General features: G+C 65.1%; 198 protein-coding genes, 2 tRNA genes and 2 pseudogenes (2 of these 202 only partly in view). 75 read left to right on the top strand and 127 right to left on the bottom strand.

Annotated elements, in window-relative coordinates; all coding sequences use genetic code 11:
* On the top strand, positions 1 to 1,700 hold the 3' portion of the coding sequence (gene katG / locus DCM79_RS05525) for a catalase/peroxidase HPI (protein ID WP_257178998.1). The gene continues 469 nt to the left of window position 1, outside the view; 1,700 of the gene's 2,169 nt are visible here — the last part of the coding sequence; its start codon lies beyond the left edge, outside the window; its stop codon occupies positions 1,698 to 1,700.
* Between the two features lie 112 nt (positions 1,701 to 1,812).
* Here the strand turns inward: katG and DCM79_RS05520 are convergent, their stop codons facing one another.
* The 9 genes from DCM79_RS05520 to rimP form a co-directional block, all read right to left on the bottom strand.
* Complete coding sequence (locus tag DCM79_RS05520) at positions 1,813 to 2,544, bottom strand: superoxide dismutase (RefSeq protein ID WP_274069708.1); 732 nt, start codon at positions 2,542 to 2,544, stop codon at positions 1,813 to 1,815.
* A gap of 207 nt (positions 2,545 to 2,751) precedes the next feature.
* Positions 2,752 to 4,908, bottom strand: coding sequence for a polyribonucleotide nucleotidyltransferase (pnp, locus tag DCM79_RS05515; protein ID WP_257178997.1), 2,157 nt, complete (start codon positions 4,906 to 4,908; stop codon positions 2,752 to 2,754).
* Between the two features lie 469 nt (positions 4,909 to 5,377).
* The gene (gene rpsO, locus DCM79_RS05510; protein ID WP_028133641.1) at positions 5,378 to 5,647 is read right to left on the bottom strand and encodes a 30S ribosomal protein S15; all 270 of its coding nucleotides are present in this window, start codon (positions 5,645 to 5,647) and stop codon (positions 5,378 to 5,380) included.
* A gap of 2 nt (positions 5,648 to 5,649) precedes the next feature.
* Positions 5,650 to 6,783, bottom strand: coding sequence for a tRNA pseudouridine(55) synthase TruB (gene truB / locus DCM79_RS05505; RefSeq protein ID WP_257178996.1), 1,134 nt, complete (start codon positions 6,781 to 6,783; stop codon positions 5,650 to 5,652).
* Entirely contained in the window at positions 6,780 to 7,214 is a 435-nt protein-coding gene (gene rbfA, locus DCM79_RS05500) for a 30S ribosome-binding factor RbfA (protein ID WP_257178995.1), read from the bottom strand. Before rbfA ends, truB begins: the two co-directional genes overlap by 4 nt.
* A gap of 154 nt (positions 7,215 to 7,368) precedes the next feature.
* Complete coding sequence (infB, locus tag DCM79_RS05495) at positions 7,369 to 10,068, bottom strand: translation initiation factor IF-2 (RefSeq protein ID WP_257178993.1); 2,700 nt, start codon at positions 10,066 to 10,068, stop codon at positions 7,369 to 7,371.
* A gap of 69 nt (positions 10,069 to 10,137) precedes the next feature.
* Complete coding sequence (locus DCM79_RS05490; RefSeq protein WP_257178992.1) at positions 10,138 to 10,821, bottom strand: RNA-binding protein; 684 nt, start codon at positions 10,819 to 10,821, stop codon at positions 10,138 to 10,140.
* A 78-nt stretch (positions 10,822 to 10,899) separates the two neighbouring features.
* A complete protein-coding gene (gene nusA / locus DCM79_RS05485) occupies positions 10,900 to 12,510 on the bottom strand; it encodes a transcription termination factor NusA (protein ID WP_257178991.1) in 1,611 nt (536 codons plus the stop codon).
* 2 nt (positions 12,511 to 12,512) lie between these two features.
* A complete protein-coding gene (gene rimP / locus DCM79_RS05480; protein ID WP_257178990.1) occupies positions 12,513 to 13,268 on the bottom strand; it encodes a ribosome maturation factor RimP in 756 nt (251 codons plus the stop codon).
* Between the two features lie 359 nt (positions 13,269 to 13,627).
* On the opposite strand from rimP, the gene DCM79_RS05475 reads away from it, so the two are divergent.
* Entirely contained in the window at positions 13,628 to 14,710 is a 1,083-nt protein-coding gene (locus tag DCM79_RS05475) for a DUF2336 domain-containing protein (protein WP_257178989.1), read from the top strand.
* Here the strand turns inward: DCM79_RS05475 and trmB are convergent.
* From trmB to murJ, 16 genes are all read right to left on the bottom strand, one after another.
* The gene (trmB, locus tag DCM79_RS05470) at positions 14,707 to 15,417 is read right to left on the bottom strand and encodes a tRNA (guanosine(46)-N7)-methyltransferase TrmB (RefSeq protein WP_257178988.1); all 711 of its coding nucleotides are present in this window, start codon (positions 15,415 to 15,417) and stop codon (positions 14,707 to 14,709) included. The genes DCM79_RS05475 and trmB overlap by 4 nt on opposite strands.
* Positions 15,414 to 16,571 (bottom strand): M20 family metallopeptidase, encoded by a 1,158-nt coding sequence (locus DCM79_RS05465; protein WP_257178987.1) that lies wholly within the window; start codon positions 16,569 to 16,571, stop codon positions 15,414 to 15,416. Before DCM79_RS05465 ends, trmB begins: the two co-directional genes overlap by 4 nt.
* A gap of 86 nt (positions 16,572 to 16,657) precedes the next feature.
* The gene (locus DCM79_RS05460; RefSeq protein ID WP_028133651.1) at positions 16,658 to 17,071 is read right to left on the bottom strand and encodes a helix-turn-helix domain-containing protein; all 414 of its coding nucleotides are present in this window, start codon (positions 17,069 to 17,071) and stop codon (positions 16,658 to 16,660) included.
* 222 nt (positions 17,072 to 17,293) lie between these two features.
* Positions 17,294 to 18,907: an apolipoprotein N-acyltransferase gene (lnt, locus tag DCM79_RS05455; protein ID WP_257178986.1), complete on the bottom strand. Its 1,614-nt coding sequence runs from the start codon at positions 18,905 to 18,907 to the stop codon at positions 17,294 to 17,296.
* Positions 18,904 to 20,022 carry a hemolysin family protein gene (locus DCM79_RS05450; protein WP_257178985.1) on the bottom strand — a complete coding sequence of 373 codons (1,119 nt, stop codon included), beginning with the start codon at positions 20,020 to 20,022 and terminating at the stop codon, positions 18,904 to 18,906. Before DCM79_RS05450 ends, lnt begins: the two co-directional genes overlap by 4 nt.
* A gap of 1 nt (position 20,023) precedes the next feature.
* Positions 20,024 to 20,512, bottom strand: coding sequence for an rRNA maturation RNase YbeY (gene ybeY / locus DCM79_RS05445; protein WP_257178984.1), 489 nt, complete (start codon positions 20,510 to 20,512; stop codon positions 20,024 to 20,026).
* An 82-nt stretch (positions 20,513 to 20,594) separates the two neighbouring features.
* Positions 20,595 to 21,590 carry a PhoH family protein gene (locus tag DCM79_RS05440; protein WP_257178983.1) on the bottom strand — a complete coding sequence of 332 codons (996 nt, stop codon included), beginning with the start codon at positions 21,588 to 21,590 and terminating at the stop codon, positions 20,595 to 20,597.
* A 64-nt stretch (positions 21,591 to 21,654) separates the two neighbouring features.
* Positions 21,655 to 23,049 (bottom strand): tRNA (N6-isopentenyl adenosine(37)-C2)-methylthiotransferase MiaB, encoded by a 1,395-nt coding sequence (miaB, locus tag DCM79_RS05435; protein WP_257178982.1) that lies wholly within the window; start codon positions 23,047 to 23,049, stop codon positions 21,655 to 21,657.
* A 183-nt stretch (positions 23,050 to 23,232) separates the two neighbouring features.
* Complete coding sequence (locus tag DCM79_RS05430; RefSeq protein ID WP_257178981.1) at positions 23,233 to 23,913, bottom strand: HAD family hydrolase; 681 nt, start codon at positions 23,911 to 23,913, stop codon at positions 23,233 to 23,235.
* A 5-nt stretch (positions 23,914 to 23,918) separates the two neighbouring features.
* Positions 23,919 to 24,374: a Fur family transcriptional regulator gene (locus DCM79_RS05425; protein ID WP_126257018.1), complete on the bottom strand. Its 456-nt coding sequence runs from the start codon at positions 24,372 to 24,374 to the stop codon at positions 23,919 to 23,921.
* Between the two features lie 39 nt (positions 24,375 to 24,413).
* The gene (gene rimI, locus DCM79_RS05420) at positions 24,414 to 24,899 is read right to left on the bottom strand and encodes a ribosomal protein S18-alanine N-acetyltransferase (protein ID WP_257178980.1); all 486 of its coding nucleotides are present in this window, start codon (positions 24,897 to 24,899) and stop codon (positions 24,414 to 24,416) included.
* Positions 24,896 to 25,591: a tRNA (adenosine(37)-N6)-threonylcarbamoyltransferase complex dimerization subunit type 1 TsaB gene (gene tsaB / locus DCM79_RS05415; RefSeq protein ID WP_257178979.1), complete on the bottom strand. Its 696-nt coding sequence runs from the start codon at positions 25,589 to 25,591 to the stop codon at positions 24,896 to 24,898. Before tsaB ends, rimI begins: the two co-directional genes overlap by 4 nt.
* Positions 25,592 to 25,794: 203 nt before the next feature.
* The gene (locus DCM79_RS05410) at positions 25,795 to 26,364 is read right to left on the bottom strand and encodes a NifU family protein (RefSeq protein WP_257178978.1); all 570 of its coding nucleotides are present in this window, start codon (positions 26,362 to 26,364) and stop codon (positions 25,795 to 25,797) included.
* 256 nt (positions 26,365 to 26,620) lie between these two features.
* On the bottom strand, positions 26,621 to 27,115 hold the full coding sequence (locus DCM79_RS05405; RefSeq protein WP_257178977.1) for a universal stress protein: 495 nt from the start codon (positions 27,113 to 27,115) through the stop codon (positions 26,621 to 26,623).
* A 93-nt stretch (positions 27,116 to 27,208) separates the two neighbouring features.
* A complete protein-coding gene (trpS, locus tag DCM79_RS05400; RefSeq protein WP_257178976.1) occupies positions 27,209 to 28,261 on the bottom strand; it encodes a tryptophan--tRNA ligase in 1,053 nt (350 codons plus the stop codon).
* Between the two features lie 81 nt (positions 28,262 to 28,342).
* Positions 28,343 to 29,875 (bottom strand): murein biosynthesis integral membrane protein MurJ, encoded by a 1,533-nt coding sequence (gene murJ, locus DCM79_RS05395; protein WP_257178975.1) that lies wholly within the window; start codon positions 29,873 to 29,875, stop codon positions 28,343 to 28,345.
* A 127-nt stretch (positions 29,876 to 30,002) separates the two neighbouring features.
* Here murJ and DCM79_RS05390 point away from each other — a divergent pair, with 127 nt between their 5' ends.
* Positions 30,003 to 31,004 carry an adenosine kinase gene (locus DCM79_RS05390; RefSeq protein WP_257178974.1) on the top strand — a complete coding sequence of 334 codons (1,002 nt, stop codon included), beginning with the start codon at positions 30,003 to 30,005 and terminating at the stop codon, positions 31,002 to 31,004.
* A gap of 156 nt (positions 31,005 to 31,160) precedes the next feature.
* Here DCM79_RS05390 and DCM79_RS05385 read toward each other — a convergent pair whose 3' ends face one another.
* Entirely contained in the window at positions 31,161 to 32,855 is a 1,695-nt protein-coding gene (locus tag DCM79_RS05385) for an AMP-binding protein (protein WP_257180700.1), read from the bottom strand.
* A gap of 203 nt (positions 32,856 to 33,058) precedes the next feature.
* On the bottom strand, positions 33,059 to 34,255 hold the full coding sequence (locus DCM79_RS05380; RefSeq protein ID WP_257178973.1) for a serine hydrolase: 1,197 nt from the start codon (positions 34,253 to 34,255) through the stop codon (positions 33,059 to 33,061).
* Positions 34,256 to 34,600: 345 nt separating this feature from the next.
* On the opposite strand from DCM79_RS05380, the gene DCM79_RS05375 reads away from it, so the two are divergent.
* The 3 genes from DCM79_RS05375 to DCM79_RS05365 all read left to right on the top strand — a co-directional run bounded on the left by DCM79_RS05375 (position 34,601) and on the right by DCM79_RS05365 (position 37,796).
* The gene (locus tag DCM79_RS05375) at positions 34,601 to 34,921 is read left to right on the top strand and encodes a hypothetical protein (RefSeq protein ID WP_027572396.1); all 321 of its coding nucleotides are present in this window, start codon (positions 34,601 to 34,603) and stop codon (positions 34,919 to 34,921) included.
* A gap of 188 nt (positions 34,922 to 35,109) precedes the next feature.
* Positions 35,110 to 36,603, top strand: a complete 1,494-nt coding sequence (locus DCM79_RS05370) for an NAD-dependent succinate-semialdehyde dehydrogenase (RefSeq protein WP_257178972.1) — start codon at positions 35,110 to 35,112, stop codon at positions 36,601 to 36,603.
* A gap of 107 nt (positions 36,604 to 36,710) precedes the next feature.
* A complete protein-coding gene (locus DCM79_RS05365; protein WP_257178971.1) occupies positions 36,711 to 37,796 on the top strand; it encodes an SbmA/BacA-like family transporter in 1,086 nt (361 codons plus the stop codon).
* Between the two features lie 88 nt (positions 37,797 to 37,884).
* Here DCM79_RS05365 and DCM79_RS05360 read toward each other — a convergent pair whose 3' ends face one another.
* Both DCM79_RS05360 and DCM79_RS05355 read right to left on the bottom strand, forming a co-directional pair.
* Entirely contained in the window at positions 37,885 to 38,799 is a 915-nt protein-coding gene (locus DCM79_RS05360) for a phosphoribosylaminoimidazolesuccinocarboxamide synthase (protein ID WP_257178970.1), read from the bottom strand.
* 78 nt (positions 38,800 to 38,877) lie between these two features.
* Positions 38,878 to 39,795 carry a pirin family protein gene (locus DCM79_RS05355; RefSeq protein ID WP_257178969.1) on the bottom strand — a complete coding sequence of 306 codons (918 nt, stop codon included), beginning with the start codon at positions 39,793 to 39,795 and terminating at the stop codon, positions 38,878 to 38,880.
* Between the two features lie 313 nt (positions 39,796 to 40,108).
* Here DCM79_RS05355 and DCM79_RS05350 point away from each other — a divergent pair, with 313 nt between their 5' ends.
* Positions 40,109 to 41,188: a helix-turn-helix domain-containing protein gene (locus DCM79_RS05350; protein ID WP_257178968.1), complete on the top strand. Its 1,080-nt coding sequence runs from the start codon at positions 40,109 to 40,111 to the stop codon at positions 41,186 to 41,188.
* A 129-nt stretch (positions 41,189 to 41,317) separates the two neighbouring features.
* The gene (locus DCM79_RS05345; protein ID WP_257178967.1) at positions 41,318 to 42,745 is read left to right on the top strand and encodes a serine hydrolase; all 1,428 of its coding nucleotides are present in this window, start codon (positions 41,318 to 41,320) and stop codon (positions 42,743 to 42,745) included.
* A 202-nt stretch (positions 42,746 to 42,947) separates the two neighbouring features.
* Here the strand turns inward: DCM79_RS05345 and DCM79_RS05340 are convergent, their stop codons facing one another.
* Complete coding sequence (locus DCM79_RS05340) at positions 42,948 to 44,315, bottom strand: MmgE/PrpD family protein (RefSeq protein WP_257178966.1); 1,368 nt, start codon at positions 44,313 to 44,315, stop codon at positions 42,948 to 42,950.
* Positions 44,316 to 44,434: 119 nt separating this feature from the next.
* Between DCM79_RS05340 and DCM79_RS05335 the strand changes: the two genes are divergently transcribed.
* Together DCM79_RS05335 and DCM79_RS05330 are read left to right on the top strand one after the other, a co-directional pair.
* On the top strand, positions 44,435 to 45,550 hold the full coding sequence (locus DCM79_RS05335; protein WP_257178965.1) for an aromatic acid exporter family protein: 1,116 nt from the start codon (positions 44,435 to 44,437) through the stop codon (positions 45,548 to 45,550).
* Positions 45,551 to 45,573: 23 nt separating this feature from the next.
* Positions 45,574 to 45,987: a barstar family protein gene (locus DCM79_RS05330; protein WP_257178964.1), complete on the top strand. Its 414-nt coding sequence runs from the start codon at positions 45,574 to 45,576 to the stop codon at positions 45,985 to 45,987.
* A gap of 24 nt (positions 45,988 to 46,011) precedes the next feature.
* Here the strand turns inward: DCM79_RS05330 and DCM79_RS05325 are convergent, their stop codons facing one another.
* The 13 genes from DCM79_RS05325 to rpsT all read right to left on the bottom strand — a co-directional run bounded on the left by DCM79_RS05325 (position 46,012) and on the right by rpsT (position 63,016).
* Positions 46,012 to 46,662, bottom strand: coding sequence for a 2-hydroxychromene-2-carboxylate isomerase (locus DCM79_RS05325; protein WP_257178963.1), 651 nt, complete (start codon positions 46,660 to 46,662; stop codon positions 46,012 to 46,014).
* Complete coding sequence (locus DCM79_RS05320) at positions 46,646 to 47,146, bottom strand: DUF2867 domain-containing protein (RefSeq protein WP_257178962.1); 501 nt, start codon at positions 47,144 to 47,146, stop codon at positions 46,646 to 46,648. The genes DCM79_RS05325 and DCM79_RS05320 overlap by 17 nt, the downstream gene beginning before the upstream one ends.
* Positions 47,143 to 48,537, bottom strand: coding sequence for an MATE family efflux transporter (locus DCM79_RS05315; protein ID WP_257178961.1), 1,395 nt, complete (start codon positions 48,535 to 48,537; stop codon positions 47,143 to 47,145). Before DCM79_RS05315 ends, DCM79_RS05320 begins: the two co-directional genes overlap by 4 nt.
* A gap of 201 nt (positions 48,538 to 48,738) precedes the next feature.
* Positions 48,739 to 50,034 (bottom strand): UDP-N-acetylglucosamine 1-carboxyvinyltransferase, encoded by a 1,296-nt coding sequence (gene murA, locus DCM79_RS05310; protein WP_028133680.1) that lies wholly within the window; start codon positions 50,032 to 50,034, stop codon positions 48,739 to 48,741.
* A gap of 244 nt (positions 50,035 to 50,278) precedes the next feature.
* Complete coding sequence (locus DCM79_RS05305) at positions 50,279 to 50,746, bottom strand: hypothetical protein (RefSeq protein WP_257178960.1); 468 nt, start codon at positions 50,744 to 50,746, stop codon at positions 50,279 to 50,281.
* Between the two features lie 274 nt (positions 50,747 to 51,020).
* Positions 51,021 to 53,456, bottom strand: a complete 2,436-nt coding sequence (gyrB, locus tag DCM79_RS05300; protein WP_257178959.1) for a DNA topoisomerase (ATP-hydrolyzing) subunit B — start codon at positions 53,454 to 53,456, stop codon at positions 51,021 to 51,023.
* A gap of 342 nt (positions 53,457 to 53,798) precedes the next feature.
* Complete coding sequence (locus tag DCM79_RS05295; RefSeq protein ID WP_257178958.1) at positions 53,799 to 55,958, bottom strand: hypothetical protein; 2,160 nt, start codon at positions 55,956 to 55,958, stop codon at positions 53,799 to 53,801.
* Positions 55,959 to 56,101: 143 nt separating this feature from the next.
* On the bottom strand, positions 56,102 to 56,845 hold the full coding sequence (locus DCM79_RS05290; protein ID WP_257178957.1) for a hypothetical protein: 744 nt from the start codon (positions 56,843 to 56,845) through the stop codon (positions 56,102 to 56,104).
* Between the two features lie 108 nt (positions 56,846 to 56,953).
* A complete protein-coding gene (gene recF / locus DCM79_RS05285; RefSeq protein ID WP_257178956.1) occupies positions 56,954 to 58,090 on the bottom strand; it encodes a DNA replication/repair protein RecF in 1,137 nt (378 codons plus the stop codon).
* A gap of 90 nt (positions 58,091 to 58,180) precedes the next feature.
* Positions 58,181 to 58,546, bottom strand: a complete 366-nt coding sequence (locus DCM79_RS05280; protein ID WP_257178955.1) for an endonuclease domain-containing protein — start codon at positions 58,544 to 58,546, stop codon at positions 58,181 to 58,183.
* A 117-nt stretch (positions 58,547 to 58,663) separates the two neighbouring features.
* Positions 58,664 to 59,782: a DNA polymerase III subunit beta gene (dnaN, locus tag DCM79_RS05275; protein ID WP_028133687.1), complete on the bottom strand. Its 1,119-nt coding sequence runs from the start codon at positions 59,780 to 59,782 to the stop codon at positions 58,664 to 58,666.
* Between the two features lie 267 nt (positions 59,783 to 60,049).
* Entirely contained in the window at positions 60,050 to 61,459 is a 1,410-nt protein-coding gene (gene dnaA / locus DCM79_RS05270) for a chromosomal replication initiator protein DnaA (RefSeq protein ID WP_257178954.1), read from the bottom strand.
* 1,290 nt (positions 61,460 to 62,749) lie between these two features.
* Positions 62,750 to 63,016, bottom strand: a complete 267-nt coding sequence (gene rpsT / locus DCM79_RS05265) for a 30S ribosomal protein S20 (protein WP_027563963.1) — start codon at positions 63,014 to 63,016, stop codon at positions 62,750 to 62,752.
* A 379-nt stretch (positions 63,017 to 63,395) separates the two neighbouring features.
* Between rpsT and DCM79_RS05260 the strand changes: the two genes are divergently transcribed.
* On the top strand, positions 63,396 to 63,713 hold the full coding sequence (locus DCM79_RS05260; protein ID WP_028133689.1) for a hypothetical protein: 318 nt from the start codon (positions 63,396 to 63,398) through the stop codon (positions 63,711 to 63,713).
* Positions 63,714 to 63,926: 213 nt separating this feature from the next.
* Positions 63,927 to 64,673, top strand: a complete 747-nt coding sequence (locus DCM79_RS05255) for a polysaccharide biosynthesis/export family protein (RefSeq protein WP_028133690.1) — start codon at positions 63,927 to 63,929, stop codon at positions 64,671 to 64,673.
* A gap of 152 nt (positions 64,674 to 64,825) precedes the next feature.
* On the opposite strand, the gene DCM79_RS05250 is transcribed toward DCM79_RS05255, so the two are convergent.
* From DCM79_RS05250 to DCM79_RS05235, 4 genes are all read right to left on the bottom strand, one after another.
* A complete protein-coding gene (locus DCM79_RS05250; RefSeq protein WP_257178953.1) occupies positions 64,826 to 65,308 on the bottom strand; it encodes a hypothetical protein in 483 nt (160 codons plus the stop codon).
* A gap of 205 nt (positions 65,309 to 65,513) precedes the next feature.
* A complete protein-coding gene (locus DCM79_RS05245) occupies positions 65,514 to 66,185 on the bottom strand; it encodes a dienelactone hydrolase family protein (protein WP_257178952.1) in 672 nt (223 codons plus the stop codon).
* A gap of 113 nt (positions 66,186 to 66,298) precedes the next feature.
* Positions 66,299 to 66,634: a hypothetical protein gene (locus tag DCM79_RS05240; protein ID WP_257178951.1), complete on the bottom strand. Its 336-nt coding sequence runs from the start codon at positions 66,632 to 66,634 to the stop codon at positions 66,299 to 66,301.
* A gap of 24 nt (positions 66,635 to 66,658) precedes the next feature.
* Positions 66,659 to 67,423 (bottom strand): alpha/beta fold hydrolase, encoded by a 765-nt coding sequence (locus DCM79_RS05235; protein ID WP_257178950.1) that lies wholly within the window; start codon positions 67,421 to 67,423, stop codon positions 66,659 to 66,661.
* 267 nt (positions 67,424 to 67,690) lie between these two features.
* Here DCM79_RS05235 and DCM79_RS05230 point away from each other — a divergent pair, with 267 nt between their 5' ends.
* Entirely contained in the window at positions 67,691 to 68,785 is a 1,095-nt protein-coding gene (locus DCM79_RS05230; RefSeq protein ID WP_028133695.1) for an HD-GYP domain-containing protein, read from the top strand.
* A gap of 134 nt (positions 68,786 to 68,919) precedes the next feature.
* Here DCM79_RS05230 and DCM79_RS05225 read toward each other — a convergent pair whose 3' ends face one another.
* Positions 68,920 to 70,428 (bottom strand): AMP-binding protein, encoded by a 1,509-nt coding sequence (locus DCM79_RS05225; RefSeq protein ID WP_257180699.1) that lies wholly within the window; start codon positions 70,426 to 70,428, stop codon positions 68,920 to 68,922.
* A gap of 299 nt (positions 70,429 to 70,727) precedes the next feature.
* Positions 70,728 to 71,138, bottom strand: coding sequence for a VOC family protein (locus DCM79_RS05220; RefSeq protein ID WP_257178949.1), 411 nt, complete (start codon positions 71,136 to 71,138; stop codon positions 70,728 to 70,730).
* A 124-nt stretch (positions 71,139 to 71,262) separates the two neighbouring features.
* Between DCM79_RS05220 and DCM79_RS05215 the strand changes: the two genes are divergently transcribed.
* On the top strand, positions 71,263 to 72,237 hold the full coding sequence (locus DCM79_RS05215; protein WP_257178948.1) for a tripartite tricarboxylate transporter substrate binding protein: 975 nt from the start codon (positions 71,263 to 71,265) through the stop codon (positions 72,235 to 72,237).
* 72 nt (positions 72,238 to 72,309) lie between these two features.
* Here the strand turns inward: DCM79_RS05215 and DCM79_RS05210 are convergent, their stop codons facing one another.
* Complete coding sequence (locus tag DCM79_RS05210; protein WP_257178947.1) at positions 72,310 to 73,557, bottom strand: S1C family serine protease; 1,248 nt, start codon at positions 73,555 to 73,557, stop codon at positions 72,310 to 72,312.
* A 203-nt stretch (positions 73,558 to 73,760) separates the two neighbouring features.
* Between DCM79_RS05210 and DCM79_RS05205 the strand changes: the two genes are divergently transcribed.
* Genes DCM79_RS05205 through DCM79_RS05195 form a run of 3 tightly spaced genes read left to right on the top strand, consistent with a single transcriptional unit; the run spans position 73,761 to position 75,508 of the window.
* Complete coding sequence (locus DCM79_RS05205) at positions 73,761 to 74,378, top strand: hypothetical protein (RefSeq protein ID WP_257178946.1); 618 nt, start codon at positions 73,761 to 73,763, stop codon at positions 74,376 to 74,378.
* A complete protein-coding gene (locus DCM79_RS05200; RefSeq protein WP_257178945.1) occupies positions 74,365 to 74,739 on the top strand; it encodes a transcriptional regulator in 375 nt (124 codons plus the stop codon). The genes DCM79_RS05205 and DCM79_RS05200 overlap by 14 nt, the downstream gene beginning before the upstream one ends.
* 31 nt (positions 74,740 to 74,770) lie before the next feature.
* Positions 74,771 to 75,508 (top strand): di-trans,poly-cis-decaprenylcistransferase, encoded by a 738-nt coding sequence (locus DCM79_RS05195; protein WP_257178944.1) that lies wholly within the window; start codon positions 74,771 to 74,773, stop codon positions 75,506 to 75,508.
* Between the two features lie 1,089 nt (positions 75,509 to 76,597).
* On the opposite strand, the gene DCM79_RS05190 is transcribed toward DCM79_RS05195, so the two are convergent.
* On the bottom strand, positions 76,598 to 77,896 hold the full coding sequence (locus DCM79_RS05190; RefSeq protein ID WP_257178943.1) for an MBOAT family protein: 1,299 nt from the start codon (positions 77,894 to 77,896) through the stop codon (positions 76,598 to 76,600).
* Positions 77,897 to 78,327: 431 nt separating this feature from the next.
* Here DCM79_RS05190 and DCM79_RS05185 point away from each other — a divergent pair, with 431 nt between their 5' ends.
* On the top strand, positions 78,328 to 79,014 hold the full coding sequence (locus DCM79_RS05185) for a DNA-3-methyladenine glycosylase I (protein WP_257178942.1): 687 nt from the start codon (positions 78,328 to 78,330) through the stop codon (positions 79,012 to 79,014).
* A 209-nt stretch (positions 79,015 to 79,223) separates the two neighbouring features.
* Positions 79,224 to 79,517 (top strand): hypothetical protein, encoded by a 294-nt coding sequence (locus DCM79_RS05180; protein WP_257178941.1) that lies wholly within the window; start codon positions 79,224 to 79,226, stop codon positions 79,515 to 79,517.
* A 153-nt stretch (positions 79,518 to 79,670) separates the two neighbouring features.
* On the opposite strand, the gene dinB is transcribed toward DCM79_RS05180, so the two are convergent.
* On the bottom strand, positions 79,671 to 80,771 hold the full coding sequence (dinB, locus tag DCM79_RS05175) for a DNA polymerase IV (RefSeq protein WP_257178940.1): 1,101 nt from the start codon (positions 80,769 to 80,771) through the stop codon (positions 79,671 to 79,673).
* Positions 80,772 to 80,814: 43 nt separating this feature from the next.
* Between dinB and DCM79_RS05170 the strand changes: the two genes are divergently transcribed.
* Entirely contained in the window at positions 80,815 to 81,258 is a 444-nt protein-coding gene (locus DCM79_RS05170; protein WP_257178939.1) for a TspO/MBR family protein, read from the top strand.
* 18 nt (positions 81,259 to 81,276) lie between these two features.
* Here the strand turns inward: DCM79_RS05170 and DCM79_RS05165 are convergent.
* The 11 genes from DCM79_RS05165 to DCM79_RS05115 all read right to left on the bottom strand — a co-directional run bounded on the left by DCM79_RS05165 (position 81,277) and on the right by DCM79_RS05115 (position 96,806).
* Positions 81,277 to 81,353 (bottom strand) — tRNA-Arg (locus DCM79_RS05165).
* A 220-nt stretch (positions 81,354 to 81,573) separates the two neighbouring features.
* Entirely contained in the window at positions 81,574 to 84,696 is a 3,123-nt protein-coding gene (locus DCM79_RS05160) for an EAL domain-containing protein (RefSeq protein WP_257178938.1), read from the bottom strand.
* A gap of 174 nt (positions 84,697 to 84,870) precedes the next feature.
* Positions 84,871 to 85,956, bottom strand: a complete 1,086-nt coding sequence (locus DCM79_RS05155; protein WP_257178937.1) for a branched-chain amino acid ABC transporter permease — start codon at positions 85,954 to 85,956, stop codon at positions 84,871 to 84,873.
* Complete coding sequence (locus tag DCM79_RS05150; protein WP_257178936.1) at positions 85,953 to 86,963, bottom strand: branched-chain amino acid ABC transporter permease; 1,011 nt, start codon at positions 86,961 to 86,963, stop codon at positions 85,953 to 85,955. Before DCM79_RS05150 ends, DCM79_RS05155 begins: the two co-directional genes overlap by 4 nt.
* A complete protein-coding gene (locus tag DCM79_RS05145) occupies positions 86,960 to 87,682 on the bottom strand; it encodes an ABC transporter ATP-binding protein (protein WP_257178935.1) in 723 nt (240 codons plus the stop codon). Before DCM79_RS05145 ends, DCM79_RS05150 begins: the two co-directional genes overlap by 4 nt.
* Entirely contained in the window at positions 87,679 to 88,452 is a 774-nt protein-coding gene (locus tag DCM79_RS05140; RefSeq protein WP_257178934.1) for an ABC transporter ATP-binding protein, read from the bottom strand. Before DCM79_RS05140 ends, DCM79_RS05145 begins: the two co-directional genes overlap by 4 nt.
* A 198-nt stretch (positions 88,453 to 88,650) precedes the next feature.
* Positions 88,651 to 89,835 (bottom strand): substrate-binding domain-containing protein, encoded by a 1,185-nt coding sequence (locus DCM79_RS05135; protein WP_028133759.1) that lies wholly within the window; start codon positions 89,833 to 89,835, stop codon positions 88,651 to 88,653.
* Positions 89,836 to 89,940: 105 nt separating this feature from the next.
* Positions 89,941 to 91,977 (bottom strand): acyl CoA:acetate/3-ketoacid CoA transferase, encoded by a 2,037-nt coding sequence (locus DCM79_RS05130; protein WP_257178933.1) that lies wholly within the window; start codon positions 91,975 to 91,977, stop codon positions 89,941 to 89,943.
* Between the two features lie 242 nt (positions 91,978 to 92,219).
* Positions 92,220 to 93,659 (bottom strand): sigma-54-dependent Fis family transcriptional regulator, encoded by a 1,440-nt coding sequence (locus tag DCM79_RS05125; protein ID WP_257178932.1) that lies wholly within the window; start codon positions 93,657 to 93,659, stop codon positions 92,220 to 92,222.
* 226 nt (positions 93,660 to 93,885) lie between these two features.
* Entirely contained in the window at positions 93,886 to 95,622 is a 1,737-nt protein-coding gene (locus DCM79_RS05120) for a bifunctional diguanylate cyclase/phosphodiesterase (RefSeq protein WP_257180698.1), read from the bottom strand.
* A gap of 218 nt (positions 95,623 to 95,840) precedes the next feature.
* Positions 95,841 to 96,806: a sensor histidine kinase gene (locus DCM79_RS05115; RefSeq protein WP_257178931.1), complete on the bottom strand. Its 966-nt coding sequence runs from the start codon at positions 96,804 to 96,806 to the stop codon at positions 95,841 to 95,843.
* Between the two features lie 179 nt (positions 96,807 to 96,985).
* Between DCM79_RS05115 and DCM79_RS05110 the strand changes: the two genes are divergently transcribed.
* Complete coding sequence (locus DCM79_RS05110) at positions 96,986 to 97,825, top strand: SDR family NAD(P)-dependent oxidoreductase (protein ID WP_257178930.1); 840 nt, start codon at positions 96,986 to 96,988, stop codon at positions 97,823 to 97,825.
* A 118-nt stretch (positions 97,826 to 97,943) separates the two neighbouring features.
* Here the strand turns inward: DCM79_RS05110 and DCM79_RS05105 are convergent, their stop codons facing one another.
* Positions 97,944 to 99,320, bottom strand: a complete 1,377-nt coding sequence (locus DCM79_RS05105; protein WP_257178929.1) for a cytochrome P450 — start codon at positions 99,318 to 99,320, stop codon at positions 97,944 to 97,946.
* An 89-nt stretch (positions 99,321 to 99,409) separates the two neighbouring features.
* Positions 99,410 to 100,645: an LLM class flavin-dependent oxidoreductase gene (locus DCM79_RS05100; protein WP_028133767.1), complete on the bottom strand. Its 1,236-nt coding sequence runs from the start codon at positions 100,643 to 100,645 to the stop codon at positions 99,410 to 99,412.
* Between the two features lie 505 nt (positions 100,646 to 101,150).
* Here DCM79_RS05100 and DCM79_RS05095 point away from each other — a divergent pair.
* Complete coding sequence (locus tag DCM79_RS05095; RefSeq protein WP_257178928.1) at positions 101,151 to 102,350, top strand: PHB depolymerase family esterase; 1,200 nt, start codon at positions 101,151 to 101,153, stop codon at positions 102,348 to 102,350.
* Between the two features lie 177 nt (positions 102,351 to 102,527).
* Here the strand turns inward: DCM79_RS05095 and DCM79_RS05090 are convergent, their stop codons facing one another.
* Positions 102,528 to 103,196 carry an MBL fold metallo-hydrolase gene (locus DCM79_RS05090; protein WP_257178927.1) on the bottom strand — a complete coding sequence of 223 codons (669 nt, stop codon included), beginning with the start codon at positions 103,194 to 103,196 and terminating at the stop codon, positions 102,528 to 102,530.
* A gap of 161 nt (positions 103,197 to 103,357) precedes the next feature.
* Between DCM79_RS05090 and DCM79_RS05085 the strand changes: the two genes are divergently transcribed.
* Complete coding sequence (locus DCM79_RS05085) at positions 103,358 to 104,956, top strand: alpha-amylase family glycosyl hydrolase (protein WP_257178926.1); 1,599 nt, start codon at positions 103,358 to 103,360, stop codon at positions 104,954 to 104,956.
* Between the two features lie 209 nt (positions 104,957 to 105,165).
* Positions 105,166 to 105,657: an MmcB family DNA repair protein gene (locus tag DCM79_RS05080; RefSeq protein WP_257178925.1), complete on the top strand. Its 492-nt coding sequence runs from the start codon at positions 105,166 to 105,168 to the stop codon at positions 105,655 to 105,657.
* A 59-nt stretch (positions 105,658 to 105,716) separates the two neighbouring features.
* On the opposite strand, the gene DCM79_RS05075 is transcribed toward DCM79_RS05080, so the two are convergent.
* The 3 genes from DCM79_RS05075 to DCM79_RS05065 form a co-directional block, all read right to left on the bottom strand.
* A complete protein-coding gene (locus tag DCM79_RS05075) occupies positions 105,717 to 106,712 on the bottom strand; it encodes a c-type cytochrome (protein WP_257178924.1) in 996 nt (331 codons plus the stop codon).
* A 184-nt stretch (positions 106,713 to 106,896) separates the two neighbouring features.
* Positions 106,897 to 107,451: an ActR/PrrA/RegA family redox response regulator transcription factor gene (locus tag DCM79_RS05070; protein WP_028133772.1), complete on the bottom strand. Its 555-nt coding sequence runs from the start codon at positions 107,449 to 107,451 to the stop codon at positions 106,897 to 106,899.
* 194 nt (positions 107,452 to 107,645) lie between these two features.
* A complete protein-coding gene (locus tag DCM79_RS05065) occupies positions 107,646 to 108,977 on the bottom strand; it encodes an ActS/PrrB/RegB family redox-sensitive histidine kinase (protein ID WP_028133773.1) in 1,332 nt (443 codons plus the stop codon).
* 106 nt (positions 108,978 to 109,083) lie between these two features.
* Between DCM79_RS05065 and DCM79_RS05060 the strand changes: the two genes are divergently transcribed.
* The 4 genes from DCM79_RS05060 (at position 109,084) to DCM79_RS05045 (ending at position 113,397) form a co-directional block, all read left to right on the top strand.
* On the top strand, positions 109,084 to 109,887 hold the full coding sequence (locus DCM79_RS05060) for an ABC transporter ATP-binding protein (RefSeq protein WP_257178923.1): 804 nt from the start codon (positions 109,084 to 109,086) through the stop codon (positions 109,885 to 109,887).
* A 184-nt stretch (positions 109,888 to 110,071) separates the two neighbouring features.
* Positions 110,072 to 110,890, top strand: coding sequence for an ABC transporter permease (locus DCM79_RS05055; RefSeq protein ID WP_257178922.1), 819 nt, complete (start codon positions 110,072 to 110,074; stop codon positions 110,888 to 110,890).
* A gap of 121 nt (positions 110,891 to 111,011) precedes the next feature.
* Positions 111,012 to 112,340, top strand: a complete 1,329-nt coding sequence (locus tag DCM79_RS05050) for a polyhydroxyalkanoate depolymerase (protein WP_257178921.1) — start codon at positions 111,012 to 111,014, stop codon at positions 112,338 to 112,340.
* Between the two features lie 217 nt (positions 112,341 to 112,557).
* A complete protein-coding gene (locus DCM79_RS05045) occupies positions 112,558 to 113,397 on the top strand; it encodes a M48 family metallopeptidase (protein WP_257178920.1) in 840 nt (279 codons plus the stop codon).
* A gap of 263 nt (positions 113,398 to 113,660) precedes the next feature.
* On the opposite strand, the gene DCM79_RS05040 is transcribed toward DCM79_RS05045, so the two are convergent.
* The gene (locus DCM79_RS05040; RefSeq protein WP_257178919.1) at positions 113,661 to 115,868 is read right to left on the bottom strand and encodes a transglycosylase domain-containing protein; all 2,208 of its coding nucleotides are present in this window, start codon (positions 115,866 to 115,868) and stop codon (positions 113,661 to 113,663) included.
* A gap of 168 nt (positions 115,869 to 116,036) precedes the next feature.
* Here DCM79_RS05040 and DCM79_RS05035 point away from each other — a divergent pair, with 168 nt between their 5' ends.
* Positions 116,037 to 116,462: a DUF1330 domain-containing protein gene (locus DCM79_RS05035; RefSeq protein ID WP_257178918.1), complete on the top strand. Its 426-nt coding sequence runs from the start codon at positions 116,037 to 116,039 to the stop codon at positions 116,460 to 116,462.
* Positions 116,463 to 116,593: 131 nt separating this feature from the next.
* Here DCM79_RS05035 and DCM79_RS05030 read toward each other — a convergent pair whose 3' ends face one another.
* Both DCM79_RS05030 and DCM79_RS05025 read right to left on the bottom strand, forming a co-directional pair.
* Positions 116,594 to 117,820 (bottom strand): ABC transporter substrate-binding protein, encoded by a 1,227-nt coding sequence (locus DCM79_RS05030; RefSeq protein WP_257178917.1) that lies wholly within the window; start codon positions 117,818 to 117,820, stop codon positions 116,594 to 116,596.
* A gap of 146 nt (positions 117,821 to 117,966) precedes the next feature.
* The gene (locus DCM79_RS05025) at positions 117,967 to 118,383 is read right to left on the bottom strand and encodes a DUF1304 domain-containing protein (RefSeq protein ID WP_257178916.1); all 417 of its coding nucleotides are present in this window, start codon (positions 118,381 to 118,383) and stop codon (positions 117,967 to 117,969) included.
* A gap of 40 nt (positions 118,384 to 118,423) precedes the next feature.
* Between DCM79_RS05025 and DCM79_RS05020 the strand changes: the two genes are divergently transcribed.
* Entirely contained in the window at positions 118,424 to 118,954 is a 531-nt protein-coding gene (locus DCM79_RS05020; RefSeq protein ID WP_257180697.1) for a methylated-DNA--[protein]-cysteine S-methyltransferase, read from the top strand.
* Positions 118,955 to 119,079: 125 nt separating this feature from the next.
* Here the strand turns inward: DCM79_RS05020 and DCM79_RS05015 are convergent, their stop codons facing one another.
* Positions 119,080 to 121,869: a [protein-PII] uridylyltransferase gene (locus tag DCM79_RS05015; RefSeq protein ID WP_028133783.1), complete on the bottom strand. Its 2,790-nt coding sequence runs from the start codon at positions 121,867 to 121,869 to the stop codon at positions 119,080 to 119,082.
* A 188-nt stretch (positions 121,870 to 122,057) separates the two neighbouring features.
* Here DCM79_RS05015 and DCM79_RS05010 point away from each other — a divergent pair, with 188 nt between their 5' ends.
* The 7 genes and pseudogenes from DCM79_RS05010 (at position 122,058) to DCM79_RS04980 (ending at position 129,205) form a co-directional block, all read left to right on the top strand.
* On the top strand, positions 122,058 to 123,029 hold the full coding sequence (locus DCM79_RS05010) for an aliphatic sulfonate ABC transporter substrate-binding protein (RefSeq protein ID WP_257178915.1): 972 nt from the start codon (positions 122,058 to 122,060) through the stop codon (positions 123,027 to 123,029).
* Positions 123,030 to 123,266: 237 nt separating this feature from the next.
* A complete protein-coding gene (locus tag DCM79_RS05005; RefSeq protein ID WP_257180696.1) occupies positions 123,267 to 124,112 on the top strand; it encodes an ABC transporter permease in 846 nt (281 codons plus the stop codon).
* 4 nt (positions 124,113 to 124,116) lie between these two features.
* A complete protein-coding gene (locus DCM79_RS05000; RefSeq protein WP_257178913.1) occupies positions 124,117 to 124,902 on the top strand; it encodes an ABC transporter ATP-binding protein in 786 nt (261 codons plus the stop codon).
* 54 nt (positions 124,903 to 124,956) lie between these two features.
* Positions 124,957 to 125,466 carry an OsmC family protein gene (locus DCM79_RS04995; RefSeq protein ID WP_257178912.1) on the top strand — a complete coding sequence of 170 codons (510 nt, stop codon included), beginning with the start codon at positions 124,957 to 124,959 and terminating at the stop codon, positions 125,464 to 125,466.
* Positions 125,467 to 125,640: 174 nt separating this feature from the next.
* Positions 125,641 to 126,447, top strand: coding sequence for a hypothetical protein (locus DCM79_RS04990; protein ID WP_257178911.1), 807 nt, complete (start codon positions 125,641 to 125,643; stop codon positions 126,445 to 126,447).
* 362 nt (positions 126,448 to 126,809) lie between these two features.
* Positions 126,810 to 127,564 (top strand): annotated as a pseudogene (locus DCM79_RS04985) (PAS domain S-box protein).
* Positions 127,565 to 127,723: 159 nt separating this feature from the next.
* Entirely contained in the window at positions 127,724 to 129,205 is a 1,482-nt protein-coding gene (locus DCM79_RS04980; RefSeq protein ID WP_257178910.1) for a tetratricopeptide repeat protein, read from the top strand.
* Between the two features lie 18 nt (positions 129,206 to 129,223).
* On the opposite strand, the gene DCM79_RS04975 is transcribed toward DCM79_RS04980, so the two are convergent.
* From DCM79_RS04975 to DCM79_RS04960, 4 genes are all read right to left on the bottom strand, one after another.
* Complete coding sequence (locus tag DCM79_RS04975; protein ID WP_257178909.1) at positions 129,224 to 129,643, bottom strand: hypothetical protein; 420 nt, start codon at positions 129,641 to 129,643, stop codon at positions 129,224 to 129,226.
* A 270-nt stretch (positions 129,644 to 129,913) separates the two neighbouring features.
* A complete protein-coding gene (locus DCM79_RS04970) occupies positions 129,914 to 130,699 on the bottom strand; it encodes a capsular polysaccharide synthesis protein (RefSeq protein ID WP_257178908.1) in 786 nt (261 codons plus the stop codon).
* 80 nt (positions 130,700 to 130,779) lie between these two features.
* Positions 130,780 to 131,385: a 3-isopropylmalate dehydratase small subunit gene (leuD, locus tag DCM79_RS04965; RefSeq protein ID WP_027573022.1), complete on the bottom strand. Its 606-nt coding sequence runs from the start codon at positions 131,383 to 131,385 to the stop codon at positions 130,780 to 130,782.
* 173 nt (positions 131,386 to 131,558) lie between these two features.
* Positions 131,559 to 131,957 (bottom strand): metallopeptidase family protein, encoded by a 399-nt coding sequence (locus DCM79_RS04960; RefSeq protein ID WP_257178906.1) that lies wholly within the window; start codon positions 131,955 to 131,957, stop codon positions 131,559 to 131,561.
* Between the two features lie 155 nt (positions 131,958 to 132,112).
* On the opposite strand from DCM79_RS04960, the gene DCM79_RS04955 reads away from it, so the two are divergent.
* Both DCM79_RS04955 and DCM79_RS04950 read left to right on the top strand, forming a co-directional pair.
* Positions 132,113 to 132,394: a hypothetical protein gene (locus tag DCM79_RS04955; RefSeq protein ID WP_257178905.1), complete on the top strand. Its 282-nt coding sequence runs from the start codon at positions 132,113 to 132,115 to the stop codon at positions 132,392 to 132,394.
* A 30-nt stretch (positions 132,395 to 132,424) separates the two neighbouring features.
* Positions 132,425 to 132,685 carry a hypothetical protein gene (locus DCM79_RS04950; RefSeq protein WP_257178904.1) on the top strand — a complete coding sequence of 87 codons (261 nt, stop codon included), beginning with the start codon at positions 132,425 to 132,427 and terminating at the stop codon, positions 132,683 to 132,685.
* Positions 132,686 to 132,689: 4 nt separating this feature from the next.
* Here the strand turns inward: DCM79_RS04950 and DCM79_RS04945 are convergent, their stop codons facing one another.
* The 8 genes from DCM79_RS04945 to ffh form a co-directional block, all read right to left on the bottom strand.
* The gene (locus DCM79_RS04945) at positions 132,690 to 132,983 is read right to left on the bottom strand and encodes a DUF1330 domain-containing protein (protein WP_257178903.1); all 294 of its coding nucleotides are present in this window, start codon (positions 132,981 to 132,983) and stop codon (positions 132,690 to 132,692) included.
* Positions 132,984 to 133,073: 90 nt separating this feature from the next.
* Entirely contained in the window at positions 133,074 to 133,283 is a 210-nt protein-coding gene (locus DCM79_RS04940; protein WP_257178902.1) for a hypothetical protein, read from the bottom strand.
* Between the two features lie 95 nt (positions 133,284 to 133,378).
* A complete protein-coding gene (leuC, locus tag DCM79_RS04935; protein WP_257178901.1) occupies positions 133,379 to 134,785 on the bottom strand; it encodes a 3-isopropylmalate dehydratase large subunit in 1,407 nt (468 codons plus the stop codon).
* 459 nt (positions 134,786 to 135,244) lie between these two features.
* A complete protein-coding gene (gene rplS, locus DCM79_RS04930) occupies positions 135,245 to 135,628 on the bottom strand; it encodes a 50S ribosomal protein L19 (protein ID WP_028133304.1) in 384 nt (127 codons plus the stop codon).
* Positions 135,629 to 135,738: 110 nt separating this feature from the next.
* Positions 135,739 to 136,494 carry a tRNA (guanosine(37)-N1)-methyltransferase TrmD gene (gene trmD, locus DCM79_RS04925; RefSeq protein ID WP_257178900.1) on the bottom strand — a complete coding sequence of 252 codons (756 nt, stop codon included), beginning with the start codon at positions 136,492 to 136,494 and terminating at the stop codon, positions 135,739 to 135,741.
* 118 nt (positions 136,495 to 136,612) lie between these two features.
* Positions 136,613 to 137,170 carry a ribosome maturation factor RimM gene (gene rimM / locus DCM79_RS04920; protein WP_257178899.1) on the bottom strand — a complete coding sequence of 186 codons (558 nt, stop codon included), beginning with the start codon at positions 137,168 to 137,170 and terminating at the stop codon, positions 136,613 to 136,615.
* Between the two features lie 9 nt (positions 137,171 to 137,179).
* Positions 137,180 to 137,512: a 30S ribosomal protein S16 gene (gene rpsP / locus DCM79_RS04915; protein WP_008133080.1), complete on the bottom strand. Its 333-nt coding sequence runs from the start codon at positions 137,510 to 137,512 to the stop codon at positions 137,180 to 137,182.
* Positions 137,513 to 137,598: 86 nt separating this feature from the next.
* The gene (gene ffh, locus DCM79_RS04910; RefSeq protein ID WP_257178898.1) at positions 137,599 to 139,146 is read right to left on the bottom strand and encodes a signal recognition particle protein; all 1,548 of its coding nucleotides are present in this window, start codon (positions 139,144 to 139,146) and stop codon (positions 137,599 to 137,601) included.
* 443 nt (positions 139,147 to 139,589) lie between these two features.
* Here ffh and DCM79_RS04905 point away from each other — a divergent pair, with 443 nt between their 5' ends.
* Positions 139,590 to 140,654 (top strand): MBL fold metallo-hydrolase, encoded by a 1,065-nt coding sequence (locus DCM79_RS04905; protein ID WP_257178897.1) that lies wholly within the window; start codon positions 139,590 to 139,592, stop codon positions 140,652 to 140,654.
* Between the two features lie 187 nt (positions 140,655 to 140,841).
* On the opposite strand, the gene DCM79_RS04900 is transcribed toward DCM79_RS04905, so the two are convergent.
* Both DCM79_RS04900 and DCM79_RS04895 read right to left on the bottom strand, forming a co-directional pair.
* Complete coding sequence (locus DCM79_RS04900; protein ID WP_257178895.1) at positions 140,842 to 141,567, bottom strand: SIMPL domain-containing protein; 726 nt, start codon at positions 141,565 to 141,567, stop codon at positions 140,842 to 140,844.
* Positions 141,564 to 142,364, bottom strand: coding sequence for a GyrI-like domain-containing protein (locus tag DCM79_RS04895; protein WP_257178894.1), 801 nt, complete (start codon positions 142,362 to 142,364; stop codon positions 141,564 to 141,566). The genes DCM79_RS04900 and DCM79_RS04895 overlap by 4 nt, the downstream gene beginning before the upstream one ends.
* Before the next feature lie 232 nt (positions 142,365 to 142,596).
* Between DCM79_RS04895 and dapF the strand changes: the two genes are divergently transcribed.
* Together dapF and mtaB are read left to right on the top strand one after the other, a co-directional pair.
* The gene (dapF, locus tag DCM79_RS04890; RefSeq protein ID WP_257178893.1) at positions 142,597 to 143,472 is read left to right on the top strand and encodes a diaminopimelate epimerase; all 876 of its coding nucleotides are present in this window, start codon (positions 142,597 to 142,599) and stop codon (positions 143,470 to 143,472) included.
* The gene (mtaB, locus tag DCM79_RS04885) at positions 143,472 to 144,725 is read left to right on the top strand and encodes a tRNA (N(6)-L-threonylcarbamoyladenosine(37)-C(2))-methylthiotransferase MtaB (protein WP_257178892.1); all 1,254 of its coding nucleotides are present in this window, start codon (positions 143,472 to 143,474) and stop codon (positions 144,723 to 144,725) included. The genes dapF and mtaB overlap by 1 nt, the downstream gene beginning before the upstream one ends.
* Before the next feature lie 197 nt (positions 144,726 to 144,922).
* Here mtaB and DCM79_RS04880 read toward each other — a convergent pair whose 3' ends face one another.
* On the bottom strand, positions 144,923 to 146,032 hold the full coding sequence (locus DCM79_RS04880; protein WP_257178891.1) for a DUF2336 domain-containing protein: 1,110 nt from the start codon (positions 146,030 to 146,032) through the stop codon (positions 144,923 to 144,925).
* A 266-nt stretch (positions 146,033 to 146,298) separates the two neighbouring features.
* Positions 146,299 to 147,000 carry an RluA family pseudouridine synthase gene (locus DCM79_RS04875; protein WP_257178890.1) on the bottom strand — a complete coding sequence of 234 codons (702 nt, stop codon included), beginning with the start codon at positions 146,998 to 147,000 and terminating at the stop codon, positions 146,299 to 146,301.
* A 44-nt stretch (positions 147,001 to 147,044) separates the two neighbouring features.
* Here DCM79_RS04875 and ftsY point away from each other — a divergent pair, with 44 nt between their 5' ends.
* Both ftsY and DCM79_RS04865 read left to right on the top strand, forming a co-directional pair.
* Positions 147,045 to 147,992 carry a signal recognition particle-docking protein FtsY gene (gene ftsY / locus DCM79_RS04870; protein WP_257178889.1) on the top strand — a complete coding sequence of 316 codons (948 nt, stop codon included), beginning with the start codon at positions 147,045 to 147,047 and terminating at the stop codon, positions 147,990 to 147,992.
* 127 nt (positions 147,993 to 148,119) lie between these two features.
* On the top strand, positions 148,120 to 148,722 hold the full coding sequence (locus DCM79_RS04865; protein WP_257178888.1) for a septation protein A: 603 nt from the start codon (positions 148,120 to 148,122) through the stop codon (positions 148,720 to 148,722).
* Positions 148,723 to 148,860: 138 nt separating this feature from the next.
* Here DCM79_RS04865 and DCM79_RS04860 read toward each other — a convergent pair whose 3' ends face one another.
* The 5 genes from DCM79_RS04860 to ccmA all read right to left on the bottom strand — a co-directional run bounded on the left by DCM79_RS04860 (position 148,861) and on the right by ccmA (position 151,947).
* Positions 148,861 to 149,454 carry a DsbE family thiol:disulfide interchange protein gene (locus DCM79_RS04860; protein WP_257178886.1) on the bottom strand — a complete coding sequence of 198 codons (594 nt, stop codon included), beginning with the start codon at positions 149,452 to 149,454 and terminating at the stop codon, positions 148,861 to 148,863.
* Positions 149,451 to 149,636, bottom strand: a complete 186-nt coding sequence (ccmD, locus tag DCM79_RS04855; protein ID WP_257178885.1) for a heme exporter protein CcmD — start codon at positions 149,634 to 149,636, stop codon at positions 149,451 to 149,453. The genes DCM79_RS04860 and ccmD overlap by 4 nt, the downstream gene beginning before the upstream one ends.
* Complete coding sequence (locus tag DCM79_RS04850; protein WP_257178884.1) at positions 149,633 to 150,421, bottom strand: heme ABC transporter permease; 789 nt, start codon at positions 150,419 to 150,421, stop codon at positions 149,633 to 149,635. Before DCM79_RS04850 ends, ccmD begins: the two co-directional genes overlap by 4 nt.
* A gap of 91 nt (positions 150,422 to 150,512) precedes the next feature.
* Positions 150,513 to 151,181, bottom strand: coding sequence for a heme exporter protein CcmB (gene ccmB / locus DCM79_RS04845; protein ID WP_028150494.1), 669 nt, complete (start codon positions 151,179 to 151,181; stop codon positions 150,513 to 150,515).
* 163 nt (positions 151,182 to 151,344) lie between these two features.
* On the bottom strand, positions 151,345 to 151,947 hold the full coding sequence (ccmA, locus tag DCM79_RS04840; RefSeq protein ID WP_257178883.1) for a heme ABC exporter ATP-binding protein CcmA: 603 nt from the start codon (positions 151,945 to 151,947) through the stop codon (positions 151,345 to 151,347).
* Between the two features lie 239 nt (positions 151,948 to 152,186).
* On the opposite strand from ccmA, the gene acnA reads away from it, so the two are divergent.
* The 3 genes from acnA (at position 152,187) to DCM79_RS04825 (ending at position 156,884) form a co-directional block, all read left to right on the top strand.
* Positions 152,187 to 154,907, top strand: a complete 2,721-nt coding sequence (gene acnA, locus DCM79_RS04835) for an aconitate hydratase AcnA (RefSeq protein ID WP_028133286.1) — start codon at positions 152,187 to 152,189, stop codon at positions 154,905 to 154,907.
* Positions 154,908 to 155,126: 219 nt separating this feature from the next.
* Positions 155,127 to 155,900 (top strand): thioredoxin family protein, encoded by a 774-nt coding sequence (locus tag DCM79_RS04830; protein ID WP_257178882.1) that lies wholly within the window; start codon positions 155,127 to 155,129, stop codon positions 155,898 to 155,900.
* Between the two features lie 612 nt (positions 155,901 to 156,512).
* Positions 156,513 to 156,884, top strand: a complete 372-nt coding sequence (locus DCM79_RS04825; RefSeq protein WP_257178881.1) for a DUF2794 domain-containing protein — start codon at positions 156,513 to 156,515, stop codon at positions 156,882 to 156,884.
* A gap of 107 nt (positions 156,885 to 156,991) precedes the next feature.
* Here the strand turns inward: DCM79_RS04825 and DCM79_RS04820 are convergent, their stop codons facing one another.
* The 4 genes from DCM79_RS04820 to DCM79_RS04805 all read right to left on the bottom strand — a co-directional run bounded on the left by DCM79_RS04820 (position 156,992) and on the right by DCM79_RS04805 (position 162,156).
* Positions 156,992 to 157,522, bottom strand: coding sequence for a GNAT family N-acetyltransferase (locus DCM79_RS04820; RefSeq protein WP_257178880.1), 531 nt, complete (start codon positions 157,520 to 157,522; stop codon positions 156,992 to 156,994).
* A 271-nt stretch (positions 157,523 to 157,793) separates the two neighbouring features.
* Positions 157,794 to 158,585 carry a Bax inhibitor-1/YccA family protein gene (locus tag DCM79_RS04815; protein WP_257178879.1) on the bottom strand — a complete coding sequence of 264 codons (792 nt, stop codon included), beginning with the start codon at positions 158,583 to 158,585 and terminating at the stop codon, positions 157,794 to 157,796.
* Positions 158,586 to 158,866: 281 nt separating this feature from the next.
* On the bottom strand, positions 158,867 to 161,437 hold the full coding sequence (locus tag DCM79_RS04810) for an ABC transporter permease (protein WP_257178878.1): 2,571 nt from the start codon (positions 161,435 to 161,437) through the stop codon (positions 158,867 to 158,869).
* The gene (locus DCM79_RS04805; protein WP_257178877.1) at positions 161,434 to 162,156 is read right to left on the bottom strand and encodes an ABC transporter ATP-binding protein; all 723 of its coding nucleotides are present in this window, start codon (positions 162,154 to 162,156) and stop codon (positions 161,434 to 161,436) included. Before DCM79_RS04805 ends, DCM79_RS04810 begins: the two co-directional genes overlap by 4 nt.
* A 55-nt stretch (positions 162,157 to 162,211) precedes the next feature.
* On the opposite strand from DCM79_RS04805, the gene DCM79_RS04800 reads away from it, so the two are divergent.
* The 12 genes from DCM79_RS04800 (at position 162,212) to DCM79_RS04745 (ending at position 176,293) form a co-directional block, all read left to right on the top strand.
* The gene (locus tag DCM79_RS04800) at positions 162,212 to 162,847 is read left to right on the top strand and encodes an arylesterase (RefSeq protein WP_257180695.1); all 636 of its coding nucleotides are present in this window, start codon (positions 162,212 to 162,214) and stop codon (positions 162,845 to 162,847) included.
* Positions 162,848 to 163,018: 171 nt separating this feature from the next.
* Entirely contained in the window at positions 163,019 to 163,555 is a 537-nt protein-coding gene (gene thpR, locus DCM79_RS04795; RefSeq protein WP_257178876.1) for an RNA 2',3'-cyclic phosphodiesterase, read from the top strand.
* A 231-nt stretch (positions 163,556 to 163,786) separates the two neighbouring features.
* A complete protein-coding gene (gene zapE, locus DCM79_RS04790) occupies positions 163,787 to 164,974 on the top strand; it encodes a cell division protein ZapE (protein ID WP_257178875.1) in 1,188 nt (395 codons plus the stop codon).
* A gap of 250 nt (positions 164,975 to 165,224) precedes the next feature.
* On the top strand, positions 165,225 to 166,193 hold the full coding sequence (gene mdh, locus DCM79_RS04785; RefSeq protein ID WP_028133274.1) for a malate dehydrogenase: 969 nt from the start codon (positions 165,225 to 165,227) through the stop codon (positions 166,191 to 166,193).
* Between the two features lie 204 nt (positions 166,194 to 166,397).
* The gene (gene sucC, locus DCM79_RS04780; RefSeq protein ID WP_257178874.1) at positions 166,398 to 167,597 is read left to right on the top strand and encodes an ADP-forming succinate--CoA ligase subunit beta; all 1,200 of its coding nucleotides are present in this window, start codon (positions 166,398 to 166,400) and stop codon (positions 167,595 to 167,597) included.
* Positions 167,598 to 167,601: 4 nt separating this feature from the next.
* Positions 167,602 to 168,081, top strand: a complete 480-nt coding sequence (locus DCM79_RS04775; RefSeq protein WP_028133272.1) for a DUF1579 family protein — start codon at positions 167,602 to 167,604, stop codon at positions 168,079 to 168,081.
* 33 nt (positions 168,082 to 168,114) lie between these two features.
* On the top strand, positions 168,115 to 168,999 hold the full coding sequence (gene sucD / locus DCM79_RS04770) for a succinate--CoA ligase subunit alpha (RefSeq protein WP_024338867.1): 885 nt from the start codon (positions 168,115 to 168,117) through the stop codon (positions 168,997 to 168,999).
* 137 nt (positions 169,000 to 169,136) lie between these two features.
* Complete coding sequence (locus DCM79_RS04765) at positions 169,137 to 172,106, top strand: 2-oxoglutarate dehydrogenase E1 component (protein WP_257178873.1); 2,970 nt, start codon at positions 169,137 to 169,139, stop codon at positions 172,104 to 172,106.
* 111 nt (positions 172,107 to 172,217) lie between these two features.
* Positions 172,218 to 173,459, top strand: a complete 1,242-nt coding sequence (gene odhB / locus DCM79_RS04760) for a 2-oxoglutarate dehydrogenase complex dihydrolipoyllysine-residue succinyltransferase (protein ID WP_257178872.1) — start codon at positions 172,218 to 172,220, stop codon at positions 173,457 to 173,459.
* 52 nt (positions 173,460 to 173,511) lie between these two features.
* The gene (locus DCM79_RS04755; protein WP_257178871.1) at positions 173,512 to 174,273 is read left to right on the top strand and encodes an SDR family oxidoreductase; all 762 of its coding nucleotides are present in this window, start codon (positions 173,512 to 173,514) and stop codon (positions 174,271 to 174,273) included.
* A gap of 56 nt (positions 174,274 to 174,329) precedes the next feature.
* Complete coding sequence (lpdA, locus tag DCM79_RS04750) at positions 174,330 to 175,730, top strand: dihydrolipoyl dehydrogenase (RefSeq protein WP_257178870.1); 1,401 nt, start codon at positions 174,330 to 174,332, stop codon at positions 175,728 to 175,730.
* 32 nt (positions 175,731 to 175,762) lie between these two features.
* A complete protein-coding gene (locus tag DCM79_RS04745; protein WP_257178869.1) occupies positions 175,763 to 176,293 on the top strand; it encodes a hypothetical protein in 531 nt (176 codons plus the stop codon).
* A gap of 153 nt (positions 176,294 to 176,446) precedes the next feature.
* Here the strand turns inward: DCM79_RS04745 and DCM79_RS04740 are convergent, their stop codons facing one another.
* Positions 176,447 to 177,034, bottom strand: a complete 588-nt coding sequence (locus DCM79_RS04740; protein ID WP_257178868.1) for a DUF4337 domain-containing protein — start codon at positions 177,032 to 177,034, stop codon at positions 176,447 to 176,449.
* A gap of 156 nt (positions 177,035 to 177,190) precedes the next feature.
* On the bottom strand, positions 177,191 to 178,156 hold the full coding sequence (locus DCM79_RS04735) for a tyrosine recombinase XerC (RefSeq protein ID WP_257178867.1): 966 nt from the start codon (positions 178,154 to 178,156) through the stop codon (positions 177,191 to 177,193).
* A gap of 122 nt (positions 178,157 to 178,278) precedes the next feature.
* Here DCM79_RS04735 and DCM79_RS04730 point away from each other — a divergent pair, with 122 nt between their 5' ends.
* Positions 178,279 to 180,489 (top strand): primosomal protein N', encoded by a 2,211-nt coding sequence (locus DCM79_RS04730; protein ID WP_257178866.1) that lies wholly within the window; start codon positions 178,279 to 178,281, stop codon positions 180,487 to 180,489.
* Positions 180,490 to 180,697: 208 nt separating this feature from the next.
* On the opposite strand, the gene DCM79_RS04725 is transcribed toward DCM79_RS04730, so the two are convergent.
* On the bottom strand, positions 180,698 to 181,195 hold the full coding sequence (locus DCM79_RS04725) for a septal ring lytic transglycosylase RlpA family protein (RefSeq protein WP_028133262.1): 498 nt from the start codon (positions 181,193 to 181,195) through the stop codon (positions 180,698 to 180,700).
* A gap of 675 nt (positions 181,196 to 181,870) precedes the next feature.
* Between DCM79_RS04725 and DCM79_RS04720 the strand changes: the two genes are divergently transcribed.
* From DCM79_RS04720 to DCM79_RS04700, 5 genes are all read left to right on the top strand, one after another.
* Complete coding sequence (locus DCM79_RS04720; RefSeq protein WP_257178865.1) at positions 181,871 to 182,431, top strand: F0F1 ATP synthase subunit delta; 561 nt, start codon at positions 181,871 to 181,873, stop codon at positions 182,429 to 182,431.
* Positions 182,431 to 183,960: a F0F1 ATP synthase subunit alpha gene (atpA, locus tag DCM79_RS04715; protein ID WP_028133260.1), complete on the top strand. Its 1,530-nt coding sequence runs from the start codon at positions 182,431 to 182,433 to the stop codon at positions 183,958 to 183,960. The genes DCM79_RS04720 and atpA overlap by 1 nt, the downstream gene beginning before the upstream one ends.
* Positions 183,961 to 184,106: 146 nt before the next feature.
* Positions 184,107 to 184,979 (top strand): F0F1 ATP synthase subunit gamma, encoded by an 873-nt coding sequence (locus tag DCM79_RS04710; protein WP_257178864.1) that lies wholly within the window; start codon positions 184,107 to 184,109, stop codon positions 184,977 to 184,979.
* Positions 184,980 to 185,062: 83 nt separating this feature from the next.
* A complete protein-coding gene (gene atpD / locus DCM79_RS04705) occupies positions 185,063 to 186,496 on the top strand; it encodes a F0F1 ATP synthase subunit beta (protein WP_025032831.1) in 1,434 nt (477 codons plus the stop codon).
* Positions 186,497 to 186,584: 88 nt separating this feature from the next.
* Positions 186,585 to 186,992: a F0F1 ATP synthase subunit epsilon gene (locus tag DCM79_RS04700; RefSeq protein WP_257178863.1), complete on the top strand. Its 408-nt coding sequence runs from the start codon at positions 186,585 to 186,587 to the stop codon at positions 186,990 to 186,992.
* Positions 186,993 to 187,188: 196 nt separating this feature from the next.
* Here DCM79_RS04700 and DCM79_RS04695 read toward each other — a convergent pair whose 3' ends face one another.
* The 13 genes from DCM79_RS04695 to DCM79_RS04635 form a co-directional block, all read right to left on the bottom strand.
* On the bottom strand, positions 187,189 to 187,689 hold the full coding sequence (locus tag DCM79_RS04695; RefSeq protein ID WP_257178862.1) for an RNA pyrophosphohydrolase: 501 nt from the start codon (positions 187,687 to 187,689) through the stop codon (positions 187,189 to 187,191).
* A 159-nt stretch (positions 187,690 to 187,848) separates the two neighbouring features.
* A complete protein-coding gene (locus DCM79_RS04690; RefSeq protein WP_257178861.1) occupies positions 187,849 to 188,355 on the bottom strand; it encodes an RNA pyrophosphohydrolase in 507 nt (168 codons plus the stop codon).
* Positions 188,356 to 188,432: 77 nt separating this feature from the next.
* Complete coding sequence (locus tag DCM79_RS04685; protein ID WP_257178860.1) at positions 188,433 to 189,641, bottom strand: divergent polysaccharide deacetylase family protein; 1,209 nt, start codon at positions 189,639 to 189,641, stop codon at positions 188,433 to 188,435.
* 155 nt (positions 189,642 to 189,796) lie between these two features.
* Positions 189,797 to 191,158 (bottom strand): S41 family peptidase, encoded by a 1,362-nt coding sequence (locus tag DCM79_RS04680; protein ID WP_257178859.1) that lies wholly within the window; start codon positions 191,156 to 191,158, stop codon positions 189,797 to 189,799.
* The gene (locus DCM79_RS04675) at positions 191,155 to 192,501 is read right to left on the bottom strand and encodes a murein hydrolase activator EnvC (RefSeq protein ID WP_257178858.1); all 1,347 of its coding nucleotides are present in this window, start codon (positions 192,499 to 192,501) and stop codon (positions 191,155 to 191,157) included. Before DCM79_RS04675 ends, DCM79_RS04680 begins: the two co-directional genes overlap by 4 nt.
* Before the next feature lie 32 nt (positions 192,502 to 192,533).
* On the bottom strand, positions 192,534 to 193,016 hold the full coding sequence (gene rlmH / locus DCM79_RS04670; RefSeq protein ID WP_257178857.1) for a 23S rRNA (pseudouridine(1915)-N(3))-methyltransferase RlmH: 483 nt from the start codon (positions 193,014 to 193,016) through the stop codon (positions 192,534 to 192,536).
* A gap of 111 nt (positions 193,017 to 193,127) precedes the next feature.
* Positions 193,128 to 193,484: a ribosome silencing factor gene (gene rsfS / locus DCM79_RS04665; RefSeq protein WP_028133251.1), complete on the bottom strand. Its 357-nt coding sequence runs from the start codon at positions 193,482 to 193,484 to the stop codon at positions 193,128 to 193,130.
* A gap of 237 nt (positions 193,485 to 193,721) precedes the next feature.
* Positions 193,722 to 194,366, bottom strand: a complete 645-nt coding sequence (locus DCM79_RS04660) for a nicotinate-nucleotide adenylyltransferase (RefSeq protein WP_257178856.1) — start codon at positions 194,364 to 194,366, stop codon at positions 193,722 to 193,724.
* 19 nt (positions 194,367 to 194,385) lie between these two features.
* Entirely contained in the window at positions 194,386 to 195,681 is a 1,296-nt protein-coding gene (locus DCM79_RS04655; RefSeq protein ID WP_257178855.1) for a glutamate-5-semialdehyde dehydrogenase, read from the bottom strand.
* Between the two features lie 203 nt (positions 195,682 to 195,884).
* A complete protein-coding gene (gene proB / locus DCM79_RS04650) occupies positions 195,885 to 197,006 on the bottom strand; it encodes a glutamate 5-kinase (RefSeq protein WP_257178854.1) in 1,122 nt (373 codons plus the stop codon).
* Between the two features lie 222 nt (positions 197,007 to 197,228).
* Positions 197,229 to 198,863, bottom strand: coding sequence for an alkaline phosphatase family protein (locus DCM79_RS04645; RefSeq protein ID WP_257178853.1), 1,635 nt, complete (start codon positions 198,861 to 198,863; stop codon positions 197,229 to 197,231).
* A 218-nt stretch (positions 198,864 to 199,081) separates the two neighbouring features.
* The gene (obgE, locus tag DCM79_RS04640) at positions 199,082 to 200,122 is read right to left on the bottom strand and encodes a GTPase ObgE (protein ID WP_028133244.1); all 1,041 of its coding nucleotides are present in this window, start codon (positions 200,120 to 200,122) and stop codon (positions 199,082 to 199,084) included.
* A gap of 84 nt (positions 200,123 to 200,206) precedes the next feature.
* Positions 200,207 to 200,689 (bottom strand): MaoC family dehydratase, encoded by a 483-nt coding sequence (locus DCM79_RS04635; protein WP_257178852.1) that lies wholly within the window; start codon positions 200,687 to 200,689, stop codon positions 200,207 to 200,209.
* Positions 200,690 to 200,964: 275 nt separating this feature from the next.
* On the opposite strand from DCM79_RS04635, the gene DCM79_RS04630 reads away from it, so the two are divergent.
* Positions 200,965 to 201,879 (top strand): DMT family transporter, encoded by a 915-nt coding sequence (locus tag DCM79_RS04630; RefSeq protein WP_257178851.1) that lies wholly within the window; start codon positions 200,965 to 200,967, stop codon positions 201,877 to 201,879.
* A 184-nt stretch (positions 201,880 to 202,063) separates the two neighbouring features.
* Here the strand turns inward: DCM79_RS04630 and DCM79_RS04625 are convergent, their stop codons facing one another.
* The 3 genes from DCM79_RS04625 to rplU form a co-directional block, all read right to left on the bottom strand.
* A complete protein-coding gene (locus DCM79_RS04625; protein ID WP_257178850.1) occupies positions 202,064 to 202,657 on the bottom strand; it encodes a GNAT family N-acetyltransferase in 594 nt (197 codons plus the stop codon).
* Positions 202,658 to 202,806: 149 nt separating this feature from the next.
* Positions 202,807 to 203,076: a 50S ribosomal protein L27 gene (rpmA, locus tag DCM79_RS04620; RefSeq protein WP_028133240.1), complete on the bottom strand. Its 270-nt coding sequence runs from the start codon at positions 203,074 to 203,076 to the stop codon at positions 202,807 to 202,809.
* Between the two features lie 103 nt (positions 203,077 to 203,179).
* Entirely contained in the window at positions 203,180 to 203,566 is a 387-nt protein-coding gene (gene rplU, locus DCM79_RS04615) for a 50S ribosomal protein L21 (RefSeq protein ID WP_028133239.1), read from the bottom strand.
* Between the two features lie 331 nt (positions 203,567 to 203,897).
* Here rplU and DCM79_RS04610 point away from each other — a divergent pair, with 331 nt between their 5' ends.
* Both DCM79_RS04610 and DCM79_RS04605 read left to right on the top strand, forming a co-directional pair.
* Positions 203,898 to 205,037, top strand: a complete 1,140-nt coding sequence (locus DCM79_RS04610) for an ROK family protein (protein WP_257178849.1) — start codon at positions 203,898 to 203,900, stop codon at positions 205,035 to 205,037.
* Between the two features lie 407 nt (positions 205,038 to 205,444).
* Positions 205,445 to 205,534, top strand: a tRNA-Ser gene (locus DCM79_RS04605).
* Positions 205,535 to 205,711: 177 nt separating this feature from the next.
* On the opposite strand, the gene DCM79_RS04600 is transcribed toward DCM79_RS04605, so the two are convergent.
* Positions 205,712 to 207,049, bottom strand: coding sequence for a GH1 family beta-glucosidase (locus DCM79_RS04600; protein WP_257178848.1), 1,338 nt, complete (start codon positions 207,047 to 207,049; stop codon positions 205,712 to 205,714).
* A 143-nt stretch (positions 207,050 to 207,192) separates the two neighbouring features.
* On the opposite strand from DCM79_RS04600, the gene DCM79_RS04595 reads away from it, so the two are divergent.
* Positions 207,193 to 208,533, top strand: coding sequence for an agarase (locus DCM79_RS04595; protein ID WP_257178847.1), 1,341 nt, complete (start codon positions 207,193 to 207,195; stop codon positions 208,531 to 208,533).
* A gap of 351 nt (positions 208,534 to 208,884) precedes the next feature.
* Here the strand turns inward: DCM79_RS04595 and DCM79_RS04590 are convergent, their stop codons facing one another.
* Positions 208,885 to 209,784, bottom strand: a complete 900-nt coding sequence (locus tag DCM79_RS04590; RefSeq protein ID WP_257178846.1) for a LysR family transcriptional regulator — start codon at positions 209,782 to 209,784, stop codon at positions 208,885 to 208,887.
* Between the two features lie 115 nt (positions 209,785 to 209,899).
* Between DCM79_RS04590 and DCM79_RS04585 the strand changes: the two genes are divergently transcribed.
* The 4 genes from DCM79_RS04585 (at position 209,900) to DCM79_RS04570 (ending at position 214,922) form a co-directional block, all read left to right on the top strand.
* Positions 209,900 to 211,540, top strand: a complete 1,641-nt coding sequence (locus DCM79_RS04585; protein ID WP_257178845.1) for an FAD-dependent oxidoreductase — start codon at positions 209,900 to 209,902, stop codon at positions 211,538 to 211,540.
* A gap of 72 nt (positions 211,541 to 211,612) precedes the next feature.
* A complete protein-coding gene (locus DCM79_RS04580) occupies positions 211,613 to 212,593 on the top strand; it encodes a tripartite tricarboxylate transporter substrate binding protein (protein WP_257178844.1) in 981 nt (326 codons plus the stop codon).
* Positions 212,594 to 213,036: 443 nt separating this feature from the next.
* Positions 213,037 to 214,311: a DUF2157 domain-containing protein gene (locus DCM79_RS04575; protein WP_257178843.1), complete on the top strand. Its 1,275-nt coding sequence runs from the start codon at positions 213,037 to 213,039 to the stop codon at positions 214,309 to 214,311.
* The gene (locus tag DCM79_RS04570; RefSeq protein WP_257178842.1) at positions 214,308 to 214,922 is read left to right on the top strand and encodes a GDYXXLXY domain-containing protein; all 615 of its coding nucleotides are present in this window, start codon (positions 214,308 to 214,310) and stop codon (positions 214,920 to 214,922) included. Before DCM79_RS04575 ends, DCM79_RS04570 begins: the two co-directional genes overlap by 4 nt.
* Positions 214,923 to 215,020: 98 nt before the next feature.
* On the opposite strand, the gene DCM79_RS04565 is transcribed toward DCM79_RS04570, so the two are convergent.
* The 6 genes and pseudogenes from DCM79_RS04565 to DCM79_RS04540 form a co-directional block, all read right to left on the bottom strand.
* Positions 215,021 to 218,242 carry a type I restriction endonuclease subunit R gene (locus tag DCM79_RS04565; protein WP_257178841.1) on the bottom strand — a complete coding sequence of 1,074 codons (3,222 nt, stop codon included), beginning with the start codon at positions 218,240 to 218,242 and terminating at the stop codon, positions 215,021 to 215,023.
* The gene (locus DCM79_RS04560) at positions 218,242 to 218,997 is read right to left on the bottom strand and encodes an abortive infection family protein (protein WP_257178840.1); all 756 of its coding nucleotides are present in this window, start codon (positions 218,995 to 218,997) and stop codon (positions 218,242 to 218,244) included. Before DCM79_RS04560 ends, DCM79_RS04565 begins: the two co-directional genes overlap by 1 nt.
* Positions 218,998 to 219,099: 102 nt before the next feature.
* Entirely contained in the window at positions 219,100 to 220,434 is a 1,335-nt protein-coding gene (locus tag DCM79_RS04555; protein ID WP_257178839.1) for a restriction endonuclease subunit S, read from the bottom strand.
* On the bottom strand, positions 220,427 to 221,605 hold the full coding sequence (locus tag DCM79_RS04550; RefSeq protein ID WP_257180694.1) for an SAM-dependent methyltransferase: 1,179 nt from the start codon (positions 221,603 to 221,605) through the stop codon (positions 220,427 to 220,429). The genes DCM79_RS04555 and DCM79_RS04550 overlap by 8 nt, the downstream gene beginning before the upstream one ends.
* Positions 221,606 to 221,671: 66 nt before the next feature.
* Positions 221,672 to 221,892 (bottom strand): annotated as a pseudogene (locus tag DCM79_RS04545) (type I restriction-modification system subunit M N-terminal domain-containing protein); the annotation flags it as partial.
* Positions 221,893 to 222,214: 322 nt separating this feature from the next.
* Positions 222,215 to 222,430, bottom strand: coding sequence for a type II toxin-antitoxin system Phd/YefM family antitoxin (locus DCM79_RS04540; protein WP_257178838.1), 216 nt, complete (start codon positions 222,428 to 222,430; stop codon positions 222,215 to 222,217).
* Between the two features lie 612 nt (positions 222,431 to 223,042).
* On the opposite strand from DCM79_RS04540, the gene DCM79_RS04535 reads away from it, so the two are divergent.
* Positions 223,043 to 223,903, top strand: a complete 861-nt coding sequence (locus DCM79_RS04535) for a DMT family transporter (RefSeq protein WP_257178836.1) — start codon at positions 223,043 to 223,045, stop codon at positions 223,901 to 223,903.
* Positions 223,904 to 223,919: 16 nt separating this feature from the next.
* Here DCM79_RS04535 and DCM79_RS04530 read toward each other — a convergent pair whose 3' ends face one another.
* On the bottom strand, positions 223,920 to 225,128 hold the full coding sequence (locus DCM79_RS04530) for an EAL domain-containing protein (RefSeq protein WP_257178835.1): 1,209 nt from the start codon (positions 225,126 to 225,128) through the stop codon (positions 223,920 to 223,922).
* A 628-nt stretch (positions 225,129 to 225,756) separates the two neighbouring features.
* On the bottom strand, positions 225,757 to 226,920 hold the full coding sequence (locus DCM79_RS04525; RefSeq protein WP_257178834.1) for a hypothetical protein: 1,164 nt from the start codon (positions 226,918 to 226,920) through the stop codon (positions 225,757 to 225,759).
* 323 nt (positions 226,921 to 227,243) lie between these two features.
* Between DCM79_RS04525 and DCM79_RS04520 the strand changes: the two genes are divergently transcribed.
* On the top strand, positions 227,244 to 227,440 hold the start of the coding sequence (locus DCM79_RS04520; RefSeq protein WP_257178833.1) for a LuxR family transcriptional regulator. It continues 427 nt past the right edge of the window; 197 of the gene's 624 nt are visible here — the first part of the coding sequence; it begins with the start codon at positions 227,244 to 227,246; its stop codon lies beyond the right edge, outside the window.

The raw sequence follows: 227,440 nt of genomic DNA, 5'->3' as shown, positions 1-227,440 counted from the left end.
AATCGATGGGCTTCAAGACCTTCGGTTTCGCCGGCGGCCGCGTCGACGTCTGGGAGCCGGAAGAGCTGTACTGGGGTCCCGAGGGCACCTGGCTCGGCGATGAGCGCTACAGCGGCGAACGCCAGCTCGCCGAGCCGCTCGGCGCGGTGCAGATGGGCCTGATCTATGTCAATCCGGAGGGCCCCAACGGCAAGCCGGATCCGGTCGCCGCGGCCAAGGATATCCGCGAGACCTTCGCCCGCATGGCGATGAACGACGAGGAGACCGTCGCGCTGATCGCCGGCGGGCACAGCTTCGGCAAGACCCACGGCGCGGGCGATCCCTCGCTGGTCGGACCGGAGCCGGAAGCGGGCGCGCTGGAGGATCAGGGTCTCGGCTGGAAGAGCAAGCACGCGTCGGGTCACTCCGGCGATGCCATCACCAGCGGCCTCGAAGTGACATGGACGACGACGCCGACGAAGTGGAGCAACAACTTCTTCGAGAACCTGTTCAATTTCGAATGGGAGTTGACCAAGAGCCCGGGCGGCGCGAACCAGTGGACGGCCAAGGGCGCCGACGCGATCATTCCCGATGCCTTCGACAAGTCGAAGAAGCATCGGCCGACCATGCTGACGACCGACCTCTCGCTGCGCTTCGATCCGGTCTATGAGAAGATCTCGCGCCGCTTCCTCGAGCACCCGGATCAGTTCGCGGACGCCTTTGCCCGCGCCTGGTTCAAGCTCACCCATCGCGACATGGGTCCGATCCAGCGCTATCTCGGCCCGCTGGTGCCGAAGGAGACGCTGATCTGGCAGGATCCGATTCCGGCCGTGAACCACGAGCTCGTCAGCGAGCAGGACATCGCTGCGCTGAAGAGCAAGATCCTGGCGTCGGGCCTGTCGGTGTCCGAGCTGGTCTCGACCGCCTGGGCGTCGGCCTCGACGTTCCGCGGCTCGGACAAGCGCGGCGGCGCCAACGGCGCGCGCATTCGCCTGTCTCCGCAGAAGGACTGGGAGGTGAACGAACCGGCGCAGCTCTCGAAGGTGCTCGGCAAGCTCGAGGCGATCCAGAAGGACTTCAACGCCTCGTCGGGCGCGAAGAAGGTTTCGCTGGCGGACCTCATCGTCCTCGGCGGCACCGCTGCGGTCGAGAAGGCCGCGAAGGATGCCGGCGTCGACGTCAAGGTCGGCTTCACGCCGGGCCGCATGGATGCTTCGCAGGAGCAGACCGATGTGGAATCTTTCGCACCGCTCGAGCCGCGGGCCGATGGCTTCCGCAATTACATCGGCAAGCGACATCAGTTCATGCAGCAGGAAGAGGCGCTGGTCGACCGAGCGCAGCTCCTGAGGCTGACCGGTCCGGAGATGACCGTGCTGCTCGGCGGCCTGCGCGTGCTCGGCGCCAATGCGAACGGTTCGAAGCATGGCGTCTTCACCTCGAAGGTGGGTACGCTCAGCAACGACTTCTTCGTCAACCTGCTCGACATGAGCGCGCAGTGGACGCCGGTCGCCGACGGCAGCTACGAGGCCCGCGACCGCAAGACCAATGCGGTGAAGTGGACGGGAACGCGCGTCGATCTGATCTTCGGCGCGCACTCCCAGCTGCGAGCCTTCGCCGAGGTCTATGCGACCTCGGACTCCAAGGAGAAGTTCGTGGCTGACTTCGCCAAGGCTTGGACCAAGGTGATGAACCTCGACCGCTACGACATCGTGCGCAAGTGAAGCGAGAGTGCCGTTCCCGCGCGCGGGAGAAGTGAGCGGCGCTCGGTAACGACGCGTATAATCAGGAAGGGCGGCCGCGAGGTCGTCCTTCTTTTTTGATTGCGGTCTGTGATCAGACCTTGAGCTTGCCGGCCTTCGCGGCGGCATAGCGCTCGCCGACGACTCTCCAGTTCACCGTACTCCACCAGGCCTTGAGATAATCGGCGCGGCGGTTTTGGTAATTCAGGTAATAAGCGTGCTCCCAGACGTCGTTACCGAGCAGCGCCTGCTTGCCGTCCATCATCGGATTGTCCTGGTTGGGCCGCGTTTCGATCGTGAGCTTGCCATCCTTGCTGACGGTCACGAATACCCAGCCCGAGCCGAACACGCGCCCGCCGGCGGCGTTGAAGTCCGCTTGCAGCTTCTCCATGCCGCCGAGATCGCCGTCGATCGCGGCAAGCAGGGCACCTTCCGGCTTGCCGCCATTCGGCCCCATGATCTGCCAGAACATCGTGTGGTTGGCGTGGCCGCCCATGCTGTTGCGAACGCCGGTGCGGATCGCCTCCGGCACGGCGCCGAGATTGCCCAGCACTTCGCCGATCGATTTGTCCGCGATCTGCGGATTGTCCTTTGCGAAATTGTTCAGGTTCGTGATGAACGCCTGGTGGTGGCGGCCGTGATGGATCTCCATCGTCTTGGCATCAATGTGCGGTTCCAGCGCGTTCGCCGGATAGGCCAGCGGATCGAGCTTGAATGGGCCTGCGGGCGCCGCCGCGGCCTGGGCAAAGGCCATGCGTGGGGCGGCGGCAGCCACGACGAGGCCGGTCGTTGCGAGTATGAGACGGCGCCGGGATATGGATGACATGTGGTTCTCCTGTCTGGGACGATCCGCTGATGAAGCGCACGGCGGTCAAATCAGGTACGCAGCGGCAATCGTCCCGGGTTCGATCGCAGCCACGTCGATGCTGCGACGGAATCGCACATCGCCCGTCCGATGACGCCGGCGGAACCAGCAACAAAAAGGGCGGCCTCTCGGCCGCCCTTCGTGCTTCTGATTGATAAGTAGCGAGGCTTACTCGCCGGCGGCTTCGCGCGGGGCCTTCTCGCCCTCGCCGCCCTTGCCCTCGAGATCTTCGCCGGTGGTCTGGTCGACCACCTTCATCGACAGGCGGGTCTTGCCGCGATCGTCGAAGCCGAGCAGCTTGACCTTGACCTTGTCGCCTTCCTTGACGACGTCGGAGGTCTTCTGCACGCGGTTGGAAGCGAGCTGGCTGATGTGAACGAGGCCGTCCTTGGAGCCGAAGAAGTTCACGAAGGCGCCGAACTCCATCACCTTGACCACGGTGCCGTCGTAGATCTGGCCGACTTCCGGATCGGATGCGATCGACTTGATCCACTTGATCGCGGCCTTCATCGCCTCGCCGTCGCTGGAGGCGACCTTCACGGTGCCGTCGTCCTCGATGTTGACCTTGGCGCCGGTCTTCTCGACGATCTCGCGGATCACCTTGCCGCCGGTGCCGATCACTTCACGGATCTTGTCGGTGGCGATCTTGAAGGTCTCGATGCGCGGCGCGTATTCGCCGAGCTCGGCGCGCGCATTGGTGAGCGCCTTCGCCATCTCGCCGAGGATGTGAATACGACCTTCCTTGGCCTGGCCGAGCGCCACCTTCATGATCTCTTCAGTGATGCCCTCGATCTTGATGTCCATCTGCAGCGAGGTGATGCCCGCTTCGGTGCCGGCCACCTTGAAGTCCATGTCGCCGAGATGGTCTTCGTCACCGAGGATGTCGGAGAGAACCGCGAAGCGCTTGTCTTCGAGGATCAGGCCCATCGCGATGCCCGCGGTCGGCCGCTTCAACGGCACGCCGGCGTCCATCAGCGCGAGCGAGGCACCGCAGACCGAAGCCATCGACGAGGAGCCGTTGGATTCGGTGATCTCCGAGACCACACGGATCGTGTAGGGGAACTCGTGGTGCGGCGGCAGCACCGGGTGGATCGCGCGCCACGCCAGCTTGCCGTGGCCGATCTCGCGGCGCTTGGTGCCGCCGAGGCGGCCGGTCTCACCGACCGAGTAGGGAGGGAAGTTGTAGTGCAGCAGGAACGTCTCCTTGTACGTTCCCGACAGCGCGTCGATGTACTGCTCGTCCTCGCCGGTGCCGAGCGTGGTGACGACCAGGCCCTGGGTCTCGCCGCGGGTGAACAGCGCCGAGCCGTGGGCGCGCGGCAGCACGCCGACTTCGGCGACGATGTTGCGCACGGTCTTGTTGTCGCGGCCGTCGATGCGCTTGCCGGTGTCGAGAATGTTCCAGCGAACGATCTTGGCCTCGAGCTCCTTGAACACGGCGCCGATGCGCAGCTTGTCGTATTTCGGCTCCTGCCCTTCGGGGAAGTAGTGCGCGATCACCTTTTCCTTGACCTTGCCGACCGCGGCGTAGCGATCCTGCTTGATCGGAATGGCGTAGGCGGCGCGCAGCTCCTGCTCGACCAGGCCGAGCATTTCCTTCTCAAGCGCGGCATTGTCGATGACGGTGACTTCGCGCGGCTCCTTGGCGGCCTTCTCGGCCAGCTCGATGATGGCGTTGATCACCGGCTGGAAGTGACGGTGACCGAACATCACCGCGCCGAGCATGATGTCTTCGTTCAGCTCCTTGGCCTCCGATTCCACCATCAGGACGGCGTCGGCGGTGCCGGCGACGACGAGGTCGAGCTGGGTGTCGACCATCTCGTCGAGCGTCGGGTTGAGCACATATTCGTCATTGACGAAGCCGACGCGGGCGGCGCCGATCGGGCCTTTGAACGGCGCGCCGGACAGGGTCAGCGCAGCGGACGAAGCCACCAGCGCGACGATATCAGGATCGTTCTCCATGTCGTGCGACAGCACGGTGGCGATCACCTGGGTCTCGTTGCGCCAGCCGTCGACGAACAGCGGGCGGATCGGGCGGTCGATCAGGCGGGAGACCAGCGTCTCCTTCTCGGTCGGACGGCCCTCGCGCTTGAAATAGCCGCCGGGAATGCGGCCCGCGGCGTAGGTCTTTTCCTGGTAGTCGACGGTCAGGGGCAGGAAGTCGACGCCTTCGCGCGGGGCCTTCGCCGCGACGACGGTGGCAAGCACCACGGTCTCGCCATAGGTGGCGACGACGGCGCCGTCGGCCTGGCGGGCGATCTTGCCGGTTTCAAGCTTGAGAGGGCGTCCGCCCCAGTCGATCTCGACTGAATGCTTATTGAACATAGAGGTCTTCTTTCATGGGTTCTCGAAAGAGGGGACGGCTCTCGAAAAACAAAAACCATGCGCAAGATTGCGGGACGCTGATCGGAGCGGATGATCAGCGTCCTGCGATCCTGCCATGGTTTTTGGATGTCGGATGGCGTCCATCCTTTCGGGTCATACGGGCGCCTTGCCCGTTGTGCCCAGCCGCCGGATTGCTGCTGGACTGTCAGTCGGCACGAACACGAACACCGAACCTTCGGTCTTCGCCCTTCATGCCCCGGATGCCGGCCGTCACTCAAGCATGATCCGGAACAGCGTGAAGCGGTTTTCCGTAAAGATCATGCTCAAACAACAAACCAAAGTGCGATTCTTATCGCGCTTTGGGCCCGCATTCGACGCGCGCGCAGCCTCGATCTAAAAAAGCTTAAAATAAGCGCCTTCGTTCGAAACCGCGTGCGAAAACGCGCGCCAAGGGCGCGCGCAGGAACTCTTAACGACGAATATTGTGCTTCTCGAGCAGCGCCTTGTACCGCGCCTCGTCCTTCTTCTTGAGATAGTCGAGGAGCGAGCGGCGGGTCGAGACCAGCTTCAAGAGGCCGCGACGCGAATGGTTGTCCTTCACGTGGGTCTTGAAATGGCTGGTGAGGTTGTTGATGCGTTCCGACAGGATCGCGACCTGGACCTCGGGCGAGCCGGTGTCGCCGGCTTTGGTGGCATTCGTCTTGATGACTTCCGCTTTGCGTTCTGCGGCAATCGACATCGTCAATTTCTCTCGTTGCGACCGGGGCTGGCAGTCAGGCCGGTCAGGTTGAACACACGCTTGGGGATGATTTCGCCATTGCCGACTTCAGCAAGCGCGAGAAGCCGGCCTGCCACCGTGACATAGACTGTGCCGCTACAAGTGGGCGCATCCCGTCCGCGCAACAAAACGGCCTGGCCCCGATGGAGCCTTGCCGCATCAGCCCGAGTGACGGCCAGTGCCGGGATGTCGTCCAGCGCGGTCTCAACGGGCAAAAGCGCGTCGGCGAGGCTGCCCTCGCCGGACGCGGCTCTATCGCACAAAGCCTCCAGCTGATCCAGCGGAATCATGTCGTTTTCGCCAAATGGGCCGACCAGGGTCCGCCGGAGCGCGCAGATATGGCCATAAGTGCCGAGAATTCGGCCCATATCGCGGGCCAGCGCGCGGACATAGGTGCCCTTGCCGCATTCGGCCTCGAACACGGCGTGGTCGTTATCCGGTTGATCCACAAGGGTTAAATGGTGAATCTCGACCGGACGGGGGGCCAGTTCCACGACCTCGCCGTCGCGGGCGAGATCGTAGGCGCGCTCGCCCTGGACCTTGATTGCGGAATAGCGCGGCGGGATCTGCTCGATCACCCCGGTGAAGCGGGGCAGCAGAGCCAGGATGGCCTCCCGGGTCGGGCGTTGGTCCGAGGTCGCGGTCACCCGGCCCTCGATGTCGTCGGTATCGCGCTCCTCGCCCCAGCACACCGTGAACTGGTAGCGCTTCCGGCCGTCCATGACGAAGGGAACGGTCTTGGTGGCCTCCCCGAGCGCGATCGGCAGGCCCCCCGAGGCGAGCGGATCGAGCGTGCCGGCGTGGCCGGCGCGCTTGGCGTTGAACAGGCGCTTGAGCACCGCAACCGCCTGCGTCGAGGTCATGCCGATCGGCTTGTCGAGCACGACCCAGCCGTGGACGTCGCGCCGGTCGCGGCGGACCTGGTTGCCCTTCTGCTGCTTGGCGCGCGGATCGTTGTTGACGCGGCGCGGCTCGTGATGCGGCTCCGAATTGCCGCCCAAGCCTGCGAAATTATCGTCCGCAAGATTATTTTTCTGCACGTCGCGCTGATCGGCCTGTTCGCCGCTGATCGTGTCGTGAGCCGGGTCCATCGTCATCGTTCTTCTTCCCGATCCGTCGCCGGATCCTGTTCCAGATCCTTCTGCACCGCAGGTGTTCGCAAAAGCTTCTCGATCCGTTCCGCTTCGTCGAATCGTTCGTCGACGCGGAAGCGAATGTCGGGTGCAAATTTCAGGTTAACGCGCCGCGCGACTTCGCCGCGCAGGAACTTCTTGTTGCGTGCGAGCGCAGCGAGGACGATCTCGGTGTCGCGGCCACCGAGCGGCATCACGTAGACCGTCGCGAGCTTCAGGTCGGGCGACATCCGCACCTCCGGCACGGTGATGATGTGACCTTCGAGATCCGCATCATGCACGTTGCCTTGCGCCAGAATATCGGCCATCGCGTGGCGAACCTGCTCGCCGACGCGCAACTGGCGCTGCGAGCCGCCGCCGGGTGCGGAACTCTTTTTCTGATGATGGCGTGGCATTCTCGAAATCACCTCGTCATGCCCGTGCTCGGGACACGGGCAGCGTCATTTGTCCTGTTGAAACGAAGAGGGGTGGATGGCCGGAAAAATCCGGCCATCGCACTCCCGCAATTTCAGTTCAAAAAAGATCCGGGCGCTTCGGTAAGATTTGGACTTACAGGGAGCGCTGGATCGTCTCCACGCGGTAACACTCGATCACGTCACCGGCACGCATGTCGTGGTAGTTCTCGAAGGCCATGCCGCATTCCTGACCGGACTGGACTTCCTTCACTTCGTCCTTGAAACGCTTCAGCGTCGACAGCTTGCCCTCGTGCACGACGACGTTGTCGCGGATCAGGCGCACATTGGCGCCGCGTTCCACGGTACCGTCGGTGACGCGGCAGCCGGCGACCTTGCCGACCTTGGAGATGTTGAAGATCTCCAGGATCGCGGCATTGCCGAGCATGGTTTCGCGCAAGGTCGGCGCGAGCAGGCCGCTCATCGCCTTCTTCACGTCGTCCACGAGATCGTAGATGATGTTGTAGTAGCGGATCTCGATGCCGTTGCGCTTGGCGGCCGCAGCGGCTTCCTTGTTGGCACGAACCGAGAAGCCAATGATCGCGGCGTTGAAGCCTTCGGCCAGCGTCACGTCGGATTCCGAGATGCCGCCGACGCCGGCATGCAGGATGCGGGCTGCGACTTCGTCGGTGCCGAGCTTCTCCAGCGAGCCCAAGATCGCTTCCAGCGAGCCCTGCACGTCGGCCTTGATGATCAGCGGGAATTCCTTGCGGCCCGCGGTCTTCAATTGCGACATCATCTGCTCGAGCGAGCCGCGCATGCCGGAGATCGAGGCAGCCGCGTTCTCGCGCTTCTGGTGCGCGCGGTAGCTGGTGACCTGGCGGGCGCGGGCTTCGTTCTCGACCACGGCGAGACGATCGCCTGCTTCCGGGGGGCCGTTGAAGCCGAGCACTTCGACCGGCACCGACGGACCTGCTTCCTGCACGGTCTCGCCCTGATCGGAGATCAGCGCGCGGACGCGGCCCATCTCGGCGCCAGCGACGATGATGTCGCCGACGCGGAGCGTGCCGCGCTGAACCAGCACGGTCGCGACCGGGCCGCGGCCGCGGTCGAGCTTGGCCTCGATCACGGTGCCCTCGGCCGGACGCTCCGAATTGGTCTTGAGGTCGAGAATGTCGGCCTGGAGCGCGATCATCTCGAGCAGTTTGTCGAGATTGGTCTTGTTCTTGGCGGACACTTCGACGTCGACGACGTCGCCGCCGAAGGATTCGACCTGCACCTCGTGCTGGAGCAGCTCTGTGCGCACGCGCTCGGGCTTGGCGTCGGGCTTGTCGATCTTGTTGATGGCAACGATGATCGGCACGCGCGCGGCCTTGGCGTGATTGATGGCTTCGACCGTCTGCGGCATCACGCCGTCATCGGCCGCGACCACCAGCACGACGATGTCGGTGACCTTGGCGCCGCGGGCGCGCATTGCGGTGAACGCGGCGTGGCCGGGCGTGTCGATGAAGGTGATCTTCTTGCCGCTCTCGGGCGATACCACCTGATAGGCGCCGATATGCTGGGTGATGCCGCCGGCTTCGCCGGAGACCACGTTGGCGTGACGGAGCGCATCGAGCAGCGAGGTCTTGCCGTGGTCGACGTGACCCATCACGGTCACCACCGGCGAGCGCGTCTCGGTGTCGGTGGAATCGTCGACCTGGTCGAACAGGCCTTCTTCGACGTCGGAGGCGGCAACGCGCTTGACGGTGTGCCCCAGCTCTTCGGCGATCAGCTGCGCCGTATCGGCGTCGATCACGTCGGTGATCTTGTGCATCGCGCCCTGCTTCATCAGCATGCGGATGACGTCGACCGCGCGTTCGGCCATGCGGTTGGCGAGTTCCTGGATCGTGATCGCTTCCGGGATGACCACCTCGCGGATCAGCTTTTCCTTGGGCTCGTTCGAGGCGTGGCCCTTCAGGCGCTGGGTGCGGCGGCGGAACGAGGCGATCGAGCGCTCGCGGACTTCGTCGGCGTTGAGCGCGGTGACGACCGTCAGGCGGCCGCGCTCTTTCTGCGGGCCGGGCTTGTGGGTGGTCTTGGGAGCCGCCGCAGGACGCGCGGCGCCGCCGGGACCGCGACGGATCTGGCGTGGACCATCGTCCTCGTCGGGTCCGGCCGCGACCGCAGGTGCGCGACCGAGCGGTCCGCCGGCCGGTCGCTGCGTGCTGGTTCCGGGGCGCGGTGTCGTCGTTCCCGGGCGTGCCGTCGCGGTTCCGGTTCGCGCTGCGGGCGCTCCGGGCCGCGACGTTGCAGCGGCCGGGGCCGCCGCGGCGGCGCGCGGGGCGGATTGCGGCTGCTCGCCTTCGCCGAAACGCTTCTTGGCCTCGGTCTCGGCCTTGCGCTTGGCCTCGTCCTCGTGGCGGTGGCGCTCCTCCTCGGCCTTGCGGCGGGATTCGGCGGCCTCGCGCTCGGCGCGTTCGGCGGCTTCGCGGACTGCGCGGCGCTGGGCCTCTTCCTCGGCCTGGCGGCGCTCTTCGACTTCGCGCACCTTGGCATCGGCCAGCGCGCTGGCGCGGGCGGAGCGTTCGTCCTCGGTCAGCGTGCGCAGCACCACGCCGGAGCCGGCGTTGCGCGGCGGCGCGGGACGCGACGGGGCGGGCGTGGGCGCGGCCGGCGCGGGCTTCGCCACCTCGGCAGCCTGCGGCTCGGGGGTGCCGTCGATGCGGCGCTTGCCGCGCTTCTCGACCACGACCTGCTTGCTGCGGCCATGGCTGAAGCTCTGGCGCACAGTGCCCGTTTCGACGCGCGGCTTGAGCGATAGCGTCTTGCTCGGAACGCTCAGCTTCTTGTCGCCAGGGGTCTTGGTATCAACCATTCAGCAGTCCTAATCCTGATTTATCAGTGTTGTGCGTTGCCGCACCGTCCAATTGGGTCGTCGTGTCTCTCAGAAATCCTGGCCGTGCTCTTCGGCAGTCTTGTCATCGTCCGCCATCCGGTATCGGACCAGCATCTGGCTACGTGACAGGAATGACTTGCTCGCCGGGCCCGCGAGCACGGCAGCATGTATCACATTTGACCGGGTCAGTGCCAAATCCAATTCTACCGATTTCAGCGCGGTGACGACGGGAATCTGCGGCTTGGCGCCGCGATTCCCGGCATTTTGACGTGCCAGCATGTCCAATTTGCGGATTCCGTCCGCGGCCCCGTCGCTGGCGTGGATCAGGACCTCGACCGTGCCTTCCTTCAGGGCGCTTTCGACCTTGCCGAACCCAGTCACGATCTGGCCGGCCTTGGCGGCAATCCCAAGGGCTTCCGTCACGCTCCGAACCAGGAGCGTCTCGATGTCGGCAGGAAGCGTCTGAGGGGGCCGCAGCTCGCGCTTGAAGGCCTTGCTAAATTGGTGACGCCGTACCGCTTCCGCAACCACCCCGCGGGAGGCCGTGAGCCACATGCCGCGTCCGGGCAGCTTGCGCTTGAGATCCGGAACTACGTCGCCCTGCGGCGAAACGACGAAACGGATCAGCTCGTCAATCGGCCGGACTTGCCGACTGACAGCGCACATCCGCATGGTCGCGGACCTTTCGGTCCGCGGCCCATGGTCGAGTTCGCTGTCAATATTGGCGAGCATCCGGGCGACATCCTCCTTCGCCTTCTAGATCGTGTGTTCTCTAGGCAAGACCGGCCTCCGCTTTCGCTGAAACACGCCTCAAGCCGGCTGATCTTCGGTCGCCTCAGCCTCCTCGGTGGGCTTGGCGAGATCGGCCTCGGTGATCCAGCCGGCCTTGACGCGGGCCTGCATGATCATGGCTTCGGCATCGTCGCGGGAGATATCGATGCCGTCGAGCGCGCCCGGATGCTTGGTGGGCTCGCCGCCTTCCTTGCGCTCGGTCCAGCCGACCAGATCGTCGGTGGCGCAGCCGGCGAGGTCCTCGACCGTCTTGATGTCGTTCTCACCGAACTTCACCAGCATCTTGGAGGTGACGCCGGGCACGTCCCTGACGGCGTCCTCGACACCGAGCTCCTTGCGCCTCGCCTCGATCTCGGCTTCCTGCTGCTCGAGATATTCGCGGGCACGGCTCTGGAGCTCCTGCGCGGTCTCCTCGTCGAAGCCCTCGATGCTGGCGAGCTCCTTGAGGTCCACCATGGCGAGTTCCTCGACCGAGGTGAAGCCCTCGGACGCCAGCAGCTGGCCGACCACTTCGTCGACGTTGAGCGATTCCATGAAGACGCGGGTGGAGTTCTCGAAGTCGGCCTGGCGGCGCTCCGATTCCTCCTGCTCGGTCAGGATGTCGATGTCCCAGCCGGTGAGCTGCGAGGCCAGACGCACGTTCTGGCCGCGGCGGCCGATCGCCAGCGAAAGCTGGTTGTTGGTGTCGGGCACGACGACCTCGATGCGCTCGCGGTCTTCGTCGATGACGACCTTGGACACTTCGGCCGGCGCCAGCGCGTTGACCACGAAGGTCGCGATATCAGGCGACCAGGGGATGATGTCGATCTTCTCGCCCTGCAATTCGTTCACCACGGCCTGCACGCGCGAGCCGCGCATGCCGACGCAGGCGCCGACCGGATCGACCGAGGAATCGCGGGAAATCACGCCGATTTTCGCGCGCGAGCCCGGGTCGCGGGCGACCGCCTTGATCTCGACGATGCCGTCATAGATCTCCGGCACTTCCTGCGCGAACAGCTTCGCCATGAACTGCGGATGGGTGCGGGAGAGGAAGATCTGCGGGCCGCGGGTTTCGCGGCGGACGTCGAAGATGTAGGCGCGGACGCGGTCGCCGTTGCGGAACACTTCGCGCGGCAGCATCTCGTCGCGACGGATGATGGCTTCGCCGCGGCCGAGATCGACGATCACGCTGCCATATTCGACGCGCTTGACGACGCCGTTGACGATGTCGCCGATGCGGTCCTTGAATTCCTGGTATTGCCGGTCGCGCTCGGCCTCGCGCACCTTCTGCACGATCACCTGCTTGGCCGATTGCGCGGCAATGCGGCCATATTCCAGCGGCGGCAGGGTGTCGGCGATGGTGTCGCCGACCTGGGCGCCGGGATTGGCGCGCTGCGCGTCGACCAGCGAGATCTGGTTGGAATGATTTTCGACCTTGTCGACCACCAGCATGTGGCGCGACAGCCGCAGCTCGCCCTTCTTCGGGTCGATCTCGGCGTGAACGTCGGTCTCGCTGCCGTAACGGGCGCGCGCGGCCTTGGCGATGGCGTCCTCCATCGCCGCGATGACGATACCGCGGTCGATCGATTTCTCGCGCGCAACGGCGTCGGCGATCTGGAGCAATTCAAGTCGATTGGCGCTGACTGCCATGGCTAGTCTCCTTGGTCAGGATCGGTCTCGCCGCGCCGCGCGCGTTCGGCGGCAAGGCGATGTTTCTTCGTGTTGGTCGGAGCCGGCTTCTTTTTCGGCTTGGTGTTCTTGGTGATCTTCGCGCTGATCTCGGCGTGCGGAGGAGCCGGCGGCTCCAGGCCGAGATCCCTGCGCATCTTGCGCTCCTCGGCCTTGCCGCGGCGCATGGATTCGGCGATCAGCTCGTCGGTCAGCACCAGCCGGGCCTCGCCGATATCCTCCATGGTCAGTAGCACGTCGGGATTGTCGCCCGGCTTGACGTCGTCGCGACGCAGATGCACGCGGTCGCCTTCGACGGCGCCGAGCGTGCCGCGGAACCGCTTGCGTCCCTCGTGGGCGACCGCCATCTCGATCTTCACCAGATGGCCGCCATAGCGCTCGAAATCGGAGCGGCGGACCAGCGGACGGTCGATCCCCGGTGAGGAAATTTCCAGCCGGTAGGCGCGATCGATGGGGTCGGCGACATCGAGCACGGGGGAGAGCGCCCGCGAGATCGCCTCGCAATCCTCGAGCTGCATCGAGCCGTCCGGCCGCTCGGCCATGATCTGCACGGTGCAGCCGGCCTCGCCGGAAATGCGGATCCGCACCAGACGATATCCCATGCCTTCCAGCACCGGCGCTGCGACCGCGGATACCCGTGCCGCCACGCCCGGCTCGACCACGAGTCTCGGCTCGGCCAGCAATTCGGCGTCCGTGGAACCAGGGTTCGGTTCGGTCATGTCCAGGATCAGGCGCTCGATGGTTAAGGCTTGGTTAAGATTTCAAAGCCCGCTTCGGAATGTCCCCGACACGGGTCGGGCCGCATCTTCCGCCACGCCGCGTTCAGGTAATAAAAAAGAGCGGGTCCTTTCGGGCCCACTCTCACTACGCGGATCGTATGAGAAGATGAATTGGCGCTGATATAGCGCTTTCCCCCCGCCCGGACAAGGCCCATTGCGGGGGAACGGGGCCTTTTTGCGTCGTTCCGCGACCGCCCTGCGGCAACGCTTCCTTCACCCGGGGCGGCTAAATTCCCCGATTGTGGGGCGGCTTGGACCAAGGGCGCACCCGCGGCGTGCCCTGATCGAGTTGCGTTTTCATGACCGTTGCCACGTCGCTCATTCCCGGACTGGACGATATCGTCAAACGCGGCGATCCGCGGCGGCGCGGCGAGATCGCGCGCGCCATCTCCGAGTTGTTCTTCCAGGATTCCGCCAATCTTCGTCCCGAGCTCATCGATCTCTTCGACAACCTCCTGATCGATCTTGTCCCGCATGCGGAGCTCGCCTCGCGCGCCGACCTCGCCGAGCGCTTCTCGCATTTGAACAACGCGCCGCCGCACCTGATCAACCAACTCGCGCGCGAAAACGAGATCATGGTGGCGGGTCCCGTGCTGCGCCGCTCGCCCGTGCTCGATGACACCGCCCTGGTCGAGATCGCGCGCCTGAAGGGTCAGGGCCATCTGCTGGCGATGACGGAACGCCCGACATTGTCGCCTGCAATCACCGATGTGCTGGTCGAGCGCGGCGATCGCGACGTGGTGCGCCGCGCCGCCGGCAATGCCGGGGCGGCGTTCTCGCCCGGCAGCTATTCCGAGATGGTCAAGCGCGCGGCGCGGGACGGCGTGCTGACGCTCAAAATCGGCCAGCGCAACGACCTTTCGGGCGAGAACCTGAAAGAGCTTCTCGGCGGGACGCTCGACGTGATCCGCCGGCGCCTTTCCAGCGTGGTCAATCCCGCACGCCAGGCCGAGATCAAGCGCGCAATGGCGGCGATCGAGGAAGCCGCGCTGCCGCCCGGACCCCGGCGGGATTTCTCGGCGGCCCAGCGCACGGTGCTCTCCCTGCATCGCGAGGGCCATCTCGGCGAAAGCGCACTGCTCGGCTTCGCCAAGGCGAACAAATACGAGGAATCGATTGCAACGCTCTCGGCGATGTCCGGCGTCCGCCTCGCGGTTCTCGACCGCCTGATCTCGGGCGACCGCTACGATCCGATTCTCATCGTCGGCCGCGTGCTGAATCTGGGCTGGCCCACGGTGCGCGCGCTCATTCTGCTCTGGTACGGCCCGCATCGCATTCCGGCCGATGCCGACATCGAGGCCGCGCGCGCAAACTTCACGCGCCTGATGCCGACGACCGCCGAGCGCGTCGTGAATTTCTGGCGCAACCGGCAGACGATCTAAACTCGCTTGAACCGCAGGTAAGCCGCCTTGCGTCCTTCGCGCGCGGCCTTGCGGCCGTAGCGCGTCATGGTGTAGCCGGCCCATGGCTGCCTGAAGTCGTCGGCGCGTTCGGCAAGCCAGACGAAGTCCTGCGAGCGCGCAAGGTGCGACAGCGTCCAGGCGCAGTAATCGTCGATATCGCAGACGAAGCGGAATTCGCCGCCTGGCTTCAGCACGCGCGCCATCGCCGCGATGGTGCGGTCCTGGACGAAGCGCCGCTTCCAGTGCCGCCGCTTCGGCCACGGATCGGGGTGGATCAGGTCGATCCGCGACAGCGATGCCTCGGGCAACCAGGCCAGCAGCTCGGCGGCATCGCCGGCGAACAGGCGGATGTTGCCGATATTGGCGGCCTCGATCTGCGCGAGGATCTTCGCCATGCCGTTGACATAGGGCTCGCAGCCGATGAAGCCGGTCGTGGCGAATTTCTGCGCCTCGGCCGCAAGATGCTCGCCGCCGCCGAAGCCGATCTCGAGCCGCACATCGTCGGTCCCGGGGCCAAAGATCTCGCGGGCGTCCGCCGGCGTATCACTGTGGATGTCGAGCGCGAGATGCGGCAGCAGATGATCGACCAGCTCGGCCTGGTGCTGCCTGAGCTTGTGGCCCTTGCGGCGCCCGAAGAAGGCGCGCTCGCTGTCGTCGCGATCGGGATCTGATTTGCGTTCGCTCATCGCAGCGTCTGATACAGGCGATGGAGCAGCCGCGCGCGCGGCGCAAGCGAGGAGACGTAGAGCTGCTCATAATGGGTATGCGCGCCCTTGCCGTCGACGCCGAGCCCGTCCAGCGTTGCGGTATGCGGGGCGGTGAAATTGCCGTCCGAGCCGCCGCCGGTGTGCGTATCGGTCAGCTCGAAGCCGATCTCGCCGGCGAGCGTCTTCGCGTGCTCGAACAGCGCGGCGCCCGCATTGCTTTTCTCGTAGGGCGGACGGTTGAGCTCGCCCGTGACGGTGACGGTGACGCCGTCGGTTTTCGAGGTCAGGGCGAGGATCCTGCCGACGAACTCGTCAGCGTCCGCGAGGCTCAGCACGCGCAGGTCGACTTCGGCATAGGCCTCTTCCGGCGTGACGTTGGGGCGCGTGCCGCCGCGCACCACGCCGACATTGACGGAGACGCCACGGGCGAGGTCGTTCATCCCTTCCAGCGCCAGGATGACGTTGGCGAGCTCGCGGACGGCGCTGCGGCCGTCTTCGGGCCGCGAGCCGGCATGCGCCGGCACGCCCTTGACGAACACGCGGAAGCGTCCGACGCCCTTCCGGCCGGTGACGATCTTGCCGCCGTCGCGCGCCGGCTCCGTCACCAGCACGTATCTGGCCTTGCGTCCTTCCTGCTCGATCAGCGCGCGCGAGGTCGGGCTGCCGATCTCCTCGTCGGAGGTGAACAGGTGCGTGATGCCGAGCGGCGAACGATCGGCCGTCGCACAGAGCGCGCCGAACGCGTGATGGGCGATGTAGGCGCCACCCTTCATGTCGTAGATGCCGGGGCCGAAGGCGACGTCGCCTTCGACCTTGAACGGCAGGCGCTCGATGAATCCCATGGGATGGACCGTATCGAGGTGGCTCAGCACCAGAATGCCCGGCTGGTCCTGGCCCCAGGTCGAACGCGCCAGGAGATGGTCTCCGCAGCCGCCGACACCGGCGACGCGCTCGAGCGTGACGGGCAAGTCGCGATATTGCTCCGCGACGACGGAGACCAGCTTGTTGACCTGCTCAGGCGCTTCCGTCGGCGTCTCGATCTCGACCCAGCGGCGTATGCCGTCGAGGATAGTTTGGGAATCGAACCAATTGGTGCTGGCCATCACTGTATCTGTGCCCTTGAATCGCATCATCGAAGCGGACGCACGACAAAGCGCGGCCACAAATGACGACATAGGCCAGATTTCACGCGGTCTCAAATCGCCATCGCGACGGCGGGTCAGCGCTTGTCGGGACCTTCCCGGGCCGCGATCTGCTCGACGAGATCGACGATCGAGCGGCGCATCTTCGAATCGGTGATTCGCGTGAACGCCTTGGTCAAGGCCAGGCCTTCGGAGGTCGCGAGAAAATCCGAGACGTAAGAGGGCGAGGCGCCTTCGCTGAAGCCATCCGGCCCCGGCACGCCGCTCGGACCGCCCTCGAACAGAAACGACACCGGCACCTGCAGGATTTCGGCGATCTGCTGGATGCGGCTCGCGCCGACCCGGTTGGTGCCCTTCTCGTATTTCTGGATCTGCTGGAAAGTCAGGCCCAAAGCGTCACCGAGCTTTTCCTGGCTCATGCCCAACATGATGCGGCGCATACGCACGCGACTGCCGACATATTTGTCAACAGGGTTGGGCGCTTTCGACATTTCCTCAGCCCTCCAAACACCACCTTCAGCGCAATCAATCGCAGTGCCTCAGGTGCAAGCAACGTCAAATCAAACCCTGTTATTGGGAAACATTGCGGAGAAATTTAGCAACGCACCGCTGTCTTTTGCAGCCGGGGCAGAATGGGGAGCCCGCATGCAGTCTGTCAACCGTGGGACTACGGTTGTCAAAAGTTTCCGGCTACCTCCGCAGCGATGGCGCGATCAGCTCTGCCGCTTGCTGACGCGTCGGCGGAGGGCCAGAAACACGGCCAGCGCGACGAGCATGGCTGCGGGCGCATCGCCCACCCGCGCGTAGACGGTCGGCGAGATCGTGGCGGGCAGATTTGCATCCAAAATGCCTTCGATTCCGAGTCCGAGGCTGGAAACGGTGCGGCCCACCGGATCGATCACTGCGGAGATGCCGGTATTGGCGGAGCGGACCAGCGGCAATCCGAGTTCGATCGCGCGCATGCGCGACTGCTCCAGATGCTGATAGGGGCCGGTCGAGATGCCGAACCAGCCGTCATTGGTGAGGTTTACGATCCAGCCGGGACGTTCGCCGCGACCCGCCACTTCGCCGGGAAAGATCGCTTCGTAACAGATCAGCGGCAGCGCGGGCGGTGCGCCGGGGACCTGCAGCGCATGCCGTACCGTGCCGGGAATGAAGCCGCCGCGCACACGCGTCAGTTGCTCGAATCCGAGCTTCTCCATCAACGACTGGTAGGGCAGAAATTCGCCGAACGGCACCAGATGCAACTTGTCGTACACAGCCAGCACGCTGCCGTCGTGGTCGATGACATAGATCGAATTGTAGGCACGCGTGATCGGCTTGCCGGGCGGCAGGTCGGGCGCGCGGACCGAGCCCGTGATCAGCACGGTGCCTTTCGGAAGGAGGTCGGCGATCTGCGCCATCGCGTCGGCTTCCCGGGTCAGGAAGAACGGAAAGGCGGATTCCGGCCAGATCAGGATGGTGGCATCGCGCACGCCGGTCGATTGCGGGCCCGAGGCGCGGTCCGACAGCGCCAGATATTTCTTCATCACCTCCGTCTTGGCGGCGTAGTTGAACTTCGCGTCCTGCTGCAGGTTCGGCTGCATCAGGCGCAGCTTGGCGCCCGCGACCATCGTGGTCGGATGCAGCGACAGGCGGATCGCGCCGAAAATGCTCATCACAATCAGGAGCCCAATCGCCGCCGCCGGCACGCGCCATGGCAGGCGGCGATCGGGCGTGCGGTCGATCAGCGTCGCCGGGCTCGCGAAGATCGCAACCGCCAGGAACGTCATGCCCCACAGGCCGATCAGCGACGCCGTCTGCGCCAGCGGCGCGGGCTCGGACAATGCATAGCCGAACGCGTTCCAGGGGAAGCCGGTCAGCGCGTGGCCGCGCAACCACTCGCTGACGGTGAGGCTTGCTGCGAGCGCAAGCACGCGCGTGGCGTTCTTGGTCCAGAGCAGGCGCGCCAGCGCAAAGCCGATCGCCGTGAAGATGGACAGATAGGCCGGCAGGCCGAGCACGGCGAACGGCGTCAGCCAGGCGAATATATCGGCGTCGACGAAGAAGGCGTAGCCGATCCAGTAGAGCCCGGGCACGAAATAGCCGAGCCCGAACCAATAGCCGGTCAACGCGGCGGCGGGGACGCCGCCATATCGGCCGGCGCCGGCGCCGTCGATCAGCCAGACCAGCACCGGGAAGGTGATGAACAGCACGGGAAAGAGGTTGAACGGCGCCAGTGCCAGCACCGACAGCGCTCCGCACCCCATGGCGATGACCGCGCGCTTCCATCCCCAGGCGAGGATGATGGCAAGCGCGATTTGCCGAAGTCGTTGGAACGGACTCACTGCTGGCTGGTCCCGTCGCTCGGCGGCGGGCTGGGCGTGTCGCCGGCCGGCGGCTGGCTGCTGTCCGGCGCGGCCTCGCGGCGGCTTCTCTCTCGCTGGGTCCGCGGCGCGGGACGCTCCTTTCGCGTCGAGATGCGCAGCCGCTTGACGCGGCGCGGATCGGCATCGAGCACCTCGACCTCGTAGGTGCCGGGGCCCGAGATCACCTCGCCGCGCACCGGCAGGCGCCCGACGAAGCTGACGAGATAGCCGCCCAGCGTCTCCACCTCCTCGCCGGCTTCCCCGGTGACGAAATCCTCGCCGATCACCGAGCGGACGTCGTCGAGGCTGGCGCGGGCGTCGGCGATGAAGGCGTTGTCGGGCAGGCGCACGATCGAAGGCGGCTCGTCGCTATCGTGCTCGTCGTCGATCTCGCCGACGATCTGCTCGACGATGTCCTCGAGCGACACCAGCCCGTCGCTGCCGCCATATTCGTCGACCACCAGCGCGAGGTGGATGCGCGTGGCCTGCATCTGCGCCAGCAGGTCGATCGCCCGCATCGACGGCGGCACGTAGAGCAGCTTGCGGATGATGTGGGCTTCCTCGAGCGGCATCGCGAGATCGACGGCGCGCAGGTCGAGCCCGGCCGGCAGCGGCTTCTTGCGCTTGGTCTTGGTGGTTTCCGACACGCGGGCGCGCGCGGTCATGAAGGCGAGCAGGTCGCGGATGTGGACGATGCCGACGGGATCGTCGAGCGTCTCGTTGTAGACCACGAGGCGGGAATGGCCGGCGCTCTCGAAGCGGTCCATCAACTCGCCGAGCGGGATGTCCCGCTTCACCGCGACGACGTCGGCGCGGTGCACCATCACATCGGCGATGCGGCGCTCGTGCAGGCCGAGGATGTTGCGCAGCATGGTGCGCTCGACCGCGGAGAAACCGGAATCGCCGGGCGTCGTCGCATCGAGCACGACCTGGAGGTCGTCGCGCACCGATCCCGCCTTCCAGCCGAACAGCGTGCGGATGGCGCGCAGCAGCCAGCCATCGGCGGCCGGGCGCATCACCTCGCCCGGCGTCACCACGGCCGGCAGATTGGCCGTGTTGCGCGGGTTGTCCTGGACCGGGTCGGAATCGGGCATCTCAGTGTGTCCCCGCGCGGTCTGCATAGGGATCGGGAATTCCAAGCTGCGCCAGGATCTGGGTCTCCAGCGCTTCCATCTCCTCGGCGTCGCCGTCGTTCTCGTGATCGTAGCCGATCAGGTGCAGGAAACCATGCACGGCAAGATGGCTCAAATGGTGGTCGAACGGCTTTTGTTCCTCGTCCGCCTCGCGCCGCATGGTCTCGTAGGCGATCGCGATGTCGCCGAGCATGCGCGGCGCATCGCCCGGCTTCCATTCGCCCTCCGGCTGGAGTGCGGGAAACGACAGCACGTTGGTCGGCTTGTCGATGCCCCGCCAGTTGCTGTTGAGGGTGCGGATGCCGGCGTCATCGGTCAGCATCACCGCCACTTCGGCGTCGGCAACGTCTTCGTCGACGCTTTCGGCGGCGGCCGCGACCGCGCGCTGGATCACGGCTTCGGAATCGGGCTCGTGTTGCCAGCAATCGGCGACGACGAGGACTTCGGTCATGGGAAGGTTGGGATGGGACATCATGTTGTCTGGGACGAAAAGGCGCAATGTCCGCGCCCTCCGGGGTCCAGCTGTTGCCTCGTCAGGATTGGCCGGTGGCCGGCCGCTGCGGCGAACCTTCGTAGGCGGCAACGATCCGCGCCACGAGTTCGTGGCGGATCACGTCCTCGGCCTTGAAATGAACTTGGGCAATGCCCTCGACGCCGTTCAACAGCCGGGTCGCTTCGGCGAGGCCCGAGGTCTGGCCGTTCGGCAGGTCGATTTGCGAGGGATCGCCGGTGACGATCATGCGGCTGTTCTCGCCGAGACGGGTCAGGAACATCTTCATCTGCATCGACGTGGTGTTCTGCGCCTCGTCCAGGATGATAGCGGCGTTGGTGAGGGTGCGGCCGCGCATGAAGGCCAGCGGCGCGATCTCGATCTCGCCGGTCTGCAGCGCGCGCTCGACGATGCGCGCATCCATGAGGTCGTACAGCGCGTCGTAGATCGGGCGAAGATAGGGATCGACCTTCTCGCGGAGATCGCCGGGCAGGAAGCCGAGCCGCTCGCCGGCTTCCACCGCCGGACGCGACAGGATGATCTTGTCGACCTCCTTGCGCTCGAACAGCTGCGCGGCATGCGCCACCGCGAGCCAGGTCTTGCCGGTGCCGGCCGGGCCGATGCCGAACACCAGCTCGTGGCGCTTCAGCGCGCGAATGTAGGAGTCCTGCGCGGCGGTGCGCGCGCGCACCGGGCGCTTGCGCAGGTTGATGCTGTCGAAGGCCGATTTGGCCGATTTGGCGTCGAACTCGAACAGCGAGCCCTGGGCGATCACGGCGCGGATCGCGCCTTCGACCTCGCCCTGGTCGAGATCCTGTCCCTTCACGGCTTGCGCGTAGAGCATCTCCAGCACGCGGCGCGCGGCGTCGCAGCCGTCGCGACTGCCGCCGATCGTGATGTGGTTGCCCTTGGAATCGACGACGACGCCGAGCCGCCGCTCGAGCTGCGCCAGATGCTGGCCGTAAGGGCCGACCAGGGCCGAAGCGGCGCGGTTGTCGTCGAAGTCGATGACGACCTGGGTCTCGGGCGGAACTTGCATGTCGCGGTCAAATTTGCGGCTGGGAGCGAACGAAGACGAATCCGATGCGCTTTTTGGCAAGGGTTCAGGCTCCACTGGCTTGCGATAAAGCGGGCTCGCCCGCGCTGCGCGGAATGGCGAGCTCGCCGAGAAAGCTGTAGCGCTCGAGGCTGTCGATCCGCACGGGCAGGATCTGTCCGATGATGTCGGGCGAGGCCATCACGTGAGCGGGCTGAAGGAAGGCGGTGCGGCCGACGATCTGGCCGTCCTTGCGCGCCGGACGTTCGAACAGCACGTCGACCGTTGAGCCAATCGCGGCCTTGTTGAAGGCCGATTGCTGGCTGTCGATCAGTTCCTGGAGCCGCTCCAATCGCTGGTCCATCTCGGCGGGGGACACCGTCTCCTGCATGTCCGCGGCCGGCGTTCCCGGCCGGGCGGAATATTTGAACGAATAAGCCGCAGCGTAGCCGATTTGCGTGACAAGCGCGAGGGTGGCGAGAAAATCTTGCTCGCTCTCGCCGGGGAAGCCGACGATAAAATCTGATGAAAAAGCAATGTCTTGGCGCGCGGTGCGGAAACGGTCGACGACCCCGAGGTAATCAGCGGCGGTATGCTTGCGGTTCATGGCCGCCAGAATCCGGTCCGAGCCCGACTGCACCGGCAGGTGCACGAACGGCATCAGAGCACCGAGATCGCGATGGGCCGCAATCAAGCTGTCGTCGACGTCGCGGGGATGGCTGGTCGAATAGCGCAGCCGCGCGATGCCGGGAATTTTGGCCAGATGTTCGAGCAGCCGGCCGAGCGGCCAGGTTTTTCCGTCGGGCCCCTCGCCGTGATAGGCGTTGACGTTCTGCCCGATCAGCGTGAGCTCACGCACGCCGTTGTCGGCGAGCCGCTTCACGTCGTCGACGATCTTCGCCACCGGGCGAGAGACTTCGGCACCGCGGGTATAGGGGACGACGCAGAACGTGCAGAACTTGTCGCAGCCTTCCTGCACCGTGACGAACGCGGACATGCCGCGCGCGCGGATCGCATCGGGCTTGGGCTGGGCCAGGAAGCCGAACTTGTCGGCGGCCGGAAATTCGGTCTCGATCGCGCGGCCTTCTTCCCCGGCGCGCTTCAAGAGCTCCGGCAGATGATGATAGCTCTGCGGCCCCACCACCACGTCCACGACCGGCGCGCGGCGCACGATCTCCTCGCCCTCCGCCTGCGCCACGCAGCCGGCGACCGCGATCTGCATCGCGCGGCCGCCGCGCGCGGCCTCGTCCTTGGCGACGCGCAGCCGCCCGAGCTCCGAATAGACCTTCTCGGACGCCTTCTCGCGGATATGGCAGGTGTTGAGGATGACGAGATCGGCCTCCTCGGCGCTGGCCGTCTCCACGAATCCCTCCGGCGCCAGCGTGTCTACCATGCGCTGGGCATCGTAGACGTTCATCTGGCAGCCATATGATTTGATGTGCAGCTTGCGCGGCGGCGTCATGGAACCCGAAAATGGCGGTGGAGACGGCCTTCACATAGAGGCTGGAGCGCCGAAAATCCAGCGAATGGGGCCCTCCAAACCGTCATTCCGGGGCGCGACGCAGTCGCGAACCCGGAATCCCGAGGGTTTTCGCGCGAGATTCCGGGTTCGATGCTGTGCATCGCCCCGGAACGACTGCAAGAATCAGCCCGCCAAAGCGTCGGCCTCGACCCGCCGGACCAGCTCCGGCAGCTGATGCATGTCGGCGAAGAGCAGGTCGGCGCCGGCCTCGCGCAGCGTTTCGGCATAGCCGTCGCGGCAATGGCTGCCCCCGTAAAAGCCGAACACCGTCATGCCGGCCGCCCGGGCACCGGCTATCCCGGCCAGGCTGTCCTCAATCACGACGCAGCGCTGGGGCGGCACGCCCATTTCCCTGGCCGCAAACAGGAACAGGTCCGGCGCCGGCTTGCCGTTCTTCACCTGCGAGGCGGAGAAAATGTTCGGCGCGAGGCGCTCGTAGAGGCCGGTGCTCCCGAGGCTCACGCGCATGCGTTGGTGCGAGCCGCTCGATGCGACACAGACGCGTTGCGTGACGACATTGAGCACGTCATGGATGCCTCGGATCGCCTCGAGGTCGGCCTCGAACGCGCGGAACAGCTCGTCCTGGAGATCGCCGTGATAGGCCTCGGGCAGCTTGCAGCCGAGCTCGGTCTCGATCTCAAGATTGGCCTGTTTGGTCGAACGGCCGAGGAAGCGTTCGAACACCTGCTCCGAGGTGATCGGATAGCCGTGCCGCGTCAGCACGTCGGCATGGGCGCGGCAGGAGATCACCTCGCTGTCCACCAGCACGCCGTCGCAATCGAAGATGATGAGATCGATGGACACTAAGCTCAAGACGTCGGCTTGTCGTCGTCGAGCGGGACGCAATAGAGCTCGAGCCGGTGGTCGACCAGCTTGTAGCCGAGCTTGCGGGCGATCTCCGCCTGGAGCTTCTCGATCTCCTCGGAGGTGAACTCGATCACCTTGCCGTCGCGCAGATTGATGAGGTGGTCGTGATGGCTGTCGCGCATGGTCTCGTAGCGCGCGCGGCCCTCGCGGAAGTCATGGCGCTCGATGATGCCGGCATCCTCGAACAGCTTGACGGTGCGATACACGGTCGAGATCGAGATCTTGTCGTCGACGGCGACGCAGCGCCGGTACAATTCCTCGACGTCGGGGTGGTCGATCGCTTCCGCGAGCACGCGGGCGATGACGCGGCGCTGCTCGGTCATGCGCATGCCGGTGGCGGCACAGCGCGCCTCGATGCCGGACGCCTTGGATGCGGAAGAAGGTTTCAGTGCGGTCATTGTTTGTCTGCCTGGCAGGGGCGCTTTCTGCCACCGATGTTACGACAAGTCACGCCGCATCAGAAGGGCGTTCAATTGTTCCCCGTTCGGCTGCTTATAGTAGCGTTCGCGGCGCCCGACCACCACGAATCCGCACCCGGCGTAGAGCCGCCGCGCCGGCTGGTTGTTTTCCTCGACCTCGAGAAATATTGTGCGGACACCGCGCCCGGCGAGGTGGCCGAGATGGGTCATCAGCAGCGTGCGGGAGAGGCCGCGGCCGCGATAGGCCTCGTCCACCGCGATCGAGAGGATTTCCGCTTCATCCGCCCCGATCCGGGATACCGCGAAGCCGATGGTCCGGCGTCCAAGGCGCAGGCGATGCACCAGCGTGTTGCGCTCATTGAGCATGGCCTCGAATTCGCCTTCGCCCCAGCCGTGCGCGAAGGAGGCGCCGTGCAGCTGCGCCAGCCGCGCGGCGTCGCGCATGGATGCGGGCTCGACGGCGGCGGTGCCGCCGCGCCACCATTGCGACAGCCATCTCATCATGGGGTTGCAGCGTGTGCTGCGAACGGCGGAGCTGCGGCGGGCTTTGCGTCGGGTGCCTTCAGGTAGAATGGCCGCGCCGGATTTGTCGCGGGATCGGCCGCCGCGCCGAGCCATGCGACCCAGCCGATATCCGGCGCTGCCTGCGTGTCGACCGCGACCGGCTGCTCGCCATGTTTCGGCCAGCGCTCGGCGAGGATGTTTGCGGCATTGCCGACCAGATGCGGCGCGCCGAACTGCGAGGCCGCGAGCGCCTCGTCGATGGCAGCGACGCGCGGCCGCACCAGCTGGCTGCCGTCGCCGGCGACGATCTGGAAATAGACGTGGTCGTGCCGCGCGTCGATTGCGGAGATCACCGGCGCGGATTTGCTCTGGCCGACGACGGCGGCGGCGTACGCCGACAAGGTGGTGAGGCCGATCGCCGGCCGTGCGGCCGCGAGCGCAAGGCCGCGCGCCGCCGAAATGCCGACGCGCAGGCCGGTGAAGCTTCCGGGGCCGACGGTGACCGCGATGCGGTCGAGCGCGGTGAAGGTGACATCGGCCGATTGCATGACGCGCGCGATCATCGGCATCAAGGCCTCGGCGTGGCCGCGCTTCATCAGAAGCTGCTCCTGCGCAAGGAGCTCGGCCGCTTCGGTGTCGAGCACCGCGACGGAGCAGGCGTCGAGGGCAGTATCGATGGCGAGTATCAGCATGGAAAAGCGAATGGCGAGTGGCGAATAGCGAACAGTCTAGCGAACCAAGCGTCTATCCGCCAATCGTCATTCACTATTCGGAGCCCCCTGTCGTCGCCGCATTTCGTAGGGTGGGCAAAGGCGCTCTTGCGCCGTGCCCACGATCTCTCAATGATGCAAACAAAAGGTGGGCACGCTCCGCTTTGCCCACCCTACGGCACCGCCTACATCGGCCGGACTTCGACCACGTCGGGCACGAAGTGCTTGAGCAGGTTCTGGATGCCGTGCTGCAGCGTCGCGGTCGATGACGGGCAGCCGGAGCAGGCGCCCTTCATGTTGAGATAGACGATGCCGTCCTTGAAGCCGCGGAAGGTGATGTCGCCGCCGTCATTGGCGACCGCCGGCCGCACACGGGTCTCGATCAGGTCCTTGATCATGTCGACCGTTTCGGCATCGGCCTCGTCGAAGAACTCGTCCTCGTCGTCGAGATCGGTATCGCCTTGCGCCGAGCCGTCCGCGAGCAGCGGCGCGCCGGACATGTAATGCTCCATGATGGCGCCGAGGATCGCGGGCTTGAGCTGCTGCCATTCACCGTTCGCCTTGGTCACGGTGATGAAATCCGATCCGTAGAACACGCCGGTGACGCCAGGCACCTCGAATAGCTTTTCGGCCAGCGGCGAGCGCGTCGCGGCCTCGCGGCTCGAAAACTCCACCGGGCTGCCGTCGACGACGACGCGGCCGGGAATGAATTTCAGCGTGGCGGGATTGGGGGTGGCTTCGGTTTGAATGAACATGGCTTTCTCCAGACGTCGCCGGTTCAAGGCCGGCGCGTTGCCTCTTCCCTAGCAGATGGCGACGGCGAACGCACGATCAAGGGGGTTGAATAACGTTCTGCTGTTATATCAGAGGGTTAAGGTGCCTAAACTCGGACGCCGTCATGGCCGGGCTTGTCCCGGCCATCCACGTCTTGCCGGGTCCCGTGAAGAACTTGGATGCCCGGGACAAGCCTGGGCATGACGAGCTCGGATTGCCGCATGTCAGTCGAGGTACCTACGACAGCGAATCCACGCTTTCGTCGCTCAATGCGCCTGAAATGATGGTCACAGGGATTGGGAATGTCCCCACGGCATGCGCGAGCAGCGCGACCAGCGGCCCCGGACCTTCCGCGCCGGGATTGGCGGCGAGCACCAGCATGGCGATGTCGGGGTCCTCGTCGATCACGGCGAGCAATTGTTCCATCGGCACGCCCTCGCGGATCACCCGCTCCGGGGTGATCGCGGCGATGCCGTTGGCCCGGCCCGCGGCGCGGTCGAGCGCGGCTTCGGCGGCTTCCTGGGCTTCGGCGCGCATGATGTCGGCGACCCCCAGCCATTCCTGGCTCTGCTGCTCCGGCTCGACGATGCGCAGCATTACCACGCCGCCGCCGGCGCGAATCGCCCAGCGGCTGGCATAGTAGACCGCGCGATCCCATTCGGCGGTGTCGTCGACGACGACGAGGCATTTGGGCTTGTGACCCGGCTCGAAGCAAAGTCGCTTGCTGGTCATGCATGTCCCGGCGAGTGCATGGCGCGCATGCTGCCACACTCCCGCAAGCTTGGGGAGGGGAGATGCGGGTCGGCGCTCAAGCGCCGACCGTCTTCAGCGCCGGCGGATGAAGCCGACGATGTCCTTGGAGAGCTTCATCGTCTCGTCGGCGATGGCGCGGGCCCGGTCGGAGCCGTCGATGAGGATCGCGTCGATATGGCCGGGGTCGGCGACGAGGCGCTTCATTTCGCCGGCGATCGGCGCGAGCTTGGTGACGCACAGCTCCGCCAGCGCGTTTTTGAAGCTGGAGAACTGGCCGCCGCCGAAATCCCTGAGTACCTCGGCCTTGGAGCGGCCGGAGAGCGCCGCGAAGATGCCGACGAGATTGTCGGCCTCGGGCCGGGCTTCCAGGCCCTTTTCTTCCGTCGGCAGCGGCTCCGGATCGGTCTTCGCCTTGCGGATCTTCTGCGCGATGGTATCGGCGTCGTCGGTCAGATTGATGCGCGAATTGTCCGACGCATCGGACTTCGACATCTTCTTGGTGCCGTCGCGCAAGCTCATCACGCGCGTTGCCGGGCCTGTGATCAGGGGTTCCGGTAGCGGGAAGAACAGGCCGTCATTGGTGCCTTGGGCGCGGATGGAATCGCCGAAGTCGTTGTTGAACTTCTGCGCGATGTCGCGCGAGAGCTCGAGATGCTGCTTCTGGTCCTCGCCGACCGGCACGTGTGTGGCCCGGTACAAAAGGATGTCGGCCGCCATCAGCACCGGATAGTCGAACAGCCCGACCGATGCGTTCTCGCGGTCCTTGCCGGCCTTCTCCTTGAACTGGGTCATGCGGCCGAGCCAGCCCATGCGCGCGACGCAATTGAAGATCCAGGCAAGCTCGGCATGGCCCGAGACCTGGCTCTGGTTGAACACGATGTGCTTCTTGGGATCGATGCCGGCTGCGATGAACGCCGCGGTGACCTCGCGGGTGTTGCGCGTGAGCTCGGCCGGTCCGCCCCAGACGTCGACGCCTTGCGTGATCGCGTGCATATCGACGACGCAATAGATGCAGTTGTGGGTTTCCTGCATCTTCACGAAGTTGACGATCGCGCCGAGGTAATTGCCGAGGTGCAGATTGCCCGTCGGCTGGACGCCCGAAAAGACCCGTTCAACGAATGGCATGGTCAGCCTTCCCATAGGTATTCGGCCGTCGTTTCCAACAGCGGCGCTGCCCCGTCAAGGGCAATTCGATAGCTGACCCGTTCAGGCGGGACGCTTCAAGGCGTTGAACGCCTCGCGCCACGAGGCCGCCCCCAGGATCTGCAGCAACAGGCCGTAGACGGCGATGCCGGCCCCGATCTGCAGGCCCAGCACGACGAAGCGGACGAGGCCGTGCGCCTCCGAGTGCACAAGACCCGTGGTCAGCCAGAGCAGGGCGCCCATCGCAGCCGCCGCGAGCACGATCCGCGGCAGCCGGCTGCGGGCGGCCGCATCCACCGAGAAGCCGAACTCGGCCGCACCTTTCCGCAGCAGGGAGAGCGCGCTGCTCCAGGCCCCGGCCGCGATGCTCGCCGCGATCCCGCTTGCGCCGAAGAAATGGCCGAGCAGCACGGCCAGCACGACGGCGACCGCAAAACCCTTGGCGGTGGCGAGCAGCGGCGTCATCGTGTCGCTGCGGGCATAGAAGGCCGGCGACAGGGCCTTGATCAGCACGTGAGCCGGCAGGCCCAGCGCCAGCCATATCAGCGCACGCGCGGTCGCCATGCTGTCCTCGGTGCTGAAAGCGCCGTGCTCGAACAGCAGCCGTACGATCGGCTCGGCCAATACGATCAGGCCGAGCGTCGCCGGCAGCGCCAGCCCGGCCGCCAGCTCGAGCGCGCGCGATTCGGCATGCACCACTGCGTCCCTGTCGGAGCTGGCGACGGCGCGCGTCAGCTCCGGCACCAGCACGGTGCCCATGGCGACGCCGACGATGCCGAGCGGCAGTTCGATCAGCCGGTTGGCGAAATAGAGCCAGGATACCGCGGACGGGGTCGCGGATGCGATGATGGCGCCGGCCACCATCAGCCATTGCGGGCCGGAGCTTGCGATCATGCCGGGAACGGCCTTGGCAAAGAAATCGCGCATCTCCTTGTCGAAGCTGATGCGCAGCGGCGTTGCGAGGCGCGCGCTTCGCTGCGAGAGCAGCATCGCGAGTTGCAGCAGCCCGGCGATGCCGACGGTGGCCGCCAGCAGCCAGGCGGCGACACCCGCGTCGGCATGCCCGATGAACAGCATCGCAATCGCCGCGATCAGCGCGATGTTGAACAGCAGCGGCGAGAACGCCGTGAGGGCAAATCGTCCCTGCGCGTTCAGCAGGCCCATCAGCACTGTGACGGGTCCGGCAAAAGCGAGATAGGGCAGCATCAGCCGCGCGTTGGCGACGGCCAGATCGAGCGTCGCGCTGCCGAGAAAGCCGGGCGCGATCATCGTGATGATGAGCGGCATCACCAGCGCGATCACGATCGAGATCGCGACCAGGGCCGCGCTGACCGTGCCAAGCATGCGTCCTGCGAATGCGGCGGCGGCCTTCTCGCCATCGCGCTCGCGCACCCGCAGCCAGGCCGGGATCAGCGCCGCGTTCAGCGCCCCCTCGCTGAGCAGCCGGCGCACCACGTTGACGAGCTGGAAGGCTGCCAGGAACGCGTCCGCCACGGCGCCGGTGCCCAACAGGGCGGCAATCATGGAATCGCGCGCAAAACCCAGCAGCCGCGAGGCCATTGTTCCCGTCGAGACGGTCAGGAAGGAGCGGATCATTGCTCTATTAGTTCATCCCGTTGCTTGCTCGCGCACGGCCGGGCGTGATAGGCCGCAAGCCGGATTTCAGGCTGACAGGAAGCGGATTTTCGCAGGGTTCGCAATCCGACAAACAGGATCAAGGTGAATGGCTGACGTGAAATATGACGTTCTCGGCATCGGCAACGCGCTGTTCGACGTGCTGGTCAGGACCGACGAGGCTTTTCTGGTCAAGCACGGCATGGCCAAAGGCAGCATGTCCCTGATCGATGAGGCGCGGGCGGCGGCGATCTACAAGGACATGGGGCCGGCCACGGAAGTCTCGGGCGGCTCGGCGGCCAACACCATCGTCGGCATCGGCAGCCTGGGGGCGCGCGCCGCCTATGTCGGCAAGGTCAAGGACGACCAGATCGGCAAGCTCTATGTCCACGACATCCGCGCCGCCGGCGTCGCCTTCAATACGCCCGCCGCCAAGGACGGTCCCGCCACCGGCTGCTCCTACATCCTCGTCACGGATGACGGCGAGCGCACCATGAACACCTATCTCGGCGCGGCGCAGGACCTGTCGCCCGCCGATATCGACCCGGCCGAGATCGCCGGCGCCGGGATCGTCTATCTCGAGGGCTATCTCTGGGACCCCAAGAACGCCAAGGACGCCTTCGTCAAGGCGGCCAAGATCGCCCATGATGCCAAGCGCAAGGTGGCGTTGACGCTGTCGGATTCGTTCTGCGTCGACCGCTATCGCGACGAGTTTCTCTCGTTGATGCGGGGCGGCACCGTCGACATCGTCTTTGCCAACGAGTCCGAGCTGCATTCGCTCTACATGACTTCCGACTTCGACACCGCGCTGAAGCAGCTGCGCAACGATGTCAATCTCGGCGTGGTCACCCGCAGCGAGAAGGGCTGCATGGTGGTCTCGTCTGAAGATGCCGTCGCTGCGCCGGCCTTCCCGGTCGACAAGGTGGTCGATACCACCGGCGCCGGCGATCTGTTCGCCGCGGGCTTCCTGTATGGCCTGGCGCGCAATCTGGCCTACAAGCAGTGCGGCGAGCTCGGCGCGCTCGCCGCCGCCGAAGTGATCCAGCACATCGGCGCCCGTCCGCTGGTGTCGCTGAAGGAGCTGGCGCAGCAGCGCGGGCTCACGGCATAGACGAAGTCGTGCCCATCCTCAGCTGTCATCGCCCGGCGAAGACCGGGCGATCCAGTACTCCGAGCGGGCTGTGATCGATCGAGAAGCCGCGGCGTACTGGATTCCCTGCCTGCGCGGGGAATGACAGCCATCGTGTAGGGGAGAGCACTAAACCCCTCACGCCGTCTTCGCCGCCTTCAGCCCCAGCCGTTGCTCCACGGCATCGCGCATCACGAATTTCTGGATCTTGCCCGTCACCGTCATCGGAAATTCGTCGACGAACTCGACGTAGCGCGGGATCTTGTTGTGGGCGATCTGGCCGTCGCAGAAGGCGCGCACCTCTTCGGCGGTCAGCGTCTCGCCGGGCCTGACGCGGATCCAGGCGCAGAGCTCCTCGCCGTAACGGGTGTCCGCAACGCCAAAGATCTGCACGTCCTGGATCTTGGGGTGGCGGTACAGAAACTCCTCGATCTCGCGCGGATAGAGGTTCTCGCCGCCGCGAATCACCAGATCCTTGATGCGGCCGACGATGTTGCAATAGCCCTCGTCGTCGATGACCGCGAGATCACCGGTGTGCATCCAGCCATTAGCATCGAGCACGTCGGCCGTCTTTTCCTTCTCCTCCCAATAGCCCAGCATGACGCTGTAGCCGCGGGTGCAGAGCTCGCCGCGTTCGCCGCGCTCGACGATCTTTCCTTCAAGATCGACGATCTTGACCTCCACATGCGGATGAATGCGGCCGACGGTGGAGACGCGGCGCTCCAGCGGGTCGTCCACGGCGCTCTGGAAGCTGACCGGGCTGGTCTCGGTCATGCCATAGGCAATGGTGACCTCGCGCATGTTCATCTCGGTGTTGACGCGCTTCATCACCTCGATCGGGCAGGGCGCGCCGGCCATGATGCCGGTGCGCAGCGACTTCAAATCGAACGTCTTGAACTCGGGGTGGTCGAGCTCGGCGATGAACATGGTCGGCACGCCATACAGGGCGGTGCATTTCTCCTGTTCGACCGCGCGCAGCGTCGCGAGCGGATCGAAGCCCTCGCCCGGGTAGACCATGGTGGCGCCGAGCGTGACCGAGGCGAGGTTGCCCATCACCATGCCGAAGCAATGATAGAGTGGCACCGGAATGCAGATGCGGTCCTGTTCGGTCAGGCGCATGGCGCGTCCGGTGAAGTAGCCGTTGTTGAGGATGTTGTGGTGGGTCAGCGTGACGCCCTTCGGCGATCCCGTGGTGCCGCTGGTGAACTGGATGTTGACGGGGTCGTCGAACTGAAGCGTAGCGCCGAGCTGGGCAAGCCGTTCGCGATGCGTGGCCTGGCCCATCCCCGCGATCTCGTCGAACGGGATCGTGCCTGACGCCGCCGGGCCGCCGATCTGGATCACCATCCGCAACGCCGGCAATCGCGCTGCTCGCAAGTGTCCGGGCGTGGCACCCGCCAGCTCCGGCAGCAGCGTGTTGAGCATCTCCATGTAATTGCTGGTCTTGAACGCGGTGGCGGTGACGATCGCCGCGCAGCCGACCTTCTTCAGCGCGAATTCCAGCTCGCTGAGGCGGTAGGCCGGATTGATCGTCACCAGGATCAGGCCGGCCTTGGCGGCGGCGAACTGGGTCAGCGTCCATTCCGGCCGGTTCAGCGACCAGATGCCGATCCGCTCGCCGCGTTCGAGCCTCAGCGCGAGAAAGCCCGCGGCGAGCGCGTCGACCCGCTCGGCGAATTCTCTCCAGGTCCATCTGACGCCGTGGCTGGGCGAGACCAGCGCCTCGCGATTGCCCCAGCGCCGGACCGCACGGTCGAGGCTGCGACCGATGGTGTCGCCGAGCAGCGGCGTGTCCGAGACGCCGCAAACGTAACTATCCGCTTTATCGGCCAGATTATCAGCCAAGTCGAAATCCCCTCGTCAAAAAATGGTCGGTGCGGTCGCCTTCGGTCGTCATGCCCGGGCTCGTCCCGCCTGCGCGGCCGAAGCCGCTTTGGCGCGGCGAAGGCCCGGGCATCCACGTTCTTCGTTCCGCACGGTGAGGCGTGGATGGCCGGGACAAGCCCGGCCATGACGCGTGGTGAGAGAGCGGTTTCTCACGCCGCCTTCTGCCCGCTTCCGGCAGCATCGAGCCCGGCATAGACCCCACGCTCGAATCCCGCGAACGCCTCCAGGCATTTCGCATCGGCGAACGGGAGCAGCTGCATCAGGATCACGCCCGTGACGTCGCGGGCAGGATCGATCCAGTAATAGGTGTTGGCAAGGCCCGCCCAGGCGAGGCTGCCGGCGCTGCGGCCTTCCGCCGTCTTGGCGGTGTTGATCATGAAGCTGAGGCCCCACTTCTTCACCTGCTCCGGATAAAGATCGACGTCGTTGGTGTACATCGGCGCCGCCGTGGTCATCTTGCCCATGGCGAGGTCGCCGATGTGGTTCTGCCCCATCGTCGCGACGGTTTCGGCCTTCAGCACCTGGTTCCCGTTGCCGCGTCCCTTGTTGAGGATCATCTGGGTGAACTTGATGTAGTCCGCCGCGGTCGAGTAGAGGCCGCCGCCACCCATGTGGAATTCAGGCTCCTGCTCGAGCTCGAACGGAATCGATGCGAGCTGGCCGTCCTCGCCGCGCGCATGCATGCCGACGAGGCGTTTGCGCATGCTCTCGGTGATCTTGAACGCCGTGTCGCTCATGCCGAGCGGGTTGAACAGATTGTCGCGCAAATAGGCGTCCAGCCGCTTGCCGCTGACGGCTTCCACCGCCTTGCCGACGAAATCGATGTTGGTGCCGTACTCCCAGCGCGTGCCAGGGTCGGTCATGACAGGGGTCTTCAGCGCCGCATTCTGGCAGGTGGTGATGGCGGGAATGCCGTGCTTGTCGAGATAGACCGCGAGATCGCCGTTCCACATATTGTAGCAGAAGCCGGCGGTGTGGGTCATGAGCTGGCGCAGCGTGATCGGCCGCTTGGCCGGCCGCAGCTTCGCCTCGCCCTTGGCGTCGAAGCCTTCGAGCACTTGCGGTGCCGCGAGATCGGGCAGCAGCTCGCCGATCGGCGCATCCAGGGACAGCTTGCCCTGCTCGACCAGCTGCATCGCACCCGCCGATGTCACCGCCTTCGTCATCGAGGCGATCCAGAACACGCTGTCGGCGGTCATCGGATCGGGCTTCGACAGATCGCGCTTGCCGAACGCGCCCTGATACAGCACGTCGTTACCGCTGGCGGCGATGGCGACGACGCCGGGAATCTCCTTGGCGTCGCTTTTCTGACGCAGGATCTCATCGATCTCAGCTTTGCTTTGCATGGCGTTTCCTCGGGTTTGATTATTGTTGGAAGCGATCAATTGTCCTCCCGGATGTCCGGCGCGGCAAGCGCGTCTGTGGACCTGCACCGGTCGCGATGTCGTGACTTGACGATCTTGATCTAGCGCAGGACGACAACGCGGCTGAGCGCCTACGCTCTTTTGCAATCTGCGGTGGATCGACGTGCCTCGCTTCACCTTGGATGGGTTTCACGCGAGGGCTTCGCGGTTCTCGAGCCCTTGAAACATTTCGTGAGCTGCCGCGTTCAGCACTTGGCCGGATCGACGAGCCGATAAGACTTGATGCAAATGTTGCCGGCCGTGGATGGGCGGCGAGGGGGACCTCAGATGATTTCGACCTGGAGCGAATGGAAGCGCTATCCCCGTCCCGGACGGGGCGAGAACCTTGAGGCGCCGATTTCGCCTGGGATCTACGAGGTCCGCGTCGCCGGCACCGGCGCACTCTACTCCTTCGGGGCGGTGGACAATCTGGCGCAGGCGCTGGCGCTGCTGCCGGTCGGCTCGAAGTCATGGTTCGGCCGCCGCGACACGTCTCATGTCCCGGATCTCGAATACCGGACCTGCGCGACGTCCACGAAGGCCGACGCCAAGGCGGCCGCCGAGCGCATGATCGGCCGCCGTGAGACCTATATGAGCGGCGCGGCGTAACCACTGACAGTATCTGCTTCCGCGTTCGCGGTGGCCACCTCTCCCCGCTGGGGAGAGGTGAAGAATCAGCCGCTCCCGACTTGGCTATCAGCAGATGTGCGTTACGGGGCGGTGCATTCGGCACCGCTTGCCCCTATATTCCGGGCCGATCCGATCGCCCCAAGTCCGATTGCCTAAGGGAGTACGCCATGACACCGACCGCCGCCGCACGCGCCCCGCAAGCCACTGCCACCCTGCGCGACCGGCTGAAGGACCCCTCGCTCCTGAAGGAGGCCTGCTACATCGACGGGGCCTGGGTCGGCACGCCGGTGTTCGCCGTCAACAATCCCGCGACCGGTGTCGAGCTGGCAAAGGTCCCGCAGCTGGGCGCGGACGAGACCACCAAGGCGGTCGAAGCCGCTCAGCGCGCGTTTCCGGCCTGGGCCAAGCACACCGCCAAGCAGCGCTCCAACATCCTGCGCAAATGGTTCGAGCTGATCATCGCCAACCGCGAGGACCTCGCGCTGATCCTCACCTCGGAGCAGGGCAAGCCGCTCTCGGAGGCGCTCGGTGAGGTCGATATCGGCGCTGCCTATATTGAATTCTTCGCCGAGGAGGCGAGGCGCGTCTATGGCGAGACCATTCCGAGCCAGCGGCCCGATGCGCGGCTGCTCGCGATCAAGCAGCCGATCGGCGTCTGCGGCGCCATCACGCCGTGGAATTTCCCGAACTCGATGATCACGCGCAAGGTGTCCCCGGCGCTCGCGGCCGGTTGCACCGTGGTGCTCAAGCCCGCCAACGAGACGCCGCTGTCGGCGCTGGCGCTCGCGGTGCTGGCCGAGAAGGCCGGCATCCCCAGGGGCGTGCTCAACATCGTCACGGGTGACGCACCGCCGATCGGCAAGGTGCTGTGCGAGCATCCGGCGGTGCGCTTCGTCGGCTTCACCGGCTCAACCGCGGTCGGCAAGATCCTCTACCAGCAGGCCTCAGTCGGCGTGAAGCGGCTTGGCCTCGAGCTCGGCGGCAACGCGCCTTTCGTGGTATTCGACGACGCCGACATCGACGCCGCGGTCGAGGGCGCCATCGTCTCGAAATATCGCAACATGGGCCAGACCTGCGTCTGCGCCAACCGCATCTACGCCCAGGACAAGATCTACGACGAGTTCGTGAAGAAGCTGTCGGCAAAGGTCGCGGCGATGAAGGTCGGCGACGGCACCGAGAGCGGCGTCACGCAAGGCCCGCTGATCAACATGAAGGCGATCGACAAGGTCGAGCGTCACATCGCCGACGCCGTCAAGCGCGGTGCCAAGGTCGTGACCGGCGGCAAGCGCAGCGAGCTCGGCCGCTCGTTCTTCGAGCCGACGGTGCTGGCCGACGTCAAGCCGGATTCGCTGGTGTCGCATGAGGAGACCTTCGGTCCGCTCGCGCCGGTGATCCGCTTCAAGGACGAGGCCGACGTCATCGCGATGTGCAATGCCTCGCCGTTCGGCCTCGCCTCGTATTTCTACTCCCGCGATATCGGCCGCGTCTGGCGCGTCGCTGAAGCGCTGGAATCGGGCATGGTCGGCGTCAACACCGGCCTGATCACCACCGAGGTCGCGCCCTTCGGCGGCGTCAAGGAAAGCGGCCTCGGCCGTGAAGGCTCGCGTCACGGCATGGAAGAATATGTCGAGATCAAATACGTGATGATGGCGGGGGTGTAGCCGCCAGCATCGCTTGACGCAGGTCAAGCGGCTTCGGGCAAGACCGCCTAATTTGGCGCGTGCGGCACCATAGGGGTGGCGCGCGCGCAGGATTTGCGGCTCAGCTCATGCTGATGAGGACCTCTTTAGCCCGGGGTGAAAAGCAGCTTCTCGGCCGCTTCTGGCAGAGCGCCTCAGGATACTGGCGCGGATCAACCGCCTGGACAGCGTGGCTTTTGGTGGTCGCGTTGATCGTCAACGTCGTCCTGCAACTCCTGACGCAGTATGGACTGAACTTCTGGAACCGGGATTTCTTCAACGCCATCGGCCGGAAGGATCAGGCTGAGCTGCTGTACCAGGCAGTTCGGTTTGTGCCGCTGGCCGCGGCGAGCATCGCTTTGACCGTGTTCTCGGTGTGGGCGCGGATGACCCTGCAGCGTTCGTGGCGCGAGTGGCTGAGCAATTGCCTCTATAGCGACTGGCTGACCGACGATCGTCGTCCGAGGCGCAGCGCCATCGAGGGACATCACGAGGCGCCGGAATACCGCATTGCCGAAGACGCCAGGGTTGCGACCGACCTCCCGATCGATCTGGTCACCGGCCTGCTTCAATCGGTGCTTACGATCGCAACCTTCGTCGGGTTGCTATGGTCGGTCGGTGGCAGCCTCGAGATCGCGTTCGACGGCATCGCCTTTGCGATTCCCGGTTACCTCGTCCTCGCGGTGATCGCGTATTCCGCGCTGCTGGCGATCGGCATCTGGCTGACAGCCGGGCGGCTGACCCGGGTCATCGAGGAGAACAAGCGCATGGAAGCCGAGTTGCGGGCGATCGGAACCCATGTGCGCGAGACCCGCGAAGGCAAGGTGGTGCCGGAGGCCGGCATGAATAGCCGCCACGCCGTCGGCGCCGCCTTGAAAGCCGTGATTGCGATCTGGCGGATCTACTGCTGGCAATTGATGCGGATGACGTTGGTCACTTATTCGGGTCTGCTGGTGACGCCGGTGGTCGGCCTGCTGCTTTGCCTGCCCAAGTACCTCGACGACACCATGACGCTCGGCGAAGTGGTTCAGGCGTCGGCAGCATTCGTCGTTGTCCAGACCGCCTTCAACTGGTTCACGGACAATTATGCCAAGCTCGCGGAATGGACGGCGTCCGCCAACCGGGTTGCCGAGCTGCTGCTGGCTTTGGATGCGGATCGCGCTCCCCAGCGCTGAAGCCGGGCATCGATCGATCCTTGCCCAACACTCCGTGTCGTCGGACGCTTGATCCCACGCGCGTTGCGCCGCGACGGCTAAGTGGAAGCTATATCTTCAGCTCCGTTCCGGTCACGCGCCGATACGCTTCCAGATATCGCTTGCTGGTCGCTTCCACCACGCTCGCCGGCAGCGGCGGCGGCGGAGCATCGCCGTTCCAGCGGCCGGCGCGGCGCTCGACGTCGAGATAGTCGCGCAAGGGCTGCTTGTCGAAGCTCGCCTGCGGCTGGCCGGGCTTGTAGGAATCGACCGCCCAGAAGCGCGACGAATCCGGCGTCATGACTTCGTCGATCAGGATGATGCGGCCGTCCTTGTCGCGGCCGAACTCGAACTTGGTGTCGGCGATGATGATGCCCTGCTCGCGCGCCAGCTCCTCGCCGAGCGTGTAGATCGCGCGCGTCATGCTTTCCAGCGTGTAGGCGTCCTCGTCGCCGACGACCGCGCGCATCTTTGCGATGGTGATGTTCTCGTCATGGCCGGTCTCGGCCTTGGTGGCGGGGCTGAAGATCGCCGGCTCCAGCTTTTCGCTCTCGACCAGGCCGGCCTTGAGCTTCTCGCCGGCGAGCGTGCCTGAGGCCGCGTACTCCTTCCAGGCCGAGCCCGAGAGATAACCGCGGATCACGCATTCGATCGGGAATACGGTGGTGCGCTTGCACAGCATGGCGCGGCCGAGGATCTCGGCGCGGTGCGATTTCAACGCCGGCACGGCCGCGATGATCTCGTCGGTGTCCGCGCTGATCATGTGATGCGGCACCACGCCCTCGAGCTCGTTGAACCAGAACGCGCTGATCTGCGTCAGCACCGCGCCCTTCATCGGGATGGTCTCGCCCATCACCACGTCGAAGGCGCTGATGCGGTCGGTGGTGACGAGCAGCAGGCGGTCGTCGTCGACGGCATAGATATCGCGCACCTTGCCGCGTCCGATCTTGGTCAGGGGCAGGTCGCTGGAGAGCATGGTGGTCATCGGTAAAGCTTTCGCGGACAAGGCCTTCAGGCAGAGCATCCGGCCGCACCTGATGGCGCGGCCGGAAACCGGATTAGCCTATTCCGGCAGCGGAATGAACTCATGTTCCTGCGGAACTGCCGCGAAACGGCCGGTTTTCCAGTCCTGCTTGGCCTGCTCGATCCGCTCCTTGCTGGAGGAGACGAAATTCCACCAGATATGGCGCGGGCCTTCTAGTGCATCGCCGCCGAGAAACATCATCCGCGTGGGCTTGAGCGCCTTCACGGTGATGCGGTCGCCGGGCCGGAAGATCAGGAGCCGCGGCCCCTCATAGCGCTCATTCGCGATCTCGACCTCGCCATCGACGACATAGATCGCACGCTCCTCGTGGTCGGGGTCGAGCGGCACGCTGGCGCCTTGCGCGGCCGTGACCTCGGTGTAGAACCACGGCGAGACCATCGACACCGGCGAGGCGATGCCGAAGGCGGAGCCGGCGATCACGCGTGCGGTGAAATCGCGCTCGGAGATCATCGGCAGATCGCCCGCGCCGTAATGCTGGAACGAGGGAGCGATCTCCTCCGACCCGGCTGGCAGCGCGATCCAGCTCTGCAGGCCCAGCATCTGCTGGCCCGAGGCGCGCTGCGCATCCGGCGTGCGCTCGGAATGTGCGATGCCGCGTCCGGCCGTCATCAGGTTCATCGCGCCGGGCGCGATCTCCTGGACATTGCCCTCGCTGTCGCGATGCATGATCGCGCCGTCGAACAGGTAAGTGACGGTGGCAAGCCCGATATGCGGATGCGGTCGCACGTCCATGCCCTTGCCGGAGACGAACTGCACCGGCCCGAAATGGTCGAAGAAGATGAAGGGCCCCACCATCTGCCGCTTGCCGTGCGGCAGCGCGCGCCGGACCGCGAAGCCGTCGCCGAGATCGCGCGTGCGCGGCACGATGACGAGATCGAGCGCATCGCAGGACATGGGATCGCCGAGCACGGGGTCGTTCGAGGGCTGCCAGCTCATGAGGGACTCCTTTTTGACCTTGTTGACGCGAGCCTAGCAGGAATCTGCAGCGTCGTCGCGACCAAGCCCGGACAAGACGTCGCGTCGCATGAGGCCTCATACTCCGCTGTCATCGCTCGCGAAGGGCGGGCGATCCAGTACGCCGGAGCCGCTCGATTCATCACTGCTGTCTCGGATTGCCGGATCGCCCGGTCGAGCCGGACAATGACAGCGGTGGAGGTGGCTCCAGGCATGGCATGCGGATGGTTCTTGAAAAACCTGGCGCAACCAACGATGTTTGGCGGCCTTCAATTGCGACCGATCGCACCACCCGATGACCCTTGCCGCAACCGAACTCGCCTTTCGCGCTGCCAGCGTCGCGCTGCTGCTGGTGCTGGCGGCGTCGTTGCTCTCCGGCTTCCGCCACGTGCTGGCAGCCCGGCTCGGCGCGGCCTTCGCGCTCGGCTCGGCCGCGCATGCGGCGAGCTATTCGGTCGGCGTCACGTCGCTGATTCCCGCCTGGCACGCGCCGCTGATCGCGCTGTCGACCGGCAACATCGTGGTGTTCTGGCTGTTCACGCGCGCGCTGTTCGACGATGAATTTCGCCTGCGCGGGTGGCACGGATTGGTGTGGGCGCTGGTGACGGCCTTCAGCTTCGCGGGCTGCGTCTGGATCGCGCCGGGCGGCCACGCGCGGTTTTCCGTGACGATCGTCAATCTGATCGTGCTCGGCTTCATCGCGCTTGCGATCGGGCAGACGGTCGCCTCGTGGCCGGCTGATTTGGTCGAGCGCCGCCGGCGCGTTCGCGTCTTCATCGTCTGCACAGCCGCGCTCTACGGCGGGTTGAATGCGGCTCTGCAGATCGTCGTCGCCGGCAGCGACGTCGGCGCTGTCGCCGACGCGATCAATACGGGCGTGCTTGCCGGCGTCGTTGCGGCCATTGCCTGTGCGATGATGCGCGTCGATGGCGCCGATCTGTTTCCGGCGTCGGCGGCCGCGCCGGCGGTTCTGGCCCGGCCCGCACCGGTCGACGAATCCGCCGACCAGAGGCTGATCGATGCCCTGATGCGGCTGATGGCGGACGAGCGGATCTATCGTCAGGAGAATATCACGATTGGCGTGCTGGCAGGCCGGCTGAAGATTCCGGAATACCGGCTGCGCAGGCTGATCAATCAGCGCCTTGGCTACCGCAACTTCAATGTGTTCCTGAACAATCACCGCATCGAGGAGGCCAAGGCCGCGCTCGCCGATCCCGCCCAGGCCGAGGTTCCCGTCATCACCATCGCTATGGACGCCGGCTTCCAGTCGCTCGGCCCGTTCAACCGCGCCTTCAAGGCGGTCACGGGCGTGACACCGACGGAGTATCGGCGCCTGAAGGCCGCCGTTGCGCCGGGCATTCCCGTGGCAACTTGAAATAACAACGCTATTTCGGAATCGGCCAGCTCTCGTCCAATTCCAACCAGGCCGTTTTCCAAATCCGGCGAGCCCTTCTCCGCCTGCTCCTGCTTCCTCCCGGCACGCATCCTAAGCCGGAGAAAGCTCGTGACCCGCCGCCGCAACATCGTCCTCCTCACCGCCACCATCGCCTGCGCCGGCCTCGCCCTCAGCGCCGCGCGGGCCCGTGACGTCCCGAAGATCGCCACCGGCTTCGTTGCCGACGTCCTGTGCGCGGAGACGTTCGTCTCCGGCCTCGATCCGCGGCGCAACTTTGCCGAGACCAATGACGCGATGCCCGGGACCGGGCTGATCACATGGGCGATGGACACCCGGGTCGACCGCGTTCGCAAGAATGTCACGGTGACGTTGTTCGGCATCGGCCGCAGCCGTGCCGTCTATCGCGACGGGCTGGGCTGCACGCTCGACCATGGCGCGGGAATAGCCCCCGTCGAGCCGCCCGCGACCGACAGGCAGCCCGCGCTGCTGCCCGAGATCGCCGGCCCCGCGATCGTGCCGCCGCAAAGCCCCTCGCTTGCCGCTGCGCTCGACCGCGCTTTCGCCGAGCCGGCGCAGCCGCCCTATCGGCGCACCCGTGCGGTGGTCGTGATGAAGTCGGGCCGCATCGTCGCGGAGCGTTATGCCGACGGCATTGGACCGGAGACGCCGCTGCTCGGCTTCTCCATGGCGAAATCGGTGGTCTCAGCCCTGATCGGCGTACTGGTGCGCCAAGGCAAGCTCAAGCTCGACGGACCCGCACCGGTCGCGGCCTGGAAGGATCCTGATGATCCGCGCCATGCCATCACAGTCGATCAGCTGCTGCGTCACACCGCCGGCCTTGCGCTCGGCAGCTCGCTGCGGGCCTCGCTCGGTTCGGCCTTCGAGCCGGTCAACCGGATGAAGTTCATGGAATCGGACATGGCGGCCTATGCCGAGAGCATCCCGCTTGCTACCGCGCCCGGTGCGGCGTGGAATTATCACGACGGCAACATGTTGGTCCTCTCGCATCTGATCCGCGATGCGGCCGGCGGTACGGCGGAAAGCGCGCTCCGCTTTGCGCGCCGCGAATTGTTCGCTCCGCTCGGCATGCGCCATGTCACGCTGCAGCTCGATGCCTCGGGCACGATCGAAGGGTCGAGCGAGATGCTCGCATCCGCGCGCGACTGGGCACGCTTCGGCCAGCTTTATCTCAATGATGGCCTCGCCGGCGGTAAACGCATCCTGCCGGAGGGCTGGGTGAAATATTCGGCGACGGCGACGCCAAATGCCTGGGTCGGCATCGGCGCCGGCTTCTGGACCAATCGCGGCGACAGCTTTGGCGCGAACTTCCGCGTCACCCATGGTTGGCCGCGCGATGCCTTCTTCGCCAAGGGCACGATCGGGCAATACACCATCGTGATCCCGTCGGAGCAGCTCGTGATCGTGCGGCTCGGCCGCTCGCCGAATGGGCCGCCGGAAGCGGACGGCGTATTCGATCTCGTGCGCGACGTGGTGGCGGCGACGGGCGAGAAGGGGAAGCTGGCGGGGGCGGATTGATCTTTCTCTTACCCTCCCCTGGAGGGGGAGGGTCGATCGCGCGCAGCGCGAGCGGGGTGGGGTGATCTCTCCACGCGGGCACCGTTGGTTGCGGGAGAGACCGTCACCCCACCCCGCTACGCATTTCGCTTCGCTACATGCGTAGCGACCCTCCCCCTCCAGGGGAGGGTAAGCGGAGCGCAGCAGCTCTAGCTCAAAATCCCTACCTTCCCAATTCCGTCGCCTGCGCGACGCGGTCGAACCGCTCCAGCGTCATGATCGCGTCCGCGAATTTTTCCGCGCGCGCGTTCAGCACCGGGCGGGCCAGCGTCAGGAACTTCTGCTGCATCGCCGCCGCATCCGGGAACGAGGTCGGCTCGCCCGAGGGATTGGCATAGAGCCGCTCGTGCACGCCGTCATCGGTGGTGATGCTGACGCGGGCGCCGAACGGATGGGTGCGGCCGATCTCGAGGCGGTCGTCCTGCACCACGTCGAACTTGTCCGCGAGGGCGTCGATCGCGGCATCGCCCAGGCGATTGTAGTCGTCCCAGCCGAACGAGCCCTGGTCGAGCGCGAGTGCGCCGGTGAAGAACATCGAGAACTGGCCGCCGACGATCGAGCGCGGATGCCGCTTGGTGGCGGCATCGCCGGTCAGCGTGATGCCGTTGCGATGCAGGCCGATCTCGACACGCTTGACCTGGTCCGGCGTCAGATTGTGCTCGCGCCGCATCGCGATCAGCGCGTCGATCGCCGCATGGGTGTAGCGGCAGCTCGGATAGGGTTTCACGCCGATCTTCATGGTCTCATAGCTCTTGCCGAGCTCGGCCACCGCCTTGTCCGGATGCGCGTCGTCGGTGTAGCCGGCGAGCAGGCCGTGCTTGCCCTCGACGGACTCGGTGGATCCGACAAAATCGTTGCGCGCCAGCGTCGCAGCGATCACTCCGTTCATCGCGGCGGCGCCGACCTGGTAGCGCTTGTTCCAGGCGCCGTTGACCAGGAATTGCAGCGAGCCTGCGGCCTGGCTGCCGGAGACGCCGAAGGCTGAAATGAGCTGCTGGTCGGACAGGCCGAACAGCTTGCCGGCCGCCGCGGCGGCGCCGTAGGTGCCGGCGGTCGCGGTCGGGTGGAAGCCGCGCGCGTAATGCGAGGTCGGGTCGAGCGCGTTGCCGAGCCGGCAGCAGATCTCATAGCCCGCCACGATCGCGGTCAGTACGTCGCGGCCCGAGGCGCCGACCATCTCGCCGACGGCGAAGGCGGCCGGGACCACCGGCGCGCTCGGATGCAGCGAGGAATCGGCGTGGGTGTCGTCGAAGTCGAGGGAATGGCCGAGCGCGCCGTTGAGCAGGGCTGCGACCGCCGGCGTCCAGGTTTTGGCATCGCCGAACACGGTGGATTCGCCCTTGGCGTCGAGCGCCAGCGCTTCCAGCATTTTCAGCATCGACGGGGTCGATTCGGCCTCGCGCCGCGCCCGGATCGCGCTGCCGAGGAAATCCAGCGTCAGCACCTTGGCGCGCTCCAGCACCTCCGCCGGAATATCCTGGTATTTCAGATTGAAAACATAGGCGGCGAGCGTTGCGGTTTCGTGAGCCATCGTGTTTCCTCGTTTTGGCGCGCAAGTTAGGCGGGCTGATTTGGCCTTTCAAGCGGCCTTGCGGCCGCGGGTATCAGCCATGCTTTTGCCTGGCCTCGAGCGGATCGGGACTTCAGACGATGGCCTTCGCAAAGGAGCTGCTTGACCGGATCAGGTCGCGGCGAACGCAATTGGGGCTCGCGATCCGGGTCACGGTCGCGGCGACCGCGGCCTATGCGCTCGCCACCGCGCTGCATCTGTTGCTGCCGCTCTGGGCGGTCCTGACCGCGCTGATCGTGACCCAGATGAGCGTCGGCCGCTCGCTGAAGGCGACGCGCGATTACATGCTCGGCACCATCGGCGGCGCGATCTATGGCGGCGCCCTCGCGATCCTGATCCCCTATTCCAGCGAAGCGGGGCTGTTGGGCCTCCTGGTGCTGTCGGTCGCCCCGCTCGCCTTCATCGCCGCGATCAATCCGAGCCTCAGCGCGGCCACGGTGACGGCCGTGATCGTGCTGCTGGTTCCGACCATGCATCATGCCGATCCCATGACCTCGGCGATCGACCGCGTCAGCGAGGTCGGTGTCGGCGCGGTCACGGGATTGCTGGTGTCGTTCCTGGTGCTGCCCTCGCGTGCGGTGCGCCAGATTCGCGCCGCGGCGGCGCAATTGCTCGAGCTGATCGCGGATGCGTTCACGGAGCTGCTCGCGGGTCTCACCCGCGGCCGCGACAACGACGCGCTGCACCGTATCCAGGACGGCATCGGCACGGCGATGGTCGGCATGAATGCGATCGGCACTGAGGCCGAACGCGAGCGCGCCGCGCTGCTGTCGAGCGGGCCCGACACCGGCCCGCTGTTGCGCACCGTCCTGCGCCTGCGCCATGACGTCGTGATGATCGGCCGCGCCACCGTGGTGCCGCTGCCGGTCGAGGTGCAGATGCGCCTTGCTGCTCCGCTGACGGAGGTGTCGACCGCGATTGCCCGTTTCCTGCGTTCGGCAGCGAACGCCTTGCGCGAAGGCGCTGGCGCGCCGCCGATCCATCCCGTCCACGTCGCGCTCCAGCATTATTCCGACGCCGTTGCCGCCGTGCGCCAGGACGGCCTGATCCGCGGCCACGCCAGCGACACTGCCGAGCGCTTCTTCGCGCTCGGCTTCTCGCTGGAGCAGATGCATCAAAATCTCTGCGATCTCGACCGCGTCGTCGGCGAATGGGCGGAGGCGGCGGCGGGCAAGTCCGCGCGCGTGGCGGAATGAGGAAAAGGATCCGAGGTGCGACCATGATGGCCTCGAAGCCGGAGCTACGCATCGACGGCTCCGAATTTTCGACGCTCGAAGGATTTTACGAGCAAGTCAGCCTTTGCATTATCCCGGGTGCTAAGTGGGGCAAAAATCTGGACGCCTTCAACGACATTCTGCGAGGTGGCTTTGGGACGCCTGATGAGGGTTTTGTTTTCTGCTGGGATAATCATGAAACCTCGAAGCGGAATCTCGGATATGACGAGACCGCTCGCCAACTGCGCAAGAGGCTGGAACGATGTCACCCTTCCAACAGAGCGCGAGTCGAAAGTCAGCTGGCTGAGGCGCTCAGACACGAAGGACCCACAGTATTCGACTGGCTTATCGAAATAATTGGATGCCATTGTCCTGGCGGCGATGAAGCTGAGGATGGCATCGAACTCACTCTTCGATGACCGGACCTCGGCTCGTGAGTCCAACTAGCGCTGCACGAGGCCCTTGCTCTGCATGCGCCAGACGAGGAGATCGATGCGGTCCTGGCCGAAGAACGGCTCGTTCTCGAACACGAAGGTCGGCACGCCCCAATGGCCTGACGCTGCGTGGTCCTTCTCGTTCGCTGCGATCACCTGCTCGTACCGATCCGGATCCGCGGTGATCGCGGCATCCATCGCGGCGAGATCGAAGCCGGCCGTCTCGGTGGCGCGCGCGAGATGATCGCCCTCATTCCATCCGGCGACCGAACCGTCCCACAGCACGCGCGCGATCGCATCGGTGAATGCGAGCCCGCGTCCCTCGAGCTGCGCCATGGCGCCGAGCCGGGTCAGGCGGTGGATGTAGGGCTGCTCGGCCCCGACATCGAACGTCGTCTTGTCCTGCACGATCGGATCGGGCCGGGGAAAGCGGAACGGAATGCCCTCGTGCTGCGCCACGCGCGTGCTGTCGAGCACGACATAGCGAATGAAATTCGGGCTGGCCTTCTTGAAGAAGCCGGGCACGCGCACCGCGAGCGGGTAGACCGGCCGCAGGTTCACCGCGAGATCATAGTCCTCCACGAGCTTGAGCGTCTTCGGCAGCGCCAGATAGCTGAACGGACTGCGAAAGGAGAAGAAAAGATCAACTGACAGGGTCATCGGCCCGCTCCACGATCCGTCCCATCATGCCGCGGACGACGAGCTTGTGGAAGGGCGTGATGAGCCTGAGGTAGGTCCGTCCGAGCAGGTTGTTGGTCCGCACCAGCGTGGTCGAGGTTACCTCGCGGTCCGCGGGATCGCCTGAAACGTCGACCACGATGCGGAAGTCGAGATGATAGTCGTCGAAGCCCGCGACCAGACGCTCGGGCGTCTCGTCGATCACCGGAAACAGCCCGATCAGGCCGTGCGGCGCCGGGGCGCCTTCGCCCGATGTCTTCAGCCCGAACGGCGTCACCAGGATGTTGCGCAGGCGCAGCAGCGTGTCGATCCAGCTCGGCCCGTGCAGCACCATCCGCGTGCAGGCCTCGCGGGCATCGATCGCGGTCGCGCCGATCTGCACGCGGAACGCGTCGATGAACTGCGCGCCGGCCAGCAGCGCATTGGCATCGACTTCGGGACGCACTTCGCGGACTGTTGCCATCATCCCGCCAATCTGCGCGTCAGCATCCGGAAGCGCAAGATCAGCAGTCCGGCATAGACGAAGGTCCCCACCGAGAACCCGACCCAGACGCCAACGGCGCCCAGGCCGGTGTGGAAGGCAAGAATCCAACCGACGGGAAAGGCGACGCACCAATAGCCGATCACCGCGAACACCAGCGTCATCCTGGTGTCGTTGATGCCGCGCAGCGCACCGCCCACGATGGTCTGGAGGCCGTCGGCGATGAAGAACGTCGCGCCGACCACCAGCAGCGTCGCTGTCAGCTCGACGGTCGCTGCGCTCGCCCCGCTGCTGCCGAAAAACAGTCGGCCTAGTTCGTAGCGACCGAGGATGATCGCGACGGTCAGGGCCGAGACGAGAGCTGCTCCAAGCACGCCCGCAGCGAGCCCTGCGCGCCTCACCGCCGCCGGATCATTGCGGCCGAAGGCATGGCCGACCCGCACCGTCGCCGCCATGCCGATGCCGAGCGGCACCATGAACAGCACGGCCGTGACCTGGAGCGCGATCTGGTGCGCGGCAATCGCGGTGGTCGAGATCAGTCCCATCAGCAGGGCCGCCGAGGAGAACAGGCCGTACTCCATCAGCAGTGAGAACGAGATCGGCGCGCCGATCGCAATCAGCTGGCGCATCAACGGCCAGTCGATCCGCCACAGATGGGCGAGCGGATGATAGTCCGCGAATGGCTTCCGCCATGCGGCAATCGCGAGCACGGCGGCGAAAGTGCCGAGGTTGACGATCGTGGTCGCAAGTCCCGCCCCGAACAGGCCGAGCTCGGGCAGGCCGAACAGGCCGTGGATCAGGGCGTAGACCAGCAGGGCATTGACCGGGATCGCCGCGACCGTGATCCACAGCGGCGGCTGCGGCCGGTTCACCGCGCTCATCATGCTGCGCAGCGCGATGAAGCCGAGCGCCGGTGCGATGCCCCAGGCGAGGCCGTTGAGATAGCGCTGCGCCAGCGCGGCCGATTGCGGCACTTGACCGAGCGCGAGCAGGATCTGCTCGCCGTAGAGCGGCGAAGCCATCATCGGCAGCGAGATCAGGAACGCGACCCACAATCCGACGCGCAAGGAGCGCCGGATCAGCCTGACGTCGCCGGCGCCGAAGGCCTGCGCCGCCAGCGGCGACACCGCCGACATCAGGCCGAGCCCGAAGGTGAAGCTGACGAAATAGACCGTGTGCGCCAGCGCCGCCGCCGCCACCGCATCCTCGCCGAGCCGCCCGATCAGCGCGAGATCGGTCGTGATCATCGCGATCTGCCCGAGCTGCGTCAGCATCAGCGGCACGGCCAGCCGCAGCGTCTCGACGAATTCCTGAGCGAGATGGTTTGGCGGCACGCCGGCTTGCGGCTGCGCTTGATGTTGCACGGTGTCGAGCATGACCGCTCAATAGCACGGCCGCGCGACGAAAACATGGCCCCAGCCAACAGCTCGGTGCCGTGGGGTGGGCAAAGGCGCATTTGCGCCGTGCCCACCGCCTATCCAATATTGCAACAGACGCGTGGGCACGCTTCGCTTTGCCAACCCTACGATACTGTGCGCTTCGCGCCAACTTCTCCCACACGGGGAGAAGAAAAGGCCTCAGCCCTTCCTGTCCGGCACGCGCTTGATCTTGGCGCCGAGCGCGTTCAGCCGTTCCTCGATGCGCTCGTAGCCGCGCTCGATCTGGTCGGCGTTGTTGATGGTGGAGGTGCCCTGGGCGCACACGGCCGCCAGCAGCATCGCCATTCCGGCGCGGATGTCGGGCGAGGTCATGGTCGCGCCGTGCAGGCGGCTGGGGCCGGCGATGATCGCGCGGTGCGGGTCGCACAGCACGATGCGCGCGCCCATCGCGATCAGCTTGTCGACGAAGAACATCCTGGATTCGAACATCTTCTCGAACATCAGGATGACGCCCTCGCATTGCGTGGCGGTGACGATCGCGATCGACATCAGGTCGGCCGGGAAGGCTGGCCAGGGCTGGTCCTCGAGCTTCGGCACATGGCCGCCGAAATCATCCTGGATCTTCAATGTCTGATTGGACGGCACGATGAGATCGTCGCCCTCGACGCGGCAGACGATGCCGAGCCGCTCGAAGCCCATGCGGATCGAGCGCAGATGCTCGACGCCGGCGCGTGTGATGCGCAAGGGAGAGCGCGTCACCGCGGCAAGTCCGATCAGCGAGCCGACCTCGATATGGTCGGGCTGGATCCGGTAGGTCGCTTCGCCCAGCGTCGCCGGCCCGTGCACGATCATGGTATTAGTGCCGATGCCCTCGATCCTGGCGCCGAGCGCGACCAGGAAGTTGGCGAGATCCTGCACGTGCGGCTCCGAGGCCGCATTGCGCAAATACGTGACGCCGTCGGCGGCGACCGCGGCTACCAGCGCGTTCTCGGTCGCGGTGACGCTCGGCTCGTCCAGGAACACGTCGGCACCGGCAAGCTTGGGCGCGCGGAACTCGAGCCGGTCGGTCGCGGTGACCCTTGCTCCCAGCTGCTCCAGCGCCAGCACATGGGTGTCGAGTCGGCGGCGGCCGATCACGTCGCCTCCCGGCGGCGGCAGCATCACTTCGCCGCAGCGGGCGAGCAGGGGGCCGGCGAGCAGGATCGAGGCGCGGATTCGCACGCACAGCTCGGGGTCGAGATCGGCGGCGCGGATGCTCTTGGCGTGGATATTGAGAGTATTGCGGGCGGTCCATTCCGCGGACGCGCCGACCGAGCGGATCAGCTCGACCAGCGTCTCGGTGTCGCGGATCCGCGGCACGTTCTCCAGCGTCACCGGATGCTCGGTGAGCAGGGCCGCGGCGATGATCGGCAGCGCCGAATTCTTGTTGCCGGACGGCTCGATCGACCCCGAGAGCCGGTGACCGCCCTCGACGATGTATTGGATGGGCGCCACGTGGTTCTCGCTGTCCTGTTGGTGGGCGGGCTGTTTCGGCGGAAACTACAGAGAATTGAGCGCGGGAGCAATTGTGCTGGGCGCGGTTCGGGGTCGTTCGGATGCAACTGCAAGACCACAAGGTGAGGAGCGCGGAACGCGCGTCTCGAACCATGAAGGCCCGTATGTCGCCGCGGCCATCCCCACGCGACGTCCGCCGGCGCGGGCTCCTCGGGATGAGGCCGGAGCTTGTGAAAAACGGCCGCTAGAACAGCCCGATGATATTCCCGACCACATACAGGATTGCGATCAGGATCAGCGCTCCCATCATGAAGAAGGAGATTTCGATCGCGATGGCGCCGGTGCCGAGTGTGGCGGCGACGCCGGCAAGGAGCCGCTCCTCCCGGAAGATCAGCGAGAGCACCGAGAACAGGATGGCGAGCAGGCCGAGCGAGATTGCGGCGACCGAGGCGGTTTCACTCCAGCTTCGTCCAGCCGACTTTTCGACCTTCGGAGCCTGATATTCCACGCCCTTCACCTTCGCGACGATGCGGTCCTTGATGCGATGGCCGGTGTCGACGATCACCTTGTCTGCCGGCGGCGGCGGAAACACGATCGGCACCACCCAGTGCGGCAGCACCGCCGCCATCAGCGCCAGCACGCCGACAATGCTGCCGATGATGCCGAGGCGGCGTGAGGGTGCAGTGGAACTGGGCGCTGCAGAGGCGATCATGACGTGAGGCATTCCGGCCGGAATTGGCCAACGGGTTCATGCCACTTCGTCGCGACGGCGCGTGGTGAGGTTCAGAGCAGTGCCGCCATGCCGGTGGTGCGCTCCCTCCCCCGCTTGCGGGGGAGGGCGGGGGAGAGGGTGTCTCCACAACGGGACAGTCCCCTAGAGGATAAAGCCCTCACCCGCCACGCTCTGCGAGCGTGGCGACCTCTCCCGCAAGCGGGAGAGGTGCAGCGAGTGCTTGGCTGACAGATCCGGCTAAGCCCAACCGGCCTCAAATATCGATCGTCGCGCTGAGCGAGTGCTCCTGGATGAAGTCGCGGCGCGGCTCGACCACGTCGCCCATCAGCTTGGTGAAGATGTCGTCGGCCTCGTCGACCTCCTTGACCTTCACCTGCAGCAGCGAGCGCACGTCGGTGTTGAGCGTCGTCTCCCAGAGCTGCTCCGGGTTCATCTCGCCGAGGCCTTTGTAACGCTGCAACGTGATGCCCTTGCGGCCGGCGTCGGTGACCGCCTCGAACAGGTCGGCCGGGCCGTAGACCATGTGCTCGACATCCCTGCGCCGCAGCTTGCCGGGGCGGGCGTATACATCTTGAAGCTTCACCGTGTACTCGTCGAGCTTGCGGGCCTCGGCGGATCCCAGGAAGGCGTCGTCGATGACAGCGGCCTCCTTGACGCCGCGCACGGTGCGCTCGAACTGGAAGCCCTGGCCTTCCACGTACTGCCCGATCCAGCCGCGCTCGACTTCCTCGGCCTGGTTGTCCAGCCGGCCCGCGATGTATTGCGCCGCGGCCGCGGCTTTCTCGGGATCGCCGTAAATCGCCTTGTTCAGCACGCCGGTGATGGCGGCCTGCTCGATGACCTTGCGGTTATAGCGGCTGTGCAGATTGCGCAGGATGCTGCGGACCACGCGGGCGTCGTCGACCAGCGAGCGCAGGTCGCGGCCGGTGCGGTCGCCGCCGCTGCCGGGAATGAAGACGCAGTCGTCGAGCCCGGCGTCGATCAGATAGTCTTCCAGCGCCCGTTCGTCCTTCAGGTACTGCTCGGACTTGCCGCGTGAGACCTTATAGAGCGGCGGCTGGGCGATATAGAGATAGCCGCCGTCGATGATGTCCCGCATCTGCCGGTAGAAGAAGGTCAGCAGCAGCGTGCGGATGTGGGCGCCGTCGACGTCGGCGTCCGTCATCACGATGATCTTGTGATAGCGCAGCTTCTCGATCGAGAACTCGTCGCTGATGCCGGTGCCGAGCGCGGTGATCAGCGTGCCGATCTGCTCGCTCGACAGCATCTTGTCGGGACGGACCCGTTCGACGTTGAGGATTTTGCCGCGCAGCGGCAGCACCGCCTGGAATTCGCGGTTGCGGCCCTGCTTGGCGCTGCCGCCTGCCGAGTCGCCCTCGACGATGAAGAGCTCTGACTTGGCCGGATCCTTTTCCTGGCAGTCGGCGAGCTTGCCGGGCAGCGAGGAGACCGAGAGCGGGCTCTTGCGGGTCAGCTCGCGCGCCTTTCGCGCGGCTTCGCGGGCGGCCGCGGCCTGAATCACCTTGCCGACGATCATCTTGGCCTCGGAGGGGTGCTCCTCGAACCAGGCCTGGAGCGCCTCGTTGAGCACGTTCTCGACCACGGGACGCACCTCCGAGGACACCAGCTTGTCCTTGGTCTGCGACGAGAACTTCGGATCGGGCACCTTCACCGACAAGACGGCGGTGAGACCTTCGCGGCAATCGTCGCCGGTCAGCGCGATCTTCTCTTTCTTGGCGTTGGCCTCGGCATAGCCGTTGACCTGGCGCGTCAGCGCGCCGCGGAAACCGGCCAGATGTGTGCCGCCGTCGCGCTGCGGGATGTTGTTGGTGAAGCACAGCACGTTCTCGTGGTAGCTGTCGTTCCACCACAAGGCGGCCTCGACGCCGATGCCGTTGGCTTCCGCGCGCACCATGATCGGCGCCGGCACGATTGGGCTCTTGTTGCGGTCGAGATATTTGACGAATTCCTCGACGCCGCCGGAATAGTGCATCTCCTCGCGCTTCTCGACCGCATGGCGCATGTCGGAGAGGGCGATGTTGACGCCGGAATTGAGGAAGGCGAGCTCGCGCAGGCGGTGCTCCAGCGTCGCGAAATCATATTCGACGTTCTTGAACGTCTCGGTCGAGGCGTGGAACGTCACCTCGGTGCCGCGCTTGCCCGGCGCGTCGCCGACGACCTTGAGCGGCGCCACGGCGTCGCCATGGGCGAACTCGATGTAGTGCTCCTTGTCGTCGCGCCAGATGCGAAGCTCAAGCTTGCTCGACAGTGCGTTGACGACGGAGACGCCGACGCCGTGCAGGCCGCCGGAAACCTTGTAGGAGTTCTGGTCGAACTTACCGCCGGCATGGAGCTGGGTCATGATGACCTCGGCCGCTGAGATGCCTTCTCCCTTGTGGATGTCGACGGGAATGCCGCGGCCGTCGTCGCGCACGGTGACGGAATTGTCGGCATTGAGGATCACGTCGACCCGCGTGGCGTGGCCTGCCAGCGCTTCGTCGATCGCGTTGTCGACGACCTCGTAGACCATGTGGTGCAGACCCGAGCCGTCGTCGGTGTCGCCGATATACATGCCCGGGCGCTTGCGGACGGCATCGAGACCCTTGAGCACGCGGATCGATTCCGCACCGTATTCGCTCGGATTGGAGGGCTCGTTTTCGGCAGCGGGCTGCCGAGCTGGTTCTGTCATGAGAGGCCTTCGAATGTCGCCCGAATCAGCGGCGCAGAAGGCGCTGATTTGCGAGGCTATTTGTGCCATGAAAGCGGGCCAGCGCCTAGCGCAAAGTATGCTGCCGCAACCCTTTGAGCAAATAGGGTTTTTCGGTCGGTTTTCAAGCCTTCAGAAGGCCGATTTGGGGCCCTGCAAAAAAGCGATTCGAGGGGTCGTTTTGGGGCTCTGAAAGGCGTGGATTTTGCGGGGCGTGACGTCGTCTGAGGCGCCGGTCGGAGCATCTCTTTTGGCGAAATTCATGGCGCGACCGCGCCCTCTCCCGCTCGCAAGCGGGACAGGGACGCGGCACCTTTGTGGCGCTCAATACATCTGCAGCGGCAGCACGTCGCCGCTCGGGCCCACCATGAGGCCCCAGATGTCGCCGGCGGCCACGGTGAGCGTGTCGGTGTGGGTCGGCTGCCCCTGCGTGCGCACCGCGTATTGGTACTTGCCTGGGGGCAGATCGAGCATCGGGCCTTTCGGCGCTTGCGGGCCGCCGGCACCGGCCGCGATCTTCACCGCCTGCTTGTTGATCGTGAGCGAGGCCTCCTTCGGGCCCATGTTGCCGAGCATCACCCGGGCCTGCCCGGCCTTCGGCATGATGTCGGCCTTCACGGCGACATCCGCGTTCTTCTGCTCCAGACTGACCGTGGTCTCGCCCTTGGTGCGGCCGAGCTTGAGCACGGCCGGGCCTTGCGGCCAGGTGAAATCAATCTGCGCTTGGTCTGCGGACACCGCCGCGCCGTCGGTCTTTTCCTGCCAGCCGAGCTTGGACAGCTCGGCGCGGTAGAAGGCGAGGACGTCCTGGAGCGGAGCGGGGATGCTGGCTGTCAGCTCGCGGCGGAGCGGGGCCTCGCCGCCGGGTATCTTGGTGGTGGCAAGCGATTTCGACGAACGCTGCGTCGGCACGGGCAGCTGGGATTCGGTGTCGAGCTTGAGCGGCTCGGAGGATGGGGCCTGCACCTCCGGGATCGCTGCCGGCTTCGCCGTGGCCATCACCAGGCCCGATCCGCTGGCGCTGACGTTCACCTTCGGGCCCATCTGCATCACGGTCATCGAGATCGACTTGCCACCCCTGGCGAATTCCATCACCGCCATATTGGGCTGGTTGATCACGGAGGGCTGCTCTTTCCAGCCGGCGGGCTTGAGCGATGCGCGATAGAACGCGGTGAGCGCCTTCACGCTCGACGCCGAGGAGAATTCCAGCCGGCCGTTGCCGCCTTCGAATTTCACGCCTTCGGCGTTTTCGGGCAGCGGCACCGGCGTCGTGCCGTCGGCAAGCGCCGTGAGCGGTGCGTCAGAGAGGGAGGCGGCCTGGGCCTTGCGCCTGATATCATCGGCGGCGATGAGCTGCTGGGCCGCACCCAAGGCATCGCCGAGGAACCTTGCGTCTGCCTCCTGCTTCGCCTTGGCGCGGGCGGCAAGCGCGGATTCCTTCACCTGCGCGGTCAGGCTGACCATGGTGAAATCATATTTGCGGCCAAGCCGCAGCATGCCGGTTTCCTCGGCGTTGGAGATCCTGATCGCGACGTCGTCGCCGGCGGCGAGCGGCGCGTTGCCATCCTCCCGCCAGCCGCGCGCGGCGAGCTCGCGATGATAGAAGGCGAGCACGGCGGGCAGCTCGGCCATCGCGGCAGCCGACATCTCGCGCGTGTTGGAGCTGGCGCTGCCGAGGCTCCTTGCCGATTTGGTCGGCTTGGGCCGCGGCAATCCGGCCATGTCATCGTCGGCCTCGAGCTCTTGCGGTAGCGCGAACGGCGCCACCCTGATCTCGACGTTGGTGCGGCCGTCGTCGCGGCGCGTCAAGGTCAGCATGACCGGCTTCTGCTTGTAGAACTGCGCCGTGTCGCCGCCGGGATGATCGAAGAAGACGCGCAGGCCGTTCGGCACCGTCTCGCCGAGATCGGCGTTCGGCCAGCGCGCCGCCGTCTCGGGCGTGAGCTTGCGCCAGCCGATCGCCGCCATTTCCTTGGCGAAGAATTCCGACGTCGCATCGAGCGCGCCGGGCGCGATGCAGCCGAGATAGGGCCGGGTCTCGTCGAACACGAGGTTCGTCGCGCCGTCCGGAAAGGGGACGTTCGCATAGATCCGGTTCGGCGTGTAGGACACCGCGGATTGATCGGGGCGCCCGCGCGCCTGGGTGAAGGAGACGCGCAGCCCCTGCCGTCCCTTCTTGAAGGTCAGCGCGGCGCTCCTCTCATCCAGCGGATAGACATAGGGCACCCAGCCGTCGGCGCTGAGCAGCTTCCTGGCGGCGTCCGACGCCGCGCTCACGGCGCTCGGCACCGTATAGACCACGCGATGGGCGTCGGGGCGCGAGGTGTCCTCCATCGCGCCATCGAGCCGCGGCAGCGTATGGACGTCGACGATGCCCTCGTCGGCCGCGCCCGCAGGACGCGCAATGCCCGCCATCGCGAGAATGCCGCAGGTCAGCAGCAGCCATCTGGCCGGGACTTGCGCCCCAAGCGGGATCATCGGCATCGTCAAAACTCCTGGATATCGCGCGGGCCGCCATGCCCTGCGCAGCAGGCTGCGGCGCCGTCGGCGCGCGGCCTCAGACCAGAAGTCGCGGCGGGAACCTGAGAGGTTCAACGGGGCACCGATGCCGGGGCGTGAAGCGGCGCTCAGTACAGTTGAAGCGGTGACCACGCCTCTCCGTCCGGCCCGACCGTGAGCTCCCAGGTATCGCCGGCTGCGACGGTGAGCATGTTCGTGGTGGCTCGACGACCGGGCATGCTCAATCCGTAGGAATATTTGCCGGGCATCAGATCCAGCGCGACGGCGCTGGCGCCGGCGGGGCGCGCAATGCTCCGCTCGTTGATCGTGAGGACGGCCTCGTTCGCGCTGATATTGCTGAAGACCAGCTTCGACTGACCAGGCTCGGGCAGGACGTTCGCGCGTGTCGCGACAACCCGATTCTTCTGCACGAGCTGGACCGAGGTGCTGTCGCCGTTGCGGGCGAGCGCCAGCGCCGCAGGCCCGACCGGCGAGACGAAGGCGAGGCGCGCGTGATCGGCGTCGACCGCAGAATCATGCTGCTGTTCCTGCCAGCCGAGCTTTTGAAGCTCGGTACGATAGAAGGCGAGAACATCGCCGAGCGCTGCGGGCACGCGGGCCTCTAACCTGATCCGGAGCGGAGCCTCGAGGCCCGGCATCATGGTGGTGTGGATGCCGCGATAGAGATAGCGGGTCGGCGCGGGCAGCCTGGCATCGGGATCCGGCGTGAGCGCGGCCGAGAACAGCGGCGGCAAATTCGACACGAAGGCGCCGGCGCTTGCCGCGAGCAGGCAGCTTGCGAAGAGCGCCAGGCCGCACGCAAACAGCTGCCATCGTGCCGGAGCTTGCGCCCCGTGCCTCACCGTCGTCATGCCCGTGCTCCAAGGATATCGCACGTGTCCGATATTCGCGCGATGGCCGCGTGTTGCAGCCTCAAGCAGCTAGTCGCTGACGGAAACGGGCGGGTTCAACGCGGCGGCCTAGGCTCTGGCCGAGACTCGTCCGCTCTCGACGTCAAACACTTCGCCTCCGGCGCCGATCTCGGCGAAGGCCGCGGGGTCCGCGCCGGTCAGCCACACTTGTGCGCCAAGCTTCTTCAGCTCGTCGAACAGCGCGGCGCGCCTGCTAGGGTCGAGATGCGCCACGACCTCGTCGAGCAGCAGCAGCGGCACGATGCCGGTCATCTCGGCGACCAGGCTCGCATGCGCCAGAACGAGGCCGATCAGCAGCGCCTTCTGCTCGCCGGTCGAGGCGTCGCGCGCCGGCATGCTCTTCGGCGCATAGATCACCTGCAGGTCGGTGAGATGCGGGCCGTCGGTGGTGCGGCCGGCGATGGCATCGCGCGGGCGGTTGTCGCGCAGGATCTGGCGATAGCGGTCCTCGACCGAGGTCGCGGTCTCCTGAAGCAGCGCATTCTCCATCCAGCCGTCGAGCGCGATCTGCGCCGAGGGGAAAGCGGAGGCCTGCGCGCGCGCGTTGAGCATGCCGGTCAGACGCGCAGCAGTCTGGCCGCGCGTGGCCGCGACCGCGACCGCAAGCTCCGCGGTCTCGCGCTCGATCGCGTCACACCAATGGTCGTCGTAATTGCGGGTCTCCAGCAGGCGGTTGCGCGAGCGCAAGGAGCGTTCCAGCGCGTTGATGCGGCTGGAATGCTCGCTGTCGATCGCGAGCACCAGGCGGTCGAAGAAGCGCCGCCGCTCGGACGCCGCGCCCATGAACAGCCCGTCCATCGCCGGCGTCAGCCACACCATGCGGATGTGGTCGCCGAAGGCTGCCGCCGAACCCACCGGCTCGCGGTCGATGCGGCAGCGCCGGCTCACCGCGGTGTCGGGCCGCGGTGCATCGATGCCGGTGCCGAGCGTGGCCAGCCCCAGCGCGCCCTCGACCTGCGCGGAGACGGCCCAGGAGCCGTCGCCCTGGTTGTCGGCGACGTCTTCCAGCGTGGCGCGCCGCAGCCCGCGTCCCGGCGACAGGAACGAGATCGCCTCGATGCAATTGGTCTTGCCCGCCCCGTTCGGCCCGACCAGCGCCACCAGGTCAGCCGCCGTCTCGAGCCCCGCCGCCCGATAATTGCGAAAATGCGTCAGCGTCAGGCGATGAATGCGGGAGGGGGTCATGTGGCTTCTGTCATTGCCGGGCTTTACTTCCCTCCCCCCTTGTGGGGGAGGGTGGCGCCTCACGCAGTGAGGCGACGGGTGAGGGGTATCTTACCGCCCGGCAAGCTTTGCAAGGATATCCTCCAACACGGAAGTGGACCGCTGAAGCACGTCATTGTTCCAGTAGCGCGCGATGGCAAAGCCTTCAGTAGACAGAGCTACGTCACGATCCGCATCGCTTCGTGATTCTGCGTGCGGGCTTCCGTCGACTTCGATCACGAGCCGCTTGTCGAAGCAGACGAAGTCGAGAATGTAGTTTCCGAACGGGACCTGCCGGCGAAACTTGTATGCCGACATGCGGCGGTCTCTGAGCAGACGCCACATCGCCGCTTCGGCATCCGTCGGCGCGTGCCGCATGTTCTTCGCGAACTGGCGGAGATTTTTGGGGACCGGCCGATGGGACGGATCTTGCGGCACTAACCCCTCACCCGACCGAGTCTATGTCCTCCAGCGGAACTGCCCTCTCCCACAAGGGGAGAGGGCACAGCAATGCGGATCGCGCTCTTGTTGAGAGGAAAAGCCGCTGCTTCATCCTCACACCCGCATCGGCATCAGCACGTACAGCGCGCTCTTGTCGTCGCGGTCTTGCACCAGGGTCGGCGAGCCAGGGTCGGCGAGGCGGAGCGTTGCGACGTCGCCTTCGATCTGGGCGGCGATGTCGAGCAGATAGCGGGAGTTGAAGCCGATATCGAGGGCGTCGGAGGCGTATTCGACCTCGAGCTCTTCGGTCGCGCTGCCGGAATCCGGATTGGTCACCGACAGCACCAGCTTGCCCGGCGACAGCGACAGCTTGACGGCGCGCCCGCGTTCGCTGGAGATGGTGGAGACGCGGTCGACCGCGTTCTCGAAATCCTTCTTGTCGACGACGAGCTCCTTGTCGTTGCCTTGCGGGATGACGCGGCCGTAATCGGGGAAGGTGCCGTCGATCAGCTTCGAGGTCAGCACGACGTTGCCGATGGTGAAGCGGATCTTGGCCTGCGACAGCTCGACCGTCATCTCGGCGTCGGTATCCTCGATCAGGCGCTGCACCTCGCCGACGGTCTTGCGCGGCACGATCACGCCGGGCATGCCCTCGGCACCCTTGGGCTGCACCAGGTCGAGCTGGGCGAGGCGGTGGCCATCGGTGGCGACGCCGCGCAGGGTGGCGGCCTTCGCCGTGCCGGCGGCGTGCAGATAGATGCCGTTGAGGTAATAGCGCGTCTCTTCGGTGGAGATCGCAAACTGGGTGCGATCGATCAGCCGCTTGATGTCCTTGGCGGCGAGCGAGAAGGAATGCGACATGTCGCCGGCGGCCAGATCCGGGAAGTCGTTCTCCGGCAGCGTCTGCAGCGTGAAGCGCGAGCGGCCGGCGCGGATCGCCAGCACGGCGCGGTCGCCGTCGGCCTCCAGCACGATCTGCGAACCGTCCGGCAGCTTGCGGACGATGTCGTAGAACATGTGCGCCGGCACGGTGGTGGAGCCCGCGGTGGCGGTTTCCGCAGGCAGAGTCTCCGTCACCTCGAGGTCGAGGTCGGTCGCCTTCAGCGACAGCTTGGCGTTCTCGGCCCTGACCAGCACGTTGCCGAGGATCGGAATCGTGTTGCGGCGCTCGACGACGCGGTGGACATGGCCCAGCGACTTCAGCAGTTGCGCACGTTCGACCGTAACCTTCATTGCACTACTCGCCCGATCCCCAAGGAAACAACGTTAGAAAACGCCGGGCGGCGGGACGCGCGCCACGGCACCGAAGACCCCGAAAAGCCGGATCATCCAGCCGATATGACCAAAGCTGCCAGGGTCGCGCAAGGTGGCGCGGATGGCCATCCGATTCAAGGGATTGGAGGCCAGTTCCGCACGATTCCCACGATTTACCGCCCAGACGAAAACCGCCGCCCGGGCGAGGCCGGGGCGGCGGCAGGGTGGCAGGATCGCCTTAGGCGTTTATTCCTGGAGCTGGCGCTTCAGCGACTCCACTTCCTCCGACAGCGCGGTGTCCTTGGAGACCAGCGCCTCGATCTTGCGCACGGCGTGCAGCACCGTGGTGTGGTCGCGCCCGCCGAAGCGGCGGCCGATCTCGGGGAGCGAGCGCAAGGTCAGCGTCTTGGCGAGATACATCGCGACCTGGCGCGGACGCACCACGTTGGCGGTGCGGCGCGAAGAGAGCAGGTCGGAGCGGCTGACATTGTACTGCCGTGCCACCACGCGCTGGATGTCCTCGATCTTGATCCGCTTCGGCTCCTGCGGCCGCACCAGGTCACGCACCTCGTGCTCCGCCATCTCCAGCGTCACTGGCCGGTTGTTGAGCTTGGAGTGCGCGAGCAGACGGTTGATCGCGCCTTCGAGGTCGCGGCCGTTATGGGTGATCGTGCGCGCCAGATAATGCAGCACCTCCTCGGGCACCTCGAACGTCGCATGATGGGTGCGGGCGGCTGCGACGCGCGACTTGAGGATGCCGTGGCGCAGCTCCTCGCCGAGCGAGCCCATCTCGACCACGAGGCCGCCGGCGAGCCGCGAGCGCACGCGATCGTCGAGGCTTTCGAGATCGGACGGCGGACGATCGGCCGCGATCACGACCTGGCGGCCGGCGTCGATCAGCGCGTTCAGCGTGTGACAGAACTCGGCCTGGGTCGACTTGCCCTGCAGGAACTGGAGATCGTCGATCACGAGCACGTCGATGCCGCGCAGCGCCTCCTTGAAGGCGAGCGCCGTCTGCGTCTTCAGCGCGGCGACGAAGCCGTACATGAATTTTTCCGCAGTCAGGTACAGCACCTTGCGCTCGTTGCCGGAATTGCCGGCCCAGGTCACGGCCTGCAGCAGATGCGTCTTGCCGAGGCCGACGCCGGCATGGATGTAGAGCGGGTTGAACATCACGGGATCGCCGCGGCGGCCTTCCGCGACCTGACGCGCAGCCGCATGCGCCAGCGTGTTGGAGCGGCCGACCACGAAGCTCGCGAAGGTCAGGCGCGGATCGAGCGGCGAGCCGCCGAGCGCGTCGTGATTGGCCGAGACCGGCGCGGTCGCGGTCGAGCGCAGCTCCGGCGCGGGCGCGCGCCGCGTCTCGACCGGCGCCGGCGCGTCCTTCGGCTGCGTCACCGGGCGCACGGCCGAACGCACCGTGAGGTCGATGCGATGAACTTCCGGCATCTCGGCCTGCCAGCACGACAGCACGCGCTCGGCATAATGGGCCTGGATCCAGCTCTTCAGGAAGCGCGTCGGCACCGAGAGCCGCACGCTCTCGTCCTGCACGCCTTCGAGATCCATGCGTGCAAACCAGCTCGTGTAGACGTCTTCGCCAACGCTCGAGCGCAGCCGACCCTTCACGCGTGACCAGCGATCCTGTTCCATTGTCATCGTCAGAAAACTTCTCTTGAGAGATCTAGTTGCGTGGTGAGCGCCATGCAGAGTTCCTGCCGTCAGGGGTTCTGTCATGGGGCGACCTCAGAGCGAGTCCATCATCAGACATGGCTCCGCCGTTCGGCGAGAACGCCGCGTCCGGTCAGCGATGTCAGAGATGGAGGGTTCGCGAGGTCAGCGCGTACTCGGCGCTCCGTCACACGCGGGAGGCTGGAGGTCGGACTGATCTAAACCGGCATCGTTCGAAGAGAAGACGTGTTTCAATACCGCGTTGAGTCCGTAAGACATGATACCTCCCCGTCCTGCCGTGATTGCTCACGACAAGGTCCTGCGTGTCCAAAAGACAGCCGCGGCGTACGATGTCGCGGATGCCTGCCCGTTCGAATGTCCGCTCGACTTCGCCACCTTGCGTGCCGGGATAGCTTTGCGATGTCCCTCATATGCGCCTGGCACGAGGCGGGAAGATCCCGCTTGGAGACATTCAGACAAACAGCTACCATTCCCATATTGCTATGGGTTGTGAACCGACATCGCTTTTTGAAGCGTCGCCTACGTGCACACCGCCGCCGATTTGCACGCTCGCCCCGTTTCCTAAACCGCGCTGGTCTGAAGATCGTGGGCGCCGCTGACGACCTAAGGAATACACTAAGCGGAAAGACTCGCAACGAATTGATTCACACTTGAGCCACCAAAAAAACTTGACGTCGGTTAACGTCGCGCGCGACTTGTGCACAGGCTTCGGAGCAAGTTTTTGGATTCGTGCGCAGAATCGAGAACGCCGCACCTCATGTGACAATTCTCCGCCACCGCCAAAATTTTTTAACAAAATCTTCATGCGCCCGACGCGCGGACGAATTTTCCAAATGCTTGCGGTCACTATGTCGATAAGTGATTAGCGAGACATCGTTTTTTGAGTCTCGTTTCGCAGGGTAACTCCCACGCTGTGTGTGTTCCGGTGAATCTACGGTGTGTAGAACTTTCGTCGCTTGCGGATTCAATTCGAGCCCGCGGCACAGGGGTTTTCGCAACGCGGTGAAGGTTTCCGCCGTTGCAAGACGGCTGTTGCAGGACATCTGCAGGTAGAACTACGGAACGAAGAATGGTGCAGGCGCTGCGAGCCCGCCGGTCGAGCGTCGATCGTGCGTGTCCGCTTTCCGTGTATCATGACAGGCAACAAAAAAGCCCGGCGCGATGCCGGGCTGTTTGACGCGTGCGATGTGCGATCGATCCGTCGACCGGTCGGCCAGCGTGACTTGCAGGCTGACCTGACGAGCTTGCTTGCCGAGCTTACTTGGCGAGCTTGGCGATCTGCGCGGTGAGGCGCGAGACTTTGCGGCTGGCGTTGTTCTTGTGAATGATGTTGCGCTGCGCGGCACGCATCAAGGCCGGCTCGGCATTCGCCAGCGCCTTCACGGCCGCGGCGCGGTCGCCGGTCGCGATGGCTTCCTCGACGGTCCGCACGGCACCGCGCATCTGGGTACGGCGCGACTTGTTGACGGCGGTGCGGCGGGCGATCTTGCGCGTCGCTTTCTTGGCGGAAGTGGTATTGGCCATGGTCTCAATATCCTTTGCGGGTACCGGTCGCGTCTTGGTCGGGTAGCGCCGGCTTGCTTGACCGCGGAATCGACGCTCGGATTTAGGGTGTTCGGTTGCTGGGCTGTCCCGGGAACATGAGGCCTCAAGGAGCCCTAAGCTCAAGTGGCCTGCAACTGCTCAAAGAACAGCGGCGGCAGGATTGCGCCCACCGCCAGTTGGCGCCCTTATAGAGAGGCTCTTCGGCACCGTCAACGCTTTCCGGGCTGGAAAAGCGGCCCCAAGGCGCTCCAGGAGGCACTGTAACGCCCTGAAGAGGTTGAATTTCTGCCGTCGCCCGGCTATTGGCTGGCGGCGTCTTGTCCAGGTCCTCCGATCGGACGACCAAATAAGGTGAGGCATGATCCGCGGCTTTTTCCGACTGATTGGGCTGTTGCTGCTCGCCGGCGGGTTCATCTTCATGGTCTATGACGGCGCCCGCTGGGTGGCCGATCAGACCCTCAGGTTCACCCGGTTCGGCCAGTTCTGGAACGACATCAATCAGGCCAGCCAGTCGGCCTTCCGCACCTGGGTCGAGGCCAAGGCGCCCTGGCTCTGGACCTCGGTGATCCGCCTGCTGCTGGATCAGCCGGTCTTTGCCGTCCTCGGCATTCTCGGCATCCTGCTGATGATCCTGTTCCGGCCGCGGAAGCCGCTGATCGGCTATTCCCGGGATTGATCTTTGGCGGCACCGGCGTGTCCCGCCCGATCGGTGTCGGTGTGAGCGCTTAAGGCAAGCGCGCGCTCGGTGCACTTCTTCCGTTTGCAAGCGGGAGAGAGGGCGTACCGTGTCTGCATCGAGCCGCGTCGCGTCACAGCGCTCCCCCGCAAACGCTTTATTAACCATAACCGGTGCATCACTGGAGCTGTCTCGTTTCGAGGGATAGGTCCGGTGCCAGTTGCACGCGCGTTTCGATCGTCGATCTCGGCAGTGGTCCTGACAGCGTCCGCCGCGCTGACCCTTGGCGGCTGCATGCAGACCGCGGGCCCCGTCGCGGTCATGCCACCGCGCGCCGACCTCGATTCCATGGCCTATGGCCAGCCCTACAATGCGCCGCAGCCGGTTGTCGTCGCCGACGGCGGCGGCGCCATCGGTGCGCTGCGCAACTCCTTTGCCTCGTCGCCCGCCCCCATGCCGGTCGGCTACGCTGCGCCGATGGCGGCGCCGGTGCGCTATGATGCCTCCTACCATCTCGACGCCGGCGACAAGCTCCGCGTCGTGGTCTACGGCCAGGAAGGTCTCACCAACAGCTACGCCATCGATGCCGGCGGCTCCATCACCATGCCGCTGATCGGCGCGGTGCCGGCCCGCGGCCGCACCACCGCCGGACTTGCCGGCGAGATCGCCGCGCGCCTGCGCAACGGCTACATTCGCGAGCCTTCGGTCGCGGTGGAGATCGAGGCCTATCGTCCGTTCTTCATCCTCGGCGAAGTCACCGCGCCCGGCCAATATCCTTACGTGCCGAACATGACGGTCGAGAGCGCGGTCGCGATCGCCGGCGGCTTCTCGCCCCGCGCCAAGCGCGACGTGGTCACCGTCACCCACACCGAGCGCGGCGGATCCATGCGCGCCGTGGTGCCGCTCGGCACGCCTTTGAACCCCGGCGACACCGTGTTCGTCGGCGAGCGCTGGTTCTAGGCTTCAGCCGAACTCTCTCTTCTCGTCATTCCGGGGCGGGCGTTAGCGCGAACCCGGAATCCATTTCTCCACCGACACTGCCCCACGATGGATTGCGGGGCCTGCGCCTGTCGGCGCATCCCGGAATGACGGCGGGGGACGTCACCAGATTCCTACCTTCGAAAATCCAGCCGGCCGTTCGGAAAACATCCGTCGATCCGGCTAGCGTCGATCACGAGGCCGACCCATGGCCGCGTGATCGCCGGCGTCGTCAGGTTGATGTATTTTCCGACCAGGCGAGCTGCGCCTTCGCGCGCGGCCTCGATCAGCCCGTGCCGGCGGCCATTGTCCCAGTCGAAGCGCAGATAGACCCGGCCGGCCCCGACGCGGATCTCCGCGCGGCCCTGTTTCCACTTGTTCGGCGTATCGCCGGCAATGGTCGGATCGGCCCCGCCGTTCCAGCGGCTCGCCCATACGCCTTCGAGCGGATCGGATCGCGCTGCGATCGCTGCCCACGATGCCGCATTGTCATCCGTGGCATCGCCGGGCAGCGAGGCCGTATCGGCATAATCCATCACCTCGGAATCGTCGGGAGAAGGGACATCCATGGTTCCGAACGGATTGCGAATGACGAGATGCGTGATGGCTTGCTGCATGGCGATCTCCCGGCGTGAGTTGGCTTTGATCCGCCAGCTCTATCGCCGCGCGCCACGCTGCAGCCACCCGATTCCCGCTCTCCTCTCGTCATTCCGGGGCGCGCGCAGCGCGAGCCCGGACTCCATAACCACGATCGGGAGTGTGGATTCCGGGCCTGCACCGCTTCGCGGCGCATCCCGGAATGACAGAAGAGAAACGCAAGTCCTATCTCAAATGCTTCGCAAAGAATTCCATGCTGCGCGGCCAGGCGATGTCGGCGCTGGCCTTGTCGTAGCTGGCGCGCTCGTCGCAATGGAAGCCGTGCTGCGCGCCCGGATAGACGAAGATCTCCACCTCCGGCCGTTTCGACTTGATGGTTTCCACGTCGGTCAAGGGGATGCCCGCATCCTTCTCGCCGAAATGCAATTGGGTCGGCACCTTCGGCGTCTCCTCGGCAAAGCGAACGACGGCGCCGCCGTAATAGCCGATCGCGGCCTTCAGGCCGGTCAATCGTGTCGCCGCGACGAAGGCGATGCTGCCGCCCAGGCAAAAGCCGATGATCCCGACCGGGCCGATGTCCTTCACCGCATCGATCGCCGCCTGCGTGTCGCGCAGCATCGCGGCCCAGTCCGGATTGGCAACGAACTTGCGCGCTTCGGCGACCTCGTCGGGCGAATAGCCCGACTGGAAGTTCGGCGCGGTGCGGTCGAAGATCGACGGCGCGATCGCGACATAGCCTTCCCCGGCGAGGCGGTCGCAGACCGCGCGGATGTGGTGATTGACGCCAAAGATCTCCTGGATCACCACCACCGCGCCCTTCGGTGCGCCCGAGGGATCGGCGCGATAAGCGCCGAGCTGGAAATTGTCGGAGGCCGTCAGCTTGATGTCCTGTCCCACGCGGGTTGTCCTTCTTGGTTGGTCGTCGATAGGGAGTTCGCTCGTTCCACAAACTGGTCATGCCCGGGCTTGTCCCGGCCACGACGATCCGGACGTGTCGGCGCGCGACGCTCTCACTCCCACATCCAGTTCTCGCCGTAATCCTCCTTCCATCCTGCCAGCCGTCCGTGACGGAATTGCAGGAACAGACGGTGGCGATAGGGGATCAGGCCGCTGCCGCCGATGTTGCGAAGTGCGAGATAGATCTCGTTGCCGGGACGCCCGCGCACATATTGCAGCGGCTGTCCGAGGGCGCGGGCGGTCTCTTCGGCATCCATGCCGAAGGCGAGCGGAACGTTGTTGGATAAGGTGTTGACGAAAGGCTGGCGCGTCGGCGCGGCACCGAACGGCTCGGCCTGCACAGATATCGACAGCAACATCGTGCCCGCAGCCAGCATCGCCCGCTTCATCGCCTACGTCCCTGCTTGATAGGTCTATTTCGGCACGTTCTTCAGGAAAGCCGAGACCGCGTCAACAAAAGCCTTGGGTTGATCGATGTTGACGGCGTGACCGGCTGCGGGGATCACGACCTTTTGTGCACCGGGGATTTTTGCGGCCATGTAGTCGGACGCGGCCAGGAACGGCGTGTCGTCGGCACCGACCACGATCAGCGAGGGCACCTTGATGTCGGGCAGCAGCTCGATCACGCGGGCATCGCGCTGGGTCAGCATGCCCCGTGCGGCGAGCGCCAGTCCCTTGGCATTGCGATGACTGGCGGCGGCGCGCTCGGGCGTTGCCGATTTCAGGACCTCGAGGCCCTCGCGATCGAGCCTGTCGGCGGTGGCGAGCGCCCGCGCATTCCAGGCCTCGCGCGCGTCGTCCTTCTTGAAACCGGGGCCGGTGTCGATAATCAGCAGCGCGCGGGCCCGCTCCGGATGGGCGCGATAGAACGCGAGCGACATGTAGCCGCCGAGCGACAATCCGCCGATGATCGCGCGCTCCGCACCGACCGCATCGAGGATCGCCGCCATGTCGCCGACCGTGAGGGCTTCGCTGTACGCGCGGGGATCATCGGGATAGTCGGACCGGCCGTGGCCGCGCATGTCCCACAGGATCAGCTTGTGCTCGTTGGCGAGCGCATCGACCTGGCCATGCCACATCGCCGACGTCGACGAATAACCATGGGTGAGCAGCAGCGGCGGTCCCTCGCCGTGAACCTCGTAATAGATGTTGACGCCGTCCCGATTGATCCCAGGCATGGTTTCCGTCCCTCTTGTCTCTTGCTCACTCTAGCGGCGAATGACAGCGCAGGGGGGCGCGAAAGCGCGAAAAATTGCCCTTTGTTATCAATGCCATTCCACTGTGCATGGGGTTGTTTTGCGGATTTCGGGTCCCGCCATCGCAACCAGGACCCGTAAAATTGCACCGAATTCCCCAAGGTTCCATTGAGCACGCCTCTTAAGGGCCGGAGAACCTGATCCGGCTTAGGCTGATGCCAAATCCCGATCCCATGCTTTGGGGAAGCCATGAACGCGCCAGCCAAATCCGCCGCCAAACGCCGGCTTCTGCTCGCCTCCGACCGGAGCGACGAGAGTTCCGAGCTCGCCAGCATCCTGAAGGCGGTCGGCGACGTCTCGACGGTGACGACGCAGGACATCCCCGAAAAGCCCTCGCGCGATCTCTCCGGCCTCGTGGTCGACATCAACCTGCGCTCGCCCGAAAGCGTGCAGCGGGTGCGCAACAAGCTGCGCGGCGATGCCTATCGCTCGATGCCGCGGCTGTTCGTGCTCGCGGACGCGCTCCATCACGGCACCATGCAGGCCTGGGCGTTAGGGGCTACCGACACCATCTCGCGGCCGCTGCAGGCCGAGGCCATCCTGCAGCGCATCCGCGCCGCCTTCCCGGACACCGCGGCCTATGACGCGACCGATCGCGGCAAGACGCTCAACCGCGGCGTCGAGGCGGCGCATGCGGTGCTGGCGAAGATGTTCGAGAAGCTGCCGCTCGGCGTGCCCCTGACCTTCGACGACGTCATCGCGGCGGAAAGCAAGATCCTGAAGGCGATCAAGCATTCCTCGCTGCGCGAATGGCTCACCACGGTCGGCTGCCATCATGTCGGCAGCTATCGCCACTGCCTGTTCGTCACCGGCTTCGCGGTCGCCTTCGCGCAGCATCTCGGCATGCGCGAGGACGATCAGCGCCGCCTCGTCCGCGCCGCGCTGCTTCACGACGTCGGCAAGGCCTTCGTTCCCTCCGCGCTGCTCGACAAACCCGGCAAGCTCACCGACGAGGAGATGGCCGAGGTGCGCCAGCATCCGCGCCGCGGCTATGACGCGCTTGCCGCCCAGGGCGGCTTCCCGCCGGAGATGCTCGACGTGATCCTGCATCACCACGAATTTCTCGACGGCAGCGGCTATCCGAACGGCCTGTCGTCGAACCAGATCAGCGACATCGTGCGTCTCACGACGATCGTCGACATCTACGCCGCGCTGGTCGAGAAACGCGCCTACCGCATGCCGTTTACGCATTCGCGTGCGTTCGCCATGATGGAAGGCATGAGCGGCAAGCTGGACCAGCAGCTGCTGCAGGCGTTCCGCCCAGTGGCGCTGGGGTCGTTCTAGTTCGGCATTCTCGGCTGCCGTAAGCTGGGCAAAGGCGCGTAGCGCCGTGCCCACCATATGCATCCGGATTGAGAAAGCTGGTGGGCACGCTTCGCTTTGCCCACCCTGCGGCAGTGTGCCGTTGGGCGACGCCGCTACCCGACCATCTTCCGCAGCTCCGCCTTCGCCACCTTCTCCAGCGTCGAGCGCGGCATGTCGTCGACCAGCCTGATCTCGCGCGGCACCTTGAAATCGGCAAGGCCTTTGCGGCAGGCTTCCATCACCCGCTCGTGCAGATCGGGCGCGGCGCCGGCGACACCGCCCAAGGGGATGATGAAGACCACCGGCACCTCGTCCAGCATCGGGTGCGGCTTCGCCACCACGGCGGCCTCGCGCACGCCTGGGACCAGCGCAATCACCTGCTCGATCTCGGAGGCCGCGACGTTCTCGCCGCCGACCTTCAGCATGTCCTTGGCGCGGTCGCCGAACTTGATGTAGCCGTTCTGGAGCCGCTCGACGCGGTCGCCGGTGAGGAAGAAGCCGTGCTCGTCGAAGCTCTCGCGCGTGGCTTTCTCATTGTGGAGATATTCGGCGAACAGCGACAGGCCGGGAATGCCCTTGATCGACAGATTGCCGGTGCCGCCGACCTCGGTCGGCCGCCCGTCGTCGTCGGTGATGCGGATCTGATATTCGGGCGCGGCCCGGCCGATCGACATCGGGACGTTGGGCTGGTCGACCTCGCCGACGATGCCATGGGTGATGGTCTCGGTCATGCCCCACCAGCCGATCATCTTGATGCCGAAGGCGGCGAAGGCCGGCGGCTCGTTGATCGCGGTGCCCCACAGGCGGAATTTGTGGTCTTTCGGGACCTCCTGCTCCAGCAGCGCCTTCATGCAGAACGGGATGGTCGAGGTCCAGGTCGCGCCGTGCTCGCGCGCGACGCCCCAGAACCGGCTCGCGGAGAAGCGCGGCTGGATCACGCAAGTGGCGCCGACCCACAGCGTCGCCAGCATGGAATAGGCCAGCGCGTTGGTGTGGAACAGCGGCAGGTAGGTCTGGTGCACATCGCTCGCGTGCAGGTCCTCGTGCGCGGCGTTGATCTTGGCGCCCCATAGCGCGTTGGCGTGGGTCCACAGCACCGCTTTGGGTCGCGATGTCGTGCCCGAGGTGTACTGCACGCTGCACGGCGCCAGCGGATCGGTCGGGCGCCTGGGGCGGTCGGCGCTGTCGGCGAACAGCGATTCAAACCTGTCACCGCGTGAGGCCGCCCGCGCAGGCGCCGCGCCGGCATCATGTGAGGTCACCGCCATCCAGCGAATGTTGCGGCAGTTCTGCGCGACGAGTTCCGCATAGGCCGGCTGGGTGATCGCGGCAACCGCGCCGCAATGATCTGCGAAATACGCGATCTCGGCCGGTGCCGAGCGCGTGTTGGTGGTGACCGCGATGGCCCCGAGCTCGACACAGGCAAACCAGGCCAGCATCGCCTCGATGCAATTGTCGAGATGAATGAGTACATATTCGCCCGGCTTCACGCCGCGCTGTGCCAGCCCCGCCGCCAGCGCGCCGACCCGCTCGTGAAACTCGCCATAGCTCCAGCGCCGCGCCGGCGCATCGAACGGCGCCCAGATCAGGAACGGATGATCGCGCCGGACCTCGGCGCGCATCTTGAGCAACCAGGGCACGTCGAGCCCGTCGAACGGGCCTACGATTCCGGCGGTGGTTTGTCGAAGTGGCAATGGTTCCTCCCCGTGCAGCCTGCATCTTGATGGCGGCTGTCATGCGATTATTGCGTCTTCCTGCCATCGGATGAGGCAGGGTGCAAATCGGGAGGCGTATGTCGTCCGCGTTCCCCTCGGCCGTCATTGCGAGCGAAGCGAAGCAATCCAGACTGTCTCCACCGAGCCGGTCTGGATTGCTTCTCCTCGCAACGACGGTGTTTGAGGCGGGTGCGGTCCTGTCGGCCTCAATCCGCGTACGACGAGATCTCGATCAGGCTGCCGTCGGGATCCCGGCAATAGACCGAGCGCAGCGTGCCGCGGGCGCCTTGCCGCGGGCCTGGACCGGCCTCGATCGCGACGCCGTGTGCACCCAGATGCGCCACCACCTCCTCCGGCGTGGCCGAGGTGAGGAAGCAGAGGTCCTCGCTGCCGGCGGTCGGATGGCCGGCGGTGAACCACCCCACCCTGTCGGCATCGCGCTGGCGCACGTTGATCCTCTGGTTACCGAATTGAAGGAAAGTCCGCGGCGCTTTGCCGCCGCCGGGATCGAACACCTTGACTTCCATGCCGAGAATCTCGCGGTACCACTCCGCTGTCGCCGCAACATCGCTGACATTGATCACGAGATGATCCAGGGCATGAACCTTGACCGTCATGTCTCATCCTTTCGTCATGATGCGCCCCGCGCACTTTCCGCCCGCGACGACCTTTGTTACAACCCGATCGGCTCGACCTACAAGCTATTCGACCTTCAAGAACAACACTGGGAGAACCCTTGAGATGATCACTCGCCGTACCGCGCTGGGCCTGCTCGCCGCCAGTCCGCTTGCAGCCACCCCGCTGTCGAAGGCTCTTGCCGCCGATTATCCGGCCCGGCCCGTGAAATGGGTGGTGGGCTATCCGCCGGGCGGCGCCACCGACATCCTGGCGCGGCTGATCGGCCAGCGGCTTTCGGAAAAGCTCGGCCAGCAATTCGTGGTCGAGAACAAGCCGGGTGCCGGCAACAACATCGCCACCGAATCGGTCATCAATGCCGAGCCCGACGGCTACACGCTGCAGCTGGTCAACCCGGCCAATTACATCAACGCCTCGCTCTACAAGAATCTCAAGTTCAACTTCGTGAACGACATGGCGCCGGTCGCCTCGTTCCAGCGCGTGCCGAACGTGATGACCGTCAGCAAGGACGTGCCGGCGAAGAACGTCGCCGAGTTCATCGAATATGTGAAGGCCAATCCCGGCAAGGTGAACATGGCCTCGTCCGGCAACGGCACCTCGGTGCACCTCTCCGGCGAGATGTTCATGGCCATGACCGGCTGCAAGATGCAGCACGTGCCCTATCGCGGGGCGGCGCCGGCGATCACCGACATGCTCGCCGGTCAGGTGCAGGTGATCTTCGACAACATGCCCTCGATCATCCAGCACATCCGCTCCGGCTCGCTTCGTGCGATCGGCGTCACCACGGCGGAGCGCTCGCCGCAATTGCCCGACGTGCAGACGGTCGCCGAGACCGTGAAGGGCTACGAGGCCAGCGCGCTGTTCGGCATGGGTGCACCGAAGAACACTCCGAAGGACATCATTGCCAAGCTCAACGCCGAGGTCAACGCGGTGCTCAAGGAGCCCGACATGGCCAAGCGCCTGGTCGACCTCGGCGGCGAGCCGCGGCCGCAGACTCCGGAAGCGTTCGGCGAGGAGATCAAGGCCGAGACCGAGAAGTGGCGGAAGGTGGTCGAGTTCGCCGGCCTCAAGGTCGAATAGGCCCATAGCAACGCCAACGGGCATCTTAGCCCGATTGCGCAGCGCTCGTTACGGCCGGAAAACCAGCCGACGCTATCGCTTGGCGTCGGCTTGTTCCGTGCCGATGCACGAGATCAGCATCGTGTAGGCGCGGGCGTTCGCGGCGATCTCGGCCGCCTTCAGCTCGCCCTTGGGCTCTGCAGTCTGGTAGCGCACCACGGAATTGTCGAGGAAGTCGCGCAGCGCGCCGGTTTTGATCGCGAAGTTGATGTTCTCGGTCAGCTGACCGGTCTCCTTGATCATCCTGAGCGCGTTGAGCTTGGCGACGACGACGCCGGCGACTTGACCGGACATGTCGAACAAGGGGCCTCCACTATTCCCCGCCTGAATCGCGGCGCTGATCTGCAGGCGTCCCGTGTGATTGCGGAATCCGCTGAGCGAGCTGACGATGCCCGTGGTCACGGTCAGGTCGGAGGAAAGATAGCCGTGCAGCGGGAAGCCGATGGCCACCACGGAATCGCCGGAGTGCATCGAGCGGTCCCGAATCCTGGCGAAGTCCTTGAATGACGCGGTCGCCGGCGCTTGCAGCAGTGCAAGGTCGTTGGTCGCGTCGCTGGAGACGACGCGCAGAACCATGGCGGCCTCTCCGGCGAGATTGCCCTTGATGTCTCCGGTGCAGCTATCGATCACGTGACTATTGGTGACGATATGTCCGTTGGGACTCGCCACGAAACCGGTCCCCGTGAACGTCCCGGTTCGCGCCGGCTTGGCGGGAAGCGCACCTTGCTTGTCGTTGGCCATTGCGGGCTTGGCCGCACCCTTGGTGAAGTCGCCGGCCTTATCGAGACCGTCGGCTTTCACTCTCGTGACGCAATTGGCCAGTGCGGCGATCACCGGCCCGGTCGAGGTCAGATCGAAGTTCAGAACGGTGCGACCGGCGGTTGCCACCATAAGGCTCGCCTTCTGGAACGTCCGCACGACATTGAGCGGCATGACGGCCGTGAGCATGTTGGGCTGATACGCCGTCGCGTACAGCCTGGCCTGCTCCTGGCCATCGAAGGTCACGTCGATGGCAGCGTTCTCGCCCTTGTTGAAGCTGTAGCCGGGACTTGCAAAGGCCAGCAACCAGGTGCCGGCGGAATTCTGGCTCACGACCAGGATGACGCCGTTCGCATAGGGCGATGTGGCGGCGCAATGCGAGAAGGCGCCGGTCTCATCGTTGCTGAACGCGCCCCCGATCCAGTTACCGATCTTGAGGCTGCCAAAGGGGCCTTTCGCATCGGCGGTGCCGGCGAGAGCCAATTGTGACAACAACGCAACGACAAGCGACCTCAACCACATACCAGCCTCCGGGAACGCCCTTGCATCCATCTTATCCGTGAGCGCAGGTGAGGCGCAACCGTCAGTTGTTCGCTCCGACTTTCATCCTTCTACTCGCAACTTTCGGACTTGCATTTACTTTGCGATGCCGTAAGCTTTGCAATACAAAGTAACGGGGCTGCGGTCCCGTGAGGCGTGAGCGGAACGAGGCTTCGGCGTTGCCAATGCGCGATCTCGACAAGGCCCTGGCCGACATCGTGGCAATCCGCAGCCAGATCGCGGCCGGCACGGCGTTCCGCGGCTACGGCCCGGCGACGATGGCCGCGACCGGTGCCGTCGCGCTCATCACGGCGGTGCTGCAATTCTGGCTGCTCGGCGATCCCACGGCTGAGCCGCTCGGCTTCTTCGCCGGCTGGTTCGTCGCCGCCGCGCTGTCCGTCCTGATGATCGGGATCGAGATGCGGGCGCGTTCGCGCCGCCATCATTCGGGTCTGGCCGACGCCATGATCCACCAGGCGGTCGAGCAGTTCCTGCCCGCAGGCGTTGCCGGCGTGCTGCTCGCGGTGGTGATGTGGAAGTTCGCCGCCGAGACGTTGTGGCTGCTGCCGGGCCTGTGGCAGATCCTGGTGTCGATCGGCATTTTCGCCTCCGTCCGCTCGCTGCCGCGCCCCGTGGCGCTCGCCGGCGCCTGGTATTTCGTGTCCGGCTTTTCGGTGGTGGTGATCGCGAGCCAGACCCACACGCTGTCACCATGGACCATGGGCCTGCCCTTCCTGATCGGGCAGTCGCTGATGGCGGCCATTCTGCATGTCGCATCCGGAGACCATGATGTCGAAGACTGACAGCGCACCCTTCTCCTACGAAGGGCTTGACCGCGTGATCCACGAGAAGGCGAGGCTCGGTCTTCTGACCTCGCTGATGGCGCATCCCAAGGGGCTGGCTTTTGCCGACCTCAAGCAGCTGTGCGGCCTCACCGACGGCAATCTCAGCCGGCACCTTGCCGTGCTCCAGGAGGCCGGCCTCGTCGACGTGACCAAGGGCTACGAGGGCAACCGTCCGCACACCACCTGCCGCCTCACCAAGACCGGGCGCCGCCGTTTCCTCGATTATCTCGCCGTGCTGGAACGCCTGGTGCGCGATGCCGCCAGGGCCGCCGGCCGCGAGGCGCCGCCGCTCGGCCGCCTCGGCATCGTCTCGACCTGATCCTTCCCCTTTTTTGACCGGAGACTTTGCAATGCAAAGTGATGCGTCCCATAGCGAGAAGCTTCATGTCGGTATCATCATGGACGGCAACGGGAGATGGGCGACGCGGCGCGGCCTGTCGCGCGTGCGCGGCCACGAGGCCGGCGTCGAGACCATCCGCCGCATCGTTGAGGCCGCGCCCAAGCAGGGCATCGGCACGCTGACGCTCTACGCCTTCTCCACCGACAATTGGCGGAGGCCAAAGGCCGAGGTAGCCGCATTGATGACCTTGCTGCGCTTCTATCTCGCCAACGAGGTGCAGAGCCTGGTCAAGAACGGCGTGCGGCTCACCGTGATCGGTCGCCGCGATCGCCTGCCCGAAGGCATCGCCAGCGCGATCGCGCAGGCCGAACAGGCCACCGCCGGCGGCGCCACGCTGCATTTGCGTATCGCGGTCGATTATTCCGCGCGCGATGCCATCCTCAATGCCGCGGCGAAGGCGGCGGCGCTGACCAGCCTCACCCGCGAAGCCTTCTCGCAGCTCGTCACCGGCGAAGCGGGCCTGCGCGACGTCGATCTCATCATCCGCACCTCGGGCGAGAAGCGGCTCTCGGACTTCCTGCTCTGGGAAGGGGCGTATGCCGAGCTGCACTTCACCGAGCGGATGTGGCCCGAATTCGACGCCGGCGATCTCGCCGCGGCGCTGGCCTCCTTCCACGGCCGCGAACGCCGCTTCGGCGGCCTTCAGGCGATCCTGCCGGAGGAGGTGCCGTCACTCTCCCGTGTGTGACGCGTTTCAGCGGCGCAGACGGATCAGTTGCCGGCGGATTCCAGGATTCCTCGATCGGCCAGTGTCCTGGCAAGCTGCTCGGTGTAGATGATCCGTCCCCACCGGTGCAAATGCGACGGATAATGCGCAAAGAGATATCCAGCATGACGCCCGGGGTATCCAGAAACTGCGATGGATCAAGGTCAAGGCGAGCCGCAATTTTCCTGCCGGCGTCGGTGTGGAAGCTCTGCGGGCCGCCCTGAGCATTGACCGAATTGACCGGCGCGATCACGAGATAGATCTTTGAGCGATCGAGCTTCGAAAGCGTTGCGGACAGAGAGTCGAGAGCCTTTTCGAATTCCGCGTTCATCACGAATGGTTTTGAATCGGGTAGCGGCTTGAGAAGAGCGTGACCGGCCAGCGTGGCCCTGAAAGCTTTCAGCGAACGTACATTGAGCATCCGGTTGGGCTCAATGGCGCCGCCATGCTCGCGCCAAATGGTCGAAATGAACTGGTCCTTGCCGCCATAGTAGACCGCATAAGCGCCCGGGAGCGGGTTGTACACCGCCCGCTCCATCAGCAGCCGGATATATTCGAGCCCCCCGGCCGGAAAGGTCAGGACGGAAGGAGCTTCGAAATGGTCCGTCCTGATGAACTCCGGCCACGCGTTCCATCTTGGATCGCGCTCGAACTGGACCGGACTGAACACCAGAACGAGCTTCCTCGGTTGGCGTCCTCGGGCGATCATCTTGTCGAGCATGGCAGCGTAGCCATCCGGGCCGACGAACCCGATGGTGCAGAACGATTCGACGTTCGATCCTGGAAACGCCTGCAAGAGGGTCGGGACGTGAACTCCGAAAAGGCACGAACTGTCGCCGAGAAAGGCGAGATCGGAGGTCGGCAGCCGCTCCGAACGCCTGATCTGCTCGAGCACGATATAGGTCTCGATGCCGCGCGACCATTGATGCTTGCTCTGCTGGTAGATGTAATGCGCGCTACCGAGGATGAGTGCGGTCAATACCGCGACCGGAACAAATTTGCACGCCACAGTCTGGACCGCATGGCTCAGCGGCCATTTTTCGATCGCCTGGATCGTGCGCTTCAGCATGGCTAGAACTGAAAGTAGATGAAGGTGGCGTTGACGTGCCCGGACGCCGCGATGGTCACAGCCGCCAGAGCTGCAAACAGCGGATATCTCATCCACGCAGGCCGGCGAAGCAGGAAATAGTCACCGCGCAACTTCAACTGCCATTCCAGGAGCATCAGCGGGCCCGCCAACGACAGAATTGCCAGCACGATGGCGCTGTGCACCGGCGCCCATTCCCAGTTCGCGAGAGCGCTCAGCATGCCGACCAGCAAGGTCCAATTGGCGGCTCGAAAGAGAAACCAGCCGACAAATACAACCAGCATCGTCACGGCCCAGCCAGCGGCGCGAGCCACCTTTGACGACGGCGCGTCTCCGTCCGGCACCCTACGCCATAGCGCGAGAGCTGCGCCATGAAGCAGCCCCCAAAGCACGAAAGTCCAGGATGCGCCGTGCCAGAGGCCTCCCAATGCCATGGTCAGCATCAGATTCCGGTTCGTGATCGCCGCGCCGTGGCGGTTGCCCCCGAGCGGGATATACAAATAGTCCCGCAGCCATGTGCTGAGGCTGATGTGCCAGCGTCGCCAGAACTCGCTGATCGAAACCGACCAATAAGGGTAACGGAAATTCCAAATCAGCTCGAAGCCGAACAGCAGTGCGACGCCTTTTGCGATCAGGCTGTATCCATTGAAATCGGCATAGATCTGGATGCCGAATGCGATCGTGGCGAGCACGACCGACCAGCCAAAAGGCTGATCCGGAATGAAGAGCGTGTCGACGATCACCGCCAGGCTGTCCGCCACCACGATCTTCATGGCATAGCCGTAGATCAGGAGCCAGAGCGCGCGCTCGGCGTGGTCGGCCGTGAATTGGCGCGGCTTGGAAAATTGATCGAGGAGATTGCTGGCTCTTTCGATCGGTCCCGCCACGAGCTGCGGGAAGAACGCCTTGAAGGCGAGAAACTTGACGAGGCTTCTCTCCGCGACATGTCTGCCGCGATAGACGTCGACCACATAGGCGATGCCCTGGAAGGTGATGAAGGAGATGCCGAGCGGCAAGACGATGTGCAATGTCGGCAGGTTCGCACGGAGACCAGCGCGCTGCGCAAGCGTCGCGAACGAATCGACGAAGAAGTTGAAATACTTGAATATCGCGAGAACGAGCATCGCCGCCGCGACCGCGGAAAAAACCAGAAGCTTTCGGGTGTGTTCGTGAGGGGTAGCGGCGATCAGGATCGCCGCAGCGTAATTGACGATGGAAATTCCGATCAGCAAGGGCAGGAAGCGCCAGTCCCACCAGCCGTAAAATACGTAGCTTGCCGTCAATATGATCAGATTCTGGACCGGGAGCCTAGAAGTAGCGTGGTATAGCAGGAAGGTCGCGGGGACGAGACAGAGGAACGCGACGGAGACAAAGGACATTGCAGGAATAAGTCACATTATTGGGCTGCGACACCGCTCGTCGTTCCGCTCCGTCGGAAAACGATACGGGCGGAGGTGCAACCGGGATCGCGCAATCGATCACAGTCCAAGGAAAGCGGCGACTGATGCCTGTTTACTACTGCAACATCCAATAGCAACTTTGAGGCGAAATCAACCGCTTCGGCCGTGCGCGGGCTCTCGGAGGGTGCGCCCCTGGGACGCACACTCGACAATCTGCGCCCTGGCGCATCATCATCACGGACTTCACCTCCGCGGTGCTGGACCTGTGGCGCGAATTCTGATGTCGTGACGGGCCCTCAACCGCTCGTGTCCGCATGCCCCCCTTCAAGACCATTCGCGCCCGTGCCGAGAAACGCAAGGGCGGGCCTAAGGCCCTGGAAAAGCTGATGCCGGAAAAGCCCGACCTGAAGCGTCTGGCCAAGCTCGGCGACGATCGCATCCTGGCCGAGATGACCAAGCGGGTGTTCTGCGCCGGTTTCGCCTGGAGCGTGATCGAGTCGAAATGGGAAGGCTTTGAAGAGGCCTTCCTGCAGTTCCAGCCCGCCAAGCTCAGCTTCCAGCCGGAAGACTATTGGGAAGGCCTGTTGCGCGACGCGCGCATCGTGCGCAACGGGGCCAAGATCATGTCGGTGCGCGACAACGCCGCGTTCGTCCAGGAGATCGCGAAGGAGCATGGCAGCTTCGGCAAGTTTCTGGCGAAATGGCCGTCGTCCAACCAGATCGGCCTGCTCGATCTCCTGACCAGGCGCGGCAGCCGTCTCGGCGGCAACACCGGCCAGATGTTGCTGCGCTTCGTCGGCTGGGACGGCTTTGTGACGTCCAAGGACGTCGTCGTCTGCCTGCGCGATGCCGGTCTCGACATTGCAGAAGAGGTCAAGTCGAAGGGCGATCTCGCCAAGGTGCAGGCACAGTTCAACGCCTGGGCCGAGGAAACCGGCCTGCCCTACACTTATCTATCGCGCATCTGCGCGCTGTCGGTGGGCGAGAACCGCAGCGAATAGTATGTGAGCGTAGCTCACCGACAGATCGTGTGCATCCTGTGGCGATCTCGTGCCGTGAACGCGGCAGATGCGAACGCGGGATCACAAAATGCATTTCGCCGGAACATTTGTCTGCAGCACCTGTTCGGGCTTGAGCCAGGCGGACAAAGGCGCAGGGAACGCGCGCTCCCGCCGAGGCCAATGAAACCGGACACAGAACGGAGCAGCTCATGAAGCTCACATCCGAACAGGTGAAGCAGACCGTCAACCAGCTCGGCGCCCAGGTGCTGCCCGACGAACATCCCGCCATGCCGCAGCTCAACAGCATGTTCGGCGAGCACACCTTCTTCGTCGACGAAATGGGCCTCAAGGTGCTCGAGCCCACTGCGTCGCCCGGCGCCGATCGCCAGAGCGGTGAAGTCGTCAGCCTCGCCGATTGGGGCGATTCCGACCTAACCCGCCTGATGGCGCACGAGCCCGAGCCGACCGGCGTGATCGTGGTGTTCGAGCACATGCGGCATTGAATGTGACACGGGTGCTGCCCAGGCTTGCTCGGCCTCTCCCGCTTGCGGGAGAGGCCGACGCGCTCGCAGAGCGCGGCGGGTGAGGCCTCTCGCCACACAGGGATGTCCTCAGTTGTTCTCGATCAACCTTGCGCTTCCGGCCAGCGGCCTCGCTCAGATGCCGAGCGTCAGCTGCGGCTCCACGTCGTCGCCGGCCTGGAGGGCGGACAGCGAGACCCCCAGCAGCCTGACGCGCTTTCCCAGCGGCATCTCGGCCTCGAGCAGGCCGCAGGCCAGCCGCTCCAGATCGTCCCGGCCCCTGACCGCGGCCAGGACGGACCTGCTGCGCGTGATGATCTCGAAGTCGGCGAACTTGATCTTCAGGGTGACGGTGCGGCCGCGATTGCCGGTCGCCTCGCAGTGGCGCCAGACCTTGTCGACGAGAGGTCTGAGCTCGGCGGCCAGCGCGTCATATTCGGCCAGATCGGTCGAGAACGTGTTCTCCGCGCCGATGGACTTGCGAATCCGGTTGGCCCGAACCGGCCGTTCGTCGACGCCGCGCGAGATCCAGTAATAATAGGCGCCCGACTTGCCGAAATTCGCATTCATGAATTCCAGCGTCTGGTTGCGGATGTCGAGGCCGGTGAACAGGCCGAGTGAATTCATCTTCGCGGCAGTCGCCGGCCCGATGCCGTGAAACTTGCCGACCGGCAGCGTTTCGACGAAAGCCGGTCCCATCTCCGGCGCGATCACGAACTGTCCGTTGGGCTTGCGATGATCGGAAGCGAGCTTGGCCAGAAACTTGTTGTAGGAGATGCCGGCCGACGCGTTGAGGCCGGTTTCGGCCTTGATCTTCTCGCGGATTCGCAGCGCGATGTCCCGCGCCAGCGGGATGCCTTGCAGATTTTCCGTCACGTCGAGATAGGCCTCGTCGAGCGACAACGGTTCGATGATCGGCGTGTGCTCGGCGAAGATGTCGCGGATCTGCCTGGAGATCGCCTTGTAGACCTCGAAGCGCGGCCTGACGAAGATCAAATCGGGACATAGCCGCTTCGCCGTCACCGACGGCATGGCGGAGCGAACGCCGAACTTGCGCGCCTCGTAGCTCGCGGCCGCGACGACGCCGCGTTCCGCCGAGCCTCCGACCGCAACCGGCTTTCCGCGCAGCTCCGGATTGTCGCGTTGTTCCACCGACGCGTAGAAGGCATCCATGTCGATATGGATGATCTTGCGCACCGGCGAGGCCTCGCCCGTCACCTTGTCGGATTCGCTCATGGAAAGATGATACAATTGCACCATGAGAAGCGCGAGGTGAGGGATGCTGCAGCTGTTGGTCTTCGTGGTGGGCGTGGTCGGCATGGGATGGCTGATCGGCGCGACCAATCCGCCGGGCGACTGGTATGCCGGCCTCGCCAAGCCGGGCTTCGTGCCGCCGAACTGGGCGTTCCCGGTGGCCTGGACCATTCTCTACGTCATGATCGCAATCGCGGGCTGGCGGACCTTTCGGCGTGACCCCTCCGGCAAGGCGATGCTGGCCTGGGCGGCGCAACTGGCGCTCAATTTCGCCTGGTCGCCGGTGATGTTCACGATGCACCAGATCGGCGCCGCGCTCGCCATCCTGATCTGCCTGTTCGTTGCGATCATCACCTATATCGGTCTCGAGCTGTCACGTGACAGACTGGCGGCGGCGTTGTTCGTGCCTTATGCGGCCTGGGTCGGTTTTGCCGGCGTGCTCAACGCGGCGATCTGGCGCTTGAATTGAGACATTTGGCGGCAGGACTGGCGCACCCGACACGATTCGAACGTGTGACCTTTGCCTTCGGAGGGCAACGCTCTATCCAGCTGAGCTACGGGTGCTAGTCGAGGTTCATTTAGCCGATTGCCGAGGGGGGAGCAACCGCTTCTCGCCGCAATGGGCCTTGAGCCGTCTTGCGCCGGGAAAGCGCCCGGAACCGCTGCGGCCTGCCGGCCGAGGCTGGCGAGGTCGGCGAGCCACCCGTTCGGGTCGAGGACTTGGCCGACGTCTCGCCCGAAGTTCGTCCAGGTGTCCTGCTCGGCGACTTCGCTGGCTTTGCGATCAGGCCACCGCCGCCACCGGCACGGCTCCAGGCAAGCCATCGTCCGGACCGAACAGCTTGCGCACCTCGGCGGCCGGCTTCGGCGCGCTGAACAGATAGCCCTGCATCTGCGTGCAGCCGAGTGTGCGCAGCATCTCGCGCTGCGCCTCGGTCTCGACGCCCTCGGCAACCGTGGTCATGCTGCTGGCGGCGGCGATGTTCACCACTGCCTGCACGATCACGGGCGAACCGCTCGCCTCCGCGATGTCGGCGACGAAGCAGCGGTCGATCTTGATCTTGTCGAACGGGAAGCGCTTGAGATAGCTCAGCGAGGAATAACCGGTGCCGAAATCGTCGAGCGCGATGCGGACGCCGATCGAGCGGAGCTGGTGCAGGATCGAAAGCGCAGCCTCGTCGTCGCGGATCAGCACGGCCTCGGTGATCTCGAGCTCGAGCCGGCGCGGGTCGAGGCCGGACGCGGCGAGTGCGCCTGCGATGCGGAGCGCCAGCGTGTCGCATTTGAGCTGCACCGGCGACACGTTGACCGCGACGCGGATATGCGTCGGCCAGGTCGCGGCCTCGTTGCAGGCCATGCGCAGCACCCAGTCGCCGAGCTCGGTGATCAGGCCGGTGTCCTCGGCGACAGGAATGAACTCCGCCGGCGACACCATGCCGCGCTCGGGATGGCGCCAGCGCAGCAGCGCCTCGCAGCCCGTGACCTCGCCTGAGCGCAGATCGACCAGCGGCTGATAGTGAATCTCGAAGCCGCCGTCCACCAGCGCCTGGCGCAAATCCTGCTCCATGCTCAGGCGCGCCCTGGCGCAGGCATCCATTGCCGGCTCGAAGAAGCGATGGGTGCGGCGCCCTTCGGCCTTGGCACCGTACATCGCGAGGTCGGCGTTCTTGACGAGCTGGTCGAGATCGGTCCCGTCCTGCGGCGCCAGCGCGATGCCGATGCTCGCGTCGGTGGAGAGCTGATGGCCGAGACAATGATAGGGCTGCCGGATCGCCTGATAGATGTGGGTCACGAAGGCCAGCACCTCGGCGGAGGATTGGATCCCGGTCTGGATCACCGCAAACTCGTCGCCGCCCAGTCGTGCGATCAGATCGCCCTCCTTGAGACAGCCGCGCAGACGGCTTGCGATCGCCTTCAACAGCTCGTCGCCGACGTGATGACCGAGCGAATCGTTGATGCCCTTGAACTCGTCGACGTCGATATAGAGCAGCGCGAACTGATCCCCGCCCGCGACCTTCGCCAGCTCACGTTCGATCTGCTCGCGGAACAACGTGCGGTTCGGCAGGTCGGTCAGCGCATCGTAATGCGCCATATGCGCGATCTTCTCGTCGGCCCGGCGCCGCTCGGTGACGTCATCGACGACATTGATGATGTAGCGCGGCTCGCCGGACTTGTCGCGGATGCCGATCCGGGTCGAGGTGATATAGCGCGGTCCGACAGCCGGCGTGTGCCAGACGTGCTCGTCCAGAAACAGCCCGTTCGGCGATTGCAGCACCCTGTCGTCGTCCCGGGTGATGATTTCGGCGGCTTCCGTCGGGTAAAGGTCGAATGCGCTCTTGCCGACGATCGTCTCCGCAGTTTCGTCGAGCTGTTCCTCGGCCACCTGGTTCGCCAGGAGATAGCGTCGCGTCCGGGCGTCCTTCACGGTGATCCGGGACGGGATATGATCGATGATCTCCCGCAGGAAGGTGTGGTTGCGATCGCGTTCCTGTTCCAGGTGGCGGCGCTCGGTGATGTCTTCGATCGTGGCGACCCAGCCGCCCTGGGCGAGCGGGGTGTTGATGACTTGAAAGGCGCGGCCGTTGGCCAGCTGATGCGTTCTCGTGGAGACCGTGCCTTCGGCGACCACCCGCATCACGTCGGCGCAAAACGCCTCGACGTCGCCGTCGAAAGCGCCGCACTCCTTGCGATGATACATCGCCTCGCGGATATGGCAGCCGGGCTTGATGACGTCGTGAGAGAGACCGAACATGTCGGCATAACGGCGGTTGCAGGTGACGATGGTGCCGCTCGCGTCATACAGGATCAGCCCCTGCGTCATGTTGTTCAGGGCGGTGTCGAGCCGCAGCCGCTCCGCTTCCAGCCGTTCCTGCGCCTCGCGGTTCTGCCGGTTGATCTGGCGAATGATCAGGTAGAGGATCAGCGCGATGATGGCGGCCGAAATTGCGGCGGTGGTCACCATGAAACTGGTCTGCTGCCGCCAATCTGCCAGGGCTGCCGCCGTGGTGTTGGTGGCGAGAATAACGAGTGGGAAATGCGTCAGCGACGCGGCCGAGCCAAGTCGCTCCTCGCCGTCGATCGGGCTCTTGCCCCGCAGCGTCTGAAGACCGCCCTCGGCCAGCACCCTCTGCATCAGCGGCCCATTCTTGAAATTTCGGCCGATCAGCTCCTCGGCATGCGGATAGCGCGCCAGCATCTTGCCCTCGCGATCGAACAGCGAGATGGCCGTGCCCTCGGCAAGCGCGACGGATGCGAAATAGTTCCTGTAGCTGTCCGGGTCGATCCGGCGGACCATCGCGCCGAGGAAAGTGCCGTCCGCGCCGTTCAAGCGGCGTGCGACGATCGTGGTCCATTTGCTGATGATGAAGCTGCGGACGGATTCCAGCAGCACCGGTTCGGACCGCGGGTTCGTCTTGAATGTCTGAAAGTAGGCCCGGGATGAAACGTTGACCTTGGGCAGCGGCTGGGCCCGCGACCAGTTGATCAGCTCGCCGTCGGCATCGTAGATCGCGATATCGCCGAGATAGGACACCGGGCTGATCTTGCCGCGCAGCATCTGGTGCGCTGCAGGCCCGGACATGCGCTCGCGGAACGTCTCCGGGGAGTTGATCTCCGCCAGGTTTATTTGCGCGATCAGATCGGCGGCGACGACGTCGGAATCCTCGAACTGCTGGTCGAAGTGCCGCGCGATCAGCTGCACCGTGTTTTCGAGCTCGCGCTCGCGATTGGACAGCGCGCGCTCGCGAAACTCGCCGACGGCGATGGCCGTCACGCCGAAGATGGCCGCGACCAGCAACACGCCGCACAGGGTCAACCACAGGACGGGACCACGGCGCATCAATGCCTCCCAGCCGTTCCTTGCGGCTAGAGACGTTCCGGCGGCCACCGTGGAAAAGACCTGGCGCATTCCCCCTCCCTGGAGGAACACGAATACACCGCACAAATGGCCTAAACCTTAGGAAAGCCAGTTACCTAAGCATTAATCGAGTTGTGCGACCGCAGTCATACCTAGCCGAGCGTGAATCGCCTCGCGGTTGTGCTGCGCGCACGGCAATCGCCGCGCTGCATCATGAATCCTGCGTTAATGCGAATTGCCGGCGCTCTTGCCGCCCGCGGGATTGCGCAGCCGTCCGACCACGCCGGTCGGGAAGAAATAGACGCTGGCGATGAACAATAGCCCGAGCCACAGCAGCCAGCGGTCGGGATGCAGCAGCCCGGGCAGCAGCGGCAGGCCGGCCTCCGAGGCCGCGTTGGAGGCGACGCCCATCAGCGACTGCAGATAGTTCTGGGCGAGGATGAAGATGCTGGCGCCGATGATCGCGCCGTAGATCGTGCCCATGCCACCGATCACGACCATCAGCAGGATGTCCAGCATGATCGAGAAGCTGAGCGAGGTATCGGGGCCGGCATAGCGCAGCCACAGCGCGTTCAGGATGCCGGCGCCGGCGGCGACGAGGGCGGCGAGGCAATTGGCGTAGGTCAGGTGAAACACCGTGCGGAAGCCGAGCGCCTCGGCGCGAAAGCGGTTCTCGCGGATCGCCTGCAGCACACGCCCGAACGGCGAGTTCACGACACGGAGCAAAGCGAGGATCATCAACGCGGAGCCTGCGAACACGAGGTAATAGGTCAGGATGCGGCCGTTGATTTCGAAGCCGAACATGTCCTTGGGGATCAGCACCGTGCCCGGTCGGAGCAGTTCCGGCAGCCGGAAGCTGCGCCCGTCCTCGCCGCCGGTCAACCAGGACAGTTGCGAGGCCAGCACCTGGAACGCGGAGGCGACCGCGAGCGTGATCATGGCAAAGAAGATCGCCGCAACCCGCAGCGAGAACAGCCCGATGGCGAGCGCGAGCAGGGCTGCGAGTGGCAGGCCGGTGACGATGCCGGTTGCGACCGCGGCCCAATTCGGGCCCATCCCGTAGAGCGCGATGGCGATGGCGTAGCTGCCGATGCCGTAAAACATGGTGTGGGCGAACGACACCGAGCCGGTATAGCCGAGCAGGAGGTCATAGGAGGCGACCAGCGCGGCGAAGACGCAGATCTTGGCCGCGACGTTCAGCGCCTTGGCGCCCGGAAACAGGAACGGCGTCGCCGCCAGCGCCAGGATGATGACGACGAGAACGAGCGTGAGGACGCGGCTGCGCGGCGGATCGCCGGAGAGGATCATCATCGGCTGGTCACCGCATAGAGGCCGCGCGGCCGCCACATCAGAATGGCGACCATCAGCAGGATGTTGGAGACGAGGGCGAGTTTCGGCACCAGGAAGCCGCCATAATTGGCGACCATGGCCACCAGGATCGCACCGATGAAGCAGCCGCCAATCGATCCCAGGCCGCCGATGATGACGACGATGAAGATCAGCACGGTGAGGTCGTCGCTCATGGAGGCGTGGACCTGTTCGCGATAGAGCGCCCACATCACGCCGCCGAGGCCGGCGAGCGCCGATCCGGTCATGAAGACGCCGAGGAACAGGCGGCGGATGCGATAGCCGAGCGCCTCCACCATCTCGCGGTTCTCGACGCCGGCCCGGATCAGAAGGCCGAGCTTGCTGCGATTGAGGACGAGCTGGATCGCGATGAAGATGCCGAGGCCGATCAGCATTGCCAGCACGCGGTACTTGGCGATGGCGACATCGCCGATGATGAAGGAGCCGCGCAGCGAGGCCGGCAGCGGCATCGGGATGATCTGCGGTCCCCACAGCGCATAGAGCGTCTGCTCGGCCACGATGAGGCCGCCAGTCGTCATCAGGATCTGCTTCAGGTGCTGACCGTAGACGGGGAGGATCAGCACGCGCTCGACGACGAGGCCGAGGGCGCCCGACACCGCCATCGAGAGCAGCGCGGCCGGTGCCAGCACCGCGAGGTTCATCCACAGCGAATCGGCTTGAATGGAGGCCGCGAACGGCGCCAGCACCAGGGTCGCGACATAGGCGCCGACGGCGATGAAGGCGCCATGGCCGAAATTGAGCACGTCCATCAGGCCGAACACCAGCGTCAGCCCGGAGGCCATGATGAAGATCATCATGCCCATCGCAAGGCTCGCCGCGGTCAGCGTCAGCCAGGAGGAGGTCGAGCCGATCAGCGGGATCATGAGCAGCGCGAGCGCGACCGGCAGCAGGATCGGCGCGAGATCGCGCTTCGGCTTCGGCAGAGGATCGTTTGCGGCAAGTTCGGTCACTGATGTGTCTCCAGGCTCAGGCCGAGCAGCCGCTCCTGCAGCGGCACGTCGGCGGCGAGCGCCGCCATCTCGCCACGATGGACGATGGTGCCGTTGTCCATCACCAGCACGTTGTCGCCGAGCTCGCGGGCGGCGAAGAAGTTCTGTTCGACCAGCAGGATGGTCGCGCCCTTGCGCTTGATTTCCTTCAGGCACTCGATCAGCGCCATCACGATCGCGGGCGCCAGGCCCTTGGTCGGCTCGTCGATCAGGAGCAGCTTGCGCGGCTCGATGATGGCGCGCGCGATCGACAACATCTGCTTCTGCCCGCCCGAGAGGCTTCCCGCACGCGACAGCCAGAACCGGCGCAGCGCCGGGAAGAAGCCGAAGATCCAGTCGAGCTGGCTGTCGTCGAGCGGGCCGTCGCGCGCCGCCAGCACCAGGTTCTCCTTCACCGTGAGATCGGAGAACACCGCCATGCTCTCCGGCACGTAGCCGACGCCGAGCCGCGCGATATCGGGCGTGGCGCCGCCCTCGATGCGCTCGCCACCGAGGTTGATTTCGCCGCTCGAGGCCTGCCACAGCCCCATGATGGTGCGCAGCGTCGTGGTCTTGCCGGCCCCGTTGCGGCCGAGCAGCATCGTGACCTGCCCCTCGGGAACCGCGAGGTCGATGCCCTGGAGGATGTGATAGCGGCCGATATGGGTGTGCACCCCGGTGAGCTTGAGCAGATCGGTCATGCGACGCTCGCTGCGTTTTTGGGGGCGACGCCGAGATAGGCCTCCTGCACGATCGGCGAGGCGATCACTTCCGCGGGCGGGCCGTCGGCGACGAGCTGGCCGTTATGCAGCACGATGATGCGGTCGGCGAGCGAGCGCACAACGTCCATCTTGTGCTCGACCAGGAGGATGATCTTGCTCTTGTCCTGCTTGAGCTGCGCGATCAGGTTGAGGACGACAGGCACCTCGTCGATGCTCATGCCGGCGGTCGGCTCGTCGAACATGAAAACCTTGGGCTCGAGCGCGATCATCAGCGCGACCTCGAGCTTGCGCTGGTCGCCATGCGACAGCGCGGTCGCGGCGACGCCGCGGCGGCTGCCGAGCGCGACCTGGTCGAGGATGCCGTCTGCGCGTGCGATCAGGTCGCGGCGCACCATCCAGGGCCGCAGCATGTCGTAATGGGTGCCGTTTGCCGCCTGCACCGCCAGGCGCACGTTTTCTTCCACGGTGAGGTTCGGAAACAGATTGGTGAGCTGGAAAGCCCGCCCAAGGCCGGCGCGGGTGCGCAGCGGCGCGGAAAGCTGGGTGATGTCGGCGCCGTCGAACAGGATGCTGCCGTGCGAAGCGCGCAGCTGGCCCGAGATCAAGTTGAAATAAGTGGTCTTGCCGGCGCCGTTCGGCCCGACGATCGCGGTGAGCTCGCCCGGACGAAACGTGCAGGAGACATTGTTGACCGCGACATGACCGCCGAAGCGGATGGTGAGATCGCGGGTTTCGAGGGTGAGCGGCATCGAGAATCTTACAAATGATGAACCGGGATATATCCGCAGGTCACGCTGCGCTCCCTCCCCCGCGTGCGGGGGAGGGCGGGGGAGAGGGCTGTCTCCACAGGCGAGAGCCCCAAGAGGAGGAAGCCCTCTCCCGGCCTCTCCCGCATCCGCCTTCGCCAAGGCTTCGGCGGACAAGAGCGGGAGAGGTGAAGCAAGACCTCAGCGCTTGTTCTTGACCGGAACTTGCATGTCCTCGATCTTCAGCTCGCGCACCGGCTCGAGCACGGCCCAGGCGACGTTCGGATCGACCTTGACCTTGAAGTGATACATGCTCTGCAGCGCCTGATGGTCTTCCTTCCGGAACACCATCTTGCCCTTCGGCGTGTCGAACTCCAGGCCCTCCATCGCCGTGATCAGCTTCTCGGTATCGGTCGACTTCGCCTTGGTGACGGCGGCGACGACGGACATCGCGGCGGCGAAGCCGCCGGCGGTGAAGAAATCCGGCGGCGCGTTAAAGCGCTTCTGGTGCTCGGCGACCAGCCAGTCGTTCACCGGATTCTTCGGAATGTCGTAGAAATAATAGGTCGCGCCTTCCATGCCGGGCAGGCCCTTATAGGCCGCGAGCGCCGGCAGGATGTTGCCGCCGGTGGAGAGCTCGATGCCGTAGCGTTTCGGGTCCATGTCCTGCAGCTTGGCCAGCGGATTGCCGGCGCCGGCCCAGATCACCCAGATCACCTTGCGGCCCGGCTTGTCCTTCAGCGCGTCGAACAGGCGCTGGCCGACCGCGGTGAAGTCGGTGGTCGAGGTCGGGGCATATTCTTCGGCGGCGAGCGTGGCGCCGGTCTTGGCGAGCGCGTCCTTGAAGGCGGCGACGCCGTCACGGCCGAACGCGTAGTCCTGCGCCAGCGTTGCGACAGTGACGCCCTGCTTGCCGATCGCGACCGCGTTGGAGATCGCGTCCTGCGAGGAGTTGCGCCCGGTGCGGAAGATGTAGCGATTCCACTTCTCCCCGGTAATCTGATCCGCGACGGCGGGCTCGACGATCAGGATCTTCTTGTTCTCTTCGGCGACGGGCAGAATGGCGAGCGCGGCGGCGGACGAAGTCGTGCCAATAGCGATATCGACCTTGTCGTCCTGATAGGCTTCGGCGAGCGCGGCCTTCGCAAGGTCCGGCTTGCCCTGGTCGTCCTTGGTGATGATGACGATCTTGCGGCCGTCGAGCGTCATGCTGCCCTTGGTGGCGTATTCGAAACCCATCTTCAGGCCGGTCTCGGTCTGCTTGGCATAGGCCTCGAGCGGGCCGGTCTTGCCGTAGATCAGTCCGATCTTGAGATCGTCGGCCCGTGCGGCGGTGCCCGCGGCGAGCGCGAGAATGGTTGTTGTTAGGATGAGTGATCGACGCACGATGGTTCCTCCTGATGTAAAACTTCTGGCAACAGCGATTTGCACAACGCTACGAACATTGCAATCGAACCTTCCGGCGATGCGGATCAGCCGCGCGAGCATGCATCATGGCTGGGCCTGCTGCACGGCGCGCGCGGTGCCGGCGCCTTCCACGTGGCGCCAGTCGGACTGCGCTTCTTCCGCGCTTTCGAAAATATGCGGCGCGACGCCGCGCTTCTCCAGGGCTTCGCCGAGCTTGATGCGCAGGAAGCCGGACGTGGTGTAGCGCGACACGCCGGAATAGAAGCGGTCGACGAGGCGGCGCACCATGGCCGAATAATCGTCCATCAGCTCCGGCAGGATGGAAAAATTGTCATAATTGACGATGGCGTAGACCCGGCGGCCGAGCGGCGCGAGCCTGGCCTCGACGATCGCAGCGATGGTGTCGATCTCGGCTCTGCTGCGCAGCGGATAGCGCTCCAGATTGACGAAGAACAGGTTTTGCTGCTCGTCCAGCGTGAAGCGCTGGTCGAGCGGAATGGTGAGCAGGCGCTCGCGCAGGTCCATCATGCCCTCGCGGAAGATGCGCTCGTCCATCAGCGCGGGGTCGCGCGGGATCAGCGGCTTGAAATCCATCAGGCGCAGAATGTCGCGCTCGACGTCGATGCCGGGGGCGACCTCGGTGAGCTCGATCCCGTCGGGCCTGAGCTCGAACACGCAGCGCTCGGTGACATACAGCGTGCGCTGCTTGCGGGCGGCGGCGAACGGGCCGCTGAAGGTGACATGCTCGACATTGCCTACGAATTTGCGCGACTTGGCCTCGTCGACGATGACGAGCTTCCCGCCCTCCACCGCAATACGTTGCTTGCCCGCGCCGAAAGTGCCGACGAAGATGACCTCCTTGGCGTTCTGGCTGATGTTGATGAAGCCGCCGGCGCCCGCGAGCTTCGGCCCGAATTTGCTGACGTTGAGGTTGCCGGCGCGATCGACCTGGGCGAGCCCGAGGAAGGCGGCATCGAGCCCGCCGCCGTCGTAGAAGTCGAACTGGTACGGCTGATCGATCACGGCCTGTGTGTTGATCGCCGCGCCGAAATCGATGCCGCTCGCCGGGATGCCGCCGATCACGCCGGGCTCCGCCGTCAGCGTGATGAGGTCGATGATCCGCTCCTCGTTGGCGATCGAGGCGATCCCCTCGGGCATGCCGATGCCGAGATTGACGACGCTGTTGGCCTTGAGCTCGAGCGCCGCGCGCCGCGCGATGATCTTGCGCTCGCTGACCGGCATCACCGGCAGCGAGGCGGCACGGACGCGGATCTCGCTCGAGAACGCCGGATTGTACTGGGTGCCGAAGGTCTGCCAGTGATTCTCCGGCCTTGCCACCACGACGCAGTCGACCAGGATCCCGGGGATCTTGACCTGGCGCGGATTGAGGCTGCCGGCCTCCGCCACCCGTTCGACCTGGGCAATGACGATGCCGCCGGAATTATGCGCGGCCATGGCAATGGCGAGCGCCTCCAGCGTCAGCGCCTCCTTCTCCATCGTGAGGTTGCCGTCGGGATCGCCGGTGGTGGCGCGGATGATGCCGACGTTGATCGGAAAGGTCTTGTAGAGCAGGCACTCCTCGCCGCGCAGCGTGATCAGCTCCACCAGATCCTCGGTGGTGCGCGCGTTCAGCTTGCCGCCGCCCTGCCGGGGGTCGACGAACGTGCCCATGCCGACGCGGGTGATGTGGCCGGGCCGGTGCGCGGCGATGTCGCGGAACAGATGCGTGATGACGCCCTGCGGCAGGTTGTAGGCCTCGATCTGGCCGGTGACCGCGAGCTGCTGCAATTTCGGCGCCAGCCCCCAATGTCCCCCGATCACGCGCCGGACCAGGCCGTCATGTGCGAAATGGTTGAGGCCGCGCAGCTTGCCGTCGCCCTGGCCCGCCGCATAGACCAGCGTCAGATTGCGCGGCTTGCCCTGCGTATAGGGTGCATCGCCCTCATTGGCGAGGTAGAGCTCCTCCAGTGCGATCGCGATCTCCTCGGCAAAGCCGATGCCGACGAAGCCGCCGGTCGCCACCGTGTCGCCGTCGCGGATCAGCATGACCGCTTCGGCCGCCGTGACGACCTTGCCTTTCTCGGAATTGCGCAAATAGGGCAGAGCTGGATGATGGCTCACGGTGGTCCTCCCGATCCTTCGACCGCATGCCGATATTGTTTTGTGTTGATTCTATCGCAGGGACCGGCCCTGGAACAGCGTGCTCCCGCGAGAGCGGGCAGCAACGAGCAAGGTTTGCGCCAGGTCCCTTTGGCCTGCGAAAGGCTGTCGAATCCAGGCAATTGCGGCATGGTTGGAGCCGAAAGAGTAGCCGGGCACCGTGTCAGGAATCCGAGACTCCGGACAGGTCCGTGTCTCGAAACTCAGACGGAGGCCTGCCCTGAGACGAGACCGAACTTGGCGAGCTTCTTGTAGAAGGTCGCGCGCGAGATCCGCAGCATCCTGGCGGCCTCGGAGATCTGGCCGTTGCTTGCGGCGAGCGCCTGTTCGAGCGTGTGCTTCTCGAACTCCGCCTCGGCTTCGGCATAGGGCACGACGAGGCCGGCCGGTCGCTCGGATGGCACGGGCCTGACCTCGGTGCCGATGGGAAGAATGCGCGCGACGTCCTCACCGGTCAGCCGGCCGGAATCGCTGAGGATCAGCGCGCGCTCCAGGATGTTGCGGAGCTCGCGGACGTTGCCGGGCCAGTCGTAGCGTGCGAGTGCGGCGAGCGCGCTCGGCGTGATCTTCGCCTTGACGTAGTCGCCGGAGGCGCTGATGTCCTCGAGCAGCCGGGCGCAGATGTCAGGGAGATCGTCGAGGCATTGGCGCAGCGGCGGCAGGTCGATCGAGAGCACGTTCAGCCGATAATAAAGGTCTGGCCGGAATGCGCCGTCACTGACGCGCTTGCGCAGGTCCACATTGGTCGCCGCGACCACGCGCACGTCGACCCTGGAGATCTTGTCCGAGCCGAGCGGCTCGATCTCGCGCTCCTGCAGCACGCGCAGCAGCTTGGCCTGCAATTGCAGCGGCATCTCGCCGATCTCGTCGAGGAACAGCGTGCCGCCGTCGGCGATGCGGAACTTGCCTTCGCGTCCTCTGCGATCGGCGCCGGTATAGGCGCCCGGCGCGGTGCCGAAGAATTCCGATTCGATCAGCGTCTCCGGAATCGCGGCGACATTGACGCTGACGAACGGCTTGTCTGCGCGCGAGGAGGCATTGTGGATCGCCTGGGCCAGCATCTCCTTGCCCGTCCCGGTCTCGCCGGTGAGGAGCACCGTGACGCTCTGCCGCGCGGCGCGGCCTGCCAGCGCCTTGGCCTGTGTGATGCCGGCCGTGGTGCCGACGAAGTCGGCGAAGGTGAAGCGAGCCGCGCGCGCATTCGACAATTGCCGGCGCGCCAGGCGCAGATCGCTCTCGAGCTGGGCGACGCGGGCGAGCAGTGGCTTCAGGCTTTCGAGGTGGTCATAGAGCACGAAGCCGATCGCGCCGATCACCGTCCCGTTCTCGTCCTCGATCGGCATCCGCGTGACCACCAGCTGCTCGCCGCCGAGCTCCATGATATCGAGCAGGATCGGCTCCCCGGTCTCGGCCACCTTCCGCATCAGGCTGTTGGGGATGACTTCCTCGATCGGCCGGCCGATGGCCTCGCTGGTGCGATCGAGGCCGAGTGCTGCGAGATATTTTTCGTTGACATAGACGACCCGCCCGCCGCGGTCGATCGCGATGGCGCCCTCGCAAAGCTTTTCCAGCCGTTCGAACAGCGTCTCCATCGCGCGCGCGCGGAGATAGGCCGGATTGCTGATCGAGGACGAAGCGGACATGACATATCCCACGGGAAGTCCGCCTGTGTATTAGCAAAAGGCCAGCAATTTCAAAGGAGGAAATGGTGGGGTTGAGGTGCGGGCCACACCCGCCACTGTCATGCCCCGGCTTGACCGGGGCATCCAGTACGCCGCGGCCTATCGATTCAACAACGACTGGCTCTGGAATACTGGGTCGCCGGTCAAGCCGGACGACGACACCGAGATTGGAGCGGCGCTTGCGCCCCTACCGCCGATAGCCGCTCGCCCGCGAGTAGCCCTGGCGGTTCTGCTGGTGCGGCCGGCTCGCGACGTTGGCCCGCGCCTCGCTGGAGAGCGGGGTTGCGAGCTTCAGCTCCTCCAGGAAGATCGGCCGCGAGAAGTAATAGCCCTGCGCGTAGCGGATCTTGGTCGCGGCCTGGAGATAGGCGAGCTCCTCGTAGGATTCGAGGCCTTCTGCGATCACGGTCATGCCGAGCGCTTCGCTCAAGGATTCGATCGCGCGCAGGATGCCCTGGCTGCGCGGACGCTTGTGAATGTCGGTGATGAAGGAGCGGTCGATCTTGATCTCGTCCGCGGTGATGTCGGCCAGCGCCGATAGCGAGGAATAGCCGGTGCCGAAATCGTCGATCGAGATGCCGACGCCGAGCTTGCGGAACATCGGCAGGATCTCGGCCTGGAAATGATTCTTGGCGACGAAGGCGTCTTCTGTCACCTCGATCATGAAGCGCTGCGGAAAGCCGGTCTCTTCCAGCGCCCGCGCAAAGCTGCGCATGAACTCGGGGTTGCCGGCCTGCTTGGCGGCGACGTTGATGCTGATGGTCGCGTCGGCGCCGAACGTCGCGTTGATCGCGTCGATCGACTTGACGATCTCGGCGAGCACGAGGTGGGTCAGCTCGTCGATCAGGCCGAGCTCGCCGGCGAGATTGATGAACGAGCCGGGCGCCTGGATCACGCCCTCGTCGTCGCGCAGGCGTACCAGGGCCTCGATGCCCTTCACGGCCTGGGTGCGGATGTCGACCTTGGACTGGAAAGCGCAGCAGAAGCGCTTCTCGAGGATGGCCAGTCGCAGCGATTGCTCGATCTTCATCCGTGCCAATGCTTCGCGCTCCATGCTGGAGTCGAAGAAGGCCGCCGATCCCTTGCCGTCGTTCTTGACGCGGTACATCGCGATGTCGGCGTTCTGGCGCAGCGCCTCGAAGCTGCTTCCGTGATCGGGATAGAGGCTGATGCCGACGGAGGTGGAGGCGAACACTTCCGAATTGTCGATGAAGAACGGCGCCGTCAGCCGCTCCAGCGTCGATTGTATGAATTCGGCCACCTCCTCCACGCTCTGGATCGGCGACAGCAGCAGCAGGAATTCGTCGCCGGAGATGCGCGACAGCATGTCGGAATCGCGCAGGTCGCGTCCGAGCCGCTTCGACAGCTCGACCAGCAGCGCATCGCCGACGGCGTGGCCGTAATAGTCGTTGATATGCTTGAAATTGTCGACGTCGAGGAAGGCCAGCGCGAAACGCACGCCGCCGCCGTTCTCCGCAAGCAGGCTGTTGGCGCGATGCTCGATCACGCGCCGCGAGGGCAGCTCCGTCAGCTCGTCGAAATAGGCCGAGCGGAACAGCTGGTCCTCGAAATTCTTCTGCTCCGTGATGTCGGAGGACGCCGAGATCAGGAGCTCGCGTCCGGCGAGGCGAACGGGACGATGGGTCGTGAGCAGCACCTGGCGCGCGGCGCCGCCGTGCAGCGCTTCCTCCGTGACGACGGCCTGGCCGGCGTTCAGGGCGCGGCGACAGGCCTCGCGGCGCGGTGCCAGATCAGGTGAAGGACGGCTGCCGTCGATGCCGAGCTGCGCGGCCGCGGCGTCGTTGACCAGCAGCAGCTCGCCATCCGCATCCTGCACGGTCAGGCCGGCCGGCAGCATTCTAACGATTTCCTTGAGGAAACCGAGCTCGGCTTCAGTCGCGCCGGAATATTCGTTGTCGTTCATAGATGTCATGAATCTTGTTGTTTCAGCGCGCTTTGCAATGGCCGCGATCTTCCGCGGTTCCCTCTTAAGTTTGGTTAAGGGGTCCGGAGAAATACGGGTCTGTTTTGGCGGAAACTTGCGGCGTTGCGGGGTGCGCTGACGATCGTCATTAACAGAGCGTCAACGGTGCCTGCGAAAAGCCGGCGAGGGCGCGGATGCAGTTTCGCTGGCGCGCGCTGCTATTCGCTTCGCGGAATTCGGCACTGCATGATGCAATGGAGCCCGGTCTTCAGGTAGGAGATCTCGGTCCTGCCGTCGAACGCCGACAGGGCCGATTTCAGCAGCTTGGTGCCGAAGCCGGGCTCGGAGACCTTGTCCACGCTCGGCCCCTCGGTCTCGTCCCAGGTGATGGTGAGGCGGTCGTCGCTGACGGTCCACGACACCTGCAACAGGCCGCGCGGTGCGGAGAACGCACCATATTTGCCGGCATTGGTGGCGAGCTCGTGAAACATCAACGACAGCGTGACCGCGAGCCTCGGCGGCAGGAACAGTCGCTCGCCATTGAGGGTGAAGCGGACATGGCCGTAAGGCCCGAGCTCCGAGATCAGGAGATCGCGGATGTCGCAGCCGGACTTGTCGATCCGCGAGATCAGATCGTCGGTCGCAGCCAGCGAGCGCAGCCGCGGATCGACCCGGGCCCAGACCTGTGGCTGGTCATGCAGCACCTGGTGCAGTACCGCGTGAACCGTCGACAGCTTGTTCTTCAACCGGTGCTGGAGCTCGTCGACCAGCAGCTTGCGATACTCCTCTTCCTCGATCAGGCGCTTGGAGATCCGGCGCTGCTCCGCCAGCATGGTGCGATAGTGCTCGACGCCCCAGATGGTGAGCGCGCAGACCGCCCAATAGAGCGCGAGCAGGGCAAACCGTGCGCGATCGGCAAAGGCATCGCCGAAATTCACGACCACGCCCAGCACGCCGCCGACCAGCGCGGTGACGATCCCGATCCGGAAGCCTCCGAGTGCAGCGGCAAAGAATACGGCAGGGAAGTACGGCGTGAAGTAGATGTCGGGGCGCACATGGGCGAGTCCCCAGCGCACCAGGGTCGCGGCCAACAGGCAGAGGACGGCAAAGGAGATGCTGAGACCGAGCGAGGGCGGCGCCGTCCCCTGCCAGCCTTTGCGGAACTCGTCGATCAGCTTCCCCATGCGCGGCCCAGTTGCGATAGGCATTCGAAAGGCGCGCGGCGCACCAGAATGTTACGCATGCCGCGCGCGCAAGCATAGCTTGCCTCGGCGGACGCGGGCAGGAATAGTGGCGGCTCCGGCCATGGCGGCGGCCAGGCTTCGCCGTTTGGCGTCAAATCGTTTGAAAACAGGAACATTCCATGGGCAGGCTGGACGGCAAGGTTGCGGTGATCACGGGAGCGACGAGCGGGATCGGATTGCGCACTGCGGAAGTCTTCGTTGCCGAAGGTGCCAAAATTGTGATCGCGGGCCGGCGTGTACCGGAAGGCGAGGCGCTGGCAAAGCAGCTCGGGTCCAATTGCGTCTTCCGCCAGACCGATGTCACGGTCGAAGCGCAGATGCAGGCGCTGCTCGCGCTCGCGGTGGACAAGTTCGGCCGGATCGACTGCCTGTTCAACAATGCCGGCGGGCCGGCGCAGACCGGCGGCATCGAGGGCCTCGAGGCCGAGCGGTTCGACGCGGCGATGGCGACGCTGGTGCGCAGCGTCATGCTCGGCATGAAGCATGCTGCGCCCGTCATGAAGAAGCAGGGGTCAGGCAGCATCATCAATAATGGCAGCATCGCCGGCCGCCTTGCCGGCTTCTCGTCCTCGATGGTCTATAGCGCCGCCAAGGCGGCGGTGATCCATCTCACCAAATGCGTGGCGATGGAGCTTGGCGAAGCTAACGTGCGGGTCAACTCGATCTCGCCCGGCGCGATCGCGACCGGCATCTTCGGCAAGGCGCTGGGGCTCTCGACCGATGCGGCAGAGAAGACCCCGGCGGTGATGCGCGAGGTCTATAAGACCGCGCAACCGATCCCGCGCGCCGGCCTCCCTGACGACATCGCCCACGCGGCGGTATTCCTGGCCAGCGACGAATCAAGCTTCATCAACGGCCACGATCTCGTCGTCGACGGCGCCATGACCGGCGGCCGCAACTGGAGCCAGCAGCAGCAGGGCTATGTGGCCCTGCGCAAGGCGTTCGATCAGGGGGCGTAGTGAGGTGCCGTAGGGTGGGCAAAGGCGCGCCCTTTCGCGCGCCGTGCCCACGCATTCTTATCGCGACGAAACGTGGGCACGGCGCTCCGCGCCTTTGCCCACCCTACGAGAGTGGCCGCTAGATCGCCTTCACCCGCACGCGCAAGCCGTCGCGCGGCTTCGGGATCGGCCACATCTGCCAGTCCGGCTTGTAGCCCTCTTCCAGCGACACCTCGATGTTCTGCAAAAAGTGCCGCGCGAAGCATTTCGCCTGCATGTAGGCGAAGTGCAGGCCGAGGCACATATGCGCGCCACCGCCGAACGGGACCCATGCGAAGCGATGGCGGCCGCGCTGGGCCTGCTCGGTGAAGCGCATGGGATCGAAGCGGTCCGGCTCCGGCCAGATCTCCTTCATATGGTGGGTATAGAGCGGGTTGACGCCGACCGCGGTGCCGGCGGGAATCGTGAAACCCTTGAAGGTGAAATCGCGCATCGCGCGGCGCGGCATCGAGGGCACCGGCGGCTTGATCCGCAATGCTTCCTTGAACGCCATCTCCGACAGCGGCATCTTCTCGAGGTCGTCGAAACTGCTGGGCGCGCCGGGCGCCAGCCCGAGCGCGAGAACTTCCGCGCGCAGCCTGTCCTGCCAGTCCGGGTTGGCGGCGAGCTCGCCGACGAAGGAGGTCAGCGACGAGGTCAGCGTGTCGTGCGCCGCCATCATCAGGAAGCTCATATGGTCGATGATGTCCTGCTCCGTCAGCAGCGCGCCGTCCTCGTGGGTGGCGCGGCAGAGCTGCGAGAACAGATCGTCGCCGCCGTGATTGCCGCGCCGCAGCGGAATCTGCTCGCGGAAATACGCGACGATGCGTTTGCGCCCCTGGACGCCACGCGCCATCTGCGTGCCGGGCAGGGGGCGGCGGATCGGGGCGACGGCAGCGGCGACCATGTCGACGAAGGCGCGGTTGATCTCGTCGACCTCCGGTCCGATGTCGGCGCCGAGGAACGAGGCTGCGGCGAGATCGAGCGTGAGCTGCTTCATCGCCGGGTAGAGCTGCATCTCGCCGGGCTTGGCTTTCCACTGCGCGACCCGCGCGGCGATGCCGCGGTCGAGATCGGCGAGGTAGGATTTCATCGGGCCGGACTTGAAGGCGACTGACAGCGTCTTGCGGTGCAGCCGGTGCTCGTCGAAATCGAGCAGCATCAATCCGCGCGGAAACAGCAGGCCGAGCACCTTGTTCCAGCCGTGGGTCGAGGAGAACAGCTTCTGCTGGTCGAACATCACGAGCTCGTTGGCCTCAGGCCCGAGCAGCACGACATTGGTCTCGCCGAAAACATGGGTACGGTAGACCGGGCCGTATTTGACGCCATTCGCCTCGACATGGCCTTTGGGATCGGCCAGCACCTGGAGGGTCTTGCCGATGATCGGCCAGCCTTCATCGCCCGGAATGTGCGTCAGGGCGTTGCGCTTGGGCGCGGTGTAGTCGGGCGCCGCTGCGGCCACATTCTGCATCGACATGACGATTGCTCCGGTTAAGCCAAGCCCCGCGAACATAGCACGATCCGGCCGTGATGGGCTGCGGTCGTCTAGCGCACGAGATCGTCACACTACCGCTTCGCCGCCTCCTTCTGCAGATCCGGGGCGTTGACCGCGGGGATGGCGACACGGCCCGGGCCGGTCACCTTGAGCGCCTCGGCGGCCTTCTCGTTCTCCATGATCTTGGCCATCACCGCCTGGCCCGCGCGCTCGAAGATGGCGCGGTTCTCGATCACGAATTTCTGAGACCTGCGCAGGCCGTCGATATAGCCGTTGATCTCCGGCACGACATAGCGCGCCACCATGTCCCAGCTCCGGCGCGTCGCTTCCGGATTGGCCCAGTCGTGCACGAAGCCGATGATGGCGCCGACACCGCCGGACACTTGCATCACGTTCTTGATGGTCTTGACGAGGTCGTCGGGCGTGCCGATGGTGGAGGCCGCGCCCTCGACGAAGGCGGTCTTGTCCACGGCCTCGTCGGGCGAGGAGAACGCGGTGAGGCCCGGCCGCTGCAGCGTGCCGACATTATATTCGTTGTGCCAGCGCATCAGCCCGGCGCCGGCCTCCTTGCGCGCCTGCTCGCGGGTCTCGGCGATGTGGAAGGTCAGCAGCACGCGCCAGTCGGCACGGTTCACCTTGGTGCCGTGCTTCTTGGCGGCATCCTCGGCGAACTGCCATTGCTGCTGCAGCGACATCAGCCCCTGCGTCGTCATCGAGCCCAGCGAGATGATGCCGATGCCGTATTTGCCGGCCAGCGTCATGCCCGACGGAGAGATCTGCGAGGCCACGACGAACGGCATCTCCTCCTGCAACGGCAGGATCTGCAGCGCGGCATCGTTCATGGTGAACCAGTCGCTCTTGGCGGTGACGCGCTCGCCGTTGAACAGCCGGCGGATGATGCCGATTGCCTCGTCCTGGCGGTCGCGCTGCGTCATCGGGTCGATGCCGAGCGTATGGGCGTCGGAGGCGAGCGCGCCGGGTCCGGAGCCGAAGATGGCGCGGCCGCCGGTCATGTGGTCGAGCTGCACCATGCGCTGGGCGACGTTGTAGGGATGATGATAGGGCAGCGACACCACGCCGGTGCCGAGCTTGATCCGCTTGGTGCGCTCGCCGGCCGCGGCCAGGAACATCTCGGGCGAGGCGATCATCTCCCAGCCGGACGAATGGTGCTCGCCGCACCAGAACTCGTCATAGCCGAGCGCATCGAGCTGCTCGACGAGGTCGAGGTCGCGCCGGAACTGAAGCATCGGATGCTCCCCGATCGGGTGATGCGGGGCAAGAAAGGCTCCGAACTTGAGGCGCGCCATGGCGTTTCTCCGGCTTTGATTTTCTGTTTGTTGATGCGGCAAGGCTACGTGCCGGAGGGGGCAAACGCAATCGCGCCATGTCCCGTGCTGCGGAATGCAGGCATGCGGTTGAGCGAAGCGAGATGCTTCGTCTTCCTCTCATCGCTTGCGGGAGACGGTGACGAGCGCACGAACCGTACCTGGATTGGCGAATCGTCGCGGCCGCCCGGTTCATGTTCGGCGTCGCTGCCTTGATCGTGAACGCGCCATTCCCCCCATCGCGGTCGATGTTGCTGGTCCTGCTTCGCTCGGACTGTTTGTGACATTAATCATGATTTGCGCCGCATTTCTGGCGTGGCTGCGCCGCGCTTCGGCATGAAGTTGCGCCAATGCGGTTAATGCGTGCTGATTTCCGCAGCATCTCCAGTGATTCTCGGTGAATTGACAGCGCACGGTCTTTTTATTTTGCAATGCAGCAACTATCTGGTTTGGCTGGACGTTGAACGTCGCCCACCAGGAAGTTGCCGTGTCGCTCGCCAAGAATATCGATCTATTGAGACGTCTGCCGAGGCTGGACGGTCTGCGCTTTGCCGAGTTCGGTCGCGGCGCGGATGCGTCGAGCCCGTTGCAGGAGGTCACCGGCTTCGGCGACAATCCCGGCGGCTTGCGCATGTTCGCCTTCGTGCCGGCGCGATTGCAGAAGCCGCGCGCGCTGGTCGTCGTGCTGCATGGCTGCGGGCAGACCGCGGCGGCTTACGATCTTGGCGCCGGCTGGTCGACGCTGGCCCAGCATTATGGCTTCGCGCTTCTGATGCCCGAGCAGCAACGCATCAACAACGGCAATACCTGCTTCAACTGGTTCAACCCGGAAGACACGGCGCGAGGCAGCGGCGAGGCGCATTCGATTCGCGAGATGATCGCGCACATGGTCGGGGCACATCGCATCGATCCCGCGCGCGTCTTCATCACCGGCTTGTCCGCCGGCGGCGGCATGACGTCGGTGATGCTCGCGACCTATCCGGAGGTCTTCGCGGCCGGCGCGGTCATCGCGGGACTACCCTATGGCATCGCCTCGAACCTGCGCGAGGCGCTCGAGGGCATGTTTCATTCCCCAGTGCGTCCGGCGCGCGAACTCGGCGACCTCGTGCGCAACGCTTCCGATCATCGCGGCCCCTGGCCGAAAATCTCGGTGTGGCACGGCAGTGCCGACCGCACCGTCAATCCCGGCAATGCCAACGAGATCGTCAAGCAATGGCTCGATCTCCACGATCTGCCGGACGCGCCGATGGCGGAGACCATCGTCGACGGTCATCCGCGGCAGGCCTGGTGGGGCAAGGACGGCGAGACGCTGGTCGAGTGTTACGCCATCGCCGACATGGCGCATGGCACGCCGCTGGGGCTCGCCGACAACGACCAGCGCTATGGCGTTGAAGGCGCGTTCCTGATCGAAGCCGGCATTTCCTCGTCCTACCACATCGCCAAGTTCTTCGGCCTCACCGCCTGGATCGCGGACGCCGCCAAGGCGGACGCCAAGCCTGCGGACACCAAGGCTGCGGACGCCAAGCCTTTAGCCAAGCCCGCGCTCTCGCCCGCGCCGCATCTCGCCCGCACGATCCGCGCTGCGATCGCCGAGCAGCCGGTCGAACCGAAGCGCGAGCGCGCCCGCGGCTTCGATCTCAGCCAGATCATCACGCGCGCGCTGACCGCCGCGGGATTGATGAAGTAGCCCCGCGGGGTCGTCCCGGGGCGCGACGTAGTCGCGAGCCCGGGACCCATAGCCACAGGACGAAATGAGACGCGCAAGCGTCACTCCGAGTCCCCGCAACCACATCTGCCTGTGGTTATGGATTCCGGGCTCGCGCTGTCGCGCGCCCCGGAATGACGGCGGAGCTTGCCGCGACGCTCACATCTCCCCGGTGATGAACGGATTGGTCATCCGCTCCTGGCCGATGCTCGAGCCGGCGCCGTGGCCGCAGATGAAGCCGACGTCGTCGCCGAGCGGCAGCAGTTTTGTCATGATCGAATCGATCAGGGTCGCGTGACTGCCGCCGGGCAAATCGGTGCGCCCGACCGAGCCCGCGAACAGGACGTCGCCGACATGGGCAAAGCGCAGCTCCTTGTTGAAGAGCACCACGCTGCCCGGCGAGTGGCCGGGGCAATGCAAAATGTCGAAGTTGAGATCGCCGATCGACACGGTGTCGCCCTCGTCGAGCCAGCGGTCCGGCGCGAAGTTGCGCACGCCGGTCATGCCGAAGCGCGCGCCGCTTTCGACCACGTTGTCGAGCAGGAATTTGTCCGCTTCATGCGGACCCTCGATCGGCACCTTCAGCGCGTCGCGCAAATCGGCTGCGCCGCCGACATGGTCGATATGGCCGTGGGTCAGCCAGATCTTCTCCACGGTGACGCCGGTCTGCTTGATCGCGTCCAGGATCTTCGGTACGTCCCCGCCGGGATCGATCACCACGGCCTTCTTGGACGGCTCGTCCCAGATGATGGTGCAGTTCTGCTCGAACAGCGTCACGGGGACGATGATCGCGCCGGCCTTGGCTGTCGTGTCGTTTTGCTCGGTCATGGCGCCACAATGCCGATTTTTGCCAGGCCGCCAAGCAAAAGATTCGTGCCGGACCACGGAACAATAGTCACATCGCCGTCCCAATTGGCCCGCCAATTCGAACCCGGGCGCTGTTGTCGCGTTCTCCCGCGCGAGAAGCAGATTTTGGGTGGTCTTCCGGCATGGCTCACGACAACGAGAATTGGTGGCGCGACGGCATCTTCTATCAGATCTACCCGCGCTCGTTTCAGGATTCGAACGGTGACGGCGTCGGCGATCTCGCCGGCATCCTGCGGCGGCTGCCTTATGTCAAATCGCTCGGTGTCGACGCGATCTGGCTGTCGCCGATCTTTCCGTCGCCCATGGCCGATTTCGGCTACGACATCTCGGACTATACCGGCATCGAGCCGCTGTTCGGCACGATGGCCGATTTCGATGCGCTGATCGCGGCAGTCCACGACAACGGCCTGAAGCTGATCCTCGATCTCGTGCCGAACCATACCTCGGACCAACATCCCTGGTTCGTCGAGAGCCGCGCCTCGCGCGACAATCCCAAGCGCGACTGGTACATCTGGCGCGATCCCGCGCATGACGGCGGCGTGCCGAACAATTGGCTGTCCGAGTTCGGCGGCAGCGCGTGGCAGTTCGATGAGACCACGGGTCAATATTACTACCACGCCTTCCTCGCCCAGCAGCCGGACCTGAACTGGCGCAATCCGGACGTCCGCAACGCGATCTACGACGTGATGCGGTTCTGGCTGGAGAAGGGCGTCGACGGCTTTCGCGTCGACGTGATCTGGCACCTCGTCAAGGACGCAGAGTTTCGCGACAATCCGCCGAACCCGCACTACGTCGAAGGCCGGCCGCCCAACGAGAAGATCCTGACGCAATATTCGACCGACCAGCCGGAGGTGCACGATGTCATTGCCGAGATGCGCCGCGTCACGGATGCGTATCGCGCACGCGTCTTGATCGGCGAGATCTATCTGCCGCTGCACCGTCTGATGGCCTATTACGGCAACGACCTCACCGGCGCGCAGATGCCGTTCAACTTCGCGCTGCTCTCGACCTTCTGGAGCGCGCGCTCGATCGAGAAGATCATCGAGGACTACGAGAAGGCGCTGCCGCGCGGCGCCTGGCCGAACTGGGTGCTCGGCAATCACGATCGTCCGCGGGTTGCGAGCCGCGTCGGCACGGAGCAGGCGCGCGTCGCCGCGATGTTGCTGCTGACGCTGCGCGGCACACCGACGCTCTATTACGGCGACGAAATCGGGATGCACCAGGTGGCGATCGCGCCGGAGGATGTCCGCGATCCCTTCGAGAAGAACGTGCCCGGCATCGGCGTCGGCCGCGACGGCTGCCGTACGCCGATGCAATGGGATGCCTCCGAGTTCGCCGGCTTCTCCGCTGTTCGGCCATGGCTGCCGCTGCCCGAGCACCATGTGCGTGACAATGTCGCCACTCTCGAAGCCGATGCGCACTCGATCCTCAACCTCTACAAGCGCCTGATCGGCCTGCGGCAGAGTTGCCTGCCGCTGGTCGCGGGCGATTATGATCCGATCGCCGCGCAAGGCGATCTGCTGATCTACCGCCGGCAGGCCGAGGGCAAGGCGGTGATCGTGGCGCTCAATCTCGGTGCGGACCCGGTCACCGTGACGACCAGCGCAGTCCGCTTCGGCAGCAGGATCCTGCTGTCGACCTTTCTGGATCGCGAGGGCGAGCAGATCGAAGGCGTGCTCGATTTGCGGAGCAATGAGGGGGTGATCGTCGCTCCACCCTAGCTGTCGTCCCGGACAAGCGGAGCGCAGATCCGGGATCCATAGCCACAGGGAGTGGTTTTGCGAAGACTCGGAGTTGTCAACTCGCGCTAAAACATCTCCCTGTGGTTATGGGTCCCCGCGTTCGCGGGGGACGACACCGAATGTGCGGCAACGGCGCGCCCCCAATCGAACAGTGTCCGCCCCAAACGGAATCGGCTATCCTCCGGCCCATGGATAGCACCGCTCGCAACCTCTCCCTCGTTCCACCGCCTGACCGCCGCCAATCCGAGACGGCGCTCGCGATCGCGCGCGGCACGTCGCGCCTCTTACGGTCGCTCGGCTTCTCCTGCATCAGCGAATTGCCGCTGCCTTCTGGCCGGCGTGCCGATCTGGTCGCGCTGAACGAGCGCGGCGAGATCTGGATCGTCGAGATCAAATCGTCGGTGGAGGATCTGCGTGCCGACCAGAAATGGCACGAATACCGCGCCCATTGCGATCGACTGTTCTTCGCCTTCACGCAGGACCTGCCGTGCGACATCTTTCCGCAGGACACCGGCCTGATCGTCGCCGACGCCTATGGCGCACACCTGCATTGCGAGGCGCCGGAGCACAAGCTCGCTGCCGCCACCCGCAAGCAGATGACGGTGCGGTTCGCGATGGCGGCGGCCTTGCGCATCAACCGGCTGGTGGATCCGCAAGGCCACGCGGATTTCTGGGAATAGCCGCGTGCTGAACGAAGCGCGGCCGGAGTCCTTGTGATGCGAGAGGTCGCCGATCACAGCTATTTTTTGGCTTGCGCCGCCCGGATCGGGCCGAAAGGCCCGTACATGTGCTGCTGCTGATCGAATCCGTCGACATACGGTCCGTAAGGCGTATCGACCGGCTTCTTCGAAAGATCTGGATAGTCCTTGTCGAGACCGGCTTTCCTCGGACGCGGCTGAGAGATCATATAGGCAGCCACGTCCCATGCCTGCTCGACCGTGAGCTGCGGATTCGTGTAGTCCGTTCCGTGCGGCATGTTGAAGTGCAGGAAGTTCGCCGCCGTAATCAGCCGCGCCATGCCGGCACCGTCATTGAAACTATCGGCGCCCCAGAGCGGCGGCACCATGTAGCCGAGATCGACGCTCGGCAGGCTGCGGCGTATTCCGGAGCCGTCCTCGTTGTGGCAGGAGAGACAAGCGTTCGCATAGATCGCCTTGCCGCGAACGGGGTCGGCCGCGCGATCGAGCTCAGGCATCGCTCCGGTGCCGAGTCCTGACAATTCCTTTCCCGCCGGCACGCCGGACGAGAGGAATTTGATGTAAGCCACGATGGCTTGCATTTCGGGGCTGTCGAGCGGCAGCGCGCGACCATTCATGCTGCGCGCCATGCACGAGTTCACACGATTCTCGATCGTGATCTCGGCGCCGAGGCGGGCACTGTATTGCGGGAAGAGCTCGAACAATCCAAAGATCGGCAGGCCGAATTTTTTCGTACCGGCTTCGAGATGGCAGTTGCTGCAGGCGAGATTGTTGCCGGCATAACGCTTGGCAGGGTCCGGCACCTCCGGCCCGATATGGGCGTAGGTCGCCGTGATGAGGTCGCGCCCGCGCCGCACGAGCCGGCCATGAGCGTCATCGGGCAGCGCGCCGACTTCCGGTACCGTCCAGACTGGCGGGGAGATTTGCTGCGCACGCCCCGGCCCTGGTGCGGCTACCGCTCCGGCGACGACAGCGACGGCAATGGTGCGTAACGTCCAGATGCAAAGCAATGCAAGCAGCGGCGTGGGCTGAACCATCGTTCTCTCGAGAATGTTCGACGCGTCAGGTCGGCGCGATGATCCGCCGCCTGAGGTTAACGTCGGGTTCAGGGGCGCACGACGCCAGCATCCGGCTTTGTCGGTATCGGGCAGACGACGTCAGGCCGGGCAGGTTCAGCCGTCGACCGACTTCAGGCATGTGCTTCCGGAGTGAGCGCCGGAATTACCTCGGCGCGCGCTTGGCCAAAATCCGCTGCAGCGTACGCCGGTGCATGTTGAGCCGGCGCGCCGTTTCCGAGACGTTGCGGTTGCACATCTCATAGATGCGCTGGATGTGCTCCCAGCGCACGCGGTCCGCCGACATCGGGTTGGCCGGCAGCTCGGATTTCTCCGCATTGGTCGACAGCAGCGCCGCGACCACGTCGTCGGCATCCGCGGGCTTGGAGAGGTAATCGACCGCGCCCATCTTCACCGCGGTGACGGCGGTGGCGATGTTGCCGTAGCCGGTCAGCACGATCGCGCGCGCATCGGGACGCTTCTTCTTCAGCGCCGAGACCACGTCGAGGCCGTTGCCGTCGCCCAGCCGCAGATCCACCACGGCGAATGCGGGCGCAGCCCTGCCGATCTGCGCAAGACCGTCCGAGACGGTATCGCAGGAGGTCACCGTGAAGCCGCGCGTTTCCATGGCGCGCGATAGGCGCTCCAGGAATGGCTTGTCGTCCTCCACGATGAGCAGCGAGCGGTCGGCCTGTTCGTTCAGTTCGGCGATGGCGTTCAAGGTTTCGTCCTCTCTCCAACGCGTTGACATATGGCCTTGCTATCGGGCGGTGCCAAGGCCGCCGATAGTCGATCGGCCCCGTTGTGCGACGCAAGGTCGCGGACACAAGCGCGGTGCATGCTCATCGCGCCAGCGATTCCCGCTTTCAGCATGATCATGTCGGAAACGTGCTGAAGACGCTTCCGGATCATACCCTACCCTATTGTTTCTTCGAGGGTCTCGATAGCCTCAATCGCCTCAAATCGTTGTCGCGGCCAACTGATCTGGACCACGGCACCGTGTTCCGGAAAGGTCCGGTTGGTAAACGAGACCTTGGCGCCGGTGCGTTCGAGCAATGTGCGCGCGATGAACACGCCCAATCCGAGGCCGCGTCGTTCACCGCCGCCCTCGTCCACGGTTCGCCGCCGCGACAGATAGGGCTCGCCGATGCGGTTCAGGATGTCAGGGGGAATGCCGGGACCGTCGTCGGAGATCACGAGGTCGATGATGTCCTTGTTCCACCACGCGTTCACCTCGACGGTGGTGCGAGCGAAATCGACCGCGTTCTCGACGATGTTGCCGACGCCGTAGAGGATCGCCGGGTTGCGGGAGCCGACCGGCTCGGCCACGACGGCGACCGCGATCCGTACCTTGATCTCGACGCCGAAATCGCGGTGCGGGGCCACCACCTCCTCGATCAACTCCGACAGCTTCATGCGGTCGAACGGCGCACCGATGGAGGAGAGCTGGGTGATCTTGCTCAGGATGTCGCGGCAGCGCTGGGTTTGCTCGCGCAGCGTCTTCAGGTCGGCGGCGATGCTGGCGTCCTTCACCGTCTTTTCCAGCTCGCGCGAGATCAGGAAGATCGTGGCGAGCGGCGTGCCGAGCTCGTGTGCGGCGGCCGCGGCAAGGCCGTCGAGCTGGGTCAGATGCTGCTCGCGCGACAGCACCAGCTCGGTCGCGGCCAGCGCGTCCGCGAGCTTGCGCGCCTCCTCGGTCACCTGGAAGGAGTAGAGGCTGGTGACGCCGATCGCGAGCGCGATGGAGAGCCAGACGCCGACCAGATAGATCGGCGGCAGCACCAGCGGATCGTCTGAATCCCATGGCAGCGGCAGGTGGAAGAAGAACAGCACCGAGGCGCAGGCGACCGCGAGCAGGCCGAGGCCGAAGGTGAAGCGCGCCGGCAGCGCCGTGGCCGAGATCAGCACCGGCGCGAGGAACAGGAACGAGAACGGGTTCTGCAAGCCGCCCGTGAAGTACAACAAGCCGGCCAGTTCCACGATGTTCAGCGCGAGCAGGCCGGCCGCCTGCACCGGCTCCAGCCGCTGCATCGGGTTGACCGCGGTCTGGAGCCCCAGGTTCACCGCCGCCGACAAGGCGATGATGCTGACGCAGGGGACGATCTCGACGTCGAATTCCAGCCCCTGCGCCACGATGAAGATCGCAGCGAGCTGGCCCAGCACCGCGAGCCAGCGCAGCCGCAGGATCGTGTCCAGGCGGATATGCCGCTGCGGGTGGCGGAAGTTCGAAGCGGCAATTTCGGTCATGTCGGCCAATGTGGCGGCGCCTTCCAAAGTCACAAACGCGGGGCTCGCGGAACCACCGGATTACAAGCCTTGCGCTCCCTGCCGCAATAGCAGAAGAACGGTCAGCATGACCGAGAATGACGAGGCTTCAAGCCGGCCGACTGTCGCGGATCGCAGCCCGTCCGCGGCGATCGCGGTCGATCATCTCGTCAAGGTCTACAAGCAGACCCGTGCCGTCGACGACATCTCCTTTTCGCTGCCGCGCGGCAGCATCACCGGGCTCCTGGGCGGCAACGGCGCCGGCAAGACCACCACCATCGCGATGATCATGGGCCTGGTGCTGCCGACCTCCGGCCGCGTCCAGGTGCTGGGCCATCGGATGCCCGAGGAGAGCGCCGCGGTGCTGGGGCGGATGAACTTCGAAAGCCCCTATGTCGACATGCCGATGCGGCTCACGGTGCGGCAGAATCTCACCGTGTTCGGCAAGCTTTATGCGGTGAAGAACCTCGCCGGCCGCATCAGGGAGCTCGCCGACGATCTCGATCTCACCGACTTCATCGATCGCGCCAACGGCAAGCTGTCCGCCGGGCAGAAGACCCGCGTCGCGCTTGCCAAGGCGCTGATCAACCAGCCCGAGCTCCTGCTGCTGGACGAGCCGACCGCCTCGCTCGACCCTGACACCGCCGACTGGGTGCGGGCGCATCTGGAGCGCTATCGCAAGGACAACAACGCCACCATCCTCTTGGCGTCGCACAACATGTTTGAGGTCGAGCGACTCTGCGACCGCGTCATCATCATGAAGCGCGGCCGTATCGAGGACGACGACACGCCCGCGGCGATCATGGCCCGCTACAACCGCACCACGCTGGAGGAGGTGTTCCTCGACGTCGCGCGCGGCCGGGTGAACGGCGCGAAGGAGGCGGTGAGGTGAGGGCTCTGTCATTCCGGGGCGCGCGAAGCGCGAGCCCGGAATCCATAACCACAGGCCGCATTTGTGAGGTGAAACTGGTAACTACGGGTCTTCGCCACATTCAATCCTGTGGTTATGGATCCCGGGCTCGCGACGATGTCGCGCCCCGGGATGACAGTTTCCATCCGGGCTACGGGAGCCCGCCATGACCGAGCTCTCCCTCCACACCGGCATCTCCATCCATCGCATCGGCGCGATGATCCTGCGCTATTGGTACCTGCTGCTGTCGTCATGGCCGCGGCTGCTCGAGCTGTTGTACTGGCCGGCGCTGCAGGTCATCACCTGGGGTTTCCTCCAGCTCTACATCGCCGAGAACGCCAATTTCTTCGCGCGCGCCGGCGGCACGCTGATCGGCGCCGTCATCCTTTGGGACATCCTGTTCCGCGGCCAGCTCGGCTTCTCAATCTCGTTTCTGGAGGAGATGTGGGCGCGCAATCTCGGCAACCTCATGATGAGCCCGCTCAAGCCGATCGAATTTCTGCTGTCGCTGATGGTCATGAGCCTGATCCGGCTCGCGATCGGGGTGATCCCGATGACGCTGCTGGCGCTGTTCCTGTTTCACTTCAATGTCTATGCGCTCGGCCTGCCGCTGATCGCGTTCTTCTGCAATCTGATCTTCACGAGCTGGTCGGTCGGCATCTTCGTGTCGGGTCTCGTGCTGCGCAACGGCCTCGGCGCGGAGAGCATCGTCTGGACCCTGATGTTTGCGATCCTGCCGCTCGCCTGTGTCTACTATCCGGTCAGTGTCTTGCCAGTCTGGCTGCAATACGTCGCCTGGGCGCTGCCGCCGACCTACGTCTTCGAAGGGATGCGCGCGCTTCTCATCGAGCAGACCTTCAGGACCGATCTGATGCTCGGTGCGTTGGCCCTCAACGCGGCCCTTCTGGTTGCATCTTTTGCAGCATTCCTTGCCCTTTTACGCAGCGCCAAGCTGAACGGCTCGCTGCTGTCGGGCGGCGAATAACGTCACTTTCTCGTGGATTCAGCCTGATTTGGCCGATCTGCTTACGTAGATGTACGGAACCATGCATTGACGCAATATTACGCATTCGGCAGTATGCTGCGATGCGAAGAGGAATATAGCGATGCCCATTGGTGAGTTTGGCGGCGCGCCGCCCCTGGCGGCTGAAGGCAGTCCGGTCCTGACGACGCCGATGTACTGGATGTACGAGATGGCGCATGCCTCTCTCAATCCGGCGCGTGCCGTCACTGACGCGACCAAGCTGCTGTTTCAGAATCCGCTCAATCCCTGGGCGCGCACCGAGGTCGGCAAGTCGGTCGCCGCGGCCTGCGAATTGTTCGAGCGCACCACGCGCCGCTACGGCAAGCCGGAATGGGGCCTCAACGACACCGAGGTCAACGGCATCCGCGTTCCGGTCGAGATCCGCTCGGTCTGGGAAAAACCGTTCTGCCGGCTGCTGTACTTCGATCGCAAGTTCGCACGGCCCTTGCGCAGCCCGCAGCCGCGCGTGCTGATCGTGGCGCCGATGTCCGGTCACTACGCGACGCTGCTGCGCGGAACGGTCGAGGCCTTCCTGCCGGCGCATGAAGTCTACATCACCGACTGGGCCGATGCCCGCATGGTTCCGCTCAGCGACGGCCGCTTCGATCTCGACGATTACATCGATTACGTCATCGAGATGCTGCACGTGCTCGGCGGCAACACCCACGTCATGGCGGTGTGCCAGCCCTCGGTGCCCGTGGTCGCCGCGGTTTCGATCATGGAAGCGCGGCGCGATCCGTTCGTGCCGACCTCAATGACGCTGATGGGCGGCCCGATCGACACCCGTCGCAATCCGACCGCGGTGAACAACCTTGCGCAGGAGCGCGGCATCGACTGGTTCCGCAACCACGTCATCACCAAGGTGCCGTTCCCGCATCCGGGCATGATGCGCGACGTCTATCCGGGATTCCTGCAGCTCAACGGCTTCATCAGCATGAATCTCGACCGGCACATGGACGCCCACAAGCAGCTCTTTGCCAATCTGGTGAAGGGTGACGGCGACCTCGTCGACAAGCACCGCGAGTTCTACGACGAATACCTCGCGGTGATGGATCTCTCCGCCGAATATTACCTGCAGACGGTCGACACCGTGTTCGTGAAGCACTCGCTGCCCAAGGGTGAGATGAGCCATCGCGGAACACGCGTCGATCCCTCCAAGGTCACGCGCGTTGCGCTGATGACGGTGGAAGGCGAGAACGACGACATTTCCGGTCTTGGTCAGACCGAAGCGACGCACACTTTGTGCAGCTCGATCCCCGATCATCGCCGCGTTCATTACGTCCAGAAGGGCGTCGGACATTACGGCGTGTTCAACGGCTCGCGCTTCAAGTCGGAAATCGTGCCGCGGATTCATGATTTCATGGTCTCGGCGGCAAATCCGTCCTCATTGCAGGCGCGCGCCGCCGAATAAGTCGCGTTTTCGGCTTTCCCGTCGCGAATCCAGGCCTGGTTGACGGCTCCGGCGAGCCTGAGTTCCCGCCAGATTCGCGGTATTTAGGTAGCTTCATAGGAGTGAGTCAGCGCTCACCTCTTGGGGGTGTCGCATGCATCCAGCGAGGGCGAAAAAAGCCGGTTCCAACCCCAGTCTGTAGGGTCTCCCGGACGCCTGACCGCTGTATATTGGGCAAATGATTTGTTTTTGCGCCGAGCGCTTCCCATGGCGGCGGTTATGGCAGAATCCGGGCGCCCTCCTGCCCCCCGGACTGACAGACATGGCCACTCGCGCACTCCTTTATCGGCGGCCCCACGAACCGAAGACCCTCGTCATCACCCACGGATCGCAATTTTTTGCCATCCGATTGCGCCGGCACAGGCGCGCGCGCCGTTACACGCTCAGAATTCACCCGAGCGATCGCGAAGCCATCCTCACCATCCCGCCGCGCGGCACGCTCGCCGAAGCGAAGGACTTCGCGCAGCGCCACGGTGCGTGGATTGCCGCGCGCCTCGGTCGCTTGCCGAAGGCCGCGCCGTTCCAGCCGGGCACGGTGATACCGCTCCGCGGCACGCCGCATCGCATCGTTCATCGCGCCGGCACGCGCGGCACGGTGTGGACCGAGCTGCGCGATAGCGGTGAACGCATCCTCTGCGTCGCCGGTGGGCTCGAGCATGTCGATCGCCGCGTCAGCGACTTCCTCAAGCGCGAAGCGCGCAAGGATCTGCAACGCTCGTCGGAAGCCTATGCCGCCGAGCTCGGTGTCAGGGTCAAGCGCCTCTCGATCCGCGATCAGTCCAGCCGCTGGGGCTCCTGCACCTCGGCCGGCTCGCTGTCGTTCTCCTGGCGCCTGATCCTCGCGCCGCCCTTCGTGCTGGACTATCTCGCCGCCCACGAGGTCGCCCATCTCGTCGAGATGAACCATTCGGCGCGGTTCTGGCGCGTCTGCGGCAAGGTCTGCCCGTCGATGGAGCGCGCCAAGAAGTGGCTCGATACGTATGGCAATGACCTGCATCGCTACGGCGTCGAGGATTAGAGCGAGGCTGCTAGCGTCTTGACAGGTGTCATCGCCCGGCTTGACCGGGCGATCCAGTAATCCGAGGCTGTCGTTATTGAACCGAAAAGCCGCAGCGTACTGGATTTCCCGCCTTCGCGGGGAATGACAGCGGGCTCGCAGCGCGAGGTTCGTTCCTCGCAGCGCTGCCCACGCAAGCCGTTGATTTTGCTATCGCCGGCTACTGTGCATGGGGTTGTTTTCGCAATTTTTAGTTCTGAGGCCCGAATGCCCTCGGCTGGCGACTATCGATTTCCGCCAAACAACCGGTCCATCAGCCAGCCATCGAGCCCGGCCGCAGCCTCCGGCCGCGCATTGGCGCGCGTCGGCGGCGGGCGATAGCCGCCATTGTTGGCCGCTGCCGGTGCGGGCGCTGTCGGCGGCGACACCTGCGATGCCGCCTGCGCGAGGTTCGACAGGCCCCAGCCGCCCGGTGCGCTCGGCAAGTTGGCCACTGGCACGCCTTCGTGCGCGGTCTTCATGAAGCGCGACCAGACTTCCACCGGCAGGCCGCCGCCGGTGGCCTTCTTGGTCGGTGAATTGTCGTCGTTGCCGAGCCAGACGCCGGTGACGAGGCTCGCGGTGTAGCCGATGAACCAGGCGTCGCGATAATCCTGGCTGGTGCCGGTCTTGCCGGCCGCCGGCCAGCCCGGAATCTCCGCCTTCTTGGCGGTGCCCGAGATCAGCGTCTCCCGCATCATCGCGTTCATCATGCCGACATAGCGGGGATCGATCACCGGATTGCGCTCTTCCGGCTGGCGCATGTAGAGCAGCTTGCCGCTCTGCGTCCTGATCCGCGTCACGACATGCGGCGCCACCGCGAAGCCGCCATTGGCGAACGGCGCGTAGGCGCCGACTAGCTCGACCATCGAGACTTCGGACGTGCCGAGCGCGATCGAGGCGTTCGGCTCGAGCTTTGACGAGATGCCGAGCCGGTGCGCGGTGCGCACCACGTTCTTCGGCCCGACCTCGAGGCCGAGACGGATCGCGACCGTGTTGAGCGACATCGCCAGCGCCTGCGTCAGCGTCACTGCGCCGAAATATTCATGGGTGTAGTTCTCAGGCTTCCAGCCCTTGACTTCGATCGGCGCGTCCTGGCGCATCGTGTCGGGCGTCAGGCCCTGTTCCAGCGCGGTGAGATACACGAACGGCTTGAACGCGGAGCCCGGCTGGCGTTTTGCCGTGACTGCGCGATTGTACTGGCTGTCGGAATAGTTCCGCCCGCCGACCATGGCGCGCACGGCGCCATCGGGCGTCATTGCCACCAGCGCGCCCTGGCTGACGTTGAACTTCACGCTCTTGGCCGCGAGCTCGTCGATGATGGCGGCTTCCGCCACGCTTTGCAGCTTCGGATCGATCGTGGTCTCGACCTTGATGCTCTCGTCGATCTGGCCGACCAGGTCGTCCAGCACTTCGCCGATCCAGTCGGCGACGTAGTTGACGGTGCCGGCGCCGGCCGGTTTCACGTTGTAGGAGGGATGGCCGATCGAGGCCTTGGCCTGCGCGTCGGTGATGAACTTTGCATCGGCCATCGCCGCGAGCACGATCTGCGCGCGCGCTTCCGCGCCTTCGGGATTGCGGTTCGGTGCGAGGCGCGAGGGCGATTTGACGAGGCCGGCGAGCATTGCCGCTTCGGCGACCGTGACGTTCTTGGCCGACTTGCCGAAATATTTTTGCGCCGCGGCTTCGACGCCGTAGGCGCCCGAGCCGAAATAGACGCGGTTGAGGTACAGCTCCAGGATCTCGTCCTTGGAATGCTTGCGCTCCAGCCAGATCGCGAGCTCCGCCTCCTGCAGCTTGCGCTGGATGGTGCGCTCCTGGGTCAGGAACAGGTTTTTCGCGAGCTGCTGGGTCAGCGTCGAGCCGCCCTGCGAGACGCCGCGATGGAGCAAATTGGTGACGAGGGCGCGCGCGATGCCGACGGGATCGATGCCGAAATGCGAATAGAAGCGGCGGTCCTCGATGGCGATGAACGCCTTCGGCAGATAAGGCGGCAGGTCCTTCAGCGCGACATTGGCGCCGGCCATCTCGCCGCGCTGCGCCAGCATGCTGCCGTCGATGCCGACGATCTGGATCGTCGGCGGGCGCTTGGGAATCTCCAGCGATTGGATCGGCGGCAGATGGGCGCCGACATAGATCACGACGCCGACCACCGCGATGCCGCCCCACAGGCTCAGCACCGCGCCCCAATAGACCAGGCGGCCGAGGCCGAACCTGCCACGTGACTTCGCGCGGCGCTTGGCGCCGCTGCGGCCGCCAGCTGCCTTGCGCTCGCGCGGCGGCTCGTCGCCGGAATCCTCGCTCTTTCGCTTGGTAGATGATTTGGCTGATTTCTTCGGCTTATCGTCGCCGCCGGGGACGCGGTCCGCCGGGGTCAGGCGCAGATCGGCGAGCGCCGCGGGCAAGCCGAACAGCGGCTCCTTCCGCCCACCCTTTTTCTTTCCCCACGCCATACGCAAAACGCCCGGTCAGCCTGCCCCTCCGAGACGCTAGCGGTCGCTGTTTAAGGCCCGGTTACCCCGGCGTTAACGCGCGATTAGGAGGTGGGGCATTCGCACCCCGCAGTTCCGCTCACTTGGCGCCGGAGCTAGGATCGTTGCCATAAAGAAGAGGGAGCACGCATGGGCCATATCGATCCGACCAAGGAGATCTTCGCGCAGTTCCGGGACAACGACCGTCCCGGCCCGATCCACATGCTCAACCTGGTGCGGTTGCGCAAGGAGGCGGCCTATCCGGACGGACGCAAGGCGAGCGGCGCGGAAGCCTACGCCGCCTATGGCCGCGAGAGCGGCCCGGTGTTCGAACGCCTCGGCGGCCGCATCGTCTGGCAGGGCAAGTTCGAGCTGATGCTGATAGGCCCGGCGGAGGAACGCTGGGACCATTGCTTCATCGCCGAATATCCAAGCGTCGCCGCCTTCGTCGAGATGATCCGCGACCCCGTCTATCGCGAGGCGGTGAAGCATCGGCAGGCAGCCGTGGAGGACTCGCGACTGATCCGGCACGCCGTGCTGCCGGTCGGAAAGAATTTCGGGGAGATACCGAAGTAGATTGTGAGGTGGGTTAGCGCAGCGGCGGCGCGAAGCGCGGTCCGCTGGGCGTAACCCACCTCTTCTCGTTCCCGTGTATCGGCAGAAGTGGTGGGTTACGCCTTCGGCTAACCCACCCTACGAAACCGCTGCTAGCCCGACGGCCCGGTGTCCTCGATGATCGGTCCGAACAGCTCCCAGCGTTCGCCGTTGAACTTCATCATCTGCATCTGCTTGTTGACGCGGAAGTCGTTCGGCCCGGTGTTGATCTTGATTCCGGGCAGCGCCAGGCTCGGCGTGTAGCCCTTGATGTTGGCGACCTGCTTCATGACGTTCTCGCGCGTGAGGTCGTCGCCGCATTGCTTCAAGACCTGCACCAGCAACTCCGCCACCGAATAGGCGTAGGTGTTGACGGTGTTGAGCTTGTCGCCTTCCGGGAAATACTTCTCCATGAAGGCGAAGAAGGCCTTCACGCCCGGATCGTCCTTCCACTGGGGATCGCCGGGATCCTTGCCGTAATTGGTCGAGATGATGCCCTTGGAGATGTCGAGGCCGGCGGGCTTCAGCGTCGCCGAAACCGGGCTCGCATTGATGTCGAGGATGTGCACGGGGGTCCAGCCGAGATCGGCAAGCTTCTTGATCGCCTGCGCCGCGAATTTCGGCGTCGAGGCGTCGAACAACAGATCAATCCCCATCGACTTCAGCTTGACCACCTGGGAGTCGACGGTCGGGTCGGTGACCTCGTAGGAGACCTCGCCGACGACCATGCTGGCGGCCTTGTCGCCGAGGCCGCTCTTGAGGCCCGCGAGATAGTCGCGGCCCATGTCGTCGTTCTGGTAGAGCACGCCGATCTTGGCGTTCGGATGCTCCTTGAGAATGTACTTGGCGTAGATCCGTCCCTCGGACACGTAGTTGGGATTGTAGGCGATGGTCCAGGGATAGTTCTTGGGATCGTTGAAGCGCGCCGCGCCGGTCGAGGCCAGCAGTTGCGGCACCTTCTTGCCGTTGAGGTATTTTTGCACGGCGGCATTGGCGGCGGTGCCGATCAGCTGGAAGGTGAACAGCACCTCGTCGCCCTCGACGAGCTTGCGCACCTGTTCCACCGTCTTCGGCGGCGAATAGGCGTCGTCATACTGGATCAGATTGATCTTGCGGCCGTTGATGCCGCCCTGATCGTTGATCATCTTGAAATAGGCGGCTTGGGTCTTGCCGATATTGGCATAGACGGAGTAGGGGCCGGAGAACGGCACGGTCTGGCCGATCTTGATCTCGGTGTCGCTCGCCCCGGTGTCGTATTTCTTCTGGGCGAGAGCTTGGCTTGCGGAGAAGGCGAACGCGAGCGCTGCCGTGGCAGCTAGGAAGGCCCTGCGATTGTTCATATTTGTTTGTTCCTCCTGACGGAATTTTCGGCCGATGGTCTTTATCCGTTGATTGCAACGGTCGCCATCGCTGCCGAAGATTGTGGAGGAAGGCGCAGCGCCGCGCAAGGATCGCGACGCCGCGCCGTCGCGTCTCAGGCGACAGACTAAGCCAGGAACAACGCAGCCAGCGCGATCACCGCCGGCAGCGCCTGCACCATCAGGATGCGTGAACTGACGGTCGCAGCGCCATAGGCGCCGGCCACGATCACGCAAAGCAGGAAGAACGTCTTGATCTGGAATGCGAAGGCCGGATTGCCGTGGACGAGGCCCCAGACCAGGCCCGCGGCGAGGAAGCCGTTATAGAGGCCCTGATTGGCGGCCAGCACCTTCGTGATCTCGGCCTTCTCCGGCGTGTTGCGAAATACCTTCAGGCCCTGCGGCTTGTCCCAGAGAAACATCTCCAGGATCAGGAAGAAGACGTGCAGCGCGGCGACCAGCGCCACCAGGACATTGGCGATCAGGATCAAGGTGAGCTCCCCCAAAAGCGTCAGCTTTCGGGTGGACGTTAGCACGGCCGGCATGGCAAGTGCGATGGGCGCGTTTCGATGCAATGGTGACGCAATGGCCAGTCGATCAACCAAACCTTCCGTTAGCTTCGGCCTCGATCGCCTGACGACACCGATCGGGATCGCCCTGCTCGTCACCGATGCCGAAGGCGCCCTGCGCGCCCTCGACTGGGAGGACTACGAGCACCGCATGCGCGAGCTTTTGCGCCTGCATTACGGTGTGGTGGATCTGAGCGACCAGCCCGCGCCCGCGGCCATGCGGACCGCGCTGTCGGGCTATTTCGACGGCGATCTCGGCCAGCTCTCGGGCGTCGCATGGCGCATTGCCGGCACCGCGTTCCAGCAGAAGGTCTGGACCGCGCTGGCGCAAATCCCTGCCGGCACCACGATGAGCTATGGTGCGCTCGCCGCAAGGATCGACACGCCAAAAGCCATTCGCGCCGTCGGCCATGCCAACGGCTCCAATCCCATCAGCGTGGTTCTGCCATGCCACCGGCTGATCGGCGCGAATGGCTCGCTGATCAAGTATGGCGGCGGGCTGGAGCGGAAGAGGTGGCTGCTAAGGCACGAGGGGGTGGAGGTTTAGGTCTCTCTCTCCGCGTTATTCCGGGGCGCGCGCAGCGCGAACCCGGAATCCATCGAGCCACACCGACAGTACCGATGAATGGATTCCGGGCTCGCCGCTGCGCGGCGCCCCGGAATGACAAAAGTCTACGCCGCCGGCTGAACCGCCTTGTCGCCGGCCATCACGTGGGTCAGTGCGCTCTTGATCGCGGCCTGGCGGGTCGGCGCGTTGATCTGGGCGCCCAGGAGGTCGGTGACATAGAACACGTCGCGCGCGCGCTCGCCGAAGGTCGCGACGTGGGCTGACGCGATGTTGAGGTTCAGTTTCGAGATTGCCGTGGTCAGCTCGTAGAGCAGGCCGGGGCGATCGAGGCCGGAGACTTCGATCACCGTGTAGCGGTCGGACCATTGGTTGTTGATGGTCACTTCCGGCTCGATCACGAAGGGCCGCGCCTTGCTGCGCACGGTGCGCCGCGCCACCACCTCCGGCAGCCGCAGCTTGCCTTCCAGCACGTCCTCGATCATCTCGCCGATGCGGGTGGCGCGCCGTCCCTCGTCCTCGTCGCGGTCGTATTCCCGGGAGATCGAGATGGTGTCGAGCGCGCGGCCGTCGGTCGTGGTGTAGATCTGGGCGTCGACGATGTTGGCGCCGGCCGAGGCGCAGGCGCCGGCGATGATCGAGAGCAGCCAGGGATGGTCGGCCGCGAAGATCGTCAGCTCGGTGACGCCGCGCACCTCGTCGAAGCCGACATTGATCGCGAGCTTGTGCCCGGCCTGCTCGCTGGAGCGGACGAAGCGGGCGTGACGGATCTTACGCGGCAGCTCGACCTTGAGCCAATACGCCGGATAGTGGCGGCCGATATAGGCATCGAGCTCGTCCGCCGGCCATTCGGCAAAGGCCATGCGGAACTCGGCATAGGCGGCCGCGAGGCGCTTGCCGCGATCGACCTCTGAGAAGCCGCCGGTGAGCACCGGCTCGGTCTCGTAGTACAGCGAGCGCAAGAGCTGCGCCTTCCAGCCGTTCCACACCCCGGGACCGACGCCGCGGATGTCGGCCGTGGTCAGGATGGTCAGGAGCTTCATCTGCTCGACCGACTGCACCACCGCGGCGAAATTCTCGATGGTCTTGCGATCCGACAGGTCGCGCGACTGCGCGACCGTGGACATGGTCAGATGTTCCTCGATCAGCCAGGCGATCAGCTCGGTGTCGGCCGGACTGAAGCCGAGCCGCGGGCAGAGCCGGCGCGCCACCTTGGCGCCGGCGATCGAGTGATCCTCCGGCCGGCCCTTGGCGACGTCGTGCAGCAACGTAGCGATATAGATCACCGCGCGGTGCTCGGGCCTCGTCTTGCGCATGAGATCGCTGGCGAGCGCGAATTCCTCGACGCCGCCGCGCTCGATGTCCTGGAGAAAGCCGATGCAGCGGATCAGGTGCTCGTCGACGGTGTAGTGATGATACATGTTGAACTGCATCATCGAGACGATCTTGCCGAAGGCGCGGATGAAATGGCCGAGCACGCCGGTCTCGTTCATCCGCCGCAGCACGATCTCGGCGTTGTCGGAGGTCAGGATCTCCATGAACAGCCGGTTGGCCTCGGGATTTTCGCGCAAGCCTGCGTTGATCAGGCCCAGCGAACGCGTCACGCCGCGCATCGCATCCGGATGGAAGGCGAGATTGTTCTTCTGCGCGAGGCGGAAGATGCGGATCAGATTGACCGGATCGTGCTTGAAGACGTCGGGCGCGGCGACGTTGATGCGGTTGTTGTCGACGATGAAATCGTCGCTGTCGGGGACGCGCCGCTTCACCGTGCTCGGCCGCAGCCGCGCCATCATCCGGCTCAGCACCGGCGCAGGCTTGGCCTGCTGATCCTCGAGCTTGGCGCAGAGGATGGCGGTGAGGTTGCCGACTTCCTTGGCGACCAGGAAGTAGTGCTTCATGAAGCGCTCGACGTCCTGCATGCCGGGATGCGAGGTGTAGCCGAGCCGCACCGCGATCTCGCGCTGGAGGTCGAAGGAGAGGCGCTCTTCGGCGCGGTTGCAGTAGAAATGCAGATTGCAGCGCACCGACCAGAGGAAATCGGCGCAGCGGCGGAAGCTGCGATATTCCTGCGCGTCGAACACGCCGCGCTCGACCAGCTCGCTGGTGTCGCGCACGCGGTAAACGTATTTGGCGATCCAGAACAGCGTATGCAGGTCGCGCAGGGCGCCCTTGCCGTCCTTGACGTTGGGCTCGACCAAGTAGCGCGACTGGCCGCCGCGGCGATGCCGCTCCTCGCGCTCGGCGAGCTTTGCGGTGACGAACTCCGAGGCGGTGCCCTGCACCACCTCCTTGTCGAAGCGCGCGACCAGCTCGTCATAAAGCGGCCTGTCGCCGGTGAGGAAGCGCGTCTCCAGGATCGCGGTGCGGATGGTCATGTCGCCGCGCGCCTGCCGGATCGATTCGTCGACCGAGCGCGTGGCGTGGCCGACCTTCAGCCCCATGTCCCAGAGACAATAGAGGATGGCCTCCGCCACCTGCTCGCCCCAGGCGGTCTGCTTGTAGGGCAGGATGAACAGCAGATCGATGTCGGATTCGGGCGCCATCAGGCCGCGGCCGTAGCCGCCGGTCGCAACCACCGCCATGCGCTCGGCGCCGCTCGGGATCGGCGAGCGGTAGAGATGACGGGTCGCCGCAGAATACAGGATGCGGATGATCTCGTCCTGGACGTGACACAGCCGCTCGGCGCAGCGGCGGCCGTGACGGTCCTTCAAAAGGATTTCCTGTGCCGCGGCGCGCGCCGCGATCAGCTCGGCCTTGAGCAATTGCGCCATGGCGGTGCGGAACGCGTCTTCGCGCCCCTGATGCTTCTCGGCAAGCGCATCGACCGCGGCGGTGATCCGCGCGGTGTCGAATCGATCGTCCACCCCGGCCTTCTGCTCAGTCGCGATGCTGTCCATATCTCACCGGATATAAGAGGTGACGGGCGCTGTCACCCGCCATTCTCTGGCAATAGTCGTTCCATGCTGGAAAGCCGCGGCTTCGGGCAAGTCTGTTCTCGGCCGGCGGGCTTTCAGGGGACGGATTTTCTCGTTGATTTCCAGATATAACTCCTTGAAAAACAACCAAGTTTTGGAGGAGGCTGGGCATGACCTGGATGACGCGACGCATTCTGCTGGCGGGAGCGTTTGCGCTCGCCGTGACACCTGCGGCCAAGGCGGCGGATCCGCTCAAGGAAATCCGCATCGACTGGGCGACCTACAATCCGGTGTCGATGGTCTTGAAGCAGAAGGGACTGCTCGAGAAGGAGTTCGCCAAGGACGGGATCACCGTCACCTGGGTGCAGTCGGCCGGCTCCAACAAGGCGCTCGAATTCCTCAATGCCGGCTCGATCGATTTCGGCTCGACCGCGGGCTCGGCGGCGCTGGTGGCCAAGATCAACGGCAACCCGATCAAGTCGATCTATGTCTATTCGCGCCCCGAATGGACTGCGCTGGTGACGTCGAAGGATTCCAAGATCGCTGGCGTCGCCGACCTCAAGGGCAAGCGCGTCGCGGTGACGCGCGGCACCGATCCGCACATCTTCCTGGTGCGTGCGCTGCTTGGTGCCGGTCTCACCGAGAAGGACATCACGCCGGTGTTGCTCCAGCACGCCGATGGCAAGACCGCGCTGATCCGCGGTGACGTCGACGCCTGGGCCGGCCTCGATCCGATGATGGCGCAGGCCGAGGTCGGGGAAGGCGCAAAGCTGTTCTACCGCAAGGCCGACGCCAACACCTGGGGCATCCTCAATGTGCGTGAGCAATTCTTGAAGGACCATCCGGACGCCGTCCGCCGCGTGCTCGCCGTGTACGAGGAAGCGCGAAAGTATTCGCTGGCGAATTACGACGAACTGAAGAAGACCTTGATCGCCGTGACCAGGCTTCCCGAGGCCGTCGTCGACAAGCAGCTGAAGGAACGCACCGAGCTCACCCACAGCCGTATCGGCACGCCGCAGCGCGAGTCGATCCTTGCCGCCGGCCTCGCGCTGCAGCAGGCCGGCGTCGTCGACGCCAAGGTCGACGTGAAGGCGACGCTGGATGCCTTGATCGACGACCAGGTCCCGCTGCCGACGAATTAGTTCGCAGGAAAGAGGTAAGCCGCGCGCAACAAACTCCGCTGTCGTCCCGGGGCGCGAAGCGAACCCGGGACCCATAACCACAGGGCGTGGTTGTTGCGCGAAGATAGTCATTCCGAGTCCCCATAATCACATCTCCCTGTGGTTATGGGCCCCGGAGCGGCGCTTCGCTTGTCCGGGCGACAACCGAGATTGCCGCACGCCCTTGCATTCCCCGACCAGACGCGCTTGCTAATGACCATGATCTCCGATGCGCCAGCTTTGCAACAAACCTCGGAACCGGCCGAGAGTGCTGCCGCGCCTTCGCGGCTGTCACGCTATGCGCGGCCGCTGCTTGGGATATTGCTGCCGCTGACGCTCGCACTCGGCTGGGAGCTCGTGGTCTGGCTCGGCTGGTCCAACGGGCGGCTGGTGCCGCCGCCCTCGCGCGTCTTTGCCACCATCGCTGAGCTTGCCCGCTCCGGCGAGCTGGTCCGCCACATCGCAGCGACGCTGTGGCGGGTCTCGCTCGGCTTCGCGTTCGGCGTGGTCGCAGGCACGCTGCTCGGCGCCATCTCCGGCTATTGGTCGCTGGCGCGGCGGCTGCTCGATCCGACCGTGCAGGCGCTACGCGCCATCCCGTCGCTGGCCTGGGTGCCACTGTTCATCCTCTGGCTCGGCATCTTCGAGACCTCGAAGGTCGCGCTGATTGCGGTCGGCGTGTTCTTCCCGGTCTATCTCGGCGTGATGGGAGCCATCCTCTCGGTCGATCGCAAGATCGTCGAGGTCGGACGCACCTTCCGCCTTTCCGGCTTCGCGATGATCCGCCGCATCCTGTTGCCCGCCGTGCTGCCGGCCTATGTCGTATCCTTGCGCGTCGGGCTTGGTCTCGGCTGGATGTTCGTGGTTGCGGCCGAGCTGATCGGCGCCTCCGAGGGCCTCGGCTATCTCCTGCTCGACGGCCAGCAGCTCGGCAAGCCCGCGCAGATCCTCGCCGCCATCGTGATCTTCGCCATCCTCGGCAAGCTCACCGACTGGCTGATCGAGATCGCGGCGGCGCCCTTCCTGCGCTGGCAGGACGCGTTCGGCCGCACCAAGGGAGCGTAACGCGATGCTGGCGCTCGATCGGGTCAGCAAGACCTATCCCAACGGCGTCGAGGCGCTGGCGCGCTTCTCCGCCGAGATCAGGCAAGGCGAGATCATCGCCATCATTGGCGGCTCCGGCTGCGGCAAGTCGACATTGTTGCGCGCCATCGCCGGCCTCGATCGCGCCTCCTCGGGCACGGTGACACTCGACGACGAGGCGATCAATTCGCCCCATGCCAAGATCGGCATCATCTTCCAGGAGCCGCGGCTTTTGCCCTGGCTCAGCGTCGCCGACAATATCGGTTTTGGACTTGCCGATCTGCCGGCGGCGACGCGGCGCGAGAAGGTGATGCGCGCGCTCGAACGCGTAGGACTGGCCGACAAGGCGCAGGCCTGGCCCCGCGAGCTCTCGGGCGGGCAGGCGCAGCGCGTCGCGATCGCACGCGCGCTGGTTCCGCAGCCTGAGGTGCTCTTGCTCGACGAGCCGTTCTCCGCGCTCGATGCCTTTACCCGCAGGGATCTCCAGGATCATCTGCTCGATCTCTGGGCCGACACGCGGCCGACGCTCATTCTCGTCACACACGACGTCGACGAAGCCGTGGTGCTGGCCGACCGTGTCCTGGTGATGCGGCCACGTCCCGGGCGGCTGTTTGACCAGATCGAGGTCAATCTGGGCCGGCCGCGCGACCGCAATTCGCCGCTGTTCGAGAATTTCAAGCGGAGCGTGCTGACGTCACTCGACCGCTCGCTCGACCGCAGCGTGCCCGACCGTGACGCAACCCAGGGTCCCGGTCAGGCCATGTGGTGGTGACAATTTCGCTTCGAGCCGGTACATCGAAGGGTAATTTTTCCGGGAGAGAACAAGATGGACGCCGTCCAACTGCGCCAGATGCAGGCTCCGATCAAGGAGCGCTACAAGAGCGATCCCAAGACCGCGCTGATCACACTGAAAGCCAAGGGCTCCACCGACAGCGAAGGCATCGCGTGCAAGGTCGAGACCGGCCGCGCCATCGCGATGGCAGGCCTGCATCCGGCCACCGGCGGCTCCGGTCTCGAACTCTGCTCCGGCGACATGCTGCTCGAAGCCCTGGTCGCCTGTGCCGGCGTCACGCTGAAATCGGTTGCGACCGCGATCGAGGTGCCCATGAAGACCGGCAACGTCTATGCCGAGGGCGATCTCGATTTCCGCGGCACGCTCGGCATCGACAAGGAGACCCCGGTCGGCTTCGCCGAGATCCGTCTGCGCTTCGAGGTCGACACCGACGCGCCGCAGGACAAGCTCGATCTCCTGCTCAAGCTGACCGAGCGCTATTGCGTGGTCTACCAGACCATCAAGAACGGCCCAAAGGTCTCGGTGTCGATGCAGCGGATGTGAGTCTCTTACCCTCCCCTGGAGGGGGAGGGTCGATCGCGCGTAGCGCGAGCGGGGTGGGGTGATCTCTCCAAGCCGCAGACTGCTCGTGTCGAGAGATCACCCCACCCCGCTGCGCATTTCGCTTCGCTTCATGCACAGCGCCCCTCCCCCTCCAGGGGAGGGTAAGAAGCCAAGATGTCCCCCGACCTCCATTTCATCCTCTTCCTGCTCCTGCGCATGGCGATCGCGGCGACGTTCGTCGTGACGGCGTCGATCATCACCGAACGCGCAGGACCGGTGATCGGCGCGCTGGTCGCGACCCTGCCGATCTCAGCCGGTCCGTCCTACGTCTTCCTCGCGCTCGACCACGACGCCGCCTTCATCGCGCAAGGTGCGCTGGCGAGTCTTCCGATCAATGCGGCGACCATCTTCATGTGCCTCACCTATGTCGTGCTGGCCCAGCGGTACGATCTCGTGGTGAGTTGTGGCAGCGCGGTCGCGGTCTGGATCGTGCTTGCGTCGATCGTCCGTCAGTTCGAATGGTCGCTCACCGCCGGGCTGGCCGCGAACCTGATCGCCTTCGGTATCTGCATTCCGCTGCTGGCCGGCTACCGCCACGTGAAGATGCCGCTGGTGACGCGCCGCTGGTATGACGTTCCGATGCGGGCTGCGCTGGTAGCGACGCTCGTCGCCATCGTGGTCTCGACCTCGGGCTGGGTCGGGCCTCGCATCAGCGGTATCATCGCGCTGTATCCCGTCGTGTTCTCCAGCATCATGGTGATCCTGCATCCGCGCATCGGCGGCCCGCCGACGGCCGCCGTGCTCGCCAACTCCGCCTGGGGCCTGCTCGGATTCGGCACGGCAATCGCCGTCCTGCACGTGGCAGTGGTGTCGTTCGGATCAAGCGTCGGTCTGTGCCTCGCGCTCGGCACCTGCGTTGCTTGGAATCTGACGCTGTGGGGGATCGGTCGGCGAGCGAAGCACAAGACGTCGCAGCCGTAAGACTACGGATCAGCGCGCGACGCCGGTGGCGAAAACTCCGTGTCCGGCATGCAGCGCGGCAACTTCGTAAGCCGTTGAATGAGATGCGTCATTTCAAACTGCGCCGTCCGTCGCGGTGATCGCGACGTAGGCAGAGATCGTTACGGCACCGCCGATTTCCGATACTTCTATTAGAACTTTGTTCGAGCTTTTGCCTTACGAATGATCGCGTATCCGCTTCCGCCGTCATCGGCGTGAACTCGTCCGAGCTGCATCCGAGTGCAGGGGACTCGCGGGAATTGTAGATTTGAGTACGGCTGTTTCGCCGCCGCGGTCACTTCCCTTACGAGCTGTACACGTAATTTCGAGATGGAGATTCCCTGATGTTCGGTCGCAAGTCCCAGGTTGATGCCCAAGCACGGCTCGATGCAATCGGCCGCTCGCAGGCCATGATCGAGTTCAACCTTGATGGCACGATCGTCACGGCCAACAAGAACTTCCTCGACGCCCTCGGCTATCGGCTCGACGAGATCCAGGGCAAGCATCATTCCATGTTCGTGCCGGCCGACCAGCGCGACAGCGCCGAGTACAAGGCGTTCTGGGCGGCATTGAACCGTGGCGAGTATCAGGCGCGGGAATTCAAGCGGATCGCGAAGGATGGCCACGAGGTCTGGATCGAGGCATCCTACAATCCGGTGCTCGACGGCAACGGCAAGACGGTGATGGTCGCCAAGATTGCGACCGACATCACCGCGAAGAAGATCCGCAGCATGACGGATGCTTCGAAGATCGCCGCCATCGGCCGCGCCCAGGCCGTGATCGAGTTCAGGCTCGACGGCACTGTCGTCAGTGCCAACGAGAATTCGGCTTCGCGGTGGTCGCCTCGGAGGTCAAGAGCCTCGCCAACCAGGCCAAGCAGGCCACCGACAAGATCGGCGCGGAGATCGGCAGCCTCAACGGCATCTCCGGCGACGTCGTCAGCGCGCTCGGCGCGATCAAGCAGGCCATCAACAACGTCAGCGAATATGTGACGTCGACGGCCGCGGCGATCGAGGAGCAGAGCACCGTGACGAACGAGATGTCGACCAGCATGCAGCGCGCTGCGGCGGAAGCCGCCGCGATGGCGGCGCGGGCTTGATCAAGCCGCCACGGATATCCAGGATGCAAGTTGCGGCCGCCGATGCCTGGTGCGGCCGCATTCCTGTGATTTAGATCACACAATCCGGGAGGTTGCTTCGGTAAATTTGCGTCGCTTAATTAACGCTCCCAGTCCTCGATATCGCGCGTGGGCTTTCATATGCTTCGCAAATTATTCTATTGCTTTGCACTTCTTGTCTTCGCTGGCCCGGCAAGCGCCAACGACCGCGTCAAAGCCGAGACGAACGCTGCGATTGCCACAGCTTCCGAGGCGATACGGCGAGATCCCAGGGACGCGAACGCTTACTACAATCGAGCAAACGCTTATGCCGCGACCGGCGATGCCGACCGCGCCATAGCCGACTACACCGCGACCATCCGGCTCGATCCCGCGCACGCCAATGCCTATTACAATCGCGGCAATTCCTACAGCAGCAAGGGCGATACGGAGCGTGCGATCGCGGACTATTCGGCGACCATCCGGCTCGATCCGGGCTACGCGAACGCCTATTACAACCGGGGCAATGCCTACAGCAACAAGGGCAACACCGATCGCGCCATCGCTGATTATACCGAAGCTGTGCGCCTGCAGCCGACCAATGCGAACGCGTATTTCAACCGCGGCAACGCCTATGGCCGCAAGGGCGAGACCGATCGTTCCATCGCCGACTACACCGAAGCGATCCGCGCGGATTCCACCTATGCGAACGCCTATCTCAACCGCGGACTGGCCTACGAGAAGCGCGGCGATTTCGCCAATGCGAGGGCCGACTTCAACGCCACGCTTGGCCTCAGAAATACCGCCACGAGATGGGCCCTGGACAAGGCACGGGAGCGGCTTGCCGTCCTGCCTTCGCCGCGACCGGCAACGATCCTGGTGGAGAAGACCGGCGTCGCTCCGCTTGTCGCGGTACCCGGGGCTGCGAACACGGATCGCCGCATCGCTCTCGTCATCGGCAACGCGGCCTATGAAAACGTCGCCGCCCTGCCAAACCCCGTGCGCGATGCAAGCCTCGTCGCCGACGTGCTGAAGCTCACCGGATTCGAAGCCGTTACGCTGCTGACCGATCTGCGCAAGGATGCCCTGGTGAATGCCTTGCGCGAGTTCGCGGCACGTGCGGAGACGGCGGACTGGGCCGTCGTGTATTATGCCGGACACGGCATGGAGGTCGGCGGAATCAATTATCTCATCCCGACGGATGCGAAGATCGCGGCGGATCGCGAAATCGCGTTTGAAGCCGTGCCGGTCGATCAGGTTCTCAATGCTGCGGAGCGCGCCAGGAAGCTGCGCCTCGTCATCCTCGATGCCTGCCGGGATAATCCGTTCGCAGCCCAGATGAAGCGCACGATGACGGTCGCGTCGCGCTCGGTGTCGCGGGGGCTGGCCCCCGTCGAGCCGGAGGCGGGCACGCTGGTGGTCTATGCCGCCAAGGATGGCGAGACCGCGCTCGACGGCGACGGGAGCAACAGTCCGTTCGCAGCCGCCTTCGTCAAGAACGTTCCGACGCCGGGCCTCGAAGTCCGCAGGCTGTTCGACTTCGTTCGCGACGACGTCATGGAAGCAACCGGCCGCAGGCAAAAGCCGTTCAGCTACGGCTCGATCTCCGGCCGGCAGGACTTCTATTTCGTCGCCGGCAAATAAACTCCTACGCGACGCGCCTCAGCGCGGCGCGACGTCGGTGCGCTCGAGCGACTCCAGGGTCGAGGCATTGGCGCAATATTCGTGGTAATGCTCCGCGGCGGTGCCCTCGGCGAGATCGCGGTCGCATTGTCCCTTGTGGTTGCACAGCGAGCACACTCGCTCCAGATCGCGGAGCAGCAGCGGTTGCGCGCGGCCGAGGCCTTCGGCGCTGATGCCGAGCTGCTCCAGCATCTTGGGCAGCTCGTCGGCAGAATGCTTGCCGTGGCGGACCAGCTCCTCCAGATCGTCGGGCGCGATCCGCAGGTCGTTCGCGATCCGGTCGAAATCGGCGCGATCGAGCTGACGCATCTCGCTGATCTCGCGGCGGTGCTTCAACCAGTCGGCAAAGGACTCGATGAGATCCTGGACGATGGGATAAGGCCTGCTTGCGGTGCTCATGGAAAGCTCCTTCGGACGGCGGAATTGGAGCGAATTAAGCACAATGTTGCAGGGGCGCGTTGCGCTGGATCAAACTGGGGGTGGTGAAAAGCGGTCTCCGCTGCACCTCTCCCGCTTGCGGGAGAGGTCGACGCGTCGCGGGCGATGCGAAGCATCGTCCGGCGCGTCGGGTGAGGGTTTTCTCCTCTTGGGGATTGTCCCATTGCGGAAACACCCTCTCCCCGACCCTCTCCCGCAAGCGGGAGAGGGAGCGCACCTCCAGCGCGGCAGCTACGCAAACCGCTCCGTCGCCCAGGCATACAGGCTGCCCGGAATCGGCTTTTCGCCGCCACGGCCCTTGGGCGAGATGTGCAGGCCGATGATGTCAGGGTTGGTGACGAGGCCGAGATAGCTGGAGGGATCGAAGAACAGTTTCGGCTCGGCATGCACGGCGTAGAACGATTGCTTCGGCAGCGCGCATGCCAGCTCGCCGGTGCGGCGCGCCAGCGCGGTCAGTGCCGCGGGCCCGTAGATGGCGACGCGGATGTCCGCGAGGCGATTGGAGCCGCCGCGCAGGCGGCGCATCAGGAAGGTGATGCGATGGCGCAGCGACAGCCAGTCCGGCGTCAGCTCCTCCTGCTCCATCAGCTCCTCGAAGGCGGCGACGATGCCGTGTCCGGGCGGCAGATAGATCACGGAATTGCCGAGCTGGCGCGGCCGCTCCCAGGCGAAGTAGGGTTTTGCCGGATCAATCTCGACCGGCTTGAGCAGCAGCACGTCGGCATCGAGCCAGAGGCCGAGGCCCTTCGCCATCAGCTTCATGCGGAAGAAGTCGCTGAACTGCAGAATGGTCCAGTCGCGCCAGCTGCCGTCTGGCTGCGGCGGCCGCAAACGTTCGGAGAATGCGTGCGGCAGGATCGCCTCGGCCTCCGCATTGGCGACGCCCGCCGGCAGGCCGGGAATGGGATCAAAGCTGTAGACCGTGACCTTGTGGCCGGCAGCGAGCTGCGAGCGCAGGCAGGTCTGGCGCAGCGCGTCCATCGGGCCGTGCCAGAAGGTGACGATCTCGGGGAGCATGCGCAAAGCCATACAGGATGACGAGGGCAAAGAAAAAGCCCCGGCGCTTGCGGCACCGGGGCTCGAACCAAAATCGGTAATCAGGCCCAGGCGCGTTCGCGCTTGAGCTTGTCCTCGTAAGAGTCGATCGAGGCCTTCTTCTCCATGGTGAGGCCGATGTCGTCGAGGCCGTTGATCAGGCAGTGCTTGCGGAACGGATCGATCTCGAACTTGACCTTGCCGCCGTCGGGGCCGCGGATCTCCTGGTTCGGCAGGTCGATCGTCAGCGTCGCGTTGGCGCCGCGCTCGGCGTCGTCGAACAGCTTGTCGAGGTCTTCCTGGGAGACGCGGATCGGCAGGATGCCGTTCTTGAAGCAGTTGTTGTAGAAGATGTCGCCGAACGAGGTCGAGATCACGCAGCGGATGCCGAAGTCGAGCAGCGCCCAGGGCGCGTGCTCGCGGCTCGAGCCGCAGCCGAAATTGTCGCCGGCGACCAGCACCTTCGCGTTGCGATAGGCGGGCTGGTTGAGCACGAAATCCGGGTTCTCGCTGCCGTCGTCCTTGTAGCGCTGCTCGGAGAAGAGCCCCTTGCCAAGGCCGGTCCGCTTGATGGTCTTCAGGTACTGCTTCGGAATGATCATGTCGGTGTCGACATTGATGATCTTCAGCGGCGCCGCGACGCCTTCCAGCGTGGTGAACTTGTCCATGGTTGCGCTTTCCCGCAGGTGGTCAGGGAGCCGTTATTTATCGTGTCCGGAGCCTGAATCCTAGGCCGAATTGGGCAGGGCTCGTCTGTTTGGCGGGATCGAGCCACGGAGGAGGTGCACTCCCTCTGCCGCAAGCGGAGGAGGGAGCGCACCTTCAGTGCGGCAACCACCCGTCACTCCGCCCGCGCCTCGATCGCTTCCATATCGCCGTCCGAAAGGCCGAAATGGTGGCCGATCTCGTGGATCAGGACGTGGCGGACGATGTGGCCGAGGCTTTCGTCGTGCTCGGCCCAATAATCCAGGATCGGCCGGCGGTAGAGCCAGACCATGTTGGGCAGCCGCGCCACGTCGCCGAGGCTCTGCTGCGGCAGGCCGACGCCCTGGAACAGGCCGAGCAGGTCGAACTCGCTCTCGCAGTCCATCTCGTCCAGCACCTCCTCGGTCGGGAAGTCGTCGACACGGATGATGACGCCTTTGCACAGGGCGCGAAACTCCGCCGGCAGGCCCTCGAAGATTTCGTGCGCCGTCGCTTCCATCTCGGCCAGCGAGGGCGCTTTCAATTCCGTCCACATGGGCTTGTCTTAGCGCGGGTTTCTTGGCGATGCATCCCGCTTTATAAGCGCGGCGAGGTTGACGGGCGCCGCCAAAACGGGGAGCGTGGGGCTCGAGCGAGACGGTTCAGGTGGGCGAGAAAATGCGAGCAAAAACAGCGCTGACGCTACTGTGCATGGGGTTGTTTTCGCAATTTTGCGTCGGTGCGGAGGCGCAGACGGCCGCCCCCGGTGTCAGGCTGGCGCAGGCGGCCACACCGGACGACATCCCGCCGCCGCGCAAGCGGCCCCCGGCGCGCCTGCGCGTGACACCCTATTACGCGCCTGACGGCGTCTATCCGCGCTACAATCCCGGTCCCGACGCCGTCCGCGTCTGCAACGCGACCTATGTGCAGGAATTTCGGCCGAGCGGCACGGTGATCGTGCCGCGTGTGAGCTGCTACTGGCGCCGCGGCTGAGGCGGGCGCGGGAGCCCGGTGGGGTGGTCCATGGCGAAATGGGTTGCGTTATCCGTTGCTGTCGCACTCGCCGCCGGCCTGACGCATGCTTTCGCTGCGCCAGCGATAACGATCCCGGAGGCCTCGGCGGGGATCGCCGTTTTCGATGCGCGGCGGCCTTCGCGAACCCAACCCAACGTGCGGCTCCTCGTGCGCCGCGATCCCCGCTATTACGCGCGGCCCGTCCACTACCGTCCCTATCCCTACGGCGCGCCCGCACCCTTCGTGTTCGGCTACGGCCCGTTCTGGTGAGTTGCTAGCCGGCGAATCCCTGCACCAGCAGCACGGTCGCCTGCGCGCCGGCCTTGCGGTCGCGCGAAATCTCCTCGTAGTCGGGTGAGTTCGAGAAGGCGAGGAAGGCGGCCTCGTCGGGAAACGACATCATGACGAGCTTGTCGTGCGGCCACGCCCCTTCGAGCAGGCGCGGATGCTCATCGGCGGCGAGCAGCCGTCCATTGAACTTCCTGAACACATCGAAGAACCGCGCCTGGTAGCGCTCATAGGCCGCGCGGTCGGTCATCTTCAGCTGCGCGATCGCATAGACAGTCATTTCCAAAAACCCCTCGCGTCGCGGCACCGTCCGCGTTCGTGGAGGGCGCGCATGAAGATCGTGGATGGTTAGAATACGCCCGGAACGCGGCTACAGCCAGTCCTTCAGCTTCCACGACGAAGCTTTCCACCGCATCAGATTGTCCAGCTTCCATTGCTTGAACATCGCCGGCGGCCAGCGGCTCAGCCGCGAGGTCTCTTCCATCTCGGGCTTGGCGACGATGCGCAAGGGCGCCGCGCGGCGGCGGTGCTGGCGCGTGGCCTCACTGATCAGGTCGACATATTCCGGCTTGTTGGCCATTGGTACGCGTCCTCGCGAAATCATCGCGAGGACGAGAGTGTCAGGCGATCGATTAAAGGCGGTTTGCCGCGATCGCTACAATTTGCAGAGCTGGCTTAGCGCCAGTCCCTGATATCGACGAAATGGCCGGCGATCGCCGCTGCCGCCGCCATCGCCGGCGAGACGAGGTGCGTGCGGCCCTTGAAGCCCTGGCGGCCCTCGAAATTGCGGTTCGAGGTCGAGGCGCAGCGCTCTTCCGGGGCCAGCTTGTCCGGGTTCATGGCGAGGCACATCGAGCAGCCCGGCTCGCGCCATTCGAAACCGGCCTTGATGAAGATCTTGTCGAGACCCTCGGCTTCGGCCTGCTCCTTCACGATGCCGGAGCCCGGCACGACCATGGCGTTGACATGCCCGGAGACGTGCTTGCCTTCCGCGATCTTGGCGGCAGCGCGCAGATCCTCGATGCGGCCATTGGTGCAGGAGCCGATGAAGATGCGGTCGACCTTGATGTCGGTGATCTTCGTTCCCGCGGTGAGGCCCATGTATTTCAGCGCGCGATGCTTGGAGAGACGCTTGGCTTCGTCCGCGATCTTGTCGGGGTCCGGCACGATGCCGGTCACGGAGACGACGTCTTCAGGCGAAGTGCCCCAGGTCACGATCGGGGGCAGCTTGGCAGCGTCGAGACGCAGCTCGTTGTCGAAATGCGCGCCGTCGTCGGAGCGCAGTTTCTCCCAATAGCGCATGGCCGCATCCCAGTCCGCGCCCTTCGGGGCCTTCGGGCGGCCGCGCAGGAAGTCGAACGCCTTCTGGTCGGGCGCGACGAGACCGGCGCGGGCGCCGCCTTCGATCGACATGTTGCAGACCGTCATGCGGCCTTCCATGCTGAGCGCACTGATCGCATCGCCGGCATATTCCAGCACGTAGCCGGTGCCGCCCGCGGTGCCGATCTCGCCGATGATGGCCAGGATGATGTCCTTGCCCGTGACACCGTCCGGCAATTTGCCGTCGACGGTGACGCGCATGTTCTTCGCCTTCTTCTGGATCAGCGTCTGCGTCGCCAGCACGTGCTCGACCTCGCTCGTGCCGATGCCGTGCGCGAGCGCCCCGAACGCGCCATGCGTCGAGGTGTGGCTGTCACCGCAGACGATGGTGGTGCCGGGCAGGGTGAAGCCCTGCTCGGGGCCGATGACGTGGACGACGCCCTGGCGCTTGTCGAACTCGTTGTAATATTCGATGCCGAATTCCTTGGCGTTCTCGGCCAGCGCCTTGATCTGCTCGATGCTCTCCGGATCGGGATTCGGCTTGGTGCGATCGGTGGTCGGCACGTTGTGGTCGACGACGGCCAGCGTCTTCTCCGGCGCGTGAACCTTGCGCCCTGTGGCGCGCAGGCCTTCGAACGCCTGCGGCGAGGTCACCTCGTGCACCAGATGGCGGTCGATATAGAGCAGGCAGGTGCCGTCCTCGGCTTCGTGCACCAGATGGTCGTTCCAGATCTTGTCGTACAATGTGGTCGGCTTGGACATGAGCGTCAGCTCCGAAGAATGTTAGTAGCGGATGTGCGCGAGTGCGCGCGGGCAACAGAGTCGTCAGCGCAGCCTTTCAGGCTGCGCGAATAAGCTCTGACGTTGCCGAGGTCGCGAAGCGGCCGAAGAACCGCCCAGGCAGCCGCGAGCGATCGTCGATGACGATGCGCTGGACAGGGGCGAAGCTGGTCGGATCTGGAAACATTCCAGGAATATATAGCAGGCCGAATTGAAATCGCGAGTGGTTTCAATGCGCGGTCAGGGCATGACCCTCATCCAGAGGAGCGCGTTCTTGCGCGCGTCTCGAAAGATGAAGGCCCGGCCGGTGGCCTCGCGCTTTGGGACGCGCGTTCCGCGCTCCTCAGGGTGAGGGGCGGCACCGCATGCGCGGCTTGAGGCCCAACAAAAAAGCGCGGAGCCGAGCCCCGCGCTTTCGAAACTCGCATGGAGCAGCGAGGCTTACTCGTTAACGGCAGCCTTGGCGTGCTCGGTCTTCTCGACGATGCGGGCCGACTTGCCGCGCAGGTTGCGGAGGTAATAGAGCTTGGCGCGACGCACCTTGCCGCGGCGCACCACCTTGATCGAGTCGATCATCGGCGACATCACCGGGAACACGCGCTCCACGCCCTCGCCGTAGGAGATCTTGCGCACGGTGAAGCTCTCGTTGAGGCCACCGCCGGAACGGCCGATGCAGACGCCTTCATAGGCCTGCACGCGGGTGCGGTCGCCTTCGACGACCTTCACGTTGACGATCACGGTGTCGCCGGGACCGAATTCCGGAATGTCCTTGCCGGCGGACAGCTTGTCGAATTGCTCTTGCTCGAGCTGCTTGATCAGGTTCATGGGTAAATCTCCATCGGCGCGCCCAGCCCTGGAAACGGGGGGCTGCGCAAAATTCGTCTATCCAGCCATTGCGGATTTGGCCGCTCCTATAAGGCAAGCCGGAGCGTTTGTCACCCGTCTGTCTTGTTTTTTGGCGTTTTTTGGCGCCCGGCCCGATTCGCCGGCTTCGGCGGGATCCGGGCCCATAAATCAGGCCGCCGGGCCTCGGTGAGCGCCTCCGATTGCGCCCGCCGCCAGGCCGCCACCTTGGCGTGGTCGCCGGAGGTCAGCACCTCCGGGATTGCAGCCCCCTCGAATAGCTGCGGCCGAGTGTATTGCGGGTATTCCAGAAGGCCCTCGGAGAAGCTTTCCTCGGTTCCCGACGCCTCCTTGCCCATCACCCCCGGCAGCAGCCGGACGCAAGCGTCGATCAGGGCCAAAGCGGCGATTTCGCCCCCGGACAGCACGTAATCGCCGATCGAGACCTCCTCCAGCCCCCGCTTGTCGATGACCCGCTGGTCCACCCCCTCGAAGCGCCCGCAGACGATCAGCGGGCCGGGCCCGCATGCGAGCTCCTGGACACGGGCCTGGGTCAATGGCCGACCGCGCGGGCTCATCAGCAGGCGTGGGCGTTCGGGTCCTGCCTCCGCCGCATCGATGGCCGCCGCCAGGACATCGGCCCGCAACACCATGCCCGGGCCGCCGCCAGCCGGGGTGTCGTCGACGCTGCGGTGGCGGTCGGTGGCGGAGGCCCTGATGTCCCGCGCCTCGAGCTTCCAGATCCCGGACGCCAGCGCCCGGCCGGCGAGGCTCACGCCCAGCGGCCCCGGAAACATCTCCGGAAACAGCGTCAGCACGGTTGCGCGCCAGGGTGACGGATCGGTCATCGGATCTCAGTTCTCGTCATCCCGGGGCGCGCGAAGCGCGAGCCCGGGACCCATAACCACCGCAGCCAGTTTTGCGATGGCTGGAGCAAACAGCTTAGCGAAAAATGTTGGCCTGTGGTTATGGGTCCCCGCGTTCACGGGGACGACCCGTGGAGAGAGCTTCGCCCCGCTCCTCGCCCTCGATCTCCTGCGGCAGCGCGATCACCACACGGCCGCCGGCAAGATCGACCTCCGGCACCACCGCGTTCGAGAACGGCAGCAGCATCGTCGCGCCCTTGGGCGGGGCGATCTCGATGATGTCGCCGGCGCCGAAATTGTGGATCGCGAGCACGCGGCCGAGCGCATCGCCCTCCGTGGTAACGGCGGCGAGCCCGATCAGGTCGGTGTGGTAATATTCGTCCTCGTCCGTCGCGGGCAGCTTGTCGCGCGCGACGTAGAGCTCGATGCCGTTGAGGCGCTCGGCCTCATCGCGGGTCGTGACGCCCTTGAACGTCGCGACCAGATGGTCCTTCGCCTCACGCGCCTGTGCGACTTCGAACTGGCGCTTGCCGTCCTTGGACAGCAGCGGGCCATAGCGCTTCACGGCAAAGGGATCTTCGGTGAAGGTCCATAGTTTGACCGCACCGCGCACCCCATGCGCGGCGCCGATCCGCGCGACGCAGACCAGCGCCGACATGATCCGGCCTTAGCCCTTCGCCGCGGCTTCGGCCTGCGCCTTGCGCTCCTTGCGCGGCACGGCCTTTTCGGGGTTGTTGCGCGCTTCGCGCTTCTTGACGCCGGCGGCGTCGAGGAAACGCGCCACGCGGTCCGACGGCTGCGCGCCCTTGGCGAGCCAGGCCTTCACCTTGTCCATGTCGAGCTTGAGACGGGTCTCGTTGTCCTTCGGCAGCAGCGGGTTGAAATAGCCGAGACGCTCGATGAAGCGGCCGTCGCGCGGAAAGCGGGAATCGGCGACGACGACATGATAGACGGGACGCTTCTTGGTGCCTGCGCGCGCGAGGCGGATAACGACGGACATTCAGTTCTCCTTCAAAGTACGTTTTGTTCGGTTGATTGGTATTTCCGCGTCGCGCGAGACCGGTGCGATCCCGTGCGACGAATTCCTCATTTCTTCTTGCCCGGGAAACCGCCGAGCCCTGGAAGGGTCGGCTTGCCGCTGAGGCCCGTGAGTCCCGGCACATTCGGCAGGCCTGAGCGAAGACCGGGCGGCAGATCCTTCGGCAGGCTCGGCAGGCCCTGGCCGCCGCCGCTCTGCATCTTCTCCTGCATGGCCTTCATCTCTTCCGGAGACGGCATCTTCATGCCGCCGCCGAAGCCCATGGCCTGCGCGATGCCGGCGAGCGGGCCGCGCTTGCCCGAGCCCATCGCCTTCATCACGTCGGCCATGTTCCGGTGCATCTTCAGCAGCTTGTTGACCTGCTCGACGCTCTGGCCGCTGCCGGCGGCGATGCGCTTCTTGCGGCTGGCCTTGAGCAGGTCGGGATGACGGCGCTCGTCGCGGGTCATGGAATCGATGATGGCGACTTGGCGCTTCAGGATCTTGTCGTCGATGCCGGCGGCCGCGATCTGGTTCTTCATCTTGGAGATGCCGGGCATCATCCCCATCAGGCCGCTGATGCCGCCCATGCTCGACATCTGCAGCAGCTGCTCGCGCATGTCGTTGAGGTCGAATTGACCCTTGCGCATGCGCTCGGCGGTGCGCGCGGCCTTCTCGGCGTCGATGTTGGCGGCGGCGCGCTCGACCAGCGAGACCACGTCGCCCATGCCGAGGATGCGGCCGGCGATACGATCGGGGTGGAAATCCTCCAGCGCATCGGTCTTTTCGCCGGTGCCGAGCAGCTTGATCGGCTTGCCGGTGACGGCGCGCATCGACAGCGCGGCGCCGCCGCGGCCGTCGCCATCGACGCGCGTCAGCACGATGCCGGTGAGGCCGACGCGCTGGTCGAACGCGCGCGCGAGATTCACGGCGTCCTGGCCGGTGAGGCTGTCCGCGACCAGCAGCACTTCGTGCGGGTTGGCCGCGGCTTTGATCGCGGCTGCTTCCGCCATCATGTCTTCGTCGAGCGTGGTGCGGCCGGCGGTGTCGAGCAGCACGACGTCGTAGCCGCCGAGCTTGCCGGCCTCCAGCGCGCGCTTGGCGATCTGCGGCGGCTGCTGTCCTGCGACGATGGGCAGGGTCGGGATGTCGAGATCGCGGCCGAGCACGGCGAGCTGCTCCATCGCCGCCGGACGGTAGACGTCGAGCGAGGCCATCAGCACCTTGCGCTTGTCGCGCTGGACCAGGCGGCGGGCGAGCTTTGCGGTGGTGGTCGTCTTGCCCGAGCCCTGCAGGCCGACCATCATGATCGGCACCGGCGGCACGGAATTGACGTCGATGGTCTGGCCTTCGCTGCCCAGCGTATTGATCAGCTCGTCATGGACGATCTTGACCACCATCTGGCCGGGTGTGACCGACTTGACGACGGTGGCGCCGATCGCCTGCTCGCGGACGCGCTCGGTGAAGCTGCGGACCACCTCGAGCGCGACGTCAGCCTCCAGCAGCGCGCGGCGCACCTCGCGCATCGCGGCGTCGACGTCCTTTTCGGTCAGCGCACCGCGCCCCGTCAGACGATCGAGAATTCCGCCAAGCCGTTCCGACAGATTGTCGAACAATGCCGTTGTCCTTTGTCCTGCTCGCGCAGGGTTGCCGCGTTCACCGCTGTCATGCCCCGGCTTGACCGGGGCATCCAGTACGCCGCGGCTTCTCGATTCTAGCCGAGGGGCCCCGGAATACTGGATCCCCCGCCTTCGCGGGGGATGACCACTCTCCTGGTAAGCAGTCGTCCAAACACCTTTGCGCCCGAGGGCGCACAGCGCTGTCGGGCGTTAACCTCCGGCCTCCAGGGCCGGTCGGCGGGTCGAAAAGAAAGCCTTTCCGAGAAAGTGGCGGGGTTAAACGCCGCTTCCGCCCAAAAGTCAAGGAAAGTTGGGGTGCCGGGGCGACGTTTCCAGGGCAAGAGCCTGAAAAGAGGCCCTTTTCCGCTGCCGGTTCCTTTTCGCCGGGATCCGCCCATATAGAACTGATGACCCGCCTCCGTTACCACCGCTGAAACCCCGTGCCGATCACCCGCCGCCGCCTGTTCGGACTGTTTGCCGGGGCCGGCACCCTGGTCGGCGCCCCCTCGCTCTGGATGTCCCGTATGAAGACCTATGACGGCCCGGTCTCCGATCATTTCGACGGCCTCACCTTTTTCGATCCGGACGGAGCCCCGCCGAAATCGCTGCGTGAGGTGCTGCGCTGGCAGTTGGGCGGCAAGCGCCAACGCGCGGCATGGCCGGATTGGGCCCCCAGCCCCCACGCCGACACCCCGCCGGAGCGGGTCGACGGCGACAAGGTGCGGCTCTCCTTCGTCGGCCACGCCAGCTGGCTGATCCAGGCCGGCGGCCTCAACATCCTGGTCGATCCGGTCTGGTCGATGCGGGTGTCGCCGGTCGCCTTCGCCGGGCCGAAGCGGCACAACGATCCCGGCATCGCCTTCGAGAAGCTGCCGAAGATCGACGTCGTGCTGGTCTCGCACGGGCACTACGATCATCTCGACATCGCGACGCTGTCGCGGCTCACCAAGAATTTTGCCCCGCGCGTGGTCACCCCGCTCGGCAACGACGTCACCATGCGCAGCTGGGATCCCAGCATCAGGGTCGAGGCGTTCGACTGGCATGACCGCGTCGAGCTCGGCAGCGGCATTGCCGCGCATCTCGTGCCGACCCGGCACTGGACGGCGCGCGGCATGTTCGATCGCAACAAGGCGCTGTGGGCGAGTTTCGTCCTGGAGACGCCGGCCGGGAAGATCTACGTCGTCTGCGATTCCGGCTATGGCGATGGCCGGCATTTCCGCCGCGTCGCCGAGAGGCACGGCAAGCTGCGCCTCGCCATCCTTCCCATCGGCGCCTACGAGCCGCGCTGGTTCATGCGCGACCAGCACATGAACCCGGAGGACGCGGTGAAGGCGCTGGCCGATTGCGGCGCCGAGGCCGCGCTCGGGCATCACCATGGCACGTTCCAGCTGACCGACGAAGCCATCGACGCCCCGGCCAAGGCGCTGGTCGAGGCTCTCGATGCGGCGAAGATTCCGCAGGAGCGGTTCGTGGCGATGCAGCCGGGACAGGTGGTGGAGATTTAGCTGAGATTTCGCGTCATTCTCCGCTGTCGTCCCGGACAAGCGAAGCGCAGATCCGGGACCCATAACCACAGGGGGAAGTTTGGCGAAGATTCGGAGTGACCTGCGTCGCGCGATAACCACTCTCTGTGGTTATGGGTCCCCGCCTGCGCGGGGACGACAATTGTATTCTTGGCCGGCAGCGTGCGTCTTACTGCCCTTGCTTGATCGCCCAGCTCACATTCACCGTCACCGACAGCGTTTCCTCGCCCGGCGCGACCGCGGCCTGCGGGGCTGCGGCCATTCGGTCGGCCATCCGCGGCTTGAACAGCGGCACCGGCGCGCCGCCCTCGGACACGCTCAGCGGGGCGCCGAGCGTCACGCCCGTTGCCTTGGCGTAGATCTCCGCCTTGCGCCGTGCGTCCGCGACCGCCTGCTCACGCGCATCGTCGAGCAGCTTCGAGGCCTGCGTTACCTCGAAGGAGATGTGGCCGATGTCGTTGGCGCCGGCGCCGACCAGCGTGTCGATGATGGCAGCGACCTTGGTGACGTCGCGGATCTTCACGGTGACGCGGTTGCTGGCGCGGAAACCGACCACCGGGGATGCGCCGGTGGATCTGTTCTGGCCGTATTGCGGCTGCAGCGACAGGCGCGAGGTCTGGTAATCCTTCTCGGCGATGCCGGCGCCCTTCAGCGCCAGCAGCACCTTGCCCATCGCGGCGTTGTTGGCGTCGGAGGCTTCCTTCGCGGTCTTGGCGTCGTTGGCGACGCCGGCGTCGATCTGCGCGAGATCCGGCGCCACGGAGACATTGGCTTCGCCGCTCACCGAAATGGCGGACGGGAAATCATCGGCGAGCGCAGGCGTTGCCGGCAGCGCGGCGGCAACAACGGCGGCAAGGGACGCAGCAAGGATGGCAGGGTTCTTCATGATTCTCATTTCAGCGGCACGAAAACGTTGATCACCAGCTTGTCTTCAACGGTCTTCAGGGGGTCGGTGAGGTATTCCTCGATGAAGGTGTCCTTGGCCTCCAGTCTCTTGTCGTCGAGGTGATTGGTGATCGCCTCGTAGGTGTTGTCCATGTTGTCGTAGGAGCCGCGATGGACGAATTTCAGCACCTTGCCCTCCGGCGATTTGCCGATGCTCATGTCCTTGGGCAAGTTCTTGGGGTCCTGCTCGACCGGGATCTCGGCCAGGAAGGTGAAACCGGTGTCGTCGGTCGAGGTGTAGACGACCATCGCATTGCCGGCCGCCTTGATACCCTGCTTGTCCAGGAGCGTGTTCAGCGCCTTGAAAGCGTCGATCAGCGTGTCGAAGGCCGAGTCCCAGTTCGCGGTGCCCTTGACCATCACGACCTTCCTGGCCTCGAGCGTGGTCTCCAGGCCGAACGGATCGGCGGTCTGCACCGGGGCGGGGGTTGCGGCGGCCTCCGGTGGCGGGGCCGTTGGGCGGGCCGTTGGGCTGGCCGAGGGTGAGGCGCTGGCGGCGGGGGAGGGCGTTGCGGCAGGTGCCGGCGAAGCGCTGGCTGCGGGCGATGGCGCTGCCGCAGGTGCGGGCGATGCGCTCGCGGCCGGGGAGGGGGTCGCCAACGGGGCCGGCGAGGGACTTGCGGAGGCGGCCGGTGCCGGGCTTGACGTTGCGGGGCTTGGGGTTTGCGCCAGAACCTCAGGCAGGCCAAGCGACAAGGCCGCTGCCGGGATCAGCGCGGCCAGAGCAAGACGACGAAACCCGATCATTTCATTCTCCCCAAGGCCTTTACCACCAAGGCCTTAATCACCAAGACCTTGCCCACCAAGGCCTCATCCGGCTCGAGCCCGGCCCCGCATCCCGGCTCGCGGCGAGCGGCGCCGTTCTAACACGCGAGTGCGGAATTCGTCCCATGACAGATGCGTCATGCCGCCGACCGCAAATCACTGGCCAAGAGGGCCAAGGATCGCCATATAAGACGGGCGAAATTCGGGAATTTTCATGAGCGCGCTGGCCAACCACGCATTTGCCAAGATGAACGGCATCGGCAACGAGATCGTCGTTGTCGACATGCGCGATTCCGCTGGCCGGGTAACGCCGGACGACGCCCGCGCGGTGGCGTCCGCGAACGGCGGCGTGGCTTACGACCAGCTCATGGTGCTCTCGAGGCCGCGGCTGGGCGGCACCGAGGCCTTCATCAGCATCTACAACAATGACGGCTCGGAGGCCGGCGCCTGTGGCAACGGCATGCGTTGCGTGGTCCGCCGCATCTTCGAGAAGACCGGGCAGACCAGTGCGACGTTCGAGACCGCTGCGGGCCTGCTCAACGCCTGGCAGGGTCCGTCGCCCGATCTCTACACCGTGGACATGGGTGCGCCGAAGTTCGGCTGGCAGGACATTCCGCTGGCGGAAGAGTTCCGCGACACCCGCTACATCGAATTGCAGATCGGGCCGATCGACAATCCGATCCTGCATTCGCCCTCCGTGGTCAGCATGGGCAATCCGCACGCGATCTTCTGGGTCGACGACGTCGACGGCTACGATCTCGCCCGCTTCGGTCCCCTGCTGGAAAACCATCCGATCTTCCCGGAGCGCGCCAACATCACGCTCGCCCATATCGTCGATGACAAGCACATCACGATCCGCACCTGGGAGCGCGGCGCCGGTCTGACCAGGGCCTGCGGCTCGGCGGCCTGCGCCACGGCCGTGGCCGCGGCCCGGCTGAAGCGCGCCGAGCGCAATGTCGAGATCACGCTGCCCGGCGGCAAGCTCGGCATCGAATGGCGCGAGCGCGACGACCACGTGCTGATGACGGGCACCGCGACCTTCGAATATGAGGGCAAGTTCGATCCGGCGCTGTTTGCGCCGGTCGCCTGATGGCCGTCGACATCGTCACCTTCGGCTGCCGCCTCAACGCCTTCGAGGCCGAGGTAATGCGCCGCGAAGCCGAAGCTGCCGGGCTCGAAGACACCATCGTCATCAACAGTTGCGCGGTCACCAACGAGGCGGTGGCGCAGGCGCGGCAATCGATCCGCAAATTGAAGCGCGAACGGCCCGGCGCGCGCATCGTCGTGACCGGCTGCGCGGCACAGACGCAAGCGGCGATGTTCGCCGACATGGCCGAGGTCGATCGCGTCCTCGGCAATGACGACAAGATGCGCGCGTCTGCGTGGCAGGAGACGCGCAGCGCGTTGGACCTCGGCGCCTGCGAGAAGATTGCCGTCAGCGACATCATGGCTGTCAGGGAGATGGCGCCGCATCTCGTCGACGGCTATGCGAGCGGCCTGCCGCGCGTGTTCGTGCAGGTGCAGAACGGCTGTGACCATCGCTGCACCTTCTGCATCATTCCCTATGGCCGCGGCAATTCGCGCTCGGTGCCGATGGGCGCGGTGGTCGAGCAGGTGCGGGCGCTGGCGATGCGCGGCCATGCCGAGATCGTGCTGACCGGCGTCGATCTCACCAGCTACGGCGCCGACCTGCCGGGCGCGCCCAAGCTCGGCCTGCTGACGAAGCAGATTTTGCGGCACGTGCCGGAGCTGAAGCGCCTGCGCATCTCCTCGATCGATTCGATCGAGGCGGATGACGATCTGCTCGATGCCATCGCCGAGGACGCTCGGCTGATGCCGCACTTGCACCTGTCGCTGCAATCCGGCGACGACATGATCCTGAAGCGCATGAAGCGGCGGCATTCGCGGCAGGACGCGATCGCGTTCTGCGACCAGGTCCGCCGCCTGCGCCCCGACGTCGTGTTCGGCGCCGACATCATCGCGGGCTTCCCGACCGAGACGGAAGAGATGTTCTCGCGTTCGCTCGATCTCGTCGAGGCATGCGGCCTGACATTCCTGCACGTCTTCCCCTATTCGCCCCGCCCGGGCACGCCGGCCGCAAGGATGCCGCAGGTGGCGGGGCCGGCGGTCAAGGAGCGTGCGAAACGGCTGCGCGCGGCAGGCGAAGCGGCGCTGCGCAAGCGGCTGCAAGCAGAGGTGGGAAAGACGCGGCAGGTGCTGATCGAGAGCGAGGCGCAGGGCCGCACCGAGCATTACCTGCCGGTGGCGATTGCAGGCGAGCGCGTCGGCAGCGTCGTGCCGCGGACGATCACCGGCAGTGATGGCGAACGGCTGACTGCGTAGCTCGTTGCTTTTCCCTTCTCCCCTTGTGGGAGAAGGTGGCGCGAAGCGCCGGATGAGGGGTTGTTTCAGCATACGCCATTGCGAGCGGCTCGCGCGCTGAGAGATACCCCTCACCCGTCTCGCCGCTACGCGGCGAGCCACCCTCTCCCACAAGGGGAGAGGGAAAACCGTGCAACGCCGCATCCACCAAACAGAATTTACGACGCCCGCACCTGCCAGAACCGCAGCGTCCGCTTGGCATCCTCCGCCGTCATCCGCGCATAATGCGCTTGCGCTCGCGCGAGGTCCGCGGGCTTCATCGCGCCGGTGGCGAAGCGACTTTCGAGCACGGCGATGGCGGTTTCCCAGCTGAGCTGGGCGGCCTTGCACGGCACCAGGAGGCCGTCGTCGCGCAGGCTCTGCATCAGTGGACGGATCACCTCGACGGTCGAGCCGGACAAGGCGGCCAGGGCGGCGGCGGTCTCCTCGTAACGCCGCTGCCTGGCGAAGCCGAGCAGCGTCGCCTCGTTGAGCTGGCCGGTGGCTTTGAGGCCTGCGACGGCGCGCTTGGCGCCTTCGAAATCGCGAACACCCGACATCTCGCGCTCGACGCCGACGGCTATGGCGGCGATCGCGCTCTGGATCTCCTCGAACAGATGTGGCGGTGCGCGCGACAACAGGCGGGCGCGCACGGCATCGGTGGCCGAGCGCAGCAATCGGCGGCGCAGCTCCGAGGGCAGGTCGACGCGGACGCCGACGCTGACGGCAAGCTCAGGATCCGCCTCGGCTTGGGCGACCATGAGCGCGAATCCGCTCCCGGAGACGCGCGCGCCGGGATTGGCGGCGATCCTGCGGCTGACACTGGGATAGCGGCGCGCCAGCAGCGCGTCGGTGACGATCTCCTTCAGCCACCAGCGGCCGGCGATCGCGAGCAGATGCGGCTCGCCCTTGGCTGATGCGATCTTCACCAGTTCGCTGTCGTCGAGGCGGGCGGATTCCTGCAGTACGGGACCGGCGATGCGGATCTCGTCGTTGCCGGCGAGGCGGCGGATCACGGAAGGCGGCGCCTGCGCGACCGGCGCCAGCTGCGCGCTGATCTCGGCGAGCGCGATGCGTGCGCCCATGTCGGCGAGCGCGCGCAGCTCGATGGTGCCGATCAGGCGATCGAGCACGTCGTCGAACAGCGCGATCTGCTCGTCGTCGAAACTGCCGGCGGAGGTGAGGAACAGGTCGGTGACCCGGCGGGCCGTTGCCAGGCCCTTCTCCGGCGAGCCGGCGCGAATCGCGGATTCGACCTCGTCGATGATCGATAGCCCGGCCGTGGACATGACGCGTTGCTCGTCCTGAGCGAATTGACGGAAGCTTGTTCTAAGCAATCGCGATCATGAGGGACGAGAACTGAAGGTTTCGTAAACCATGGGGCGGAGAGCTTGGCGAGCTTCCGCTGCGAATGCGTTGGCCTCCCTCCCCCGCTTGCGGGGGAGGGTCGGGGAGAGGGTGTTTCCGCAACGGGACATTCCCGGGAGAAAGAACCATCACCCGCGCCTTCGGCGCGACCTCTCCCGCGAGCGGGAGAGGTGAACACCAGCGGCAGCTACTCCCCGTTCCAGCCGCAAGCCCTCAGCTTCTCGTGCATGTGCGCCGGCGCCGGCGCCACGACGCGGACCGGCTCCTTGTTCCGGGAGATCGGCACCACGATCTCGCGGGAATGCAGGTGCAGCTTCGGCTCGCCGAAGCGCGGGCCGTTGCCGTAAATGTTGTCGCCGAAGATCGGCCAGCCGGTGGCCGACGAATGCACCCGCAATTGATGGGTCCGTCCCGTCACTGGTTCCATGGCGAGCCAGGTGAAGCCGTCGCCGCGGCCCATCACTTTCCAATTCGTGACGGCCTTCTGGCCTTCCGGATCGGGCTTCTGCCACCAGCCGCGCTCGGCATTGAGCCGTCCCAGCGGCATGTCGATGGTGCCTTCGTCGTCAGTGGGGCCGCCCTCGACCACGGTCCAGTAGGTCTTGCCGATCTTGCCGTGCTTGAAGAGGAGGCCGAGCGAGGCGGTCGCCTTGCGATGGCGGCCGAGCACGAGGCAGCCGGAGGTGTCCTTGTCCAGCCGGTGGGCCAGCACCGGCGGGCGCGGCAGGCCGAAGCGCAGCGCGTCGAAGGAATCCTCCAGATTGGGACCGCCCTTGGGGCCGCGATGCACCGGCAGGCCGGCCGGCTTGTCGATGACCAGCATCAGGCCGTCGCGATGGAGCACGCGGCTCAAGATCTCGTCAGCCGTCAATTGGGGAACATCGAGCAATTGCAAGACTTTCGTTTGGAAGCGGGAACGGCTAACACGCCTCCATGAACGATACCACCTCCGAGACCCCCAAGCTGAGCTGGTGGCGCCGCCTGTCCAACGGGCTGAAGCGCACCTCGTCCTCGCTCGGGACCGCGGTCGCCGACCTCGTCACCAAGCGCAAGCTCGACCGCGCCATGCTCGACGACATCGAGGACGTGCTGCTGCGCGCCGATCTCGGCACCTCCGTCGCGGTGCGCATTGCGGATGCGGTCGGCACCGGCCGCTACGACAAGGCGATCTCGACGGACGAGGTCAAGGACGTCGTCGCCACCGAGGTCGAGAAGGTGCTGGCGCCGGTGGCGAAGCCCCTCGTGATCGATGCGGCCAGGAAGCCTTTCGTCATCCTCGTGGTCGGCGTCAACGGCTCCGGCAAGACCACCACGATCGGCAAGCTCTCGCAAAAATTCGCCTCCGAAGGCCGCAAGGTGATGCTCGCCGCCGGCGACACGTTTCGCGCGGCGGCGATCGAGCAGCTCAAGGTCTGGGGCGAGCGCACGAAGACGCCCGTCATCGCGGGCGCGCAGGGCTCGGATTCCGCAAGCCTCGCCTTCAACGCGCTGACGGCGGCCAGGGAGCAGAACATCGACGTGCTGCTGATCGACACCGCCGGGCGTCTGCAGAACAAGGCCGAGCTGATGAACGAGCTCGAAAAGGTCGTGCGCGTCATCCGCAAGGTGGATGACACTGCGCCGCATGCCGTGCTGCTGGTGCTGGACGCCACCGTCGGCCAGAATGCGCTGTCGCAGGTCGAGGCGTTCCATCGCACCGCCGGGGTCACCGGCCTCGTGATGACCAAGCTCGACGGCACCGCGCGCGGCGGCATCCTGGTGGCGCTCGCCGAGAAGTTCAAGCTGCCGGTGCATTTCATCGGCGTCGGCGAAGGCGTCGACGATCTCGCGCCCTTCACCGCGCGTGATTTCGCCCGCGCCATCGCCGGAATCGAGTCATAGGTTTCTTTCGTCATCCCCCGCGAAGGCGGGGGATCCAGTATTCCGAGTCGCCTGTGGTCTACAATCGGCGGCACGGCGTACTGGATGCCCCGCCTGCGCGGGGCATGACAGCAACAAAGGTCAGGTAATGGACAAGACCCAGCCGCATCCGCTGTTCAAGCTGGCGACCGAGCTCGGTCCGCTGCTCGTGTTCTTCTTCGTCAACGCGAAGTTCAACCTGTTCGCCGCGACCGGGGCCTTCATGGTGGCGATCGCAATCGCGATGGTCGCGTCCTACGTAGTGACGCGCCACATTCCGATCATGGCGATCGTGACGGGCGTGATCGTGCTGGTGTTCGGCACGCTCACCCTGGTGCTGCACGACGAGACCTTCATCAAGCTCAAGCCGACCATCATTTACGGCCTGTTCGCGGCGATCCTCGGCGGCGGCCTGTTGTTCGGCCGCTCCTTCATCGCCGTGATGTTCGACCAGGTGTTCAACCTGACGCCGCAGGGCTGGCGCATCCTCACGCTGCGCTGGGCGCTGTTCTTCGCCGGCATGGCGGTGCTGAACGAGATCATCTGGCGCACCCAGAGCACGGACTTCTGGGTGAACTTCAAGGTGTTCGGCGTCACCCCGCTGACCATGATCTTCGCCATCGCCCAGATGCCGCTGACGAAACGCTACCATCTCGAGCCGGTGTCGCTGGAGAGGAGCGAGGCCGAGGCGGGGGACATCAGCAAGGGCTGACGGTCCCGTGTCCCGGACGCGCGAAGCGCGAGCCGGGACCCAGTCTCTTTCCAAACGTGACGTCGTGGTGACATGGGCCCCGGCTCTGCAGGCGCATCGATGAAGGATCGCTGCGCTGCGTCCGGGGCACGAGATGGCTTACGAGCCGGCCTTCAACGCCTTCTCCATCTGCGGCATCAGCACCGTCCGCAGATTGTCCGGCGTGATCGGGCCGACCAGCTTGTAGACGATGGTGCCCTCGGGGCCGACGACGAATGTCTCCGGCACGCCGTAGACGCCCCATTCGATCGAGGCGCGGCCGTTGGCGTCGACGCCGACACGGCTGAACGGGTTGCCGTAGCGGCCGAGGAAGCGGCGCGCGTTGTCGGCGGCGTCTTTGTAATTGATGCCGACCAGCTGGAAGCGTTTGTCCTTGGCGAGCTCGGTCAGCAGCGGCGCCTCGTCGTGGCACGGCACGCACCAGGACGCCCACACATTGACGAGGCTGACCTTGCCCTTGAACGCGGCGGGATCGAGGCCCGGCACCTGCGCGCCGTTGTCCTGCAATCCCGCGAGCTCAGGCAAAATGGTCTGCGGCGCCGGACGGCCGATCAGCGCCGAAGGAATCCGTGAGATATCGCCGCTGCCGAGCCGGAACCAGAACAGCAGCGCAAGGCCGATGAAGGCGATCAGCGGCAGCACCATCAGGAAGGTGCGGCGCTGCGGCGCCGCGGAGGCGGGTTGATCGCTCATCGCAGGTCCGTCGCACTGCGGCCGGACCGGCGCGTGATGCCGCGCTCCTCCAGCTCGCGCAGGCGCTGGGTCTGATTGCGATAATCGAGCGCGATCCAGCCGATCAGGATCGCGACCACGAACGCCGCCGCCGCATAGGACGTCACGATGAAGGATGCATAGGGACCGAGCGACATCATCATGCGGCCCCGACTTCGTTCGCATTTTGCCCGTGCGAGCCGGCGCCCATCTCGCTCGAGAATGCGACGCGGCTCGCCTGCATCATCTGCAGGGAGCGGACCCGGCGGCGCAGGATCTCGTTGCGCATCGCCGCCAGATGCAGCGTCACGAACAGCAGCGTGAACGCGACCGCCATCACCAGCAGCGGAATCAGGAACGATTTGTCGAGGGCCGATCCGCCCATGCGCATCACCGAGGCCGGCTGGTGCAGCGTGTTCCACCAGTCGACCGAGAATTTGATGATCGGCAGATTGAGCGCGCCGACCAGGGTCAGCACCGCGGCGGCGCGTGCCGCGCGCGAGGGATCGTCGACCGCGCGCCACAGCGCCATCAGGCCGAGATACATCAGGAACAGGATCAGCACCGAGGTCAGCCGCGCATCCCATTCCCAATAGGTGCCCCACATCGGCCGGCCCCACAGCGAGCCGGTAAGCAGCGCCAGGAAGGTGAAGGCGGCGCCGATCGGAGCAGCCGCCTTGGCGGCGACGTCGGCGAGCGGATGCCGCCACACCAGCGTGCCCAGCGAGGCGATGCTCATGACGCCCCAGACGAACATCGACAGCCAGGCGTTGGGCACGTGGATGAACATGATCTTCACCGTCGCGCCCTGCTGGTAGTCGTCGGGCGCGAGCGCGGCTTGATAGAGACCGATCGCGAGCAGGACGACGGTCGCGGCCGCGAGCCACGGCAGGACCCGCGCTGTCAGCGCGAGGAACCGCGTGGGGTTGGCGAGGTCGATCAGTGACATGGTACCCTGATAATCATCGATGGCCGCTCAGGCAATCAGCACGAAAGCGCGGGGCGAAAGTTGATCGGGGTCAAGGCCGGTCGCGTGCATCTCAATCGAGCCCGTGGCGCAGGCTCGCTGCAGCTGCGAAGGGACCGATCACGAGGCTGACCAGCGACAGCGCGCACAGGATCGAGAACGGCGCGCCGAACGTCATCGGGCCGACGATCACGGCCTGCGAGGCCGCAACCCCGAAAATCAGCACCGGAATCGACAGCGGCAGCACCAGCACCGCCATCAGCAGGCCGCCGCGGTGCAGCGTGACCGCCAGCGCCGCGCCGATCATGCCGGTGAACGTCAGCGCCGGGGTGCCCGCCAGCAGCGTCAGCGCCACCGCCCCGGTCGCGACCATGTCGAGGTTGAGCAGCAGGCCGAGCACGGGGGTTGCGACAATCAGCGGCAGGCCCGCCGCCAGCCAATGCGCCAGCGCCTTGGCGGCGCAGGCGAGTTCCAGCGGGGTCCGGCTCATCGTGATCAGGTCGAGCGAGCCGTCCTCGTGGTCGGCCATGAACAGCCGGTCCAGGGTCAGCAGGCTCGCCAGCAGCGCGCCGAGCCAGAGGATGGCCGGCCCCAGCCGCGACAGCAGCGCCAGATCCGGCCCGACCGCGAACGGCATCAGCACCACCACGGTCAGGAAGAACAGCACCCCGATCAGCGCCCCGCCGCCGACGCGGAGCGCGATCCGGATGTCCCGGCGAATGAGGGCAGACAGGGCGGTCATGGGGTGGCTCCGGCGCGCCCCAGGGGCGGTGCGCTCCCTCCCCCGCTTGCGAGGGAGGGCCGGGGAGAGGGTGTCTCGACGACGAAGGCTCCCCCAGAGGAGAGAGGCGAGGGAACGGAGAGGCCGGTGCCCAGCCGCTCGGAAAGCTGAGGGTGCAGGGAAATCACGCCGCACCCCCGATCCGCAGCTCCCGCGATTCGATCCCGAGCGGGGCATGGGTCGCCGCGACGATGAGGCCGCCGCGCGACAGGTGCTCGCGCATCAGGCCGCCAAACATGTCCTGGCCGGCAACGTCTAGCGCATTGGTGGGCTCGTCCAGCAGCCAGACCGGGCGGCGGACGGTCAGCAGGCGGGCCAGCGACAGCCGGCGGCGCTGGCCCGCCGAGAGGAAGCCCGCAGGCAGATGGGTGGCATGGTCGAGCCCGACGGTGGCGAGGGTCGCGGCGGCGTCACCGCGCTCGCCGCCCAGGAAATCAGCCCAAAAGGTCAGGTTCTCCGCCACGCTGAGGGCCGGCTTCAGGGCATCGCGATGGCCGAGATAATGGCACTGCTCGGGCAGCGTCAGCTCGGCATCGCCGCCCGCGAGCGCGATCTGGCCGCCCGCCGGCACCAGCAGGCCCGCGATCAGCCGCAGCAGCGAGGTCTTGCCCGAGCCGTTGCGGCCGACCACCGCCACGGCCTCGCCGGAGACCGCGGCGAAATCGAGCCCGGCAAACACCTGGCGGCCGCCCCGCACGCAGGCAACTCCCTGTCCGGAGAGCCGCATCTCGCCTCGTTTCAATTCACTCAAAGCCGGGCCTCAGGAAAACTTGGGGTAGCGCATGGGAATTTTTGGCTCGCGATTGCTGCGGCACGATTGTGGCTGTGGCGGTGCGGTTAGAAAGCTTCTATAAGCCCGGAACTACTTGATGCAGCAACTCAACCTGCCCCTGCAAGCGGCCCAGCCTGATACGCTGACGGTGTTAAGATACCCTGCCGGGTATAGCTAACAATTGGGATTCCTACATGACCTCGCTCGACAGCTTCAAATGCAAAAAGACCCTCAAGGTCGGCGCCAAGACCTACGTCTATTACAGCCTGCCCACGGCCGAGAAGAATGGTCTGAAGGGAATTTCCAAACTCCCCTATTCGATGAAGGTGCTGCTCGAGAACCTGCTGCGCAACGAGGACGGCCGTTCGGTCAAGAAAGAGGACATCGTCGCCGTCTCCAAATGGCTGCGCAAGAAGTCGCTGGAACATGAGATCGCGTTCCGCCCGGCGCGCGTGCTGATGCAGGACTTCACCGGCGTGCCGGCGGTGGTCGACCTCGCCGCGATGCGCAACGCGATGCAGAAGCTCGGCGGCGATGCCGAGAAGATCAATCCCCTGGTGCCGGTCGACCTCGTCATCGACCATTCCGTGATCGTGAACTTCTTCGGCGACAACAAGGCCTTCGGCAAGAACGTCACCGAGGAATACAAGCAGAACCAGGAGCGCTACGAGTTCCTGAAGTGGGGCCAGAAGGCGTTCTCGAACTTCTCGGTGGTGCCGCCCGGCACCGGCATCTGCCACCAGGTCAACCTGGAATACCTGGCCCAGACGGTCTGGACCAAGAAGGAGAAGATGACGGTCGGCAAGAAGACCGGCACCTTCGAGGTCGCCTATCCCGATTCGCTCGTGGGCACCGATTCCCACACCACCATGGTCAACGGCCTGGCCGTGCTCGGCTGGGGCGTCGGCGGCATCGAGGCGGAAGCCTGCATGCTCGGCCAGCCGCTGTCGATGCTGCTGCCCAACGTCGTCGGCTTCAAGCTGAAGGGCGCGCTGAAGGAAGGCGTCACCGCCACCGACCTCGTGCTGACCGTGACGCAGATGCTGCGCAAGCTCGGCGTGGTCGGCAAGTTCGTCGAGTTCTTCGGCCCCGGTCTCGACCACCTCTCCGTCGCCGACAAGGCCACCATCGCCAACATGGCGCCTGAATACGGCGCGACCTGCGGCTTCTTCCCCGTGGACGCCGCCGCGCTCGACTATCTCAAGACCTCCGGCCGTGCCTCGGCGCGCGTTGCGCTGGTGCAGGCCTATGCCAAGGCGCAGGGCCTGTTCCGCACCGCCAAGTCGCCCGATCCGGTGTTCACGGAAACGCTGACCCTCGACCTCGGCGACGTCGTGCCGTCGATGGCCGGCCCGAAGCGCCCCGAAGGCCGCATCGCGCTGCCGACCGTCGCGGAGGGCTTCTCGCTTGCGCTCGGCAGCGAGTACAAGAAGGCCGAGGAGCCCACCAAGCGCTTCCCGGTCGAAGGCAAGAACTTCGACATCGGCCATGGCGACGTCGTGATCGCCGCGATCACCTCCTGCACCAACACCTCAAATCCGAGCGTCCTGATCGGCGCCGGCCTGCTGGCGCGCAACGCCGCGGCGAAGGGCCTCAAGGCCAAGCCGTGGGTGAAGACCTCGCTCGCCCCGGGCAGCCAGGTGGTCGCCGAATATCTCGCCAATTCCGGCCTGCAGCCCTATCTCGACAAGGTCGGCTTCAACCTGGTCGGCTTCGGCTGCACCACCTGCATCGGCAATTCCGGTCCGCTGCCTGAAGAGATCTCGAAATCGATCAACGACAACGGTGTGGTCGCGGCCGCCGTGCTCTCCGGCAACCGCAACTTCGAAGGCCGCGTCTCGCCGGACGTGCAGGCGAACTACCTGGCCTCGCCGCCGCTGGTCGTTGCCTATGCGCTCGCCGGCAGCGTCACCAAGAACCTCGCCACCGAGCCGCTCGGCGAGGGCAAGGACGGCAAGCCGGTGTACCTGAAGGACATCTGGCCGACGACCAAGGAGATCAACGCCTTCATGAAGAAGTTCGTGACCGCGTCGATCTTCAAGAAGAAGTACGCCGACGTGTTCAAGGGCGACACCAACTGGCGCAAGATCAAGACGGTCGAGAGCGAGACCTATCGCTGGAACATGTCTTCGACCTACGTGCAGAACCCGCCCTATTTCGACGGCATGAAGAAGGAGCCGGAGCCGGTCACCGATATCGTCGAGGCGCGCATCCTCGCCATGTTCGGCGACAAGATCACCACCGACCACATCTCGCCGGCCGGTTCGATCAAGCTCACCTCGCCCGCGGGCAAGTATCTCAGCGAGCACCAGGTGCGTCCTGCCGACTTCAACCAGTACGGCACGCGCCGCGGCAACCACGAAGTGATGATGCGTGGCACCTTCGCCAACATCCGCATCAAGAACTTCATGCTGAAGGGCGCCGACGGCAACATTCCGGAAGGCGGCCTCACCAAGCACTGGCCCGACGGCGAGCAGATGTCGATCTATGACGCCGCGATGAAGTACCAGGAAGAGAAGGTGCCGCTGGTGGTGTTCGCCGGTGCCGAATACGGCAACGGCTCCTCGCGCGACTGGGCGGCCAAGGGCACGCGCCTGCTCGGCGTGCGCGCCGTGATCTGCCAGAGCTTCGAGCGCATCCATCGCTCCAACCTCGTCGGTATGGGCGTGCTGCCGCTGACCTTCGAGGAAGGCACCTCCTGGTCCTCGCTCGGCCTGAAGGGCGACGAGAAGGTCACGCTGCGCGGCCTCGTCGGCGACCTCAAGCCGCGCCAGAAGCTGACCGCGGAGATCGTCTCCGGCGACGGCTCGTTGCAGCGCGTTTCGCTGCTCTGCCGCATCGATACGCTGGACGAGCTCGACTACTACCGCAACGGCGGTATCCTGCACTACGTGCTGCGCAAGCTCGCGGCGTAAGCGCGGATTTGTGAACAATGGCTCACTGCGAAGTGAGTAGAAGCCCAAACGAAGGCGGCCTATCACAAGGCCGCCTTCGCGCGTTTGCGGCACGCTTCGGATCGGCCCGCCCGGCGAAAAGCTTCGCATCGGACGGACAGGCGTGCCGTGCCCGTAAGACTACGGTGACCATCAGGCGATAGAATCCTTCCCTATGAGTGACGGTGTGTGACGTTCGACATGACAGCAATGACGGCTTCTCATCTTTCGCGTTGGTCTGGTGCGCTCTGGTCGGGAGCTCTCGGCATCTGTGCCATCGTCGCCGTTATCCGGCCCGCCGAGGCTGAACCCCGTGCCGTCGTCGAACTGTTCACCTCGCAGGGCTGCTCGTCCTGCCCGCCCGCCGACCAGATCATCGGCGATCTTTCGAAAGACCCGTCGATCATCGCGCTGAGCATGCCGATCGATTATTGGGACTATCTGGGCTGGAAGGACACGCTGGCGGATTCGCGTTTCTCGGCGCGGCAGCGCGCCTATTCGCGCATGCGTGGCGACCGCGAGGTCTACACCCCGCAGGTCGTGGTCAACGGCTCCACCCATGTCGTCGGAAACGATCGTGCCGGCATCGAGAATGCGATCGGCAAGGCCACCAAGGGTACGGGCGTGATGAGCGTGCCGGTGACCATGTCGCTCGCGGGCAAGCAGATCAACGTCTCGGTCGCCGCGAGCAACGAGCCGGCCGTCTCGCGCGGCGAGGTCTGGATCTGCTCGATCGCCAAGTCGGTGCCGATCGCGATCACCCGCGGCGAGAATCGCGGGCAGCAGGTCACCTATCACAACGTGGTGCGCAACCTGCTCAAGGTCGGCGACTGGACCGGGCGTCCGGAAAGCTGGACGGTGCCGATCGAGAACCTCACGCGCGACGGCGTCGATGGCGCTGTGGTCTACGTCCAGGACGGCAGCCGCGAACGACCGGGCCCGATGCTGGGCGCGGCGTACACGTCGCTGCATTGAAGAGCGCGCTTCGAATCTTTGAGTCGAACATATTCTCAATCCTCATGGTGAGGAGCGCACCCTTGCGCGCGTCTCGAACCATGCAAGGCCCCCGCCGGTGCAGCTCGGGCCTGTCATCTTCGAGACGCCGCGCAAGTGCGCGGCCCTCAGGATGAGGCGAGAGAGTCTTGCCTCGGATGCTTGGAGAGACGGTCGCACGTCGCCAGCAACATCCCGGCACAAACAAAAAAGGACCAACTTGCGTTGGCCCTCCTTGTGGCGCGTACAGACCCGATCCTGTTCGACCCCGGGGGGCTGGGGGCTGAGGAATCCGGAACCGAAAGGACCGGGTCAACGCACGTGAATCTTCTCGCAATGCAGGGCGGCAGTCGCTAGGCGGAAAAGCGGCGATACTATGATTCCTGCTAACGATCCCGTGACGGTTTGCCGCGACAGAGTTCCACCTTTGCGTGTGGGAGGAGTCGCGACGGATTCGACCGGTTGAAAGCAGGCGCCGGGTTCCATCGAGGGCCCTTGCGGCGAAGAACGGTTGGCGCAATCATGCCCTTGTCATGATCCGGTTCCGGGGACGGTTCGCGGACCGGGTTAAGTGGTGCGATGAGGAGGCTCTCCATGAGTCTGATGTCGGAGGATGCCGATCCGAGCGAGCAGCGCGCGGCGGCGCGCCCCGCCGCCGTGAATGCGCAACAGAGCAGGGTGACGTTCAACCGGCTTGAGCTGAACCGTATCCTTAATCTCTACGGCCGCATGGTCGCCGACGGTGAGTGGCGCGACTACGCCATCGACTTCCTGAAGGACCGCGCCGTTTTCTCGGTCTATCGCCGCGCCTCGGAAGTGCCGATCTATCGTATCGAGAAGGATCCGCGCCTGGCGCGCAAGCAGGGCATGTACAGCGTGATCTCGGCGACCGGCCTGATCCTGCGCCGCGGCCACGAGCTGGAGCGCGTGCTGCTGGTGATCGATCGGAAGCTGGCGGTGGTGTGACGGCAGTCCCGTAGCCCGGATGGAGCGCAGCGCAATCCGGGGCCGCTGTGTCGGCGGATGGACCTGTCCCGGATTGCGCTGCGCTCCATCCGGGCTACAAGCTGAGCCTATTTCGTGGGCACCGTTCTCGCGCCCTCGCCGAGGTCGCGCTGCATCATCACCGTATCCAGCCAGCGGCCGAATTTCAGCCCAACATTGGGATGCGTGCCGATCATCCTGAAGCCGCCCCTGGTGTGCAGGCCGATCGAGCCGGCATTGGCGGAATCGCCGATCACCGCGATCATCTGGCGAAAGCCGCGCGCCTCGCATTCGGCAACCAGCCGCTCGAGCAGCAACGTGCCGATGCCGCGGCGGTGGAACGATGGATCGAGATAGATCGAGTTCTCGACCGTGAAGCGATAGGCCGGCCGCGGCCGGTAGGCGCCGGCATAGGCGTAGCCGGCCAAGCGTCCCTCGAGGATGGCGACGAAATAGGGATAGCCGCCGTCGATCAGCGTGCGGTAGCGGCGCGTCATCTCCGCGAGGTCGGGCGGCTCCAGCTCGAACGTCGCGGTGCCCTCGCGGACGGCCTGCTGGTAGATGGCGGTGATGGCGGGAAGGTCGGCCTCTTGCGTGGGCCTGATTTCGGGTGCGGACATGGGAGGAAGATTAAAGTCTTCCCGCGGCCGCTGGAAGGGGCTCCGCCGCCTCCGCCCCCATCATTGCGAGCATAACCTCCTCCGCCGTCATTCCCCGCGAAGGCGGGGAATCTAGTACGCCGCGGCCTCTCGGTCACTCGCGACTGCCTCTGGAATACTGGATCGCCCGCCTTCGCGGGCGATGACACTGTGCATGTGGCTCTACCGCGCCCTCCAAACAAAAACCCCGGCCTCGCGGCCGGGGTTCGTGTCGTTCGCTCTGGTCCGTCGCCTACTCGCGCTGGCCGAGCAGCTGCAGCAGCAGCGTGAACAGGTTGATGAAGTTCAGGTACAGCGACAGTGCGCCGGTGATGGCCGCACGCTCTGCGATGTCACCGCCGGCCGAGGCATAGCCGTAGATGTAGTCGTTCTTCAGCCGCTGGGTATCCCAGGCGGTGAGGCCCGAGAACACCAGCACGCCGACCACCGACACGATGAACTGCAGCATCGAGCTGGCCAGGAACAGGTTCACCAGGCTGGCGAGAACGATACCGATCAGGCCCATGAACAGGAACGAGCCCATGCCGGTGAGGTCACGCTTGGTGGTGTAGCCATAGAGGCTCAGGGCACCGAAGGTGGCCGCGGTGATGAAGAACACCCGCACGATCGAGGTGTGCGTGAACACCAGGAAGATCGACGACAGCGAGATGCCCATCAGCGCCGAGAACACCCAGAACAGGATCTGGGCGGTCGAGGGAGCCAGACGGTTGATGCCCGCCGAGATCACGAACACCATCGCCAGCGGCGCGAGCATGAACAGCCACTTCAGGGGGCTGACGAACATCGCGTAGCCGAACGGCGTCAGGAACAGCTTGCCGACGCGCACCGCGTCCGGCGTCGCGACGTCGGTCACGGCAGCCATGTAGACGCCGAGCGCGGCAAGGCCGGTGATGGCCAGGCCGATGGTCATGTAGTTGTAGATGCGCAGCATGTAGGCGCGCAGGCCGGCATCGACCGTCGCGGCGTCAACACGCCCGGCGGCCCTGCCGAAAGGAGAAGCGTAGTTACGGTCTAGGTCCGACATGGTCGAATTCCCGTTGGTTGGTCCGGTCCGGCACGAGGGTCGCCATGCCGCCGGTTCGTCAAATTCTATCTCGGATACCGACGCCAGCCGGCTAAATTTTGGCTAACGATCCGGACTCCGAACCCATTCGATATGTGGGAAACTAACACATCCGCTGCAACCTTCCACGCGCGGCTGAATGTCGCCCTTGGCGGCAATCCTGACGCGAACCTGACGAGCAGTCGTGGTTAATCGCGGGAATCGTGCGATTCCGCATCGGTGAGGGCATCCGCTACCATTTGTCACAAATTCCGCAACACCGTGGCGGGCTTTTTGTTCAACGCCAGCAGCGTGCCCGCGAGCCCGAGCCCGACGGTGACCACGAGCGCGGCCGCCACGACCCCAGCCGCGCTGCCGGCCTGCCAGACGAAGCTGAGCGTCATCAGCCGCGTCACGATCATCCAGGCCGCGACGCTGCCGGCGATCACCCCGAACAAGGCGGTGGCCAGCCCGATCAGGAGGTATTCGAGCGCATAGGCGCCCAGCAGCCGCAGCCGCGTCGCGCCCAGCGTCTTCAGGATCACGGCATCGTAGACCCGGTGGCGATGACCGGCGGCAAGCGCCCCGCCCAGCACCAGGATCGCCGAGATCAGGGTCACCGCGCTGGCGCCGCGAATCGCCAGCGCCAGATTGGTCACCACCGAGCCGACGGTCTCCATCACCTCGCGCACCCGCACGCTCGTCACCATCGGATAGGCGTCGGCCACCTGCCTGATGATCTTGCCGTCGGCTGCGGCATTTCCGCCCGGTTCCGTCAGCGTCGCGATATGGGTGTGCGGCGCGCCCTTGAAGGCGTTCGGCGAGAACACCAGGACGAAGTTGATGCCGAGCCCCTGCCAGTCGATGGTGCGCAGATTGCCGATCCTGGCCGGGATGTCGCGGCCGAGCACGTTGACCACAATCTCGTCGCCGAGCTTGAGGCCCAGTCCGTCGGCGATCTTCTTCTCCATCGAGACCAGGGTCGGGCCGGAATAATCGGCGCTCCACCATTCGCCCTCGACCACCTTGGAGCCTTTCGGCAGCTCGCCGGTATAGGTCAGGCCGCGGTCGCTCTGCAGCACCCATTCGGAATCGGCGGACGGCTTGAGCTCTTCGGCACGCAGCCCGCGCGCGGCGACGATGCGCCCGCGCAGCATCGGGACGTCCTCGACCTTCGCGCCGGGCGCGATCTTGCGGAGATAATCGTCGAACGGTGCGGCCTGCCCACTCGGAATGTCGATGAAGAAGAACGACGGCGCCTGATCGGGGAGGGCCGCGAGGAACTGCCGCCGCAGATTGCCGTCGATCTGGGTGATGGTGACGAGCACCGCGAGCCCGAGCCCCAGCGACAGCACGACCGAGGGCGTCAGCGCGCCCGGCCGGTGGATGTTGGCGATCGCGAGCCGCAGCATCGGCAGCCGCGTCCGCGGCAGCCGCCGCGCGATCGCCATCAGCAGGGCGGCGATGCCGCGCAGCAGCGCGAACACGACGACCGAGGAGGCCACGAACACCGCGGCGATGCGCTTGTCGAAGGAGAGCCCGATCACCACGGTGATGAGCAGGGCGATCACCACGCCCATAAACACGAGATAGCCCGCGCGCGGCCGGTGCCATTCCGAGCTGACGGTATCGCGGAACAAGGCGGCCACCGGCACGTCGTGGACGCGGCCGAGCGGCCACAGGCCGAAGGCCAGCGCGGTCAGGAGGCCGTAGACGAACGACAGCGCGAGCTCGTCGGCATGCACGGCTGGCACCACCGGCAGCGGCAGCAGCTTGCCGAACAGGCCGACGATGGCAAAAGGCATGGCAGCGCCGAGCGCAAGGCCGATCACCGAGCCGATGCCCGCGAGCACGAGAACCTGCGCCAGATAGATGCCGAACACGTCGCGGCCGGTGGCGCCGACGGCCTTGAGGGCCGCGATCACCTCGATCCGGCGGTCGATATGGCTCTTCACCGCATTGGCGACGCCGACACCGCCGACCAGCAGCGCGGCGAGCCCGACCAGCGTCAGGAACTGGGTGAAGCGGTTGATGTTGCGTTCGAGCTGCGGCGAGGCGTTGGAGCGGCTGCGGATCTCCCAGCCGGCCTGCGGCGCGGCGCTCCGCGCATCCGCGATGAAGGCTTCGGTGGCGCGCTCGTTGTTGGCGGCTTCAGGCAGCTTCACCCGGTAGACCCAGCGCACCAGGCTGCCGGGCTGGATCAGGTCGGTAGCGCGTAGGCCGGCCTGGCTGATCAGGAAGCGCGGGCCGAAGCCGATGCCGCCGGCGAGCTTGTCGGGCTCGGCTTCGACCGTCGAGCGGATCTGGAAGGTCGCCGAGCCGATCGTGACACGGCCGCCGATCTTCAGCGACAGGCGCGCCAGCAGGGTCGGATCGGCGGCCGCGCCGAACGTGCCGTCGCGCTCCGCGAGCAGGTCGGACATCGCCAGCTGTGGCGCCAGCGTGAGCTGGCCCAGCATCGGATAGGTGTCGTCGACCGCCTTCATCTCGACCAGGGCGAGCTGGCCGTCGGCCGCGCGCGCCATGCCGCGCAAGGTGGCGGCGGTCGACACCGTGCCGCGCGAGCGCAGGAAGGCAACCTCCTCGGGTCTGGCTTCGCGCTGGAACAGCACGAAGGAGACGTCGCCGCCGAGCAGCGTGCGGCCCTCGCGGGCAAGGCCGTCGGAGAGGCTCGCCGACACCGAGCCGACGCCGGCGATCGCCATCACGCCGAGCGCGATACAGGCGATGAAGACGTAGAAGCCGCGCAGGCCGCCGCGCAATTCGCGTAGCGCATAACGCAGCGACAGCGCGACGCCGTTCGGCTTCGCAAAGGGCTCGGCCGCCGTGCTCATGCCGGCGCAGTCTGCGTGTCGATGCGGCCCGAGCGCAGGCGGATCACCCGATCGCAGCGATGCGCCAGCGAGGAATCGTGCGTCACCAGCACCAGGGTCATGCCGCGCTCGGCGTGCTTGCTGAACAGGAGATCGACGATCTGTTGTCCGGTGGCCTCGTCGAGATTGCCGGTCGGCTCGTCGGCGACGAGGATGGCGGGATCGGGCGCCAGCGCGCGGGCCAGCGCGACACGCTGCTGCTCGCCGCCCGAGAGCTGCGTCGGATAATGATGCAGGCGGTCGCCGAGCCCGACCGATTGCAGCTCCTCTGCCGCGCGGCGCGCGGCATCGGGATTGCCGGCAAGCTCGAGCGGCACCGCGACGTTCTCCAGCGCCGTCATGGTCGGGATCAGATGAAAGGACTGGAAGACGATGCCGACCTGCCGGCCGCGAAAGCGAGCCAGCGCATCCTCGTCGAGGGCATTGAAAGGCGTGCCTGAGACCACCACCTCTCCGCTGTCAGGACGCTCCAGCCCCGCCATCACCATCAGCAGCGTGGATTTGCCCGAGCCTGACGGGCCGATCAGGCCGACCGTCTCGCTACGGCCGACCCGCAAGCTGATATTCTTGAGGATGTGAACGCGTGCCGCGCCCGTGCCCAATGAGAGATTGACGTTGGAGATGGCGATGGTGTCCGCCGACGTGACGGCGAGCGAAGAGGGATCGATGCGAGTGTCCATGGTCCGGTCATATGGCAACTCCGATAGCGCGGTCGAGAGGCGTTACGGATTGTTCATGCACATAGCCGTGTTGATGCTCGCCTTCATGACAATGGCGAACCCGGCCTGGGCGGACGCGACAAAGCCGATCAAGCTCGTCGTGCTCGGCGATTCCCTGAGCGCCGGCCTCGGCCTGCCGGCTCAGGACGCATTCCCCCAGAAGCTAAAAAAGGCTTTGCAGGCCAAGGGCATAGCAGTGGACATGACCAATGCCGGGGTGTCCGGCGACACCACTTCCGGCGGCCGCGACCGGCTCGACTGGTCCGTCCCCGAGGGAACCGACGGGGTCATCGTCGAGCTCGGCGCCAACGATGCCCTGCGCGGCATCGCTCCCGATCTGGCGCGCGCCGCGCTCGCCGACATCGTCCAGCGGCTCAAGGCGCGCAAGATCGCGGTGATGCTGTGCGGCATGCTGGCGCCGCCGAATTACGGCGCCGATTATGCCGCGCGATTCAATTCGATTTATCCGGATCTGGCGAAACAATTCGACGTGCCGCTCTACCCCTTCTTTCTGGAGGGCGTTGCGGCCGACGCCAAGCTCAACCAGCCCGACGGCATTCATCCGACCGCTGAAGGAGTCGACATCATCGTCGGCAACATCATGCCCGCCGTGCAGGCATTCGTTGGCACGATCGCTGAGCAACGGCGTTGAAAGCAGGCAGCGCGATCAGTAATTCCCAGGGTTTTACCGGGGTGAGGCGCGGCATGCTTCGCAGAGTCACACAACTGCGATAGGAATCAGGGTACCGGTGATTCGTCGCCGGCTCTAATTTGGATATGATCCTGCTCGGGGATCGTACCCAAGCATCGGGAGTGCGAAACGATGCCGCGTTTGTTCACGGGTCTGGAAATTCCGGCCGAGATCGGCCAGGCGCTTTCCAACTTGAGAGGAGGCCTTCCCGGCGCCCGCTGGATCGATCCCGAAAATTATCACGTCACCTTGCGCTTCATCGGCGATATCGACGGCGTCTCCGCCAACGAGATCGCCTCGATGCTGTTTCGCGTCGACCGCAAGCCCTTCGAGGTCAAGGTGCAGGGCCTCACCAGTTTCGGCGGCCGCAAGCCACGCGCCGTCGTCGCGACCATCGCGCCGAGCAAGCCGCTGATGGAATTGCAGGCCGAGCTCGAACGCATGATGCAGCGGATCGGCCTCAATCCTGAAGGCCGCAAGTTCATTCCCCATGTGACGCTGGCCCGGCTGCACGATGCCACCGACCGCGACGTCGCCGACTATCTCTCGCTGCGCGGCTATTTCCCGAGCAAGGCGTTCATGGCCGAGCGGTTCGTGCTGTTCTCCTCGCGCGCCTCGACCGGCGGCGGCCCTTACGTTGTCGAGGACGCCTACGAGCTGTGCGAGTAGCAATCGCTCTCGTGCCCCGGACGCAGTGCGCCACGCAGCGGCACTGCTGAGCCGGGGCCCATCGCTCCAAGATCGGTGTACGAAACAGTGGGTCCCGGCTTTGCGCAGCATCACACCGGACGATGCTTCGCATCGCCGGGAGTGCCGCAGCGCGTCCGGGACACGGAACGCATAGCGCCCCGCACCAATTGACGGCTTGCAATTTCCGCCGGTCTCTGGCGGTAAAGGGCCATGCTCTCGACCCCCAGTTCCCCCTTCAGCGATGCCTATCAGGCCCAGATCGCCTCCGGCGCGATCGAGGCCGATGCTGCGCAGGCGGAGGTCGCCGAGGCCTATGCCGCGCTGGACCTGCGGCTGGCGACCTACAGCCCCAAACGCAAGCAGGGCCTGCTCAGCCGCCTGTTCGGCGGCGGTGACAAGGATGATGTGCCGCGCGGGCTCTACATCCATGGCGAGGTCGGCCGCGGCAAGACCATGCTGATGGATCTGTTCTTCCAGCACTCCGATGTCGAGCACAAGCGCCGCGCGCATTTCCACGAATTCATGGCCGACGTGCATGAGCGCATCTACGACTATCGCCAGAGCATCGCGCGCGGCGAGATCGCCGACGGCGACGTCATCGCACTGACCGCGAATGCGATCTTCGAGGAGAGCTGGCTGCTCTGCTTCGACGAATTCCACGTCACCGACATCGCGGATGCCATGATCCTGGGACGGCTGTTCGCCAAATTGTTCGAGCTCGGTACCGTCGTGGTCGCGACCTCCAACGTGGCGCCTGACGATCTCTACAAAGGCGGCCTGAACCGGTCGCTGTTCCTGCCCTTCATCAAGCAGATCACCGACCACATGGACGTCGCGCGGCTCGATGCGCGCACCGACTTCCGGCTGGAGAAGCTGCAGGGCGTGCCGATGTGGCTGACGCCGGCCGATCGCGATGCGGACGCTGCGCTCGATCGCGCCTGGTCGCGGATGTCGGGCGGCGCCAAATGCCGCTCGCGCGACATTTCGATCAAGGGCCGCATCCTGCACGTGCCGTGCTCCGCTCACGGCGTGGCGCGGTTTTCGTTCGCCGACCTCTGCGAGAAGCCGCTCGGCGCATCGGATTACCTCAGGCTGGCGCACGATTATCACACCATCCTGGTCGACCATATTCCAGTGATGGATTTCTCCCAGCGCAACGCCGCCAAGCGCTTCATCACGCTGATCGACACGCTCTATGACAATGCGGTGAAGCTGATGGCCTCGGCCGACGCCAACCCGATTTCGCTGTACCTCGCCCATGAGGGCACTGAGGCCATGGAATTCAAGCGGACCGCCTCGCGCCTGATCGAGATGAGCTCGGAATCCTACCTGGCGCTGGCTCACGGCCGCAAGGATTCCACCGCCAGCGGCTCCACCAAGGGCCTGGTAGAGACTTAAGTCCTATTTGTGCCAGCGCTGTCATTCCGGGGCGTCGCGAAGCGGCGAGCCCGGAATCCATTTCTCAGCGCGCTCCGCCGCGATGGATTCCGGGCTCGCGACTTTCGTCGCGCCCGGAATGACAGGGCTGCGTGCCCGCGGCCGCGCCAAGCCCGACAATTGGGCATTGGGCGACTTGAACGGGGGAGGCGAAAGGGATAACCACCCGTCTCAGTTTTCCCCTCCTTACGTGTCTAAAGGACAGGCTCACATGGCGCGCGACAAGATTGCTTTGATTGGCTCCGGTCAGATCGGCGGAACGCTGGCTCACCTCATCGGCCTGAAGGAACTGGGCGACGTCGTGATGTTCGACATCGCCGAGGGCGTGCCGCAGGGCAAGGCGCTCGACATCGCGCAGTCCTCGCCGGTCGATGGCTTCGACGCGCACTACACCGGCGCCAATTCCTACGAGGCGCTCGACAATGCCAAGGTCTGCATCGTCACCGCCGGCGTGCCGCGCAAGCCCGGCATGAGCCGCGACGACCTGCTCTCCATCAACCTCAAGGTCATGGAGCAGGTCGGTGCCGGCATCAAGAAGTACGCGCCCGACGCCTTCGTCATCTGCATCACCAACCCGCTCGACGCGATGGTCTGGGCGCTGCAGAAGGCTTCCGGCCTGCCGCACAAGAAGGTCGTCGGCATGGCCGGCGTGCTGGATTCGGCCCGCTTCCGCTACTTCCTGGCCGACGAGTTCAACGTCTCCGTTGAAGACGTCACCGCCTTCGTGCTGGGCGGCCATGGCGACACCATGGTGCCGCTGGTGAAGTATTCCACCGTTGCCGGCATTCCGCTGCCCGACCTCGTCAAGATGGGCTGGACGTCGCAGGCGCGCCTCGACGAGATCGTCGACCGCACCCGCAACGGCGGCGCCGAGATCGTCAACCTGCTCAAGACCGGCTCGGCCTTCTACGCGCCGGCCGCCTCGGCAATCGCGATGGCCGAGAGCTATCTGCGTGACAAGAAGCGCGTGCTGCCCTGCGCCGCCTACCTCAATGGCGAGTACAGCGTGAAGGACATGTATGTCGGCGTGCCCGTCGTGATCGGCGCCAAGGGCGTCGAGCGCGTCGTCGAGATCGAGCTTGCCGGCAAGGATCGCGAGGCCTTCGACAAGTCGGTCGGTGCCGTGCAGGGTCTGGTCGATGCCTGCAAGAAGATCGCACCTGATCTTCTCGGCCGCTGAGGCGCAAACAATCCCGCCGAAGATCGAAACCCGGTCTTCGGCGGTTTCACTTCCGCACCCCACTGACCGGGGTGGGGTTCCGGTTTCGGCAGAGATCTCGATGTCAAAGAATCCGGGTTGCAGTTCCTGTGGTATATGGTATGCCAGCCACAAGACTGAGGCGGGCCCATGGGGTCACCGCCCGCGGGTTCAGGGAGCGACCATATGAATATCCATGAATATCAGGCCAAAGCGCTGCTGCATGAATTCGGCGTTCCGATTTCGCGCGGCGTAGCGGTTCTCAAGGCCTCGGACTCCGACGCCGCAGCAAAGAAGCTTCCCGGCCCGGTCTGGGTGGTGAAGAGCCAGATCCATGCCGGCGGGCGCGGCAAGGGCAAGTTCAAGGAAGCGTCCGCCGGGGACAAGGGCGGGGTCCGCATCGCCAAGTCGGTGGAAGAGGTCAACGAATTCGCCAAGCAGATGCTGGGCGCCACGCTGGTGACCGTGCAGACCGGCCCGGCCGGCAAGCAGGTCAACCGCCTCTACATCGAGGACGGCTCCGACATCGACAAGGAATTCTACCTCTCGATCCTGGTCGACCGCGAGACCTCGCGCGTCTCCTTCGTGGTGTCGACCGAAGGCGGCGTCAACATCGAGGACGTCGCACACAACACGCCCGAGAAGATCGTCACTTTCTCGGTCGATCCCGCCACCGGCATCATGGGCCATCACGGCCGCACCGTGGCGAAGGCGCTGAATCTGTCCGGCGATCTCGCCAAGCAGGCCGAGAAGCTCACCGCGCAACTCTACGCCGCCTTCGTCGCCAGGGACATGTCGATGCTGGAGATCAATCCGCTCGTCGTCACCAAGCAGGGTGAGCTCCGCGTGCTCGACGCCAAGGTGTCGTTCGATGACAACGCCATGTTCCGCCATCCCGAGATCGCGGTGTCGTTGCGCGATCTGACCGAGGAAGACGCCAAGGAAATCGAGGCGTCGAAATACGATCTCAACTACGTCACGCTCGACGGCGACATCGGCTGCATGGTCAACGGTGCCGGTCTCGCCATGGCGACGATGGACATCATCAAGCTTTACGGCATGGCGCCGGCGAACTTCCTCGACGTCGGCGGCAGCGCCAGCAAGGAGAAGGTCGCCGCCGCGTTCAAGATCATCACCGCCGATCCCAACGTGAAGGGCATCCTGGTCAACATCTTCGGCGGCATCATGAAGTGCGACGTGATCGCCGAGGGCGTCACGGCGGCGGTTCGCGAAGTCGGCCTCAGCGTGCCGCTGGTGGTCCGCCTCGAAGGCACCAACGTCGAGCTCGGCAAGAAGATCATTCGTGAATCCGGCCTCAACGTGGTGCCGGCCGACAATCTCGACGACGCCGCGCAGAAGATCGTGAAGGCCGTCAAGGGAGGCTAACGCCATGGCCCAGGACCATCTCGCCGCATCATCCCCGCTTCCCGAGCATGCGCGCCTCGCCGCGTTCGCCGGCGAATGGGATGGTGAGGAGATGGTCTTCCCGTCGCGCTGGACGGCGGGCGGGCCGGCGACCTCGCGCACCGTCGCGCGCATGGATCTCAACGGGTTCTACCTGATCCAGGACTCGGTCCAGATGCGCGATGGCAAGCAGATCTTCGCCACCCACGGCATCTTCAGCTACGACCGCGACGACCGGACCTACAAATTGTTCTGGTACGACTCGCTCGGCTACACGCCGCCCTCGCCCGCCTCCGGCGGCTGGGTCGGCAAGACCCTGACGCTGGTGCGCGGCTCGCTCCGCGGCAATGCGCGCCACGTCTACGAGATCATCAACGAGGATTCCTACTCGTTGAAGATTCAGTTCTCGCCGGACGCGGAAGGCTGGGCTGACGTGCTCACCGGCGTCTACCGCCGCATCCACTGACCACTCACTCGTTAGTTCGCGAAAGCAGACCTCATGTCCATCCTGATCGACAAGAACACCAAGGTCATCTGCCAGGGCTTCACCGGCAAGAACGGCACCTTCCATTCCGAGGCCGCGATCGCCTATGGCACCAAGATGGTCGGCGGCACCTCGCCAGGCAAAGGCGGCTCGACGCATCTGGGCCTGCCGGTGTTCGACACCGTGCGCGAGGCGCGCGAGAAGACCGGCGCGGATGCGTCGGTGATCTACGTGCCGCCCCCGGGCGCGGCGGATGCGATCTGCGAGGCCATCGACGCCGAGATCCCGCTGATCGTCTGCATCACCGAGGGCATTCCCGTCCTCGACATGGTGCGGGTGAAGCGTTCGCTGCTCGGCTCCAAGTCCCGCCTTATCGGGCCGAACTGCCCGGGCGTCATGACCGCCGGCGAATGCAAGATCGGCATCATGCCCGCCAACATCTTCAAGACCGGCTCGGTCGGCATTGTCTCCCGTTCGGGCACGCTGACTTACGAAGCCGTGTTCCAGACCTCCCAGGAGGGCCTCGGCCAGACCACCGCGGTCGGCATCGGCGGCGACCCGGTCAAGGGCACCGAATTCATCGACGTGCTGGAAATGCTGCTGGCCGATCCCAAGACCGAATCGATCATCATGATCGGCGAGATCGGCGGTTCGGCCGAGGAGGATGCCGCCCAGTTCCTCAAGGACGAGGCCAAGCGCGGCCGCAAGAAGCCCATGGTCGGCTTCATCGCCGGTGTCACCGCCCCTCCCGGCCGCCGCATGGGCCATGCCGGCGCGATCATTTCGGGAGGCAAGGGCGACGCCGGTTCCAAGACCGAGGCGATGAAATCGGCAGGGATTACAGTGTCTCCCTCGCCCGCCCGGCTCGGCCATACGCTTGCCGAAAAGTTGAAAGGCTAATTCACTTCTTCGTGCTTTTCCGGGCGAAGTTTCGCAGCAAATAGGGTAAAGGGTGCCTGTCGCGCCGAGCCTCTGCCGGGGAGCTCGGTGCCAGCGCCGTTTGTTATGCGCGAACCGAAATCGCCAGGAACTCCAGTATGTCTCGCCAGGACGCGAACGCAGCCTTTGCCTTGTCATCATTTTTGCAGGGCACCAACGCCACCTACATCGACGAAATCTACGCCCGCTACGAGAAGGACCCGTCCTCGGTCGACGCCGAATGGCAGGAGTTCTTCAAGAGCCTCAACGACCAGCCGGCTGACGTCCGGAAGAACGCGGAAGGCCCGTCCTGGGAGCGCGACAACTGGCCGCTGACGCCGCAGGACGATCTCACCTCCGCTCTCGATGGCAATTGGGCCGAAGTCGAGAAGGCGGTCGGCGCCAAGATCGCCGCCAAGGCGCAGGCCAAGGGCGGTGACAAGGGCGCGAGCCTCTCCTCCGCCGACCTGCTCCAGGCGACGCGCGATTCCGTCCGCGCCCTGATGCTGATCCGCTCCTACCGCATGCGCGGTCATTTCCATGCCAAGCTCGATCCGCTCGGCATCGAAGCCCAGCGCAACCGCGAAGAGCTCGATCCGCGCACCTACGGCTTCAGCGAAGCCGATTTCGACCGCAAGATCTTCCTCGATCACGTGCTCGGTCTCGAATACGGCACCTTGCGCGAGATCACCGCGATCTGCGAGCGTACCTACTGCCAGACGCTCGGCGTCGAGTTCATGCACATCAGCAACGCCGCGCAGAAGGCGTGGATTCAGGAGCGCATCGAGGGGCCCGACAAGGAGATCTCGTTCACCCGCGAAGGCCGCAGGGCCATCCTGATGAAGCTGGTCGAAGCCGAAGGCTTCGAGAAGTTCTGCGACACCAAGTTCACCGGCACCAAGCGCTTCGGTCTCGACGGCGGCGAGGCGCTGATCCCGGCGCTGGAACAGATCATCAAGCGCGGCGGCAATCTCGGCGTGAAGGAGATCGTGCTGGGCATGCCGCATCGCGGCCGCCTCAACGTGCTGACGCAGGTGATGGGCAAGGCGCACCGCGCCCTGTTCCACGAATTCAAGGGCGGCTCGGCCAATCCCGACGCGGTCGAAGGCTCTGGCGACGTCAAGTATCACCTCGGCGCCTCCTCGGACCGCGAGTTCGACGGCAACCGCATCCATCTGTCGCTGACCGCCAACCCCTCGCATCTCGAGATCGTCGATCCCGTCGTGCTCGGCAAGGTGCGCGCGAAGCAGGACCAGCACGGCGATCCGCCCGATATGCGCATCTCCGTGATGCCGCTGCTGATGCACGGCGACGCCGCGTTCGCAGGTCAAGGCGTGGTCGCCGAGTGCTTCGGCCTGTCCGACCTGAAGGGCTACCGCACCGGCGGCTCCGTGCACTTCATCGTCAACAACCAGATCGGCTTCACCACCTATCCGCGTTATTCTCGTTCTTCGCCTTACCCGTCGGATGTGGCGAAGATGATCGACGCGCCGATCTTCCACGTCAACGGCGACGATCCGGAAGCCGTGGTGTTCGCGGCCAAGGTCGCGACGGAATTCCGGCAGAAATTCCACAAGCCCGTCGTCATCGACATGTGGTGCTACCGCCGCTACGGCCACAATGAGGGCGACGAGCCGGCGTTCACCCAGCCGGTGATGTACAAGCGCATCGCGGCCCATCCCTCGACCCTGACGCTCTACTCCAAGCGCCTGATCGCCGAGGGCGTGGTCACCGAGGGCGAGGTCGACAAGCTGAAGGCCGACTGGCGCGCCCGGCTCGATGCCGAGTTCGAGGCCGGCACCTCCTACAAGCCAAACAAGGCCGACTGGCTCGACGGCAAATGGGCGGGCTTCAAGATCGCCGACCAGGAAGAGGACGCCCGCCGCGGCGTCACCGGCGTCGATCTGCCGATCCTGAAGGACATCGGCCGCAAGATCACCAAGGTGCCGGACGGCTTCCGCGTCCACCGCACCATCCAGCGCTTCCTGGAGAACCGCTCCAAGGCGATCGAGAGCGGCAACGGCATCGATTGGGCAACCGGCGAGGCGCTGGCGTTCTGCACGCTCTTGAACGAGAACCACCATGTCCGCCTGTCCGGCCAGGACTGCGAGCGCGGTACCTTCTCGCAGCGCCACTCGGTCCTGATCGACCAGGAGGACGAGAGCCGCTACACCCCGTTCAACCATCTCGGCGGCGAGCAGGGCCATTACGAGGTCATCAACTCGCTGCTGTCGGAAGAGGCCGTGCTCGGCTTCGAATACGGCTATTCGCTTGCCGAGCCGAACACGCTGACGCTGTGGGAAGCCCAGTTCGGCGACTTCGCCAACGGCGCGCAGGTCGTGTTCGACCAGTTCATCTCCTCGGGCGAGCGCAAATGGCTGCGCATGTCCGGCCTCGTCTGCCTGCTGCCGCACGGCTATGAGGGCCAGGGACCGGAGCATTCCTCGGCGCGCCTCGAGCGTTTCCTGCAGATGTGCGCCGAAGACAACATGCAGGTGGTCTACCCGACTACGCCGGCGAACTACTTCCACGCGCTGCGCCGCCAGCTGCATCGCGAGATCCGCAAGCCGCTGATCATGATGACGCCGAAGTCGCTGCTGCGTCACAAGCGGGCGGTGTCGCGTCTGGAGGAGCTGGCGAAGGGGACGACCTTCCACCGCATCCTCTATGATGACGCCCAGATGCTGCCGAACGAGGCCATCAAGCTCGTCCCCGACGAGAAGGTCCGCCGCATCGTGCTGTGCTCCGGCAAGGTCTATTACGACCTCTACGAGGAGCGCGAGAAGCGCGGCATCGACGACATCTATCTGATGCGCGTCGAGCAGCTCTATCCGGTGCCGCTGAAGGCGCTGGTGGCCGAGCTGTCGCGCTTCAAGAAGGCCGAAGTGGTGTGGTGCCAGGAAGAGCCCCGCAACATGGGTGCCTGGCACTTCATCGAGCCCTATCTGGAATGGGTGCTGAACCAGGTGAACGGCGCGAGCCGGCGTCCGCGTTACGTCGGCCGCGCCGCTTCCGCTGCGACCGCCACGGGTCTGATGTCCAAGCATCAGGCGCAGCTGAAGGCGTTCCTGGACGAAGCACTGAGCTGAGAAGTTTTTAAGACGCTGTCATCATGCCCCGCCCCAGTGCGCAAGCGCGCACTAGGCGGGCGATGACACTTGAATTCCTGTCCGCGACTGCGATCCCTTAAGGAAAAGACCATGACTGAAATTCGTGTGCCGACGCTCGGCGAATCCGTCACCGAGGCCACCATCGGCCGCTGGTTCAAGAAGGCCGGCGATCCCGTCGCCGTCGACGAGCCCCTCGTGGAGCTCGAGACCGACAAGGTCACTATCGAAGTGCCCGCGCCCTCCGCCGGCACGCTGAGCGAGATCATCGCCGCCGATGGCGCGACCGTTGCGGTCGGCGCGCTGCTCGGCCAGATTACGGAAGGTGCCGGTGCAGCCAAGCCGGCCGCCGCGCCGGCGAAGCCGGCTGCTGCTCCCGCACCCGCTGCTGCAGCTCCGGCCGCTGCCGCTGCCCCGAAGGCGCCGCCGGCCGATGCGCCGCTCGCGCCCTCGGTGCGAAAACTCTCCGCCGAGACCGGCATCGACGCCTCGACCGTTCCGGGCTCCGGCAAGGACGGCCGCGTCACCAAGGGCGACATGCTGGCCGCGATCGAGCGGGCGGCCTCGGCGCCGACCCCGGTTAACCAACCCGCCGCCGCCGTGCAGGTCCGCGCGCCATCGCCGGCCGATGACGCAGCCCGCGAAGAGCGCGTCAAGATGACCCGGCTGCGCCAGACCATCGCGCGCCGCCTCAAGGACGTGCAGAACACCGCGGCCATGCTGACGACCTTCAACGAGGTCGACATGACCAACGTCATGGCGCTGCGCGCGCATTACAAGGACGCGTTCGAGAAGAAGCACGGCGCCAAGCTCGGCTTCATGGGCTTCTTCACCAAGGCGGTGGTGCAGGCGCTGAAGGACATCCCGGCGGTCAACGCCGAGATCGACGGCACCGACCTGATCTACAAGAACTATTATCACATCGGCGTCGCCGTCGGCACCGACAAGGGTCTCGTCGTCCCCGTGGTGCGCGACTGCGACCACAAGTCGATCTCCGACATCGAGAAGAGCATCGCCGATTTCGGCCGCCGCGCCCGCGACGGTCAGCTCAAGATCGACGAGATGCAGGGCGGCACCTTTACCATCACCAATGGCGGCATCTACGGCTCGCTGATGTCGACCCCGATCCTGAACGCGCCGCAGTCCGGCATCCTCGGCATGCACAAGATCCAGGAGCGCCCGATGGTCGTCGGCGGCAAGATCGAGGTCCGCCCGATGATGTACCTGGCGCTGTCCTACGATCACCGCGTCATCGACGGCAAGGAAGCCGTCACCTTCCTGGTTCGCGTCAAGGAGAGCCTGGAAGATCCGGCGCGCCTGGTGCTCGACCTCTGATTCCTGATGCTCTGCGAGCGCCGTCGCCAGGCGCGACGGCGCGTGTCGAACCATGGAGGCTGACGTGACGGATAAGGTCGTTGTCATCACCGGCGGCAGCCGCGGCATCGGGCGGGCGACCGCGATCGCGGCGGCCGCGCGCGGCTACCGGGTCGTGGTCGGCTATGCCAGCAACAAGAAGGCTGCCGACGAGGTGGTGGCGCAGATCGAGGCCAGCAACGGCAAGGCCGTTGCGGTGAAGTGCGATGTCGCCGAGGAGCGCGACATCATCGACCTGTTCAAGCAGGCCGACAAGTTCGGCACGCTAGGGGCGCTCGTCAACAATGGCGGCATCGTCGGCACCAGCGGCGTACGCGTCGACGAGATGTCGGCCGAGCGCATCCAGCGCGTGCTGGCGGTCAACGTCACGGGTTCGATCCTCTGCGCGCGCGAGGCGGTGAAGCGGATGTCGACCCGGCACGGCGGCGAGGGCGGCGTGATCGTCAATCTGTCGTCGGTCGCCGCCAGGCTCGGCGCGCCCAACACCTATGTCGACTATGCCGCGTCCAAGGGCGCGATCGATTCCTTCACCACTGGCCTCGGCTATGAGGTCGCCGGCGAAGGCATTCGCGTCGCGGGCATTCGCCCCGGCCTGATCGATACGGAAATCCACGCCTCGGGCGGCGAGCCCGACCGGCACCATCGCCTGGCCCATATGGTGCCGATGAAGCGCGTCGGCACCGCCGACGAGATCGCGAACGCCATCCTCTGGCTGATGTCGGACGAGGCCTCCTACATCACCGCAGCCACTCTCGATGTGTCCGGCGGACGCTGACGCGCCGCGCGGACGCTGACACAATCTCATCACGCTAAACTTACGGGACTTCTCTCATGGCTACCTACGATCTCGTCGTCATCGGCACTGGACCTGGCGGATACGTCTGCGCGGTGCGCGCCAGCCAGCTCGGCATGAAGGTCGCCGTGGTCGAAAAGAACGCCACCCTCGGCGGCACCTGCCTCAATGTCGGCTGCATGCCGTCGAAGGCGCTGCTGCACGCCTCCGAGATGTTCGAGGAGGCCGCGCACTCCTTCGCCAAGATGGGCGTGTCGGTGTCGGCGCCGAAGCTCGATCTTCCGGCGATGATGAACTTCAAGCAGCAGGGCATCGACGGCAACGTCAAGGGCGTCGAATTCCTGATGAAGAAGAACAAGATCGACGTGCTCAAGGGCACCGGCAAGATCCTCGGCACCGGCAAGGTCGAGGTTTCCGCCGACGGCAAGTCCCAGGTGGTCGAGACCAAGAACATCGTGATCGCCACCGGCTCCGACATCGCGCGCCTCAAGGGCATCGAGATCGACGAGAAGCGCATCGTGTCGTCCACCGGCGCGCTGTCGCTGGACAAGGTCCCCGGCAAGCTCCTGATCGTCGGCGCAGGCGTGATCGGCCTCGAGCTCGGCTCGGTCTGGCATCGCCTGGGCGCCGAAGTCGTCGTCGTCGAATTCCTCGACCGCATCCTGCCCGGCATGGACGGCGAGATCGCCAAGCAATTCCAGCGCATCCTGGAAAAGCAGGGCTTTGCATTCAAGCTCGGGGCCAAGGTCACCGGCGTCGATACCTCCGGCAAGACGCTGAAGGCGACGGTCGAGCCCGCCGCCGGCGGCGCCGCCGAGACGCTGGAGGCCGACGTCGTGCTCGTCTGCATCGGCCGCGTGCCCTACACCGACGCGCTCGGGCTCAAGGAAGCCGGCGTCGCGCTCGACAATCGCGGCCGCGTGCAGATCGATCCGCACTTCGCCACCAACCTGAAGGGCGTCTATGCCATCGGAGACGTCGTTGCCGGCCCGATGCTGGCGCACAAGGCCGAGGACGAAGGCGTTGCGGTGGCCGAGATCATTGCCGGCCAGGCCGGCCATGTGAATTACGATGTGATCCCGGGTGTCGTGTATACCTCGCCGGAAGTATCCTCCGTCGGCAAGACCGAGGAGGAGCTGAAGCAGGCGGGCGTGGCCTACACCGTCGGAAAGTTTCCGTTCACCGCCAACGGCCGCTCCAAGGTCAATCAGACCACTGACGGCTTCGTGAAGATTCTCGCAGATGCGAAGACCGATCGCGTGCTCGGCGTGCACATCATCGGCCGCGAAGCCGGCGAAATGATCCACGAGGCCTGTGTTCTCATGGAGTTCGGCGGCAGTGCGGAAGATCTCGCGCGCACCTGCCACGCCCATCCGACCCGCTCGGAGGCCGTCAAGGAAGCCGCGCTTGCAGTCGGCAAGCGGGCCATCCATATGTAGCCACGCCCGGCGCCGAATCGGGCGGGAAACACATGCTGCGCCGCCTTCTTCAACCGCTCTGGGTCCTGCTTGCGATCATCTTCCTGATCGAAGCCTGGCTGTGGGACCATCTCGAGCCGATCGTTGCCAGGATCGTCGCGGCCATCCCGCTGGCGCGCTTCAAGCATTGGCTGACGGAGCGCGTCAATGCGCTGTCGCCGGCCATGACGCTGATCGTGTTCGCCGTCCCGGTCGTGCCGCTGTTTCCGCTCAAGCTGGTCGGCCTCTGGCTGCTCGCACACCAATACTGGACCAGCGCGGTCTTCATGATCGTGTTCGCAAAGCTGGTCGGCGTCGGCGTCACCGCCTTCGTGTTCGACGTGACGCGCCACAAGCTGCTGGAGATGCACTGGTTCGAGCGGATCTACGACCTGGTGCTGAGGATCCGCGCCAAGGCCGCCGAGCTGGTCAATCCGATCAAGCAGCGCATCCGCGAGCTGATCGCCGGCAACGGCGAGGGATGGTCGTCACGGACGCTGCGCATGATCCAGCGCTTCAGGAAGAGCGTGCATCAGGCGCGGTGACACACACTCAGCGTCATTGCCCGCGAAGGCGGGCAATCCAGTATTCCACCAGCGGGCGTGATTGAACCGAGAGGCTGCGGCGTGCTGGATGCCCCGGTCAAGCCGGAGCATGACACTGCTGTGCGGTTTCAAGCGTGCGCGACGGCGCACCTCCTAATGCAAATGCAAAAGATGCGGCCACCACAGGCCGAGCGCCGTCATGAACAGGCCGGCAATGGTCAGCACGCCGCTGACATAGGCCAGCGCGAGCATGCCGGTGATGATGGTGGCCGAGGCCAGCACGATGCCGATCTGGAACGCGGCCGAGGCCAGCTCGAAATGATGGTATTTCGCGGTTGCCTCGTCGCGCGCGTGCTCGGCGTGCTTGGCCTTCTCGGCGAGCTGCTCGGTGCCTTCGCCGGTCTCGGGCTCGGAGCGGTAGCGCGCCGCCGTCCTGGCCCAGTCGTCGATCTGCTTCTGCACCGCGGGCTTCTGCGCCTCGTCGGCGGCGGCGAGCGCGAGCTTGCCCTGTTCGCCTGCGGTCACCACCACGGTGCGGCGGATGCTCTTGGCCTGGAAGAACGCCCAGAGATTGGCGGCCTCGACGTTCTTGCTGATCGATTCGGTCTGCGCGCCCTTGCCGAGCGTCTCCGAGATCGCCAGGAACAGCGCCAGCACCGCGATCAGGAGCGCGATCTTCTTGTTCGAGCCGGACGCGTGTTCGGCGTGCTCGGCGTGCTCCATGCTTTCGTGTGCGCCCATGATGTCTCTCCTGCCTCGGTTCCGCAACGATTGAACCAACCGCGCGGCCTGCGCAAGAGGGAGCGAAGTTATGACGTCAGTATGTCAGCCACTCTCGTGTCCCGGACGCGGCGCGGCGTGTAACGCTGCGTCCGCGGCACGAGAGCTCGTCAAGTGTCACCGCCGCGGATGTGCGCTCGCGTAGACTTCGAGCAGACGCTCGGAATCGATGCCGGTATAGACCTGCGTGGTCGACAGCGAGGAATGGCCGAGCAATTCCTGGATGGCGCGCAAGTCGCCGCCGCGCGAGAGCAGATGCGTGGCGAAGGAATGGCGCAGCGCGTGCGGGGTGGCGCTGTCGGGCAGACCGAGCGCGCCGCGCAGACGCTCCATCGCCAGCTGGATGATGCGCGGGCCCAAGGGCCCGCCGCGCGCGCCGACGAAGATCGGCCCCTCCGCCGGCAGCGGATAGGGGCACATCGCGACGTACTCCTGCACCAGCTCGAGCACGTTCTGCAGCACCGGCACCATGCGGGTCTTGTTGCCCTTGCCGGTCACGACCAGCACGTCGCCCTCGCCGGGGCGCGGCACCTCGCGGCGCTTCAACCCCAACGCTTCGGAGATGCGCAGGCCGGAGCCGTACAGCAGCGCCATCACCGCGGCATCGCGTGCCAGGATCCAGGTCTCGCGGTCCTCGCCGGCGCGCTCGTCGGCATCGGCCAGACGTTTTGCGGACGCCATCGGCAGCGGCTTCGGCAGGCTCTTGGCCACCTTCGGCGCGCGAATCGCGGAGAGTGCGCCGACCTTGCCCTTGCCCTCGCGCTCGAGGAAGCGGCCGAACGAGCGCAGCCCCGCGAGCGCACGCATCAGGCTGCGGCCGGCGATGTCGTCGGCCCGGCGCATCGCCATGAAGGCGCGCACATCGGTGGCTTCCAGCGCGGCGAAACGCTCGAGCGTGACGCGCTCGCCCCAATGGGCACAGAGGAAATCCAGGCATTGCCGCAAGTCGCGGCCATAGGCCTCCAGCGTCTTCGGCGACAGCCGCCGCTCGGCGCCGAGATGCGACAGCCAGCGCGTCATCTCCTGCGCGATCGAGGGATCGGCGCTGGCGAGCTCGAGTCTTGGGGCGGCTGCTTTGCTCATGCGCTCTGGACGGAATGATTCCGCACAGTATATCGCATCACACTCGTTTATCGTTCGCTAAGGTCGCCCCCGGACGCTAGCCTTCGCACCCCCGGGTTCCGATTCTCCCGCAAAGACCGTTGATGGATCATTCGTCGCGCAGCAACGCCGCCCCCACCAACGCGACCGGCATGGTCGACGTGCTGGTGCCGGTCGCGCTCGACCAGACCTATTCCTACAAGGTGCCGCGCGGCATGGAGCTGAAGGCGGGCGATCTCCTCAGTGTGCCGCTCGGGCCGCGCGAGGTGCTGGCCGTGGTCTGGGGCGAGAACGCCAATCCGGATCCGCGCCTGCACAACCGCCTCAAGGAGGTCAGCGAGAAGCTCGACATCCCGCCGCTCAAGCCGGAGCTGCGCCAGGTGGTCGACTGGGTCGCCAATTACACGCTGAGCCCGCGCGGCATGGTACTGCGCATGTGCCTGCGGATGGGCGACAATCTCGGTCCTGAGCGGGTGCGTCCCGGCGTGCGCCTGACCGGCGATCCGCCGAAGCGGTTGACGCCGGCGCGCCAGCGCGTGATCGAGCTGCTGTCGGACCGGCTGCTGCACGGCAAGTCGGAAGCCGCCAAGGAGGCCGGCGTCTCCTCGGGCGTGATCGACGGCCTCGTCGACGAAGGCACGCTCACGGTCGAGCCGATGCCGCCGCCGGCGCCGCCCCCGGCGCCCGATCCGGATTTCGGCCGGCCGGATTTTTCGCCGCTGCAGCGGGCCGGCGTGGACGCGATGCGCGCGCTCGCCGCCAACGGCACCTTCCACGTCGCATTGCTCGACGGCGTCACCGGCTCGGGCAAGACCGAGGTCTATTTCGAGGCCGTCGCGGAAACCATCCGCCGCGGCAGGCAATCGCTGATCCTGATGCCGGAGATCGCGCTCACCGGACAGTTCCTCGATCGCTTCGCGCAGCGCTTCGGCGCGCGGCCGATCGAGTGGCACTCCGAGCTCACCCCGCGCACGCGCGCGCGCAATTGGGCGGCGATCTCCTCGGGCACCGCTCCGGTCGTGGTCGGGGCGCGCTCGGCGCTGTTTCTGCCTTACGCCGATCTCGGCCTGATCGTGGTCGATGAAGAGCACGACCAGGCCTACAAGCAGGACGAGGGCGTGCATTATCATGCCCGCGACATGGCGGTGGTGCGCGGGCACATCGCCAAGATCCCGGTGGTACTGGCCTCGGCGACGCCCTCGGTCGAGTCCGAGGTCAATGCGCGCAAGAACCGCTATCAGCGCATCGCGCTGCCCTCGCGCTTTGGCGGCCAGCACATGCCGCATATCGAGGCCATCGACATGCGCCGCGAGCCGCCCGCGCGCGGCCGCTTCATCTCGCCGCGGCTGGCCGGCGAGATCAGGACCGCCATCGAGCGGCGCGAGCAGGCGCTGCTGTTCCTCAATCGCCGCGGCTATGCGCCGCTGACGCTGTGCCGCGCCTGCGGCCATCGCTTCGCTTGCACCATCTGCGATGCCTGGCTGGTCGATCACCGCTTCCGCCAGCGCCTGGTCTGTCACCATTGCGGCTTCTCGATGCCGCGTCCGCACATCTGTCCGAATTGCTCGGCCGAGGAATCGCTGGTTGCGGTCGGGCCCGGCGTCGAGCGCCTGCAGGAAGAGGCGGCCGCGCTGTTTCCGCAGGCGCGCACCATGGTGCTGTCGAGCGATCTCGTCACCTCGATCGAGACGATGCGAAGCGAGCTCGCCGAGATCGCGGAGGGCCGCGTCGACATCATCATCGGCACGCAGCTGGTGGCCAAGGGCCACAATTTTCCGCGGCTCAACCTGGTCGGCGTGGTCGATGCCGATCTGGGCCTGTCCAACGGCGATCCGCGCGCGGCGGAGCGCACCTGGCAATTGCTCAACCAGGTGATCGGCCGTGCCGGCCGCGAGCAGGGCCGCGGCGTCGGCTACTTGCAGACCCACCAGCCCGATCATCCCGTGATGCGGGCGCTGATCGCCTGCGACCGTGAGGCCTTCTACGACAGCGAGATCGAGCTGCGCGAGAAGACGCTCTATCCGCCGTTCGGCCGGCTCGCCAGCCTGATCATCTCCGCCGGCGATCGCCCGAGCGCCGAAGGTCTCGGCCGCCGTCTGGTCGCGCTGGCGCCGCGCGACGAGCGCGTCGTCGTGCTCGGGCCCGCGGAAGCGCCGCTCGCCGTGATCAAGGGCCGCTACCGCTTCCGCATCCTGGTGAAATCGGCGCGCAATTTCGACCTGTCGGATTACTTGCGCAACTGGCTCGCGGTCTGCCCGAAGCTATCAGGCAATCAAAAGCTCGAAATCGACGTCGATCCGCAGAGTTTTTTGTAGTCGTCATTCCGGGGCGCGACGAAGTCGCGAGCCCGGAATCCATCGGCGGGCATGACGTGCGGTGAAATGGATTCCGGGCTCGCGCTGCGCGCGCCCCGGAATGACAGAACGTAAAAAAGCCCGCGGTCCCCCAAGACCGCGGGCTTGTTTCAGGCGCGCATCAAATTGATGGAAACTGCGCGCGTTGACGTGAGGCGCGGCTGGCGCCTTAGGAGACGACTTCCGCGGTGACGCGGCCGACGCCGCGACTGGTGAGGCCGATGGCGCGGGCGGCACCCGTGGAGAGGTCGAGAACCCGGCCGCGGATGAACGGGCCGCGATCATTGATGGTGACGACGACGCTCTGGCTGCCATGGGTGACGCGCAGCTTGGTGCCGAACGGCAGCGAGCGGTGCGCCGCGGTCATGGCGTTCTGGTTGAAGCGCTGGCCCGAGGCAGTCTTGCTGCCGGACTCGTTGCCGTAAAAGGAGGCCATGCCGGAGAAGCTGCGGCCGCTGCCCGAGGTCGGATTCATCGACGCATTGGCGTTGCGCCAATCGGAGCTCGCATTGGTATCGGCCTGGGCGTGATGGCGGTGATGATGCTTGTGGTGGCGGGATTTGGCGGAAGCTTCGGTGGCAGTTCCACCGATCAGGAGAGTTGCGGCAACGAAAGCGATCGCCGTACGCGGCCGGGTCACAAAGCCCAGCGTCTTCAAAGACAGCATTTATTGGTCCCTAAGCTAGTATTGCCACATATGTGGCAAGTGGAGCCCCCATCAATTTGTGAGCGGTCTGGCGTTTCGATTCCCAATGCGGCGTGAATTGGGCAGTAAATCCGTTCTGTGTCGTCATGAAACATCTTGTTACTCGAACAAGATATTCATCTCATATTCGCTAATCTTCGCACTTAACGATTTATTAACCTATGGATTACTCACGAATACTGTAAAGCGAAGTCATCCCTTCCGGCGTTTAGAATTGGGTAAGTATTCGGCGAGTGAAGCTGTCGGTGCGGGATTCACGGCTCAGCAATCCGTGTTCATGGCCGCTATGCACTGGGGGCAGGAACCAATCCGGGCGGAGCGGCCAACCCTGCCAATTCCGCGACCGGGAAGATCGCCATCCAAGTCCTTGATCGAGTCCTGCTCCGATCGCCGAACCGGACAAAAGATGTCGCAGCGTGCGACGAACTGGCGACAGAACCTCGTGCCTTTACTTTGGCGTCATGTTGCACCTGCGCGCCTGCTATGTTAGCAAAGCCGCGATTTTAACGAGCCCGGCACGTCCCGTGCTGGTCGAAAATCGAAGTCCCGCTTGAATTCCAAGGGCTTGGATCGCTAGGCGCCGCTTCGTGGCGACGGTTTTTCCCTTGCGAGTTTGACAGCAAAAAGAGCGCGTCTGTGGCTGCAGAAGATACCTCCGTTTCCGGTGTGTCCGGCCGTTATGCAACGGCCTTGTTCGACCTGGCCCGCGATCAGAAAGTGGTCGATGAGGTCAAAGCCGATCTCGAGAAATTCGAGGCCCTGCTGAACGAGAGCGCCGATCTGAAGCGTCTCGTCCGCAGCCCGGTGTTCGCCGCCGACGCCCAGTCCAAGGCCCTGTCGGCCGTGCTGGCCAAGGCCGGCATCGCCGGCATCTCCGCCAATTTCCTCAAAGTGCTGACCGCCAACCGCCGCCTGTTCGCGGTGGCGGACGTCATTCGCGCCTATCGCGCCCTCGTCGCCAAGTTCAAGGGTGAGACGACGGCCGACGTCACGGTGGCGGAAGCGCTCTCTGACAAGAATCTCGACGCCCTCAAGGTTGCCCTGAAATCGGTGACCGGCAAGGACGTCGCGCTGAACGTGAAAGTCGATCCCGCGATCATCGGTGGCCTCGTCGTCAAGCTGGGCAGCCGCATGGTCGATGGTTCGCTTCGCACCAAACTCAATTCGATCAAGCACGCGATGAAAGAGGCAGGCTGATGGACATCCGCGCCGCGGAAATTTCCGCGATCCTCAAGGACCAGATCAAGAATTTCGGCCAGGAAGCTGAAGTCTCCGAAGTCGGACAGGTGCTGTCCGTCGGCGACGGTATCGCTCGCGTCTACGGTCTGGACAACGTCCAGGCCGGTGAAATGGTCGAGTTCGAGAACGGCACCCGCGGCATGGCGCTGAACCTCGAAACCGACAACGTCGGCGTCGTCATTTTCGGTGCCGACCGCGAGATCAAGGAAGGCCAGACCGTCAAGCGCACCCGCGCCATCGTGGACGCGCCGGTCGGCAAGGGCCTGCTCGGCCGCGTCGTCGACGCGCTCGGCAACCCGATCGACGGCAAGGGCCCGATCCAGGCCGACAAGCGCATGCGCGTCGACGTCAAGGCGCCCGGCATCATTCCGCGCAAGTCGGTGAGCGAGCCGATGGCGACCGGCCTCAAGGCGATCGACGCCCTGATCCCGATCGGCCGCGGCCAGCGCGAGTTGATCATCGGCGACCGTCAGACCGGCAAGACCGCGATCGCGCTCGACACCATCCTGAACCAGAAGCCGCTCAACGCGCAGCCCGACGAGAACATCAAGCTGTACTGCGTCTACGTCGCGGTCGGCCAGAAGCGCTCCACGGTTGCCCAGTTCGTCAAGGTGCTGGAAGAGCAGGGCGCGCTCGAATACTCGATCGTCGTCGCCGCCACCGCCTCGGATCCGGCGCCGATGCAGTACATCGCGCCGTTCACCGGCTGCACCATGGGCGAGTACTTCCGCGACAACGGCATGCACGCCGTCATCATCTATGACGACCTTTCGAAGCAGGCCGTCGCCTATCGCCAGATGTCGCTGTTGCTGCGTCGCCCGCCGGGCCGCGAAGCTTATCCCGGCGACGTGTTCTATCTGCACTCCCGCCTGCTCGAGCGCGCGGCGAAGCTGAACAAGGACCAGGGCTCGGGCTCGCTGACGGCGCTGCCGGTCATCGAAACCCAGGCCAACGACGTGTCGGCCTACATCCCGACCAACGTCATCTCGATCACCGATGGCCAGATCTTCCTGGAAACCGACCTGTTCTTCCAGGGCATCCGTCCCGCGGTGAACGTCGGTCTGTCGGTGTCGCGCGTCGGCTCCTCGGCGCAGACCAAGGCCACCAAGAAGGTCGCCGGCAAGATCAAGGGCGAGCTCGCGCAGTACCGCGAAATGGCGGCCTTCGCGCAGTTCGGCTCCGACCTGGACGCCTCGACCCAGCGCCTGCTCAACCGCGGCTCGCGCCTGACCGAGCTGTTGAAGCAGCCGCAGTTCTCGCCGCTGAAGATGGAAGAGCAGGTCTGCGTGATCTGGGCCGGCACCAACGGCTATCTCGATCCGCTGCCGCTCAACAAGGTGCGCGCCTTCGAGGACGGCCTGCTCTCGCTGCTGCGTGGCAAGCACGTCGATATCCTCAACGCGATCCGCGACAGCCGCGACCTCTCCGACGACGTTGCTGCGAAGCTGAAGTCGGTGGTCGAGGGCTTTGCGAAGAGCTTCGCTTAATTGAAGCGCCGTCATGGCCGGGCTTCCGTCCGGCCATCCACGCGCTGCGTGGAGACGAAGACGTGGATGCCCGGGACGAGCCCGGGCATGACGACAGAGATAGGCTAGCGGCTTGATCCGAGCGATCGAACCGTCGGGGACGAAGAATGGCGTCACTTAAAGACATGCGCGTCCGCATCGCCTCCACCAAGGCGACGCAGAAGATCACCAAGGCCATGCAGATGGTCGCCGCCTCCAAGCTGCGCCGCGCGCAGACCGCCGCGGAAGCGGCGCGTCCCTATGCCGACAAGATGAGCGCGGTGATCTCCAACATCGCCAGCGCCGCGGCGGGCTCGCCCGGCGCACCGGTGCTGCTGGCCGGCACCGGCAAGGACCAGGTCCACCTGCTGCTGGTCTGCACCGGCGAGCGCGGCCTGTCCGGCGCCTTCAACTCCTCGATCGTGCGTCTCGCCCGCGAGCGCGCCCTGGCGCTGATGGCGCAGGGCAAGGACGTGAAGTTCTTCTGCGTCGGACGCAAGGGTTACGAGCAGCTGCGCCGCCAGTTCGACAAGCAGATCGTCGAGCACATGGACCTGCGCAGCGTCCGCCAGCTCGGCTTCGTCAATGCCGAGGAGATCGCCAGGAAGGTGCTGGCGCGTTTCGACAACGGCGAGTTCGACGTCTGTACGCTGTTCTATTCGCGCTTCCGCTCGGTGATCGCGCAGATCCCGACCGCCCAGCAGATCATTCCGCTGGTGGTCGAGGAGGGCGCTGCCGCCAACACGACGTCCTACGAATACGAGCCGGAAGAGGACGAGATCCTCACCCGCCTCTTGCCGCGCAACCTCGCGGTCCAGATCTTCCGCGCGCTGCTCGAGAACAACGCCTCGTTCTACGGCGCGCAGATGAGCGCGATGGACAACGCGACGCGCAACGCCGGTGAGATGATCCGCAAGCAGACGCTGGTCTACAACCGCACGCGTCAGGCGCAGATCACCAAGGAACTGATCGAAATCATCTCGGGCGCCGAGGCCGTCTGACCAGGACGCTTCAGCACCCATTACACGCAACATCCCGGTCACGCTGACCGCGGTTTAGAAGTTCGGATCGAAGGAGACATTCAATGGCAGCCCAGGTCGGTCGCGTCACCCAGGTCATCGGCGCCGTCGTCGACGTGCAGTTCGAAGGCCACCTCCCGGCCATTCTCAATTCGCTCGAGACCAAGAACGGCGGCAACCGCCTGGTGCTCGAAGTCGCCCAGCATCTCGGCGAGTCGACCGTCCGCACCATCGCGATGGACACCACCGAGGGTCTGGTCCGCGGCCAGGAAGTGACCGACACCGGCGCTCCGATTCGCGTTCCCGTCGGTGAAGGCACGCTCGGCCGCATCATCAACGTCATCGGCGAGCCGATCGACGAAGCCGGTCCGGTCAAGACCGAAGGACTGCGCGCCATCCACCAGGAAGCGCCGACCTACACCGACCAGTCCACCGAAGCCGAAATTCTCGTCACCGGCATCAAGGTCGTCGATCTCCTGGCTCCCTACGCCAAGGGCGGCAAGATCGGCCTGTTCGGCGGCGCCGGCGTCGGCAAGACCGTGCTGATTCAGGAGCTGATCAATAACGTCGCCAAGGCGCACGGCGGCTACTCCGTGTTCGCCGGCGTCGGCGAGCGCACCCGCGAGGGCAACGACCTCTATCACGAGTTCATCGAATCCAAGGTCAACGCCGATCCGAAGAACCCCGATCCGAGCGTGAAGTCGAAGTGCGCGCTGGTGTTCGGCCAGATGAACGAGCCGCCGGGCGCCCGCGCCCGCGTCGCGCTCACGGGTCTGACCATCGCGGAAGACTTCCGCGACAAGGGCCAGGACGTGCTGTTCTTCGTCGACAACATCTTCCGCTTCACCCAGGCCGGCTCGGAAGTGTCGGCACTGCTCGGTCGTATTCCTTCGGCGGTGGGTTATCAGCCGACGCTCGCCACCGACATGGGCGCGCTGCAGGAGCGCATCACCACCACGCAGAAGGGCTCGATCACCTCGGTGCAGGCCATCTACGTTCCGGCCGACGACTTGACCGACCCGGCGCCGGCGACCTCGTTCGCGCATCTTGACGCGACCACGACGCTGTCGCGCTCGATCGCCGAAAAGGGCATCTATCCGGCGGTGGACCCGCTCGACTCGACCTCGCGCATGCTCTCCCCGCTGGTCGTCGGCGAGGAGCATTACGCGGTCGCCCGTCAGGTCCAGCAGGTGCTGCAGCGCTACAAGGCGCTGCAGGACATCATCGCCATTCTCGGCATGGACGAGCTTTCGGAAGAGGACAAGCTGACCGTGGCCCGCGCCCGCAAGGTCGAGCGCTTCATGTCGCAGCCGTTCCACGTCGCCGAAATCTTCACGGGCTCGCCGGGCAAGTTCGTCGACCTCGCCGATACCATCAAGGGCTTCAAGGGCCTGGTGGAAGGCAAGTACGACCACCTGCCGGAAGCCGCCTTCTACATGGTCGGCACCATCGAAGAAGCCGTCGAGAAGGGCAAGAAGCTGGCGGCGGAAGCCGCCTAAGGCGCGAATGGCGAATAGGGAGTAGCGAATAGACGCGCTGCTCCCGACCGCCACTCGCTATTCGCCACTCGCTATTCGCAGGTTTCCCATGGCCACCTTCCACTTCGATCTCGTCTCTCCGGAAAAGCTCGCCTTCTCGGGCGAGGTCGACCAGGTCGACATCCCCGGCGTCGAGGGTGACTTCGGCGTGCTGGCAGGGCATGCGCCGGTCGTGGCGGCGATCCGCCCCGGCATTCTCACCATCACCGCCGGCGGCAAGCACGAGAAGATCATCGTGCTCGGCGGTATCGCCGAGGTCTCCGAAAAGGGGCTGACCGTGCTCGCCGACGTCGCGACGTCGCTGGCCGAGCTCGATCGTGCCCAGTTCGCCGAGACGATCGCGGAGATGGAAGAGAGCCTGAAGGAGCACGAAGGCGGCGAGCTCGATCACGCCATCGAGCGGCTCGACCACTTCAAGAGCATCCAGCATCAGCTCAACGCGACGGCTATGCACTAAGCCCCGGAGCACCGCTTCGGGGCTCAAGTCTGAAATTCCTGAACAGGTTCAGCGCTCGTCACCGACCGTGGCGGGCGCTGAAACTTTGTTGACCGAGAGATGAGGATCTCTCACACGCGCAGCCGCAACTGGCCGGCCGAAATCCTCCAACGATTTCAATCCCATTCTACTGTGCATGGGGTTGTTTTCGCGGTTTTCAGCTTGCGAAGGGCGCGAACTGGCCGGCTACCGCCAGGTAGACCTCGCGCCGGAACGGCACCACGATATCGGCGACGCGGTCGAGGCGCTCCCAGCGCCAGGCGTCGAACTCGGCGGGCTGGCCGTTGCGCGGCGTCAGCGGGTCGATCTCGTCATCCCTGCCGGTGAAGCGCAGCGCGAACCACTTTTGGCGCTGGCCGCGGAATTTCGCCAGGCGATGCGTCTGTGGGCCGTCGTAGGGCGGGAATTCGTACGTCAACCAGTCGGTCTCGCCGAGATAGTCCGCGCTGACGACGCTGGTCTCCTCCCAGAGCTCGCGCATCGCCGCGTCGCGCAAGTTCTCGCCCTCGTCGACGCCGCCTTGCGGCATCTGCCAGTCGAGCCCCGGCAAAATGATCTCGGGTCCGTCGCCCTTGAAACGGTGGCCGATCAGCACGCGGCCATCGGCATTGAACAGCGCGATCCCCACATTGGGGCGGTAGGGCTTTTCATTGGTCATCTTTGTCATTCCGGGGCGCGCGGAGCGCGAGCCCGGAATCCATAACCACAGGCAGTCGATGGTTGGAAGCTCGTGGTGATATTCAGCCCACTACTCTCGCCTGGGGTTATGGATCCCCGCCTTCGCGGGGATGACGAGCGAGGGTGGAGCGACAGTGGATCACCCCTCCGCCAGCGCGGAAAATTCCTGCACCACGCGCTCATAGACCGGACGCTTGAACGGAATGATCAGTCCGGTCAGGTTCTTCATCGGCTCCCAGCGCCAGCTGATGAACTCGGCCTTGTGGCCGCCGCCGCCGGGCTTTTCGACGTTGATCTCGCTGTCCTTGCCGGTGAAGCGCACCGCGTACCATTTCTGGCGCTGGCCGCGGTAGCGGCCTTTCCAGGCGCGTCCGGCGACCGTGCGCGGAATGTCGTAAGTGAGCCAGTCGGGGACCTCGCCGAGCCGCTCGACCGAGCGCACGCTGGTCTCCTCATACAGCTCGCGCTTGGCGGCCTCCCAGGTGTCCTCGCCGGGATCGACGCCGCCTTGCGGCATCTGCCAGACATGGGTGTCGTCGACATGCTCGATGCCGCCGGCGCGGCGGCCGATGAACACGCGTCCTTCCTTGTTGAGCAGCATCACACCGACACAGGTCCGGTAGGGCAGATCCTCGTAACGCGCCATTCCGCCAGACCTCTCACATGCTGCCGGTACGGCTGAACCGGTCCCCGTCAGGACAAGCGCCGTACCAATCCGTTGATTTAGCTGGATTTTGATTTCAGCATCGCGGTTGTCAATGGCACCAGGAGAATGCCCCGGTCGGCCAATGTCTTGGTCCACGCGGCGATGCGGTCGATCGAGACGGGCAAAGCGGAGGCCGTGCCGACGGCGATGCCACGCTCGCGCGCCGTCGATTCGAGCTTGTTCAGGGCGCGGTCGATCTCGGTCGCCGTCGGCACCACGTCGATCGCGATGTCGCCCCTGCCGAACGGCATGGCCTGGCTCGCTGCTGTCTGGCCTGCGATGCTGCGGGGCGAGGAGCCGTCGTCGAAGAAGCCGAGGCCGCGCTTGGCCGCCTCGCGGACGATCGGCTGCATCGCCGGCTCGGTCGCGATGAAGCGGGCGCCCATGAAATTGGCGATGCCGGCATAGCCCTGCATCCGGCTCAGATGCCAGTACAGGCGGTCCATGTTCTGGTCGGCGCTGAGCGAGGTCAGCAGCGTCTGCGGTCCCGGGTCGTTGTCGGGAAAATCGTAGGGCTCCATCGGGATCTGCAGGAAGATCTCGTGGCGCTGCGCACGGGCCCGCTCGGCGAGCTTGCCGGGATCGGCGCCATAGGGCGTGAAGGCCAGCGTCACCGCCCCCGGCAGCTTCATGATGGCGTCGGTGGTCTTGGCGGCGCCGACGCCGAGCCCGCCGATCACGATGGCGACCACCGGCATCTTGGCGGCCTTGGCGCGATCGGCATCCGCGGCATAGACGTTGAACGGCTTCAGCCCGTCGGCCGCCACCGGGATCATGCCGTAGCGCGATTTCTCCAGCAGTTTCGGATTGATCCCGGCCATCACGGGCGGCGGGGCCGACGCTGCGGCATCGCCCTTGTCGGCGCCATCGCCGCCACCGATGACCACGTCGTGGCGGGCGCCGGTGGAGCCGTCGATCATGGTGACGGTCTTCTGCTCGCCGGGGGAGGCCTGCTTCGGCGCCTCCTTGGTCTCGTGCCTGCTGTCCTGAGCGGCGGCGGGCTTCTCGTCCGCTGCCTTGTCCGCCGGCTTGATCGCGATCCGCGTCATCGGCTCGCCGCCGAGCGGATCCTTGTTGAAGAGGGCGAAGCCGGCAAAGGTGACAAGGAACAGGCCGAGCAGCACGGCAAGCAGCTGCGTGGCCGTGAACGGCAGCCGCAGCCGGCGTTTCCGGCGCGGCTTGTCCTGTCCGAGCGGAGCGCTCAGATCATCGGCCGTTTCAGTCATGCGCGATCCCGAATCACTGCGAATGACGATACCACGCCGAGGTCAAGCGGCGGCAGGCCGGGAGAGGCCGGGGATGCCAGGAGTTCCCAAGCAAAAAGGGCGGCTCCTGGAGCCGCCCTTCAGGGATCGCGTGATACGCGAGCTGGTTCGTCGACCTAGTTCGCCGCTTTGGGCTTGTCGGTCGTGGCCTTGGTGTCGCCGCCCGGCGCGGGCGCGGCCGAGGCGCTGTTCTTGATGCCGTGGAGCAGGTCGCCGGCGAGCTTGAGCGCCTTGTCGTCCTTGGCGTCCGGCGGGACGTAGGATTGCGATCCGGTCTTCTCGTCGCCGTCGTTCTTGAGATGGCCGCGCAGGGAAGCCTCGCCCTTGGTGTCGGTGCGCGCCTTCAGCTCGTCCGGCACGTCCTGCAGCACCTCGATATCGGGCACGATGCCCTTGGCCTGGATCGACTTGCCCGACGGCGTGTAATAGCGCGCCGTGGTCAGGCGCAGCGCACCGTTGCCGCTTCCGAGCGGGATGATGGTCTGCACCGAGCCCTTGCCGAACGAGCGCGTGCCGACGATGGTGGCGCGCTTGTGGTCCTGCAGCGCGCCGGCGACGATCTCCGACGCAGAGGCCGAACCGCCATTGACCAGCACGATGACCGGCTTGCCCTTGGTGAGGTCGCCCGAATGCGCGGTGCGGCGCTGGGTCTCCTCGGCATTGCGGCCGCGGGTCGAGACGATCTCGCCCTTCTCCAGGAAGGAGTCGGAGACGGTGACCGCTTCCTCGAGCAGGCCGCCCGGATTGTTGCGCAGGTCGATGATGAAGCCCTTGAGCTTGTCGCCGCCGATCTGATTCGAGAGGTTGCCGATCTCGCGCTTCAGCCCTTCGGTGGTCTGCTCGTTGAAGGTGGTGATGCGGATATAGCCGATGTCGTCCTGCTCCACGCGCGCACGCACCGAGCGGACGCGGATGTTGTCGCGCACCAGAGTGACGTCGATCGGATTGTCCTGGCCCTTGCGAATGATCTTGAGCTTGATCTTGGTGTTGACCGGGCCGCGCATCTTCTCGACCGCCTGGTTCAGGGTCAGGCCCTGCACCGCCTCGTCGTCGAGATTGGTGATGATGTCGTTGGCCATGACGCCGGCACGCGATGCCGGCGTGTCGTCGATCGGCGAGACCACCTTGATGAGGCCGTCTTCCATCGTGACCTCGATGCCGAGGCCGCCGAACTCACCGCGCGTCTGCACCTGCATGTCGCGGAAGCTCTTGGCGTCCATGTAGCTGGAATGCGGATCGAGGCCGGTGAGCATGCCGCTGATGGCGGATTCGATCAGCTTGGTGTCGTCGGGCTTCTCGACATAGTCGGAGCGCACGCGCTCGAACACGTCGCCGAACAGGTTGAGCTGGCGATAGGTGTCCGCGGTGGCGGCTCGCGCGCTGGAGCCCATGAAGACCGCGCGCGGCTGGGTCACGAACAGCGTCAGCGCTGCACCGGTGGCGGCGCTGAGGAGGATTACTGAAGTCTTGCGCATCATCCGCGAACCTTCTCGCCTTCATTTGCGGCCCACCATGGGCCTGGATCGATTGGAGTGCCGTCCTTACGGAACTCGACATACAGCACAGGTTGACTCGCGTTCGTCGCGAGAATGGAGGCGACTTGAGATGTCGACCCCATGGTCGCGACCGGCTCTCCCGTGAGCACGAACTGTCCGATGTTGACCGAAATACGCTCCATCCCGGCGATCAGGACATGATACCCGCCCCCGGCGTTGAGGATCAAGAGTTGTCCATAGCTGCGGAACGGGCCGGAATAGACCACCCAGCCGTCACACGGCGTTGTGACCTGGGAGCCGGGCCTGGTTGCCAGCGAAATGCCCTTCTGAACCCCGCCGACCCCGTCGGAACCGCCGAAATCCCTGATCTTGTTACCGTTAACCGGAAGCGGCAGCAGACCCTTGGCCGAGGCGAACGCGATGGCGGGGGTGGTCCGGGACCGGTCCTTGAATGCGCCCGGGCCCGACTTGGCGCTGGCGGCCGCCAGCTTGGCTTCCTTGGCCTCGGCCTGCCTTGCGGCCTCGGCTGCCTTCTCGGCGGCCTTGGCGGCGCTTTGCAGGTCCTGCTCCATCTTGGTGATCAGGCCCTGGAGATCGCCGACCTGCTTCGACAGCATGATCGCGCGCGAGTTCTCGGCGTCGAGATCCTTTTCGCGCGCCGCCTGCTGGCGCTGCCGCTCCTCGACCAGGGCGGTGAGCCGGGTCTGGTCGCTGCGGACCCGGTCGCGGTCGGTGGCGAGCTGGTCGCGCTCGGAGGCGATGGTCTTGCGCAAGGCCACGAGCTCGCCGAGCTCGCTTGCGATCTTCTCGGCGCGGCCGCGCAATTCCGGCACCACGGCGCCGAGCAGCATCGCCGTGCGCAAGGATTGCAGCGCGTCTTCGGGCCGCACCAGCAGAGCCGGCGGCGTCCGCCGCCCGGCCCGCTGCAACGCCGCCAGCACCTCGACGATGTCGCCGCGGCGCGAATCCAGCGACGCGCGCATCTCCTGCTCGCGGCCGTTCAGGCTTCGCAGCCGCGCTTCGGTGTCGTCGATCTTGGCCTCGACCGTGCGCACATTGGCCGCGGTGTCGATCAGCTGCTGATTGAGCTGGGTGCGGTCCTTCCCCAGCGAGGTGATCTCGGCCTTGAGCTTGGCCTGTGCCTCTTCCGCGCTCTTCTGCCTGGCGCGGGCGGCTTCCAGCTCCTGCTCGCGCTGCTTGATGGCATCGGGCGAGACCGCGGCGGTCTGCGGCGGCGCCGCCTGAGCCTGCGCGCGGCTTGCGCCCGGAACGCCTGTTTGCAGGACGCTCGCGATCAGCAGCAGGTTGAGGACAGGCGCTCGCATCGCTTAGGCAAAGATGCTCGTTGTGGCGCGCATCACGCGCGGTGATAGGGATGGCCGGCCAGAATGGTGGCGGCCCGGTAAAGCTGTTCCAGAAGCATGACGCGGACCATTTGGTGCGGCCAGGTCGCAGAGCCGAACGCGATCGCGAGCTTGGCCTTACGGCGCAATTCGGGCGAAAGTCCGTCCGCCCCTCCGATCATGAAGATAGTATGTCCGGCGCCTTCGTCCCGCCAGCGCGCCAGATGCCGTGCGAATACGGTAGAATCGAGATTCTGCCCGCGCTCGTCCAGCGCCACCAGGATGGATTTTTCCGGGACATGGGCTGAGATCGCCGCGGCCTCCTCGGCCATCCGCGTCGCTGTGTCCCGCGCGCGGCTTTCGGCGACTTCGTAGACGCTGAGCCCGCGGAATCCGAGCTTGCCGCCGGCTTCGCTGAACCGCTCGAAATAGCGGTCGGCAAGCTCCCGTTCGGGCCCCTGCTTCAGCCGGCCCACCGCAATGACGGCAACACGCATGATCTCTTCAGGGTCGCGTTTTCAATACCGCGCGCATGATGCGCGCGCACGACGCTAGCATGCGCGTCAGCCGATTCGAAATCGGCCAGCGAGCCTAGATCGCCTTGGAGCCTAGATCGCCTTCGCCGCCCCTGGGCCCTGCGTGTACAATCGCTCGAGATTGTAGAACTCGCGGACCTCGGGTCTGAACACGTGCACGATCACGTCGCCGGAATCGATCAGCACCCAGTCGCAATTGGGCAAGCCCTCGACATGGATGTTCTTGATGCCGTTTTCCTTCAGGCTCTTGGTGACGTTTTCCGCGATCGCGCCGACGTGCCGGTTGGCCCGGCCGGTGGTGACGATCATGTAGTCGGAGTACGCCGATTTGCCACGAAGGTCGATGGTGACCGTCTCTTCCGCCTTCATGTCCTCGAGGCGGGAGAGGATCAGGCTCAGCGTCTTGTCGGCGTCGGGTTGCGCCTCCAAGGCCGCAGCTTTGGTCGATGTTTTACGCGCCGGCTTGGCAACCTTGGGTAAAACAGGCTTCGTCGAAGCTGACTTCGGGGAAGTAGACTTGGACAATACAGATGCGGTCAGGGACCATTCCTTTCACTGTATCGCGAACGCCGAATCCGGCGTCCACCGGTTACACTACATCATGTGGGGTTAAGGGTTTCAATATGCCAGAGAGGCCCGAAGCCCACCCGGCCCCCACGGTCTGACTCACTTCGTACCTTTCCAGCTCCCATCCGGGTTCCGCAGGCCCGTCGAGGACAGGTTCAGCTTCATGCCGGTCAAAAAGACCCAGGCCGGCGCCGGCTGGTCCGCAAGCAGCGGGGCCTTCTTCTCGGGCAGGCGGTAGCGCGCCAACGCCCTGGCAGCGGGCGAGGCGAGGGCGCGAAAACTCTGCGGCGGGCGATCGACCACCGCGATCGGCACCTGGTCGGCGATGCGCCGCCAATGCTGCCAACGATGGAATTGAGCGAGGTTGTCGGCGCCCATGATCCAGACAAAGCGCAGGCCCGAGAGGCGGCGGCGCAAGGTGTTGATCGTGTCGATAGTATAACGGGTGCGAATGACGGATTCGAGACAGCTGACCTCGATCCTGGGATCGTCGGCGACGTCGCGCGCAGCCTGCATGCGCGCGCCGAGCTCACGCAGCGGGCCGTTCTCCTTCAGCGGATTGCCGGGGGTCACCAGCCACCAGACGCGATCGAGTTGCAATCGCTTCAGCGCGAACTGGCTGATGGCCCGATGCGCCTGATGCGGCGGATTGAACGAGCCGCCGAGCAGGCCGATGCGCATGCCCGCCGTGGTGGGCGGGACCGCTTGCGCCAGGAAGCGCGGCACGACGAAATTGCTGTTCAATGCCCGCGCCTCGCGACGTTTACGGCCGCGTCTGCCCGGTGCCGTGGACGCGATATTTGAAGCTCGTCAATTGCTCGGCGCCGACAGGGCCGCGGGCGTGGAAGCGCCCGGTGGCGATGCCGATCTCGGCGCCGAAGCCGAACTCGCCGCCATCGGCAAACTGCGTCGAGGCATTGTGCAGCACGATTGCGGAATCGACCTCGCTGAGGAATTTGTTCGCCGCAGCCTCGTCGGCACTCACGATCGCATCAGTGTGGTGCGAGCCGTGATTCTGGATGTGCGCGATCGCGCCGTCGACGCCGTCCACCACCTTCGCCGCGATGATCGCATCGAGATATTCGGTGTCCCAATCGTCCTCGCTGGCGGGTTTGACGCGCGCGTCCGTCTTCTGCACCGCGTCGTCGCCCCGCACTTCGCAGCCGGCATCGAGCAGCATCTCGACCAGCGGCTTGAGGTTCTTGCCGGCCGCGGCGCGGTCGACGAGCAGCGTCTCGGCCGCTCCGCAGACGCCGGTGCGGCGCATCTTCGCGTTGAGCACGATCGACTTCGCCATGGCGAGATCGGCGCTGGCATCGACATAGACGTGGTTGACGCCTTCGAGATGCGCGAAGACGGGCACGCGCGCCTCCTGCTCGACGCGGGCGACGAGGCTCTTGCCCCCGCGCGGCACGATCACGTCGATGGCGCCGTTCAATCCTGACAGCATCATGCCGACCGCGGCGCGGTCGCGCGTCGGCACCAGCGTGATCGCGGCTTCCGGCAGGCCGGCTTCGCGCAGGCCCTGCACCAGGCACTCATGGATGGCGCGGCACGAACGGAAACTGTCGGAGCCGCCGCGCAGGATCACGGCGTTGCCGGATTTCAGGCACAGCACGCCGGCGTCCGCCGCAACGTTCGGCCGGCTCTCGAAGATCACGCCGACGACGCCGAGCGGCACGCGCACGCGCTCGATGGTCATGCCGTTCGGCCGCTGCCAGCTTTCGGTGACGGTGCCGACCGGATCGGCGATGCCGCGGACGATGGCGATACCCTCGGCCATGCCCTCGATCCGCCCCTCGGTCAGCGTCAGGCGATCGATGAAGGCGGAGGTGGCGTTACCGGAGGCGCGGGCCTCGGCGACGTCCTCGGCATTGGCGGCGAGAATGGCGGCCGCATGGCTGCGGATCGCCCGCTCCATGGCTTCCAGCGCCCGGTTCTTCTGCTCCGGCGGCGCCAGCGCCAGCACCCGCGCGGCCGCGCGGGCACGGGTCCCGAGATCGGACATCAGCGTCTGGAGATCGGCATTGCCATCGACGGCTTTGAGGGGGGCGGCCATTGGAGTTTCAACCTTCTGCTAAGGCGGTGTCCTAGCACGGAAATCCCGCTTCTGCGAAGGGCGGGCAGGGTATGGCTGGTCTCCCGACGTCATTCCGGGGCGGTGCGTGAGCACCGAGCCCGGAATCTCGAGATTCCCCGGTGCGCAATTGCGCACCTGAGGTCTGGTCCTCGGACCATCCCGGAATGACGACGCAAAGGGCGCTACCCGCCCACCACCAGATCGTCGCGGTGGATCATCTCGGCGCGGCCGCTGATGCCGAGGATGGCCATCACGTCCGGGGAGGAACGGCCCCTGATCCGCTCGGCCTCGTCGGCGTCGTAGGCGATCAGGCCGCGGCCGACCTCGCTGCTGTCGGGGCCGCGCACGATCACGGCATCGCCGCGGGCGAACTGGCCCTCGACCTTGATCACGCCGGCCGGCAGCAGACTGGCGCCGGCGCGCAGCGCCGTCACTGCGCCGGCATCGATCGTCAGTGTGCCCTTCGGCTCCAGCGTGCCCGCGATCCAGCGCTTGCGCGAGGTGATGGGGTTGGCGGGCGTCAGGAACCAGGTGCAGCGGCCGCCATCGGCGATCGCCCGCAGCGGATGCTCGATCTTGCCGGAGGCGATCAGCATATGCGTGCCGCCTGTCGTGGCGATCTTGGCCGCCTCGACCTTGGTGCGCATGCCGCCGCGCGACAGCTCGGATTCGGCGTCGCCCGCCACCGCCTCGATCTCCGAGGAGATGCTCTCGACCACCGGAATCAGCTTGGCGTTCGGGTTGTTCTTCGGCGGAGCGTCGTAGAGCCCGTCGATGTCGGACAGCAGCACGAGCAGGTCGGCGCTCGCCATGGTGGCGACGCGCGCGGCGAGGCGGTCGTTGTCGCCGTAGCGGATCTCGTTGGTCGCCACCGTGTCGTTCTCGTTGATCACGGGGATGGCGCGCCATTCCAGCAGCTTGCCGATGGTGGAGCGCGCGTTGAGATAGCGGCGGCGCTCCTCGGTGTCCTGCGGCGTCACCAGGATCTGGCCGGTGCCGATGCCGTGGGTCCCGAGCACCTCGGACCAGATCCGGGCCAGTGCGATCTGGCCGACCGCGGCCGCGGCCTGGCTCTCTTCCAGCTTCAGCGGACCGCGCGGCAATTTCAGCCGGCTGCGGCCCAGCGCGATCGAGCCGGAGGAGACCACGAGGACGTCACGCCCTTCCTCGTGCAGCTTGGCCATGTCGTCGGCAAGCGCGGCCAGCCAGGACGCCCGCACCTCGCCCTTGTCGGAATCGACCAGCAACGCCGAGCCGACCTTGACGACGATGCGGCGGAATTGACTGAGTTCGGGGCTGGCCATGTCTCTGCGTGCTGGCGCTGGATGGAATGACGGCGAAGCGGCAGGCGGCGCCGATGAGCCCTGCTTTTGCAGCAGGACGGTGACCGGCGCAAGGCAATCGGGATGGTAAACGGCGCATGTCGGCCTTATGTGGCCCGTCCCGGCATGTGGCAGCCCGCCGGAGTTTGCGAGCAAGCTCCATGGTTCGAGACGGCGCTTCGCGCCTCCTTACCATGAGGGTCTTTATAGTTTCCCGCGCTGGGCGATGCCGTCCTTGATCGCGGCGAGCTCTGTCTCGTCCCAGATGCCGATCAGGACGCCGTTCTTCACCTGCAGCTGGTTGTCCGCGTAGGCCGCGATCTTCTCGCGCGGGGTGGTGATGTGCCCGTTCGGATGCAGCGCCCAGTCGAACAGCTCGGCCTGCAAGCGCGCGATGATGCCGGCGCAATCGGGGTCATCGCCGCGATCCAGATATTCTTCCGGATCGGTCTCGAGGTCGTACAGCATCGGGCGGAAGCCCGAGGCGTGGATGTATTTCCAGCGGCCGTCGAACACCATGAACAGGCGGCAGCGCTCGATCGGCTGGTTCAGCTTCAGCCTGACGTCCTGCATGGCATAGTCGTATTCGGAGAACGCCACCTTGCGCCAGTCCGGCGGGGTTGGCCCGCGCAACAGCGGCAGCAGCGAGCGTCCCTCGATGATGTGGCCCGGCACCTTGCCGCCGAAATAATCGACGAAGGTGGGAGCAAGGTCGATGGCCTCGACCAGCGCATCGCTGCGCGTGCCGCGCGTGGCGTCAGCCTTCTTCGAGGGATCGATGATGATCAGCGGAATCTTCGCCGACTGCTCGTGGAACAGATCCTTCTCGCCCATCCAGTGATCGCCGAGATAGTCGCCATGATCCGACGTGAACACGATCATGGTGGTGTCCAGCAGATCGTGCTCTTCCAGGAACTTCATCAGCACGCCCATCTGGTCGTCGATCTGGGTGATGAGGCCCATATAGGTCGGGATCACCTTCTCGCGGGCATCGTCGCGCGCCATGTTGCGGGAGTAGCGCATGTCCATGTACGCGCCGAAGACCGGATGCGGATTTTGCCGCTCGCGCATCGAGCGGATCGCCGGGATCATGTCGTCGGTCGAATACATGCTGGCATAGGGCTCGGGCGCGATGTAGGGCCAGTGCGGCTTGATGTAGGACAGATGCAGGCACCACGGCCTGCCGTCGGTCTCGGCCTCGCTGATGAAGTCCATCGCGCGGCGAGTCATGTAGGGCGTCTCGGAATGCTCCTCCGGCACGCGCGCGGCCTTGTCCGCATGCACCAGCAGCCAGCCGTTCTGCAAGGAGCCATCGTCGGCCGCGCCTGAATTGGCCCAATGCTCCCAGGGATTGGTGGCTTCAAAGCCCTGCTGGCGCAGATAGTCATCGTACTTCGGCCGCGGACGTCCGGTCGGATGCAGGCCATCGTCACGTTCATACGGCTCGAAGCCGCATTCGGCGACGTGCACGCCGATGATCGATTCCGGCGGGATGCCGAGCGCCTTCATGCCTTCGAGGTCGGGCGCCATGTGGGTCTTACCGACCAGCACGTTGCGCACGCCGATCTTCTTGAGGTGATCGCCGAGCGTGGGCTCGCCGACGCGTAGCGGCCAGCCGTTCCAGTGCGAGCCGTGCGAGCGCATGTAGCGGCCGGTGTAGAACGACATCCGCGAGGGCCCGCAGATCGGCGATTGCACATAGGCCTTGCTGAACAGCACGCCGCGCCTGGCCATCGCGTCGATATTGGGCGTCTTCAGCGTGGGATGGCCGGTGCAGCCGAGATAATCATAGCGAAGCTGGTCGCACATGATCCAGAGAACGTTCTTCGCGCGCGCCATGCATCATCCCTGCATTTTCTTGATGTGTGATGCTGCGATATTGGAAGCGCGAAGACAAGCTAGTGCCCAGTTGATTGAGTCACAACCACCGACCCTCATCCTGAGGAGCCCGCCTAAAGCGGGCGTCTCGAAGGATGGCCGCGCGCGAGAACCGGGCCTTCATGGTTCGAGACGCGCGTTCCGCGCTCCTCACCATGAGGGTCTCCAAGCGCGAACAATCACGCCGACCACGGCTCCGCTTCCGCCGCGCTCTTCGCCTTGGCCGACACCGGGGCTTCGCCGATCACCTCGGCCAGCGCGCGCAAGGCTTCCTTGACGCCCTGGCCGGTCACGCCGGACAGCAACAGCGGGGTCTTCTTGGCGGCGCGCTTCAGCCGCTCCTTCTGCTTCTTCAATTCGTCCGGCTCGACCGCGTCGATCTTGTTCAGCGCGACGATCTCGATCTTGTCGGTGAGCTGGCCGCCATAGGCGTCGAGCTCCTTGCGCACCGTCTTGTAGGCCTTGCCGGCATGCTCGCAGGTCGCATCGACCAGGTGCAGCAGCACGCGGCAGCGCTCGACATGGCCGAGGAAGCGGTCGCCGAGGCCGGCGCCCTCATGCGCGCCCTCGATCAGGCCGGGAATGTCGGCCAGCACGAATTCGCGGCCGTCGGCGTTCACGACGCCGAGCTGCGGATGCAGGGTGGTGAAGGGATAGTCGGCGATCTTCGGCTTTGCCGCGCTGACCTTGGACAGGAAGGTCGACTTGCCGGCATTGGGCAGGCCGACGAGGCCGGCATCGGCGATCAGCTTCAGACGCAACCAGATCCAGCGCTCTTCCCCGGGCTGGCCGGGATTGGCGTTGCGCGGCGCGCGGTTGGTCGACGACTTGAAATGCGCGTTGCCGAAGCCGCCATTGCCGCCCTCGGCCAACACGAACTTCTCGCCGACCTTGGTGAAGTCGTGGATCAGCGTCTCGCGGTCCTCGTCGAAGATCTGGGTGCCGACAGGCACCTTCAGCACGATGTTCTTGCCGTTGGCGCCGTGGCGGTCCGAGCCCGAGCCGTTCTCGCCCTTCTGGGCCTTGAAGTGCTGCTGGTAGCGGTAGTCGATCAGCGTGTTGAGGCCGTCGGCGACCTCGATGATGACGTTGCCGCCGCGGCCGCCATTGCCGCCGGAGGGGCCGCCGAATTCGATGAACTTCTCGCGGCGGAACGCCACGCAGCCGTTCCCGCCGTCGCCGGAGCGGATATAGACCTTTGCTTCGTCAAGGAATTTCATCGGCCATAGGTAGGCCAGCAGGTCTCCCGCGGCAACCCGGATAGACCCGCAAATCGGCCGAATTTCCGCGAACTTGGGGCGTGCTTAACCGGCCGGCCGCTTCCGGATCAGGAATTTCTGCATCCCCTCCAGCACCAGCTCCTTGCGCTGGTTGAACACCGTGCTGCGCAGCGTCACCGCGCCGGTCGTGCGTCCCGGCAAGAGCTCGGTGACCTCGAGCGCCGGATAGATCGTGTCGTCCGCGAACACCGGCTTGAGAAACCGGCTCGACTGCTCGAGGAAGCCGACCAGGGAGTCCTCGACCATGAACGGAAACAGGCCGGCGCCGGGGGCGGTGTGGATCAGGGTCTGGAAGCCGTGGGCGAGCAGATGCGGCATGCCGCGGCTGCGGCAATATTCCACGTCGTAATGCACGGGATGGGTGTCGCCACTCGCGGTCTGGAACGCCGCGAAGATCGCCGGCGTCTGGGTGCGGCCCGGCAGCACGAAGCGCTCGCCGACGACGAAATCCTCAAACCAGCGTTGCGCGGGGATCATGCGATGCTGGGTGGGATCGAAATCGGTCATGGCTTAGCTCTCTTCTTGGCTCTCTCGGTCGCTGGGCGTTTATCGCTACCGCGATGCGATGAGTGCGACAATCCGTTCAATTCGGCGGATGCGGGCTTGTCCGGCGCGGCCACGTCATTAAAACGACCGCAGGCGACTCTAATCGTCGGATTTCCGCGCTCTCTCCGCTCGTCATTGCGAGCGAAGCGAAGCAATCCAGTCTGTCTCTGCGGAAGCAGACTGGATTGCTTCGTCGCAAGAGCTCCTCGCAATGACGGCTCCTACCCACGACAGCAATGCCCCTCTTCAAGAACCTCTCCGCCTATGACGACCGCTCCGCGCGGCTGGCCGGCATCGGGCTCATGCTGCTGTCGATCTTCATGTTCTCGTTCGGCGATGCCATGGGCAAGTTCCTGGTCGGGACTTATTCGGTGGGGCAGCTGCTGTTCCTGCGCGCCTGCGCGGCGCTGCTGTTGCTGTCGCCGCTGATCTGGACCCAGCGTCACCAGTTTCTGCATCTGGAACGGCCGGGCTTGCAGTTCATTCGCGTCGTGCTCTCGACGCTGGAGGTCGCCGCCTTCTTTCTTGCGACCGTCTACCTGCCGCTTGCCGACGTCATCACCTATTATCTCGCCGGCCCGATCTTCGTCACCGCGATGTCGGCGATCTTCCTGGGGGAGAAGGTCGGCTGGCGGCGCTGGACCGCGATCCTGATCGGCTTCTGCGGCGTGCTGATCGCGCTGCGGCCATCGGCCCAGACCGTCAGCCTGCCGGCGCTGATCGCGCTCGGCGGCAGCCTGTCCTTCGCAACCCTGATGCTGATCACGCGCAGCCTGCGCAAGACGCCCGACATCGTGATGGCGTCAACGCAATTCGTCGGCACGTTCTCGCTGGGCGCGGTGCTGTCGGCCTTCAACTGGGTGCCGCCGACCCCTGGCAGCCTCGTCATCTTCGCGGCCGCCGGGCTGGTTTCGGTCACCGCGCTGTTCTGCGTCAACCGCTCGCTCAAGCTGGCGCCGGCCAGCGTCGTGGTGCCGTACCAATATTCGATGATCGTCTGGGCCGTGATCTTCGGCTTCGTCGTGTTCGGCGACGTGCCGTCGGTCGCAACCCTCGTCGGCGCCGCGATCATCATCGGCGCCGGGTTCTATATTTATCTGCGCGAGCGGGATCTGGGGCGTCCGAGTGAGGAAGTGAACCCGCCAGCGTAGCCACACTCACAACGTCATCCCGGGGCGCGCAAAGCGCGAGCCCGGGATCCATACCCACAGGACGTCGTGTTGCGAAAACTCGGAGTGGGCGCTTTGCCTCACATTCCGCTCCGGGATTATGGATCCCGGGCTCGCGGCTTTGCCGCGCCCCGGGATGACAGTCGTGAATGGCGCTGCAGCGCGCCTACCTCATCCGCCGCGCGCTGCTCCAGCTCTTCAGCGAGGCCCACACGCCGCGCGACAGGCGGAAGCAATCGACCGGCGTCGAGGAGCCCAGCGCCAGGAATCGATGCAGCTGGACGCCGCTCCATTGGAAGCCGCACTTCTCCAGCACCTTGCGCGAGGCGGGGTTGGTGACGCGCGCACCCGCATAGAGATGCTCGTCCTCGAACTCCTCGAAGAAGAAGTCGATCGCGCCGCGTGCGGCTTCGGTCGCAAAGCCCCGGCCCCAATGCTCGACGCCGAGCCAGTAGCCGAGCTCGGCATTGCCTGGTGTCGAGCAGTCGATGCCGACCATGCCGACCGGGCCGTTATCGTGCTCGATCAGGAATACGGTCTCAGCTCCGAGCGCGGCGGTGGCGCGGATGAACTCGACGGCGTCGTCCTGCGAATAGGGGTGCGGCAGGCGGCGGGTGTTTTCCGCGACGCGGCGGTCGTTGGCGAGCCGGGCGATGGTCCTGACGTCGGCCAGCGTCGGCCGCCGCAAAGTCAGCCGCTCGGTGGCGACGACGCTGGGTCTCGCCTCGGCCAAGGTCACGCTCGAGAAATCCTGCAACATGTCCGGCTCCGCTAGAAGTCACTAAGTCAAAGTGAGCAAGTCAAAAGAAAAGGGGAGGCCGGTTTCCCGCCTCCCCTGGAGCCTTCGATCGCTAGGATCTGGACTCCGCCGGTTCAGTCGGGACCGGCGGACTCCATTTGATCCACCGTCTATTCAGCAGCCTCTGCGATCGGGAGTACCGATACGAAGGTGCGGCCGTTGGCTTTGGCCTGGAACGCAACACGACCCTCGATCTTGGCGAACAGGGTATGGTCCGTGCCCATGCCGACATTAAGGCCGGGGTGCCAGGTGGTGCCGCGCTGACGCGCAATGATGTTGCCGGGAGTGACGAGCTCCCCGCCGAACGCCTTGATACCGAGGCGCTTGCCCTTGGAATCGCGTCCGTTACGCGATGAACCGCCTGCTTTTTTGTGAGCCATGGCTCGTCTCCGAAATCCTGCGTATGTCTAGGTCAATTCCTTGACGGAATCATTTCAAAATGTCTCACGCCTCAATTCGTGAACGGGCGTGATCGATCTTGCGTTACTCGGCGGCTTCCGCGGCCGGCTCCTTCGCCACCTTCTCCCGCTTCGGACGCGGGCCCTTGGTGGGCTTGGCGCCGTCGGTCAGGATCTCGCTGACGCGCAGAACCGTGATCTCGTCGCGATAGCCGCGCTTGCGGCGCGAATTCTTGCGGCGGCGCTTCTTGAACGCGATGACCTTGGGGCCGCGCTTGTGGTCGAGCACCTCGACCGCAACGGACGCGCCTGCGACCGTGGGAATGCCCAGCACCGGCGTGTCGCCGCCGACCACCAGAACTTCATTCAACTGCACGATCGAGCCGACTTCGCCTTCGATCTTGCCTACTTCGAGAACATCATCCGGCACGACGCGGTATTGCTTGCCGCCGGTTTTGATGACTGCGAACATCGTTCTTTCTCCGTGTTCAATCCCGGCCTCGTGACAGATTGTCCGGGCCGGCTTTTTGTCAGTCGCTACGGGTTTATCTGCGTTTTGTGCGGGTGGGGCTTATCCCCTTGAAAACCCACGCAAAAACAAGCGGCGCGAGAAACGCCCCGCCCCGACTGTGGGACTTATAGCCGCCATCGGCCGCAAGTCAAGGAAAACCGCGGAAAAAGGCCCGGATTTGAAGGATTTGGCCGGGCTGCCGGCTTTCATGCGAAATTCGGCGGCCGTTGCAACAAACCGGTTCCCGCGCCGTTGTCCCGGCCGGAACAGGTAAGCGGGCAAGGGCTCTTCAATGGCAACGGACGAACTGGTCAAGACGACGACGGGCATCGCCCATCACGGCGCCGAGCGGCTGCCGTCGGTGGACATCGACAGCTTCAACATCGAGATCAAGGACGAGGACGGCTTCCTCGGCGACCGCGCCAGCAAAGGCGCGTTCCGCGACATCCTCGAGGGCTGGCGCAAGCCGCTGCGCAAGACCGGCGAGGACCCGTTCGGGAAGGTGCCGACGGAGGAGATCAACAAGAAGACGCTGGATGCCATCATGATCGGCGACGACGCCGAGGCCGCGGCCGTGGTGCACAGCGCGATCGAGGATTTCGCCCAGGAGCTCGCTTATGTCACGCGCCGCTTCCTCAAGACCAAGGCCTGGGCCAAGACCGAGCGCATCATCGTTGGCGGCGGTTTCCGCGATTCCCGGCTCGGCGAGCTCGCGATCGCGCGCGCCGAGATCATCCTCAAATCCGACGACTTCAAGATCGACATGATGCCGATCCGCCATCACCCCGATGAAGCCGGCCTGATCGGCGCGCTGCATCTGGCGCCGTCCTGGATCTTCGAGGCCCATGACAGCATCATTGCCGTCGACATCGGCGGCACCAACATCCGCTGCGGCCTGGTGGAAACCGGCTGGAAAAAAGCCAAGGACCTGTCGAAAGCCAAGGTGGTGCATTCCGAGCTGTGGCGCCATGCCGACGACGAGCCGACGCGCGAAGGCGCGGTGAAGCGGCTCACCAAGATGCTGAAGGGGCTGATCACGGAGGCCGATAAGGAAGGCTACAAGCTCGCCCCCTTCATCGGCATCGCCTGTCCCGGCGTGATCAACGCCGACGGCTCGATCGAGAAGGGCGCGCAGAATCTTCCCGGCAATTGGGAGAGCAGCAAGTTCAACCTGCCGGCGAGCCTGCTCGAGGGCATTCCGCAGATCGGCGAGCACGACACCGCGATCCTGATGCACAATGACGGCGTGGTGCAGGGCCTCTCCGAGGTGCCGTTCATGCAGGACGTCGAGCGCTGGGGCGTGCTCACCATCGGCACCGGCCTCGGCAATGCCCGCTTCACCAACCGCCGCAAGGAGAACGGCAAGGACCGGGATTCCACGGAGAATGGAAAGAAGAAGGGTAAAGACAGCAAGAAGAACGACGACGAGTAACCTTGACCGGTTAGGTTAAGGACCGGATTGCGTTGCGCACCGGCCGCCGCACGCTAGGGTCGAATCGTCGCCTCGCCTGGCCGGCGAAGCCGCCCTTCACGGCCAGAGTTTCAATGAGCGGCACCGGGACCGCCAGTGTTTACCGCGTCTGGCGGTCCCACCCCGTTTTTCCGACCAGATCGGTGATTCGGCACCCGTGCGCGGCCCGGCCGGCGCGCCGGCTGAGAAGCGGCCCATTTTCCTCAAAGTGCCGCCCAAATCCGCAATTGGCCTCGACGCCACCGCAACATCCCAGGACGGACCTGGAAAACCGGTCTGATTTTCGTCTCCCGCGCCTTGTCTGGCCGGCCATCCTCGCCTATTAACGCCCCCAACCACAGGGGCCCTGCCTCTATATGGCGCCTTCAGGAGAGGTGGCAGAGTGGTTGAATGCACCGCACTCGAAATGCGGCATAGGTGCAAGCCTATCGGGGGTTCGAATCCCTCCCTCTCCGCCAGCTTTGAAAAATCCGATCGGCGCCTTCTTCTCGTAGCCCGCGATGCGCTCTCGTCCGCCAAGCTGCAGCAGGCTGTTCGACGGAAGACGGGGCAGAGCCCATGCTGCCGCTCGAGAGGCGAGCGTTGGTCCCCCCGATGGCCTGCGAGCAGAATGGCGGTCGTCGAAGAAGTGGCCGTCATGACGAGCGCCACGCCTTGATGAGTTCGGCGTACCAGCCGAATGAAGCCTTCGGTATCCGCCGCAGCGAGACATAGTCCACATAGGCGAGGCCGAACCTGTTGCTGTACCCGGAATCCCATTCGAAATTGTCGAGCAGCGACCAGATGAAATAGCCGCGCAGATCGGCTCCGCTGGAGGCGGCGGCATTCATCGCCTCGATATAGGCCTTCAGGAAATCAATTCGGTCGCCATCGTTCACCGAACCCGTTTGGTCGGGCTCGTCGAAGCTGCCGTATCCGTTTTCGAGGACGTAGATCGGCAGCCCATAACGCGCGTGGACGGACTCGAGGGTTTGCCGGAAAGCCTCGGGGTCGATCGGCCAGCCGATCGGCGTCAAGGGGGTGCCGGCAGGCTTGTCGCCGAAGTCGTAACCCAGCATCGAATCCGCGTTCGCCTTCACATAGACCGGACTGTAATGGTTCAGTCCAAACCAATCGACCGGACGGCAGATGCGCGCCATATCGCCGGGTTGCATATGCGGCTCGATCGCTGTCCGCATCGACGCAGGGTAAGCGCCAACGCATTGCGGATCGGGAAAGACATCATTCCAATACATGCTCAGGCGCGCCGCCGCAGCCGCATCGGCTTCGCTTGCGCTGGAGGGCCGACAGGGCTGCCGGTTGTGAATGCATCCGATCGAGGCGCCAGCGACGCTCGCGCGCAGCACGTCCACGGCAGCCCCGTGCGCGAGATTGACGTGGTGGATCATGCGGTGGAGCTCATCTTCGCTTCCGCGATCCCGCTTGCCGAGCGAGCGGCCGAAGAGAGTGAAGATGGACGGCTCGTTGAATGTCGCAAACCGCTTGACCCGGTCGCCAAAGCGCCTGGCGGCCAGAGCCGCGTAGTCGGCGAACCAAGTCGTGGACTCCCGGTTCAGCCAGCCGCCCCGCTCCTCCAGGGCCTGGGGCAGGTCCCAATGATAGAGGCACAGCCATGGCTCGATTCCGGCGGCCAAGAGCGCGTCGATCAAGCGCTCGTAGAATGCAAGGCCAGCCTCGTTGGCGGAGCCCGTCCCTTGCGGCAGCACGCGCGGCCAGGCCACCGAGAACCGGTAAGCCTGCACGCCCAGGGCCTTCATCAGGCCGACATCCTCGCGATAGCGATGATAATGGTCGCACGCGACATCGCCGGTATCGTGATTCTTGATGGCACCGCTCTGACAGTAGATATCCCAGACGCTGAGCCCGCGGCCGTCCTCCCGCGTCGCGCCCTCGATCTGGAAGCTCGAGGTGGAAACGCCCCAGATGAAATCCGGGCGCAGGCTCGTGGTGTCCGCCAGTTGCGTTGTCGCCATGAACGACCTGCTTGCTCCAGCCCGCCGTGATTGTCGCGACATTGGTAATCATGCAGGTTCCGGACGGTATTGAGATAGCTCAACGAGTTCCGGCGCGGCCATGCAAAGGATTGACATCCCAAGACCGTTGCCGGGGGCCGCAATTGCAGAGAACCAGATGGGGCGGGGTCGTTGACGGCGACCTCAGCGGGAGCGGCTACTTTCGCGTCGCCGAGCGCAATGGCGTATTCTGGCTCGTCGATCCGGACGGAGGCCGATTCCTCTCGAAGGGGGTCAATACGATCCGCTTCGATCAGGAACGCATTGGGGGGAGCGAGCGCGTGCCCTATGCCGAGGCCTGCCGGGCCAAGTATGGCAGCCTGCAGATCTGGCGCACGGCCGTGTCTGACCGGCTGGCAAGCTGGGCCTTCAACACGGTCGGCTGCTGGTCGGACGAACTCGTTGCCAGCTCGGGGTCGCACTTGCTGGCAACCACGCCGATCGCGGAGCTCGGCGCGTCCTTCCGCCTGCACCGGCGCGATCAAGTCTTCCCTGATGTTTTCGATCCCGAATTCTCGGCGCATATCCGCGCGAGCGCCGATCAGCGTTGCCGGCATCGCCGCAATGATCCCGGCTTGCTCGGGACCTTCATCGATAATGAGCTCTACTGGTCACCCGACTGGCGCAATACCGACGAGCTTCTGACGCTGTTCCTGAATCTGCCGTCTCGTCGACCTGGCAGGGGTGCCGCTATCGTGGGACTGCAGGCGCGCTATCGGGATTTTGATCAGTTCAATGCGGTCTGGCGCACTCAGGCGCGATCCTGGCAGGAGCTCGGCAGAATCGAACATGTCGCAGCACCGTTCGTCAGGCTTCGTCCCGGCGTCTTGAACGACGCTCTCGAGACCAAGGCCAATCTGGCAGATCCCTGCCGCGAGGCCTTCTCGGCAGATTGCGATGCCTTCGTGGCTGTCGTCGCCGACAGATATTTCGAACTGTGTGTCTCGGCCATCAAGACGGCCGATCCCAATCATCTCGTGCTCGGATCCCGGTTCGGGTATCAGCCGCCGGCAGGCGTCATCGCCGCTGCCGGCCGCCATCTCGATGTCATTTCCTTCAATTGCTACGACTTCGACCCCGGTCCGGTCATTGACGCTTACGCTGCTGCCGGGAAGCCATGCCTCATTACTGAATTCTCATTTCGAGGCGACGACGCGGGCTTGCCGAATACGAAGGGAGGGGGCCCCCGGGTGGCGACCCAGACAGAGCGCGCCCGAGCTTTCGAGGGTTACGTTGCGGCGGCTCTCAGCAAGCCGAATGTAGTCGGCTATCACTGGTTCGAGCATGCCGATGAGCCGGCGCAGGGGCGATTTGACGGCGAAGATTCGAATTTCGGAACCGTCACGATCGAGGACCAAGTTTATGAAGAGCTGACGAAGACCATGACCACGGTCAACGCGGCGGCAGAGTGCATTCACGCTGCTTCTGTCGCGGCTGTGATCTAGGCGGTGAGCTCATGAAAACGGTCCGCGTCATGCATGCGGACTAGGCTCGCTTTCCTTCCTTGGCAGTTTGTGCGGCGGCGCCGTTCCATTCGCGCCAATGCGTTGGGAACACATGAACGGGCGCGCCGGTCTGCGAGTTGCCCCAACCCCGGGAGCGCGACGGGTCTCTCAGCCACCGATGCCTACGGGCATTGCCTCGATCGGTAGCCGTATCGGCCACCTGGTTGACCTGAATCCCGAGCGGGCCGGCCGGTCAAATGTCGCGAAAGCAGACCATTGCGACGGCCGTCATGTTCGCGGGAGACATGCTGCCTGCCGTGCTGCAGCTTGTTTTCACCATATCGGCAAACGTCACCCCGATCGCGCCGCCAGCACCGCTCGCGCCGTCGCCACGAACGCCTGCGCCGCCGGCGACAGGGTTCGGCCCTGCCGCTGCAGCACGGATACCGGTCGCGTGATGGCCGGGCGTACCAGCGGCTTGGCGATCAGGGCCGGAAACTGGTCGGCCGGCAGCATCGTCGCGGGCAGGATGGCGAAGCCCAGGCCCTGGGCCGTCATGGCGAGCGCGGTGTTGATCAGCGTCACCTCATAGGTCGGTGACAGACGCTTGCCCTGCGCGCCCAGCGCCTGATCGATCTGCATCCGGATCCGTGTCTCGCGCCGCATCGCGATCGTCGGCAGCTGCGCCAGCTCGTCCCATGTGAGGGAGCGCCGCGCGGCGAACTCGGTGGTGCGGCGGCCGATCGCGCTCAAGCGTCCGCGCGCCAGCGTCTCGATCGTCATCTCCGCGAACTCGCCTTCCACACTGCCGATCGCGAATTCCGCGTCGGTTGCGATCAGGCGCGGCACGAGATCGTCGGCCGCGACATCGCGCATGTCGATCTCGATGTCGGGATGGCTAGCGCGGAATGTCGCGAGCACCAGCGGCAGCAGCGCCGATGCGGCGCCGGCCGACGCGACGAACGCGACGCGGCCGGCGCGCGCTTGCGCGAGGTCGTGCATGCGCCGCGACAGGCCCAGCGCATCGCTCAGCATCCGTTCGGCGGCGTGAAACGCCTCATGGGCGGCCAGCGTCGGTTGCACCGACCGCGTGGAGCGGTCGAACAGCCTGACGCCGAGCTGGCCCTCGAGCTGCTGGATCAACAGGCTCGCTGCCGATTGCGTGATCCCGAGCTCGCGCGCCGCCCGCGTGATGCTGCGGGTGCGGTACACGCCGGCGAAGGTCCGCAGCTGCCGCAAGGTGACATTCATAGGCAAAACTCATGAGTTGATGAGTTCTTTCGGTCTTATCTCATAAACGACCCTGCAATAAAGTGCATGTTGCGCGGACGACGAATCCGCGGCTGCCCAGGGGGATGAAACGAGCATGAGGACACAGGTGCTGGTCGTGGGCGCCGGGCCCGTGGGTTTGACCGCGGCCATGGACCTGGCTTCGCGCGGGATCGACGTCGTGATCGCCGAGGTCCGCCATGCCGGCGATCCGCCCAGCGTCAAATGCAACCACGTCTCGGCGCGCTCGATGGAGATCTTCCGAAGGCTCGGCGTCGCCGCCAAGCTGCGCGAGGCGGGACTCCCGGCGGACTTTCCCAACGACTGCTCCTATCGGACCACCGCGACCGGCATCGAGCTCTGCCGCATCGATATCCCCTCGCGCGCGCGGCGCTACAGCGCGACCGGCGGTCCCGATACCTGGTGGCCGACACCCGAGCCGCCGCATCGGATCAACCAGGTCTATCTCGAGCCGATCCTGTTCGATCATGCCGCCGCGCAGCCGCGCATCACCATGCTCGCGCGCACGGAGGTCGTGTCGATCGAGCAGCATGACGATCATGTGGTCGTGCTGGCGCGCGACCTCGAGAGCGGAAGCCTGCTGCGCATCGACGCCGGCTTCGTGATCGGGTGCGACGGCAGCCGCTCGCTGGTTCGCAAATCGATCGGAGCCAGCCTGTCCGGCACGCCCGTGATCCAGCGCGTGCAGTCGACCTATATCGAGGCGCCGCAGCTCAAGGAGCTGATGGGCGCGCACAAGCCGGCCTGGATGGTGCTCTCGCTCAACCCGCGGCGCTCCGGCACCACCGTTGCCATCGACGGTCGCGACCGCTGGCTGATCCACAATCACCTCAAGCCCGACGAGCCCGAATTCGACTCGGTGGATCGCGACTGGTCCATCCGTGCCATCCTCGGCGTCGACGAGCGCTTTGAATATCGTGTGCTCAGCAAGGAGGACTGGGTCGGGCGGCGCCTCGTGGCCGATCGCTTCCGCGATCGCAGGGTCTTCATCTGCGGCGACGCCGCGCATCTGTGGATGCCCTATGCGGGCTACGGCATGAATGCGGGCATCGCCGACGCCGTCGATCTCTGCTGGCAATTGGCGGCGCATCTGAACGGCTGGGCGCCGGCGTCGATCCTCGATGCCTATGAAGCGGAGCGCCAGCCCATCACCGAGCAGGTCTCGCGCTTTGCGATGGACCACGCCATGAAGATGATGGCGCAGCGCGGCGGCGTCTCCGCGGAGATCGAGGACGACACGCCGCGCGGCCAGGCGGCGCGCGCCGCGCTGGCGAAGGCGGCCTACGATCTCAACGTGCAGCAATATTGCTGCGCAGGATTGAATTTCGGCTACTATTACGATGCCTCGCCGATCATCGCCTATGACGGCGAGACGCCTCCGGCCTACACGATGGGCAGCTTCACGCCCTCCACCGTGCCGGGCGCCCGCGCGCCGCATCTGTTCCTGCGCGACGGACGATCGCTCTACGATGCCTTTGGGGTCGGCTACACCTTGCTGCGGCTCGACCCTGCGATCGACGTCGCGGCGCTGAGATCAGCAGCGGAGACGCGGGGCGTGCCGCTGGCCTTGGTCGACATCGCGCCGGATGAGGCAAACGGGGCTTATGCTGAAAAGCTGGTGCTGGTGCGGCCCGACCAGCACATCGCCTGGCGTGGGCAGGCTGCGCCCGAAGATGCGCCGGGCTTGCTGGCGCGGCTCACCGGCGCGGCGGCGTAAAGAAGATCAAGCTGCCTGCCTGACGACGACGACGCCAGGCGGCTCACACAAAAACGCATCGAGGAGGACAACGTGTTTCGCATTGCAAGGCGCCGCATTCTGGCCGTGCTGACGGCCGCGACTTTCGTCGGGCTGCCGCTGGAGGCCGTGAAGGCAGCCTATCCGGAGCAATTGATCAAGATCATCGTGACCTTTCCGCCCGGCGGCAGCGCCGACACGGTCATCCGCGCGCTCGAGCCCTTGGTCACCGCCGAGCTCAAACAGGGCCTGGTCATCGAGAACCGCGCCGGAGCAGGGGGTAACATCGGCATGGCCGCGGTCGCGCAGGCGAAGCCGGACGGCTACACGCTCGGCGTGGCGCCGGCGGGTGCGCTGACGGTCAACCCGTATCTCAACGCGTCGATGCCGTTCGAGCTGAAGGATCTCGCGCCCATCACGCTGCTTGCGGAAATCCCCTTCGTGCTCGTCGCCGCCGCCGACATTCCCGCGCACAACATGGCCGAAGCGGTCGCGCTGGCCAAGGCGAGGCCGGGCGCGCTGTCGATCGGGCACGGCGGCAACTCGACCGCGATGCACCTGACAGCCGCGCTGTTCACGCACAAGACTGGGATCGCGATGGAGCTGGTCCCTTATCGCGGCACCGCACCGGCGACGGTCGACGTGCTTGCGGGCCATATTCCGTTCGCGGTGCTCGATATCCCGGCATCGCGGCAATTGATCCTGGAGCGCAAGCTCAACGCGATCGGCGTTTCCTCGGCGCGCCGCCTTGCGTCCTTGCCCGATGTGCCGACCCTCGCGGAGAGCGGCATTGCAGGCTTCGAATCGGTTGGCTGGTTCGGGCTCGTCGCTCCCGCAGGCACGCCTGCCGACGTCATCGGCAGGCTGAACGAGGCCTTCACGAAGGCGCTGAAGGACCCGTCGGTGCTCGAGAAGATCAGGACGCTCGGCGCGGAGCCTGCGCCGATGTCGCCCGAGCAGTTCGCCCGCTTCATTCAGGACGAAAGCGCGAAATGGGGCAAGCTCATCCGCGAGGCCGGTATCAAGGCGAACTAAAGCATGATCCGGAAAAGTGCGCAGCGGTTTTCCGAGAAGATCATGCTCAAACAACAAGCTGAAGCGCGATGTCGATACATCCTCATCGCATCGCGCTTTGGTCGTCATGCCACCGCAGCCTCGTGAGCGGACGCTGCTCGGCAACCCATAACGCGTGAGCCAGAGCCGCTGACGCGGTGTTGCTGCCAATGTCAGGCCGTGGCGGCGGCCGTCTCGCGGAGAGCGGTGTTGCGGGTCTTGAATCCATCGCATGGCTCAAGCCGTGGCTCCTGTGTATCCCATTGATCCAACACACCCCGTCTACTGTGCATGGGGTTGTTTTCGCGTTTATGTTGGCCGGGGCATAAGGCGTCTGGCACGGCGGCACCCGCTTGAACCCAATCCCCGCCCGCTCCGACCCAGCAATGCCCCACCCTCCGGCGGGACCAAGGTGACCCACCACGATGTTCGACAAGACTTACCGCGACCGCCTCGAAGCCGATCTGGCGCGATGGGAGGCCGAGGGCGTGATTGCGCCGGCGGCGGCCGCGTCCATCCGCAATGCGCTGCCGCCGCTGCCCGCGGGCATCAACATCGCCGTGGTCGTCGGCATCGTCGGCGGTCTGCTGATCGCGGCCGCGTTCCTCGCCTTCGTCGCCGCGCACTGGACCGAGATCGCGCGGCTGGCGCGGTTCGCCATCCTGCTCGCCGGCATGGCCGTAACCGGTGCCCTCGGCGCCTGGTTCGCTGGGCGGGGCCGCGACGTTCTTGCCGATCTCTGCGCCGGCATCGGCGCGATCATCTTTGGCGCGGGCATCGCGCTGGTCGGTCAGATGTATCATCTCGGCGAGGATTTTGCCGGCGGCATGCTGCTGTGGTCGATCGGCGCGTTCGCCGCCGCGCTGTTGACCGGCTCGCGCGGGGCGCTCGCGGTCGGCCTCGTCGCCGCCAGCATCTGGACCTGCATGCGGATCCATGATTCGCCGGACGTCCTGCATCTTCCCTTCGTGGCGGTCTGGCTGATCGCCGCAAGCCATGCCTTGGCGTGGAATTCCCGCGTCGCGGCCCATCTCGTCGCGCTCGCAGTACTGCCGTGGTGGATCGCGACCTCGCTGCGCTTCGAGCTCGACGGCGCCCAGCCGGCCTTCGTGCTCGCCAACGGCGCGGCCCTGCTGTTCGGCGCCGGGCTTGCGATCGCCGCGATGCCATCGCCGCGGGCGGCGCGGCTCGGCAGCGTGCTGTCGATCCACGGCGCGTTCGCGCTGGCCGCCGCGGCTTTCCTGGAGGTGACGACGGCCGACGACATCATTCACTTGCGGACGACGCGCGCAGCCTCGGCCCAGCCGCTGTGGGCGATCCTGTGCGGCGCGGCGGGGGTGATCCTCGCCCTCGTCTCCGCCACGCTCACCAGGCGCAGAGGCGAGATTCTTGCCGCCGGCGCGATCGGGCTCGTGCTGCTGGCCGCGCCGTTCTGGCCGGTCGCCCCGGTCGGCGAGCCCTGGCTGGCTTATGCCGCGCTGCTTTGCGCCATGCTGTGCCTCGTCGTCTCCGGCATGCTCGATGACGTCCGGCCGCGCATCGTCGCCGGCTGGCTCGGCATCGCCGGCGTGATCGCCGGCATCACCTGGGCGGTGAAGGGCTCGCTGCTCGCCCGCTCGGCGTTCCTGGCGGCGGCCGGTGTCGTCGCCGTTGCCTTTGCCACGGCGCTCAACCGCGCGCTGCCGAGGAGTGCACGATGAGCCGGCTGGTCACGTCCTTGTCGGCGCTGTGGCGGCGTATCCCGAAAGCCGTGCTGTTCGGCGTCGCCGTCCTGGTGCAATGCCTGCTGCTGATGCTGATGGTCGTCGACCGCGTGCAGATCCTGCGCGAAGGCGTCGAGGTGACCTTGCAGACGCAGCCGGTCGATCCGCGCGATCTCCTGCGCGGCGACTATGTCGTGCTCCGCTACGAGATCTCGCAGGTGCCAGCCGGCGCGCTCGCCGGCAAGGTCGCGGATGCGCGCCACCCCGACGTCTTCGTCAAGCTCGCGCCAAATGCCGACGGGCTGTATCAGGCCGTCTCGGTGCATGCCGAGCCCGTCGCGGTCACCGCGCCCGAAGTGCTGATCCGCGGCCGCGTCGGCAATTATGGCGGCTCCTGCAGCGACGACCGGCGAAGATTCTGCGACAAGCTGCCGATCAAATACGGCCTCGAAAGCTATTTCGTGCCGCAAGGCGAGGGCGGCAAGCTCGAGCAGGCCCGCAACCAGCAGAAGCTGCGGATCGTCGCCGCCGTGCTGCCCTCGGGCCGCGCCGCCATCAAGCGGCTGCTGCTCGACGGCGAGCCGGTGTATGAGGAGCCGTTGTATTAGGGCGGGGTGCGCTGGGATAGATCGATTGCCGCGCCGGGTGAGGGCTTTCTTGCTGCAACGAGAACGGCCGCCGCGAGGCAGCTGAGGGAGCGTGCGTCTTAAGAGATAGCCCAGCCGGAGGACAGAGCTTCCGCTTGGCGGAGAACCGTCTGCACAGCCGCGTCTTGAAGGTCTGGTGGGTAGCCGTGTTTGCGCAGGATTCGCTTCACAAGAACCCGCATTCGCGCCCGAGCGCTTTCGCGGTGAGACCAGTCGACCGTCGCGCTCCCCTTGAGATTTACAAGGAGTTCGTGGGCCACGAGCTTGAGGGAGTCATTCCCCATCGCTTCGACAGCACTCTCATTTTCGGCAAGGGCGTCGTAAAAAGCTATCTCGTCCTGCGACAGGCCCTCTTCTTCGCCACGCCTGCGAGCAGCCCTAACTTCCTTTGCTAGTTCGATGAGCTCCTGCAGCACCTCAACGGTGCTGATGGCATTCGTATGGTACCGGGCGATGGCGGCTTCGAGGCGTTCTGAGAAGCGTTTGGTTTCAACGACGTTTGTCTTGCTCCGCGAGCGGATTTCGTCGTTCAGGAGCTTGCGCAATGCCTCCAAGGCTAGATTCTTCTTTTCGAGCTGTTGAACTTCGGCCAAGAACTCATCGGATAGGATCGATATGTCCGGCGTTGTAATTCCGGCAGCAGCGAGAACATCAATAATCTCGGTTGAAACGACGGCACGATCTAGAATTTGTTGGATCGCAAATTCCCGATCGGCGGCACTAGTCCCAGCAGTGTCGGCTGATTTGACGAGGGCAGCGCGTACCGCTTGGAAAAAGCCGACTTCGTCCCGAATAGCCCTTGCTTCATCGCTCGCAGACGCCAAGGCGAATGCTTTGGAAAGAGCCAGAACCGCATCTTGATACCGTCTATTCTCGCGGCGCTTGCCGTCCTCACTGGTTTCCTTGGCCGCGGCTTCGTGCTGGCGATCGAGTATCCACTCGATTGCCTCTGCCAGCGCGACGAGGCGCTCATGCGGCGTACCGGACAGGCCGCGTGCGTAGTCGAAGCCGTGATACATCGCCTGGACGACCTCGTGCTTCTCCAGCAGAAGCGCGATCGCTTGTGCCTCGTCGATTCCCGCCTGACGCTGATCCGAACCAGAATATTGACTCAGTGCGTTCTTCAGGTTTTGCGCGATCCCGATGTAGTCGACCACCAGGCCCGCCGGCTTGTCGCGAAAAACGCGGTTGACGCGGGCGATTGCCTGCATCAAGCCATGACCCTTCATAGGCTTGTCAATATACATCGTGTGCATCGACGGCGCGTCGAAGCCTGTTAGCCACATGTCCCGCACCATCACCAGCTTGAGCTGGTCTTTCGGGTCCTTGGCACGCTTTGCCAGAAGATCGCGGCGGGCCTTGGTCCCGATATGCGGTTGCCAAGCCGGAGGATCGGCGGCCGATCCGGTCATTACCACCTTGATCGAGCCTGCCGCGTCTTCGTCGCTGTGCCAATCAGGCCGAAGGGTGACAATCTGGTTGTAGAGTTCGACGCAGATACGTCGGCTCATGCAAACCACCATCGCCTTGCCGTCCATAGCCGCGACGCGATCCTCGAAATGGCGAACGAGATCCGCCGCAACCAACGCAAGTCGCTTCTTGGAACCGACAAGGGCCTCGATGGTCGCCCATCTACGCTTGATGCGCTCCTGTTCGGTGATCGCCTCGTCTTCGGTCAGCTCCGCGATCTCGGCGTCGATCTTCGGCTTCTCCTCATCGGGAAGCTCGATACGCGCCAGACGGCTCTCGTAGTAGATGGGAACGGTCGCACCGTCTTCGACCGCCCGGCTGATGTCATAGACGTCGATATAGTCGCCAAAAATGGCCGGCGTATTCACATCGTCCTTTTCAATCGGCGTTCCCGTAAAACCGATGAACGAGGCGTTGGGGAGGGCATCGCGGAGGTATTTCGCGAAGCCATAAGAGATTTCGCCCGTCTTCTGCTCGACCTTGGCTCGGAAGCCATACTGGCTCCGATGCGCTTCATCGGCGATGACCACAATATTCCGGCGATCGGACAGCATCGGGTAGGCGACTTCACCCACCGCGGGCGAGAACTTCTGGATGGTGGTGAAGATCACACCGCCGGAAGCACGGTTAAGCGCTGCGCGCAGATCGTCCCGGCTGCCAGCCTGGACCGGCGTCTGCCGGATCAGATCGCGACACATGGAGAAAGTGCCGAACAATTGATCATCCAGGTCATTCCGGTCGGTGATGACCACGATCGTGGGATTCTCTAACGCAGGATGCCGGACAAGCTGCCCCGCATAGAAGGCCATCAGCAGGCTCTTGCCCGACCCCTGCGTATGCCAGATAACACCGATCCGCTTGTCTCCCCTCGGGTAGTTCTCCACTCCCGGAAGGCCATAGGTGGCGGGCTCCTCATCAAGCCCGGAAGCCTGAGGAACTGCGTTATTCAAGGCGAGCGCGCGGACAGTCGAGGCGACCGCGCGTTTGACCGCGTGAAACTGGTGATACCCTGCGAGCATCTTGGCGAGGCTCGAACCTGTCTCTCCGAACACCGTGAAATCGCGGAGCAGATCGAGAAAGCGTTGCCGCTCAAAGACGCCTTCCACGAGCGTGGTTAGCTCGGGCTGACCCTTCGGGGCGATGACTTTCCCGTCGGTCGTGCGCCACGGCATGAATCGTTCCTGGTCGGCGGTGAGCGAGCCCACGCGCGCGGTGATGCCGTCGGACGTTACAAGGACGGCGTTGGTCCGAAACAGCGACGCGATCTGCGCCTTGTAGGTTTGGAGCTGGTTGTAGGCGCCGTAGATCGTCGCGTTTTCTCCGCCCGGGGCCTTGAGTTCGATCACGCTCAGCGGCAGACCATTGACGAAGATCACGACGTCGGGACGCCGCTCGACCCTACCCTCGATCGCGGTGAACTGGCTGGTGGCAATCCAGTCATTTGCAGCGAAGTCGTCGAAGTCGATCAGCCGAACCTTATCTCCTCGGATCGTTCCGTCGTCGCTGAAGAACTCGACGTCGACCCCGTCGACCATCAACCCGTGGAGACGGCGGTTTTCTTCGGTGAGGGAGGGGTGCTCGGTCGCCAAAATCTTCCGCAGCGCATCGCCACGCGCTTCCGACGGGATCGACGGGTTCAGCTTCTCGATCGCGGCGCTCAGTCGCTTCTGCAAGATGACGTCCGAATACGTCTCCCGCTCGGGCGACTTTCCGTCCGGGCCGATGTCCGCGTCGCTGAGCACGGCATAGCCAAGCGCAGAGAGCCGATCGAGCACGAGCTGCTCAACATCTGCTTCGGAAAGATAGGCCATCAGACGACCTCCGTATCCCTGGACGCAGCCGCTTTCGCCTCCCGACATGCATTCAGCACGAGCTTATAGGCTTCACGATCAACCCCAAACAGAAGCCGCGAGGGTTCGATCGCCAGCGGAACCTCCTCGCCGTCTGGAAGGACCACAACGACCTGGAGGAAGCCGTCTCCGTCCAATTCGGCGCGAAGCGAGGAAAATTGGTCAATGGTCGCGTTCGACGCCTCAAATCGCTCGTAGGGCTCGAACGTCCGCACCGGATCCGGCTCGCGTTCGAGATAGCATTGGTAAAGAAAGGTCACCAAGGCATCTGCTGCCAACATCGCCGCGCGGCGGTGGTGGACTGAAAGCTTCTGGCTCAAGCCATCCTTGCCATGGCTGACCGTGCCGCAGATATCTCGGAACTGGCCCAGCGCTTCAGTCAGCCGATAATGCTGCGAGATGACCTTGCTGAAGGGATCATCACGTCTTTCGACCAGCGCCATCAGGCGAAATGCTGCGGACACCCAGCCGCCGAAGCTCGGATGTGCACCTCTGATTGGGCTATCTGACCATTCTGCTATTGGATTGATCGGGTCGTCCAACTCGGCAATCAGCACCCGGCAAGCGCATTCGACAAGGCCCTTGGCCGCGTCGATGGAGGCGTCGTTTTCGTCGTTAAACTCGCGCTCAAGAGTCTCGAATGTCTGCTGCAATGTCGGCGCGTGCTTCCAGTGTGCGCAGAAGGCGCGGATGCCGGGATACCAATCAGCGCTCATGCAGCCCTCGGTGAATGTCAGAGAAGGAACCGGGTGTGTTCGCGCTGGAGGCGGCCTTCGGCCGATACCCGGTCAACAGTCCGGGGCGGACCGCAACGCGCGTCATGTGGTATCCCCTGCGATCCTGTCGGCGTTACTCACGCGCACCTCGCCCGACATCAGTTTTGGCAAGAGAAGGTCCCGCGTGGTAGCGAGGATACGACTTTCCCTTTCGTTCGACACGATGCGATTAAATAGCGGTCTCATGGACTCGTCAAAGGTTCGAAGGAGATCAGACGTCGCGACTGTCACTTCGATCGGTCGAAAGTTGGCTTTACTGATCTCCTGAAACGTCGATCCGTTGGCGTTTTGATGGACCGTTTCCATGTTGGCCTGTGTCCACAACCAGACAAAAACGTTAGATAACCTCTTCTTGCAGATCATCGCGATGAAACCCTGATTCACCGCGACCGGCGTCTGGGCGATCGCCATGTAGCCGATCGGGGCGCGCGAGGAGAGCAGCACGGTCCCGACCGGAAGCAAGCCAGAACTGATCTGCGAAAGTCCAGCGTTGGTGATTTGGCGTTCTGTGCTCAGCAGAACCGGAGTACTCAATGAGGAAAGGTCTTTCGGTGTTGCCCAGGAGATATCACCACCCCAGAAGGCGGCCTCCTTGGTACTGGGTGTTGATCCGCCAACAACGTCAACTTCCTCCCCTATAGTGGACGTGGTCCACCCCTCCGGTTTGCCATCTTCATCGAGGCGATTGGGGAAAAGGGACCAGACGTCCGCGGCGAGGTAAGGTGCGCGCGCATCCATCTTGGCGCGGGTCGGCCCGAAATCAACGAACCAATCCTTGAAGATCGCCCGGGCCGTGGCCTCCAGCGTCTCGTTCATCCGTCGGTTCAATTCGATCTTGTCGTCTAGTGGACCTATCAACTCAGCAATAGATATCTGGACCTCTATGGGCGGCATGGGAATAGGCAGCCCTCGCTGGGCTGTGATTCCCAAATATGCCCGAGTGGAGCCTCCGCCGGCCCATGCCTCAAAGATGTCTAGGAACTGACGAGAGTTGAAGTAGTACTTCAGAAAGCGGTTGTTTAATTTCTTCCGATCTTTTATCCGATAATAAGTCACTTGCGGCGTGAGCATAATAAATGGGAAATCGTTAGCTTGAACGATTGCGGTTCTTCCGAGCGTCGCCTTATGAGACAGAAGAACGTCGCCAGGCTTTGAAAACCCCTTAGATAGCTGACTCGCCCGCTCCTCTGATATGAAGGAGCAGTTAACCAGATCGACCCGGCCGCCTTTGAGGTCCGATGCCATTATAAAGGGAATGCCGGACTCAACAAAATCAGTGGCCTTGGGATGAATTGAGCCATGATTGCCGTCCATAGGGCGTTCGATCACTCCCAATTCGACGAGCTGATGAACAGTGTAGATCGGCCACTCAGCCATCAACGCTCACTTTCGCGAGCTGGGCGCGGATAGATTTAGATAATTGCTCCGACGCATTCATCTGCTGATCGAGTATTGATTTGAGCTCGGCGAGCCGCTCTGAAAACGACACTTCGTCTTCTTCGGCATCTGCCGTGCCGACATACCGACCTGGGGCTAGCACGTAGCCGTGGGCCTTGATCTCATCGAGAGTCGCCGCCTTGCAGAACCCCGGCGCATCCGCATAGGCGCCAGCTTCACTCTCGCCGCGCCAGGCGTGGTAGGCGCGCGTGATCTTTTCGATGTCCGCATGGGAGAATTCCTTGCGAGTCCGGTCCACCATGTGGCCAAGCTTGCGCGCGTCGATGAACAGGATTTCGTTGCGTCGATCCCGCAGCTTAGTGCTGAGGGCGAACCCGTTCGACTTGTCGCGAGCGAGGAACCAGAGGCATACCGGAATTTGAGTCGAATAAAAGAGCTGACCGGGCAGTGCCACCATGCAATCGACGACGCTAGGTGCGCCCTTCACACCCTCGATCAGCGCGCGGCGAATCGCATCTTCGCCGTTTTGCGTGGAGGACATTGAGCCGTTGGCCAGCACGACCCCCGCGACGCCTGTAGGCGATAAGTGATGCACGATATGCTGCACCCAGGCGAAGTTGGCGTTGCCAGGCGGCGGCACGCCATATTTCCAGCGTACATCCTCGCGCAGCCGTTCCCCGCCCCAATCGGAGATGTTGAAGGGTGGATTGGCGAGGATGAAGTCGGCCTTCAGGTCGCGCAGCTCATCCTTGTGGAAGCTGCCATCACTGTTCCATTTGATGTCGGCGTCGATGCCGCGGACCGCGAGGTTCATCTTGCACAGCCGCCACGTCGTATAATTCGACTCCTGACCATAGATGGCGATGTCGCCAATGCGCCCGCCATGCTCTTCGACAAAGCGTTCGGATTGCACGAACATGCCGCCCGAGCCGCAGCAAGGATCATAGACGCGGCCCTTGAAGGGCTCAATCATGCCAACCATCACACGCACGACCGAGCGCGGCGTGTAAAACTCGCCGCCGCGCTTGCCCTCCGAGCCGGCGAACTGACCGAGGAAGTATTCATAGACGCGGCCGAGCACGTCTCGGGCCTCGCCCTTCTCTGCACCGAGCGCGATCCCTGAGATCAGATCGATCAGCTCGCCAAGCATCACTGCATTGAGTGCAGGACGAGCATAATCCTTTGGCAAAACGCCCTTAAGACTCTCATTATCCTTTTCGATGGCGATCATCGCCTCGTCAATCATCTTTCCGATGGACGACTGCTTTGCATTCGCCTGGAGGTGCGACCAACGGGCGGTCGGCGGTACCCAGAAGATGTTGTCGGCGGCGTACTCGTCGCGATCAACAGCTCCGCACGCTTCGCCTCGAAATTGTCCGAAATATGCTTGAGGAAAATTAGCCCGAGCGCGACGTGTTTGTAGTCGGACGGCTCCATGTTGCCGCGGAGCTTGTCAGCAGCCTTGAACAACTCGGCTTCAAATCCGAGGTCCCCGCCCTTACCGTTGCCGTTCGTCCGGAAAGGCTTCGCAGGCGGTAGAATGAGCGATTTTTCGCCCACTTCCACCGGTTGAGCGCTAGCCAACGACACCGAGCCGCCGCGACCTCTGCCTGGAGTCACGGCGCCTTCGGCGGCCAGTTCCTCCTTGACGGCGTCATAGGTTGCCTCTGTCCATCCAAGGGTGTCGCGCAACCGTCCATTGCCTGCTGACCCGCCCAGCTCCGTTAGCACCGCGACGAATTTGTCCTTGAGCGACTGCCTAGTCAATTTTCCCCTCGCCACTTCTGGCCACGCGCGCTTTGCTAGAGCGCGTCCGGCCTTTAGGCTGCCCAACGGATAGCCTTTGGTACTCTTCTACAGAAACAACCACTACGACGCCTCGCCCGTGCTTCTCGATCAGCACCGGCCCAGCGCGCGCGGTGTCGATCATCAGGCCGAAGCCGTTCTTCGCTTCCCGCGCCGACATGGTTTTCATGGCTTAAGCCCAATAATGCTTCGCGAGCTAATTAAGACAAAATGGCCTTTTTTGCCAACGCAAAGGATTGGCGGCCGCTAAGCTGACCCACGGCCAAATCGCGATGCCGTAGCAGACGGGTCCCGCACGAGCCCCGACTAACAAGTTTGATCTCGAGATTGTCGAGCGAGGTGGCCGTTTACGGCGACAGTGAAGCTGTCCAGCGGCCAACTTCGAAAACAAAAGCCCGCACTCGCGTCGACCGCGCGCAGCGCACTCGGGCAGCCAGAACCCTGCCTGTTGGCCCCCCTGCGATGATGCCACTATGCTCCTGTTTTGCCTGACGAAGCAAATGACGGGAGTCGTCATTCGGAACGGGCGGCAACGACCGCGGCCAATTCTCATCGGCTCGCATGGCTGCGCCGGACAGGCGACTCAAACCACGTTCCTTCGACTTTTCGGCCTCCGAAACCCCGACACGCACCTGATCATCCCCCCACCTAACCCATTGATCTTGCAACCCCCGTCTACTGTGCATGGGGTTGTTTTCGCACTTTTGTTGTTCCATGGCAGAACGCGAGGCGTTCAACCGCCGCGGCACCCTATCCGCCACCCCCACCAAGCGAGACCAACATGCACTCTGCGGCCAGCGGCTGGGGCAACGGGCTTCTCGGCGTCATCATCTTCAGCGGCTCCTTGCCGGCGACGCGCGTCGCGGTCGGCGGCTTTTCCGCGCTGTTCCTGACCTCGATGCGCGCGGTGATCGCCGCGCTGATCGCTCTCGCCGTGCTCGGCCTGCTGCGTCAGGCCCGGCCGCAGCGGGGCGATCTCGCGTCCCTCGCCATCGTCGCCGTCGGCGTCGTGGTCGGCTTTCCCCTGCTGACCGCGCTCGCGCTCCAGCACATCACCTCGGCGCGTTCGATCGTCTTCATCGGCCTTCTGCCATTGTCGACGGCGATCTTCGCCGTGCTGCGCGGCGGCGAGCGGCCGCAGCCGCTGTTCTGGCTGTTCGCCGGTCTCGGCAGCGCGACGGTGGTGGGCTTCGCCCTGTCCGGCGATGGATCGGCCTCGCTGATCGGCGATCTCCTGATGGTCGCCGCGATCGTGCTGTGCGGGCTCGGCTATGCCGAAGGCGCGGCGCTGTCGCGCCGGCTCGGCGGCTGGCAGGTGATCTCCTGGGCGCTCCTGCTGGCGCTGCCGCTGATGATCCCGGTCGCGGTCCTGACCTGGCCGCCATCCTGGAGCGGCGTCGGCGTGCCGGCCTGGATCGGGCTCGCCTACGTCTCGATCTTCAGCATGTTCGTCGGCTTCATCTTCTGGTACCGCGGCCTCGCGCTCGGCGGCATCGCACGCGTCGGCCAGCTGCAGCAGCTCCAGCCGTTCTTCGGCCTCGCGCTCGCCGGGCTTCTGCTGCACGAGCCCGTCGCCTGGAGCATGATCGCCGCGACCATGCTCGTGGTCGCCTGCGTCTTCTTCGCGCGGCGGTTTGCGTGAGGGTCGTGCCTTACGGCTACTCCATCACCGTTTTCGTCAGCGCCGAGCGTGCGAACTTCTTCAGCGGCATCGGCTTGCCGAACAGGAAGCCCTGCACGAGGTCGAAGCCGAGCTCGTTGGCGACGACGAGGTCGGCGCGGCTCTCGACACCTTGCGCCACCGCGCGCGCGCCATAGCCCTTCGCGAGCTCGACGATGTGACGGCACACCGTGCGCTTGAGCCGGTCGTTGCCGCTGCCGGTGACGAACTGGCGGTCGGCCTTGAGCTTGACGAAGGGAATCCGCTCCAGCTCCATCAGCGCCGGCCAGTTGGCGCCGAGATTGTCGATCGACAGGCCGATATTGTGCAGGCCGACCTCGCGCGCGACCTCGGTGAGAAGATCGAGGTCGCGGATCGCCTCCTCGCTGTCGATCTCGACGGTCAGGCCGCCGAAAGCCGGATGCGTCGGCACGCGGCGGCAGAGATCGCGCACCGCCTGCGGCTCCCTGAGATAGGAGGCGGGAAGATTGATCGACAGATCGACCGGGCTCTGTTGCTCCAGCAGATAGTGCCAGTCCTGCATGGCACGGTCGATCACGAACTCCGACAGGTCGCGCAGATGCGGATCGTGCGGCTCCGGAATGAAATAGGCCGGCGGCACGACGCCCCAGGTCGGATGCCGCATCCGCACCAGCGCCTCGGCGCCGCTGCGGACCAGCGTGCGCGCGTCGATCTTGGACTGGTACCACAGCTCCAGCCAGCCGGCATGCAGCGCTTCGCCGACATGGACCGCCGGGCTCGGCGCCGGCTCCTCCGGCAGCAGCATCGCCACGCGCTCGCGCAGCGTCTCCGCGGCAAAGGGCGTGGTCAGCGGCGGCAGCATGGCGAGGCCGTATTCCTCGCCGACCTGCCGCACGGCCCTGACGATGATCGATTCGCGCGCGCCGACCGCCAGAACCTTCCCGGCGAAGGCCTCACGCACCAATATCTCCAGAAACCGTCCCGGCTCGATGCCGTCGGTGGCGACGCCGAGCAGGATCAGATCCGGCAGTTCGCTGGCGAGCACCGTCTGCAATTCGTCCGCACTGGCGCATTCGCTGGTGACGAAGCCGAGATCCTCGAGCACTTCGCTGAGGAAGGCGCGCAAGTGACGCTTGCTGTCGGCCACGCAGGCCCGCGGCGTCACCTTTCGTCGCCCGAAGGTCACAGGCCTTCGTCCGACGAGTTCAACCATCCCATCGTTCATCTACACCACTCCCGTTCCGTGACGGTTTCTTAAACGGCGAGCGTGGGTTCAAATAAGGAGAGCTTCACATCGTTGTTGAATTATCTGAGTAACGTTAAACCCTGCAACTCGAGCTAATTTTTCGACAGTCTGTGCGAAAAGAATTTGCATACCCCGGCACCGCACGCTCAACGACTGCCAGCGCTCGCAGAATCGCCCGCACGCGATGCCGGGAACGTCTGTTCGTCGACGGACGCAGGCGGCGGCGAGGCGGTGTGCCCTTTCGGAGCACCATCGACGCATCGGAGGATGAATCGCAGCCGCCCATTCGGACTGCGCCCGATGCAGCCGCGTGCATTGGGGCGAGCGACAGGCAAGCCGGACGACCCGCATGCGCGCGGGGCGGGCATGTTTCGCTGACGCTCGCGATGGTTCTGCGACATCGCGGCGGCGCCTGCGGCCGCGAATGTGAAGCGCATTACACGCGGATTGCCGCACTTGCGCTAATGCTCCGCGCAGCCGGTGGTGGGCTGTCGAGGATTACGACCATGACGACACGGCGAATGGTTTACTGGTGGTTCCGGATCGTGATGTCAGGGCGATTCCTCGATCGCTTCCTGTGCCTGCCGCGCGTGCATTAGGCGCCAGATCAGCTCTGCCCGATCAATTTGCGAAACGCCGCGGCGCCGTCCTGCACCGCGTCGCGTCCCTTCCAGGCCAGGTAAGTCAGCTTGCCCGAGAGCGTGTCGTGGCTCCGCAAGCGACGCGAGCCGAGGATGTGGCCGACATTGGACGGGAACCGGCTCACCTCGGCCGCCACCAGGGTCGCGATCGCGTCCATCAATTGCTGAAGGCGGACGCCCCATTCGCAATTCTCGATGCCGTCGATGCGCACCTTGAGCGCATATTCGGTGTCGTAGATATCGGCGAGCAGGTCGCGGGCGATCAGCACCCGATTGTGCCGGAGCGCGACACGAAGCGCGAGACGCTTGTCGTCGAGCCGGTCGAGCACCATGTGAACGACGCAGGCATAGGGCGTGGCGGCGACATCACTGGCGCTCTTGCTTGCGGCAGCCTTGGTGGCGAGCCGGACCAATTGCCAGGACGTCGTCAGGCGCCTCGCCACCAGCGCCAGCGCGAAGGGCAGTGCTTCGGGGTGGGCCTTCTTGAAGGTGTCGAGCTGTGCGGTGATCTGAACCACCTGGCCATCGTCGAACTTCGCGATCTTGTCGGGCAGCTTCTCGTTGAACTTCGGCAGCGCATCGCCGGCGCGCAGCACATGCAGCATCTTCCTGACGTCGTCGAAGGCGCTGCGCGAGGCCGTGTATTGCGCGAGCTTGCCGCGCGCGAACTCGGTGCTGTCCACTGATGCGAAGGTGCTCTCGAGAACCTTGACGACCTTGGTCTGGAAGGTCGAGGCAACCTTCAAGACCTCCTTCTGGTTGTTCACGGCGATCTGGTCGTTGATCGCCTTGATGTAGTCGCGTGCCATGGTCGGCAGCAGGTCGCGGCAGATCCACTCCCAGATCGGAGTGAGGGTGTTGCGCGAGATCCGTCCCATGTTGGCGTGCTCGGGCGCGCCGTCGATCAGCAGCAGCTCGAGCGGCGCGAAGAAATAGCGCGAAGGGCTGGTGGCGCGCGCCTGGGTCGATCCGTCCTTGCGAAATTCGGCGCGCAAGCGGGACTGGATCTCGCTCGAACCCGGCATGTCGATGCCGCACAGCTCGAGCCGCTCGAGCTCGCTGAGCAGACAGCTGCGAGACAGCGGCGTCAGCCGCTGCAAGAATTCCGACAGCCGATCGATCTCGTTCATGGCACGCAATCTTTCGCAGCGTTTCCCGCAGGCGTGCAGGTCAATGCGTGGGAGGCATTTGCGCGCTCTCAATCTCGCCAAGAGAAGCAAGTCGCCGTTAATTATTCCGTAAAATCCGGGGGGAGCGCGGCCGGACCGGGCGATCAGGGCCCGCCTGCCGTCCGATTCCGGCTGAATTCAACCTTCGCGGGGGCGGCCGCGGCCTCGCGCAAGCACAAATTGTGCCGATGCCGCCATTTTAGCGCAAAGCCGCCGAAATCACCGTAGTCTTACGGAGCAAAAAGTTAACCACAGGCCGCCCCCGGTTCCGCTAAATGAGTGACATGGGGTCACAGAATGATACGGCCACCGATTCGCGGCCGTCGGAATGGTACGACAGCAGCGCCGCGGCAACCGAAGAGCTCGATTTGGTCCGCCTGAGCGCCGCCCGGGCCAAGGCAGCCGACGAAATGGCTGCGGCCATCGCCCGCGAGCTCAACGGCCCCCTGACTGCGCTGCTGCTCTATATGGGCGAGATCAA

The sequence above is a fragment of the Bradyrhizobium sp. WBOS07 genome (assembly GCF_024585165.1).
GTDB classification, from domain to species: Bacteria; Pseudomonadota; Alphaproteobacteria; order Rhizobiales; family Xanthobacteraceae; genus Bradyrhizobium; species Bradyrhizobium japonicum_B.
The sequence above is the reverse complement of the archived record's forward strand: the minus strand, read 5'-3'. Positions and strand labels throughout refer to the sequence as shown.

Excerpts from the sequence above, each read along its gene's own strand:
- DCM79_RS04900 (WP_257178895.1), bottom strand. The coding sequence starts at position 141,567 with ATGAGAATCATGAAGAACCCTGCCATCCTTGCTGCGTCCCTTGCCGCC.
- DCM79_RS04645 (WP_257178853.1), bottom strand. The coding sequence starts at position 198,863 with ATGGCGCGCGCGAAGAACGTTCTCTGGATCATGTGCGACCAGCTTCGC.
- DCM79_RS04710 (WP_257178864.1), top strand. The coding sequence starts at position 184,107 with ATGGCGTCACTTAAAGACATGCGCGTCCGCATCGCCTCCACCAAGGCG.
- DCM79_RS05330 (WP_257178964.1), top strand. The coding sequence starts at position 45,574 with ATGATGGCCTCGAAGCCGGAGCTACGCATCGACGGCTCCGAATTTTCG.
- DCM79_RS05035 (WP_257178918.1), top strand. The coding sequence starts at position 116,037 with ATGGGCCATATCGATCCGACCAAGGAGATCTTCGCGCAGTTCCGGGAC.
- DCM79_RS05320 (WP_257178962.1), bottom strand. The coding sequence starts at position 47,146 with ATGATGGCAACAGTCCGCGAAGTGCGTCCCGAAGTCGATGCCAATGCG.
- infB (WP_257178993.1), bottom strand. The coding sequence starts at position 10,068 with ATGGTTGATACCAAGACCCCTGGCGACAAGAAGCTGAGCGTTCCGAGC.
- obgE (WP_028133244.1), bottom strand. The coding sequence starts at position 200,122 with ATGAAATTCCTTGACGAAGCAAAGGTCTATATCCGCTCCGGCGACGGC.
- DCM79_RS05160 (WP_257178938.1), bottom strand. The coding sequence starts at position 84,696 with ATGCGCCAGGTCTTTTCCACGGTGGCCGCCGGAACGTCTCTAGCCGCA.
- DCM79_RS05230 (WP_028133695.1), top strand. The coding sequence starts at position 67,691 with ATGAACGCGCCAGCCAAATCCGCCGCCAAACGCCGGCTTCTGCTCGCC.
- DCM79_RS04600 (WP_257178848.1), bottom strand. The coding sequence starts at position 207,049 with ATGGCGACAACGCAACTGGCGGACACCACGAGCCTGCGCCCGGATTTC.
- DCM79_RS04540 (WP_257178838.1), bottom strand. The coding sequence starts at position 222,430 with ATGAAAACCATGTCGGCGCGGGAAGCGAAGAACGGCTTCGGCCTGATG.
- rpmA (WP_028133240.1), bottom strand. The coding sequence starts at position 203,076 with ATGGCTCACAAAAAAGCAGGCGGTTCATCGCGTAACGGACGCGATTCC.
- DCM79_RS05370 (WP_257178972.1), top strand. The coding sequence starts at position 35,110 with ATGACACCGACCGCCGCCGCACGCGCCCCGCAAGCCACTGCCACCCTG.
- rpsT (WP_027563963.1), bottom strand. The coding sequence starts at position 63,016 with ATGGCCAATACCACTTCCGCCAAGAAAGCGACGCGCAAGATCGCCCGC.
- DCM79_RS04525 (WP_257178834.1), bottom strand. The coding sequence starts at position 226,920 with ATGAACGAGATCGATCGGCTGTCGGAATTCTTGCAGCGGCTGACGCCG.
- DCM79_RS05225 (WP_257180699.1), bottom strand. The coding sequence starts at position 70,428 with ATGCGCGCCGAGGTCCGGCGCGATCATCCGTTCCTGATCTGGGCGCCG.
- rimP (WP_257178990.1), bottom strand. The coding sequence starts at position 13,268 with ATGACCGAACCGAACCCTGGTTCCACGGACGCCGAATTGCTGGCCGAG.
- DCM79_RS05405 (WP_257178977.1), bottom strand. The coding sequence starts at position 27,115 with ATGACCAGCAAGCGACTTTGCTTCGAGCCGGGTCACAAGCCCAAATGC.
- dinB (WP_257178940.1), bottom strand. The coding sequence starts at position 80,771 with ATGAGCGAATCCGACAAGGTGACGGGCGAGGCCTCGCCGGTGCGCAAG.
- DCM79_RS05450 (WP_257178985.1), bottom strand. The coding sequence starts at position 20,022 with ATGCCCGATTCCGACCCGGTCCAGGACAACCCGCGCAACACGGCCAAT.
- recF (WP_257178956.1), bottom strand. The coding sequence starts at position 58,090 with ATGACCCCCTCCCGCATTCATCGCCTGACGCTGACGCATTTTCGCAAT.
- sucD (WP_024338867.1), top strand. The coding sequence starts at position 168,115 with ATGTCCATCCTGATCGACAAGAACACCAAGGTCATCTGCCAGGGCTTC.
- DCM79_RS05110 (WP_257178930.1), top strand. The coding sequence starts at position 96,986 with ATGGGCAGGCTGGACGGCAAGGTTGCGGTGATCACGGGAGCGACGAGC.
- dnaA (WP_257178954.1), bottom strand. The coding sequence starts at position 61,459 with ATGACAATGGAACAGGATCGCTGGTCACGCGTGAAGGGTCGGCTGCGC.
- DCM79_RS05105 (WP_257178929.1), bottom strand. The coding sequence starts at position 99,320 with ATGTCGATGCAGAATGTGGCCGCAGCGGCGCCCGACTACACCGCGCCC.
- murJ (WP_257178975.1), bottom strand. The coding sequence starts at position 29,875 with ATGATCCGCTCCTTCCTGACCGTCTCGACGGGAACAATGGCCTCGCGG.
- DCM79_RS04610 (WP_257178849.1), top strand. The coding sequence starts at position 203,898 with ATGGCAACGGACGAACTGGTCAAGACGACGACGGGCATCGCCCATCAC.
- DCM79_RS05440 (WP_257178983.1), bottom strand. The coding sequence starts at position 21,590 with ATGCAAGTTCCGCCCGAGACCCAGGTCGTCATCGACTTCGACGACAAC.
- DCM79_RS05240 (WP_257178951.1), bottom strand. The coding sequence starts at position 66,634 with ATGAAGCGGGCGATGCTGGCTGCGGGCACGATGTTGCTGTCGATATCT.
- DCM79_RS05180 (WP_257178941.1), top strand. The coding sequence starts at position 79,224 with ATGAAGCTCACATCCGAACAGGTGAAGCAGACCGTCAACCAGCTCGGC.
- DCM79_RS04820 (WP_257178880.1), bottom strand. The coding sequence starts at position 157,522 with ATGTCCGCACCCGAAATCAGGCCCACGCAAGAGGCCGACCTTCCCGCC.
- DCM79_RS04980 (WP_257178910.1), top strand. The coding sequence starts at position 127,724 with ATGCTTCGCAAATTATTCTATTGCTTTGCACTTCTTGTCTTCGCTGGC.
- DCM79_RS05125 (WP_257178932.1), bottom strand. The coding sequence starts at position 93,659 with ATGTCCGCTTCGTCCTCGATCAGCAATCCGGCCTATCTCCGCGCGCGC.
- DCM79_RS04825 (WP_257178881.1), top strand. The coding sequence starts at position 156,513 with ATGAGTCTGATGTCGGAGGATGCCGATCCGAGCGAGCAGCGCGCGGCG.
- DCM79_RS05425 (WP_126257018.1), bottom strand. The coding sequence starts at position 24,374 with ATGACCGCACTGAAACCTTCTTCCGCATCCAAGGCGTCCGGCATCGAG.
- DCM79_RS05335 (WP_257178965.1), top strand. The coding sequence starts at position 44,435 with ATGGCCTTCGCAAAGGAGCTGCTTGACCGGATCAGGTCGCGGCGAACG.
- DCM79_RS05000 (WP_257178913.1), top strand. The coding sequence starts at position 124,117 with ATGCTGGCGCTCGATCGGGTCAGCAAGACCTATCCCAACGGCGTCGAG.
- DCM79_RS05100 (WP_028133767.1), bottom strand. The coding sequence starts at position 100,645 with ATGGCGCGCCTCAAGTTCGGAGCCTTTCTTGCCCCGCATCACCCGATC.
- DCM79_RS05005 (WP_257180696.1), top strand. The coding sequence starts at position 123,267 with ATGATCTCCGATGCGCCAGCTTTGCAACAAACCTCGGAACCGGCCGAG.
- DCM79_RS04675 (WP_257178858.1), bottom strand. The coding sequence starts at position 192,501 with ATGCGAGCGCCTGTCCTCAACCTGCTGCTGATCGCGAGCGTCCTGCAA.
- DCM79_RS04955 (WP_257178905.1), top strand. The coding sequence starts at position 132,113 with ATGGGGTTGTTTTCGCAATTTTGCGTCGGTGCGGAGGCGCAGACGGCC.
- DCM79_RS04625 (WP_257178850.1), bottom strand. The coding sequence starts at position 202,657 with ATGTTGCAGGATTTCTCGAGCGTGACCTTGGCCGAGGCGAGACCCAGC.
- rplS (WP_028133304.1), bottom strand. The coding sequence starts at position 135,628 with ATGAACCTGATCAAGCAGCTCGAGCAAGAGCAATTCGACAAGCTGTCC.
- leuD (WP_027573022.1), bottom strand. The coding sequence starts at position 131,385 with ATGGACAAGTTCACCACGCTGGAAGGCGTCGCGGCGCCGCTGAAGATC.
- DCM79_RS05030 (WP_257178917.1), bottom strand. The coding sequence starts at position 117,820 with ATGAACAATCGCAGGGCCTTCCTAGCTGCCACGGCAGCGCTCGCGTTC.
- trmB (WP_257178988.1), bottom strand. The coding sequence starts at position 15,417 with ATGAGCGAACGCAAATCAGATCCCGATCGCGACGACAGCGAGCGCGCC.
- DCM79_RS05460 (WP_028133651.1), bottom strand. The coding sequence starts at position 17,071 with ATGTCGAAAGCGCCCAACCCTGTTGACAAATATGTCGGCAGTCGCGTG.
- DCM79_RS05475 (WP_257178989.1), top strand. The coding sequence starts at position 13,628 with ATGACCGTTGCCACGTCGCTCATTCCCGGACTGGACGATATCGTCAAA.
- DCM79_RS05140 (WP_257178934.1), bottom strand. The coding sequence starts at position 88,452 with ATGCCGCTCACCCTCGAAACCCGCGATCTCACCATCCGCTTCGGCGGT.
- DCM79_RS05020 (WP_257180697.1), top strand. The coding sequence starts at position 118,424 with ATGGCCAGTCGATCAACCAAACCTTCCGTTAGCTTCGGCCTCGATCGC.
- DCM79_RS05260 (WP_028133689.1), top strand. The coding sequence starts at position 63,396 with ATGATCCGCGGCTTTTTCCGACTGATTGGGCTGTTGCTGCTCGCCGGC.
- DCM79_RS04655 (WP_257178855.1), bottom strand. The coding sequence starts at position 195,681 with ATGGCCGCCCCCCTCAAAGCCGTCGATGGCAATGCCGATCTCCAGACG.
- DCM79_RS04695 (WP_257178862.1), bottom strand. The coding sequence starts at position 187,689 with ATGACCAATGAAAAGCCCTACCGCCCCAATGTGGGGATCGCGCTGTTC.
- DCM79_RS05060 (WP_257178923.1), top strand. The coding sequence starts at position 109,084 with ATGACCGAGAATGACGAGGCTTCAAGCCGGCCGACTGTCGCGGATCGC.
- DCM79_RS05360 (WP_257178970.1), bottom strand. The coding sequence starts at position 38,799 with ATGACCACCATGCTCTCCAGCGACCTGCCCCTGACCAAGATCGGACGC.
- DCM79_RS05235 (WP_257178950.1), bottom strand. The coding sequence starts at position 67,423 with ATGCCTGGGATCAATCGGGACGGCGTCAACATCTATTACGAGGTTCAC.
- nusA (WP_257178991.1), bottom strand. The coding sequence starts at position 12,510 with ATGGCAGTCAGCGCCAATCGACTTGAATTGCTCCAGATCGCCGACGCC.
- acnA (WP_028133286.1), top strand. The coding sequence starts at position 152,187 with ATGACCTCGCTCGACAGCTTCAAATGCAAAAAGACCCTCAAGGTCGGC.
- DCM79_RS05045 (WP_257178920.1), top strand. The coding sequence starts at position 112,558 with ATGATTTGTTTTTGCGCCGAGCGCTTCCCATGGCGGCGGTTATGGCAG.
- DCM79_RS05055 (WP_257178922.1), top strand. The coding sequence starts at position 110,072 with ATGACCGAGCTCTCCCTCCACACCGGCATCTCCATCCATCGCATCGGC.
- ccmB (WP_028150494.1), bottom strand. The coding sequence starts at position 151,181 with ATGACCGCCCTGTCTGCCCTCATTCGCCGGGACATCCGGATCGCGCTC.
- DCM79_RS05010 (WP_257178915.1), top strand. The coding sequence starts at position 122,058 with ATGACCTGGATGACGCGACGCATTCTGCTGGCGGGAGCGTTTGCGCTC.
- DCM79_RS04630 (WP_257178851.1), top strand. The coding sequence starts at position 200,965 with ATGCCCCTCTTCAAGAACCTCTCCGCCTATGACGACCGCTCCGCGCGG.
- DCM79_RS05215 (WP_257178948.1), top strand. The coding sequence starts at position 71,263 with ATGATCACTCGCCGTACCGCGCTGGGCCTGCTCGCCGCCAGTCCGCTT.
- DCM79_RS05350 (WP_257178968.1), top strand. The coding sequence starts at position 40,109 with ATGACCCTTGCCGCAACCGAACTCGCCTTTCGCGCTGCCAGCGTCGCG.
- DCM79_RS04880 (WP_257178891.1), bottom strand. The coding sequence starts at position 146,032 with ATGTCCACGGCCGGGCTATCGATCATCGACGAGGTCGAATCCGCGATT.
- rplU (WP_028133239.1), bottom strand. The coding sequence starts at position 203,566 with ATGTTCGCAGTCATCAAAACCGGCGGCAAGCAATACCGCGTCGTGCCG.
- DCM79_RS05075 (WP_257178924.1), bottom strand. The coding sequence starts at position 106,712 with ATGGTTCAGCCCACGCCGCTGCTTGCATTGCTTTGCATCTGGACGTTA.
- DCM79_RS05065 (WP_028133773.1), bottom strand. The coding sequence starts at position 108,977 with ATGACCGAAATTGCCGCTTCGAACTTCCGCCACCCGCAGCGGCATATC.
- DCM79_RS05025 (WP_257178916.1), bottom strand. The coding sequence starts at position 118,383 with ATGCCGGCCGTGCTAACGTCCACCCGAAAGCTGACGCTTTTGGGGGAG.
- DCM79_RS04585 (WP_257178845.1), top strand. The coding sequence starts at position 209,900 with ATGAGGACACAGGTGCTGGTCGTGGGCGCCGGGCCCGTGGGTTTGACC.
- DCM79_RS05520 (WP_274069708.1), bottom strand. The coding sequence starts at position 2,544 with ATGTCATCCATATCCCGGCGCCGTCTCATACTCGCAACGACCGGCCTC.
- ybeY (WP_257178984.1), bottom strand. The coding sequence starts at position 20,512 with ATGACCGAAGTCCTCGTCGTCGCCGATTGCTGGCAACACGAGCCCGAT.
- DCM79_RS04995 (WP_257178912.1), top strand. The coding sequence starts at position 124,957 with ATGGACGCCGTCCAACTGCGCCAGATGCAGGCTCCGATCAAGGAGCGC.
- dapF (WP_257178893.1), top strand. The coding sequence starts at position 142,597 with ATGAGCGCGCTGGCCAACCACGCATTTGCCAAGATGAACGGCATCGGC.
- DCM79_RS05205 (WP_257178946.1), top strand. The coding sequence starts at position 73,761 with ATGCGCGATCTCGACAAGGCCCTGGCCGACATCGTGGCAATCCGCAGC.
- DCM79_RS04635 (WP_257178852.1), bottom strand. The coding sequence starts at position 200,689 with ATGACCGATTTCGATCCCACCCAGCATCGCATGATCCCCGCGCAACGC.
- tsaB (WP_257178979.1), bottom strand. The coding sequence starts at position 25,591 with ATGCTGATACTCGCCATCGATACTGCCCTCGACGCCTGCTCCGTCGCG.
- DCM79_RS04690 (WP_257178861.1), bottom strand. The coding sequence starts at position 188,355 with ATGGCGCGTTACGAGGATCTGCCCTACCGGACCTGTGTCGGTGTGATG.
- DCM79_RS05085 (WP_257178926.1), top strand. The coding sequence starts at position 103,358 with ATGGCTCACGACAACGAGAATTGGTGGCGCGACGGCATCTTCTATCAG.
- DCM79_RS04570 (WP_257178842.1), top strand. The coding sequence starts at position 214,308 with ATGAGCCGGCTGGTCACGTCCTTGTCGGCGCTGTGGCGGCGTATCCCG.
- DCM79_RS05040 (WP_257178919.1), bottom strand. The coding sequence starts at position 115,868 with ATGGCGTGGGGAAAGAAAAAGGGTGGGCGGAAGGAGCCGCTGTTCGGC.
- ftsY (WP_257178889.1), top strand. The coding sequence starts at position 147,045 with ATGAACGATACCACCTCCGAGACCCCCAAGCTGAGCTGGTGGCGCCGC.
- atpA (WP_028133260.1), top strand. The coding sequence starts at position 182,431 with ATGGACATCCGCGCCGCGGAAATTTCCGCGATCCTCAAGGACCAGATC.
- DCM79_RS05220 (WP_257178949.1), bottom strand. The coding sequence starts at position 71,138 with ATGACGGTCAAGGTTCATGCCCTGGATCATCTCGTGATCAATGTCAGC.
- DCM79_RS05340 (WP_257178966.1), bottom strand. The coding sequence starts at position 44,315 with ATGGCTCACGAAACCGCAACGCTCGCCGCCTATGTTTTCAATCTGAAA.
- DCM79_RS04575 (WP_257178843.1), top strand. The coding sequence starts at position 213,037 with ATGTTCGACAAGACTTACCGCGACCGCCTCGAAGCCGATCTGGCGCGA.
- DCM79_RS05465 (WP_257178987.1), bottom strand. The coding sequence starts at position 16,571 with ATGATGCGATTCAAGGGCACAGATACAGTGATGGCCAGCACCAATTGG.
- DCM79_RS04950 (WP_257178904.1), top strand. The coding sequence starts at position 132,425 with ATGGCGAAATGGGTTGCGTTATCCGTTGCTGTCGCACTCGCCGCCGGC.
- sucC (WP_257178874.1), top strand. The coding sequence starts at position 166,398 with ATGAATATCCATGAATATCAGGCCAAAGCGCTGCTGCATGAATTCGGC.
- miaB (WP_257178982.1), bottom strand. The coding sequence starts at position 23,049 with ATGACGCCGCCGCGCAAGCTGCACATCAAATCATATGGCTGCCAGATG.
- DCM79_RS05295 (WP_257178958.1), bottom strand. The coding sequence starts at position 55,958 with ATGCCGATGATCCCGCTTGGGGCGCAAGTCCCGGCCAGATGGCTGCTG.
- rlmH (WP_257178857.1), bottom strand. The coding sequence starts at position 193,016 with ATGCGTGTTGCCGTCATTGCGGTGGGCCGGCTGAAGCAGGGGCCCGAA.
- DCM79_RS05050 (WP_257178921.1), top strand. The coding sequence starts at position 111,012 with ATGCCCATTGGTGAGTTTGGCGGCGCGCCGCCCCTGGCGGCTGAAGGC.
- DCM79_RS04810 (WP_257178878.1), bottom strand. The coding sequence starts at position 161,437 with ATGAGCACGGCGGCCGAGCCCTTTGCGAAGCCGAACGGCGTCGCGCTG.
- dnaN (WP_028133687.1), bottom strand. The coding sequence starts at position 59,782 with ATGAAGGTTACGGTCGAACGTGCGCAACTGCTGAAGTCGCTGGGCCAT.
- DCM79_RS05365 (WP_257178971.1), top strand. The coding sequence starts at position 36,711 with ATGCTGATGAGGACCTCTTTAGCCCGGGGTGAAAAGCAGCTTCTCGGC.
- lpdA (WP_257178870.1), top strand. The coding sequence starts at position 174,330 with ATGGCTACCTACGATCTCGTCGTCATCGGCACTGGACCTGGCGGATAC.
- DCM79_RS05145 (WP_257178935.1), bottom strand. The coding sequence starts at position 87,682 with ATGACCGATCTGCTCAAGCTCACCGGGGTGCACACCCATATCGGCCGC.
- pnp (WP_257178997.1), bottom strand. The coding sequence starts at position 4,908 with ATGTTCAATAAGCATTCAGTCGAGATCGACTGGGGCGGACGCCCTCTC.
- DCM79_RS04685 (WP_257178860.1), bottom strand. The coding sequence starts at position 189,641 with ATGACTGAAACGGCCGATGATCTGAGCGCTCCGCTCGGACAGGACAAG.
- DCM79_RS04565 (WP_257178841.1), bottom strand. The coding sequence starts at position 218,242 with ATGGCCTATCTTTCCGAAGCAGATGTTGAGCAGCTCGTGCTCGATCGG.
- DCM79_RS04990 (WP_257178911.1), top strand. The coding sequence starts at position 125,641 with ATGTCCCCCGACCTCCATTTCATCCTCTTCCTGCTCCTGCGCATGGCG.
- ccmD (WP_257178885.1), bottom strand. The coding sequence starts at position 149,636 with ATGATGATGTCGCTCGGTCCCTATGCATCCTTCATCGTGACGTCCTAT.
- DCM79_RS05355 (WP_257178969.1), bottom strand. The coding sequence starts at position 39,795 with ATGAGCTGGCAGCCCTCGAACGACCCCGTGCTCGGCGATCCCATGTCC.
- DCM79_RS04590 (WP_257178846.1), bottom strand. The coding sequence starts at position 209,784 with ATGAATGTCACCTTGCGGCAGCTGCGGACCTTCGCCGGCGTGTACCGC.
- DCM79_RS05250 (WP_257178953.1), bottom strand. The coding sequence starts at position 65,308 with ATGCAGCAAGCCATCACGCATCTCGTCATTCGCAATCCGTTCGGAACC.
- DCM79_RS04765 (WP_257178873.1), top strand. The coding sequence starts at position 169,137 with ATGTCTCGCCAGGACGCGAACGCAGCCTTTGCCTTGTCATCATTTTTG.
- ccmA (WP_257178883.1), bottom strand. The coding sequence starts at position 151,947 with ATGCGGCTCTCCGGACAGGGAGTTGCCTGCGTGCGGGGCGGCCGCCAG.
- DCM79_RS04755 (WP_257178871.1), top strand. The coding sequence starts at position 173,512 with ATGGAGGCTGACGTGACGGATAAGGTCGTTGTCATCACCGGCGGCAGC.
- DCM79_RS05015 (WP_028133783.1), bottom strand. The coding sequence starts at position 121,869 with ATGGACAGCATCGCGACTGAGCAGAAGGCCGGGGTGGACGATCGATTC.
- rbfA (WP_257178995.1), bottom strand. The coding sequence starts at position 7,214 with ATGCCACGCCATCATCAGAAAAAGAGTTCCGCACCCGGCGGCGGCTCG.
- DCM79_RS05305 (WP_257178960.1), bottom strand. The coding sequence starts at position 50,746 with ATGATCGCCTCTGCAGCGCCCAGTTCCACTGCACCCTCACGCCGCCTC.
- DCM79_RS05115 (WP_257178931.1), bottom strand. The coding sequence starts at position 96,806 with ATGGGGAAGCTGATCGACGAGTTCCGCAAAGGCTGGCAGGGGACGGCG.
- DCM79_RS04700 (WP_257178863.1), top strand. The coding sequence starts at position 186,585 with ATGGCCACCTTCCACTTCGATCTCGTCTCTCCGGAAAAGCTCGCCTTC.
- DCM79_RS04745 (WP_257178869.1), top strand. The coding sequence starts at position 175,763 with ATGCTGCGCCGCCTTCTTCAACCGCTCTGGGTCCTGCTTGCGATCATC.
- DCM79_RS04730 (WP_257178866.1), top strand. The coding sequence starts at position 178,279 with ATGGATCATTCGTCGCGCAGCAACGCCGCCCCCACCAACGCGACCGGC.
- atpD (WP_025032831.1), top strand. The coding sequence starts at position 185,063 with ATGGCAGCCCAGGTCGGTCGCGTCACCCAGGTCATCGGCGCCGTCGTC.
- DCM79_RS04945 (WP_257178903.1), bottom strand. The coding sequence starts at position 132,983 with ATGACTGTCTATGCGATCGCGCAGCTGAAGATGACCGACCGCGCGGCC.
- DCM79_RS04535 (WP_257178836.1), top strand. The coding sequence starts at position 223,043 with ATGCACTCTGCGGCCAGCGGCTGGGGCAACGGGCTTCTCGGCGTCATC.
- leuC (WP_257178901.1), bottom strand. The coding sequence starts at position 134,785 with ATGTCCAAGCCGACCACATTGTACGACAAGATCTGGAACGACCATCTG.
- DCM79_RS05390 (WP_257178974.1), top strand. The coding sequence starts at position 30,003 with ATGGCTGACGTGAAATATGACGTTCTCGGCATCGGCAACGCGCTGTTC.
- DCM79_RS05490 (WP_257178992.1), bottom strand. The coding sequence starts at position 10,821 with ATGCTCGCCAATATTGACAGCGAACTCGACCATGGGCCGCGGACCGAA.
- DCM79_RS05290 (WP_257178957.1), bottom strand. The coding sequence starts at position 56,845 with ATGACGACGGTGAGGCACGGGGCGCAAGCTCCGGCACGATGGCAGCTG.
- DCM79_RS05155 (WP_257178937.1), bottom strand. The coding sequence starts at position 85,956 with ATGATGATCCTCTCCGGCGATCCGCCGCGCAGCCGCGTCCTCACGCTC.
- trpS (WP_257178976.1), bottom strand. The coding sequence starts at position 28,261 with ATGCCATTCGTTGAACGGGTCTTTTCGGGCGTCCAGCCGACGGGCAAT.
- DCM79_RS04775 (WP_028133272.1), top strand. The coding sequence starts at position 167,602 with ATGGCCCAGGACCATCTCGCCGCATCATCCCCGCTTCCCGAGCATGCG.
- DCM79_RS04830 (WP_257178882.1), top strand. The coding sequence starts at position 155,127 with ATGACAGCAATGACGGCTTCTCATCTTTCGCGTTGGTCTGGTGCGCTC.
- DCM79_RS04530 (WP_257178835.1), bottom strand. The coding sequence starts at position 225,128 with ATGAACGATGGGATGGTTGAACTCGTCGGACGAAGGCCTGTGACCTTC.
- DCM79_RS05170 (WP_257178939.1), top strand. The coding sequence starts at position 80,815 with ATGCTGCAGCTGTTGGTCTTCGTGGTGGGCGTGGTCGGCATGGGATGG.
- thpR (WP_257178876.1), top strand. The coding sequence starts at position 163,019 with ATGCCGCGTTTGTTCACGGGTCTGGAAATTCCGGCCGAGATCGGCCAG.
- DCM79_RS05080 (WP_257178925.1), top strand. The coding sequence starts at position 105,166 with ATGGATAGCACCGCTCGCAACCTCTCCCTCGTTCCACCGCCTGACCGC.
- DCM79_RS05315 (WP_257178961.1), bottom strand. The coding sequence starts at position 48,537 with ATGCTCGACACCGTGCAACATCAAGCGCAGCCGCAAGCCGGCGTGCCG.
- DCM79_RS05210 (WP_257178947.1), bottom strand. The coding sequence starts at position 73,557 with ATGTGGTTGAGGTCGCTTGTCGTTGCGTTGTTGTCACAATTGGCTCTC.
- DCM79_RS04850 (WP_257178884.1), bottom strand. The coding sequence starts at position 150,421 with ATGTCACTGATCGACCTCGCCAACCCCACGCGGTTCCTCGCGCTGACA.
- trmD (WP_257178900.1), bottom strand. The coding sequence starts at position 136,494 with ATGACCGATCCGTCACCCTGGCGCGCAACCGTGCTGACGCTGTTTCCG.
- rimM (WP_257178899.1), bottom strand. The coding sequence starts at position 137,170 with ATGTCGGCGCTGGTCTGCGTCGCGCGGATCGGCGCCGCGCATGGGGTG.
- DCM79_RS04735 (WP_257178867.1), bottom strand. The coding sequence starts at position 178,156 with ATGAGCAAAGCAGCCGCCCCAAGACTCGAGCTCGCCAGCGCCGATCCC.
- DCM79_RS04865 (WP_257178888.1), top strand. The coding sequence starts at position 148,120 with ATGGACAAGACCCAGCCGCATCCGCTGTTCAAGCTGGCGACCGAGCTC.
- DCM79_RS04740 (WP_257178868.1), bottom strand. The coding sequence starts at position 177,034 with ATGGGCGCACACGAAAGCATGGAGCACGCCGAGCACGCCGAACACGCG.
- DCM79_RS05375 (WP_027572396.1), top strand. The coding sequence starts at position 34,601 with ATGATTTCGACCTGGAGCGAATGGAAGCGCTATCCCCGTCCCGGACGG.
- rpsO (WP_028133641.1), bottom strand. The coding sequence starts at position 5,647 with ATGTCGATTGCCGCAGAACGCAAAGCGGAAGTCATCAAGACGAATGCC.
- truB (WP_257178996.1), bottom strand. The coding sequence starts at position 6,783 with ATGACGATGGACCCGGCTCACGACACGATCAGCGGCGAACAGGCCGAT.
- DCM79_RS05200 (WP_257178945.1), top strand. The coding sequence starts at position 74,365 with ATGTCGAAGACTGACAGCGCACCCTTCTCCTACGAAGGGCTTGACCGC.
- DCM79_RS04805 (WP_257178877.1), bottom strand. The coding sequence starts at position 162,156 with ATGGACACTCGCATCGATCCCTCTTCGCTCGCCGTCACGTCGGCGGAC.
- mdh (WP_028133274.1), top strand. The coding sequence starts at position 165,225 with ATGGCGCGCGACAAGATTGCTTTGATTGGCTCCGGTCAGATCGGCGGA.
- DCM79_RS04725 (WP_028133262.1), bottom strand. The coding sequence starts at position 181,195 with ATGCTGTCTTTGAAGACGCTGGGCTTTGTGACCCGGCCGCGTACGGCG.
- DCM79_RS04555 (WP_257178839.1), bottom strand. The coding sequence starts at position 220,434 with ATGGCTGAGTGGCCGATCTACACTGTTCATCAGCTCGTCGAATTGGGA.
- DCM79_RS04975 (WP_257178909.1), bottom strand. The coding sequence starts at position 129,643 with ATGAGCACCGCAAGCAGGCCTTATCCCATCGTCCAGGATCTCATCGAG.
- DCM79_RS04940 (WP_257178902.1), bottom strand. The coding sequence starts at position 133,283 with ATGGCCAACAAGCCGGAATATGTCGACCTGATCAGTGAGGCCACGCGC.
- DCM79_RS05195 (WP_257178944.1), top strand. The coding sequence starts at position 74,771 with ATGCAAAGTGATGCGTCCCATAGCGAGAAGCTTCATGTCGGTATCATC.
- rpsP (WP_008133080.1), bottom strand. The coding sequence starts at position 137,512 with ATGTCCGTCGTTATCCGCCTCGCGCGCGCAGGCACCAAGAAGCGTCCC.
- DCM79_RS05325 (WP_257178963.1), bottom strand. The coding sequence starts at position 46,662 with ATGACCCTGTCAGTTGATCTTTTCTTCTCCTTTCGCAGTCCGTTCAGC.
- zapE (WP_257178875.1), top strand. The coding sequence starts at position 163,787 with ATGCTCTCGACCCCCAGTTCCCCCTTCAGCGATGCCTATCAGGCCCAG.
- proB (WP_257178854.1), bottom strand. The coding sequence starts at position 197,006 with ATGGCCAGCCCCGAACTCAGTCAATTCCGCCGCATCGTCGTCAAGGTC.
- DCM79_RS04970 (WP_257178908.1), bottom strand. The coding sequence starts at position 130,699 with ATGCTCCCCGAGATCGTCACCTTCTGGCACGGCCCGATGGACGCGCTG.
- DCM79_RS05185 (WP_257178942.1), top strand. The coding sequence starts at position 78,328 with ATGCCCCCCTTCAAGACCATTCGCGCCCGTGCCGAGAAACGCAAGGGC.
- DCM79_RS04680 (WP_257178859.1), bottom strand. The coding sequence starts at position 191,158 with ATGATGCGCAAGACTTCAGTAATCCTCCTCAGCGCCGCCACCGGTGCA.
- DCM79_RS04800 (WP_257180695.1), top strand. The coding sequence starts at position 162,212 with ATGCACATAGCCGTGTTGATGCTCGCCTTCATGACAATGGCGAACCCG.
- DCM79_RS05090 (WP_257178927.1), bottom strand. The coding sequence starts at position 103,196 with ATGACCGAGCAAAACGACACGACAGCCAAGGCCGGCGCGATCATCGTC.
- DCM79_RS04815 (WP_257178879.1), bottom strand. The coding sequence starts at position 158,585 with ATGTCGGACCTAGACCGTAACTACGCTTCTCCTTTCGGCAGGGCCGCC.
- DCM79_RS04960 (WP_257178906.1), bottom strand. The coding sequence starts at position 131,957 with ATGTGGACGGAATTGAAAGCGCCCTCGCTGGCCGAGATGGAAGCGACG.
- DCM79_RS04560 (WP_257178840.1), bottom strand. The coding sequence starts at position 218,997 with ATGAGCGCTGATTGGTATCCCGGCATCCGCGCCTTCTGCGCACACTGG.
- odhB (WP_257178872.1), top strand. The coding sequence starts at position 172,218 with ATGACTGAAATTCGTGTGCCGACGCTCGGCGAATCCGTCACCGAGGCC.
- mtaB (WP_257178892.1), top strand. The coding sequence starts at position 143,472 with ATGGCCGTCGACATCGTCACCTTCGGCTGCCGCCTCAACGCCTTCGAG.
- DCM79_RS05380 (WP_257178973.1), bottom strand. The coding sequence starts at position 34,255 with ATGCAAAGCAAAGCTGAGATCGATGAGATCCTGCGTCAGAAAAGCGAC.
- DCM79_RS05410 (WP_257178978.1), bottom strand. The coding sequence starts at position 26,364 with ATGTTCATTCAAACCGAAGCCACCCCCAATCCCGCCACGCTGAAATTC.
- DCM79_RS04895 (WP_257178894.1), bottom strand. The coding sequence starts at position 142,364 with ATGATCGGGTTTCGTCGTCTTGCTCTGGCCGCGCTGATCCCGGCAGCG.
- gyrB (WP_257178959.1), bottom strand. The coding sequence starts at position 53,456 with ATGACAGAACCAGCTCGGCAGCCCGCTGCCGAAAACGAGCCCTCCAAT.
- DCM79_RS05120 (WP_257180698.1), bottom strand. The coding sequence starts at position 95,622 with ATGAACGACAACGAATATTCCGGCGCGACTGAAGCCGAGCTCGGTTTC.
- rimI (WP_257178980.1), bottom strand. The coding sequence starts at position 24,899 with ATGATGAGATGGCTGTCGCAATGGTGGCGCGGCGGCACCGCCGCCGTC.
- DCM79_RS04860 (WP_257178886.1), bottom strand. The coding sequence starts at position 149,454 with ATGAGCGATCAACCCGCCTCCGCGGCGCCGCAGCGCCGCACCTTCCTG.
- DCM79_RS04550 (WP_257180694.1), bottom strand. The coding sequence starts at position 221,605 with ATGCTTGGCGAGCTGATCGATCTGATCTCAGGGATCGCGCTCGGTGCA.